Source organism: Micromonospora matsumotoense (assembly GCF_900091525.1).
Classification (GTDB): Bacteria; Actinomycetota; Actinomycetes; order Mycobacteriales; family Micromonosporaceae; genus Micromonospora; species Micromonospora matsumotoensis.
This window is the reverse complement of the sequence record NZ_FMCU01000009.1, coordinates 1-228,279: the sequence shown is the minus strand read 5'-3', so window position 1 is coordinate 228,279 and position 228,279 is coordinate 1. Positions and strand designations below refer to the sequence as shown.

The 228,279-nt window shown below is 72.9% G+C and carries 199 protein-coding genes, 2 tRNA genes, 6 pseudogenes and 1 riboswitch (1 of these 208 only partly in view); of the genes and pseudogenes, 123 read left to right on the top strand and 84 right to left on the bottom strand.

Going from position 1 to position 228,279, the window contains the following annotated elements:
- Positions 1–284 carry the 3' portion of an SRPBCC family protein gene (locus tag GA0070216_RS19435; RefSeq protein ID WP_091247785.1) on the top strand. Its footprint begins 238 nt before the window's first position, so only the last 284 of its 522 coding nucleotides appear in the window; its start codon lies off the left edge, out of view; its stop codon occupies positions 282–284.
- A gap of 4 nt (positions 285–288) precedes the next feature.
- Here the strand turns inward: GA0070216_RS19435 and GA0070216_RS36180 are convergent, their stop codons facing one another.
- Positions 289–966: a M23 family metallopeptidase gene (locus tag GA0070216_RS36180; RefSeq protein ID WP_091247783.1), complete on the bottom strand. Its 678-nt coding sequence runs from the start codon at positions 964–966 to the stop codon at positions 289–291.
- Between the two features lie 631 nt (positions 967–1,597).
- Complete coding sequence (locus GA0070216_RS19425; protein WP_091247781.1) at positions 1,598–1,816, bottom strand: flavin reductase; 219 nt, start codon at positions 1,814–1,816, stop codon at positions 1,598–1,600.
- A 369-nt stretch (positions 1,817–2,185) separates the two neighbouring features.
- Between GA0070216_RS19425 and GA0070216_RS19415 the strand changes: the two genes are divergently transcribed.
- From GA0070216_RS19415 to GA0070216_RS36635, 3 genes are all read left to right on the top strand, one after another.
- Entirely contained in the window at positions 2,186–2,587 is a 402-nt protein-coding gene (locus tag GA0070216_RS19415; protein WP_091247778.1) for a GntR family transcriptional regulator, read from the top strand.
- Positions 2,588–3,045: 458 nt separating this feature from the next.
- Positions 3,046–4,356, top strand: coding sequence for an AAA family ATPase (locus GA0070216_RS19410; protein WP_091247776.1), 1,311 nt, complete (start codon positions 3,046–3,048; stop codon positions 4,354–4,356).
- The gene (locus tag GA0070216_RS36635; protein ID WP_091247774.1) at positions 4,343–4,963 is read left to right on the top strand and encodes an RloB family protein; all 621 of its coding nucleotides are present in this window, start codon (positions 4,343–4,345) and stop codon (positions 4,961–4,963) included. Before GA0070216_RS19410 ends, GA0070216_RS36635 begins: the two co-directional genes overlap by 14 nt.
- Positions 4,964–5,539: 576 nt before the next feature.
- On the opposite strand, the gene GA0070216_RS35595 is transcribed toward GA0070216_RS36635, so the two are convergent.
- Complete coding sequence (locus tag GA0070216_RS35595) at positions 5,540–5,707, bottom strand: hypothetical protein (RefSeq protein WP_176739046.1); 168 nt, start codon at positions 5,705–5,707, stop codon at positions 5,540–5,542.
- 231 nt (positions 5,708–5,938) lie between these two features.
- Between GA0070216_RS35595 and GA0070216_RS19400 the strand changes: the two genes are divergently transcribed.
- The 5 genes from GA0070216_RS19400 (at position 5,939) to GA0070216_RS19385 (ending at position 11,989) form a co-directional block, all read left to right on the top strand.
- Complete coding sequence (locus GA0070216_RS19400; RefSeq protein ID WP_141723137.1) at positions 5,939–6,550, top strand: hypothetical protein; 612 nt, start codon at positions 5,939–5,941, stop codon at positions 6,548–6,550.
- Positions 6,547–7,953 (top strand): hypothetical protein, encoded by a 1,407-nt coding sequence (locus GA0070216_RS33880; RefSeq protein WP_141723136.1) that lies wholly within the window; start codon positions 6,547–6,549, stop codon positions 7,951–7,953. Before GA0070216_RS19400 ends, GA0070216_RS33880 begins: the two co-directional genes overlap by 4 nt.
- A 1,065-nt stretch (positions 7,954–9,018) precedes the next feature.
- Positions 9,019–10,578 (top strand): replication initiator, encoded by a 1,560-nt coding sequence (locus tag GA0070216_RS19395; protein ID WP_091247770.1) that lies wholly within the window; start codon positions 9,019–9,021, stop codon positions 10,576–10,578.
- Positions 10,575–10,772, top strand: coding sequence for an excisionase family DNA-binding protein (locus tag GA0070216_RS19390; RefSeq protein ID WP_091247981.1), 198 nt, complete (start codon positions 10,575–10,577; stop codon positions 10,770–10,772). Before GA0070216_RS19395 ends, GA0070216_RS19390 begins: the two co-directional genes overlap by 4 nt.
- Complete coding sequence (locus GA0070216_RS19385) at positions 10,772–11,989, top strand: tyrosine-type recombinase/integrase (protein WP_091247767.1); 1,218 nt, start codon at positions 10,772–10,774, stop codon at positions 11,987–11,989. The genes GA0070216_RS19390 and GA0070216_RS19385 overlap by 1 nt, the downstream gene beginning before the upstream one ends.
- A 75-nt stretch (positions 11,990–12,064) precedes the next feature.
- Here the strand turns inward: GA0070216_RS19385 and GA0070216_RS19380 are convergent.
- Positions 12,065–12,138: transfer RNA gene (locus GA0070216_RS19380), tRNA-Pro, on the bottom strand.
- A 179-nt stretch (positions 12,139–12,317) separates the two neighbouring features.
- Positions 12,318–13,211: a metallophosphoesterase gene (locus GA0070216_RS19375; RefSeq protein WP_091247765.1), complete on the bottom strand. Its 894-nt coding sequence runs from the start codon at positions 13,209–13,211 to the stop codon at positions 12,318–12,320.
- A 25-nt stretch (positions 13,212–13,236) separates the two neighbouring features.
- On the opposite strand from GA0070216_RS19375, the gene GA0070216_RS19370 reads away from it, so the two are divergent.
- Positions 13,237–13,692, top strand: a complete 456-nt coding sequence (locus tag GA0070216_RS19370; protein WP_091247763.1) for a GatB/YqeY domain-containing protein — start codon at positions 13,237–13,239, stop codon at positions 13,690–13,692.
- 153 nt (positions 13,693–13,845) lie between these two features.
- On the opposite strand, the gene GA0070216_RS19365 is transcribed toward GA0070216_RS19370, so the two are convergent.
- Positions 13,846–16,275 (bottom strand): penicillin-binding protein, encoded by a 2,430-nt coding sequence (locus GA0070216_RS19365; protein ID WP_091247977.1) that lies wholly within the window; start codon positions 16,273–16,275, stop codon positions 13,846–13,848.
- A 403-nt stretch (positions 16,276–16,678) separates the two neighbouring features.
- On the opposite strand from GA0070216_RS19365, the gene GA0070216_RS19360 reads away from it, so the two are divergent.
- Positions 16,679–17,002, top strand: coding sequence for a WhiB family transcriptional regulator (locus GA0070216_RS19360; protein ID WP_091247760.1), 324 nt, complete (start codon positions 16,679–16,681; stop codon positions 17,000–17,002).
- Between the two features lie 47 nt (positions 17,003–17,049).
- Here GA0070216_RS19360 and bagB read toward each other — a convergent pair whose 3' ends face one another.
- The 3 genes from bagB to GA0070216_RS19345 are packed head-to-tail and all read right to left on the bottom strand — an operon-like array spanning position 17,050 to position 19,868.
- A complete protein-coding gene (bagB, locus tag GA0070216_RS19355) occupies positions 17,050–18,198 on the bottom strand; it encodes an ArsA family ATPase (RefSeq protein WP_176739045.1) in 1,149 nt (382 codons plus the stop codon).
- Between the two features lie 54 nt (positions 18,199–18,252).
- The gene (gene bagA, locus GA0070216_RS19350) at positions 18,253–19,230 is read right to left on the bottom strand and encodes an ATPase BagA (RefSeq protein WP_091247758.1); all 978 of its coding nucleotides are present in this window, start codon (positions 19,228–19,230) and stop codon (positions 18,253–18,255) included.
- A 26-nt stretch (positions 19,231–19,256) separates the two neighbouring features.
- Positions 19,257–19,868 carry an Rv0361 family membrane protein gene (locus GA0070216_RS19345; RefSeq protein WP_091247755.1) on the bottom strand — a complete coding sequence of 204 codons (612 nt, stop codon included), beginning with the start codon at positions 19,866–19,868 and terminating at the stop codon, positions 19,257–19,259.
- A gap of 327 nt (positions 19,869–20,195) precedes the next feature.
- On the opposite strand from GA0070216_RS19345, the gene GA0070216_RS19340 reads away from it, so the two are divergent.
- From GA0070216_RS19340 to GA0070216_RS19310, 7 genes are all read left to right on the top strand, one after another.
- Positions 20,196–20,678 (top strand): hypothetical protein, encoded by a 483-nt coding sequence (locus tag GA0070216_RS19340; protein WP_091247753.1) that lies wholly within the window; start codon positions 20,196–20,198, stop codon positions 20,676–20,678.
- Positions 20,679–20,723: 45 nt separating this feature from the next.
- A complete protein-coding gene (sp36, locus tag GA0070216_RS34610; RefSeq protein ID WP_088959894.1) occupies positions 20,724–20,879 on the top strand; it encodes a Sp36 family protein in 156 nt (51 codons plus the stop codon).
- A gap of 11 nt (positions 20,880–20,890) precedes the next feature.
- Entirely contained in the window at positions 20,891–21,352 is a 462-nt protein-coding gene (locus GA0070216_RS19330; protein ID WP_091247751.1) for a RidA family protein, read from the top strand.
- Positions 21,353–21,476: 124 nt separating this feature from the next.
- Entirely contained in the window at positions 21,477–22,277 is an 801-nt protein-coding gene (locus GA0070216_RS19325) for an MBL fold metallo-hydrolase (protein WP_091247971.1), read from the top strand.
- A complete protein-coding gene (locus GA0070216_RS19320; protein ID WP_091247748.1) occupies positions 22,274–25,846 on the top strand; it encodes an adenylate/guanylate cyclase domain-containing protein in 3,573 nt (1,190 codons plus the stop codon). Before GA0070216_RS19325 ends, GA0070216_RS19320 begins: the two co-directional genes overlap by 4 nt.
- A 151-nt stretch (positions 25,847–25,997) precedes the next feature.
- Entirely contained in the window at positions 25,998–26,507 is a 510-nt protein-coding gene (locus GA0070216_RS19315) for a hypothetical protein (RefSeq protein ID WP_091247746.1), read from the top strand.
- Positions 26,508–26,537: 30 nt separating this feature from the next.
- Entirely contained in the window at positions 26,538–28,097 is a 1,560-nt protein-coding gene (locus GA0070216_RS19310; RefSeq protein ID WP_091247743.1) for a serine/threonine-protein kinase, read from the top strand.
- Here GA0070216_RS19310 and GA0070216_RS19305 read toward each other — a convergent pair.
- Positions 28,084–28,410 carry a hypothetical protein gene (locus GA0070216_RS19305; RefSeq protein WP_091247740.1) on the bottom strand — a complete coding sequence of 109 codons (327 nt, stop codon included), beginning with the start codon at positions 28,408–28,410 and terminating at the stop codon, positions 28,084–28,086. The two genes, GA0070216_RS19310 and GA0070216_RS19305, sit on opposite strands and share 14 nt — an antisense overlap.
- Before the next feature lie 314 nt (positions 28,411–28,724).
- Between GA0070216_RS19305 and GA0070216_RS19295 the strand changes: the two genes are divergently transcribed.
- A complete protein-coding gene (locus tag GA0070216_RS19295; protein WP_091247735.1) occupies positions 28,725–29,666 on the top strand; it encodes a transporter substrate-binding domain-containing protein in 942 nt (313 codons plus the stop codon).
- Complete coding sequence (locus GA0070216_RS19290; RefSeq protein ID WP_091247732.1) at positions 29,663–30,703, top strand: hypothetical protein; 1,041 nt, start codon at positions 29,663–29,665, stop codon at positions 30,701–30,703. Before GA0070216_RS19295 ends, GA0070216_RS19290 begins: the two co-directional genes overlap by 4 nt.
- A 7-nt stretch (positions 30,704–30,710) precedes the next feature.
- On the opposite strand, the gene GA0070216_RS19285 is transcribed toward GA0070216_RS19290, so the two are convergent.
- The 9 genes and pseudogenes from GA0070216_RS19285 to GA0070216_RS19245 form a co-directional block, all read right to left on the bottom strand.
- On the bottom strand, positions 30,711–31,874 hold the full coding sequence (locus tag GA0070216_RS19285) for an acyl-CoA dehydrogenase family protein (RefSeq protein WP_091247730.1): 1,164 nt from the start codon (positions 31,872–31,874) through the stop codon (positions 30,711–30,713).
- On the bottom strand, positions 31,871–33,862 hold the full coding sequence (locus GA0070216_RS19280) for an acetyl/propionyl/methylcrotonyl-CoA carboxylase subunit alpha (RefSeq protein ID WP_091247728.1): 1,992 nt from the start codon (positions 33,860–33,862) through the stop codon (positions 31,871–31,873). Before GA0070216_RS19280 ends, GA0070216_RS19285 begins: the two co-directional genes overlap by 4 nt.
- Positions 33,863–33,930: 68 nt before the next feature.
- On the bottom strand, positions 33,931–35,532 hold the full coding sequence (locus GA0070216_RS19275; protein ID WP_091247726.1) for an acyl-CoA carboxylase subunit beta: 1,602 nt from the start codon (positions 35,530–35,532) through the stop codon (positions 33,931–33,933).
- A 118-nt stretch (positions 35,533–35,650) separates the two neighbouring features.
- Positions 35,651–36,847 carry an acyl-CoA dehydrogenase family protein gene (locus GA0070216_RS19270; protein WP_091247724.1) on the bottom strand — a complete coding sequence of 399 codons (1,197 nt, stop codon included), beginning with the start codon at positions 36,845–36,847 and terminating at the stop codon, positions 35,651–35,653.
- Between the two features lie 128 nt (positions 36,848–36,975).
- A pseudogene (locus tag GA0070216_RS19265) lies at positions 36,976–38,682 on the bottom strand (acyclic terpene utilization AtuA family protein); the annotation flags it as partial.
- Positions 38,683–38,804: 122 nt separating this feature from the next.
- Positions 38,805–39,575: pseudogene (locus GA0070216_RS19260) on the bottom strand (TIGR03084 family metal-binding protein); the annotation flags it as partial.
- A 35-nt stretch (positions 39,576–39,610) separates the two neighbouring features.
- Positions 39,611–40,297 carry a TetR/AcrR family transcriptional regulator gene (locus GA0070216_RS19255; protein WP_091247718.1) on the bottom strand — a complete coding sequence of 229 codons (687 nt, stop codon included), beginning with the start codon at positions 40,295–40,297 and terminating at the stop codon, positions 39,611–39,613.
- Positions 40,298–40,404: 107 nt separating this feature from the next.
- Positions 40,405–41,166: a metallophosphoesterase family protein gene (locus tag GA0070216_RS19250; RefSeq protein WP_245722590.1), complete on the bottom strand. Its 762-nt coding sequence runs from the start codon at positions 41,164–41,166 to the stop codon at positions 40,405–40,407.
- 168 nt (positions 41,167–41,334) lie between these two features.
- The gene (locus tag GA0070216_RS19245) at positions 41,335–42,012 is read right to left on the bottom strand and encodes a Crp/Fnr family transcriptional regulator (protein ID WP_067306583.1); all 678 of its coding nucleotides are present in this window, start codon (positions 42,010–42,012) and stop codon (positions 41,335–41,337) included.
- A gap of 220 nt (positions 42,013–42,232) precedes the next feature.
- Here GA0070216_RS19245 and GA0070216_RS19240 point away from each other — a divergent pair, with 220 nt between their 5' ends.
- The 6 genes from GA0070216_RS19240 (at position 42,233) to GA0070216_RS19215 (ending at position 47,881) form a co-directional block, all read left to right on the top strand.
- Positions 42,233–43,051 (top strand): adenosylcobinamide amidohydrolase, encoded by an 819-nt coding sequence (locus GA0070216_RS19240; RefSeq protein WP_091247714.1) that lies wholly within the window; start codon positions 42,233–42,235, stop codon positions 43,049–43,051.
- A gap of 56 nt (positions 43,052–43,107) precedes the next feature.
- On the top strand, positions 43,108–44,262 hold the full coding sequence (locus GA0070216_RS19235; RefSeq protein WP_091247712.1) for a CapA family protein: 1,155 nt from the start codon (positions 43,108–43,110) through the stop codon (positions 44,260–44,262).
- A 51-nt stretch (positions 44,263–44,313) separates the two neighbouring features.
- Positions 44,314–45,102, top strand: coding sequence for an endonuclease III (nth, locus tag GA0070216_RS19230; RefSeq protein WP_091247709.1), 789 nt, complete (start codon positions 44,314–44,316; stop codon positions 45,100–45,102).
- Positions 45,099–45,812, top strand: coding sequence for a TlpA family protein disulfide reductase (locus GA0070216_RS19225; protein ID WP_091247707.1), 714 nt, complete (start codon positions 45,099–45,101; stop codon positions 45,810–45,812). The genes nth and GA0070216_RS19225 overlap by 4 nt, the downstream gene beginning before the upstream one ends.
- Positions 45,813–45,945: 133 nt before the next feature.
- Positions 45,946–46,644 carry an NUDIX hydrolase gene (locus GA0070216_RS19220; protein ID WP_091247704.1) on the top strand — a complete coding sequence of 233 codons (699 nt, stop codon included), beginning with the start codon at positions 45,946–45,948 and terminating at the stop codon, positions 46,642–46,644.
- Between the two features lie 58 nt (positions 46,645–46,702).
- On the top strand, positions 46,703–47,881 hold the full coding sequence (locus GA0070216_RS19215) for a MarP family serine protease (RefSeq protein WP_091247702.1): 1,179 nt from the start codon (positions 46,703–46,705) through the stop codon (positions 47,879–47,881).
- Positions 47,882–47,989: 108 nt separating this feature from the next.
- Here GA0070216_RS19215 and GA0070216_RS19210 read toward each other — a convergent pair whose 3' ends face one another.
- The 3 genes from GA0070216_RS19210 to eccCa all read right to left on the bottom strand — a co-directional run bounded on the left by GA0070216_RS19210 (position 47,990) and on the right by eccCa (position 54,286).
- Positions 47,990–48,787, bottom strand: a complete 798-nt coding sequence (locus tag GA0070216_RS19210) for a phosphatase PAP2 family protein (RefSeq protein ID WP_091247699.1) — start codon at positions 48,785–48,787, stop codon at positions 47,990–47,992.
- A gap of 41 nt (positions 48,788–48,828) precedes the next feature.
- The gene (mycP, locus tag GA0070216_RS19205) at positions 48,829–50,226 is read right to left on the bottom strand and encodes a type VII secretion-associated serine protease mycosin (protein WP_091247697.1); all 1,398 of its coding nucleotides are present in this window, start codon (positions 50,224–50,226) and stop codon (positions 48,829–48,831) included.
- Between the two features lie 73 nt (positions 50,227–50,299).
- Positions 50,300–54,286 carry a type VII secretion protein EccCa gene (gene eccCa, locus GA0070216_RS19200; RefSeq protein WP_091247695.1) on the bottom strand — a complete coding sequence of 1,329 codons (3,987 nt, stop codon included), beginning with the start codon at positions 54,284–54,286 and terminating at the stop codon, positions 50,300–50,302.
- 103 nt (positions 54,287–54,389) lie between these two features.
- Here eccCa and eccD point away from each other — a divergent pair, with 103 nt between their 5' ends.
- Positions 54,390–55,790 carry a type VII secretion integral membrane protein EccD gene (gene eccD, locus GA0070216_RS19195; RefSeq protein ID WP_091247692.1) on the top strand — a complete coding sequence of 467 codons (1,401 nt, stop codon included), beginning with the start codon at positions 54,390–54,392 and terminating at the stop codon, positions 55,788–55,790.
- A 134-nt stretch (positions 55,791–55,924) separates the two neighbouring features.
- Here the strand turns inward: eccD and GA0070216_RS19190 are convergent, their stop codons facing one another.
- A complete protein-coding gene (locus tag GA0070216_RS19190; RefSeq protein WP_091247691.1) occupies positions 55,925–56,431 on the bottom strand; it encodes an inorganic diphosphatase in 507 nt (168 codons plus the stop codon).
- A 651-nt stretch (positions 56,432–57,082) separates the two neighbouring features.
- On the opposite strand from GA0070216_RS19190, the gene dacB reads away from it, so the two are divergent.
- From dacB to GA0070216_RS19165, 4 genes are all read left to right on the top strand, one after another.
- Entirely contained in the window at positions 57,083–58,570 is a 1,488-nt protein-coding gene (gene dacB / locus GA0070216_RS19185; protein ID WP_425413171.1) for a D-alanyl-D-alanine carboxypeptidase/D-alanyl-D-alanine endopeptidase, read from the top strand.
- A gap of 112 nt (positions 58,571–58,682) precedes the next feature.
- Positions 58,683–59,750: a zinc-dependent metalloprotease gene (locus GA0070216_RS19180; RefSeq protein WP_091247688.1), complete on the top strand. Its 1,068-nt coding sequence runs from the start codon at positions 58,683–58,685 to the stop codon at positions 59,748–59,750.
- 73 nt (positions 59,751–59,823) lie between these two features.
- Positions 59,824–60,948 carry a tRNA lysidine(34) synthetase TilS gene (gene tilS, locus GA0070216_RS19170; protein WP_245722588.1) on the top strand — a complete coding sequence of 375 codons (1,125 nt, stop codon included), beginning with the start codon at positions 59,824–59,826 and terminating at the stop codon, positions 60,946–60,948.
- Positions 60,949–61,178: 230 nt separating this feature from the next.
- Positions 61,179–62,807 carry a gamma-glutamyltransferase family protein gene (locus GA0070216_RS19165; RefSeq protein ID WP_091247685.1) on the top strand — a complete coding sequence of 543 codons (1,629 nt, stop codon included), beginning with the start codon at positions 61,179–61,181 and terminating at the stop codon, positions 62,805–62,807.
- 33 nt (positions 62,808–62,840) lie between these two features.
- On the opposite strand, the gene GA0070216_RS19160 is transcribed toward GA0070216_RS19165, so the two are convergent.
- Entirely contained in the window at positions 62,841–63,803 is a 963-nt protein-coding gene (locus GA0070216_RS19160) for a GlxA family transcriptional regulator (protein ID WP_091247683.1), read from the bottom strand.
- A 139-nt stretch (positions 63,804–63,942) separates the two neighbouring features.
- Here GA0070216_RS19160 and GA0070216_RS34605 point away from each other — a divergent pair, with 139 nt between their 5' ends.
- The 4 genes from GA0070216_RS34605 (at position 63,943) to folE (ending at position 67,896) form a co-directional block, all read left to right on the top strand.
- On the top strand, positions 63,943–64,092 hold the full coding sequence (locus GA0070216_RS34605; protein WP_176739032.1) for a hypothetical protein: 150 nt from the start codon (positions 63,943–63,945) through the stop codon (positions 64,090–64,092).
- Positions 64,093–64,192: 100 nt separating this feature from the next.
- On the top strand, positions 64,193–64,768 hold the full coding sequence (gene hpt / locus GA0070216_RS19155) for a hypoxanthine phosphoribosyltransferase (RefSeq protein WP_091247681.1): 576 nt from the start codon (positions 64,193–64,195) through the stop codon (positions 64,766–64,768).
- A 423-nt stretch (positions 64,769–65,191) separates the two neighbouring features.
- Positions 65,192–67,198 (top strand): ATP-dependent zinc metalloprotease FtsH, encoded by a 2,007-nt coding sequence (gene ftsH, locus GA0070216_RS19150; protein ID WP_091247679.1) that lies wholly within the window; start codon positions 65,192–65,194, stop codon positions 67,196–67,198.
- A 35-nt stretch (positions 67,199–67,233) separates the two neighbouring features.
- A complete protein-coding gene (gene folE, locus GA0070216_RS19145) occupies positions 67,234–67,896 on the top strand; it encodes a GTP cyclohydrolase I FolE (protein ID WP_091247964.1) in 663 nt (220 codons plus the stop codon).
- A 28-nt stretch (positions 67,897–67,924) separates the two neighbouring features.
- Here the strand turns inward: folE and GA0070216_RS19140 are convergent, their stop codons facing one another.
- Together GA0070216_RS19140 and GA0070216_RS19135 are read right to left on the bottom strand one after the other, a co-directional pair.
- On the bottom strand, positions 67,925–68,629 hold the full coding sequence (locus GA0070216_RS19140; RefSeq protein WP_091247677.1) for a hypothetical protein: 705 nt from the start codon (positions 68,627–68,629) through the stop codon (positions 67,925–67,927).
- A 163-nt stretch (positions 68,630–68,792) separates the two neighbouring features.
- The gene (locus tag GA0070216_RS19135; RefSeq protein WP_091247675.1) at positions 68,793–71,429 is read right to left on the bottom strand and encodes an FtsK/SpoIIIE domain-containing protein; all 2,637 of its coding nucleotides are present in this window, start codon (positions 71,427–71,429) and stop codon (positions 68,793–68,795) included.
- Between the two features lie 224 nt (positions 71,430–71,653).
- Between GA0070216_RS19135 and GA0070216_RS19130 the strand changes: the two genes are divergently transcribed.
- Complete coding sequence (locus tag GA0070216_RS19130; RefSeq protein WP_091247673.1) at positions 71,654–72,214, top strand: hypothetical protein; 561 nt, start codon at positions 71,654–71,656, stop codon at positions 72,212–72,214.
- Positions 72,215–72,219: 5 nt separating this feature from the next.
- Here GA0070216_RS19130 and GA0070216_RS19125 read toward each other — a convergent pair whose 3' ends face one another.
- From GA0070216_RS19125 to GA0070216_RS19095, 7 genes and pseudogenes are all read right to left on the bottom strand, one after another.
- On the bottom strand, positions 72,220–72,822 hold the full coding sequence (locus GA0070216_RS19125) for a hypothetical protein (protein ID WP_091247671.1): 603 nt from the start codon (positions 72,820–72,822) through the stop codon (positions 72,220–72,222).
- Between the two features lie 13 nt (positions 72,823–72,835).
- Entirely contained in the window at positions 72,836–74,002 is a 1,167-nt protein-coding gene (locus GA0070216_RS19120) for a M23 family metallopeptidase (RefSeq protein ID WP_091247669.1), read from the bottom strand.
- A gap of 8 nt (positions 74,003–74,010) precedes the next feature.
- The gene (locus GA0070216_RS19115; protein WP_091247667.1) at positions 74,011–74,568 is read right to left on the bottom strand and encodes a hypothetical protein; all 558 of its coding nucleotides are present in this window, start codon (positions 74,566–74,568) and stop codon (positions 74,011–74,013) included.
- A complete protein-coding gene (locus tag GA0070216_RS19110) occupies positions 74,565–76,517 on the bottom strand; it encodes a hypothetical protein (protein ID WP_091247665.1) in 1,953 nt (650 codons plus the stop codon). Before GA0070216_RS19110 ends, GA0070216_RS19115 begins: the two co-directional genes overlap by 4 nt.
- Before the next feature lie 2 nt (positions 76,518–76,519).
- A pseudogene (locus GA0070216_RS19105) lies at positions 76,520–79,276 on the bottom strand (ATP-binding protein); the annotation flags it as partial.
- A 1,090-nt stretch (positions 79,277–80,366) separates the two neighbouring features.
- Entirely contained in the window at positions 80,367–80,729 is a 363-nt protein-coding gene (locus tag GA0070216_RS19100; RefSeq protein WP_067302246.1) for a hypothetical protein, read from the bottom strand.
- A 13-nt stretch (positions 80,730–80,742) separates the two neighbouring features.
- Entirely contained in the window at positions 80,743–81,057 is a 315-nt protein-coding gene (locus GA0070216_RS19095; RefSeq protein WP_091247662.1) for a hypothetical protein, read from the bottom strand.
- 356 nt (positions 81,058–81,413) lie between these two features.
- Here GA0070216_RS19095 and folP point away from each other — a divergent pair, with 356 nt between their 5' ends.
- From folP to GA0070216_RS19060, 7 genes are all read left to right on the top strand, one after another.
- A complete protein-coding gene (folP, locus tag GA0070216_RS19090) occupies positions 81,414–82,358 on the top strand; it encodes a dihydropteroate synthase (protein ID WP_091247660.1) in 945 nt (314 codons plus the stop codon).
- Entirely contained in the window at positions 82,355–82,714 is a 360-nt protein-coding gene (gene folB, locus GA0070216_RS19085; RefSeq protein WP_091247658.1) for a dihydroneopterin aldolase, read from the top strand. The genes folP and folB overlap by 4 nt, the downstream gene beginning before the upstream one ends.
- Complete coding sequence (gene folK / locus GA0070216_RS19080; RefSeq protein ID WP_091247656.1) at positions 82,711–83,238, top strand: 2-amino-4-hydroxy-6-hydroxymethyldihydropteridine diphosphokinase; 528 nt, start codon at positions 82,711–82,713, stop codon at positions 83,236–83,238. Before folB ends, folK begins: the two co-directional genes overlap by 4 nt.
- Before the next feature lie 67 nt (positions 83,239–83,305).
- The gene (locus tag GA0070216_RS19075) at positions 83,306–83,779 is read left to right on the top strand and encodes a DUF3180 domain-containing protein (protein ID WP_425413170.1); all 474 of its coding nucleotides are present in this window, start codon (positions 83,306–83,308) and stop codon (positions 83,777–83,779) included.
- A gap of 101 nt (positions 83,780–83,880) precedes the next feature.
- The gene (locus GA0070216_RS19070; protein WP_091247653.1) at positions 83,881–85,095 is read left to right on the top strand and encodes an ABC transporter permease; all 1,215 of its coding nucleotides are present in this window, start codon (positions 83,881–83,883) and stop codon (positions 85,093–85,095) included.
- A 119-nt stretch (positions 85,096–85,214) separates the two neighbouring features.
- The gene (locus GA0070216_RS19065; RefSeq protein WP_091247651.1) at positions 85,215–85,520 is read left to right on the top strand and encodes a hypothetical protein; all 306 of its coding nucleotides are present in this window, start codon (positions 85,215–85,217) and stop codon (positions 85,518–85,520) included.
- A 65-nt stretch (positions 85,521–85,585) separates the two neighbouring features.
- The gene (locus tag GA0070216_RS19060) at positions 85,586–86,086 is read left to right on the top strand and encodes a hypothetical protein (RefSeq protein ID WP_091247648.1); all 501 of its coding nucleotides are present in this window, start codon (positions 85,586–85,588) and stop codon (positions 86,084–86,086) included.
- A 95-nt stretch (positions 86,087–86,181) separates the two neighbouring features.
- Here the strand turns inward: GA0070216_RS19060 and GA0070216_RS19055 are convergent, their stop codons facing one another.
- Positions 86,182–87,177 (bottom strand): ABC transporter ATP-binding protein, encoded by a 996-nt coding sequence (locus GA0070216_RS19055; protein ID WP_091247646.1) that lies wholly within the window; start codon positions 87,175–87,177, stop codon positions 86,182–86,184.
- A 2-nt stretch (positions 87,178–87,179) separates the two neighbouring features.
- On the opposite strand from GA0070216_RS19055, the gene GA0070216_RS19050 reads away from it, so the two are divergent.
- The 4 genes from GA0070216_RS19050 to GA0070216_RS19035 all read left to right on the top strand — a co-directional run bounded on the left by GA0070216_RS19050 (position 87,180) and on the right by GA0070216_RS19035 (position 91,950).
- The gene (locus tag GA0070216_RS19050; protein WP_091247644.1) at positions 87,180–87,866 is read left to right on the top strand and encodes an ABC transporter permease; all 687 of its coding nucleotides are present in this window, start codon (positions 87,180–87,182) and stop codon (positions 87,864–87,866) included.
- Positions 87,867–87,912: 46 nt separating this feature from the next.
- Entirely contained in the window at positions 87,913–88,635 is a 723-nt protein-coding gene (locus GA0070216_RS19045; protein WP_091247642.1) for an ABC transporter permease, read from the top strand.
- A 152-nt stretch (positions 88,636–88,787) separates the two neighbouring features.
- On the top strand, positions 88,788–89,792 hold the full coding sequence (locus tag GA0070216_RS19040; RefSeq protein ID WP_091247955.1) for a glycine betaine ABC transporter substrate-binding protein: 1,005 nt from the start codon (positions 88,788–88,790) through the stop codon (positions 89,790–89,792).
- A gap of 220 nt (positions 89,793–90,012) precedes the next feature.
- Complete coding sequence (locus tag GA0070216_RS19035) at positions 90,013–91,950, top strand: hypothetical protein (RefSeq protein ID WP_176739044.1); 1,938 nt, start codon at positions 90,013–90,015, stop codon at positions 91,948–91,950.
- A gap of 48 nt (positions 91,951–91,998) precedes the next feature.
- Here the strand turns inward: GA0070216_RS19035 and GA0070216_RS19030 are convergent, their stop codons facing one another.
- Both GA0070216_RS19030 and GA0070216_RS19025 read right to left on the bottom strand, forming a co-directional pair.
- Complete coding sequence (locus GA0070216_RS19030; RefSeq protein WP_176739043.1) at positions 91,999–93,168, bottom strand: NADH-quinone oxidoreductase subunit D; 1,170 nt, start codon at positions 93,166–93,168, stop codon at positions 91,999–92,001.
- Entirely contained in the window at positions 93,165–94,397 is a 1,233-nt protein-coding gene (locus GA0070216_RS19025) for an SAM-dependent methyltransferase (RefSeq protein ID WP_091247639.1), read from the bottom strand. Before GA0070216_RS19025 ends, GA0070216_RS19030 begins: the two co-directional genes overlap by 4 nt.
- A 299-nt stretch (positions 94,398–94,696) precedes the next feature.
- Between GA0070216_RS19025 and GA0070216_RS19020 the strand changes: the two genes are divergently transcribed.
- From GA0070216_RS19020 to GA0070216_RS18990, 7 genes are all read left to right on the top strand, one after another.
- A complete protein-coding gene (locus GA0070216_RS19020) occupies positions 94,697–95,674 on the top strand; it encodes a Rossmann-like and DUF2520 domain-containing protein (protein WP_091247636.1) in 978 nt (325 codons plus the stop codon).
- 103 nt (positions 95,675–95,777) lie between these two features.
- Positions 95,778–96,623 (top strand): pantoate--beta-alanine ligase, encoded by an 846-nt coding sequence (panC, locus tag GA0070216_RS19015; RefSeq protein ID WP_091247634.1) that lies wholly within the window; start codon positions 95,778–95,780, stop codon positions 96,621–96,623.
- Between the two features lie 28 nt (positions 96,624–96,651).
- The gene (panD, locus tag GA0070216_RS19010) at positions 96,652–97,077 is read left to right on the top strand and encodes an aspartate 1-decarboxylase (protein ID WP_091247633.1); all 426 of its coding nucleotides are present in this window, start codon (positions 96,652–96,654) and stop codon (positions 97,075–97,077) included.
- Positions 97,078–97,177: 100 nt separating this feature from the next.
- Positions 97,178–98,062, top strand: coding sequence for a septum formation family protein (locus GA0070216_RS19005; protein ID WP_091247631.1), 885 nt, complete (start codon positions 97,178–97,180; stop codon positions 98,060–98,062).
- 73 nt (positions 98,063–98,135) lie between these two features.
- Positions 98,136–99,833: an L-aspartate oxidase gene (locus tag GA0070216_RS19000; protein WP_091247629.1), complete on the top strand. Its 1,698-nt coding sequence runs from the start codon at positions 98,136–98,138 to the stop codon at positions 99,831–99,833.
- A gap of 118 nt (positions 99,834–99,951) precedes the next feature.
- Positions 99,952–100,848: a carboxylating nicotinate-nucleotide diphosphorylase gene (gene nadC, locus GA0070216_RS18995; RefSeq protein WP_091247628.1), complete on the top strand. Its 897-nt coding sequence runs from the start codon at positions 99,952–99,954 to the stop codon at positions 100,846–100,848.
- Between the two features lie 103 nt (positions 100,849–100,951).
- Positions 100,952–101,710 (top strand): type III pantothenate kinase, encoded by a 759-nt coding sequence (locus GA0070216_RS18990; protein WP_091247626.1) that lies wholly within the window; start codon positions 100,952–100,954, stop codon positions 101,708–101,710.
- Positions 101,711–101,745: 35 nt separating this feature from the next.
- On the opposite strand, the gene GA0070216_RS18985 is transcribed toward GA0070216_RS18990, so the two are convergent.
- The gene (locus GA0070216_RS18985) at positions 101,746–102,486 is read right to left on the bottom strand and encodes a class I SAM-dependent methyltransferase (protein ID WP_091247623.1); all 741 of its coding nucleotides are present in this window, start codon (positions 102,484–102,486) and stop codon (positions 101,746–101,748) included.
- A gap of 92 nt (positions 102,487–102,578) precedes the next feature.
- Between GA0070216_RS18985 and lysS the strand changes: the two genes are divergently transcribed.
- From lysS to GA0070216_RS18970, 3 genes are all read left to right on the top strand, one after another.
- Positions 102,579–104,087: a lysine--tRNA ligase gene (gene lysS / locus GA0070216_RS18980; RefSeq protein ID WP_091247621.1), complete on the top strand. Its 1,509-nt coding sequence runs from the start codon at positions 102,579–102,581 to the stop codon at positions 104,085–104,087.
- Positions 104,088–104,199: 112 nt separating this feature from the next.
- Positions 104,200–104,544 carry a histone-like nucleoid-structuring protein Lsr2 gene (locus GA0070216_RS18975; RefSeq protein WP_168222573.1) on the top strand — a complete coding sequence of 115 codons (345 nt, stop codon included), beginning with the start codon at positions 104,200–104,202 and terminating at the stop codon, positions 104,542–104,544.
- Positions 104,545–105,020: 476 nt separating this feature from the next.
- Positions 105,021–107,546, top strand: coding sequence for an ATP-dependent Clp protease ATP-binding subunit (locus tag GA0070216_RS18970; RefSeq protein ID WP_091247618.1), 2,526 nt, complete (start codon positions 105,021–105,023; stop codon positions 107,544–107,546).
- Between the two features lie 247 nt (positions 107,547–107,793).
- Here GA0070216_RS18970 and GA0070216_RS18965 read toward each other — a convergent pair whose 3' ends face one another.
- Positions 107,794–108,699, bottom strand: a complete 906-nt coding sequence (locus GA0070216_RS18965) for an HhH-GPD family protein (protein ID WP_091247615.1) — start codon at positions 108,697–108,699, stop codon at positions 107,794–107,796.
- 96 nt (positions 108,700–108,795) lie between these two features.
- Here GA0070216_RS18965 and GA0070216_RS18960 point away from each other — a divergent pair, with 96 nt between their 5' ends.
- The 3 genes from GA0070216_RS18960 (at position 108,796) to GA0070216_RS18950 (ending at position 110,773) form a co-directional block, all read left to right on the top strand.
- Positions 108,796–109,308, top strand: coding sequence for a glycine cleavage system transcriptional repressor (locus tag GA0070216_RS18960; protein WP_091247613.1), 513 nt, complete (start codon positions 108,796–108,798; stop codon positions 109,306–109,308).
- A 55-nt stretch (positions 109,309–109,363) separates the two neighbouring features.
- Positions 109,364–109,927, top strand: a complete 564-nt coding sequence (locus tag GA0070216_RS18955) for a peptide deformylase (RefSeq protein ID WP_091247610.1) — start codon at positions 109,364–109,366, stop codon at positions 109,925–109,927.
- A 120-nt stretch (positions 109,928–110,047) separates the two neighbouring features.
- Positions 110,048–110,773 (top strand): hypothetical protein, encoded by a 726-nt coding sequence (locus GA0070216_RS18950; protein WP_091247607.1) that lies wholly within the window; start codon positions 110,048–110,050, stop codon positions 110,771–110,773.
- A gap of 65 nt (positions 110,774–110,838) precedes the next feature.
- Here GA0070216_RS18950 and disA read toward each other — a convergent pair whose 3' ends face one another.
- The 4 genes from disA to GA0070216_RS18930 form a co-directional block, all read right to left on the bottom strand.
- The gene (gene disA / locus GA0070216_RS18945) at positions 110,839–112,020 is read right to left on the bottom strand and encodes a DNA integrity scanning diadenylate cyclase DisA (RefSeq protein ID WP_091247948.1); all 1,182 of its coding nucleotides are present in this window, start codon (positions 112,018–112,020) and stop codon (positions 110,839–110,841) included.
- 144 nt (positions 112,021–112,164) lie between these two features.
- Positions 112,165–113,616 carry a DNA repair protein RadA gene (gene radA, locus GA0070216_RS18940; RefSeq protein ID WP_091247605.1) on the bottom strand — a complete coding sequence of 484 codons (1,452 nt, stop codon included), beginning with the start codon at positions 113,614–113,616 and terminating at the stop codon, positions 112,165–112,167.
- 87 nt (positions 113,617–113,703) lie between these two features.
- On the bottom strand, positions 113,704–114,516 hold the full coding sequence (locus tag GA0070216_RS18935; RefSeq protein WP_091247945.1) for a copper chaperone PCu(A)C domain-containing protein: 813 nt from the start codon (positions 114,514–114,516) through the stop codon (positions 113,704–113,706).
- 141 nt (positions 114,517–114,657) lie between these two features.
- Entirely contained in the window at positions 114,658–115,545 is an 888-nt protein-coding gene (locus GA0070216_RS18930; RefSeq protein WP_425413169.1) for a UbiA family prenyltransferase, read from the bottom strand.
- Between GA0070216_RS18930 and GA0070216_RS18925 the strand changes: the two genes are divergently transcribed.
- From GA0070216_RS18925 to GA0070216_RS18910, 4 genes are all read left to right on the top strand, one after another.
- Positions 115,544–116,302, top strand: a complete 759-nt coding sequence (locus tag GA0070216_RS18925) for a methyltransferase domain-containing protein (protein WP_091247601.1) — start codon at positions 115,544–115,546, stop codon at positions 116,300–116,302. The genes GA0070216_RS18930 and GA0070216_RS18925 overlap by 2 nt on opposite strands.
- A gap of 44 nt (positions 116,303–116,346) precedes the next feature.
- On the top strand, positions 116,347–117,513 hold the full coding sequence (locus tag GA0070216_RS18920) for an acyl-CoA dehydrogenase family protein (protein WP_091247599.1): 1,167 nt from the start codon (positions 116,347–116,349) through the stop codon (positions 117,511–117,513).
- 58 nt (positions 117,514–117,571) lie between these two features.
- Entirely contained in the window at positions 117,572–118,633 is a 1,062-nt protein-coding gene (locus tag GA0070216_RS18915; protein ID WP_091247596.1) for a type III polyketide synthase, read from the top strand.
- Between the two features lie 159 nt (positions 118,634–118,792).
- Positions 118,793–119,356 carry a hypothetical protein gene (locus GA0070216_RS18910; RefSeq protein ID WP_091247594.1) on the top strand — a complete coding sequence of 188 codons (564 nt, stop codon included), beginning with the start codon at positions 118,793–118,795 and terminating at the stop codon, positions 119,354–119,356.
- Between the two features lie 20 nt (positions 119,357–119,376).
- On the opposite strand, the gene GA0070216_RS18905 is transcribed toward GA0070216_RS18910, so the two are convergent.
- Positions 119,377–120,108: a hypothetical protein gene (locus tag GA0070216_RS18905; protein ID WP_091247592.1), complete on the bottom strand. Its 732-nt coding sequence runs from the start codon at positions 120,106–120,108 to the stop codon at positions 119,377–119,379.
- Between the two features lie 328 nt (positions 120,109–120,436).
- On the opposite strand from GA0070216_RS18905, the gene GA0070216_RS18900 reads away from it, so the two are divergent.
- The 5 genes and pseudogenes from GA0070216_RS18900 to GA0070216_RS36625 all read left to right on the top strand — a co-directional run.
- The gene (locus tag GA0070216_RS18900) at positions 120,437–120,922 is read left to right on the top strand and encodes a CarD family transcriptional regulator (protein ID WP_013288937.1); all 486 of its coding nucleotides are present in this window, start codon (positions 120,437–120,439) and stop codon (positions 120,920–120,922) included.
- Between the two features lie 54 nt (positions 120,923–120,976).
- Positions 120,977–121,672 carry a 2-C-methyl-D-erythritol 4-phosphate cytidylyltransferase gene (ispD, locus tag GA0070216_RS18895; RefSeq protein WP_091247591.1) on the top strand — a complete coding sequence of 232 codons (696 nt, stop codon included), beginning with the start codon at positions 120,977–120,979 and terminating at the stop codon, positions 121,670–121,672.
- A gap of 16 nt (positions 121,673–121,688) precedes the next feature.
- Positions 121,689–122,171 carry a 2-C-methyl-D-erythritol 2,4-cyclodiphosphate synthase gene (ispF, locus tag GA0070216_RS18890; RefSeq protein ID WP_091247589.1) on the top strand — a complete coding sequence of 161 codons (483 nt, stop codon included), beginning with the start codon at positions 121,689–121,691 and terminating at the stop codon, positions 122,169–122,171.
- Positions 122,152–122,379 (top strand): annotated as a pseudogene (locus tag GA0070216_RS36630) (tetratricopeptide repeat protein); the annotation flags it as partial. The gene ispF and the pseudogene GA0070216_RS36630, both read left to right, overlap by 20 nt.
- A gap of 351 nt (positions 122,380–122,730) precedes the next feature.
- Positions 122,731–123,573: pseudogene (locus GA0070216_RS36625) on the top strand (tetratricopeptide repeat protein); the annotation flags it as partial.
- 66 nt (positions 123,574–123,639) lie between these two features.
- Here the strand turns inward: GA0070216_RS36625 and GA0070216_RS18880 are convergent.
- Positions 123,640–124,821, bottom strand: coding sequence for a homogentisate 1,2-dioxygenase (locus GA0070216_RS18880; protein ID WP_091247587.1), 1,182 nt, complete (start codon positions 124,819–124,821; stop codon positions 123,640–123,642).
- 95 nt (positions 124,822–124,916) lie between these two features.
- On the opposite strand from GA0070216_RS18880, the gene GA0070216_RS18875 reads away from it, so the two are divergent.
- The 5 genes from GA0070216_RS18875 (at position 124,917) to GA0070216_RS18855 (ending at position 129,503) form a co-directional block, all read left to right on the top strand.
- Positions 124,917–125,810: a hypothetical protein gene (locus GA0070216_RS18875; RefSeq protein ID WP_091247584.1), complete on the top strand. Its 894-nt coding sequence runs from the start codon at positions 124,917–124,919 to the stop codon at positions 125,808–125,810.
- Positions 125,807–127,003 carry a fumarylacetoacetase gene (fahA, locus tag GA0070216_RS18870; RefSeq protein WP_091247581.1) on the top strand — a complete coding sequence of 399 codons (1,197 nt, stop codon included), beginning with the start codon at positions 125,807–125,809 and terminating at the stop codon, positions 127,001–127,003. The genes GA0070216_RS18875 and fahA overlap by 4 nt, the downstream gene beginning before the upstream one ends.
- Positions 127,004–127,314: 311 nt before the next feature.
- Positions 127,315–127,524, top strand: a complete 210-nt coding sequence (locus GA0070216_RS18865; RefSeq protein ID WP_091247579.1) for a DUF397 domain-containing protein — start codon at positions 127,315–127,317, stop codon at positions 127,522–127,524.
- Between the two features lie 108 nt (positions 127,525–127,632).
- Positions 127,633–128,115: an SRPBCC family protein gene (locus tag GA0070216_RS18860; RefSeq protein WP_091247577.1), complete on the top strand. Its 483-nt coding sequence runs from the start codon at positions 127,633–127,635 to the stop codon at positions 128,113–128,115.
- Positions 128,116–128,255: 140 nt separating this feature from the next.
- Entirely contained in the window at positions 128,256–129,503 is a 1,248-nt protein-coding gene (locus GA0070216_RS18855; protein WP_091247575.1) for an outer membrane protein assembly factor BamB family protein, read from the top strand.
- 99 nt (positions 129,504–129,602) lie between these two features.
- Here GA0070216_RS18855 and hisC read toward each other — a convergent pair whose 3' ends face one another.
- Genes hisC through hppD form a run of 4 tightly spaced genes read right to left on the bottom strand, consistent with a single transcriptional unit; the run spans position 129,603 to position 133,771 of the window.
- The gene (gene hisC / locus GA0070216_RS18850) at positions 129,603–130,706 is read right to left on the bottom strand and encodes a histidinol-phosphate transaminase (protein ID WP_091247573.1); all 1,104 of its coding nucleotides are present in this window, start codon (positions 130,704–130,706) and stop codon (positions 129,603–129,605) included.
- Positions 130,703–131,758, bottom strand: a complete 1,056-nt coding sequence (locus GA0070216_RS18845) for an RDD family protein (protein ID WP_091247570.1) — start codon at positions 131,756–131,758, stop codon at positions 130,703–130,705. The genes hisC and GA0070216_RS18845 overlap by 4 nt, the downstream gene beginning before the upstream one ends.
- 40 nt (positions 131,759–131,798) lie before the next feature.
- Positions 131,799–132,554, bottom strand: a complete 756-nt coding sequence (locus GA0070216_RS18840) for an RDD family protein (RefSeq protein WP_091247568.1) — start codon at positions 132,552–132,554, stop codon at positions 131,799–131,801.
- A gap of 11 nt (positions 132,555–132,565) precedes the next feature.
- Positions 132,566–133,771 (bottom strand): 4-hydroxyphenylpyruvate dioxygenase, encoded by a 1,206-nt coding sequence (gene hppD, locus GA0070216_RS18835; protein WP_091247566.1) that lies wholly within the window; start codon positions 133,769–133,771, stop codon positions 132,566–132,568.
- 140 nt (positions 133,772–133,911) lie between these two features.
- Between hppD and GA0070216_RS18830 the strand changes: the two genes are divergently transcribed.
- The 5 genes from GA0070216_RS18830 to GA0070216_RS18810 all read left to right on the top strand — a co-directional run bounded on the left by GA0070216_RS18830 (position 133,912) and on the right by GA0070216_RS18810 (position 140,152).
- Positions 133,912–134,400 (top strand): Lrp/AsnC family transcriptional regulator, encoded by a 489-nt coding sequence (locus GA0070216_RS18830; RefSeq protein ID WP_091247565.1) that lies wholly within the window; start codon positions 133,912–133,914, stop codon positions 134,398–134,400.
- A gap of 163 nt (positions 134,401–134,563) precedes the next feature.
- Entirely contained in the window at positions 134,564–136,015 is a 1,452-nt protein-coding gene (locus tag GA0070216_RS18825) for an outer membrane protein assembly factor BamB family protein (protein ID WP_425413168.1), read from the top strand.
- A gap of 67 nt (positions 136,016–136,082) precedes the next feature.
- A complete protein-coding gene (locus GA0070216_RS18820) occupies positions 136,083–137,750 on the top strand; it encodes a fumarate hydratase (protein WP_091247563.1) in 1,668 nt (555 codons plus the stop codon).
- A gap of 627 nt (positions 137,751–138,377) precedes the next feature.
- A complete protein-coding gene (locus tag GA0070216_RS18815; protein ID WP_091247561.1) occupies positions 138,378–138,620 on the top strand; it encodes a hypothetical protein in 243 nt (80 codons plus the stop codon).
- Positions 138,621–138,751: 131 nt separating this feature from the next.
- Complete coding sequence (locus tag GA0070216_RS18810; RefSeq protein WP_091247938.1) at positions 138,752–140,152, top strand: class II fumarate hydratase; 1,401 nt, start codon at positions 138,752–138,754, stop codon at positions 140,150–140,152.
- A 115-nt stretch (positions 140,153–140,267) separates the two neighbouring features.
- Here GA0070216_RS18810 and GA0070216_RS18805 read toward each other — a convergent pair whose 3' ends face one another.
- Positions 140,268–140,510: a hypothetical protein gene (locus GA0070216_RS18805; RefSeq protein WP_091247935.1), complete on the bottom strand. Its 243-nt coding sequence runs from the start codon at positions 140,508–140,510 to the stop codon at positions 140,268–140,270.
- Positions 140,511–141,134: 624 nt separating this feature from the next.
- Here GA0070216_RS18805 and GA0070216_RS18800 point away from each other — a divergent pair.
- The 3 genes from GA0070216_RS18800 to GA0070216_RS18790 all read left to right on the top strand — a co-directional run bounded on the left by GA0070216_RS18800 (position 141,135) and on the right by GA0070216_RS18790 (position 142,780).
- A complete protein-coding gene (locus GA0070216_RS18800; RefSeq protein ID WP_091247559.1) occupies positions 141,135–141,947 on the top strand; it encodes a helix-turn-helix domain-containing protein in 813 nt (270 codons plus the stop codon).
- Complete coding sequence (locus GA0070216_RS18795) at positions 141,938–142,120, top strand: DUF397 domain-containing protein (protein ID WP_091247557.1); 183 nt, start codon at positions 141,938–141,940, stop codon at positions 142,118–142,120. Before GA0070216_RS18800 ends, GA0070216_RS18795 begins: the two co-directional genes overlap by 10 nt.
- A gap of 78 nt (positions 142,121–142,198) precedes the next feature.
- Positions 142,199–142,780, top strand: coding sequence for a GNAT family N-acetyltransferase (locus GA0070216_RS18790; RefSeq protein ID WP_245722586.1), 582 nt, complete (start codon positions 142,199–142,201; stop codon positions 142,778–142,780).
- Here the strand turns inward: GA0070216_RS18790 and GA0070216_RS18785 are convergent.
- On the bottom strand, positions 142,737–143,285 hold the full coding sequence (locus GA0070216_RS18785) for a CGNR zinc finger domain-containing protein (RefSeq protein ID WP_091247555.1): 549 nt from the start codon (positions 143,283–143,285) through the stop codon (positions 142,737–142,739). The genes GA0070216_RS18790 and GA0070216_RS18785 overlap by 44 nt on opposite strands.
- Before the next feature lie 77 nt (positions 143,286–143,362).
- Here GA0070216_RS18785 and GA0070216_RS18780 point away from each other — a divergent pair, with 77 nt between their 5' ends.
- The 3 genes from GA0070216_RS18780 to GA0070216_RS18770 all read left to right on the top strand — a co-directional run bounded on the left by GA0070216_RS18780 (position 143,363) and on the right by GA0070216_RS18770 (position 146,919).
- Positions 143,363–144,325: an EamA family transporter gene (locus tag GA0070216_RS18780; RefSeq protein ID WP_091247553.1), complete on the top strand. Its 963-nt coding sequence runs from the start codon at positions 143,363–143,365 to the stop codon at positions 144,323–144,325.
- Between the two features lie 123 nt (positions 144,326–144,448).
- Positions 144,449–145,138, top strand: coding sequence for an HAD family hydrolase (locus GA0070216_RS18775; RefSeq protein ID WP_091247931.1), 690 nt, complete (start codon positions 144,449–144,451; stop codon positions 145,136–145,138).
- Positions 145,139–145,227: 89 nt separating this feature from the next.
- Positions 145,228–146,919, top strand: a complete 1,692-nt coding sequence (locus GA0070216_RS18770; protein ID WP_176739041.1) for a S8 family serine peptidase — start codon at positions 145,228–145,230, stop codon at positions 146,917–146,919.
- Between the two features lie 202 nt (positions 146,920–147,121).
- Here the strand turns inward: GA0070216_RS18770 and GA0070216_RS18765 are convergent, their stop codons facing one another.
- Complete coding sequence (locus tag GA0070216_RS18765; protein WP_091247550.1) at positions 147,122–148,465, bottom strand: hypothetical protein; 1,344 nt, start codon at positions 148,463–148,465, stop codon at positions 147,122–147,124.
- Positions 148,466–149,039: 574 nt separating this feature from the next.
- Positions 149,040–149,717 carry an IclR family transcriptional regulator gene (locus tag GA0070216_RS18760; RefSeq protein ID WP_091247549.1) on the bottom strand — a complete coding sequence of 226 codons (678 nt, stop codon included), beginning with the start codon at positions 149,715–149,717 and terminating at the stop codon, positions 149,040–149,042.
- 62 nt (positions 149,718–149,779) lie between these two features.
- Here GA0070216_RS18760 and cysS point away from each other — a divergent pair, with 62 nt between their 5' ends.
- Both cysS and rlmB read left to right on the top strand, forming a co-directional pair.
- Positions 149,780–151,195 carry a cysteine--tRNA ligase gene (cysS, locus tag GA0070216_RS18755; RefSeq protein WP_091247547.1) on the top strand — a complete coding sequence of 472 codons (1,416 nt, stop codon included), beginning with the start codon at positions 149,780–149,782 and terminating at the stop codon, positions 151,193–151,195.
- Entirely contained in the window at positions 151,195–152,340 is a 1,146-nt protein-coding gene (gene rlmB, locus GA0070216_RS18750; RefSeq protein ID WP_091247545.1) for a 23S rRNA (guanosine(2251)-2'-O)-methyltransferase RlmB, read from the top strand. Before cysS ends, rlmB begins: the two co-directional genes overlap by 1 nt.
- A 224-nt stretch (positions 152,341–152,564) precedes the next feature.
- On the opposite strand, the gene GA0070216_RS18745 is transcribed toward rlmB, so the two are convergent.
- The gene (locus GA0070216_RS18745; protein WP_091247543.1) at positions 152,565–153,656 is read right to left on the bottom strand and encodes an ABC transporter ATP-binding protein; all 1,092 of its coding nucleotides are present in this window, start codon (positions 153,654–153,656) and stop codon (positions 152,565–152,567) included.
- A 365-nt stretch (positions 153,657–154,021) separates the two neighbouring features.
- Here GA0070216_RS18745 and GA0070216_RS18740 point away from each other — a divergent pair.
- The 6 genes from GA0070216_RS18740 (at position 154,022) to GA0070216_RS18715 (ending at position 157,523) form a co-directional block, all read left to right on the top strand.
- Positions 154,022–154,098, top strand: a tRNA-Thr gene (locus tag GA0070216_RS18740).
- A 172-nt stretch (positions 154,099–154,270) separates the two neighbouring features.
- A complete protein-coding gene (locus GA0070216_RS18735; RefSeq protein WP_091247541.1) occupies positions 154,271–155,335 on the top strand; it encodes a hypothetical protein in 1,065 nt (354 codons plus the stop codon).
- Between the two features lie 110 nt (positions 155,336–155,445).
- On the top strand, positions 155,446–155,850 hold the full coding sequence (locus GA0070216_RS18730; protein WP_091247539.1) for a helix-turn-helix domain-containing protein: 405 nt from the start codon (positions 155,446–155,448) through the stop codon (positions 155,848–155,850).
- Between the two features lie 35 nt (positions 155,851–155,885).
- Complete coding sequence (locus tag GA0070216_RS18725) at positions 155,886–156,305, top strand: VOC family protein (protein ID WP_091247537.1); 420 nt, start codon at positions 155,886–155,888, stop codon at positions 156,303–156,305.
- Positions 156,306–156,365: 60 nt separating this feature from the next.
- Entirely contained in the window at positions 156,366–156,983 is a 618-nt protein-coding gene (locus GA0070216_RS18720) for a histidine phosphatase family protein (RefSeq protein WP_091247535.1), read from the top strand.
- 117 nt (positions 156,984–157,100) lie between these two features.
- The gene (locus GA0070216_RS18715; RefSeq protein ID WP_091247928.1) at positions 157,101–157,523 is read left to right on the top strand and encodes an ASCH domain-containing protein; all 423 of its coding nucleotides are present in this window, start codon (positions 157,101–157,103) and stop codon (positions 157,521–157,523) included.
- Between the two features lie 10 nt (positions 157,524–157,533).
- Here GA0070216_RS18715 and GA0070216_RS18710 read toward each other — a convergent pair whose 3' ends face one another.
- A complete protein-coding gene (locus GA0070216_RS18710; RefSeq protein WP_091247534.1) occupies positions 157,534–158,268 on the bottom strand; it encodes a hypothetical protein in 735 nt (244 codons plus the stop codon).
- Between the two features lie 187 nt (positions 158,269–158,455).
- Positions 158,456–159,028, bottom strand: a complete 573-nt coding sequence (locus tag GA0070216_RS18705; protein WP_091247532.1) for a hypothetical protein — start codon at positions 159,026–159,028, stop codon at positions 158,456–158,458.
- Between the two features lie 168 nt (positions 159,029–159,196).
- Between GA0070216_RS18705 and GA0070216_RS18700 the strand changes: the two genes are divergently transcribed.
- From GA0070216_RS18700 to GA0070216_RS35590, 3 genes are all read left to right on the top strand, one after another.
- Positions 159,197–161,584 (top strand): M4 family metallopeptidase, encoded by a 2,388-nt coding sequence (locus GA0070216_RS18700; protein ID WP_091247529.1) that lies wholly within the window; start codon positions 159,197–159,199, stop codon positions 161,582–161,584.
- 115 nt (positions 161,585–161,699) lie between these two features.
- Positions 161,700–162,470 (top strand): enoyl-CoA hydratase/isomerase family protein, encoded by a 771-nt coding sequence (locus tag GA0070216_RS18695; RefSeq protein WP_091247926.1) that lies wholly within the window; start codon positions 161,700–161,702, stop codon positions 162,468–162,470.
- 109 nt (positions 162,471–162,579) lie between these two features.
- Positions 162,580–162,906 carry a TetR/AcrR family transcriptional regulator C-terminal domain-containing protein gene (locus GA0070216_RS35590; protein ID WP_245722585.1) on the top strand — a complete coding sequence of 109 codons (327 nt, stop codon included), beginning with the start codon at positions 162,580–162,582 and terminating at the stop codon, positions 162,904–162,906.
- Between the two features lie 98 nt (positions 162,907–163,004).
- Here GA0070216_RS35590 and GA0070216_RS18685 read toward each other — a convergent pair whose 3' ends face one another.
- On the bottom strand, positions 163,005–163,448 hold the full coding sequence (locus GA0070216_RS18685) for an HNH endonuclease (protein ID WP_091247525.1): 444 nt from the start codon (positions 163,446–163,448) through the stop codon (positions 163,005–163,007).
- Between the two features lie 461 nt (positions 163,449–163,909).
- Positions 163,910–164,878 (bottom strand): hypothetical protein, encoded by a 969-nt coding sequence (locus GA0070216_RS34600; RefSeq protein ID WP_091247523.1) that lies wholly within the window; start codon positions 164,876–164,878, stop codon positions 163,910–163,912.
- Positions 164,879–165,098: 220 nt separating this feature from the next.
- On the opposite strand from GA0070216_RS34600, the gene GA0070216_RS18675 reads away from it, so the two are divergent.
- Positions 165,099–165,362, top strand: a complete 264-nt coding sequence (locus tag GA0070216_RS18675; protein ID WP_091247521.1) for a hypothetical protein — start codon at positions 165,099–165,101, stop codon at positions 165,360–165,362.
- Positions 165,363–165,395: 33 nt separating this feature from the next.
- On the opposite strand, the gene GA0070216_RS18670 is transcribed toward GA0070216_RS18675, so the two are convergent.
- Positions 165,396–166,922, bottom strand: coding sequence for an FAD-dependent oxidoreductase (locus tag GA0070216_RS18670; protein WP_091247519.1), 1,527 nt, complete (start codon positions 166,920–166,922; stop codon positions 165,396–165,398).
- 120 nt (positions 166,923–167,042) lie between these two features.
- Positions 167,043–167,570, bottom strand: coding sequence for an MSMEG_6728 family protein (locus GA0070216_RS18665; protein WP_091247517.1), 528 nt, complete (start codon positions 167,568–167,570; stop codon positions 167,043–167,045).
- 121 nt (positions 167,571–167,691) lie between these two features.
- Here GA0070216_RS18665 and GA0070216_RS18660 point away from each other — a divergent pair, with 121 nt between their 5' ends.
- On the top strand, positions 167,692–169,488 hold the full coding sequence (locus tag GA0070216_RS18660) for a potassium channel protein (protein WP_245722584.1): 1,797 nt from the start codon (positions 167,692–167,694) through the stop codon (positions 169,486–169,488).
- Here GA0070216_RS18660 and GA0070216_RS18655 read toward each other — a convergent pair whose 3' ends face one another.
- From GA0070216_RS18655 to GA0070216_RS18645, 3 genes are all read right to left on the bottom strand, one after another.
- Positions 169,489–170,724 carry an APC family permease gene (locus tag GA0070216_RS18655; RefSeq protein ID WP_091247919.1) on the bottom strand — a complete coding sequence of 412 codons (1,236 nt, stop codon included), beginning with the start codon at positions 170,722–170,724 and terminating at the stop codon, positions 169,489–169,491. It abuts the gene before it with no gap.
- Positions 170,725–170,889: 165 nt separating this feature from the next.
- A complete protein-coding gene (locus GA0070216_RS18650) occupies positions 170,890–171,405 on the bottom strand; it encodes a peptidoglycan-binding domain-containing protein (RefSeq protein WP_176739039.1) in 516 nt (171 codons plus the stop codon).
- Positions 171,406–171,621: 216 nt separating this feature from the next.
- Positions 171,622–172,392: a phosphatase PAP2 family protein gene (locus GA0070216_RS18645; protein WP_091247513.1), complete on the bottom strand. Its 771-nt coding sequence runs from the start codon at positions 172,390–172,392 to the stop codon at positions 171,622–171,624.
- A 147-nt stretch (positions 172,393–172,539) separates the two neighbouring features.
- Here GA0070216_RS18645 and GA0070216_RS18640 point away from each other — a divergent pair, with 147 nt between their 5' ends.
- A complete protein-coding gene (locus GA0070216_RS18640; RefSeq protein WP_091247510.1) occupies positions 172,540–173,748 on the top strand; it encodes a DUF4032 domain-containing protein in 1,209 nt (402 codons plus the stop codon).
- A 68-nt stretch (positions 173,749–173,816) separates the two neighbouring features.
- Here the strand turns inward: GA0070216_RS18640 and nagA are convergent, their stop codons facing one another.
- Genes nagA through GA0070216_RS18625 form a run of 3 tightly spaced genes read right to left on the bottom strand, consistent with a single transcriptional unit; the run spans position 173,817 to position 176,862 of the window.
- A complete protein-coding gene (gene nagA / locus GA0070216_RS18635) occupies positions 173,817–174,926 on the bottom strand; it encodes an N-acetylglucosamine-6-phosphate deacetylase (RefSeq protein ID WP_091247508.1) in 1,110 nt (369 codons plus the stop codon).
- Positions 174,923–175,936 (bottom strand): ROK family protein, encoded by a 1,014-nt coding sequence (locus GA0070216_RS18630; protein ID WP_091247506.1) that lies wholly within the window; start codon positions 175,934–175,936, stop codon positions 174,923–174,925. Before GA0070216_RS18630 ends, nagA begins: the two co-directional genes overlap by 4 nt.
- Positions 175,933–176,862, bottom strand: coding sequence for an SIS domain-containing protein (locus tag GA0070216_RS18625; RefSeq protein ID WP_091247505.1), 930 nt, complete (start codon positions 176,860–176,862; stop codon positions 175,933–175,935). The genes GA0070216_RS18630 and GA0070216_RS18625 overlap by 4 nt, the downstream gene beginning before the upstream one ends.
- A gap of 196 nt (positions 176,863–177,058) precedes the next feature.
- Here GA0070216_RS18625 and GA0070216_RS18620 point away from each other — a divergent pair, with 196 nt between their 5' ends.
- From GA0070216_RS18620 to GA0070216_RS18600, 5 genes are all read left to right on the top strand, one after another.
- On the top strand, positions 177,059–177,844 hold the full coding sequence (locus GA0070216_RS18620; RefSeq protein WP_091247503.1) for a DeoR/GlpR family DNA-binding transcription regulator: 786 nt from the start codon (positions 177,059–177,061) through the stop codon (positions 177,842–177,844).
- A 119-nt stretch (positions 177,845–177,963) separates the two neighbouring features.
- Positions 177,964–178,974, top strand: coding sequence for an ABC transporter ATP-binding protein (locus GA0070216_RS18615; protein WP_091247501.1), 1,011 nt, complete (start codon positions 177,964–177,966; stop codon positions 178,972–178,974).
- Positions 178,971–179,984: an ABC transporter permease subunit gene (locus GA0070216_RS18610; protein WP_091247499.1), complete on the top strand. Its 1,014-nt coding sequence runs from the start codon at positions 178,971–178,973 to the stop codon at positions 179,982–179,984. The genes GA0070216_RS18615 and GA0070216_RS18610 overlap by 4 nt, the downstream gene beginning before the upstream one ends.
- A 176-nt stretch (positions 179,985–180,160) precedes the next feature.
- Positions 180,161–180,559 carry a DUF3263 domain-containing protein gene (locus tag GA0070216_RS18605; protein WP_091247497.1) on the top strand — a complete coding sequence of 133 codons (399 nt, stop codon included), beginning with the start codon at positions 180,161–180,163 and terminating at the stop codon, positions 180,557–180,559.
- A 166-nt stretch (positions 180,560–180,725) separates the two neighbouring features.
- Entirely contained in the window at positions 180,726–181,238 is a 513-nt protein-coding gene (locus tag GA0070216_RS18600; protein ID WP_091247494.1) for a GNAT family N-acetyltransferase, read from the top strand.
- Between the two features lie 378 nt (positions 181,239–181,616).
- On the opposite strand, the gene GA0070216_RS18595 is transcribed toward GA0070216_RS18600, so the two are convergent.
- Genes GA0070216_RS18595 through GA0070216_RS18565 form a run of 7 tightly spaced genes read right to left on the bottom strand, consistent with a single transcriptional unit; the run spans position 181,617 to position 190,322 of the window.
- The gene (locus tag GA0070216_RS18595) at positions 181,617–183,929 is read right to left on the bottom strand and encodes an AAA family ATPase (protein WP_091247492.1); all 2,313 of its coding nucleotides are present in this window, start codon (positions 183,927–183,929) and stop codon (positions 181,617–181,619) included.
- A 40-nt stretch (positions 183,930–183,969) separates the two neighbouring features.
- A complete protein-coding gene (locus GA0070216_RS34595; protein ID WP_091247490.1) occupies positions 183,970–184,581 on the bottom strand; it encodes a hypothetical protein in 612 nt (203 codons plus the stop codon).
- Positions 184,582–184,625: 44 nt separating this feature from the next.
- A complete protein-coding gene (locus GA0070216_RS18585) occupies positions 184,626–185,390 on the bottom strand; it encodes a GTP-binding protein (protein ID WP_176739037.1) in 765 nt (254 codons plus the stop codon).
- Positions 185,368–185,847 carry a DUF742 domain-containing protein gene (locus GA0070216_RS18580; protein ID WP_091247488.1) on the bottom strand — a complete coding sequence of 160 codons (480 nt, stop codon included), beginning with the start codon at positions 185,845–185,847 and terminating at the stop codon, positions 185,368–185,370. Before GA0070216_RS18580 ends, GA0070216_RS18585 begins: the two co-directional genes overlap by 23 nt.
- Complete coding sequence (locus tag GA0070216_RS18575) at positions 185,844–186,314, bottom strand: roadblock/LC7 domain-containing protein (protein ID WP_091247485.1); 471 nt, start codon at positions 186,312–186,314, stop codon at positions 185,844–185,846. The genes GA0070216_RS18580 and GA0070216_RS18575 overlap by 4 nt, the downstream gene beginning before the upstream one ends.
- Positions 186,311–189,148, bottom strand: coding sequence for a sensor histidine kinase (locus GA0070216_RS18570; protein ID WP_091247484.1), 2,838 nt, complete (start codon positions 189,146–189,148; stop codon positions 186,311–186,313). The genes GA0070216_RS18575 and GA0070216_RS18570 overlap by 4 nt, the downstream gene beginning before the upstream one ends.
- On the bottom strand, positions 189,135–190,322 hold the full coding sequence (locus GA0070216_RS18565) for a hypothetical protein (protein WP_091247481.1): 1,188 nt from the start codon (positions 190,320–190,322) through the stop codon (positions 189,135–189,137). Before GA0070216_RS18565 ends, GA0070216_RS18570 begins: the two co-directional genes overlap by 14 nt.
- Positions 190,323–190,690: 368 nt before the next feature.
- Here GA0070216_RS18565 and GA0070216_RS18560 point away from each other — a divergent pair, with 368 nt between their 5' ends.
- Positions 190,691–193,561, top strand: coding sequence for an alpha/beta fold hydrolase (locus tag GA0070216_RS18560; protein WP_091247479.1), 2,871 nt, complete (start codon positions 190,691–190,693; stop codon positions 193,559–193,561).
- Positions 193,558–194,532 (top strand): ABC transporter permease, encoded by a 975-nt coding sequence (locus tag GA0070216_RS18555; RefSeq protein WP_425413167.1) that lies wholly within the window; start codon positions 193,558–193,560, stop codon positions 194,530–194,532. The genes GA0070216_RS18560 and GA0070216_RS18555 overlap by 4 nt, the downstream gene beginning before the upstream one ends.
- A 154-nt stretch (positions 194,533–194,686) precedes the next feature.
- On the opposite strand, the gene GA0070216_RS18550 is transcribed toward GA0070216_RS18555, so the two are convergent.
- Genes GA0070216_RS18550 through GA0070216_RS18540 form a run of 3 tightly spaced genes read right to left on the bottom strand, consistent with a single transcriptional unit; the run spans position 194,687 to position 195,852 of the window.
- Positions 194,687–194,962 (bottom strand): hypothetical protein, encoded by a 276-nt coding sequence (locus GA0070216_RS18550; RefSeq protein WP_176739036.1) that lies wholly within the window; start codon positions 194,960–194,962, stop codon positions 194,687–194,689.
- Positions 194,950–195,213 (bottom strand): DivIVA domain-containing protein, encoded by a 264-nt coding sequence (locus GA0070216_RS18545; RefSeq protein ID WP_091247475.1) that lies wholly within the window; start codon positions 195,211–195,213, stop codon positions 194,950–194,952. The genes GA0070216_RS18550 and GA0070216_RS18545 overlap by 13 nt, the downstream gene beginning before the upstream one ends.
- Positions 195,214–195,255: 42 nt before the next feature.
- Positions 195,256–195,852 (bottom strand): hypothetical protein, encoded by a 597-nt coding sequence (locus GA0070216_RS18540; protein WP_091247473.1) that lies wholly within the window; start codon positions 195,850–195,852, stop codon positions 195,256–195,258.
- Between the two features lie 243 nt (positions 195,853–196,095).
- Here GA0070216_RS18540 and GA0070216_RS18535 point away from each other — a divergent pair, with 243 nt between their 5' ends.
- Positions 196,096–196,326 carry a winged helix-turn-helix domain-containing protein gene (locus GA0070216_RS18535; protein WP_091247470.1) on the top strand — a complete coding sequence of 77 codons (231 nt, stop codon included), beginning with the start codon at positions 196,096–196,098 and terminating at the stop codon, positions 196,324–196,326.
- A gap of 224 nt (positions 196,327–196,550) precedes the next feature.
- On the opposite strand, the gene GA0070216_RS18530 is transcribed toward GA0070216_RS18535, so the two are convergent.
- Both GA0070216_RS18530 and GA0070216_RS18525 read right to left on the bottom strand, forming a co-directional pair.
- A complete protein-coding gene (locus tag GA0070216_RS18530) occupies positions 196,551–197,723 on the bottom strand; it encodes a sensor histidine kinase (RefSeq protein ID WP_091247467.1) in 1,173 nt (390 codons plus the stop codon).
- The gene (locus tag GA0070216_RS18525) at positions 197,720–198,376 is read right to left on the bottom strand and encodes a response regulator transcription factor (RefSeq protein ID WP_091247464.1); all 657 of its coding nucleotides are present in this window, start codon (positions 198,374–198,376) and stop codon (positions 197,720–197,722) included. Before GA0070216_RS18525 ends, GA0070216_RS18530 begins: the two co-directional genes overlap by 4 nt.
- A gap of 124 nt (positions 198,377–198,500) precedes the next feature.
- Between GA0070216_RS18525 and GA0070216_RS18520 the strand changes: the two genes are divergently transcribed.
- From GA0070216_RS18520 to GA0070216_RS18505, 4 genes are all read left to right on the top strand, one after another.
- Entirely contained in the window at positions 198,501–199,043 is a 543-nt protein-coding gene (locus GA0070216_RS18520) for a hypothetical protein (protein WP_091247462.1), read from the top strand.
- On the top strand, positions 199,040–200,266 hold the full coding sequence (locus GA0070216_RS18515) for an efflux RND transporter periplasmic adaptor subunit (RefSeq protein WP_091247460.1): 1,227 nt from the start codon (positions 199,040–199,042) through the stop codon (positions 200,264–200,266). The genes GA0070216_RS18520 and GA0070216_RS18515 overlap by 4 nt, the downstream gene beginning before the upstream one ends.
- A gap of 28 nt (positions 200,267–200,294) precedes the next feature.
- On the top strand, positions 200,295–200,981 hold the full coding sequence (locus tag GA0070216_RS18510; protein ID WP_218108244.1) for an ABC transporter ATP-binding protein: 687 nt from the start codon (positions 200,295–200,297) through the stop codon (positions 200,979–200,981).
- 77 nt (positions 200,982–201,058) lie between these two features.
- A complete protein-coding gene (locus tag GA0070216_RS18505; protein ID WP_218108243.1) occupies positions 201,059–202,234 on the top strand; it encodes an ABC transporter permease in 1,176 nt (391 codons plus the stop codon).
- A gap of 232 nt (positions 202,235–202,466) precedes the next feature.
- Here the strand turns inward: GA0070216_RS18505 and GA0070216_RS18500 are convergent, their stop codons facing one another.
- Positions 202,467–204,221: a hypothetical protein gene (locus GA0070216_RS18500; protein ID WP_141723134.1), complete on the bottom strand. Its 1,755-nt coding sequence runs from the start codon at positions 204,219–204,221 to the stop codon at positions 202,467–202,469.
- A 1,022-nt stretch (positions 204,222–205,243) separates the two neighbouring features.
- Here GA0070216_RS18500 and GA0070216_RS18495 point away from each other — a divergent pair.
- Entirely contained in the window at positions 205,244–205,693 is a 450-nt protein-coding gene (locus GA0070216_RS18495) for a DoxX family protein (RefSeq protein ID WP_091247453.1), read from the top strand.
- Between the two features lie 53 nt (positions 205,694–205,746).
- Here the strand turns inward: GA0070216_RS18495 and GA0070216_RS18490 are convergent, their stop codons facing one another.
- The gene (locus GA0070216_RS18490; RefSeq protein ID WP_091247451.1) at positions 205,747–206,469 is read right to left on the bottom strand and encodes a hypothetical protein; all 723 of its coding nucleotides are present in this window, start codon (positions 206,467–206,469) and stop codon (positions 205,747–205,749) included.
- A 301-nt stretch (positions 206,470–206,770) separates the two neighbouring features.
- Positions 206,771–206,906, top strand: a riboswitch (SAM riboswitch).
- Positions 206,907–206,915: 9 nt separating this feature from the next.
- Between GA0070216_RS18490 and thrC the strand changes: the two genes are divergently transcribed.
- The 3 genes from thrC to paaN all read left to right on the top strand — a co-directional run bounded on the left by thrC (position 206,916) and on the right by paaN (position 211,787).
- The gene (gene thrC, locus GA0070216_RS18485) at positions 206,916–208,202 is read left to right on the top strand and encodes a threonine synthase (RefSeq protein ID WP_091247448.1); all 1,287 of its coding nucleotides are present in this window, start codon (positions 206,916–206,918) and stop codon (positions 208,200–208,202) included.
- Positions 208,203–208,897: 695 nt separating this feature from the next.
- The gene (locus tag GA0070216_RS35585) at positions 208,898–210,061 is read left to right on the top strand and encodes a GNAT family N-acetyltransferase (protein ID WP_483819054.1); all 1,164 of its coding nucleotides are present in this window, start codon (positions 208,898–208,900) and stop codon (positions 210,059–210,061) included.
- A 52-nt stretch (positions 210,062–210,113) separates the two neighbouring features.
- Positions 210,114–211,787: a phenylacetic acid degradation protein PaaN gene (gene paaN, locus GA0070216_RS18470; RefSeq protein ID WP_176739035.1), complete on the top strand. Its 1,674-nt coding sequence runs from the start codon at positions 210,114–210,116 to the stop codon at positions 211,785–211,787.
- Between the two features lie 213 nt (positions 211,788–212,000).
- On the opposite strand, the gene GA0070216_RS18465 is transcribed toward paaN, so the two are convergent.
- Positions 212,001–212,531, bottom strand: a complete 531-nt coding sequence (locus GA0070216_RS18465) for a GNAT family N-acetyltransferase (protein WP_091247440.1) — start codon at positions 212,529–212,531, stop codon at positions 212,001–212,003.
- Positions 212,532–212,754: 223 nt separating this feature from the next.
- On the opposite strand from GA0070216_RS18465, the gene GA0070216_RS18460 reads away from it, so the two are divergent.
- From GA0070216_RS18460 to groL, 3 genes are all read left to right on the top strand, one after another.
- Positions 212,755–212,958, top strand: coding sequence for a cold-shock protein (locus GA0070216_RS18460; RefSeq protein WP_067305333.1), 204 nt, complete (start codon positions 212,755–212,757; stop codon positions 212,956–212,958).
- A 297-nt stretch (positions 212,959–213,255) separates the two neighbouring features.
- Entirely contained in the window at positions 213,256–214,206 is a 951-nt protein-coding gene (locus tag GA0070216_RS36175; RefSeq protein WP_176739034.1) for a hypothetical protein, read from the top strand.
- Between the two features lie 278 nt (positions 214,207–214,484).
- Positions 214,485–216,107 (top strand): chaperonin GroEL, encoded by a 1,623-nt coding sequence (groL, locus tag GA0070216_RS18450; protein WP_091247437.1) that lies wholly within the window; start codon positions 214,485–214,487, stop codon positions 216,105–216,107.
- 61 nt (positions 216,108–216,168) lie between these two features.
- Here groL and GA0070216_RS18445 read toward each other — a convergent pair whose 3' ends face one another.
- Positions 216,169–218,613 (bottom strand): S8 family serine peptidase, encoded by a 2,445-nt coding sequence (locus tag GA0070216_RS18445; protein ID WP_091247436.1) that lies wholly within the window; start codon positions 218,611–218,613, stop codon positions 216,169–216,171.
- A 545-nt stretch (positions 218,614–219,158) separates the two neighbouring features.
- Between GA0070216_RS18445 and GA0070216_RS18440 the strand changes: the two genes are divergently transcribed.
- Both GA0070216_RS18440 and GA0070216_RS18435 read left to right on the top strand, forming a co-directional pair.
- Positions 219,159–221,000 (top strand): glycerol-3-phosphate dehydrogenase/oxidase, encoded by a 1,842-nt coding sequence (locus GA0070216_RS18440; protein WP_425413166.1) that lies wholly within the window; start codon positions 219,159–219,161, stop codon positions 220,998–221,000.
- 115 nt (positions 221,001–221,115) lie between these two features.
- Positions 221,116–221,622 carry a hypothetical protein gene (locus GA0070216_RS18435; RefSeq protein ID WP_091247431.1) on the top strand — a complete coding sequence of 169 codons (507 nt, stop codon included), beginning with the start codon at positions 221,116–221,118 and terminating at the stop codon, positions 221,620–221,622.
- A gap of 64 nt (positions 221,623–221,686) precedes the next feature.
- Here GA0070216_RS18435 and GA0070216_RS18430 read toward each other — a convergent pair whose 3' ends face one another.
- Positions 221,687–223,087: an FAD-binding oxidoreductase gene (locus GA0070216_RS18430; protein ID WP_091247428.1), complete on the bottom strand. Its 1,401-nt coding sequence runs from the start codon at positions 223,085–223,087 to the stop codon at positions 221,687–221,689.
- A 35-nt stretch (positions 223,088–223,122) separates the two neighbouring features.
- Between GA0070216_RS18430 and GA0070216_RS18425 the strand changes: the two genes are divergently transcribed.
- On the top strand, positions 223,123–223,389 hold the full coding sequence (locus GA0070216_RS18425) for a DUF4031 domain-containing protein (protein WP_091247425.1): 267 nt from the start codon (positions 223,123–223,125) through the stop codon (positions 223,387–223,389).
- A gap of 17 nt (positions 223,390–223,406) precedes the next feature.
- Here the strand turns inward: GA0070216_RS18425 and GA0070216_RS18420 are convergent, their stop codons facing one another.
- Complete coding sequence (locus GA0070216_RS18420) at positions 223,407–224,042, bottom strand: HD domain-containing protein (RefSeq protein ID WP_176739033.1); 636 nt, start codon at positions 224,040–224,042, stop codon at positions 223,407–223,409.
- Between the two features lie 67 nt (positions 224,043–224,109).
- Between GA0070216_RS18420 and GA0070216_RS18415 the strand changes: the two genes are divergently transcribed.
- Together GA0070216_RS18415 and GA0070216_RS18410 are read left to right on the top strand one after the other, a co-directional pair.
- Positions 224,110–225,369 (top strand): FUSC family protein, encoded by a 1,260-nt coding sequence (locus GA0070216_RS18415; RefSeq protein ID WP_245722599.1) that lies wholly within the window; start codon positions 224,110–224,112, stop codon positions 225,367–225,369.
- Between the two features lie 71 nt (positions 225,370–225,440).
- Positions 225,441–226,923 (top strand): annotated as a pseudogene (locus GA0070216_RS18410) (PrsW family intramembrane metalloprotease); the annotation flags it as partial.
- Between the two features lie 1,014 nt (positions 226,924–227,937).
- Here GA0070216_RS18410 and GA0070216_RS36170 read toward each other — a convergent pair.
- Positions 227,938–228,279, bottom strand: a 342-nt coding sequence (locus GA0070216_RS36170) for a hypothetical protein (protein ID WP_218108242.1), incomplete at its 5' end; no start/stop codon positions are given.

Here is a 228,279-nt window from a genome sequence, read left to right as displayed (position 1 = left end):
TCACGAACGCCGGGGCGGTCTACTTCCAGCGGATCGACGCCGACCGCACCCGGGTGCTGCTGTGCCTGGAGTACGAGCCGGACGGGCTGGCCGAGAAGGCAGCGGACCGGCTGCACGTGGTGGCCCGGCAGGCCGAGGCGGACCTGGAACGGTTCAAGTCCTACCTGGAGGCACGGGGCACGGAGACCGGCGCGTGGCGCGGTTCGATCGGCGCGGGGCGCGGCGTGGGCACCCCGGGTGTGGCCCTGGCCGGTGCCGATGGTGACGCCGATGCCGTCGGGTGAGGTGTCACTGCGGTTCGACCACCTCCGCCTCGCCCGGGAGTCCCCCGGCGACGTCGACCGGCGGGCCGCCGGACCGCTGCCACACCCGGTAATGCCGGAAGGACATCGGCACGCCCCGCGCGGCGTACGGGTCGGCGGCGTCCATCACCTGTAGGTGCAGGTGCGGCTGGGTGGAGTTGCCCGAGTTGCCGCAGTCGCCCAGGTCCTGCCCGACACCGACCGCCTCGCCCACGGCCACCCGGATCGACCCGGCGCGCAGGTGAGCCAGGAGGACGTACCCTCGGCGGTCCGCCAGCTCGATGATCACGTGGTTGCCGGCGACGGCGCCCGCGCCCCGGCGGACCCGGGCCGCCTGGGTCAGGGCGTAGGACAGCAGCGTGAACGGCGACCGACGGGCCTCGTGGTCCACCTCGCCGTCGTGCACCGACACCACCCGGCCGGCGGCGGGGGCGAGGACGGGCCGCCCGAAGGCGAGGAACCGCTGCGGCGGCTCGGTCGCCAGCACCGTGCGCCAGTCACGCACGGTCGCCGTCCGCCGCCCCCGCACCGCCACGAAATCCATCGCGTACGTGGTGGCGAAGAGGTCGGTGCCGTGGCTGGGCACCCGCCGGGCGGGGCTGTTCTGGACCAGCCAGGTGCCGTGGAACGGCAGGGTGAGCACGACGGGGTCGACAGTGGGCATGGCGCTCCTCCCGGTGCCGACCCTCACTGTACGGTTCCTCGCCGTCGTTGCGGCCGGGCGTTGTTCCTCGGCCGGTGGTGGCTCCGCACGGTGAGTCACCTGGGCCGGGACACCTTCGCTGAGAACACGTATGCCCATCCGTCATGTTTATGCCCGGCAGGCATACCGCCCGGGCAGGTGGCAGGTGTCTCGCAGCACCCGGGGGCCCGGGTCGACGGTCAGCGGCCCGATCGAGGCCGTCGCGCCTACGAACGGCTGGTGAAGTTCGGGAACTACGCCAGCTTCGGCCTGCTGTGCTGTGCGGGGTTCTCCTGCCTTGTCCGCATCGTCGTCGCGGGTTGTCTGCCTCTTGGTGCAAGCCCATGGCTGACCCGACCGACCGTGGTCCGGAAACACCAGAGGGCACATCCGGTGATCGGACGTGCCCTCTTGCCTCTGTCGGGGTGGCCGGATTCGAACCGACGACCTCTTCGTCCCGAACTGGCGGCGAGCCGGTCGGATCGGGCTCGATGCGAGGTCAAGTGGCCTGCTGGGGCACCTCCAGGTCGGGTGAGGCTGGCACGGTTGCTGTACTTCGCTGCTGTACTGCTGGTGCCAGACGAGGAGCTGTCTCCACCGAGTCGGAGGATGCTCATCGCATCCAGCCAAGGAATCGGTAGTGCAGGTTGCCTGCGGGGACATGGGTCAGGTCCTGGGCGGCGTCGACGAACTGGGCGGCCAGGTAGAGGGCCAGCGACACCGGGGCGCGGTCGTACTCCGCTCGTAACTCCTGACGACGGGTGTGACAGGGCCATTCGGTATTGCAGCCGCCACAGGTCCAGTCCGGGGTGAGCGGTAGGTGTGTGGTCATCGCGGTGTCTCCCGGGTGGCCGGTTGATCGGATGGTGGGGCCTCGGCCTGGCTGTGTTCAGAGGGCCAGTGGTCTCGGCTGATCGGAATCCGGTGTGTGGCGTGGCAGGGCAGCTCGCTACCGCATCGGCAGACCGTCCGCCATCGCTTCCAGGACCAGACCGGTCGGTGTCGTCTCGACAGGGTGAGCGCGACGGCTGTCAGGTACTCCTCGTACGAGACGTGAGGCACTGGTTCTCCCTTCGGTTGTCCTGGTGGTCGGGGTGCCGGGCCGGCCTCTGGGGTCAACGCCACGGCTCATATCACCGTAACGACGTAGGACTGTAGATACAATAAGATGTAGAACTGTTGGACACGTAGCGTCACTTTCGTGATCGACCCGAGTGCGGATCGCGCCGTGTTCCGGCAGCTCGCAGACCTCCTGCGAGACCGGATCACCTCTGGTGCCCTCGCGCCCGGGGCCTCACTGCCCAGCGAGCTGCGGTTGGCTCAGGAGTACGGGCTGAGTCGCACGAGCGTCCGACAAGCGGTAGCGCTGCTCCGGTCGGAAGGGCTCGTCATCGTGGAACCGCCACGCGGCACGTTCGTCCGCGCTATCGAGCCGACCGAAACGGTGACTCTCCTCAAGGGCGACACCGCTACCGCCCGGATGCCTACCCCTGCCGAGCGACGGGAACTGGAGATGGGCGAGGGCATCCCGGTCATCGTGATCTTCCGCGCCGACGGCTCCCGCGAGCTGTACGCCGCCGACCGCATCCGTGTGGGTCGCTGACCCTCCGGAACTCTGGGGAACACCGCCGGGGGGATGCGGACCGATTGTCGGCGGCTGCGGAGTGGTAGCGGCACGTGTCGGGGAGCAGGGGTGCGGGTTGCCGTCGGTCGACGTTCGGCACCGACCCCGATCAGAGCTTCTGCTGCTTTCTCGCTGACCGACGCCTCGTTTACAAGCTCTATGCAACAGGTCCGCCCATGCCTGACAACGGCCGACAGCTCGGAGTTGCGTCCGTCTCCAAGCTGTCTGATATGCCTGTGTCTGGCGGCGTTGCTGTCGACCGCCTTCCCGGCGACGCCGTCGCCAGAGGGGCGGTTGAACGATGACCTGGCTCGCTTGAGTGCTCAACGGGCAGAGTAAGATAAAGATCTTGCTAGTAACGTGTCCAAGCCCTCTTCTGCGTGGTTAACTCGCACAGAAGGGCACTAGGCCCCTACAGGAAGGGGGGGACAGGTCACATGCTGCTAAGTTTCCGCTTCGCCAACCACCGGTCCTTCGCCGATGAACAGCAACTCAACTTCACGCCAGTCTATGCACCCGCCGGCGAATCGCCCGATTCAAGGCTATCCGTCCGGGTTGTGGGTATCTTCGGTGGAAATGCTTCTGGCAAGTCGAACCTGCTACACGCCTTGTCCTACATGCGAAGAATGGCCATTTATTCCGACCGAGCAGTGGAGCCTGGCCTCGGCATCTCCCCAAACCGAGAGCCCTTTCGGCTGGATCCAGCGGTAGCCGAGACGCCATCTCGCTACACTGTGGACCTTCATCTCAATGGAGTCCGGCACACATACGGGTTCACGGTTGACGACGACCGCGTAGTCGAAGAGTGGCTATTCCACTATCCACTCAAGAAGAAGAGGCGGGTCTTCGAACGCGAAGGCGACAACTTCACCTGGGGAGAGGAAAGCAAGAGAAACGACCTTGAGCGAGTTGCCGCCATTACAGCCCCAACCGCCCTCTTTCTTTCGACGATAGCCAGGTTCAATCGTCGCGCAGAGGGCGCAGATCGAGACGAGCCTCAACCGCTGCACGATGTCTACAGATGGTTCTTTCGGACCCGGATAAGGTCACGACCCGGATTGCGGCCAAGAAACCTCGGTGCAGTCTGGTCTGACTTGGGCGATGACCGTGCCGCCATCGTTGACCTTCTACGCGCAGCGGACGTCGGCATTGTTGACGTCACGGTGCATAGCGATCCACCCCAGGAACTGTTTGAACTCGATGACGTAGATGCAGACAGTCCCGTAACGACACCCGCACGCCCTCGCAAGCGCCTGCTCTTCACGCACAGGGGTCCCACTGGCCTCGCCATTCTTGGCTACCAGGACGAGTCGACGGGCACTCAACAGCTTCTCGACTTGGCGATCGACGCCTCATGGGTTCTGAATAGGGGCGGCGTGCTGGCGGTGGACGAAATAGATGCCAGCCTTCACCCTATGCTTACAGCAAAGCTAATTGGGCTTTTCCAAAGCCCGGTCACTAATCCGGCTCATAGTCAGCTGATTTTCACGAGCCATGATGCTACCCTGCTGGGCACGTTCGACACCGAGGAGGTGCTAAGCCGAGACGAGATTTGGTTCACCGAGAAGGCGAAGGACGGCACTTCCTCTGTCTATCCTCTGACCGACTTCAAGCCACGTCGTGAGGGCGAGAATCGGCAAAGGCGATACCTGAACGGCAACTACGGCGGCGTACCAGACATCTCTACGTACCTTTTTGAGCGGGCGTTGGCGACACGAGAGGCTACTGAGGGCGATGGGGAGGAGTAACAGAGAGACAAGACGCGGAGTGCAGGTAGGGTCCGGTCGAGAAACTGACCTCCGCAGGCAACCAGCGCGGAGAGAGCAGCGCATCGCGGTCCTGGTAGACACCAATGGCAAATCAACGGAGCGAAAATACTTTGGTGCGCTCAAGGACCTACCATGGGTTCATGTGGGGCGCGTAGTTGTCGTTTTTACTAACGGGTCGCCTGTAGATGTCATCCGTGATGCTGCCAGACGAAGGAGCGAGAACGATTTCGATCACGCGTGGGCGGTTTGCGACATCGACTCATACAACGTGGGCGAAGCTGAGATAGAGGCTCAGCGGAAGGGAGTCGGGATCGCTTGGAGTAATCCCTGCTTCGAAGTATGGCTCATCCTCCACAAGGCAAGCCATAACGCGTTCCTTGAGAACGCTGACAAGGCATGCGAACGCCTTAGCAAGATCCTAGGCCGAGAATGGGATAAGTCTGTGCTTGATTTTTCGGAGTTCGAACCGGGTATTGCAGATGCTGTAGCCCGAGCCAAGCTTCTGGACGCGCCACCCGCGAATCCTTCTACTGGAATCTGGCTCGTGTTGGAGTCGCTAGGTTTCGGCCGTAAGCAGGCTCGCTAAGGAAGGGTCCAGTAGCAGAGCAGGCCGGTTGTCACTGTTGCGCTTATCCAAGCCGCCTTCCGCCATCAGTCCACCAGCTACAGGTAAGGCGACCCCGGTTGGCCTGGTCGTCGCCGCAGCCGCAGCATTTCACCTGCCACCAGCTGGTTGCCGCTGCCTGTCGCGCTCGATCGACCTCCGACAGCCTGTGGGTCTGCCTGGGCATAGTCATCCATCGTGCGGGGTTCTGGTTCAATGTAGGCTATGGAGCGGTCCAGACACGACCTCACGGTTGGGTCGTCGGGCCGGCTTGACGGCGTCTGCCACGCCCGCTGGGAGTGGAGCCGGTTTGAAATCGACGTTCCCGGAGGCCGGTGGGTCGATGTCCACGCACTGCCGTAGGCGACCGCTGGCGCAACAGTTAGACCTCGAAGCGGAGCTTAGAGCTGCTAGCCCGCCACCAGCAGGACCGGTGTTTGGCCCCTGCTGGCACGGCTCCTTAGGCTGCCATCGTTGGTCGTTGCTTGACGACGTTTGACGGTGCCTTGTGCCCCCTGTGTACCCCGGACACCTTCACTGTGGCGAGGATCGATGGGCTCAGACCAGTGCTGATGCCGCCAGGTTGGTAGCAAGACCACCGAGGACACACGTAGCAGAGCCAACGATCAACTTCACTGGGATCACCTTGCCTTCCCCGTCCGTTTCCGCCAAAACTGCGGTCGAGATCAGAGTGAGGATGAAGGCAGCCATCATGAAGAGCAGCACTGGAACCAGGACCAACCCTGGTCTCAGCCCATTGACCTGCCAGCCATTATAGCCGCCTGTTCGCAAGGACTCGGCGCGGCGCTTCCGCCATGGGCCTGCGAGGCGCAGCATCCCTGCTTGCAGGCTTGAAGCGGGCTAGCGAGCGGCAAGCAAGCGTTGCCGTCAGCCTCCGGAGTCCAGTTGGATCTTCAGCCCTGTTGCTGTGTGTGTGGGCTGGCATATGATCCTGTGATGGTGGCGGGCGAGCTGCGACAGCAAACCGGCAGCATTGGCGTCGATAGAGCTAAGCGGTGGCTGAACTACTCGACCCGTGTTGCATCAATCTACACAAACACCGACAAGGTGTTTAAGGACCTGCTGCATTTCGAGTGGCCCTACGGTGGCCAACCGTTCAGCTTTGATTTGGGAGGTCAGTTCCGGGGCGGCGATTTGCATGAGAAGTCATTCATGGCGGAAGTCAAGGCGTATAGCTACGAGATGGACTCGGCTGCCGAGTACCGGAAGTTCATCGCCGAATGTTACGTGGCTTTTCAGGAGAAGCCAGATCGATGCGACAACCTTTTATGGTTATCTTGGGCGCCCTTCCAAGCGCAAAACTGGCATAAACATCGAAGTGCAGAATCGATCAAAAAGCACCTTCTTCACGCTGACAACATTTACCGGGTATTCGGAACGAATTCGGCCGAGGAGGCGCAACTAAAGATAGAGGCCCAAGTCGTGTATGAGTTGACTAATCGCCTATGGCTGTTGATTCTCTGTGAAGAACAAGAAGGTTTAGTAATCACGAGCGATCACTACCAGCGGGTGATGGCGTTCATGGGCATCGGGGAGGAGTCCCAATGAGCGGCGAGTTCAGCGCAGCACTTCGTCATGCGTTAGAGTTCGACACGCCGGATCGACGAATCGACTCCTTAAAAACTAGTGTTAGTAATTTTCTGCGGGCCGGCGATCCGTCTGCCCGCATCAGAAAGACTGAGTACTTCAACCACACCTTCGCGCCAGACCTCGTGTTGAACTGGCCAGACGAGAAGCGCGAGCGGCTAGTCTTTCTGCGCACCAATCCAAACCCAGAATGGCTGGCAGCCGACCTTAAGGTCATCGCATCAAGCCACCCGATTATGCTCACGCTGGATGACTCCGGGTCCGAACAGGACTCGTCCGCTCATGAGCGCTTGGTGATGGCCGCGAAGGAGGCGCGGGCACTGATCACGGATCCCGATGCGATCGAGGAATTCGCGTCCCCCCGCGTCCCGATTACTTCGGTCCTCACGAACGCTGTCATCCGTGGCGGCCTGGGCCTAGTTGATGAGCAGGCTGCAAGAGGCGCGACCGAATCAGCCATCGCAGGTTTCTCCGCTGCTGGGAATTTGGAGGCCGAGCCGATCAGGTCGGCGCTCGCAGCGGCAGAAGGCATGTTGGATGACGAGCAGGCGAACCGATTTAGCCGTCTTTACCGGGCGGTCTGGGAGGGGCAAGGCGGGGCGGCGGAGAACTTCCCATCCCATCGAAACCTAACAGGCTCGCTAACGGGCAGGGATCTCTCCCTTCTTCTTGCAACCTTGGTAACTGATGATGTGCAATTCTGGCGCAGAATCGGCCGTAATGTTCGACTTGAAGAAGTAGTCGCTTTGGGGCAAGAGTCGGGACCGAATTTGGGTCACCTGGTCGAAGCGAACCTGGATCGATTGCTAGCTCGTGGAGCGCGTGTTTTCGGCCAAAGCGGCGCGCCCGGCTCCGAGCGGCAACGGGCGAATTGGGGCGTAGATCGGGACTGTCTAGCACTGCGCGGTGACGGCTGGATCGCCTACTTCGCCGCTAGGTCAAATGATTTACCTCCGCACGAGAAACGTCGCGGCGTGTCGGTTACTACCCTGATTGATGGGGTTCGTCAGTTGGGAGTCCGCATGACGGACGTTAAGGTGCAGCAGGACAACTTCGCCATATCGATCCAAGCTGTTGGCACTGCTGACGTCGTCGACAGTCCCGACTTCGGTCAGCTAGTAGATCGTGGCGACTCTGTGGCGCAGGCAGCCGCAATAGCGATGTCCGGTGGGCGGAATCTAATAGCAGATTTCGTTACCGGAACAGCCATGGGCCACACTAACGCCTCTTTTCCGCTTGACGAACTTGCGCAAGCCGCAGTCCGGCTTCTGCTTGAACTGAGCCATAGAAATGTTCCGGATTCAGACGTAAGGCTAGTTCCTGGCCATGATCCAGTAGTAGTTCAAGATCCACTTTGGGAATGACGCGCTCCTCGACCACCCTGCCATCCCGTCTGCCGTCGACCCGCCCTTCTGGGGAGCGGGCTGCCGCCCGGCCCGCCACGTCAAGACGGCCTTGACGCCCGTACGGACGCTGGCGGGTCGGGCGGTGGTCTGCTCGGCTCGCCCGGGTCGACGGTGGGCGGGATGGCTCCCACCGCCACCACCCACGGACCGCAAGCCGCCGACGGACCCCCGGCCATCCTGGAGCCGGAGCGCCCCCGCCGGAGGCGCAGTAACCGCAACCCCACCCCCGGCCCGGCAGCCGCCGACGGACCCGGCGTGCGCTCCCCTACGCCGCGCGGACTGCTGGCCGCGCGGCCCGGCCGGCTGCCGGCCCCCACCACCCCACCGGGCAACGGCCTGTCGTCATCCGGCGGCCCACCGGGCTACCCGCCCTCCGCGCCAGCCCGCCGGGCGTGTTGCGTGGCCGGAGTCGGAGCGCCAGCGGAGCGACGGACGCGCGCCCAGGCGGCGGCGCGTGCGGCCCGTTCAGGGCCGCCTTGATAGACGTACAGAAAGTCCTCCCACACCAGCCGGCAGCCGGCCGCCCTGCTGCTTCACGGCGGGTTGACGTGTCGGTACCCGGTGCTACTCTGGCCCTCGTCGAGCACGCCAGCGCGGCCTTCCCGCCGGATCGCTGAACTCGACTTCGGAGTAACCGAGCGGCCTTCCTGCCGTTGACGCGGGTCACGTCCCGCCGGCTCTCGATCGCACCGGCCACTGCGCCGACCCGGAATCCGCTGCGCGGCCCAGCACGGCCTTCCCTGCCGTCCACGATGGCCGTCGGATTCGCGCACCTCGACGGGTGGGGATTGCCTGCGGCAACCACCGGAAGCCGACGACCAGGCACCCCACCCGTTCCGGCCTCACCCAAGATCCAGAAACCCAGCTTAACGGCGGTCCAAGGCCGATGGCCTGCACCCGCCCTCCGGCGTGAGCCGCCCTCTCCGGCGGTGCCAGGAGACACCACGAACACCACCGACGGACACCGCTCCGGCGTCCGGTGGTAGTTCGTCGCCCGTCCCCTGCCACCCCTTGAGGAGAACCGTGTCCACCCTCACCACCGGCCGTGACGCCCAGGCCCTGCGCCGCGCCGCCACCCCGGACTTCTTCGGCTGGCTGGAGCACACCCGCGCCGCCGGAGGCTGCACCCGCCCGATCCGCCTGTCCGGCACCCTCACCGCCGTCGAACCCGGCACCGGCCGGGTCCTGGCCGAGCAGCACACCGACGAGCTGCCCGACCGGACGCTGTACAAGGCGTGCGGCAACCGTCGTGCCGCCCAGTGCCCCGACTGCGCCTGGGTCTACGCCGGTGACGCCTTCCAGGTCGTCCGCTGCGGCCTGACCGGCGGCAAGACCATCCCCACCACCGTCACCGCGCACCCGGTTGTCTTCGCCACCTTCACCGCCCCATCCTTCGGCCCGGTCCACCACCGGCACATCCCCCGGCACACCTGCGCCAACCGGCGGCGCTGCGACTGCCGACCGGCACCCTGCCGTGCCCGGAGCACCGCCGGCACCTGCCCACACGGGCAGCCCGCTGCCTGCTTCACCCGCCATGATGCCGACGATCCGCAACTCGGTCGACCGCTCTGCCTGGACTGCTACGACCACGACCACCAGGTCATCTGGAACTACTCCTCCGGCGAACTGTGGCGACGCACGAAGCAGGCCATCGAACGCCACCTCACCGCCGTGTGCCGCCGACGCGGCATCCCCCACGTCCAGGTCGTCACCGACTCCGGCCGAATCCGCCGGGTGCCGCCGGTGCGGGTGTCCCACGGCAAGGTCGCTGAGATGCAGCGCCGGGGCGCGGTGCACTTCCACGTCCTGCTGCGCCTCGACGGCGTCGACCCGCACGACCGGCACGCCCTGGTCCCGCCGCCGGCCGGCGTCACCGTCGACGACCTCGACGCCGCCGTCCATGCCGCCACCCGACAGATCACCGTCACCACCCCGCCACACCCCGACCGCCCGCAGGGCTGGCCGATCGCCTGGGGCGAGCAGGTCGACGTACGCCGCATCGGCCCCAGCGACGGCGACGTGACCGACGCCAAGGTGGCCGCCTACCTCGCCAAGTACGCCACCAAGTCCACCGAGGTCACCGGCCACTGCTCCACCCGACTCACCCCGGACACCGTCGACGCCTACGCCGACCCGGAAGGCGACCACCTCGCCCGCCTCATCGACGCCTGCTGGCGACTCGGCCGCCCCACCCGGCACCACACCACCCGGACAGCCGGGAAGACAGAAGACCGCCAAGGCGACCTTGACCCCACACCGAACGAGTACGCAGGGCTGCGCCGCTGGGCGCACATGCTCGGCTACGGCGGTCACTTCCTCACCAAGGCCCGCCGCTACTCGGTCACCTTCGGCCTGCTCCGCGACACCCGCGCCGCCTACCGCCGCACCGAGCACACCGACACGGCCGACAGCGACGACACCTCCGGCATGGTCACCGTGAGCACGCTGGCCTTCGTCGGCTCCGGCTGGCTGACCGACGGGGACGCCCTGCTCGCCAACACCGCCGCCGCCCAACGCCGGGAACGCCAACGCGTCGGCCGGGAAGAACTCGCCCACGAAGCGTGGTCGGGGGTGGCGGCATGACCCGACCCCTCACCCCACGCTGGTACTCGCCCGCCGAGGTCGCCGTCCTACTCGGCTTCGGCCTGTCCAAGGTCAAGATGAAGATCGCCACCGGCGAGCTGCGCTCCATCAAGGACGGCAAGTACCGCCGCGTCCTGCCCGAGTGGGTCGACGAGTACGTCCGCGAGCAGGTCGAGCGGCAGGAGGCCGCCTGATGCCCGCCCGCACCCGCGCCAACGGCGAAGGCTCGATCTTCCCGTACCGCAACGGCTTCGCCGCGTACGTCTGGGTCACCAAGCCCGACGGCAAGCGGACCCGCAAGTATGTCTACGGCCCGACCCGGGAGGTCGTCCACGACAAGTGGATCAAGCTGCACCAGCAGGCCAAGGACGGCCCGGTCGCCACCCGGATTCCCACCCTCGGCGACTACCTGTCCTACTGGCATCGGGAGGTCGTGCGCCCCAACCTCGCGCCGCTGACCTGCGCCACCTACGAGACGATCCTCCGGCTGTACGTGATTCCCGGCCTCGGCGGGAAGCGGCTCGACCGGCTCCAGGTGCGCGACGTGCAGACCTGGATCAACGAGGTGGCCCGCGCCTGCCAGTGCTGCGCCCAGGGCAAGGACGCCCGCCGCCCGGAACTCAAAAGGCGCTGCTGTGCGCTCGGCCGGTGCTGCGGCGACGTGCCGTCCGCCCGCACCGTCAAGGACGTCCGGGGCGTGCTGCGCTCCGCGCTCAACCACGCCGCCACCGAGGAACTGGTCACCCGCAACGCCGCCGCCCTGGTCAAGCTCCCACCGGTCCGTCGCCGCAGGGGCAGGGCGTGGACCAGCGACGAGGCGCGTCGCTTCCTGGAGTCCGCGCGGGCCGACCGCGATCCGTTGTACGCCGCGTACGTGCTGATCCTGGTGCTCGGCCTGCGCAAGGGTGAGGTGCTCGGCCTCACCGGGGACGCCGTGGACCTGGCGGCGGGGGAGTTGTCGATCGGCTGGCAGTTGCAGCGGGTGGGCGGCCAACTGCTGCACCGGGAGACCAAGACGCAGACCTCGGACGCCACCCTCCCGCTGCCGGACATCTGCGCGGCGGCGCTCGACCTCCGCCAGCAGGCGAGGAAGAACGACTGTGATGAGGCGGGCATCGCCTGGCAGGGCTCGCGGCTGCTGTTCACCACCCGCTACGGAACCCCCGTCGAGCCGCGCAACTTCAACCGTTCCTGGGACGCCCGCTGCGCCCGTGCCGGAGTTCGGAAGATCACCGTGCACGATGCCCGGCGTACCTGTGCGACCCTGCTCGTCGACCTGGACGTGCATCCGCGCGTCATCATGCAGGTGCTCCGGCACGCCGAGGTGTCGGTGACGATGGAGATCTATTCGCAGGCGTCCTCGGACGCCACCCGCGACGCCCTCAAGCGGCTGGGCGAGAGCCTGCGGTGACTGCTGCTGTACTTCACTGCTGTACAGAAGCACTAGAGGGCACATCCATGGATCGGATGTGCCCTCTGACCTCTGTCGGGGTGGCCGGATTCGAACCGACGACCTCTTCGTCCCGAACGAAGCGCGCTACCAAGCTGCGCCACACCCCGAGGCGTGCGGTGAAATAGTAGCCCACCCGCTCCGCCGAGCAAACTCGGTACCCCCGGCCCCGGCGAGGGGGACCCCGGTGGTCCTCCGTCGCCCGGTTCCGTCCCGGCGGGCGAGGCCAGCGAGGCGCGGCAGCGGGGCTGGGGCGGGGTGAAAGGCGAAGCGGGTGGGTGAAGGAGGGTCAGCGGGGGGTGAGGGTGAGGATGCTGGCCTCGGGTGGGCAGGCGAAGCGGACCGGGGCGGTGGGGTGGGTGCCGAGGCCCGCCGAGACGTGCAGCCAGGAGTCGGAGCCGGGCCAGCGGTGCAGGCCCTTCGCCATGGCGCGGGGTAGCCCGCAGTTGGTGACCAGCGCGCCGTAGCCGGGTACGCAGACCTGCCCGCCGTGGGTGTGCCCGGCCAGCAGCAGGCCGAAGCCGTCGGCGGCCATCTGGTCGAGCAGGGCCGGTTCCGGGGCGTGGGCGAGCGCGATGGACAGGTCCGCGGTGGGGGTGACCGGGCCGGCGACGGCCGGGTAGTCGTCCTGCCCGATGTGCGGGTCGTCCACGCCGACCAGCTCGACCAGCCTGCCACCGGCCTTGACCGAGGTACGGGCGTTGTTGAGGTCCGCCCAGCCGGCACCGGTGAGCACGTCGCGCAGTTCCTCGTACGGCAGGGCGGCGCCCTCGGCGTACTCCCGGTGGGGCAGGAAGTAGGTGAACGGGTTCTTCCAGACCGGCCCGGTGTAGTCGTTGGAGCCGAAGACGAACGCCCCCGGGTAGTCGAGCAGTGGTTGCAGGGCGCGCAGCACTCCGGGCACCGCGTCGGGGTGGGCCATGTTGTCCCCGGTGACCACCACCAGGTCCGGGTCGAGGGCGGCCAGCGACGCCACCCACTGCTGCTTGCGCCGCTGGTCGGGCATCATGTGCAGGTCCGACAGGTGCAGCACGCGCAGTGGCTCGGCGTCGGCCGGCAGCACCGGCACGTCGTACCGGCGCAGGGTGAACATGTTGCGTTCGACGAGGGACGCGTACGCCAGGGTGGCCGCTCCGGCGGCGACGGTCCCGGCGGCGAGGCCGAATAGTGTGCGCTTTCGCATGCCGACCAGGGTAGTTTGAGCGTCCATGAGCACGCTGAAGGACCGCCTGACCGCAGACATGCGCGCCGCACTCAAGGCGCGCGACGAGCTGACCACCTCCACGTTGCGGATGGCCCTGGCCGCCGTCGGGAATGCCGAGGTCGCCGGCAAGGCCAAGCGTGAGCTCTCCGACGACGAGGTGCTCGCGGTGCTGACCAAGGAGGCGAAGAAGCGCCGGGAGGCGGCTGCCGCGTTCGCCGACGCCGGGCGCGCCGAGCAGGCCGACAAGGAGACCGCCGAGGGCGTGGTGCTGGACCGCTACCTGCCGAAGCAGCTCTCCGATCAGGAGTTGACGGAGCTGGTCTCGGGGGCGCTCGCCGCCGGCGGCTTCACCGACAAGTCCCAGATGGGCCCGGCGATGAAGGCGGCTCAGGCTGCGGTGGCCGGCCGGGCCGAGGGTGGTCGCGTCGCCGCCGAGGTACGCCGACAGCTCGGTCTCTGACCCACCGTCGCCGGTAGGGGCCGGCGGCGGGTCAGGTCGAAGCGCCCGGACCGCTGCGGCGGCGGGTCAGGTCCAGGCGCCCGGATCGATGCGGCGGATACGCGACGGGCGGGCACCCCGTTTGGGGTGCCCGCCCGTCGTCGTCGGTACGGGTCAGTTGTTGCCTGGTGGGCGACCCGGTGGGTTACCGGGGTTGCCCGGCGTGTTGCCCTGGTTTGGGGTGCTGCCGCCGCCGCTGCTCACCTCGATGGTGACCACGCCGCCCTTGATGGTGCGGCCGTCGGGGCTGGTGCCGGCGACGGAGCCGGCCGGGCAGTCCGAGGCGATCTTGTTGTCGGAGACGACGACGGAGAAGCCGGCGTCCTTGAGCCTGCTCCGGGCACTGTCCACCGACTGGCACTTCACGTTCGGGATGGACCGCTGGTCGCCATTGATGATCTTGCCGTTGGGTGGGGTGAACTCGATGCCGGGCTTGCCCTTCATGGCGTCCCGCAGCGTCTGGTAGACCGCCGGGTTGATGCCGGTGGGCGTGTCGTGGCCCATCTGCTGGTTGGTCTGCGCCCAGTCCGGGTCGGCCATGATGCCGGCCACCGCGAACTGCTTGGTCATCGCCACCAGGGATGAGGTCTTCTCACCGTCGGTGGTGCCGGACTTGCCGGCCACCGGCTTGCCGACGATGCCCCGGACGTTGCGGGCGGTCGCCCCGGAGCACTTGGAGACCGACGACCGGTCACCGACCGGGCAGCGGGCCGCGTCCACGGCGGCCCGGGCCACCTCGGTGCTGATCCGCTGCTCGCAGCGCGGGTTGGCGACGTCGAGCTTGTTGCCCTCCGGGTCCCTGATCTGCTGCACCGGGATCGGCTCGCAGAACTTCCCGTCGGCCGCCAGGGTGGCGTAGGCGTTCGCCAGCTCCAGCGGGGTGGTCAAGGAGACACCCAGGGTGAAGGCGCCCCACTGATTGGCGCCGCCCTCCTTGGTGGCCCGGCGGGCGTCGTCGCTGCTGCGGAAGGTGATGCCGAGCTTCTGCGCCGCCTTGATCACGTTCTCCGCGCCGACCTGCTGCTCCAACGGGACGAAGTAGGTGTTGACCGAGTTGCCGAACGCGGTCCACATGTTGTGCAGGCCGGCCATGCTCGGCGAGGCGTTCTTGGGGCAGTAGAAGTGCGTCCCCGCGCAGGCGGCCGGGGAGCCCTGCTCGACGATGTACTCCGACTTGAACTCCGCCGGCGAGTTGATCGGGTAGGCGAGCGGCACGCCCTTCTCCAGCGCGGCCACCATGGTGAACATCTTGAACGTCGAGCCGGCCTGGTAGCCGGTGATGCCCTGACCGCCGCTGAGCAGCGGGTTCACCGTGTTGGGGTAGTTGCCCCGGATCTTCTTCTTGGCCTTCTTGGGGTCGCTGGAGTACTTGTTCTGCGGCTTCTTCGGGTCATCGATCTTGAAGTTCCGGTTGACCGACAGCGCCCGTACCCGGCCGGTGCCCGGCTCGATCGCGGCGACCATCCGGGCGGCCTTGCTGTTCACCCCGAGGTTCTTGCGGACGGCCCGGTCGGCGCCGTTCTGCGCCTGCACGTCCAGCGTGGTGGTGATGGTGTAGCCGCCGCTCTTGAGCCGCCGCTCCCGGTCGTACGTGGTGGAGCCGAAGGTCTCCTGCGTGAGCCACCAGCGGTAGAAGAAGTCGCAGAAGAAGCCCCAGTCCTTCTGGTTGGTGGCGACGCAGCCGTTCGGGGTGCGCTTGTCCTTCACCACCAGCTTGACCGCCTTGGCGGCGTCCGCCTCCTGCGGGGTGATGGCCTTCGTCTTGACCATGTTGTCGATGACGTAGTTGCGTCGGTCGAGCGCGAGCGGGTAGCCGCTGCGGGTGGTCGGATCGTTGGTGGTGGGCGCCTTGACCATGCCGGCCAGCAGCGCCGCCTCCTCGATCTTGAGGTTCTTGGGGGACTTGCCGAAGTACACCTGGCTGGCGGCGAAGACGCCGTACGCGCCGTTGCCGAAGGAGGCGAGGTTCAGGTAGCGGGTGAGGATCTCGTCCTTCGAGAATTCCTTGTCGACCTGGAGGGCCAGGTTCATCTCGCGGATCTTGCGGGCGCTGGTGTCCTCGGTCGCGGCGACCACGTCCGCCGGGTGGGTGGCCGAGTAGGCGATGGCCAGCCGGACGTACTGCATGGTCAGGGTGGACGCGCCCTGCTGGGAGTTGGCGCCCGACTGGTTGTTGACGAAGGCCCGGGCGATGCCGTTCAGGTCGACGCCGTTGTGCTTGTAGAAGTCGTGGTCCTCGGCGGCGATGATCGCCTTGAGCATGTTCGGGGAGATGTCGGCGAACTTGACGTCGCGCCGGTTCTCGTCGTACAGGGTGGCCAGCGGGGTCTTGTTGTCGCTGGCGAGCAGGTAGCTGATCTGTGGCGCGCGGGCCACGGTCAGCTCCTTGGGCAGCGCCCCGAAGGTCTCGGCGCCGGCCTTCGCGGCCAGGCCGGACATCGCCACCGCGGGGAAGGCCGCTGCCGCCACCACCACACCGGCCAGCAGGCCGCAGATCAGTAGCGATGCGGCGTTGGTGAAGACATTGTGGTCACGTTTCCGCATCCAGGTCACCTCGACAGGGTACGCGAGTAGGGAACGAGGGGCGCTGGGGCGTTCTTTCCCCATTTCCTGCGCGCGCCGACCTCGTTGTGCTAAACGCACGACCCCCGGTGTGAGGTTGCGTGTGACCCGCGCCGAGTCTCCACCGATCGGTGGAGCCCGCGCAGCGTTTTCACGTACTCCGGCCGGGTAAGCGGCGATCGAAGGCCCGGGAAGCCGGGACTGTCCGGAATGTTGGATTTCGCCGACAACGTTGCGTAATCATGCGACTACAGAGCATGATGGTGGCGCGACACGAGCCACACGTCGTCCGTGCCTCCTTGGGGAAGGAACGGGCCGGACGACCGGGGGGAACAACGGCTGGTCGCACGAGGTCGGTAGGTACTGCAAGGGGGGACGTGTACAGATGGGGATGATCACTGACTGGCCGTCGCTGGCGGCGTGTCAGAACGGGGACCCGGACGCGTTGTTCGTACAGGGTGCCGAGCAGAACGTGGCCAAGCGGATCTGCCGCAGCTGCCCGGTGCGGTACGAGTGCCTGGCAGACGCGCTCGACAACCGCATCGAGTTCGGCGTCTGGGGTGGCATGACCGAACGGGAACGTCGGGCGCTGTTGCGCCGGCACCCGCAGGTGGCGAGCTGGCGCAAGATGTTCGAGGCGGCGATGAAGAAGAACGCCAAGGACCGGACCGGCAAGGACAAGATCCTGGTCACCGCCGCCGCAGGCTGACCCGGCCCGGCTGCCCGCCGGTCGCCCGGGGGGCCTGCGCCCGCCGGTCAGGACCGGCTGATCGCCGCGCCGATCGTCCGTAGCCCGTCGACGTCGTGCACGTCGGCGGGCTGCGCCGTGACCGACACCGTCGGCACCGCCGGGAACGCCTCGGTGAACCGCTGGGCGACCTGCTCCTCGCGGACCGCCTGCTGCGCCAGCGCCGCGTGCGCGCGCAGCACGTCGACCGTGGCGTCGTGCCCACCCAGGCCCGCCAACCGGTCGGCCGCCGCCCGGCTCTCCACCGCGCCCAGGGTGACCGCCGGCCGGTGCACCCGGTTGAGCACCAGCCCGGCCAGTGGCATCCGCTCCTCGCCCAACCGCCCGGCGAAGTAGGCGGCCTCCCGGACCGCGTCCGGCTCCGGCGTCGCCACCAGCAGGAACGCCGTCTCCCCCGCCTGGAGGATCTGGTACGTCTGCTCGGCCCGCTGCCGGAACCCGCCGAACATCGAGTCGAGGGCGGCGACGAAGCCGGAGAGATCGGTCAGCAACTGCGCCCCGAGCACCTTCTGCACCACCCGGGAGAACATCCCGAAGCTGGCGGTGACGAAGCTGAACATGCTCCGCCCTCCACTGCGCGCCGGGGCGAGCAGCAGCCGCAGCATCCGGCCGTCCAGGAAGCGGGAGAGTCGGGCCGGGGCGTCCAGGAAGTCCAGCGCCGAGCGGGACGGCGGGGTGTCCACCACGATCAGGTCCCACTCGCCCCGGGCGTGCAGCTGACCCAGCTTCTCCATCGCCATGTACTCCTGGGTGCCGGCGAAGGTGGAACTCATGGCCTGGTAGAACGGGTTGGCGAAGATCTCCGCAGCCTTCGCCGGGTCGGTGTGCTGGAGCACCACGTCGTCGAAGGTGCGTTTCATGTCCAGCATCATGGCGTGCAGCTCACCGCCGCCGGCCTCGACGTCGATCCCCTTGACCCGGCGGGGGGTGTTGTCCAGCTCGGTCAGGCCGAGCGACTGGGCCAACCGGCGGGCCGGGTCGATGGTGAGCACCACCGTGCGCCGGCCGTGCCGCTCGGCCGCCCGCAGCGCCAACGCCGCCGCAGTGGTCGTCTTGCCGACCCCACCGGCGCCACAGCAGACCACGATGCGCACGCCGGGGTCGGCGAGGATCTGGTCGACGTCCAGCACGGGCGCCGCGTCTTCGGAAGGCACCAATCGAGCGTATCGGGCCGGGGGGGTCCGTGCGTCCGGGCCGACGTGAGCTGTGCGTCAATCCGCCCGGCGGAGGATCCCGGCGAACGCCGTCAGCCCGGCACGGTCCACCCCGTCGGGCAGCAGCGGCAGCTCGGTCACCGGCCGTCCCAGCTCCGCCAGGTCGGTCCGGAGCGAATCCTCCAGCTCCCGTCGTACCCGCTGGTCCCGCGCCTCGCCGGCCAGCCCGGCCACGGTCGCCGGATCGGTCGGCAGGCCGGCGGCGGCCAGCCCCCGCTTCAGCTCCGCCCGGGTCACCGCCCGACCGGTGGTCAGCGGCGGGCGGGCGGCGTTGACGATCACCCGGCCCACCGGGAAACCGAGCTGGGTCAGCTCGGCGATCGCGTCCACCGTCTCCTGGACCGGCATCTCCTCCAGCAGCGTCACCACGTGCACCGCCGTCATCGGGGAGCGCAGCAGCGCCGAGACCCCCTCGCTCTGGGTCTTGATCGGGCCGACCTTCGCCAGTCGGGCGGTCTCGGCGGTGACGTTGAGGAAGCGCCCGATCCGGCCCGTCGGCGGGGCGTCCAGCACCACCGCGTCGTACACCCGGCGTTGGCCGGTGCTCCGGGTGGTGGCCTCCTTGACCTTGCCGGTGAGCAGCACGTCCCGCAGGCCGGGGGCGATGGTGGTGGCGAAGTCGATCGCGCCGAGCTTGCGCAGGGCCCGGCCGGCCGCGCCGAGCTTGTAGAACATGTCGAGGTACTCCAGCAACGCCTCCTCGGCGTCCACCGCCAGGGCACGCACCTCGCCGCCGCCCGGGGCGTCGGCGAGGTGAAACTCGGCGTACGGGAGCGGCTCGACGCCGAAGAGCTGGGCGATGCCCTGCCGGCCCTCCACCTCGACCAGCAGGGTGCGATGTCCCCCGGTGGCCAGGGCGAGCGCCAACGCCGCCGCCACGCTCGTCTTGCCCGTGCCGCCCTTGCCGGTCACCACGTGCAGGCGGGACGGCCATCCGGTGCCGGCCGGGTCGGGGGGCCGCTCAGCTGCTCGCACCGGTCGAGCCTATCCACCCCACGTGGTCAGCCGACCTCGCAGACCCACCAACCCGTCTTCCGTACCACGGTGAACCGCAACGACTGCTCGGCGATCTTCTCGTCGGCGGTGGTCAGGGTCAGCTTGGTGGAGACGGTGGCCCGGTCGCCGTTCTGGTTGTCGACGGTCGGGCTGGACCAGCGGAACCGTGGGTTGGTGTAGAGCGTGGTGTACTTCTGCACCTCGGCCACCTTGGCGCTGATCTTCTGCTGGTCGCGGGACTCCGCGCAGACGAAGTTGGCCGCCCTGCCGGCGTCCCGGTCCTGGTAGACGGCGGTGAGGAAGCCGTCCACCGCCACCGTCGGCTCCTTGGCGCCCTCGCCACCCTCGGTGTTGCGCAGGGTCAGGAAGGCGAGCGTTCCACCGCCACCGCAGAGCACGACGGCCGCGACCAGCGCGAGCGAGGCGACCAGCGCGCCGCGTCGCCGCGCGGGGGTCGGTGTCCGGTACGCCGGGTAGCCCGACGGCGACGGCGACGGCGCGGCGGTGCCGGACGGGGAGGTGCCGGGGGCGGTCGTACCGCCCCGGTCGGGTTGGTCCTGCCGTGGCGTCGGCACGCCCGGCGATCCGCTCGCGCCACCGAACGGTGGTTGGGTCATGTGGTCCCCCGGGGGATGGGGCGCCGTCGCCGCCCCTGGCGACGACGCGGGTACGGGCGCGGCGGGCGACCCCTGATCGCCCGTCCGAGGCGCAAGGGTAACGGTCGATAGGCGGGGCGTGGCGGACCGCTCACGACCTGCGGTGGGTCGCGATCACCTTTCGGACCAAGCGTCTGTCGCATATGTGACTTTGGGTGATCGATCGCGCGCGTCCCGTTGTCCGTCGCCCCGGCCGGGTCCTACGTTCGTCCGGGTGTGGGGGAGCGGATCGGGTCGGCGCCCGGTCCAGACGGCGGTCATTCACGGTACGAGGCCGGAGGCAGGTACATGCGCGACGCGGAGAACATCGCCCGAGCCCACTTCTCACCAGGAGACCGGGGGAGGCGGGGCGGTTCGGCCGGTGACGTGGACGGGCCGGGTGGTGGACTGCCGATGAACGAGCGGTCCTACCGGCGCTGCGCCGAACCGGCCGAGGTGCTGCGGATCCTCGGCCGCCCCGCTGACCGGAGCCGGGACGACGAGGAGCCCGGCTACGTCATCCACCTGCCGATCCGGGTGGCCGACCTGGCGGCGGCGACCGCCCTGGCCGGCACCGTGGCCACCTCGCTCGGCTTCCTCGTCGAACTGGACGCCGGCGAGACCACCGTCTCCACCGCCGACGACCAGAACAACCGGCACCGGGTCTTCTGCGACCTGCTGCTGCCCGACCGGTCCCGCTGCCCCCAGCCGTACGACCACACCGGCCAGTGCGGCGAGCTGCCCACCGCCCCGGAGCAGCGTCCCGCGCCCCGACCGTCGCCCGGACCGTAGGCTGTCGGCGGAACAGTCCACGTCAGGCAAGGGAGCCTTCCACCGATGCAGAAGTGGGAATACGCCACGGTCCCGCTGCTGGTCCACGCGACCAAGCAGATCCTCGACAACTGGGGCGAGGACGGCTGGGAACTCGTCGCCGTGGTCCCCGGCCCGAACCCGGACCAGTTGGTCGCGTACCTGAAGCGCCCCAAGGGCTGAGGGGTCCGACGATGAGCAACGGACCCCACGCCAAGCTCGCCGAGCTGGGCCTGGCCCTGCCCGACGTGGTGCCGCCGGTGGCCAGCTACGTGCCGGCGGTGCAGTCCGGCCAGCACGTCTACGTCTCCGGTCAGCTACCGGTGGCCGAGGGCAAGCTGCTCGCCACCGGCCAGGTCGGCGCGGGTGTCTCGCCCGAGCAGGCCAAGGATCTCGCCGAGCGGTGCGCGCTGAACGCCCTCGCCGCCGTCGACTCGCTGGTCGGCCTGGAGAACATCGTCAAGATCGTGAAGCTGACCGGCTTCGTGGCCTCGGCACCGGGCTTCCACGGCCAGCCGGCCGTGATCAACGGGGCTTCCGACCTGCTCGGGTCGGTCTTCGGTGAGGCCGGCCGGCACGCCCGCTCCGCCGTCGGGGTGGCCGAGCTGCCGCTGGACGCCCCGGTGGAGATCGAACTGATCGTCGAGGTCGCCTGACCGCACCGTCACTCCCCACGAGATGGCCGGCCGGTCCGGTCGAAAGCCGTGAACGGCCACAAATCCTGTGGACCGGTTCCGCAAGATCGCGGGGAGTGGCGGGCGGGGTCGTACGATCGCAGCCATGACCGGGCATGTGACGGCACCGCCGGCCGCGCTGGCCGACCGGCTGCCGGACTGGGTGACGTTGCTGCGTGCCCCCAATCCTGGGCCGATGACCCTGGAGGGCACCAACACCTGGGTGCTGCGCGCCCCCGGAGCGCAGTACGCGGTCGTCGTCGACCCGGGTCCGCCGGACGAGGGGCACCTGGCCGCCATCGCGGCGCACGCGCCGATCGGGTTCGTGCTGATCACCCACGGGCACCCCGACCACACCGAGGGCGCTCCCCGCCTGAGCGAGCTGCTCGGTGGCGTGCACGTGCTCGCCGTCGATCCGGCGCACACCATCGGCGGTCAGCCGTTGACCGAGCCGGGCGAGCAGTTCGGCGGCTTCGGGCTGAGCATCGACCTGGTCGACACCCCGGGGCACACCGCCGACTCCGTCTGCTTCCTGGTGGAACACGGCGGCGAGCGGGTCGTGCTGACCGGCGACACCATCCTCGGCCGGGGCACCACCGTCGTCGCCCACCCCGACGGCCACCTCGGCGACTACCTGACCAGCCTGGGGCGGCTCGGCACGTACCAGGGGGTTCCGGCGCTGCCCGGGCACGGCCCGGCGCTGGCCGACTGCGGCGCGGCGGCCGACTTCTACCTGGCCCACCGTCGGGCCCGGCTCGACCAGGTCCGGGCCGCCGTCGCCGAGGGTGCCGGCACCGCGCCCGAGGTGGTGGCGAAGGTCTACGCCGACGTGGACCGGTCGTTGTGGTGGGCCGCCGAGTGGTCGGTCCGCGCCCAGCTGGAGTATCTCGGGGTGGAGCAGCCGTGACCTGCCCGGTGTGCGGCACGCTCGCCGTCCCGGGCGGGCGGTTCTGCCACAACTGCGGGGCGGCGCTGCCCGCTGCCGCCACCCTGCCGACGGCTGAGCGCCGGGTGGTCACCGTGCTCTTCGGCGACCTGTCCGACTTCACCTCGTGGTCGGAGGATCTCGACCCGGAGCGGGTGGGTGCGGTCACCGACCGGGTGCTCGCCGCGCTCGCCGGTGCGGTGAAGACCTTCGGCGGGCACGTCGACAAGCTCACCGGCGACGGGATCATGGCGGTCTTCGGTGCCCCGGTGGCCCACGAGGACGACGCCGAGCGGGCTGTCCGGGCCGCCCTGTCGATGCAGCGGGCGGTGCGCCGGGTGCTCGACGACGAGCGGGGCGGCGGTGCGCCGCTCGGCCTGCGGGTCGGGCTGAACACCGGCGACGTGATCGCCGGCATCCAGGCCGCCATCGAGTACACGGTCATCGGGGACACGGTGAACACCGCCGCCCGGCTGGCCGACGCCGCCGCCGTCGGCGCGATCTACGCCGGTGCCCGGACCTCGTCGGCCACCCGGCACGTCGCCTCCTGGCGGGTGCTGCGCCCGCTGCGGCTCAAGGGCAAGCGCGAGCCGGTCGAGGCGTTCGAGTTGCTGGGCCTGCTGGACGCTCCGGGCACCCGGTCGGGCCTCGGCGACGAGGCGCCCTTCGTCGGGCGGGAGACCGAGATCGGCCGGGTCGCCGGCCGGCTCGCCGAGGTGATCGACCGGGGCGAACCCCGGGTGCTGCTGATGACCGCCGAGGCGGGGATCGGCAAGTCGCGGTTCGCCGCCGAGGTGGAGCGCCTCGCCGCCGGTTACGACGTCGGCGCCGGCCGGTACGCCGCCCACAGCGGCGCCCGGGTGCTCTCGGTCCGCTGCGCCGCCTTCGGTGAGCGACGTCGGCTGGCCCCCCTGGCCGACCTGGTCCGGGCCGCCGTCGGCCTGCCCAACGACACCTCCACCGCGCTGACCCGGCCGGCCGTGGAGGAGCGGCTGCGTCGGCTCGGCCAACGGCTCGCCCGGCTGCGTACCGATGTGCCGCCGATCGCCGGAGACCAACTGTTGGCCCTGCTCGGTTACGCCGAACTGCCCGGTAACGCGGGCGACCAGGACGGGTGGGGCGCCACCCCGCCGGCCGCCGACGCCGAGGCGGTGCCGGTCGCGGTGGCCGGGCTGCTCAGCGCCCTGGCCGCCGAGGCGCCGCTGGTGATCGTCGTCGACGACCTGCACGACGCCACCGGCGAGACGATCGCCGCGCTCGGAGCCACCCTGTCCCGGCTCACCGGCCCGGTGCTGGTGATGCTGCTGGGCCGCCCGGAGCTGGTCCGGACCGCCGGGGCGCTGACCTGGATCGCCGACGCCGAGGTGCACGCGTTGCCGCCGCTGCGCGGTGCCGACGCCTCCCGCCTGCTCACCAGCTATCTCAACGGCGGCAAGCTGCCGCCGGCCGACGCCGACCGGTTGCTCGCCACCGCCCAGGGCAACGCGTTCTATCTGGCCGAACTGGTCACCCTGCTGCGGGAGCGGGGCGCGCTGACCGCCGGCCCGGACGGCGGCTGGCGGCTGGTGCCCGGCTCGCTGGGCAGCCGGTTGCTCTCCCGGGACCTCGCCGCCGTGCTCGCCGCCCGGATCGACGCCCTCCCGCCGGAGGCCCGTTCAGCGCTGCGGGACGCCGCCGTGGTCGGTGACGTGGTGCCCGCCGGGGCGCTGGAGGCGCTGCGCGAGCAGCGGGCCGGACGGGACGGCCGACCCGCCGCGGTGGCCGCCGTCGAGCTGGAACGGGCCGTGGAGGAGCTGCTGCAACGTCGGATGCTGCACCGCACCCGGACCGGCTTCGCGTTCGCCACCCCGCTGATGCGCGAGGCCGCCTACGTCGGGGTGAGCAAGGCCGAGCTGGCCGAACGGCACGCCGCGCTGGCCCGCTGGGCCACCGGAGTCCCCGGGTCGTCGGTCGCCCCGCCGGGCGGGTTCAGCGACGCGGCCCGGGACGACTTCGTGGCCGAGCAGGTCGAGCGGGCCGCCACCCTCGCCGACGCGGTGAAGCTCCGCCCGGACTCGCCGGCCCGGACGGTCGCCGGGCTGGGGGTGGCCGCGCTGGGCCGGGCCGCCCGCCGGGCGTTGCAGGTCGGTGAGCCGGCGCTGGCCGTCGAGCACGCCGAACGCGCCGCCGAACTGGCCCGCGAGGGGGTGCCCCCGGCCGACCGGGTGGCACACGCCCGGGCGCTGTTGCAGGTCGGTCGGGTCGGTGACGCGCTCGCCTTCGCCGAGAAGATCGCCGCGAACGCCGGTGACGACGCCGCCACCCGGGCCAGTGCCCTGCTGCTCGCCGGGCAGGCCCACCAGACCTCGGGCGACCAGGTCCGGGCGGCGGCCTGCTGGCAGGAGGCGTTGCAGGTGGCCACGGTTGGGGAGGTGACCAACCTGCGGGCCTCGGCGATGCGCCGGCTCGGGATGGCCGACTTCGTCGCCGGTCGGCTCGGCCAGGCGAGCAGCCGGCTCGCCGCCTCCTACCAGATCAGCCTCGCCGCGAAGGACCTGCGGGGGCAGGCCTGGGCGTTGCAGAACCTGGCCTGGGTCACCACCACTCGGGGGGACTTCGCCGGCACCGACGCGGTGCTCGGTCGGGCCGCCCGGCTCTTCGCCGAGTTGAAGGACCCGTACGGGCGGGCCTGGCTGCGCGGCACCACCGCCTTCGCCCGGCTGCTGGCCGGCCGGCTGGGGGAGGCCTGCCGGCTGGCCGGGATCTTCCTGCCGTTCGGGGAACGGGTCGGCGAGGCGTGGGCGGTGGGCACGTTGCGCGCGGTCGAGGCGTTCGCCGGTGCGGAGCTGGGCGAGGTGGCCGAGGCGGACCGGCAGGCCCGGCGGGCGTACCGGGACTTCGCCGCGGTCTCCGACGACTGGGGGCGCGGGTTCGCGCTGGTCGTCCGGGGTGTGGTGGCACGGGGGCTGGGTGAGCCGGAGCACGCCGCCGACCTGTTCACCGACGCCCTGGCGTACGCCGGGCGGACCTCGCACCCGTTGCTCACCGGGATGGCCGGCACGTTGCGGGGTTTCGTCGCGCTGGACATGGGCGACTGCGAGACCGCCGAGCGGGACGCCCGGGCGGTGCTGACCGCCGTCGAACCGCACAATCCGCAGGCCCCGGCGCAGGCCGCGCCCCGGGTGCTGCTCGCCACCGCCCGGCTCGCCGCCGGGGACCCGGCCACCGCGGTCGGGTTGCTCGCCCCGGTGGCGACGACGGCGGCGAAGACGCCGACGCTGCTCTTCTCCCGCCGGCAGACCCTGGCCCGGTACGCGTCGGCGCTGCTCGCCCACGGTCAGCAGGAGCAGGCGTTGGACTGGGCCCGCCGGGCGGTCGCCGCCCCGGCGGAGGACGTCCGCAGCCAGGTGATCGGCGCGGGGGTGCTGGCCGAGGCGTTGGCGGCCTGCGGCCACCCGGCGGAGGCGCTGGCCAGTGCGCAGGAGGCGGTACGGCTGGCGTACGCGACCGAGCAACGCAGCGAGCGGGCCGGCGCCGACGCCCTGCGGGCCCGGCTGGCCGCCGACGCCTGACCGGCGCGGACGCCTCGCCGTCGGCGGCCGGTGGGGGCGGAACGGTAGGTCTGTCGGTTACGGGGATGTGCGCGTATCGGCGGGGACGGTTAGCGTGTCACTTCACGCGACCGCCCCTCGGTGCCGGTTGCGCCGTCGGGTGGGGGAGCAGATGAGGTTGCCGCGTTCGGGCGCCGGTTGGACGATCGCGGTCTTCGGGGTGCTGGCGGTGCTGCTCGGTGCGCTCGGGCTGGTGTGGCCGCAGGCGCAGCTGAGAATGCTCGGCTTCGAGGTGCCGCAGACCCGGAGCCCCGGCGACTACACCGGCACGTTCCTCACCGCGTCCGCGATGGCCTCGTTCAACATGGGCGTCTACTACCTGCTCGCGGTGGCGACCGAGTGGCGGGCGTTCTACCGGTTCACGGTGGTCTTCCGGCTGGTCACCTTCACCGTCTTCACGCTGACCGTGCTGGCCGACGTGGCTCCGGACCGGTTCATCGGGGTGGCTCTCTGGGAGGGGGCGGGCGCGGTGGCGACGGCGATCGGCCTGCGGTGGGACGCCCGTCGATCGGCCGGCAACGCTCCCACTCCGGCGGAATCCCAGGTCAGCGGCGTCACCGAGGGTGCGTCGAGCGGGTCGGCCCTGGCCGGTCCGGCCGCTCCCGCCGGTACGGACCGCTGAGCGCCCCGGCGGAACGGGTATTTTCGAGCCGTGACCGAGACCCCGCCCGGCGCCCTCCGGCTGCCCATTGTGCCCGGTCTAACCGATTTGAAAGTCTTTGCCCGGGGCGGCTACGCCACCGTCTACCGGGCCACCCAGATCTCCGTCGGCCGGGAGGTCGCCGTCAAGGTGGAGAACCGCACCCTGGACAGCGAACGGGACCAGGCCCGGTTCCTGCGGGAGGCGCGGGCGGCCGGGCGGATGTCCTCGCACCCGCACGTGGTGGACCTCTTCGACGTCGGAGTGACCGTCGACCAGCACCCGTACCTGATCATGGAGCTGTGCGACGGCTCGTACGCCGAACGGATGCGGACCTCGCCCCTCGACGCGTCCGAGACCCGTGACCTCGGCATCAAGATCGCGGACGCGCTGGCCCACTCGCACGCGGCCGGGGTGCTGCACCGCGACGTCAAGCCGGCCAACATCCTGCACTCGCACTTCAACTCGGCGGTGCTGGCCGACTTCGGGCTGGCGGTACTGGCCGAGGCGCGGGACGCCTCGGTCACCCTGGAGGTGCTCACCCCGGCCTACGCGCCGCCGGAGATGTTCAACCACAGCCCGCCGTCGCCGGCCGTCGACGTGTACGCCCTCTGCGCCACCCTCTATGCGGTGATGACCGGCCGGCCCCCGCGCTGGCAGTCCGAGCGCAACCCGAGCCTGGTCACCGTGCTGGAGTTGTTCCACCACCCGATCCCCGACCTGCCCGGGGTGCCGACCGAACTGGTCGACGTGCTCCGCGCCGGGATGTCCAACGACCCCGACGCCCGCCCCTCCGCGCTCGAACTGCGTGACCTGCTCACCGCGTTGCCCGTCGACCCGGCTCCCGCCCCGGTCAGCGGCGCGCCGGTCTCCGGCGGGCCGTCGACCGGCGGGTCGGGCGGCGGTGGGCCGTACACCCTCGGGTGGACCACCGGTCAACCCGGGCGGATCACCGGCCAGCCGAGCCCGCGTCCACCCGTCCAGGACGACCAGCCGACCGTGCCGCACGGCGAGCGGCGGCGGCGGCGCTGGTTCTTCGGCGGGGCCGGGGTGCTCGCCCTGGCCGCCTCGGCGAGCGCCGGGGCGTGGGTGGCCGGCGGTGCCCCACCGTTGGCCGGGCCGACCGCCGCCCCGTCGACCGTCGGCTCGTCCAGCCCGGCCGCCCGCTGGGGCACCCTGCCCGGCTGCGCGGCCGACGGTACGGCCGCGACCCTGCCGCCCGGTGCCCGGTGCGCCCCCGTGCTGGAGTGCTTCGGCCCGGTACGGCTACGCGGCGACCGGGCGGAGGCCCCCCAGGTCTCCTGCGAGGGGCGGCACACCTGGGAGACCTACGTGGAGGGTCAGTTGCCGGCCGCGCTGGCCGGGGCCGGGCATGCCGCGATCAGCGTCGACCCGACGGTCCGTTCGGTGTGCAACGCCCGGACGTTCCGGCTGACCAGCGGGATCGACTACGCCAACGGCTGGCGGCTGGAAGTGCTGCCGCCCGGCGAGACGGAGCTCGACCGGACCTACCGCTGCCTCGCCGGGCGGGGGGTGGACGCCCTGGTCGCGCCCACCCTCACTGGTCGCTGACCTCGCGCATCCGGTGCAGCCGGCTCAGCACCGCCGCGCTGTCCAACGCGTCCAGAGTGTCCGCGTCGAGGAACGATCCCGGCTGCAACTGCCCAGGCTGGGGCGCTGCGGCCGGCGCCTCCCCGGAGTCGCGTTCGCGCAGCGCGGCGAGCGCGGTGCCGGTCACCGTCGCGAAGAGGACACCGAGCAGCGCCAGCCCCACGGTCAGGATGCCGGCGGGATGCCGGAAGACCAGGACCACCAGCACCGCACCGGTCGCCAGCGCCGCGACCACCGCCACGGTCCGCGCGTCCGGCTTCAGGATTCGGCTCACCTGACAAGCATGGCCTGAACGGGCGCGCTGTCAAACCATCCGGCTCGGCGTGGTTGACCGTTCTGCCTAGAGTGACGAAACGTCGGGATGCCGTCGCGCTGTCGCTGGGCCACGGCAAGCCGACCGAGGTCGCCCTGCTCCGGGTGGAAGCCCGCGGCCAGCAGGCCCGGATCGGCGGCCTTCTCCCGACCCGGGTGGCCCGGCACCGACATCGCGCCGGCCGCACCGTTCCTCCCGGCCGGGTGGCACGACGGAGATGGACCGGAGCGGCTACCCTCGGTGTCCCCCAGGCTGTCCGTCAGCGAGGTGCGCCGATGAACGACACGTCCGCCCGCCATCGGGTCCGATCGGTCGCCGCCACCCTGGCGGTGGCACTGACCCTCACCCTGGCCGCCGCCGCCGGTTGCGACAACCGCCGCGAGCCGTCGCTGCCCTCGGTGCGCGACAAGCTGCGGGAGTCGCACATCGACGGTCAGCCGAAGATCAAGATCGGGGTGGCCACCACCGAGCCGTTGATGGGCGAGCTGCGCAACGGCGCGCACGCCGGCTTCGACGTGGAGATCGCCCGCTATGTCGCCTCCTACCTCGGCTACGAGGGCGACCAGCGCATCGAGTGGGTCTCGGTGACCACCGAGGACCGCATCCCCGCCCTCCAGGGTGGCCTGGTCGACCTGGTGGTCTCCAGCTTCTCGATCACCGAGGAGCGGGAGAAGCTGGTCAGCTTCGCCGGGCCGTACTTCGTCACCACCCAGGAGGTGATGGTGCCGACCCGGCTCAAGGACAAGATCCGCACCATTGAGGACCTCCGCGAACCGGCCTACAAGGTCTGCACCAGCGGCGGCTCCACCACCGAGGCGGAGCTGGCCAAGCACGACGTGAAGGCGCTGGTGGTCAAGGAGGTCGGCGACTGCGTCAAGGGCATCCGGGAGGGCCGCTACGACGCGGTCAGCTCCGACGAGACGATCCTCGCCGGCTTCCTCTCGCTCTATCCGACTGAGTTCGAGATCGTCGACATGCCCTTCGGCACCAGCGAACTGCTCGGCATCGGTGTGCCGATCGGCGATCCCGCGCTGCGTGACCTGGTGGCCTTCGCCCTGCAGAAGAGCTACCTGGCGGGGCGCAACGGGATCAGCAGCCCGTGGCTCACCGCGTACAACCGGACCCTCGGGCCGTGGTTGAAGGCGGAGAAGGCACAGCCGCAGCCGCTGAACGTGCCGGACCTGGTCGACTTCGACGACAAGGCGCCGACCCGGTGACCGCCCCGGCCGTACCGCAGGATCTGGGCGCCACCACCGTCCCGGTGCGTGACGGCTGGGACCCGGCGGTGGAACGGCGGGCGCGGGCCAGCCAGTCGTTCTGGACGGCGGTGGTGGGCGTGCCCGCCATCTTCTCCGTGCTGCGCCTCGGCGTCGAGGCGGGCGGCGAACTCCAGACCACGCTGCTGCTGGTGGCGAACGTCGGGCCGGTGAACCTGCTGGCCGGCTTCCTGACCACCGCCGCCCGGCTGCTCTCCACCGGCCTGGTCGCGGTCTTCGCGTTGGGCGCGGTGCTGCGGGTGAGCGTCGAACGGATGCCGCCCACCGTCCGTCGCCCGCTCTTCGTCCGCTGGGCGGACCTCACCCCGGCCTGGTTCGTGCTGGCCAGCTTCCTGATGGCCATGGTCACCTGGCAGCTGCTCTATCTGCCGCTGCTGCTGCCGGCGTTCGTCGCCGCCTTCCAGCTCACCCCGGCGCGACTGCACGAGCACCTCGTGCTCCGGGCGCTGATCGTGGTGATGCTCCTCGCCGGTTACGGCTGGCTGCTCGCCCCCACCCTGGTCGACGCGTGGCAGCAGCGGGAGCTGCTCGCCCTGGTGCTGTTCGTCACCCCGCCGCTGCTCGCGCTCGCGGTGACCGGTCCGCTGCCCGGGGCGGTGATCCGGCCGCTCGCCTCGATCACTGAGGCCGCGGTGCTGGCCATGCTGGTCTGGGCGGCGCTGCCGGTGATCACCACGCCGGTGCTGCCGCTGACCGTGACCACCGTGGAGTCGAGCCCCGGCGTCACCGAGGACGTCCGGGGGCACGTGGTCACCGTGGACGACGTCAACATGGTGCTGCTCCAGGAGCGCGGCGGCGTCCGGTACGTGCCGGTGGACGACGTCCGCGCCCAGGTGCTCTGCCCCAGCGAGGAGGAGCTGCCCCGGCACCGGCTGCGGGTCCGGGACTACCACGTCGAGGACTCACTGCTGGAGGGGCTGGGCCGGCGGGTCCGCCCGGTGCACCGCACCGACGCGGCGTGCCGCACCCTGCACTGAGCCGGGGTCAGTAGGACTTCTCCTGGCCGAGCACGTGCTGGGCGACGAAGTTGAGGATCATCTCCCGGCTGACCGGGGCGATCCGGCCGGCCCGGACCGCGCCGAGCAGCGTCGCCACGCCGTACTCGGTGGTCATGCCGGCCCCGCCGAGGGCCTGCACGGCGGTGTCCACGGCCAGCGCGGCGGCCTCCCCGGCGGTGTACTTGGCCATGTTGCCGGCCACCCCGGCCTCCAGGTCGCGGCCCGCGTCGTACAGGGTGGCCGCCTTGTGGATCATGAGGCGGGCCAGCTCCACCTGCACCGCCGCGTGCGCCAACGGGTGCGCGACCCCCTGGTGCGCGCCGATGCTCCGCCCACCCCAGACCTTGCGGGTGGCGGTGTACTCGCTGGCCCGCTCGATGGCGTACCGGCCGGTGCCGACGCCCATCGCGGCGACCGTGATCCGCTCCGGGTTCAGCCCGCTGAACAGCGCCGGCAGGCCGGCGTCCAGCGACTCACCGACCAGCGCGTCGGCGGGCAGCCGGACATCGTCCAGATAGAGCAGGAACTGGTTCTCCGGGGAGACGATCTCCATGTCGAGGGCGGACCGGGTCAACCCGGCGGCGTCGGTCGGCACCACGAACAACGCGGGCTTGAGCTTCCCGGTCGCCGCATCCTCGGTACGGGCCACCACCAGCACGTACTGCGCCTCGTCCACGCCGGAGATGTAGCACTTGCGGCCGGACAGCAGCCAGTCGTCGCCGTCGCGGCGGGCCACCGTGCCGAGCCGGTGGAAGTTCGACCCGGCGTCCGGCTCGGTGATCGCGAAGACCACCTTCAGCGAGCCGTCGGCGAAGCCGGGCAGGAAGCGCTTGCGCTGCTCCTCGGTGCCGTGCCGGTGGATCACCGTGGCGGCGATGGCCGGCGACACCACCAGCAGCAGCAGCGGACAACCGGCGGCGGCCAACTCCTCGCCGACGATGGCCAGCTCGGTGAGGCCGCCACCGCCGCCGCCGTACTCGGTGGGGACGTTGACGCCCAGGTAGCCGAGCCGACCGGCCTCCTCCCACAGCTCGGTGGTGTGCCCGCCGGATTTCGCCTTCTCGACGAAGTAGGAGTGGCCGTACCGGCGGCCCAGCGCCCGGACGGCGTCGCGGAGCTGGTCCTGCTCCGGGGTGAGGTCGAAATTCATCGGGGTGCCTCCTCGGGGTCGACCACGGCCAGCACCGCACCCGTCTCGACCTGCCCACCGGTGGGCACCGGCAGGTCGGCGACCACGCCGTCGGTCGGGGCGAGCACGGGATGTTCCAACTTCATCGCCTCCAGGGTCAGCAGCAGGTCACCGGCGGCGACCCGCTGACCGACCCCGACGTGCACCCGGGTCACCGTGCCGGGCAGCGGCGCGAGCAGCGACCCGACCGCCAACGCCACCCGGGGCAGCGGGAAGCGGGGCAGCTCGGTCAGCTCCGCCGCCCCGTCCGGGCCGTCCACGAACACCACCGACCCCGCCCGGTGTACGCGGAACACCCGCCGCACCCCCGCCACGTCGAGCAGCACCCGGTCCGCCGCCGCCGTCACCAGCGTCACGGGCGACGCCGGTGGGTCGGTGGGCGGCATCGGTGGATCGGTGGACCAGTCGGCGAGACCACCGGACCGGTCCAGCCGGTAGCGCACCTCGATCTCGTCGCCGGTGCGGTCGGCGTACCGGACGACCTGGGGGAAGGCCGGCACGTTGCGCCAGCCCGACGGAAGGCCGGCGAGCACCGGGGCGTCGTCCCGTCGCGCCGCGGCGCAGGCGAGCGCGGCGGCCAGCGCCGCGACCGGGAGCTGGTCGGTCGGCAGCAACGGCGCGAAGACCTCGGCGTGCGCGTCCAGGAACCCGGTGTCCACCTGCGCCGACCCGAAATCCGCGCTGCGCAGCACCCGGACCAGCAGGTCCCGGTTGGTGGCCACCCCGTGCAGCTCGGCGCGGGCCAGCGCCCCGGCGAGCGCCCGGGCCGCCTCGGCCCGGGTCGGTGCCCAGGCGACCAGCTTCGCGAGCATCGAGTCGTAGTGCACGCCCACCGTCGATCCGGTGCACACCCCCGAGTCGAGCCGCAGGCCCCGGGTCGGGGCGAACCCGCCGACCACCCCGGGCACCGCGAACCGGTGCAGCATGCCGGTGGCCGGGCGGAACCCCTGCGCCGGGTCCTCCGCGCAGAGCCGTACCTCGATGGCATGGCCGTCGGTCGGCGGAGTCGTCGCCACCGGCAGCGCCCCGCCCTCGGCGACCAGCAGTTGCAGCCGGACCAGGTCCAGCCCGGTGACCGCCTCGGTGACCGGATGCTCCACCTGGAGCCGGGTGTTCATCTCCAGGAAGAAGAACTCGCCGCTCGGCGCGAGCAGGAACTCCACCGTCCCCGCCCCGACGTAGTCGACCGCCCGGCCGGCGGCGACCGCCGCCGCGTGCAGCCGCTCCCGCACCCCGTCGGGCAGCACCGCCGGAGCCTCCTCGACGATCTTCTGGTGCCGACGCTGGATCGAGCAGTCCCGCTCACCAAGGGCCACGACCGTGCCGGCGGTGTCACCGAAGATCTGCACCTCCACGTGCCGGCCGCGCTCGACGTACCGCTCGATGAAGACCGTGTCGTCACCGAACGCGGCGGCGGCCTCGCGGCGCGCGGAGTCGACGGCCGCCGCCAGGTCGGCGGGGTCGCGGACGATGCGCATCCCCCGACCGCCGCCCCCGGCGGACGCCTTGACCAGCACCGGGAAGTCGGTGATCTCGTCGCCGTCGGTCCAGGTGGGCAGCATCGGCACCCCCACTCCGGCGAGCAGTTCCTTCGCCGCCAGCTTGTCGCCCATCGCCGCGATCGCCCCGGCCGGCGGACCGACCCAGGTCAGGCCGGCGTCGGTCACCGCCGCCGCGAACCCGGCGTGCTCGGCGAGGAAGCCGTAACCCGGGTGGACGGCGTCCGCACCCGTGCGGCGGGCCGCGTCCAGGATCGACCCGATCCGCAGGTACGTCTCGACGGGCGTGTTCCCCGGCAGCCGGACCGCCTCGTCGGCCTCGGCCACGTACGGCGCGTCGGCGTCGGCGTCGGAGTGCACGGCGACCGTCGCCACGCCGAGCGCCCGGCAGGTGGCGAAGACCCGCCGGGCGATCTCCCCCCGGTTGGCCACCAGCAGTTTCCGAATCACCCGAACCCCCTGGCTCTCGTTCGCGACTGCGGGACTCCGCTGCGCTGCGTTCCTCGCGCTCACGGGCACTACATCCGGAAGACGCCGAAGCCGTCGGCGCCCTTCACCGGTGCGTTGTGGATCGCCGACAGGCAGAGCCCGAGGACGGTACGGGTGTCCCGGGGATCGATCACCCCGTCGTCGTAGAGCCGGCCGGAGAGGAACAACGCCCCGGACTGCGACTCGATCTGCTGCTCGACCATCATCCGCATCGCCGCGTCGGAGTCCTCGTCGTAGTCCCGGCCCCGGGCGGCGGCGGCCTGCCGGGCGACGATCGACAGCACCCCGGCGAGCTGCGCCGGCCCCATCACCGCCGACTTGGCGTTCGGCCAGGTGAACAGGAACCTCGGCTCGTACGCCCGGCCGCACATGCCGTAGTTGCCGGCGCCGTAGGAGGCGCCCAGGTTGACCGTCAGGTGCGGCACCGTCGAGTTCGACACCGCGTTGACCATCAGGGCGCCGTGCTTGATGATGCCGCGTTGCTCGTACTCGGTGCCGACCATGTAGCCGGTGGTGTTCTGGAGGAAGACCAGCGGGGTGTCGGCGGCGTTGGCGAGCTGGATGAACTGGGCCGCCTTCTGCGCCTCCGCGCTGAACAGCACCCCCCGGGCGTTCGCCAGCACGCCCACCGGATAGCCGTGCAGCTCGCCCCAACCGGTGACCAGGGCGGTGCCGTACGCCGGCTTGAACTCGTCGAACTCACTGCCGTCGAGCAGCCGGGCCAGCACCTCTCGCGGGTCGAACGGCACCTTCAGGTCGGCGCTGACGATGCCGAGCAACTCCTCCGGGTCGTACCTCGGTGGTCGGGGTGCCGGATCGCGCGGCGGTGGACCCTGCTTGCGCCAGTTGCACCGGCGGATGCACTGCCGGGCCAGCCGGATGCCGTCCCGCTCGTCCTCGGCGAGATGATCGGCGAGACCGGACGTGCCGGCGTGCATCGCCGCGCCGCCCAGCGACTCGTCGTCGGTGACCTCGCCGGTGGCCATCCGCACCAGCGGCGGGCCGGCCAGGTAGACCTGGGACCGGTCCCGGATCATGATCACGTGGTCGGACATCCCCGGCACGTACGCGCCACCGGCGGTGGCGTTGCCGAAGACCACGCTGACCGTGGGGATCTTCGCGGCGGAGAGCCGGGTCAGGTCGCGGAACACCCGGCCGCCCGGAATGAAGATCTCCGCCTGGGTGGGCAGGTCCGCCCCGGCGCTCTCCACGAGGTTGACCATCGGCAGCCGGTTCGCCAGGGCGATCTCGCCGGCCCGTCGGGTCTTTGCCAGCGACCACGGGTTGACCGCGCCGCCGCGTACCGTCGGGTCGTTGGCGACGATCAGGCACTCGACACCCTCGACCACGCCGATGCCGGTGACCACGCTCGCCCCGACCGGGAAGTCGGTGCCGTACCCGGCGACCGGTGACAACTCCAGGAACGGGCTGTCCCGGTCCAGCAGCAGCTCGATCCGCTCCCGGGGCAGCAGCTTGCCGCGCCCGTGGTGCCGGGCCACGTACTTCTCGCCGCCGCCGGCCCGCGCCTGGTCGAGCGCGGCGTCCAGCTCGGCCAACCGGTCCCGCAGCGCGTCCCGGTTGGCCACGAAGGCCGGCGCGGACGGGTCGATCGCACTGTCCAGCGTGGTCACGGGTTCCCCTCGTTCGTTCGCGACTGCGGGGCTCGCAAAACCGGCTCACTCCTCGCGCTCACAGGTTCGTCTGTCGTTCGCGACTGCGGGGCTCGCAAAACCGGCTCACTCCTCGCGCTCACAGGCCCAGGCCTTTTGCGATGATCTCGTTCATGATCTCGGTGGTGCCGCCGCCGATGCCGAGGACCCGCGCGTCCCGGTAGTGCCGCTCGACCTCGGCGTCGCGCAGGTAGCCGAACCCGCCGTGCAGTTGCAGCGCGGCATCCACCACCTGGTCGCAGGCGGCGACCGCGACGTTCTTCGCCATCGCCACCTCGGTCACCACCGGCTCGCCCGCCGCCACCCGGGCGGCCACCTGGTGCACGTACGCGCGGGCCGCCTCGGCGCGGGTGTGCATCTCCGCCAGCCGGTGCCGGACCAGTTGCCGGCTGGCCAGCGGACGGCCGAAGGTGGACCGGTCCCGGCACCAGCGGGTCGCCAGCTCCACGCAGCGCTGCGCCGTCGCGTACGCCTGGGTGGCCAGGGAGAGTCGCTCGGTGGCGAAGTTCTGCATGATCGCCAGGAAGCCGGTGTCCTCCTCGCCGATCCGGTTGGCCACCGGCACCCGGACGTCGACGAAGGACAACTCGGCGGTGTCCGAGCAGTGCCAGCCGAGCTTGTCCAGCTTGCGGCCGACGGTGAACCCGGGCGTGCCCCGGTCGATCACCAGCAGGTGCAGCGATCCGCTGCCGGGGAAGTCGCCGCAGACCGCGGTGGTGACGAAGTCGGCGCGTACCCCGCTGGTCACGTACGTCTTCGACCCGTTGACCAGGTAGTGGTCGCCGTCGCGGCGGGCGGTGGTCCGGATCGAGGCGACGTCGGAGCCGCCGTCCGGTTCGGTGACCGCCAGCGCGCCGATCAGCTCACCCGCCAGCGTCGGCCGGACGTACCGGTTGACCAGGGGATCGTCGGCGGCGGACCGGCGGGCGGGGAGCCGGCCGCCGAGCGTGCCGCCGGTGCGCGCCCCGGCCGCCGCGACGATGTGCGGCAGCGCGATGCCGTGGGTGAACAGGGCGGCGATCAGCCCCGAGGAGCCACCGGAGCGGATGATCTCCTCGGTGACCACGATCGAGTCGAGCAGGTCACCGCCGCTGCCGCCGACCGACTCGGGGAAGCCGATGCCGAGCAGGCCGATCTTCGCGGCGGTGGCGTGCAGCGTGCGGGGGACCTCACCGGCCCGCTCCCAGTCGGCCAGGTGCGGTAACACCTCCCGGGTCACGAAGGCCCGGGTCACCTCCCGCAACTGCCGCCGTTCCGGCGTGTCCACGATGGTCATCCGTCCCCCTCCCCGACCGATCCCTCCGGCCCGGGTGCCGTGCCCGGCCCGGGTGCCGTGCCCGGCGCGGCTGCCGTGTCCGGTCTGCCTGCCGCGTCCGGCCCGGCTGCGGGTGGTCCGGCGGGGATGGCGGGCAGGTCGACGAGGCGGGCGCGGAGCAGCTCACCGAGCGCCTTGGCCTGCGGATCGAACCGGGTGGAGGCGGCCACCCCGGCCCCGAGCAGCCCTCGGATCACGAAGTTGACCGCCCGCAGGTTCGGCAGTTCGTGCCGCTCGACCGTCAACGCCGTGGTCTCCGGCAGCAGGTCGGCCAGCCGCGCCACGGTCAGCCACTCCCGCAGCCACCCCCAGGTGGCGTCGGTGCGCGCCCAGACGCCGAGGTTCGCGTCGCCGCCCTTGTCCCCCGACCGTGCGCCGACCAGCTCGCCCAGCGGCCCCCGCCGGGTCGGCCCGGCCGCCGGTGCCGAACCGGTCGGCACCACGGGTGTCGTCGGGTCGGCCACGGTCCGCACTGCGCGGTGCGCCACGGTCTGCGCTACGGCCGGGGCCACGGTCTGTGGTGGCGGGGGGATCGACACCCGGGTGCCGTCCGGCAGGACGGCCAGGTGGGGCACGTCGGCCTGCGGCACGGCATCGGCGGTGAAGACGCCGTACGGGGTGGCGTCCCCGGGCAGGGTGGTCAGCGTGCAACCGGGATAGGAGGCCAGGGCCAGCTCCACCGCCGCCGCCGAGAACGCCCGCCCGGCCCGCGCCCGGTCACCGTCGCGCAGGTGTACGTGCAGCAGCGCGCTCGCCGTCTCGGTGTCGACCGCGTCGACGTGGTCGGTACGGGCCAGGGTGAACTCCAGCCCGTCCGTGCCGACCGCCGCCTCGACCTGCCCCCGGACCAGGGTCGCCTTGGCCGGGATGTCCAGCCCGCAGAGCACGAAGGTCATCGAGTTGCGGAAGCCGCCCAGGTTGTTGACGCCCACCTTGAGGGTGGCCGGCGGTGGGGTGCCCCGGACCCCGTCCACCCGGACCCGGTCCGGCCCGTCCGGGCGCAGCCGTACCGTGTCCAGCCGGGTCACCACGTCGGGGCCCAGATAGTCGGGGCCGCCCACCTCGTACAACAGTTGGGCGGTGACCGTCTCGACGGTGACCGCGCCGCCGGTGCCGGGGTGCTTGGTGAGCACCGACGAGCCGTCCGGGTGGATCTCGGCGATCGGGAAGCCGGGCCGGTGCCCACCGTCGGGCAGCTCGGTGAAGAAGCTGAAGTTGCCGCCGGTGACCTGGGCCCCGCACTCGATCAGGTGTCCGGCGACAGTGGCCCCGGCCAGCGCGTCCAGGTCGTCACGCCCCCAGCCGAACCGGGCGATGGCCGGCCCGACCGCCAGCGACGCGTCGGTGACCCGCCCGGTGACCACCACGTCCGCCCCGGCGTCCAGGCAGGCGGCGATGCCGAACGCGCCGAGGTAGGCGTTGGCGGTGAGCGCGTCCGGTCGGGGCAGGGCGTCGCCCTCGACGTGACCGACCCGGACGGCGAGCCCGAGCCGGTCGGCGAGCGCGCCGATCGCGGCGGCCAGCCCGGCCGGGTGCAGCCCGCCCGCGTTGGTGACGATCCGTACCCCCCGGTCCAGGGCGGTGCCGAGGCAATCTTCGAGCTGGCGGAGGAACGTCCTGGCATAGCCGAGGTCGGGGTCGCGCAGCCGGTCCCGGCCGAGGATCAGCATGGTCAGCTCGGCCAGGTAGTCGCCGGTCAGCACGTCCAGCTCACCGCCGTCGAGCATCTCCCGCCAGGCGGTGAACCGGTCGCCGTAGAAGCCGGAGGCGTTGCCGACCCGGAGCACGCCGCTCATGCGGTCGCCCGGATGCGCTCGTCCAGACCGTCGCGGGGTGCCGCGTCGCCGGTCCCGGACGCCTCGTCGCGTACCGTCCGCCGGTCGTCCTCCGGCGCGACCCGTTCCCGGCCGGTGCCGTGTGGTGCGCGGCCGGCTCCCGGTGGGCCGGCGAAGGCCTGGGCCACGTCGAGCCACGCGTCGACGGTCGGGCCGGTGGCGACCAGGGCGAGGTCGGCGCGGTGCCGGCGCTGGGTGACCAGCAGGCAGAAGTCGAGCGCCGGGCCGACGACCCGGTCCGCCGCGTCGGCCGGCCCGAAGGCCCAGCGCGACCCGTCCGGTGCGGCGAGTGCGACCCGCACCGGCGTCGTCGGCACCGGCCGGCCGTGGGCGGCGAACCCGTGCCCGAGGGTACGGAACCCGAGGTGCGCGACGTGCCGCAACCGCGCCGTCGGGGTACGGGTGACACCGAGCGCCTCGGCAACGTCCTCGCCGTGCGCCCAGGTCTCCATGATCCGGGCGGTGACCATCGAGGGGGCCGACATCCGGGTGCCGTACCAGGGCAGTTTCTCGCCGGCCGGCACCGCGGTGAGGGCGGCGGTGAGCGCGGCCCGGCCACTGCGCCAGCGGTCGAGCAGGGCGGCCGGCGGGGCCAGGAACTCGACCACCCCGTCCTCGACCAGCCGGCCCGGATCGGCGGCCGAGGTGACCGAGGCGTAGAACGCCGCCGGGTCGGTGGCGGCCAACCGCGCCACGTGGTCGGTCCAGGCGAGGTGGGCGATCTGGTGGGCGACCGTCCAGCCGGGGGCGGGTGTCGGCCGCGTCCACGCCTCGGTGGGCAGCGCGTCGACGAGCGCGTCGAGCTGGTCGGACTCGTCGGTCAGGTCGGCGAGCAGTGCGGTCGGGTCGACCATGGTGCCTCCCGGGCGGGTGGGCCGATGAGCGCGGGTCAGGGCCGGGCGGTGCGGTGGGCGTCGGGTCGGGTGGTGCCGGTGGGCGTCGGGCCGGGTTGGTCGTGGGGCGGGTGTGGTCCCGGGGTGAGCAGGGCGGCGAGCTGGCGTTTCCAGGTGTGCAGCAGCGCGGTACGGCGGGCCGAGTCGTCGTGGAGCAGGTTGGCCACGCCGAGCCCGCGGAGCAGGTCGAGGGTGGCCTGCACCGCCTCGCGGACCCCGGGTCGACGCTCGTCCACGTCGAGCAGCGCGACGGTGAGCCGGTGCATCTCCCGACCCACCCGGGCCTCCAGCGGCACCAACGCGCCGCGCAGCTCCGGGTCGGTGCGGGCGGCCACCCACAGCTCCAGCGCGGCGACGAAGAGCGGCCCGGTGAAGGCGGCGCCGAGCAGGTCGATCACCCGGTCGAGCCGTTGCGGCCCGACCGGCAGCGCCTCGGCCTCGACGCGCAACTCCTCGGCGCGCCGCTCGGCCAGGTGGGCGACGGCGGCGGTGACCAGGGCCGCCTTGGTGGGGTAGTGGTGCAGTTGGGCGCCGCGTGAGACACCGGCGTGGGCGGCGACCACGGTGGTGGTGGTGCCCGACCAGCCGTACCGCACCAGGCAGTCGACCGTCGCTTCGAGCAGCCGGGCCTGGGTGGCGCGGCTGCGCTCCTGCTGGGGGACGCGGGTCGGGGCGGCAGACACGGGAACAGCGTGCCGCCGTCGAAACAAACAGTCAAGCCTGACTTTTTTGCCCGGGGTGCTCCGGCCCGGTCCGCTGGTGCTCCCGGTGCTGTCGAGACGATGGCTGGTCAGCGGCCGTCGCGCGGGGCGAAGGCGGTGAGCGCGTCGAGGTCGCTGTGCCGGGAGCGCAGATACTCGTCGGCCCAGGCGGCGGCGTCCGGGTAGCCCGACTCGGTGGCGACCCGGGCACAGGCCGCGTCGACGTCGAACGCCGTACGGCGCAGCTGCACCCCGGGGCCGAGCAGCGCCCAGTACGCCCCCGGCCCGCCGTACGGCATGCCCACACTGCCCGGATTGACCACCAGGCGGCGGTCGACCAGCCGGGTGAACGGCATGTGGGTGTGCCCGCAGACCACGGTGCGCACCTGCGCGGGCAGCCCGGCGAACACCTCCGCCCAGCGGGCCGGCCGGGAGTCGACCAGCACCACCTCCTCGTCGTCGCGGGGGGTGGCGTGGCAGAAGAGCACCGGGCCGAGGCCGGCGACCGGGAGGGTGAGCGTCAGCGGCAGCGCGGCCAGCAGGTCCACCTGGTCGGCCCGGAGTTGGTCGGCCGCCCAGTTCGAGACGTCGTGCTCCGACGGCCGGCCGGCGCGGGCCTGCACCAGTTCCCGGTCGGCGTTGCCGCGTACCCAGCGGACCCGGGGACCCAGCCCGGCCAGCAGGTCCAGCACCTCGACCGGCTGCGGGCCGGCCGCCACGTCACCGGTCACCACGACCAGGTCGGCGGCGGTCACCTCCGGCTCGGCCAGCACCGCCTCCAGCGCGGGTAGCGCGCCGTGGACGTCGGAGAGCACCGCGACCCGTTCCCGCATCGGTCCACGGTCGCGCACCGCGAGCAGGATTGTCGAGAAATTCTGCGCCGGGCAGATCGGGTACCGGTGACCGGATCACCGAGGCCGGCACGGGGCGGGCGGAACAGTCGCCGGCCGGACCGGCACGCGAACGAGCCAGGGCCGCCGGTCGGGGCGGCCCTGGCTCGGGTGCGTACGCGGTGTCGGTCAGACCCGGGCGCGGCGGGCGAGACGCTCCGGGTCGAGGATGATGATGCTCTTGCCGTCCAGCCGCAGCCAGCCCCGCGAGGCGAAGTCGGCGAGCGCCTTGTTGACCGTCTCGCGGGAGGCGCCGACGAGCTGGGCGATCTCCTCCTGGGTCAGGTCGTGGGTCACCCGCAGCACGCCGCCGTCGCGGGTGCCGAACCGGCCGGCCATCTGGAGCAGGTTCTTGGCGACCCGGCCCGGCACGTCGGTGAAGATCAGGTCGGCCAGCGAGTCGTTCGTCCGGCGCAGCCTACGGGCCAGCACCCGCAACAACTGCTCGGCGATCTCGGGCCGGTTGTTGAGCCAGGGCCGCAGCGCCTGCTTGCGCAGCCGGACCAGCCGGGTGTCGGTGACCGCGGTCGCGGTGGCCGTGCGCGGGCCGGGGTCGAAGAGCGACAGCTCGCCGACCATGTCCGACGGGCCCATCACCGCGATCAGGTTCTGCCGGCCGTCGGCTGCCCGACGCCCGACCTTGATCTTGCCTGACAGGAGGATGTAGAGACTGTCGCCGGGCTCGCCCTCGTTGAACACGATCTCGCCCTTGCGGACGTCGATCGTCTCCATCTCCTTGGCGAGCGCCTCGGCAGCCTCCGGGTCGACACCCTGGAAGATCCCGCTGCGAGCCAGTACCTCATCCATCGCGCACCTCCGGTTGCGCGCTGCCGTCCCTCGGCCGGGTCCGCCGTCCGCTGATCCCTCGCGCGCCGCCAAGTCTAGGCGCATGTGAGGACGAATCAGAGCTGCACCCCGGGAATCTTGATCGTTGGGCGTAACCCCGCCGACCCGATCGGACACTACGATCATCCGCCCCAACCACCTGCTCACCGGCAGTTGTCGCCGCTGGTCGTAGGGTGGCCGGGTGCTGAGCGACCCCGTGCTGACCCACCGCCCCGAGGACGGATGGGACATTCCACTCCTGGTGTGGCGGGCCCGCTCGCCACTGCGGGCGGTCAGCTCCGGTCCGCTCGGTGGCGGGGTCGGCGTACGTCAGTGGGTGGTCAATGCGACCGTGCCGATGTCGTACCACCGGGACGACCCGGCGGCCCACCTGGCCGCGCTCGCCGACCGGCTCGGCCTCGACGGGCCCGGGATCGGCCTGCTGACCGGCGTGGACGTCGCCGAGGTGGTGACCCGGACCGACACCGGGGTACGGGCCTGGGTCACCGTCGGCCTCGGCACCCCCCTCTGGGCCGCCGCCCCCGCCCAGCTCCAGGCCCCCGCCCAGCTCCAGGCCCCCGCCCAGCTCCAGGCCCCCGCCCAGCTTCAGGCCCCGGCGCAGCCCGGCACCCCCGCCCAGCTCCAGGCCCCGGCGCAGCCCGGAACCCCGGCGCAGCTCCAGGCCCCGGCCCCGGACCAGCCCGCCGCCCCGGCTCCGGCGCGGGTGGGGACGGTCAACATCGTCGTCTACGTGCCGGCCGCGCTCGGCGACGCCGCGCTGGTGAACGCGGTCGCCACCGCCACCGAGGCGAAGTGCCAGGCGATCGGGGAACTCGGTCTGCCGGGCACCGGCACCCCCACCGACGCGGTCACCGTGCTCTGCCCGCCGCCCGGCGGGGCGGAGCCGTACGGCGGCCCCCGGTCGACCTGGGGCGCGCCGCTGGCCCGGGTCGTCCACGCGGCGGTCCGCGACGGCGGGTCGGTGCCCTGTGTCCCGTGGTCGCAGCAGCGGTCGTGCTGAACTTCCGTCCGATCGGCCGTCGTCGGTCGATTACCCACCCGGTAGCGTCGCGGGCGATGTACTCTGCCGCCTTCCCCCAGCCCCGTCCCCGCCGCCGCGCCGCGTTCGCCGCCGGCGCGTTGCTCGCCGTGCTCCTCGCCGGCTGCGCCCAGCGCGACACCCCGGACCCGGTCTGGCGACCGGGCGGTGGCGGTGGGGCCAGCGGCTCCCCGGTGCCGACCACCGGGGCGACCGGCAAGGACGAGGCGGTCACCCTGTCGGCCACCGGGGACATCGTGATGGGGATGGCCCCGTCCCGGCTGCCCGCCAACGGCGGCAAGGGCTTCTTCGACGAGGTCAAGGGCGCGCTCAAGGCCGACCTGGTGATGGGCAACCTGGAAGAGCCGCTCACCACCGACACCGGCACCGGCAAGTGCGGCGCGAACGCCAGCAACTGCTACCAGTTCCGGGTGCCGCCGGAGTACGCCGGGCACCTCAAGGACGCCGGTTTCCAGCTGCTCAACCAGGCCAACAACCATGGCTACGACTTCGGCCCGCAGGGCTACGAGAACACCCAGCAGGCGCTGGAGAAGCACGGCCTGAAGCACACCGGTGCGCCGGACCAGATCACCGTGGTCGAGGTCGGCGGGGTGAAGGTCGCGGTGGCCGGCTTCTCGTCGTACCCCTGGTCCAACAGCCTGGTCGACATCGACGCCGCCAAGGGGGTCGTCGAGAAGGCCGCCACCATGGCCGACCTGGTCGTGGTGCAGGTGCACATGGGTGGCGAGGGGTCGGACAAGACCCGGGTCCGGCCGGGCACCGAGATGTTCCTCGGCGAGAACCGGGGCGATCCGGTGAAGTTCTCCCACGCCATGATCGACGCCGGGGCCGACCTGATCGTCGGGCACGGCCCGCACGTGCTGCGCGGGATGGAGTTCTACCAGGGCCGGCTGATCGCCTACAGCCTGGGCAACTTCGCCGGGGGCGCCCGGTCGCTCAACCCGACCGGCCGGCTCGGCTGGGGCGGGGTGCTGAAGGTCTCCCTCAAGCCGGACGGCAGCTTCGCCGGCGGCTCGTTCACCTCCACCCGGATGAGTTCGGTGGGCAAGCCGGGGATGGACTCCGCCGACCAGGGGCTCGGGCTGGTCAAGCAGCTCAGCGGCAACGACTTCCCGCGTACCGGGGCACGGTTCGACGGCAAGGGGAAGATCAGCCCGCCCGACGCCGGCTGACCGGCGGCGTGGCCCGGCGGTGCGTCGGGGCGGCGACGTAGGCTGGCCGGCGTGACCATCAGCTCTCCCGGCCGGGTCGAAACGGATCTCGGCCGCACCCGGCGTGCCCGGCGGATCGGCCGGGCGCTGACCGAAGCGCACCCCGACGCCCACTGCGAACTGGACCACTCCAGCGCGTTGGAGCTGGCCGTCGCCACGATCCTCTCCGCGCAGTGCACCGACAAGAAGGTCAACGAGGTCACCCCGAAGCTCTTCACCCGTTACCCGACGGCGGCCGACTACGCCGGGGCGGACCGGGCCGAGCTGGAGGAGCTGATCCGGCCGACCGGTTTCTACCGCAACAAGACCGACTCGTTGATCAAGCTCGGGCAGGCCCTGATCGAGCGGCACGACGGCCGGGTCCCCGGTCGGCTGGCCGACCTGGTGACGCTGCCCGGGATCGGCCGCAAGACGGCCAACGTCATCCTGGGCAACGCCTTCGACGTCCCGGGGATCACCGTCGACACCCACTTCCAGCGGCTGGTGCAGCGCTGGGGGCTGACCATCCAGACCGATCCCGTCAAGATCGAACACGAGATCGGGGCGATCTTTCCGAAGCGGGAGTGGACCATGCTCTCCCACCGGATCATCTTCCACGGCCGGCGGGTCTGCCACGCCCGCAAGCCCGCCTGCGGGGCGTGCACCCTGGCCCGGCTCTGCCCGTCGTACGGGCTCGGGCCGACCGAGCCGGCCGCCGCCGCAAAGCTGCTCAAGGGGCCCCGCGCCCGGGAGCTCGCGGTCGCCGCCGGGGTCGACCCGGAGCTGGTGCCGGCCCAGGCCGTCGTCGCGGAGGCACCGTGAAACGTCGGTTCGCCGCGCTGCTCGTCCCGGCGCTGCTGGTCCTCGCCGGCTGCACCGCCACCGCCGCGCCGGAGGGCGCCGCCACCGGCCCCGACCGGGCCCCGCGCCCGTCGCCGTTCGCCGGCTGCGCCACCCTGGCCGACCCGCCGGGCACCGCGCCCACCGGCACCACCCCCGCACCCACCGGGTCCGTCGCCCCGTCCGGCCCGGCCGCACCCACCGGGTCCGCCGGTGCCGCCGACAGCGGGGGTACGGGCAGCAGCCCGGCTCCGGCCGGCGGCGGTGGCAGCCTCCTGCCCGAACTGGTGCTCTCCTGCTTCACCGGTGGTGCCCCGGTGGCGTTGCGCGACGTCCGGGGTCCGGCCGTGATCAACGTGTGGGCCTCCTGGTGCCCGCCCTGCCGCCAGGAGCTGCCCGCCTTCCAACGGCTCAGCGTTCGCGCCACCGGCCAGCTCCAGGTGATCGGGGTGAACAGCCGGGACAGCCGGGACGGTGCGCAGGCCATCGGCGAGGACTTCGGCATCCGGTTCCCGGTGCTCTTCGACCAGGGCGAGGCCCTGCAACGGGAGCTGCGCCGCACGGCGGTCCCGCTGACCCTGCTGGTCGACGCGCAGGGGCGGGTCCGGCACACCGACACCTCCGGCGCGCTCGACGACGCCCGCCTCGCCGAGCTGGTCCGCCGGCACCTCGGCCTGGCGGTGCCCGCGTGACCTCCCGCCCCCGGGTGGCCTCCGGCCCCCGCGCGACCTCCCGCCCCCGGGTGGCCTTCTTTCGCCTCCCGGTTGCCCCCGGCCGTCGCTGCGCGGCATCCGGTCAGGTCCCGGTCGGTCCGGAGCGGGGTCGATGAACTCCCGTCCGCCGTCCTGGTTCGACCCGCTGCTGGACCGGCTCGGCACCGCCCGCGCCGAGGACTTCACCCGACTGACCACCCCCGAGGAGGGCGGCCGGGAGAGCGCGGTGCTGGTGCTGCTCGGTGAGCAGCCCGGCGTCGGCCCCGACGTGCTGGTGCTCCAGCGGGCCGCCACGCTGCGCAACCACGCCGGCCAGCCGGCCTTTCCCGGTGGTGCGGCCGACCCGGAGGACGCCGACGTGCGGGCCACCGCGCTGCGCGAGGCGAACGAGGAGGTCGATCTCGATCCGGCCAGCGTGACCGTCCTCGCCGAGCTGCCGAAGCTCTGGATTCCGGTCAGTGACTTCGTGGTCACCCCGGTGCTGGCCTGGTGGCACAGCCCGCATCCGGTGCACCCCCGGGAACCGGCCGAGGTGGCGCACGTCGCCCGGCTGCCCGTCGCCGAGCTGGTCGACCCGGCCAACCGGATGCGGGTCCGCCACTCCAGCGGCTGGATCGGCCCGGCGTTCTCCGTCCGGGGGATGCTGGTCTGGGGCTTCACCGCCGGAGTGCTGGCCGCCCTCCTGGAGATGGGCGGTTGGGCCCGGCCGTGGCCCTCGTCGCGGGTGGTCGAGCTGCCGCCGACCGGGGTCACCCCGGCCCCCTCGGCCGGCACCGAGGAAGCCGACGAACTGGCCGGTCCGCTGACCTGATCATTACGTTCCGCAGCCGCAGCGCCGCACCGATGTCCGGTGCACGTACCCTTGACCGGTGTCGGCCGTGGATCTCGTTCTGCTCCTGCTCATACTCGTGTTCGCGATCAGCGGATACCGTCAGGGCTTCGTCATCGGGGCGCTGTCGTTCTCGGGGTTCTTCCTGGGCGCGCTCATCGGTCTCCAGCTCGGGCCGTTGCTGGCCCGCCAGTTCATCGACAGCGGGACAAGGGTGCTGGTCTCCCTGGTCGCGGTCTTCGGGCTCGCCGTGCTCGGTCAGGCGTTGGCCGGTTGGCTGGGCTCCCACCTGCGGCGCACGATCACCAACGACACCGCCAAGCGGGCCGACGACGTCGGCGGCGCATTCGTCTCGATCCTCGCGGTGATGCTGGTGGCCTGGCTGGTCGCGGTCCCGCTGGGCTCCTCGTCGCTGCCCTGGCTGGCCGCCTCGGTCAAGAACAGCGCGCTGTTGACCGTGGTGGACCGGGTCCTGCCCGACCAGGCCCAGGAGCTGTCCACCGCGCTGCGGGACACCGTCGACACCAACGGGTTTCCCGACGTCTTCAACGGTCTGGGCCGTACCTCGGCGCGGCAGGTCGCCCCGCCGGACCCGGCGCTGGCCGGCTCCCAGGTGGTGGCGAACAGCCAGCGGGCGGTGGTCAAGGTGCTGGGTTCCGCACCGAGCTGCTCGCGCCGGATCGAGGGTTCCGGCTTCGTCTACGCCGACGACCGGGTGATGACCAACGCGCACGTGGTGGCCGGCACCCGCTCCGTCGCGGTCGAGCTGCGCGGCGAACGGTACGACGGTGAGGTCGTCGTCTACGACCCCGACCGCGACCTGGCCGTGCTGTACGTGCCGGGGCTGCCCGGCCCGTCCCTGCGCTTCGCCGCCGGGCAGGCCGGCAGCGGCGCGGACGCGATCGTGCTGGGTTTCCCGCTCGACGGCCCGTACGACGCCCGGCCGGCCCGGGTCCGGGACGTGGACCGGATCGAGGGCCCGGACATCTACAACGCCAGCAAGGTCAACCGGGAGATCTACACGATCCGGGCGCTGGTCCGCAGCGGGAACTCCGGTGGCCCGCTGGTCTCCTCCAACGGCCTGGTGCTCGGGGTGATCTTCGCGGCGGCGGCGGACGACCCGAACACCGGTTTCGCGGTGACCGCCGAGGAGGCCCGACCGGTGGCGCTGGCCGGCGCGGAGCGTACCCGTGGGGTGGGCACCGGCGACTGCACCTGACCCGACCGTCGACGCCCCGGCCGGCCTGGGCCACCGGGCGGAGCACCCGCTTGGCGACCCGGGCGGCGATGGCGGACATGGCCGCGCAGTACCCCGGCCGGTGGGCCGCTATCCGTGCGGGCCCGGCGGGCCGGCCAGTTCCGGTGCCACCCCGTCGACCGTGGCCCGGGAGGCCGGCAGTCCGGCCTGCTCCCGCCAGGTGCGGAACGCCGCCGAGGTGGCCGCCACCACCGCCATCCCCAGCAGGCAGCCGCCGAGCACGTCGCTGACCCAGTGCACGCCCAACGCCACCCGGCTCAGCCCGGTCACCCCGACCAGCAGCACGGCGGCCGTCCAGAGCAGCACCCGGGCCACCGGGCGGTCCCGGGTGAACGGCAGGAACACCAGCAGCAGCACCCCCGCCGCGAGGGTCGCGTTCAGCGCGTGCCCGGACGGGAAGGAGAACCCGGCGGCCCGGGCCACCGGATCGAGCAGCTCCGGCCGGTCCCGGCCGACGAGCAGCTTCAGCAGCGCGCCGAGCGCCCCGCCGACGACCATCGTGGTGACCACCCAGAGCGCCAGCCGGCGGGCCCGGCGGCACCACAACCACACCACCACGACCAGCGCGGCCACCCGCAGCGGACCCGGTGAGGCCAGGTGCGTCCACGCCTTCATCGCCCGTACCCACACCGGATGGTCGGCGGCGAACCGGTGCAGGGCGTCGGTCACCGCCGCGTCCAGGCCGTGCAGCGGCGGCCAGGCACCCACCACCAGCACCGCCAGCAACGCGAACGGCACCAGCAGCAGGAACGCCGCCACCGACGCCAGGGTCAACCGCAGCCCGAACGAGTGGTCCCGGTCCAGGCGGCGGTCCCGCCAGGACCGGCCCGACGGGGGTACGGAGGTGCGCGGACCGGAGGAACTCATGCGACCTGCTCTACCCACCCGTACGCGGAATCAGGCCCGGCTCAACGACCCCACAGCCGGAACCGGCGGACCATCAACGCCACCCCGGTGACCAGGGCGACCATCACGGCGACCCCGGTCCAGAGCCGGCGGGGGGCGGCATCGTCCGCACCGCCGGCCGGCTGGGCCGTCCACCGGGTGTGCTGTCGTGGCGCGGTGAAGCCGAGCGGGTCGCTGCCGGTGCCGCCGGCCCGGGCATCCTCGGCGGAGCCGGGGGCCGGGCCGAACCCGACCACCCCGGGGGAGTCGTTGTCGTCCAACGGGTTCCGGTAGACCAGCGGCACGTCGGCGGTGAGCGCGGCGACCGGGTCGACCAGGCCGTACCCGAAGCGGTCGTCCCGGCCGGTGGGGCCGATGTCCTTCGCGGTGCTCAGCAACCGGTTCACCACGTCCCCGGCGGACATCTCGGGGTAGCGGGCGCGGACCAGGGCGGCGGTCGCCGTCACCAGCGGCGCGGCGAAGCTGGTGCCCTGCACCCCCCAGTAGTTGCTCGGTGGGCGGGCCCCGACCAGGCCGGTCGCCGGGGCGGTCAGCATGGTGGCGTGACCGGTGATCGAACCGGACCAGAGGTTCTCGCTGTCGCGTTCCAGGCCGGCCACCGCGATCACCCCCGGCTCCCGCGCCGGGTACCAGACCTTCGACGTGGTGGACGTGGCGACGTTGCCGGTGCAGGCCACCACCACCACGTCCCGGGCGAACGCGTAGTCCAGCGCGGCGGCCAGGGCCGGGCTGTCGCCGCTGCCGCCCAGGGACAGGTTGATCACGCGGGCGCCGTTGTCGACCGCCCAGCGCACCCCCTTGGCGACGATCATCGCGTCGTCGTAGCGGTTCTCGTCGTCGAGCACCCGGACCGGCAGGATCCGGGCGTCCGGCGCGAGCCCGACCACCCCCCGCCGGTCGTCGCCGCGCCCGGCGATCAGGCTGGCCACCGTGGTGCCGTGCCCCACCGGGTCCGGCTCGTCGCCGCCGGCCGGGGAGACCAGATCCATGCCGGGCAGCACCTGGCCGACCAGGTCGGGGTGGGCACCGTCCACCCCGGAGTCGATCACCGCCACCGTCACGCCGCGTCCGGTCGAGGTACGCCAGGCGGTGGCCGCGTCCAACTCGTCGAGCTGGAACTGGTCGTCGCGGACCCGGTCGGCGCGGGCCCGCACCGGGGCGAAGTCGGGCTCGGTCAGTGGGGTGCCGGCGCGCGGCCCGGCCAGCGCGCCCGGTCGGCCGGCCACCGTGGAGACCGCCGACGGGGCCAGACCGGCGACCGGGGTCGTGGCGGCGGCGGGTGGTGGGGCCGTGCCCAACACGGTGACGGTGGTCGCCGCGACGCCGAGCAGCGCCCGCCCGGCGAACCGGTGCAGCGCCGTCGGGGAGCCCTGCCCAACCCTGGTCACATCGTCAGCCATTCATCACGGGACACCTGCTGCACGGAGATTACCGGTTCCCCCCGCCGACACGGCACGTTCCGGCACACCGGGATCACGGTGGCGGCAGATGGGCCAACTGCACGAGGCGTACGCCCTCGCGTCGGGTGACCAGCCGGCCACGCCCCGCCGGCAACGGACCCGGCCGGACCGCACCCACCAACTGCCCCTCGTCCGGGCTGCCACTCATCACCAGCCCGGCGGTGGACAACTCGCGCAGGCGCTGCACGATCGGCTCGTACTGGGAGCGGCCGGCGCCACCGCAGCGGCGGGCCAGCACCAGGTGCAGACCGACGTCGCGGGCCTGGGGCAGGTGCTCCTCCAGCCCGCGCAGCGGGTTCGCCGGACCGCTGGCCACCAGGTCGTAGTCGTCGACCAGGATGAACAACTCCGGACCGGACCACCAGGAGCGGTCCCGCAACTGTGCCGGGGTGACCTCCGGGCCGGGCAGCCGACCCTGCATGTAGCCGGCGACCGACTCGATCAGCTCGGTGGTGTGCGCCGCCGCCGTGCCGTACCCGATCAGGTGGTCGGTCTCGACGGTGCCGAGCAGGCTGCGCCGGTAGTCGACCAGGATCACCCGGGCCTGCTCCGGGGTGAACCGGTCGATGATCGAGGTGGCCAGCGCCCGCAGGAACGACGACTTGCCGCACTCGGCGTCGCCGAAGACCACGAAGTGCGGCTCGGTGGCGAAGTCGAGCAGCACCGGGCGCAGGTCCGCCTCGGCGATCCCGACCGGGAACGCCAGGCCGGAGCCGGCGGCGGTGTCCAGCTCGGCGTACGGCAGCACCGGCGGAAGCAACCGGACCCGGGGCGCGGCCGGCCCCGACCAGGCGTCCACCACCGCCTTGACCAGATCGGCGGTGTCCCCGCCGGCGAGCTGCGGCAGGGCGGTGAGCAGGTGCAGGCTCTGCGCGGTGATCCCCCGCCCCGCCTGCTCCGGCACCCCGGCCGCCGCCGTCCGCTTCACCACCGAGTCGGACGGGTCACCCAGGCGCAGCTCCAACCGGGACCCGAACAGGTCCCGGATGCCGGGCCGGAAGTCCAGCCAGCGCACCGCGCTCGCCACCACGTGCACCCCGTACGACAGGCCCCGGGTGGCCAGGTCGGTGATCAGGGGTTCCAGGTCGTCGTACTCGCCACGCAGGGTGGCCCAGCCGTCCACCACGAGGAACACGTCACCGAACGGGTCGACGGTGGGCTGACCGGCGTCGGCGAGCGTCCGACGCCGCTTGCGCCACGCCGCCATCGACTCCACCCCCAGCTCGGTGAAGCGGCGTTCCCGCTCGGCCAGCAGGGTGGCGATCTCCCCGACGGTACGCCGGACCACCGTCGGGTCCGCCCGGCCGGCGACCCCGCCCACGTGCGGCAGTTCCCGCAGGGCGGCCAACCCGCCGCCACCGAAGTCCAGGCAGTAGACCTGCACCTCGGTCGGCGTGTGGGTGAGCGCCAGCGCGCAGATCAGCGTCCGCAACGCGTGCGACTTACCGCTCTGCGGCGCGCCGACCACGGCCACGTGCCCGGCCGGCCCGCCCAGCGCCAACCACAGCAGGTCGCGTCGCTGCTCGTACGGCTTGTCGACGATCGCCACCGGCACCTGGAGGCCGCCGTGCAGCTCCGGGTTGGCGAAGCCCAGGCCACGCTGCGGGTCGACGCCGGGCGGACCGAGCAACTCGTCCAGGGTGGGCGCGTGCTCCAGCGGCGGCAGCCACACCTGGTGGGCCGGTGGCCCCTGCCCGGCCAGCCGGCCGACCAGCGTGTCGAGCAGGCTCTCGGTGTCCTCCTCGACGGCCGGCAGGGCCACCGGGGCGACCGGTTCCGGCACCGGCACGACGTGGGTGGAGAAGGCGAGCAGCCGGACCGCGCCGCCCGCCCCGCCGCCGGTCACCCCGCCCCGCCGCCGGACCGGGCCGGAGACGTAGGCGGCCCGGAACCGGACCAGCGGGTCGGTGCCGGCGCGCAGGTAGCCGTGCCCGGGGGAGCGGGGCAGCTCGTGGGCGTCCGGCACCCCGAGCACCGTCCGGGACTCCAGCGCCGAGAAGGTGCGCAACCCGATCCGGTACGACAGGTGGGTGTCCAACCCGCGCAGCCGCCCCTCCTCCAACCGCTGGCTGGCCAACAGCAGGTGCACGCCGAGCGACCGGCCCAGCCGGCCGATCTGTACGAACAGGTCGATGAAGTCGGGCTTGGCCGACAGCAGCTCGGAGAACTCGTCGCAGACCAGCAGCAGCGACGGCAGCGGGGCGAGCGGCGCGCCGGCCGCCCGGGCCCGTTCGTAGTCGCGCAGGCTGGCGAAGTTGCCGGCCCGGCGCAGCAGCTCCTGGCGGCGCATCAGCTCGCCGTTGATGGCGTCCACCATCCGGTCGACCAGCGGCAACGCGTCGACCAGGTTGGTGATCACGGCGGCGGTGTGCGGCAGCCGGTCGAAGGAGGCGAAGGTGGCCCCGCCCTTGAAGTCGACCAGGACGAAGTTGAGCTGCTCCGAGCTGTGCGTGGCGGCCAACGCCAGCACCAGGGTACGTAGCAGCTCCGACTTGCCGGAGCCGGTCGCGCCGATCAGCAACCCGTGCGGGCCCATCCCGTCCTGTGCCGACTCCTTGAGGTCCAGCTCGACCGCGCCACCGTCCACGCCGACGCCGATCGGCACCCGCAGCCGGTCCCGGGACGAGCGGGGCAGCCAGCCCTGGTCGGCGGTGAACCCCTCCGGGTCGCCGAGCCCGAGCAGTTCGGGGAGGCCGGGTTCGGCCCCGGGGGCGGCCTCGGTGCCCCGGCCGGCGGCGGCGAGCCGCAGCGGGGCGAGCCGTCGGGCGACCGCCTCCGCGTCGGCGACGTCCAGCCGGTCGGCGCTGCCCACCTCGGCGTGTCCCTCGGCCGACCAGGAGTGCAGGCGTCCGGCGCGCACCTCCAGCAGCAGGGCGAACCGGTCCAGCAGGCGCGGCGGCGGGGTGTCCAGGTCGAGCACGGTGACCGCGTCGATGCCGCCGTCGCCGGTCAGTTCGGTGGCGTCGGTCAGGTCGCCGCCGTCGAGGAGCACCACCACGTGCGGGCCGTCCGTGGCAGGCCCGGCAGGGCTGAACCGGGACCGGCTGGCCAGCACCTCGCCGAGCAGCCGTTCCAGCTCGACGGCGGAGCTGGTGACCAGCCGGACCGGGCCGAGCGCGTCGACCCGGGTCGGGTGGTGGGCGTGCGGCAGCCACTTCACCCACTCCCAGTGTCGACGCCGTTCCGGGCCGGCGCAGACGGCGACGAGCAACTCGTCGGGGGCGTGGAAGACGGTGAGCTGGGTGATCATCGCGCGGGCCAGCGCCTGCGCGTCGGGCGACCCGGTGCCGGGGCCGGCGTCCGCCGCCGGGCCGCCCGGCCGTCCGGTCCCACCCGGCTGCCCACCCCGGACGAAGACCCGGGCGAAGCTGCGCAGCGACAGTGCCACCGGCAGGTCCGGCACCACCGAGTACGCGTCGAGGAAGCGCCGCAGCGCCCCGGCGGTCATCGGCTCCAGTTCCTCCAGAGGGCGGGTGACCGGTGGGACCAGCGGGGTAGCCAGCGTCTGCGGCCCGACCGCGACCCGGACCACGCCGAAGTCCGGGTCGCCGGGTCGCCGCTCCCAGACCCGGTGGCTGTCCACCGTCGACCAGAGCCGGTCCGGGTCGGGATGCCGGTAGTACAGCCCGGCCCGCTGCTGCCGGGCGGTCTGCCGGACCCGTCGCCGCAGCGCGGTCAGGTGCCGCAGGTACTCCCGGCGGGCGGCCATCATCTCCGACTTCCTCGGCGTGCCGGAGGCGCTGCCCCAGGAGGTCATCAGCATCGCCACCGAGGAGAGCCCGAACATGCCGCCCACCACGTACGAGTAGGCGCCGCCGCCACGGCCGAACATCATCGCCATCGCCACCGTGCCACCCAGCATCGGCAGCACCATCAGCGCCTGCTGCCAGCGTCCGCCGGTGACCACGGGGATCTCCGGCGGGCCCTCCACGGGCAGCTCGCCGATCGGGATCTCCGGCGCGGGCCGGCGCGGTGGCCGCTTGATGACGACAGTGGACAAAAGGCACCTCCCTGTGGCGCTCGGTAACCCGAACCTGGCTCATCGTAGGTAAAGTGCGCGTCGTCCGTCAGCCACCGCTCCCGATCGATATGGAGTCCAGTCGATGACCACCGGGCTGGCCAGGGTCACCATCAGCGCCCCCGGGCGACGCGTCGACGTGGCCCTGCCGGAGCAGGTGCCGCTGGCCGAGCTGCTTCCCGAGGTGCTGCGGCACGCCGGTGCGGGGCTGGCCGACGACGGCGAGCGGCACGGCGGCTGGGTGCTGCGGCGCACCGACGGCGCGGTGCTGGTGACCGCGCAGGCGCTGCTGCCGCAGGGGGTGCGCGACGGTGAGGTGCTGCACCTGGTGCCCGCCCACGACCAGTGGCCCGAGTTGGAGTACGACGACGTGGTCGAGGCCATCGCCGACGGCGCCCGCCGCCGGGGCGTCGCCTGGTCGGCGTCGACCACCCGGGCCGCCGCGCTGGCCGGGGCGGGTGTCCCGCTCGCCGTGGGGCTGCTCGCCGTCCTGGCCGCCGGGCCGGGGCAGCCCGCCGGCTGGCCCGCGGCGGGCACGGTGGCGCTGCTGCTCACCCTCGCCGGCACGGTCGCCTCCCGGGCGTACGGCGACGGCCCGACCGGGGCCACCCTCGGTGGCTACGCCCTGCCGTACGCCGCGGCGGCGGGCGCCCTCGCGGTCAGTTCCGGGGACCCGGTCGGGGTGTTGCGGCCGCTGCCCTGGCTCGGTGCGCCCGAACTGCTCGCCGGTGCGGTGGCGCTGCTCCTGGTCGCCGTGCTGGGCCTGCTCGGCGTCGCCACCCGGTTGCGGGTCTTCGTGGCCGGTGCGACGGTCGGCGCGGTGGGTGCGCCCGCCGGCCTGGGCGGGCTGCTGCTCGCCCCGGCCGACACCGCCGCCGTGCTGCTCTGCGTGCTGGTCTTCGCCCTCGGGGCACTGCCGCTGCTGGCGATCCGGCTGGGCAAGGTGCCGCTGCCGCCGATCACCCTGCCGGACGGCCCGACGGGCGGCCCGGACGGGGTGCGGGACCTGCCGGACCGGGGCCGGGTGTACGCGGCGGTGGCCCGCAGCGAGGAGATACTGACCGGGATGCTGCTCGGGCACGCCACCCTGGTCGTCGCCGCCGTGCTGGTGCTCGCCGTCAGCGGCGGGGTCGCCGGGCGGGTGCTGGTGGCGGTCGGTGCGGCGGTGCTGCTGCTGCGTTCCCGGCTGTTCGTGGCGGTCCGGCACCGGGTGCCCCCGGTCGCCGCCGGGCTGGCCGGGTTCGCGGTGCTCGGCACGGTGCTCGCCGGCCGGTCGGGGACCCTCGGGCTGCTGGCGTTGAACGGGGGCGGGCTGCTCGTCGCACTGCTCGCCATCGCCGCCGGTACGACGTACGCCCGGCGGCCGGTCTCGCCGTACCTCGGTCGGGTGGCCGATCTGACCGACACCGTGCTGGTGGTGTCGGTGGTGCCGGTGGCCTGCGCGGTGCTGGACCTCTACGACGCCGCCCGGGGCCTGCTGGGCTGACCGCGCCCCCGGCCCGGCGGCGCGTGCGGACCGGGCGGCGGGTGACCGGGCGACGTGGCCGGCGGATGATCGGCCGGGCGGGCCACGACGAAGGCCCGGACCGCCGGGTCCGGGCCTTCGGTGGAGCTGGTGGGTCAGTGGGCGGCGCCGCCCTGCGCCTCGGCGTCCCGGGCCCGCTGGTAGGACGCGAGCACCTCGGCCTCGGCCTCGACCCGGCCGACCCAGGTCGCGCCCTCGACCGACTTGCCCGGTTCGAGATCCTTGTAGACCTCGAAGAAATGCTGGATCTCCAGCCGGTCGAACTCGCCCAGGTGGTGGATGTCGCGCAGGTGCTCCTGGCGGGGGTCCTCGTAGGGCACGCAGAGGACCTTGTCGTCGCCGCCCTTCTCGTCGGTCATCCGGAACATGCCGATGGTGCGGCAGCGGATCAGGCAGCCCGGGAAGGTCGGCTCGGGGACCAGCACCAGCGCGTCCAGCGGATCGCCGTCCTCGCCGAGGGTGCCCTCGATGAACCCGTAGTCGGCCGGGTACTGGGTCGACGTGAACAGGGTGCGGTCCAGCCGGATCCGGCCGGTCGCGTGGTCCACCTCGTACTTGTTTCGGTGACCCTTCGGGATCTCAACCGTGACGTCGAAATCCATCTCCCACGCTCCCTCGTCTGCCCACGCTGGCTGAACGGAACCACTGACGCCCCCGGTGCGGATGGAATGGCCACCCGTCGGCTCCGGACGCCGCATAGTCTTCGGACCGAAGTAGTGTCACCCAGGCGAGTTCGGCGGCGGGAGGAGGGGGTCGTGGGGAGGGAAGATTCACACTACCGCCCGGAGGGGGTTGACGGCCGGGGATCGGGCCGACCCGTGACCGGTGGGGCCACCGGCCGGGTCTCGGTGCCCGACGCGAACGTGCCCCGCCGCCCCGAGTCGGCTCCCGAGCCGTCGCCCGCTCCCGAAGCGCCGCGGGCCGCTGGTCGGGCCGCCGAGCATCCGCCGCCGCCGGCTTGGCGTCCGCCGTCGTCGGCCACCGCCGGTCGCGCGGTCGTCGGGTCCGCCCCGGTGTCGTCGCCCCCGTCCCCGCCGTCCGGCTCCGCCCCGGCCTCCGGTTCCGCGTCTGTTCCGTCCTCCGGCTCCGGGTCGGTCCCGCCGCACCGCGGCGCGGCGTCGGTCTCGTCGGTCTCCGCCCGTGGCGCTGCGGCGTCGCCTTCCACCCACCCGGTGTCGCCCGCCCACCCCGGGTCGCCCGCCCACCCCGGGCCGGTGTCACGTCCTGCGCACCCCGGGGCCGCAGCGGTCGCTGTGCCGCCGGGAGGTGGCGGCCCGCCGGTGCCCGGCGCGTCGCCGCGGCGTCGTCGACGGTGGCTGCCGGTGCTGCTGGTGGCCGTGCTGCTGGTCGGCCTCGCCGGGGCGGCGGTGGTGCTCCGTCCGGGCCCGGTCGCCGGTTGGCTGGGCGCGGACCCCACCCCGTCGGCCGCCGCGCCGCCCCCCGAGCCTGACCCGTCCCCGGTGCTCGCCGGCCCCGACGCCGCCGCCCCCGAGCCGACCCCCGCCGGGGTACGCGCCGCAGTCGAGCCGCTGACCGGTGCCGCCGCCCTGGGCAGCCGGGTCAACGTGTCGGTGGCCGACGTGGTCAGCGGCGAATCGTTGTACGCCAAGGGCGGCGACGACGGCACCGTCCCCGCCTCGGTCACCAAGCTCGCGACCGGGGTGACCGTGTTGAAGGCGCGTGGCCCCGGCTACCGGATCGCGACCCGCGCGCTCGCCGGGGCGAACCCGGGCGAGGTGGTGCTGGTCGGCGGTGGCGACCCGACGCTGGCAGTGGACAAGTCCGGCTTCTACCCCGGCGCGGCCCGGCTAGACACTCTCGCCACGCAGGTCAAGCAGGCTCTCGGTGGCACCGCCCCCACCCGGGTGGTGGTCGACTCCAGCCTCTTCCCCGGCCCGGTCCACGAGCCCGGCTGGGACGCGGACATCCCGACCGGCGGCTTCGGCGCGTCGATCACCGCGCTGATGACCGACGGCGCGCGTCGGGACCCGGTGCGGGCGCGGAAGACGTTCGCCGACAGCCACGGCGCGGCCGAGCGGTACGCCGAGCCGGACCTGGCCGCCGGCCGCTCCTTCGCCCGGCTGCTCGGCCTGCCGGAGGGCGGGGTGGTCCGGGGCACCGCCCCGGCGGCCGCCGGGGCGACGGCGAGCGGCGCCCCCACGCCCGGCACCGAGTTGGGCAAGGTCGAGTCGCTGCCGATGATCCGGCTGGTCGACATCATGATCACCGACAGTGACAACGTGATCGCCGAGGCGCTGGCCCGACAGGTCGCCCTGGCCCGCAACCAGCAGGCGTCGTTCACCGGCGGGGCGGCGGCGATGGACGAGGTGATCGGCGAGCTGGGCCTGCCGGCCGACGAGATCAGCCTTGCCGACGGCAGCGGGCTGTCCCGCAGTAACCGGATCAGCCCGTCGCTGCTCACCGACCTGATCGCGGTGGCCGGCAACGGCACGCACCCGGAGTTGACCGCGATCTTCGGCGGCCTCCCGGTGGCCGCCTGGTCGGGCACCCTCGGCACCCGGTACGAGTCGACGGACACCGCCGCCGGGGCCGGCGTGGTCCGGGCCAAGACCGGCACGCTGACCGGGGTGCACGCCATCGCCGGCCTGGTGACCACCCGCGACGGCCGGCTGCTCACCTTCGCCGTGCTCACCGACCGGGCGCCGGCCGGCGACCCGGAGGTCACCCGCGCGGCACTGGACCAGATCGCCGGCGCGCTGGCCAGCTGCGGCTGCCGCTGACCGCCCGCATGCCCTGACCTGCCCCGGCGGGCGGGGCGTGCCCTGACCTGCCACCGGGCGGCCCGTCGCGCGGAACCGGCCGGGGTGTCGCGGCGCGGGTACGGTGGGTGCCATGGCGCAGTTCGTGGACTGGGATCTGGCCGCCGCCACCGCGGGGGCGCTGAGCAAGTCGGGCCCCCGCGTGTCGTACGCGGAGGCCACCGAGGTGGTCGGCGACCTGCGCCGGCTCACCGACGAGGCGGCCGGGCACGTCGCCGACTACACGGGGCTGCGCCCGCAGGTGGGTCATCCACCGGTGCGGGTGGTGGACCGGCGCGACTGGGCGGCCACCAACATCGCCGGCCTGCGCGAGGTGATCACCCCACTGGTCAGCCGGCTCTCCGGCGACAAGCCGCCCGGCGTACTCACCGAGGCGGTCGGCTCCCGGCTCACCGGGGTGCAGGCCGGCACCGTGCTGGCGTACCTCTCCGGCCGGGTGCTCGGCCAGTACGAGGTCTTCTCCGCCGACCCGGGGCAGCTGCTGCTGGTCGCGCCGAACATCGTCGAGGTGGAGCGGAAGCTCGGGGCCGACCCGCGTGACTTCCGGCTCTGGGTCTGCCTGCACGAGGTCACCCACCGCACCCAGTTCACCGCCGTGCCGTGGATGCGGGCGTACTTCCTCGGTGAGGTGCAGGCGTTCGTGGATGCCTCACAGGGGACCGAGCATCTGGTCGAGCGGCTGCGCCGGGGGGTGTCCACGCTCTCCGACGCGGTACGGGACCCGGACGGCCGCACCAGCGTGCTGGACATCGTGCAGACCCCGGCGCAGCGGGCCGTGCTGGACCGGCTCACCGCGCTGATGACCCTGCTGGAGGGGCACGCCGAGTTCGTGATGGACGGCGTCGGTCCGCAGGTCATCCCCAGCGTGGAGCGGATCCGGGCGGGATTCAACCGCCGTCGTGAGGCGGGCAACCCGTTGGAGAAGGCGATCCGCCGGCTGCTCGGGGTGGACGTCAAGATGCGCCAGTACGCCGAGGGCCGCAAGTTCGTGCACGGCGTGGTGGAGCAGGTCGGGATGGCCGGTTTCAACAAGATCTTCGGTTCGCCGCTGACCCTGCCCCGGCTGGACGAGCTGGGTGACCCGGCCGCCTGGGTGGCCCGGGTGCACGGGCCGGCCGGCGCCACCCCGACCGCTGGCTGACCCGGTGGCCGGTCGGCCCCGATCCGTCGACCCGACCGGGGTCGGGCGGCGCGTCTCCGGTGCTCGTCCGGGGATGGCCCTCGCCCCGTCGGTGGCCGCCATCCGGGTCGCGGTACGCCGTGCGCTGGCCGGTCTGCCCGCCGAGGGGCCGGTGCTGGTGGCCTGCTCGGGTGGGGCGGACTCGCTGGCCCTCGCCGTCGCCACCGCCTTCGTGGCGTCGCGGCTCGGCCGACAGGCCGGTCTGGTGACCGTCGACCACGGGTTGCAGGCCGGCTCTGCCGAGCGCGCCGCCGCCGTCGCCGAGTGGGCCGGGCGGGCCGGGTTGGCTCCGGTCGAGGCGGTGGCGGTGACGGTGGCCGGGCGTCCCGGTGGCCCCGAGGCGGCGGCCCGGCAGGCCCGCTACCAGGCGCTGGCGGACGCCGCCCGACGGCACCGGGCCGCCGCCGTCCTGCTCGGACACACCCGCGACGACCAGGCCGAGACGGTGCTGTTGGCGCTGGCCCGGGGGGCCGGCCCGCGAGGGCTCTCCGCGATGCCCGCCCGGCGGGACCTGGCCGGGGTGCCGCTGCTGCGTCCCCTGCTCGACGTCACCCGGGCGCAGACCCGCGACGCGTGCGCGGCGCTGGGCCTGGCCCCGTGGCAGGACCCGCACAACACCGATCCGTCGTACGCGCGGGCCCGGGTCCGCGCCGACGTGCTGCCGGCACTGGTCGCCGCGCTCGGCGAAGGGGTCCTGGACAACCTGGCCCGTACGGCCCGACTGCTGGCCGCCGACACCGCCGCCCTGGATGACCTGGCCGCCGCCGCCCTCGCCGCCCCGCGTGGACCCCACAGTTCCCGGTGCGACGCGCCCCGGTCCGGGGGGCCCCTCCCTGACGGGTCGCGTACCGGCAGCCGCCCGTCCGACGAGTTGTCACCCGTCGGATGCTGGTCCGGCGGACCGCTGTTCGACGGGCTCCGGGTGCGGGACGGTGGGGGGTTGTCCGTCGTGGCGCTGGCCGGGTTGCCGGGTGCGGTACGCAGCCGGGTGCTGCATGCCTGGGCCCGGGAGTTGGGGGCCCCGCCCGGTGCGCTCTCCCACCGCCACGTCGACGCGTTGGACGCGCTGGTCACCGCGTGGCGTGGGCAGGGCGCGACGGCACTGCCGGGCGGGGTGCGCGTCTGTCGTCGGGGTGGTCGGCTGCTGCCCGTCGACTGAGTACGTCTCGGCCGGGGCGGTCGGGGTGGGGCAGGGACGGGAAGCGATGATCAGATTGCGTTTTCGCGTATCCGGGTCGGCGTGTCGTGGCTGTTCCCGCAATCTGATCATGAGGTATCGGGCTGCCCTCGCTCGCAGAACGACAGCTCGGTAGGGGTGGACCGGGCACCACCGGGGCGTGCCGGAGCGACGGGGTGGGCGGGTTCGTGGTGGTGCGGTAGACAGGGTGGATGGCGTACCCCCGGCGTGCCCTGTTCGCCCCGCACGGTGCCGTCTCGACCAGCCACCCGCTCGCGGCGGCTGCGGGCCTGGCCGTGCTGCGGCGCGGCGGCAACGCCGTCGACGCGGCGCTGGCCACCGCGATCACGTTGACCGTGGTGCAGCCGCCGTCCAACGACATCGGTGGTGACCTGTTCGCCATCGTCTGGGACGGCGACCGGCTGCACGGCCTCAACGCCGCCGGGCGGTCACCGGCCGCGTTGACCCGGGAGATGGTGCTGACCGCCACCGGCGGGGTGTCGGCGACGCCGGTGGACGCGCTGGGCGGCGCGCAGGCGCGCGGGCCGGCGATGCCCGCCCGGGGCTGGTTGCCGGTGACCGTGCCCGGTGCCCCGGCCGGCTGGCGGGACCTGCACGACCGGTTCGGCGTGCTGCCCTTCGCCGACCTGTTCACCGACGCGGTCGGGTACGCCGAGGACGGCCACCCGGTCTCCACCGGCACCGCCGCCACCTGGGCGCGGGCCCTGGCGCAGCCCGCGCCGACGGGTGCCGGGCACACCGAGTTCGACCGGATCTTCACGGTGGCCGGTCGGGCCCCACGGCCCGGCGAACGCTGGCGCAACCCGGCGGCGGCCCGCACGCTGCGGCTGATCGCCCACAGCGGCGCGGACGACTTCTACCGGGGCACCATCGCCGAGGCGCTGGACCGGCACGCCGCCCGTACCGGCGGATTCCTCACCGCCGCCGACCTGGCTGCCCACACCTCGACCTGGGTCGACCCGGTCAGCGTCCGCTACCGGGGGCACGAGGTGTGGGAGTTGCCGCCACCGGGGCAGGGGCTGGCCGCGCTGCAGGCGCTGGGCGTCCTGGACGGCCTCGACCCGGCCGCCGACCCGGTGCAGCGGGTGCACCGGCAGGTGGAGGCGGTCAAGCTCGGCTTCGCCGACGCGCACGCGCACGTGGCCGACCCGGAGCGCGCCACCGTGCCGACGGCCGGCCTGCTCGATCCGGGCTACCTGGCGGCGCGGCGGGCGTTGCTCACCGACCGGGCCGGTGACCCGGTGGCCGGTGATCCGGAGCGGGGCGGCACCGTCTATCTCTGCACGGCCGACTCCGACGGCCTGATGGTCAGCCTGATCCAGTCCACCTACCTGGGGTTCGGCTCGCGGGTGGTGCTGCCCGGGTACGGCTTCGCCCTGCAGAACCGGGGCACCGGATTCCGGCTCGATCCGGGGCACCCCAACGTGGTCGGGCCGGCCAAGCGGCCCTTCCACACGATCATCCCGGGCTTCCTGACCCGCGACGGCGCACCGGTCGGGCCGTTCGGGGTGATGGGTGGGCACATGCAGCCGCAGGGGCATGTCCAGCTCGTTGCCGCGACCGTCGACGACGGCCGCGATCCGCAGGCTGCTCTCGACGCCCCCCGCTGGTACTGGCACGCCGGCCGGACCCTGCTGGTGGAGCCGACCCTGGCGGCCGAGCCCGGCCTGGTCGCGGGGCTGCGCGCCCGGGGCCACGAGGTCACCGTCGCCGACGAGCCCTCGGTCTTCGGGTACGGGCAGGCGCTGTGGCGTGCCCCGGCCGGCGGCTGGGTGGTCGGCGCGGAGCCCCGGGTCGACGGTGCGGCGCTGGGCTACTGACCCCGGCCCGGGGTGACCTCGACCGGACGTGGGTCAGCCGGTGGGGATGCGGTCGCGGAAGGTGGTGCGGTAGCCCTGCGGGGTGGTGCCGACCCGGCGGGCGAAGTGGTGGCGCAGGGCGGCGGCGTCGGGGAACCCCGAGCGGCCGGCGACGCTCTCCACGCTGAGCCGGGTCTCCTCCAGTAGCCGGCGGGCCAGCAGCACCCGCTGGTTGGTCAGCCAGTCGTGCGGGGTGGTGCCGGTCTCGGCCCGGAACCGGCGGGCGAAGGTACGCGCGGACATCCCGGCGCGGGCGGCCAGCTCGTCCACCGTGGTCGGCTGGTCCAGGTGGCCGATCAGCCAGCTCAGCACCGGTTCGAGGGTGGGCGCGTCGGGGGTGGCCGGGATCGGTGCCTCGATGTACTGGGACTGGCCGCCGTCGCGGTGCGGGGGGACCACCATGCGCCGGGCCAGCCGGGTGGCGGTGACCGAGCCGTGTTCCTGGCGGACCAGGTGCAGGCAGGCGTCGATGCCGGCGGCGGTGCCGGCGCTGGTCAGCACCGGCCCGTCGGCCACATAAAGGCTGTTGCACCGGACCCGGGCCGACGGGTGCCGGCGTTGCAGCTCGTCGGCGTACTTCCAGTGGGTGGTGCACTCCCGGTCGTCGAGCAGACCGGCCGCGCCGAGCACGAACGCCGCGGAGCAGACGCTGAACACGTAGGCCCCCCGGTCGGCGGCGCGGCGCAGCGCGGCCAGCACCGCCTCCGGCACCTCACCACCCTGGGTGTACGCGGGGACCGCGACCAGGTCGGCGTCGTCGACCGGGGCGAGGTCGGCGTGCGGGGTGAGGTCGAAGCCGGAGGCGGTGCGGACCGGGCCGCCGTCGGCGGTGCAGACGGTGAACCGGTAGCCGGGGAACCCGTCTTCGGTGCGGTCGGTCCCGAACACCTCGGTGAGCACGCCGAGTTCGAAGACGGCGACCTGGTCCAGGGCGATGACGGCCACCGATCGAATCATGTGACGAGGGTAACCGGACAGGTGGCAGAAAATCGAGGGGGTATGGCGTTACTGCCACTGTCCCGGCCCGTTGTCACGGGCGGAGACTGGCATCAGTCCGGTGCGCACCGGCGGCGAAAACCACTCAGATCCCAGGAAAGTGAGCGCCGCCATGGAGTTCCTGCTGCTTCTGTTCTTCCTCGTCGCGCTGGCCGTCGCCTCGGCGTTCGGCCTGACCGCCGACACCCGTGACTCCGCCGACTGGAAGCCCACCGAGGAGGGTCGCCGCTGGCGGTCCCGCGCCTGCTGAGGTGTTTGCTCCCGTTGTGCCAGAAAAACCCGCGGTGGGACCGCGCCGAAAGGTGCGGCCCCGCCGACGCGGGCCGTCCGGCGTACGGCAGGCTAGGAGCATGGCTGACGGCTCCTGGTACGACGCCGACATCGATCACGTGATCATCTCCGAGGCGCAGATCCGCGAGAAGACGGCGGAGCTGGCCAAGCAGGTCTCGGCGGACTACGCCGGGGTCACCGACGGACTGCTGCTCGTCTGCGTACTCAAGGGTGCGGTCATGTTCATGGCCGACTTCGCCCGGGCGCTGGGTCGGCAGGGCCCACCGGTGGAGCTGGACTTCATGGCCATCTCCTCGTACGGCCAGGGCACCACCTCCTCCGGCGTGGTGCGCATCCTCAAGGACCTGGACCGGGACATCGCCGGCCGGCACGTGGTGGTGGTCGAGGACATCGTCGACTCCGGCCTGACCCTGTCCTGGCTGCTGCGGTACCTGGAGTCCCGGTCGGCGGCCAGCGTCGAGGTGGTGGCCCTGTTCCGCAAGCCGGAGGCGGTGAAGGTCCCGGTCCCCGTGAAGTACGTCGGCTTCGACATCCCCACCGAGTTCGTGGTCGGCTACGGCCTCGACTTCGGTGAGCGCTACCGCGAGCTGCCGTACGTCGGCGTGCTCAAGCCCGAGGTCTACGCCCGGGCCTGACTTCCGCTCGTATCGGTCGTCATCGAGCGGACGTTCAGCGGGCTCCCAGCCAGTCCGACTACGGTAGGGGTGGGTGGCGTGGGGGCAGCTCCGCGCCCGGCACCCCGACCGCGTGACCGGGCGGTCGACGGAGCCGGTGCGCAGTTCCCCGCCACGTCGGCTGAGACCCCGGTTCGCCGTCCGCGTGAGTGCCGGGCTCGCAGGCTCGCATCTCGGGGTCACGAATGTCCCCGACTGCGGGGCTCGCAAGCTCGCTCCTGGCGCGCACGGTGTACCGTCGAATGACCGCGGTGCGGCAGTTCGCGCGCCCCGGGGTCGAGGCCGGCCCGCACGGCGGCTCGACGCCGCCATCGGCGGCGACACCATTCAGACGGTCAGGACGTCGATCAGGAGGATGCGGGCGCCTCGGCGCTCGACAACAGCATGGAACGTACGCGTTTCTTCCGCCGACCGGTGGTCTGGATCATCCTGGTCATCCTCGGCGCCGTTGTGCTCAGTCAGCTGTTCACCGCTGGTCCCAGCTACCACCGGGTGGACACTTCCGTTGCGCTCGACCAACTGCACACCGCCAAGATCAACAAGGTCGTCTTCCAGGACAAGGAGCAGACGCTCCAGCTCAACCTGGCCGAGAAGACCAAGTTCGGCGACACCACGACCGACCGGATCGAGGCCCAGTTCCCGTACCAGGCCGGCGAGCAGGTCTGGAACGAGGTCCTCGAGGCCAAGGCGGCCAACCGGGTCACCGGCCCGGCCGACGCCAAGGTGTCGTCCGACAGCATCTGGGTGAGCCTGCTGGTCAACCTGCTGCCCATCGTGCTGCTCGTGCTCCTGCTGCTGTTCTTCATGTCGCAGATGCAGGGCGGCGGCTCCCGGGTGCTCAACTTCGGCAAGTCCAAGGCGAAGATGATCACCAAGGACACCCCGAAGACGACCTTCGCGGACGTGGCCGGGGCCGAGGAGGCGGTGGAGGAGCTCCACGAGATCAAGGACTTCCTCCAGAACCCGGCGAAGTACCAGGCCCTGGGTGCCAAGATCCCGAAGGGCGTGCTGCTCTTCGGCCCGCCCGGTACCGGTAAGACGCTGCTGGCCCGCGCCGTGGCCGGCGAGGCCGGGGTGCCGTTCTACTCGATCTCCGGCTCCGACTTCGTGGAGATGTTCGTCGGTGTCGGCGCCAGTCGGGTCCGTGACCTCTTCGAGCAGGCCAAGGCGAACGCCCCGGCGATCGTCTTCGTCGACGAGATCGACGCCGTCGGCCGGCACCGTGGCGCCGGCATGGGCGGTGGCCACGACGAGCGTGAGCAGACCCTCAACCAGCTGCTCGTCGAGATGGACGGCTTCGACACCAAGGGCGGGGTCATCCTGATCGCCGCCACCAACCGGCCGGACATCCTCGACCCGGCGCTGCTGCGTCCGGGCCGCTTCGACCGGCAGATTCCGGTCGACGCCCCCGACATGGAGGGCCGCAAGGCGATCCTGCGGGTGCACGCCAAGGGCAAGCCGTTCACGCCCGACGTCGACCTCGACGCGGTCGCCCGGCGTACCCCCGGCTTCTCCGGGGCCGACCTGGCCAACGTGATCAACGAGTCCGCGCTGCTCACCGCCCGCAAGGAACAGCGGGCGATCAGCAACGACTCGCTGGAGGAGTCGATCGACCGGGTGGTCGCCGGACCGCAGCGCCGGACCCGGGTGATGAGCAACCAGGAAAAGAAGATCACCGCGTACCACGAGGGTGGACACGCGCTGGTCGCCTGGGCGCTGCCGCACGCCGCGCCGGTGCACAAGGTGACGATCCTGTCCCGGGGGCGTTCACTCGGGCACACCCTGGTCCTGCCGACCGAGGACAAGTACACCCAGACCCGGGCCGAGATGATCGACACCCTGGCGTACGCCCTGGGTGGGCGGGCCGCCGAGGAACTCGTCTTCCACGAGCCCACCACCGGCGCCGGCAACGACATCGAGAAGGCCACCCAGTTGGCCCGCGCGATGATCACGCAGTACGGCATGAGCCTGAAGCTCGGCGCGATCAAGTACGGCACCAGCGGGGACGAGCCGTTCCTCGGCCGCAACATGGGTCACGAGCGGGACTACTCCGACTCGGTCGCCGCGGAGATCGACGGCGAGATGCGGGCCCTGATCGAGTTGGCCCACGACGAGGCATGGGAGATCCTGGTGGAATACCGGGACGTCCTGGACAACATGGTCCTGGAGCTGATGGAGAAGGAAACCCTCTCCACCGCCGACATGGCCCGGATCTGCTCGCGGGTGGTGAAGCGCCCGCCGATGGCCCCGTACAACGGCTTCGGCAAGCGTCTGCCCTCCACCGAGCCACCGGTACTCACCCCGGCCGAGAAGGAGAAGCTCGCGGCGCAGGCCACCGCGGACGGCATCTCCGTCGGCGGCTCCTCGAACAACTCGGACGGTCTGCACTGAACCCCGACGCCGCGGCCAGCCCCGACAACCCGGGGCTGGCCGCCTCGTCCACCGAGCCCGGTGACGAGACGCTCGACCACGTCGCCGCCCGGCTGATCAGCGGTAAGCTGAACGGCCGCCCGATCGAGGACGCCATGGACCTCGGCCGGATCGAGAAGGCGGTCCGCGAGATCCTCATCGCGGTCGGGGAGGATCCCGACCGCGACGGTCTCCAGCAGACCCCGGCCCGGGTCGCCCGGGCGTACGCCGAGCTCTTTGCCGGCCTGCGGGTCGACCCGGCCCAGGTGCTCAGCACCACCTTCGAGGCCAACCACGAGGAGCTGGTGCTCGTCCGGGACATCGACGTGATGAGCCTCTGCGAACACCACCTGCTCCCGTTCCGGGGCAGCGCGCACATCGGCTACATCCCCGGCCCCGACGGCCGGATCACCGGCCTGTCCAAGCTGGCCCGGCTGGTCGAGGTCTTCGCCCGCCGCCCGCAGGTGCAGGAGCGACTCACCTCGCAGATCGCCGACCTGCTGATGAGCAAGCTGCAACCGCGCGGCGTGATCGTGATACTCGAATGCGAACACATGTGCATGGCGATGCGCGGCATCCAGAAGAGCGGCGCCAAGACCATCACCTCGGCCGTCCGCGGCGTGCTCCAACACGACGCGAAGTCCCGCGCCGAGGCGATGTCGTTGATCATCCCCCGCTGAGCCGCCGGCCCGGCCGACGCCGCCCGGATCAGCCGGCCAGTAGCGCCAGCATGATCCCGGCGGCGACCACCACCGCCGGCACCAGGCAGGTCAGCAGCCCCAGCCGGGGAGTGTGGTCCCACCGACCGTCCGGCCCCGGGGGGAACAACCGGCTCACCCCCACCCGACCGGCCGCGAACGCCACCGCCGGCATCGGCAGGCCCACCAGCAGCGCCACCACACTCACCGGGCCGGCACCCGCCGTCAGGAACAGCACCAACTGCACCACCGGCACGACCAGTGCCAGCGGACCGTACACCAGCAGGTTGCGCCACCGGGGCGGCCAGGCCGCCGGACGCGGCGCACCGCGCGCGGCCAACGCCGCGTCCGCGCCCTCCGCCCAGCTCTGCGCCCTGCGCAGGCCGGCCAGCACCGCCGCCGGACCACCCACCATTGCCCGGGCGGCCTCGGTCAGCTCCGGTGGCGTCGGGGCCAACGAGATCGCCGGTACGCCCAACTCGCGCAGTCTCGCCTGCTGCGGCGCCAACCGGGCACGTACCCCGGTCAGCTCCGCACGGGCCGCCTCCACGGCGCGGGACTGCGCGGCGGCGGCCGTCGCGGCACCCCGGCGTACCCCGTCGAGCTGGCGGGCGGCGGCCAGGTAGTCGGTCCAGGCGGCGGCCACCGACGGGGCCGGTTCCCCGGCCGGCCGCTGGCGGACCGGTGCCACCGTCACGGCGTCATCGATGCTCACGCCCGACGCCCCTCACGATCAGCCACGCCCGGTCCCCTTCGCGGTCGGTCACCTGCGGTCCTCCTGGCGGGCGCTCCCGTGCGGTTCCCCGCACGGGCAGGCCCGGCCTGATCCCCGCACGGGCCCACGCCACGGCGGGCCGCCCCATCGTCCGCAGGGCCGGTCACGGCTGGTCCTCCTCGTCGGCGAACGGCACCAGCACCGTGCCCCGGTCGTCGGCAGTCTCCCAGAGGACCACCCGTCCGGGCCGGGGACGCCACTGCACCGGATGCCCGAAGAGCGGGGCAAGTTGCGCGCCCGGCACGTCGACCGCAGCGACCGTGGCCAGCTTTCCCACCTCGCCGTCCGGCTCCACCAACCCGGCGAACGGCGGAACCGTCCGCCACCAGCCGAGCAGGTGCCGACCTGCCGGTGGACCCTCCCGCAGCAGAGCGCGCAGCCGGTCCGGCGGCAGCTCCTCCGCCGCAGGCGCGTCCACCCCGAACACCACCAGGTAGGTCGGGTCGGGACCGGCGGCCGCGGTCAGCAGCCCGGGCCCGTCCACCGTCGACACCCGATGACGCTCGCCCAGCTCGGCGGCGAGCGCGGCGGCCAGGGGGGCGAACCCCTCGGCCAACGGGGCGATCACGAACTCCGCACTGCCCGGCGGATGGTGCGCGGCGGTGCTCCGGGCGGCCGCCGCCAGCAGCGTCGCCGCCGCCGAACCCGGCCCGAGGACCGCCAGGTTGCGCCCCGCCACCGGACCCAGCGGCACCGCCACGGTCGTCCGCGCGACGTCCACCGCCCGACCCAGCAAAGCCGCCGGAGCACCGGACCGCCCGGCGACGGCAGCCCGCATCCGCGGGTCGTTGCGCAGCAACGGCCGGGCCCACCCGGCGAAGACCACCGGCGGTACGGCACCTTCCGGCCGCGCCGCGAACAGGCGATGCCGCAGCCGCTCGACAACCTCGGGGGCGTCGTGCGGATCGGGGAACCGGACCAACCGCTCGTGCCCCCGGGTCGCGCCGCGCGGACCGCCCAACCCGCCGGCGGTGTTCACCACCGCGCTGCCCACCGCCAGACCGGCGGCGGCGTCGTTGGTCGGCATCAGCACCGCACTGCCACCGGCGAGCGCCACCCGCACCGGGAACTGCCCCAGCACCGAGTCCCGGGGCGCAGAACCCGCACCGACACCCAGGTCACCGGCGCCGGCCAGGACCAGATGGACGCCGTACCCGCGCCCCGACCGGGCCAGCCCGTCCAACCGGGCCAGCACCTCGGCGGCCACCGGGTCCCGATCCGACAGCAGCAGCGGAAAATTGTCGATGACACAGACGACGCGGGGCAGCACCTGATGGTCACGCAGCTGCGCGAACCGCTGACCACCGGCCCGCGCCGCTGCCTCCTCCCGCCGATGGATCTCCGCCGCCAACTGGTCGAACAGGTCCCGGACGTACTCCGGGTCGGCGGCCATCCCCGCCGCGCGGACCTGCGGCAACCACGATCGGTCCCGCTCGGTCTGGAGGAACTCCACGAACGACTCGCCGTCGCCCAGGTCCACCAGGTACAGCGCCAGCTCGTCCGGGCCGTACCGGGCGGTCAGGCCGAGCAGGGCGGTGGTCAGGAACGCCGACCGGCCCGCATCCGACCGGCCGCTGACCAGCCAGTGCGGGGTCAACTCGGTGAAGCCCACGGTGACCGGCCGGCCGCCGGCGTCCCCGACCGCGGTGGACAGGCCGTCGACCGACGTTGTCGTCCACAGCTCCGCGTCCTCGGGCGGCAGCAACTCGGCGAGGCTCAACCGGGAGCCTGCCTCCACCTGGTCGGCCAGCCGACGACAGACCGCCCCGATCAGCTCGGGGCCGGGATCCTCGTCGACGAGGACGGGGCAGTTCAGCCCACCCGGCGACTCGGTGCCCGGTCCGCTGAACGGGCTGCCCGGCGGATCACCCACCAGCGTGTACGAGGTGCGCAGCCGCACCGGCGTGGCCTGCGGCAACGGCGGCCGGCCGACCACCGGCCAACCAGCCACCACCAGATGCAGGCCGGCAACCCGACCCCGCTCGGCCAGCGCCACGATCCGGTCCAGATCGCTCGACCCGGTCGACTCGGGCAGCCCGGCGATCACCAGCAACAGGGTCCGATCATGTCGACGGGGTCGACCGTCCCCCGGGGAAACCCACTGCTCGGCCTCGGTGAGCACCGCCCGTAGCCCGGCCACGTCCGCCGCCGGTGGTGGCAGCAGACCCGCGTCGGCCAGCGCCGCGAACGGGGCGAAGACGCCGTCGCCCCCGGCACCTCCCGGTCTCGCGCCGTCGCCCCGGGCGCCGCCCGGGCCGGTGCCGGCGCTTGCGCCGACGTCGGGTCTGATGGCGGTGCCGTCGACGCCGCGCACCAGCAGACAGCCTGCGGGGGCGGCCGCCAGCATCCGCAGCAGTACGGCACGCAGCAGGCCGCGAACCCGGGGGTCCCGGACGTCCGCGTCGAGCGTCAGGTGCCCCGAACCGAGCAACGGCACCAGCGCCGGGAAACGTGCATCCTCCAGCGGCGCCGCCACCCCGATCCGCACGAAGGGCGGATTGTCCTCACCACACGGGGCGTCCGCCGACACGGTCTCCAGGGCGGCGCCGGCCCAGCCCGGTGCGAGCAGGGCGGCGGCGCTACGCAGCCGGTCCGCCAGTTCGTACTGGCGACGCTGGTCGGCGGGGGCCGGGCGGATCTCGTCGAGGACGGTGGTAGCCGCGGCAACGGTGGCGGCGGCGCGGCGGTGCAGGGCTGCGGCGCGGTTCGTACGAGCCTTCGGACCGGCCACCGCGTCCACCCCTCTTTCCGAGGCGCGTCCACCCCTCTGCCGAGGTGGGAAACTCCCCGACTGCAGACCGTATCCCAGCCTCGGCCGCTCCTCCGGGAAGCACGACGGTGATGCGCCGGGCTTGTCGCAAATGGCGGTGAACTCTCACCTCCCGAGGTTGTCCTGTCACGATCCGCAGCTTCCGGGGCATTGGGTACGAGGCGCCCAGCCGATAGCCTCAGGGGGTGGAATCAGTGCAGCCCCCCGCCGGTTCCCAGGTGTCCCGCGTACCGGCGCAGCGGACCCCGCCGGACCAGTTGGCACCCCCTGCGCCGCTGCCGGTGCCGCAACGGCGGCCCCGCCGGCTCCGGACCGTCCTCACCGTGGTGGCCGGGGTGTTGGCGTTGCTCTGCGTGGGAGGCGGGGTGACCGGCTACGTGCTGTACGAGCGAGCCGCCACCCCCGACCGGAGCGCCCCGGACGTCGTGGTGGACAACTACCTTCGCGAGTTCCTGGTCAACGACAACGACACCCGCGCGGAACTCCTCGTGTGCGACGATCCAGATCTCAAGGCGGTCGCAGCCCTGCGCGAAGAGTTGCGGCAGCGAGAGCAGAACTACAACGTCGTGGTGAGAGTTGGTTGGGGGCCGTTGACCAGGCTCAAGACATCCGCAGGCGAGTCCGTAACGACGACCTTGACAATTGCGGGCTCATCCGACGGTCAGCAGCGGAGCAGCCGCCGGGAGGACTGGACCTTCGAGGTAATCGATATCCGCGACGGTTGGCGAGTCTGCGGGGCCCGCAAAGGAGCCTGAGGTTCTTATTCGATCCATAGTAGGTGGACTGGGACTTCCAGGGTGGTGGGCGGCTGCCCACGCCAGGCCCAGCGGTACCACTCCAACTCCGGAGTCACCCGGACGCAGATGTCGCCGTCGGCACCGGAGTAGGACTCGGTCACTGCGCGAAGATCGCGGTGTTCCACAGAGTCCTCGACGCGCACCACTCGTCGGCCGCTGACCGCATCGGTCTCGAAGACCGGGGTGGGGGCCGGGTGCGTCGGTCCGTCCAGGGAGACCAGCCGGATCCCCTTGTCGTGGGTTGGGTCGACGGCCGAAGGTCGGGCTCCGACAGTCTCCACCCAGACCCTCTCCACGGGGACGAGCGGGGCGAAGACCTCCACCTGATCGGCCTCCGCCCGGTACCACTCGTGTTCCGGGATGACCGGCACATAGGTACGGCTTCCCTGCACCACTCGTTCGTCCGCGCGGAGGTCCCCCCGCCAGCCGAGGCCCGGCAGCCCCATGAGGACACGACGGCCACGTAGCTCGACTCGGCCGGTGGCGGGAACGATCTGGATCGGCCGTGGTGGTTGCGGTGCCCAGTCGGGCTGACCGGCGAAGGGATCCGGTAGCGGTCCGCTCATCGTTGCGGCAGCCTCATGCCCGGCCGTTCAGCGGTGCACCGCGCTGCCGCATGAACGGCACCGGGTTGATCCCGCCGGAGAAACTGCGGTCGCTGTCGACGTGCACCTCGAAGTGCAGGTGCGGACCGGAGGAGTTGCCGCTGCTGCCGACCAGCCCGATCACCTCACCGGCCTTGACGAGTTGCCCAGGAACCACCCGGGGTTTCTCGATCATGTGGCAGTAGCGGCTGACGTATCCGCCGGCGTGCAGAATGTCGACGAACCATCCGCATCCGCCCTTGCCGGGAAAGCCGTCGACGTCGCAGTTACGAACGCCGTTGTGGTCCGGGTCGCAGCGGGCAACCAGCACCCGACCGGTGGCCGCAGCGTGGATCTCGGTCCGCTTGCGGGCACCGATGTCCACACCGTTGTGACGAGGCCGGCTGGCGGTACGAAACCCGGAGCCGACTCCGCCGTCGATCGGCGCGGTCCACCCGGAAGCGGCGATGGCCTGTGCGGAGGCCCGGTCGCAGACCGCGCGCTCGGCGATCTGGACCGTCCGGGCGGCACCACCGGCCAGTGCGTTGACGATCTGGCTCGCGATGTCCTCGTGCTTGGCGTAAGCATCGGGGTAGGCGCTGATCTGCACTTTCTGCGCTGCCCGGGTCAGGGACATCCGGTCCCAGCCATCGACCTTCAGCAGCTTCTCGTAGAATTTGCGGGCCGCGTAGTCGGGACTCATCCGTTGCGTGACGCTACCCCAGCCGGCTCGCTGCTGGAACAGGCCGACGGAGTCGTGGTCGGAGCCGACACCCTCGTTGGGGATCCCACGGGAACCGGCGACGGTGCTGTTCGAGAGGTTTCGCAGGGCCGACTCCTGCATTGCCGTGGCCACCGCGATCACCCATCCCCGGGGTGGCACCTTCATGTCCTGGCCGACCTTGATGATGATCGCCGCGTTACGCATCTGACTGGCCCCGTAGACGGACATCCGCGGCATCTTGCCGGTGACGTTCACCTGGTGCTCGTCGTCGCACTGCTGCTCGTTCGACACCAGGCTTTCCTGGTCACCGCCAAGATTGGTCAGGAAGAACGCCGCGCTTCCACCACCGCAGCAGAGTAGGGCGAGGGTGCCGGTGAGCGCGGCGGCGACGGCACCAATCCGAATTCGGCGACGAGGCGGTTCTCCCGTTCCCGACATTCCAGCAGTCATTCCCGCTCCCAGTCCACGGCATCCACCAACCAGCGACCGTCGGGCGCAACCAGTTCCAGCCGCAGCTGTCCGCTCTCCAACGGAACCAACACCTCTGCGAATACCGCCGTCCGAGGACGGAGGGTCGGGGTGCCGGTGACCTTCTCGGCCGGCACCCCGGCCGGTTCGGCACCGGAGAGCTTCTCGGTGAGTTCGGGCGTCGACAGCGGTCGAAGGCTCGCCTGCCACTGCTCGGCGGTGGCGGTGCCTCCACCCAGCCAGGCAGTGGTGAACCGGGTGGCTGTCTGTTCGGGGGTCAGTTCGCCGGGTCGGGTACGTGGCGACTCCGGGGCTGGGGTGGCGATGACGCCGTCGTCGCCCGCCTCCGGATCGACTGTGGTGATCGGTTCACGCGGGCGGCTACTCAGCCCCGCCGTCAGGTCGCTGGGACCGCCCACCAGACGGGCCGTGCTGATCACACCGAGGACCAGCACGGCGATCCCGAGCGCGATCCCGAGGCGCGACCGGATGAGCCGGGTGAAGAGGAACTCAACTGCTCGCCGCATCACCGTCACCTGGCCTCGGAGCGAATCCTGGGACTGGGCTTGACCGGTGCTGGCGCAGCAGAGTCGGGTCGGTAGACCACGAACGACGGGGCCTCCTCCGGCACGTCCGGGTCGGTCCAGGTCGCGGGTGGACTCCGACGGGGGCGGGGCGCGACCTTGGGCGGGCCACTGTCACGTGAGGGCGACTTCGGCCCGGTCTCTTCGGCCCGTTCCCGGCCATCTGGCCGATCTCCCTGAACAGGTGCGCTGACGGTGGAGTGACTGGGGTCCTCCCGTCTGGCCTCGGGTCGTAGACCCGCCGGTTCCAGCGCGGCACCACGCCGCCGGGTGATTTTCGGCTCGGCCGTGCCACCAGGTTCGGCCACGTCGAGCCGGGCGGCGACGCGCATATCCCGGAAGAACCGACGGTGCCACGACCCGGCAGAGCCCACCGCCTCACTGCTGTCCTTGCCGCCCAGTTGGGTGATCCGTCGGTAGGGACGCAGCAGTAGCCAGCCGACCACACCACAGAGCCAGACCAGCACCACCTGGAGCCAGCCGGGCAGGGTGGGAGTGCTCATGATCAGGTCGACGGCGAACAGGTAGATCGCCGCACCGGTGCCGAAGATGGCGATGTTGAACACGGCGGCGACGACGGCATTCGCCAGTCGCCGCAGCCCGGCGCTGGCCGGGCGGAGTAGGCCGACCGTGCCCAGGATCGGAGCGGCGATCACCGCCCAGCGGAAGATCATGAAGCCGAGTAGGACCAACAGTGAGGCGGTGAGGTCGAACATGGCGAAGAGCAGCGAGGCGAGCACTGCGATGAACCCGGAGCCGATCCGGTCCATGTCCCGGCTGCCCTGCAGATATTCGTAGGCTTCCGGATTCTCGGCCTTGATCTGTTCGGCAACGGTCATCCATTGTTGCTGCTTGGCCTTGATGGTCGCCTCACGGGTGGCGGGGTTCTGCCGAAGCTTCTCCGCCTCTTCCCAGGAGAGCGATTTGGCATCGTAGAGGGCCGCTCCGTACTTCTGCGCAGTCTCGCTGTCCGCAGAGCCCAGGACGCCACGCAACCAGTTTCGGTACAACATCGACTCGGTGGCAGTATCGCTGGCACGAACGGCAGGAGGGCGATTGTCCTTGCACGCATCGGGATTGGGATCATCGCATTGGTCTGCCGGGGTATCGCGTGCAGCCGGACCGATCGCGTCGTGTACGACGCCCAGGGAGGTGATGAGTGTGCCGTCGGCTATGTTTGCGGACTTCACCGGCCAGGCTGCCAGCGCGGTCACTGCGACCATTACCAGCAGTGCCCAGCCTGCGGTGGTCATCGCATTGCTCATGTCCGACTGGCGGGAGCGCCAGAGCAGATACAGGCCCACCACGCAGAGCGTCACGATGCCGAAGACGCTGAATACCTTCTGGTAGACGGCCTTGGTCGCCTTCTCCACCAGTGGATCGGCCCAATCCCACATCGATCGCGGGTCCCAGGCGCGCTCCCGCAAGGCGTTCGAGGCACCCACCACTGCGGTGGCCATCATCAGTTCGCCGTTGGCGACGGTCGTGGTGAACTTGTAGTCCGGGTGGAGGACGGTCGAGGCGCATCCCCCCTCCACGTCGTACGTGTTGAAGCTGTAACCGCCGTAGCCGTAGTCGCTGTAGAGCCCCTTCGGCCCCGGGAGTTTCGACGCGTCGGGCCGGGAGGCGAACCACCCGGCCAGGCCGGAGTCCGGGGCTGAGGGAACCGGTGGCTTGCGGCAGTCCACCTCCGTCTCACTGACCTGCTTCAGTTTGGCGACGCAGGCGCGGAAGTCGGCCTGCCACTCCTTGGTGGTGCAGAGGTTCGCGGCGGCCTGTGCCGTCACGGGCGGTACGGCGTACGCCGGTGTGGCCCCGACCACCGGCCAGGCGATCGTGGCACCGGCGAGTACGCCGAGTGCGAGGAGGAGCGCCGTGATCCGTGCCCGGGCCCTCGCCATTGTCACGCCTCCAGATCAGCCAGGACGGTCGGCAATATCCCGGCGGCCTGAGCGACCGCTGCGGGGGTGGTGTCGAGGTGGTTCAGCAGCCCCTCGACGTACGACACGTCCACCCGGACCTTCTGCACCCGGCCGTCGACGTCGCGCATGACGAACTCGCGGAAGCCGAGCCGGGTCGCGGAGGTGGTGTCGACGGCGGAGAGGGAGGCCAGGGTGGCTTCATAACCGTCGTCGACCGGGACCCGGAGCAGCCGGAGCGCCTCGGAGGCGATCTCGGTGTCCTCGGCGATCCGGCCGACGAAGACGGTGGAGACGAGGTTCTGGACGTCGAGGCCGAGGATGTCCTTGGGGTTCTGTGAGGCGACCAGGGCGGCGAGGTTCCACTTGCGGGAGTCGCGGGCGAGCCGGACGAGGAAGGAGCGGCCGGAGCGCCACCCCTCCATGAAGTGTGCCTCGTCCAGTCCGACGAGTTTGCGGGAGGACATCGACCCGCCGTAGCAGCGGCGCACGGCGAGGCGGTGCGCGGTGTGCAGCATCGGCAGGGCCAACGCCTCCTCGGCCGACCAGTACTCGCGTTCGATCTTGAGGTCGGGCAGTCGGAGGCCGGCCATGGTGATCACGGTGAGCGCCGCGTCCGCGCCGAGCAGTCCTTCCGGCGGGCGGCCGAAGAAGAGCATGGCCAGCGGCATCTCGGCGGTGTCGAGCAGCAGGTGGGCCAGTTCCCGTCCGGCGTCGTCGTCGAGCCCCTGCAGGCAGGTGACCACGTCGTCCAGGGTGGATGTCTCCTCGGCTGGCACCTGGCGTACCGCGTGTCGGAACAGGGTGGCGGTCGATGCCTCCCGGGCCACCTGCGGCGGCACCAGCATCATGCAGATGTCCTGGACCAGCATGCGTCGCTCGGCCCGGGCGTTGGAGATCGCGATCTCGAACTCCCGGTCGCCCGCCGCGCCGGTGCTGAACTCGCTGCGTAGCGGGGTGGGGATGAGTGAGTACGGCGCCAGCGTCCCCGGCTCCGAGCCGGTCAGGTTGAGCACCCGGGCGTACGGCTTGAGCTCGGGCATGGCACAGAGCCGGGCCAGCGGCCCGGACGGGTCGAGCAGGGTGACCTGCACACCCCGTCGGGCGGCCAGGTAGCCGAGCGCGCCGAGCAGGGTCGACTTGCCACCGCCGGGTTCGGCGACGAAGACGGCGAGCCCGGAGCGCTCGCGTACCTCCATCGGGAAGTGCAGGTCGAGGAAGACGGGCCGACGGCAGGTCCCGGCGGTACGACCGATCAGGTCGCCCCGGCGGTCGCCGACGGTGGACGCCGCCTGGGGGAGCGCGGCGGCCAGCAACGGGACCGGCATCCGGCGGACGTAGCCGGTGTTGGCGATCGGCTCGCCGGGGATGAACTCCCGGGCCAGCCAGTCCTGGTTCTTCGGGTGTTGCAGGGAGATGCGCAGCTCGCGCGAGTAGAGCTGGATGAGCCGGCGGGCCCGTTCCATGCACTCCTCGCGGGTCCGGCCGCCGACGGCGATCCGGTGCCAGCCGTGCGCCCGTGCGGAGTCCACCGGCAGGCCGGTGGTCATCTCGTCGCCGATCACCAGCGCCCGCTTGGCGAGCCGTTCCAGCTCGGGTGGGGCGTCGATGCCGTGTTCGGCATAGTCGAGTTGCTGCGAGCGGATCATCCGTAGCCGGTGTTCGAGGTTACGGAAGGAGTCACCGGAGCCGAGGATGTCGACCCGGGTGGAGATCTCCATCGGCCAGGGCAGCCGCTCGTGGAAGTGCAGCCAGGGCTCGTGTCGTTCGGGGATCTCCAGCGGCTCCATCCGGCCGACCGCGAGCACGGCGACGTGCCGTTCCTCGCCGGTCATCCGGTTGACCAGCTTGACCGTCGTGCCGTACGGGGTGCGGTAACGCTCGACCTGTTCGGTGAGGGCGAGCAGGTCGCCGCGTTCCCACCGGCCGTTGGTCACCGGGGAGAGGGTGCCGGGCGGGGCCATGCAGAGGGCGACCGAGCGGTAGAGCAACCATTCCAGCTCCTGCGCGGTGACCCGCCGGCCACGCATGCCGAAGCTGCCCAGCACCTCGTCGAACTGTTCGACGGTGCGGCCCAGCTTGCGGCGTTCCCCATCGGCGGTGCCCTTGCCGAAGGCCCGCAGCAGCCGTTCGGTGAGGGAGTCGCCGAGCGAGCGCCGGGCGAAGGTGACCCCCAGGTAGGTCTGCCCCTCGGCGTGGTTGACCGACATCAGGTGCTGCTGGGCGGCGACCAGGTGGTCGGCCCAGCCGTGTGTGCCGGGGACGTCGGGCAGCGGCGACGCGGTGTGCGCGTCGATGGTGCGGGCCCACTCGTCGGCGGGGAACGGCCGGGTGGTGCGGCGCAGGTGCAGCCGGAAGCCGGCCAGGCCCGCGTACTGCTCGGAGATCGCGGAGAGCAGCGCCTCACGCTCGGCGTCCGGTCGGAACGCCCACCGGACCTCGGGGAGCCAGTACCAGGCGGTGACGGTGTTGGGGGTGAAGGTCAGGTGCCCGGCGATCTCGGTGATCGCCAGGTCGATCGAGGGGTCCCGGTCACCGAACTTGATCTTTGGTGGGCGTACCCGGACGGGCTTGGTCGCCTCGGTGCGGCGGCTCGCCGCACGTTGCCTCGGTGCGGCCAGTTCGCGGGAGCCGGGTTCGGCGGGTTCGGACCGGTCGGGCTCGGCGAGTGCGCGCCGGGCCGGTTCGGTGGTCAACGCGCCGACCGGGGTGGTCACGGCCTCCACCCGGACCGGCCCGGCCGGCTCCGGCCAGGCCGCTTCGGTGGCCTCCGGCCAGGCCGGCTCGACGTGCTCGGGCCAGGCCGCCGTGGTGGACTCCACCGGGGTCGGCCGGGGCCGAGCCGTCAGCGCCGCGTCCCGCCGGGCCTGCTCGGCGCTCTCTCGCCGCGACAGCTCGGCGGCCTCAAGCCGGGCGGCTTCTGCCGCCGCACGGCGGGCGTGTTCGGTGGCCTCGCGCTGCGCCGCGTCGGCGGCCTCACGCCGGGCCGTCTCGGTGGCCTCGCGCTGGGTCTGCGCGATCGTCTCCCGCCGGGCTGCTTCGACGCCTTCGCGCCGGGCCTGCTCGGCAGCTTCCCGGCGGGCTGTTTCGGCGGCCTCGCGCCGGCTGCGGTCGGCTGCCTCCCGGGCCCGTTCGGTGGCCTCCCGGCGGGCCCGTTCGGCCGCCTCCCGCGCGGTGAGCGGCTCGCCGGTCTCCCGGGGGAACAGTTCGGCCGGGACCCGGCGTGGCGCCCGCTGCGGAGGTTCGGTCGGCCGGGCGCCGGTCGGCCCCGGCGCCGGTCGGTCGCCCTGCTGGTGCGGAACCCGGGTACGGGCGGGCCGCTCGGTCGGTGGGGCCGCCTCGATGGCCGCCGGAGGTGCCTGCGCCTCGATGGCCGCCGGTGGGGTCGGCGCGGCGGCCGGTCGGTGCGGGGCGGGCTGGTGCTGCCGGCCGGGGCCGCGTCGCGCGGGGCCACCGGGGGACGGGGCACCGGGAGACGGGGGGGTGCCGGGGCGTGGACCGCCGCCGAAGAGATCGAGGAAGGGGGAGTCGATGTCGGTGCCGTCACCCACCAGCATCGGTGCGGCGGAGACCGGCTCGACCGGGGAGGTGTCCCCACCGGGGGTGGCCCGGGGTGCCTGGAAGACCCCGACGCCACCCTGGCCCGGGCCGGTGAGCAGGGCCGGGTCGTACGGTTCGTCGTCCCGCAGCTCCTCCTGGGGGTAGTCGAACGACCGCGCACGGTTACCGTGCGGGGCGCTGTGTCGTCCGGCCGGGAAACCCGGCGTGGAAGAGCGACTCATTCGACCGCCTCACCCATGTGGTCCGACTGCCCGATGCGGGTACACCCGGTCATGCCAGTTCCTCCCGGATCCTGATCCGGCTGCCGACCAGGCGGGGGTCCCGCAGTTCGGCGGCCGGCTCCCGGGTGCGTCGCCAGTCGGTGAGCGCGGTGCGGATGACCATCCGCGCCGGTCGGTCCGGGTCGACGTACCGGAAGATGAACGAGGTGCTCACGATGGCGAGCGCGATCTCCCAGGCGGGGAAGAGCTCGACCTGCAGCGTGAACAGCCAGTGGATGAACATGTAGAGGGGTACGAGCAGCATGAACAGGCCGTACTGGGCGTAGGGCAGGTGGACCGGAAGGGTGTAGCCGGGCGGCCCGAGGTAGACCAGGCGGGCCCGGTAGATGTCGTCGTCGGTGCGCAGCCGCATGTCTCGCCCGCGCCTATTCGAAGATCAGATCGATCAGGTAGTCACCGATGAAGAACAGTGTGGCCGCGCCGGCGATGAAGGCCAGCCCGACGATCGCGATGGCCGAGCTGGTGAGCACCTTGGAGATCTCGCCCCGGCTGGCCCGCCCGATGAAGATGACCCCGAGCACGGCGAGCAGGATGGGTGCGATCTTGCTGGCGAAGAAGGTGACGACACCGTTGGTGTCGATGCCCTTGGGGGCTGGTTCGGCGAGTGGCGCCGTCGCCAGGGTGTGCAGCACCTGCGCGACGCCGGACGACGTCGTCTCCATCAGCTCGAAGGCGATCACTGGAACCTCCCCATAACGCGGCCGGCGACGCCGCGGTGGTGCAGTAGGCAAGCCTGGCGGGAATGTGCTCACTGTGCACCGCGTCGCTGACGCGGTGCGGGTTTCCCACCACGGAGAGTGGCGAGATTTGGGGGGATTTTCCCGCTTTGGCCCTCCCTCCAGGCTTCGCCATCTCTTGATGCTGGGCAATTTCACAGCGTACGGGCCGCCCCCCTTTGCGACAAGCCGCGAAGAGTCGACCCGATTCGACCCGGAAGACCGATAGCACACCTGTGCTAACGGGCACGTCAGCTCGGTCGCGGAGAGGGCTGGTGGGGGTCCCCGGCAGGCCCCGGCGCGACCGGTACCGTCTAGTCGTGACCGATCTGGTACGGGCGCAGGCCCCGGTGGTGATGGGCGTCCTCAACGTCACGCCCGACTCCTTCTCCGACGGCGGCCGATACGCGGATCTCGACGCCGCCGTCGCACACGGGGTGCGACTGCGCGCCGAGGGTGCGCACCTGGTGGACGTCGGGGGCGAGTCCACCCGGCCGGGCGCCGACCGGGTCGACCCGGGGACCGAGGCGGCCCGGGTGCTGCCGGTGATCCGGGAACTCGTCGCCGCCGGCGTGCCGGTCAGCATCGACACCACCCGGGCCCTGGTGGCCGAGGCGGCCGTCGTCGCCGGTGCCGCCGTGGTCAACGACGTCTCCGGTGGGTTGGCCGACCCCGACATGGCCCGGGTGGTCCGCGACGCCGGCTGCCCCTGGGTGCTGATGCACTGGCGGGGACATTCGCGGGGGATGCGCGAACTGGCCGCCTACACCGACGTGGTCGCCGACGTCCGGGCCGAGTTGGCCCAGCGGGTCGACGACGCGCTGGCCGCCGGGGTGGCCACCGACCGGCTCGTGATCGATCCCGGGCTCGGCTTCGCCAAGACCGCCGCGCACAACTGGGAACTCAGCGCCCGCCTGCCGGAGCTGCTCGACCTCGGTCTCCCCCTGCTGTTCGGGGCCAGCCGCAAGTCCTATCTGGGCCGGCTGCTCGCGGCCGCCGACGGCACCCCACGGGACACCGACGGCCGGGCCGCCGCCACCGTCGCCACCAGCGTGCTCGCGGTGGCCGCCGGGGCCTGGGGGGTACGCGTGCACGACGTCCGGGGCACCGTCGACGCGCTCGCCGTCTGGTCGGCCACCGGCCGCCCCCGGCTCACCACCGTCCCGGGCGCCACCGTCCCGGGCGCCATCGCCCCGGGCGTCACCGTCCCGGGCGCCACCGGGAAGAGCCCGGTCCACACCAGTCGAGGGAGTGCGGGACGATGACCGACCGGATCGCCCTGACCGGCCTGCGGGCCCGGGGCCGACACGGCGTCTACGACTTCGAGCGCGCCGAGGGGCAGGACTTCGTGGTCGACGCCGTCCTCGAACTCGACCTCGCCCCGGCCGCCCGCTCCGACGAGGTGACCGACACCGTCCACTACGGCGAGTTGGCGCAGCAGCTGGTCGCGGTGGTCACCGGGGAGCCGGTCAACCTGATCGAGACGCTCGCCGACCGGCTGCTCGCGGTCTGCCTGGCCGAGCCGATGGTCGCCGCCGCCACGATCACCGTCCACAAGCCCGAGGCCCCGATCCCGCACACCTTCGCCGACGTGGCCGTCACGATGCGGCGTACCCGGTGACCCGGGCGGTGCTGTCGATCGGCAGCAACCTGGGTGACCGGCTCGGCCACCTGCGGGCCGCGGTGACCGGCCTCGGCGACGCGGTGCTGGTGGTCTCCGGCGTCTACGAGACACCCCCCTTGGGGGACGCCGAGCAGCCGGCGTACCTCAACGCGGCGGTGATGGTCGCCGACCCGGCGGCGGCCCCGGGTGACTGGCTGGCCCGCGCCCACGCCGCCGAGCGGTCTGCCGGCCGGGTGCGTGACCCGGCCCGTCGGTTCGGGCCGCGCACCCTCGACGTGGACGTCGTCGCCGTCTGGGACGACACCGGTCGACCGGTGCTCAGTGACGATCCCGAACTGACCCTGCCGCACCCGCGCGCCCACCAGCGTGCCTTCGTGCTCCGGCCGTGGATCGACATCGACCCGCACGGGCGGCTGGCCGGTCACGGCTGGCTCACCGACCTGCTCAACGCCGAACCGGTCGCCGGTGACGCCCTGGAACTGAACCCGCGCCCCGATCTGGCGTTAGAGTCGGACTCATGAACCAGTGGAGCCGGCCGGCATGACGCAGTCCCGACCCCCCCGTGACCAGGAGCCCGACGGGTCGAGGATGGGCCCCACCCGGTTCTCGACCCTGGTGGTCGCCGTGCTCGCCGCCGCCGCCCTGGCCTGGCTGCTGATCAGCAGCTTCTACTACAGCGGCATGCCCCGGTTGCCCTGGCTGCCGGTGGTCACCCTGGGCGGGCTGGCCGTGCTGGAGGCGTACGCAGCGGTCAACACCCGGGGCCGGATCGAGCGCAAGCCCGGCCGGGAGCCGGTCAATCCGCTGCTGGTCGCCCGGTTCGTGGTGCTGGCCAAGGCATCCGCGTTGGCCGGGGCGATCTTCCTGGGCTGTTACGCCGGGTTGACCGGCTGGCTCTTCGTCGAGCCGACCAACGCGGCGATCCAGGACCGGCCGGCCGCCGGTGCCGGCGCACTCGCCTCGCTCGCCCTGGTCGCCGCCGCACTCTGGCTCGAACGCTCGTGCCGGGTCCCCGAGTCCGACGACGACGCCGACGACCGGCAGGGCCGATCCGGCCGCTGACCGAGGGGTTACGTCCGGCCCTGCGCGCGGGTACGGTGCCTGGCGACCGGAGAACAGTCAGCCGTCACCGGGGACGGCCGGTCACGTGGGAGGCGCACCGCATGGTGTACGACGAACCGGGCCGGGCGGCGTCGGCAGAGGCGCCCGCGACCGCGCTGGACAACGTCTTCGACGACCCGACGCACGGCGAGCCCGGCCGGGACCGGCTCGGCGTGCACGTGGCCTGGGAACTGGTGCTGCTGATCGCCCTCGCGGTACTGGCCTACCTGCTCTGGCGGGAGAACCCCGACGCGGTGCGCGGGTCGGGTCTTCGTCGGCTGCTCGTCGACGCGGTCGCGCTGGGCCTGCTCGTCGTCGCCGCCGGGCTGAGCCTGCGTACCGCCGCGGTGAACCTGGCGATCGGCCCGGTCGCGCTGGCCGCCGCGCTGCACTTCGCCGAGCAGGGCGACCGGGGGGTGTCCACGGCGGTCGTTCCGGCCCTGGTCGCCGCCGCGCTGGGCGGGTTGGCCCTGGCCTGGGCGGTGGTGGTGCTGCACGTTCCCGGCTGGGCGGCCAGCCTCGCCGCCGCCGCCGGGATGATCGTCTGGATCGAGCGGCGGACCCTGCCGGTGGCGGTGCAGGCCGACTACGACCCCCGGCGCAACGCCTACTACCTGTTCGCCGGCTTCGCCGCGGTGACCGTCCTCCTCGGGGCGTTCGGCGCGATCCGGGCGGTGCGTCGGCTGGTCGGCCGGTTCCGCCCGGTGGCCGATCCGGCCCGCCGTCGCGGGATGGCCGCCGCTCTGGTGACCGCCGCCGCGCTGATCGCCTCCACCGTGCTCGCCACGCTCGCCGGGGTGCTCATCGCCGCCAACGGGACCGGCCCGGTCACGCCGACGTCGGGGCTGGACTGGACGGTGCTCGCGGTGGGCGTGTCCATGCTCGGCGGTGCCAGCGCGTACGGCCGACGTGGCGGAATCTCCGGCGCCCTCCTCGCGGTCGGTCTGGTGGTCACCTACCTGGCCTGGGCGGCCGAAACCGGCGCCCCCACCGACCGCTGGGCGGTCGGTGGGGTGGCGCTGGCCGGCGGCCTGCTGGTCACCCGGCTGGTCGAGACGTACGGCCGGCCCCGGACGCCCCGGGGCGAGCCGGTGGAGCTACCGCCGGTGCGGGACGGGGCGATCAGCTCCGGCTGGTCGATGCCACCCGCCGGCGAGGCGCGCAACTGGACCCCGGCGCTGCCGGAGCGGACGACCGACGTCGACACCCCGCCCGATCCCTGGGAGGCCCCCCGCTGGCAGAGCGGTCCACCCCGCTGGGACGCCGGCGAGCGGTGACCCACGGGCCGGCGGCCACCCGGTCGGGCCGCGCACGGTGACCGGATCGGTGGTGGCGGTGCGGGCGGGCGGGCGTGGACGACGGGCCGGGAAGGATCTCGCCGGTTAGGCTCGCGGGCATGACCGAGACTCCTTCCGCCGGCACCGGCCACACCTTCGACCAGCTCGACGCCCTCTCCACCGAGGAGCTGCGGGAGCGGGCCTTCGCGCGGGCCCGGGAGCGGCGGGACGTCCGGTTCTTCTGGTCGGTGTTGCGGCACCTGCCGAACGCCGACGAGGCCGCCGCCCTCGACGGGGCACCCAACTCGGTCGGGCCCACCATCGACGAGGCGTCGGCGCTGTGGCGGGAGCTGACCGGGCACGGCTACGAGGAGTCCGCGCCGCTGCTGCGGGCCGCGTTCATCGACTACCTGATGCAGCACTGAGCGGTCGCGCCGCCGGGTGGCGGGAGAGGTTTGCCGGCCGTGGCGGGTCGGAAACTTCCCGCCGCATGGCCCTCACCCACCGCCCCCGCACCGTGCGGGGGTACGGCACCGCCGCCGGCACCGGCACCCTCGCCGCGCTGATCCTCGTCGGCGTCTGCGGCAGCCCGTGGTACGCGAGCTGGGCCGAGGCGCACACCGACCCGAACTCCGCCGGTGGCTGGTATCTGCGGCTGCTCGCCTGGCCGGCCTGGCGGGTCGAGTCGGCGGACCCGGCGCACGGGGTGCTCGCCACCGACCTGCGGGCCATTCTGCTGCTGGTGTTCGCCGCCGCGCTGCTCTACCTGCTGCCGGCCGGACAGGTGGCCCGGGTGCCGGGCTCGGCCAGCCAGTTCTTCTCCGGCTGGGCCGCGTACACCCTGGCCGGGGCGGCGGCCACCCTGCTGGCGGCGCTGTTCACCTCGGGCGGCTCGCTGTTGGCCGCCTTCGAGACCACCGGCACCGGAGCCGGTTACGGCTTCTTCGCCGGCTGGATCATCGGGCTGGCCAGCCTGGGCGGCCGGGCCTGACCCGCTGCCGGGCCGCGACCCCGCCCCGGGCCGCCGCCCGGCCTGACCCGGTCCGGCCGGAACTCCGGGCCCGGACCGGTGGCAACGCTGGCCGGCTAGCTGCCGGGCTGTCCGAGGTCCAGGACCCGGGCGCGGCTGAGCGTGCCGGCCGGCCGGCCGTCGGCGGTGACCAGGACCGCGTCCGTGCCGGCGGTCAGCATCGCGGCCAGCGCGTCGTACGCCGAACGGCCCAGCGGCAGTTCCGGCAGGGTGGCGTCGGTGGCCGCCCCGTCGAGCACCTCCCGGGTGACCGGGGTGACCGCGAGCCGACGGATGCCCCGGTCCGCGCCGACGAACTCCCGGACGAACGGTGAGGCGGGGGCGCCGAGCAGGGCCGCCGGGGTGTCGTACTGCTCCAGCCGGCCCCCCTCGGAGAGCACCGCGATCCGGTCGCCCAGCCGGACCGCCTCGTCCAGGTCGTGGGTGACCAGCACGATGGTCTTGCGGACCTCGGCCTGGAGCCGGAGGAACTCCTCCTGCAACCGGGTCCGCACGATCGGGTCGACGGCGGAGAACGGCTCGTCCATCAGCAGCACCACCGGGTCGGCGGCCAACGCCCGGGCCACCCCGACCCGCTGCCGCTGACCGCCGGAGAGTTCGTGCGGGTAGCGGCGTCCGAACTGGGCCGGGTCCAACCCGACCAGCTCCAGCAACTCGCCGCTGCGCTGCCGGATCCGCTCCTTCGACCAGCCGAGCAGCCGGGGTACGGTGCCGACGTTGGTGGTCACCGTCTGGTGCGGGAACAGCCCCACGTTCTGGATCACGTAGCCGATCCGTCGGCGCAGTTTCACCGGGTCGACGCGGGTGATGTCCTCGTCGCCGAGCAGGATCCGGCCGCCGGTCGGCTCGATCAGCCGGTTCACCATCCGCAGCACGGTGGACTTTCCGCAGCCGGACGGGCCGATCAGCACCACGAGTTCGCCGGCCGGCACCTCCAGGCTCAGCTCGCGGACGGCGTCGGTGCCGTCCGGGTACCGCTTGCGGATGCCGTCGAGCGTGATCGAGGCGGCGCTGTGTCCTGCGTCGCCGGTGCCCCCGGGGGTAACGTCCACGTGTGTCCTTCCACCTGAGTTACCGGGCCGAGCCGGGTAATCCGTGGTTCTCCTGGCAGTACGTGCGGGACAACTCTGACACCATTCTCGCCGCGCTGCGCGAGCACGCCTCGCTGACCGGTCGGGCGGTGCTGCTCGCCGCGCTGGTCGCCCTGCCGCTGGCGGTGGTGGCCTACTGGTACCGACGTCTCACCGGCCCGATTCTCGCACTGACCGGGGTGCTGTACACGATCCCCTCCCTGGCCCTGTTCGCGTTCATCGCCCCGTACCTGGGTATCGGCGCGGTGACCGTGCTGACGGTGGTGGTGCTGTACGCGCTGCTGGTGATCGTCCGCAACGCGGTGGCCGGGCTGAACCAGGTGCCCCCGGAGGTCCGCGACGCCGCCGAGGGCATGGGGTACGGCAGGTGGGCCCGGCTGTTCCGGATCGACCTGCCGTTGGCCCTGCCCGGCATCCTCACCGGCGTACGCCTCGCCACCGTCTCCACGGTCGCGCTGGTCACCGTGGGCGTGGTGATCGGTCGCGGCGGGCTGGGTCAGCTGATCTTCGCCGGGTTCCAGAACAACTTCTACAAGGCCCAGATCATGACCGGTACGCTGCTCTGCGTCCTGCTGGCCCTGGTGCTGGACCTGATCCTGGCCGGCGTGGGTCGCCTGCTCACCCCCTGGCTGCGGAGCCGCCCCCGATGAGTGCGGCGCAGCGGAGCCCCGTAGTCGCGAACGAAGGGTTGATTCGGTGAATCCGGTGCAGCAGGCGGTGGTCTGGCTCAACGATCCGCTCAACTGGACCAACCCGGGTGGGGTGCTGGACCGGATCGGGGAGCACCTGAGCATGTCCGCCGCGGCGGTGCTGCTGGGCTGCCTGGTGGCCTGGCCGATCGGTCTCTGGCTGGGGCACTCGGGGCGCGGTGGCGGGGCGGTCGTGCTGATCTCCAACCTGACCCTGTCCATCCCGACCCTGGCGCTGTTGACCATCCTGCCGTTGACCTTCCTCGGCTTCGGCCGTCCGGCGGTGGTGGTCGCGCTGGCGGTCTTCGCGGTGCCGCCGCTGCTGGCCAACGCGTACACCGGGGTGCGGCAGGCCGACCCGGAGGCCCGGGACGCGGCGCGTGGGATGGGGCTGTCCGGGTGGCAGGTGCTGCGGCGGGTGGAGTTGCCGCTGGCGGTGCCGTACCTGGCCGCCGGGTTCCGGACGGCCGCCGTCCAGGTGGTGGCGACGGCGGCGCTCGCCTCGTTCGTCAACGGCGGGGGACTGGGCCAGATCATCCGGGCTGGCTTCGGGCTGGACATCGCGGCCGGCGGCGGGCAGATCATCGCCGGTGGGGTGCTGGTGGCCGGGCTGGCACTGGCGGCGGAGGGGGTGTTGGCGTTGGTCGAGCGGGTGGCGACCCCGCGTCCGCTGCGGCGTACCCGGCGGGCGGCCAACCGGCGGGCAGCGGACGCCACGGCGGGAAATTGATCTGCCGCATGACGATCAGGTGACGAAAATCCCTCAGAGTTTGTCGGTCGGTCCTGGAGGATATTGGCTGGAACTTGCGGGCGGCGATCGTCGCCCGTCGGACACGCGGCCGGCCCTGCACGGGCCGCGCCGGGACACGGGAGGCGGGCACGATGCGCGTACGGACACGGCTGGCGGTGGGCGCGGTGGGTGCCCTGACCATGGCGGGTCTGTTGACCGGGTGCGGAGACGCCGGCTCGTCCGGCACCGATGCTCCGGAGCAGGGCGCGAGCGGTGCGGGCTGCGCCCCGGTCGCCGGTGACCAGCTCGTCGTCCTCGACGACGACAAGTTGCTCCAGAACACCGACAACATCATTCCGGCGGTCAACGCCAAGGTGGCGAACCCGCAGCTCCTCGCCGCGCTGGACAAGGTCTCCGCCGCGCTGGACACGCCGAAGCTGATCGCCCTCAACAAGGCCGTCGACGTGGACCGCAAGACGCCGAAGGCGGCGGCCGAGGAGTTCGCCTCGGCCAACGGGCTGACCACCGGCATCGCCAAGGGTCCGGGTGGCCAGATCGTCGTCGGGGCGGGCAACTTCTCCGAGAGCCAGACCCTGGCCGAGCTGTACAACATCGCCCTGACCGCCGCGGGCTACCAGGTCAAGGTGCAGCAGATCGGCAACCGCGAGCTGTACGAGCCGAGCCTGGAGAAGGGCGAGATCCAGGTCGTCCCCGAGTACGCGGCGACCATGGCGGAGTTCCTCAACACCAAGGCCAACGGCAAGGACGCCACCCCCGTCTCCTCGCCGGAGTTGGACAAGACGGTCAGCGCGTTGAAGTCCGAGGGCGACAAGGCGGGCATCACCTTCGGCACGCCGTCCTCGGCACAGGACCAGAACGCCTTCGCGGTGACCAAGGCGTTCGCCGACAAGTACGCCTTGAAGACCCTCTCCGACCTGGCGGCGAAGTGCTCCGGCAAGGACACCGTGCTGGCCGGCCCGCCGGAGTGCCCGCAGCGGCCGAAGTGCCAGGCCGGTCTGGTCGAGGTCTACGACTTCAAGGCCGGTTCGTTCAGCTCGCTGGACGCCGGTGGCCCGCAGACCAAGAACGCGCTGAAGACCGGCACCGCCAGCGTCGGTCTGGTCTTCTCGTCCGACGGCGCGCTCGCCACCAGTTGAGCGTGAGCCCGGTCGCGGTCGGCTCCCCCCGACCGCGACCGGGCCCGTGCGCAGTTCCACCCACCGTTCTCCGCCGACGGAGCGCAATGATCGGCTCCCGGCCACGGGGCAGGGCAGTCCGCCCCGCGAGCTGGCCCGCTGCGCCGTACCGGCCGAGATCGGGGCATTCCTGCCCTGGGACCGTTCCCAGTCAGCACACATCTCGGTAGGCTGCACAGCCATGCCCTCCCCGGTCGTCTCCGAGAAGCGCAGCCCCCAGCTACTGACCGTCCTGTTCTGGATCGGGGTGGCGCTTGCGCCGATCGCCGCGCTGATTCTGCTGTTCGCCGACGGCAACGGTCCGCTGCGGTTCGCCGCGGTGCTGGCGATCACCGCCGTGGTGCTGATCGGCCTCTCCATCGCGCTGCGGGCCGACGGCGGCAGCGGGTCGTCCGACGCGGAGGTGCTCGACGAGTTGGAGCAGCTCCGGCGCGAGTTGCGCAGCGAGATCGTCGCCGCCGCCCAGCGGGGCAACCAGGCGCTGGACCAGTCCCAGCGGACCGAGGAACAGGTCACCGCGTTGCGTCGTCGGCTGGACGCGACGGCAGCCGAGCTGGCTGCGGCCGCCGTCGGCGCGCCCGTCGCCGAAGATCGGGCCGCTGGTGCGGGCCGGGCCCGGGTCCCGGCCGTCGAGCCGGCACCGGAGGCCCCGGTCGGCCGTCGGCGGGCCGCCGCCGAGGAGTCCACGCCGGACTGGGGGCCGGCGGACGACGCCGAGCCCAGCGGGGCGGGCCGGGGCCGGGCCGCCACCGACCGGGAGGCCGCCGCACCGCCCAGCCGCCGGTACGCCCCGGAGCGCCCGACCACCGGCCAGGCCGGCGTGTACGGCGCGTCCGGCCGGGAAGCACGCGACGGAATGCCCGCTGCCGAGTCGGCCGCCCGCCCGCTCGGGGTGGTGCGGCACACCGAGACCGTGCACGTGACCACCCGGCACACCGTCGTCGACGGCCCCGATCCGACCAACGGCTACGGCGGCGGGTACGCCGGTCGTTGGACGCCCGGCCCGGAGCAGTCGTCCTGGGCCGGTGGGGAGCCGGAGCGCCCCTGGTCGGGTCAGGCCGAGCCGCCCGGCCGGGACTGGTCCGCCCCGTCGGACGACCGGTCCCGGGGTGCCCGTCCGCCGTCGCGCGACGAGCGGTCCTGGCCGGCGGCGTCCGGCCCGTCCTGGGGTGCGCCGGCCGACGACCGTGAGTCGGCCCGCCCTGACCCGGCCCGCCCTGACTCCGACCGCCCCGAGTGGTCCCCGGCCGGCGGGGAGGCCGGCGTCTGGTCGTCCGGCGGCCGGGCCGGCTGGGCCGGTGCCCGCGCCGAGCCGCCCGCGCCCGAGGTGCACGCCGGTGACCGGTGGGCCGAGGCTCGTGCCGATCCGCCCGCCCGCGAGGTACGCGCGGGCGACCGGTGGGCCGAGGTGCGCGACGACGGGCGTGCCCGGGAGGTGCGGGTCGGGGAGCGTCGGGCGGCGGTGCACGCCGACGGTGCCGGTTACCACTACTCCGACCGGTGGGCCTCGGTCCGGCAGGAGGACGCGTACCGGGACGAGCCGGGGCGGACCGGTGAGCGGTGGGCCGAGGACCGATCGGCGCAGGACGATCGCCCGGCGTTGCCGGCGGGCGGTGTCCCGGTGCCGCAGCAGTGGCGGGAGCCGGCGCGCAGCCACCGACCGGCCGAGGAGCGGCCGGCCCGAGCCAGCCAGTCGGTGCAGTCCACGCCGGAATGGTCGGCCCGGACCGCACCGCCCGTGCAGCCCGCACCGGACTGGTCGGCGCCGGCTGCCCCGCCGGCCCGGGACCGGCCGGGACGGGCCGCCCAGCCGGGCGGGGAGTGGCCCGCCCGCACCGCCCCCCAGCCGGCACCGGACTGGTCCGCGCGCGCCGGGCAGTCGGCACCGGACCGGCCCGCATCGACCGGGCAGCCGGCACCGGACCGGCCCGCGCGCGGCGACGACCAGCGGTGGGGCGGGCAGCCGGCCGAGCAGTGGCGGGACCGGGAGCCGGTGGTGTCGTGGCGTACCCCCGAGCCCGAGCCCGAGCCGCGCGGCCACCAGCAGTGGGGTGGCGAGGAACGGTACGGCTACCCGCCGCAGGACGACGCCCCGCGCGCGGGCGGCCACTGGCGCTGACCGGCCGGCTGCCGGGTCAGGCCCGTGCAGTGCCGGGTCAGGCCCGGGTCACTTGTCGATGTCGCCGACCACGAAGAACATCGAGCCGAGGATGGCGATCAGGTCGGGCACCAGGCAGCCGGGCAGCAGCGTGGCCAGCGCCTGCACGTTGGCGTACGAGGCGGTGCGCAGCTTGAGCCGCCACGGCGTCTTCTCGCCCCGGGAGACCAGGTAGTACCCGTTGATCCCGAGTGGGTTCTCGGTCCAGGCGTAGGTGTGCCCCTCGGGGGCCTTGACCACCTTGGGCAGCCGGGTGTTCACCGGCCCGGTGAGCCGGTCGACCCGGTCCAGGCACTGTTCGGCGAGGTCGAGCGAGGCGTACACCTGGTCGAGCAGCACCTCGAAGCGGGCGTGGCAGTCCCCGGCGGTGCGGGTGACCACCGGCACGTCGAGCTGGTCGTACGCCAGGTAGGGGTCGTCGCGGCGGAGGTCCAGGTCGAGGCCGGAGGCGCGGGCGACCGGCCCGGACGCCCCGAACGCGGCGGCGTCGGCGGCCGAGAGCACCCCCACCCCGACGGTACGGGCCAGGAAGATCTCGTTGCGCCGGATCAGCCTGTCCAGGTCGGGCATCCGGTGGCGGACCTCGCCGATGGCGGCGCGGGCCCGTCCGGTCCAACCGGCGGGGACCTCCTCCTTGAGCCCGCCGACCCGGTTGAACATGTAGTGGATCCGGCCGCCGGAGACCTCCTCCATGACCGCCTGGATGGTCTCCCGTTCCCGGAACGCGTAGAAGACCGGCGTGATCGCACCGATCTCCAGCGGGTACGAGCCGAGGAACATCAGGTGGTTGAGCACCCGGTTCAGCTCGGCCAGCGCCATCCGCAGCCAGGTGGCCCGCTCGGGCACCTCCAGGCCCATCAGTCGCTCCACGGCGAGCGCCACGCCCAGCTCGTTGGAGAACGCCGACAGCCAGTCGTGCCGGTTGGCCAGCACGATGATCTGCCGGTAGTCGCGGACCTCGAACAGCTTCTCCGCGCCCCGGTGCATGTACCCGACGATCGGTTCGGCGGCGACCACCCGTTCCCCGTCGAGCACCAGCTTGAGCCGCAGCACGCCGTGCGTCGACGGGTGCTGCGGGCCGATGTTGAGCACCATGTCGGTGCCGAGCTGCTCCCCGCCGGCCCCGGTGCCGACGGTCAGCTCGCGCAGTTCACCGGTGTCCGTGGTCATGCCGGTCATCGTGCCATGAGCGCATCGACGGCGACGCCGACCGGCTGGAGCAGCCAGTAATGCCCGCCGAGCCCGGCCGGGTCGGTCAGCTCCGCCGCCGCCGACGCCGTGGCGAGGGCCCGCACGTACCCGGCGGGGTCGGTGCCGGCCAGGCTCAGCGGCGGTCGCCCACCGTCGACCCCGAGCGCCCGCAGCGCCTCCCGCTGCGACACCAGCGTGTACGCAGACTCGGCGACCTGCGCACCGGCGGCGGCGACGGAGTCCATGGCGACGTGTGCGGTGATGTCGCACGACCCGTCCGGCACCGGCGGCACCTGGCGTCCACCCCGGTACCCGGTCAACGTCCCGCCCACCGGTCGCCCCTCCCGCACGTGCCCGTAGTCCACCGCGACTGCCACCCCCCGCCCCACCCGCCCCACGGCCCGCCCCCACGCCTCATCCCGGCTCCGCCCGATCTCCACCCGGTCGATCAAGAGGTTTGCGTCAGGTTCCGGGCCTGTTTCTGACGCAAACCTCTTGATCACCGGACTCGACCCGGGGGGTGGGGGGTGGGGGGTGGGTGGGGTGGGGGGTGGGGTGGGGTGCCAGTGGGTCAGCCAGGTGGTGTCGGGGGTGGTGAGTGGGGGGCCGGGGGACTCGGTGCCGGTGCGGGGGTCGACCAGGCGGTAGTGGTGGCCGGTTTCGGTGCGGCCGGCGATGTCCAGGGGGATGTTGTCGAGCCATTCGGTGGCGATCAGGAGGCCGGTCAGGGCCGGTCGTATCTCGGCGGTCCAGTCGATGTCGGAGGGGAGATCCGGTGGGCGGGGGGCCAGTTCCACGGCGGTGAGGCGCAGGCGGTGGGCCAGCGGTGACGGCTCCGGGCGGGTGCCCGTCGGGGAGGTCGTGTGGGGGACGGCTGTGCGGGGGAAGGTCGTGTGGGGGGAGGTGGTGCGGGGGGTCGCTGTGTGGGGGGTGGCCGTGGCCGGGGTGGTGGCCGGCGGTGCGGCGTGGCGGGCCAGGGTGGCCAGGGTGCGGAGCAGTTCGCCCCGGCCGGCACCGACGTCCACCACGTCGAACGGGGTGGGGAAGCCGAGGGCGGCGTCCAGGCGCGACACGAGCCGGAACACCGCCGCCGCGAACGCGGGGGAGGCGTGCACGCTGGTCCGGAAGTGGTCGGCCGGCCCGGTGCCGGAAACGAAGAAGCCGTGCGGCCCGTAGAGGGCGGCGTCCATGGCGTCCCGCCACCGTGTCGGGTGCATCCCGGGTTCAACGTCCGTCACCGTGCCGACCCTACGGTCTGCGGGCAGGAGTCGGGCGAAGCCGTACACGGTCACCTGCCACACCGGGCCGCAGTGCCCGCCGGGCCGTGGTGCTCACCGGGCCGTGGTGCGTCTGCGCCACCGGCTGCCGTGCGTGGTGCGCCACCGGCTGCCGTGCGTCACCGGGCAGCCTGCGCCTGCGGTCGGTGAAGGTTTTCACACATCCTTGTTCGGGTTCCCTGCCCCCGGCGCATACTTGCGATCGACCGGTACCCCCTTTCGAGGACTGGATCGTTGCCATGAGCGCACCGCTGCGCCCGCGTCCGACCGCCCTGCCCAGGGCCGCCGGAGCGCAGGGTCCCGCCGTATCCGGCGTCCCGTTCGTCCTGCCCGCCAGCCTCACCGTCGGTGTCGTCGGCGCCGGCCGGGTGGGTGCCGTGCTCGGGGCGGCGCTGGTCGCCGCCGGGCACCGGGTGGTGGCCGCCTCCGGCGTCTCCGGGGCGACCCGGGCCCGGATCGCGCTGCTGTTGCCGGAGGCCGTGAACCGGTCCGCCACCTCGGTCGCCCGGGACGCCGCCGACCTGCTGCTGATCTCCGTGCCGGACGACACGCTGGCGGGAGTGGTCGCCGGGCTGGCCGACACCGGGGCGTTGCACCCCGGCCAGGTGGTCGCGCACACCTCCGGCGCGCACGGCCTGGCCGTGCTGGCCCCGGCCGCCGCCGTGGGTGCCCGGCCGCTGGCCCTGCACCCCGCGATGACCTTCACCGGTACGCCGGACGACCTGTCCCGGCTGGCCGGCATCTCCTACGGGGTGACCGCCCCGGTGGAGTTGCGGGCGGCGGCGGCCCGGCTCGTCGCCGACCTGGGCGGGGTGCCGGAGTGGGTGGGGGAGACCGACCGTGTCCTCTATCACGCGGCGCTGGCACACGGCGCGAACCACCTGGTGACCCTGGTCAACGAGGCGGCCGACCGGCTGCGCGACGCCGGGGTGGCGCAACCGGAGAAGGTGCTGGCCCCGCTGCTGCGGGCGGCGTTGGAGAACGCTTTGCGGCTCGGCGACGACGCGCTCACCGGTCCGGTGTCGCGCGGCGACGCGGGCACCGTACGACGGCATCTGGCCCGGCTGGCGGAGACCGCGCCGGAATCAGTGCCCCCCTACCTGGCGTTGGCCCGACGGAGCGCGGATCGGGCGATCGCGGCGGGCCGGCTGCGCCCGGTGGACGCCGAGTCGCTGCTCGACGTGCTGGCGGGCATCCACCGCGAGGTAGCGGCGTGAGCCGGGTTTGCGCGCCCCGCGGTCACGAGCGAAAGGCGGGTCGGCGAGTGCGAGGAGTGAGCCGGGTTTGCGAGTCCCGCAGTCACGAGCGAAAGGCGATCCAGTGACGGACCTGGTGCACACCCGGGCGGAGCTGGCGAAGGCCCGGGCGGGTCTGGCCGGCACGGTCGGTGTGGTGATGACGATGGGCGCGCTGCACGCGGGGCACGAGACGCTGATCCGGGCGGCCCGGGAGCGGGTCGACCACGTGCTGGTGACGATCTTCGTGAACCCGTTGCAGTTCGGTCCGCACGAGGACTTCGACAGGTATCCGCGCACTCTCGACACCGACCTGGAGGTGTGCCGGCGGGCCGGCGCGGACCTGGTGTTCGCCCCGGCCGTGGCGGACATGTACCCGGACGGGCAGCCCACGGTCCGGGTCAACCCGGGGGACCTCGGCGAGGAGTTGGAGGGGCAGAGCCGGCCCGGTTTCTTCCACGGCGTGCTGACCGTGGTGTTGAAGCTGCTCCAGCTCACCCGGCCCGATGTCACCTTCTTCGGGGAGAAGGACTACCAGCAGCTCACCCTGGTCCGCCGGATGGCCCGGGACCTGGACGTGCCGGTCGAGGTGGTCGGGGTGCCGACCGTACGGGAGCCGGACGGCCTGGCCCGGTCCAGCCGCAACCGTTACCTGTCGGCGGACGAGCGACAGGTCGCGTTGAGCCTGTCCGCCGCACTGCGGGCCGGTGCCGACGCCGCCGGGCGGGGAGCCGATGCCGGTGACGTGCTGGCCGCCGCGCACCGGGTGCTCGGCGAGGTGCCGGGGGTGCGACTGGACTACCTGGTGCTCACCGATCCGGAGCTGGAGCCGGGGCCGGTCGTCGGGCCGGCCCGGCTGTTGATCGCGGCCTGGGTGGGCGACACCCGGCTGATCGACAACCTGGCCATCCAACTCGCTCCCCGCACCTGACCCCGTACCTCACTGGAAAGGCACCACGATGCTCCGCACCATGCTCAAGTCGAAGATCCACCGGGCCACGGTGACCCAGGCCGACCTGCACTACGTCGGCTCGGTGACGGTGGACCAGGATCTGCTCGACGCCGCCGATCTGCTCCCGGGCGAGCAGGTGGCGATCGTGGACGTGACCAACGGGGCCCGGCTGGAGACGTACGTGATCCCGGGGGAGCGGGGCAGCGGGGTGATCGGCATCAACGGCGCGGCGGCGCACCTGGTGCACCCGAACGATCTGGTGATCCTGATCTCGTACGGTCAGATGGACGACGCGCAGGCCCGGACGTACCGCCCCCGGGTGGTCCACGTCGACGCCGACAACAGGGTGATTGAGCTGGGCGGCGATCCGGCTGCGGCGGCACCCGGGACGGCCGGTGACCCGGTGCCGAGCCCGCTCGCCGTCGTCGGCTGACCGGAATTCCGGTCTGTTACCGGAAGGTCATTTTTGGTTACCCTGGTCTGACCGTCGGATTGACGGTCGTCGGCTGGGGGAGGCCGCGTTGCGTCGTCCGATGAGGGTCATGATCGCCGCGTTGGCGGTGGGGGCGGTCCTGGCGGGTTGCGGCGCGCCGGGCGGCCTCGACGGGGATCTCACCGACGACTGGGTGGCCCTGCCGGCGGCCGGCCCGTTCACCCCCGAGGCGGGGGTGTGCCAGGTCGCCGACTTCACCGACACGGTCGCCCTGGCGGCGTACGCGCCGGTGGACTGTGCGCTGCCGCACCGGGTGGAGACGGTGCACGTGGGCACGATGCCGGGTGAGCGGGCCACCGCCCCGCCTACCGGTTCCCCGGAGCTGCGGGGTGCGTTCGCCGAGTGCGACACCCGGGCCGCCGGTTACCTGGGCGACGACTGGCGGGCGGGCCGGCTGCGGTTGGCGGTGGCGCTGCCGACCGGGCCCGGCTGGGCGGCCGGGGCCCGCTGGTTCCGGTGCGATCTCAGCGAGCTGACCACGGTCGAGGCGGCGGCCACCGTGGTCACCCGTACGGGCAGCCTCCGGGACGCGTTGAAGGGCCCGTCCCCGCTGCGGTTGGGCTGCCAGCGGGCGAAGAGCGGTCGGGGCGCCGGGGTGCAGGTGCTGGTGCCGGTGGAGTGCTCGGCCGTGCACGAGGCGGAGTTCGTGGGCGCCTGGAAGGCCCCCGACCGGCCCTATCCGGCCAAGGACGTCGACTGGCTGCCGCTGTACGCCGGCTGCCGCACCCTGCTGGGCCGCTACGTGGGCGTGCCGGACGATGCCGACCTGCGGTTCCGCAGCGGCGTGGTGGTGCGTCCCCCGGGTCCGGGCCGGTGGCGGGTCGGGGACCGGGGGGTCCGCTGCTACCTGTGGTTGAGCGACCGGACGGTGACCGCCTCGCTGAAGGGGGGCGGCCCGGCCGCCCTGCCGGTCCGGACGAAGTAGCGGACGGGGTAGCCGAAACCACTCGTCCCGCCCCCGCCGCCCCTCGCGAGGATCGTTCAGGTTGACTGTGGGTATGGAACTTCCGCCGACCGTCGAACTGCCGGCTCTGCCCAGACTGTTGGCTGCTCCCGCGCCCGGTTGGGTGGAGACCACCGACGTGATCGTGGTCGGCTCCGGGGTGGCCGGGTTGACCGCCGCGCTGCACCTGCGCGAGGCGGGCCTGCACGTCACCGTGGTCACCAAGGTCAACATCGATGACGGTTCGACCCGCTGGGCGCAGGGCGGCATCGCCGCCGTACTCGATCCGGCCGACTCGCCCGCCGCGCACGCCCGGGACACCGAGATCGCCGGGGTCGGACTCTGCGACCCGGCGGCCGTCCGGCTGCTGGTGGAGGAGGGCCCGCTGCGGCTGCGGGAGCTGATGCGCATCGGCGCGGAGTTCGACCGCAACCCCGACGGCTCGTTGATGCTCACCCGGGAGGGCGGGCACCGGGCCGACCGGATCGTGCACGCCGGTGGCGACGCCACCGGGGCGGAGGTGCAGCGGGCCCTGCACGCGGCGGTCCGCCGGGACCCGTGGATCCGGCTGGTCGAGCACGCCCTGGTCCTGGACCTGCTGCGCGCCCCCGGAGACGGCCCGGATTCCCCCGGCCCGGCCTGCGGCATCACCCTGCACGTGCTGGGCGAGGGCAGCGAGGACGGTGTCGGCGCGCTGCTGGCCCGCGCGGTGGTGCTCGCCACCGGCGGGATGGGCCAGGTCTTCTCGGCTACCACCAACCCGGCGGTCTCCACCGGTGACGGCGTGGCGTTGGCGATGCGGGCCGGCGCGGCGGTCACCGACATCGAGTTCGTGCAGTTCCACCCGACCGCGCTGATCGTGCCGGAGCAGGCCCGGGTGCCCGGTGCCGGCCTGGCCCAGCAGCCGCTGGTCTCGGAGGCGCTGCGCGGCGAGGGCGCGCACCTGGTCGACGCCGACGGCAAGCGGTTCATGCTCGGCCAGCACGAGTTGGCCGAGCTGGCCCCCCGGGACGTGGTGGCCAAGGGCATCCACCGGGTGCTGCTGGCCTCCGGGGCCGACCACGTCTACCTCGACGCCCGGCACCTCGGCGGTAACTTCCTCGCCGGGCGGTTCCCGACCATCGTCGCGTCCTGCCTGGCTATCGGGGTGGACCCGGCGACCGACCTGATCCCGGTCGCCCCGGCCGCCCACTACGCGTCCGGCGGCGTCCGCACCGACCTGCGCGGCCGGACCTCCATCCCCGGCCTGTACGCCTGCGGCGAGGTCGCCTGCACGGGCGTGCACGGCGCGAACCGGCTGGCCAGCAACTCGCTGCTGGAGGGGCTGGTCTTCTCCCGTCGGATCGCCGAGGACGTCGCCGCCGGGTTGCCCGCGCAGGCGCAACCGGCGCAGACCGGCGCCTGGGTGGGTGGCGGGGGTGGGGTGCTGCCCGCCGAGGGGGTGCCCACGTTGCAACGGGCGATGACCCGGGGCGCGGGGGTGCTGCGGTCGGCGGCGACCCTGGCCGCGACCGCCGCCACCCTGACCGAGCTGGGGCAGGGCCAGGGTCGGCCGGGCACCGCCGGCTGGGAGGCGACGAACCTGGTCACCGTGGCGTCCACCCTGGTCGCCGCCGCGTACGCCCGCCAGGAGACCCGGGGCTGTCACTGGCGGGAGGACTTCCCGGTGGCCGACGAGCGGTGGCGCGGCCACCTCGTCGCGGCCGTCGGTGCCCGGGGCGAGCTGACCGAACGCTGGGAGGGTCTGTCCTGACCACCCGGAGCGGCGGGCGCGGGGCGCGAGCCCCGCAGTGGCGCGAACGACGGGGCACCGGGAGTCCGAGGAGCGGGCCGGGGTTGCGAGCCCCGCAGTGGCGATCGAAGGAGGAGCAGTGCGGGAATCCACGCGACAGGCGCTGACGGCCGGTGGGCTGGACCCGGAGCGGGCCCGGCGGGTGATCGTCGACGCGCTCACCGAGGACCTGGGGGCGGACTTCCTCGACGTCACCAGCGTCGCCACCATCGCGGCCGGGCAGACCGACACCGCCGACCTGGTGGCCCGGGCCGACGGGGTGGTGGCCGGGTTGGCCGTGGCCGCGGCAGTATTCGAGCTGGTCGGTGAGGTGACGGCTGCGGAGCGTACCGTCGAAGTGGTGGTGGTGGCCCACGACGGCGCGCGGGTGGCCCCCGGTGAGGTGCTGGCCACGGTGACCGGCCCGACCCGGTTGCTGCTCACCGCCGAGCGCACCGCGCTGAACCTGCTCTCCCGGATGTCCGGGGTGGCCACCCACACCCGGGCCTGGGCGGACGCCCTGGCCGGCACCAAGGCGACGGTGCTGGACACCCGCAAGACCACCCCGGGCCTGCGGATGCTGGAGAAGTACGCGGTCCGGGCCGGCGGCGGCACCAACAAGCGGATGGGCCTGTACGACGTCGCCATGATCAAGGACAACCACAAGCTGGCCGCCGGGGGCATCGGGGCGGCCTTCCGGCGGGTCCGGCAGACCTTCCCGGAGGTGCCGGTGCAGGTCGAGGTGGACACCCCGGCCGAGGCGGTGGAGGCGGTGGAGGCCGGTGCGGACTTCCTGCTGCTGGACAACATGTCCCCGGCGACCCTGCGCGAGGTGGTCGCGGCGGTCGGCGACCGGGCCGAGCTGGAGGCGACCGGTGGGCTGACCCTGGAGGTGGCCGCCGAGTACGGGGCGACCGGGGTGGACTACCTCTCGGTGGGCGCGCTGACGCACTCCTCGCCGATCCTGGACATCGCCCTGGACCTGCGCGAGCGGTGACCCCGACGGCCGCCTGGCCGGTCGGCCGCCCCCGGTCGGCGTCGGTGCCGGGCCCGGCCCACTCCTCGCGCCCGGCGGCCCGGCCGGCGTCTAGGCTGCGTGCGTGCTGCTCTGCATCGACATCGGAAACACCAACACCGTGCTGGCGACCTTCGACGGCGACAAGCTGGTGCACTCGTGGCGGATCAAGACCGACGCCCGCTCGACGGCGGACGAGCTGGGTCTGATGTTCCGGGGGCTGCTGGCCGGTGACGCGGTGGAGATCACCGGGGTGGCCGCCTGTTCGACGGTGCCGGCGGCGCTGCGCTCGCTGCGGACCATGCTGGCCCGCTACTACGCCGACCTGCCGAGCGTGGTCGTCGAGCCGGGGGTCCGCACCGGTGTGCAGTTGGCTATCGACAACCCGAAGGAGGTCGGCGCGGACCGGGTGGTCAACACGCTGGCCGCGTACACCCTCTATGGCGGTCCGTCGATCGTGGTGGACTTCGGCACGACCACCAACTTCGACGTGATCAGCGGCCGGGGGGAGTTCCTCGGCGGGGCGTTCGCCCCAGGCATCGAGATCTCCTTCGACGCGCTGGCGGCCCGCGCCGCCCAACTGCGCAAGGTGGAGGCCAACAAGCCCCGCTCGGTGATCGGCAAGAACACCGTGGAGTGCCTCCAGTCCGGCCTCTACTTCGGCTTCGCCGGGCAGGTCGACCGGATCGTCGAGCGGATGACCGAGGAACTGGGCCAGGTCAGGGCGGTGATCGCCACGGGCGGGCTGGCCTCGGTGGTGATCGGCGAGTGCCGGACCATCACCCACCACGAGCCGATGATCACCCTGATCGGCCTGCGCATGGTCTACGAACGCAACAACTGATCAGGGCGGCCGCCCGCCGGTGCCGGCCCGGCGGTTCAGCGCCGTCGGGCCCGGAAGACCAGGGTCTGGTACGGCAGCTCGACGGTCTCCCGGCCGGCCAGGTCGGGGTGGGTGGCGAACAGCTCGCGCAGTTCCGCGTCCACCCGCTGCCGCTGCGCGGGAGCGGCGATCAACCAGTGCGAGCGGGTACGCATCAACCCGACCACCTCGTCCCCGGTGACGGTCGTCCGGTGGGTGAACCGGCCCAGTTCGACCGGGCCGAAGGCCGCACCGAAGGTGGTCACCTTCTCGGTCAGGTCGCTGGCGCTTTCTCCCATCTGGGCGATGCGCCCCAGCTCGGCCACCCAGCCGACCGTTTCGTCCCGGATGCTCCAGATCGGGGCGAAGATGCCGTCCGGCCGGAGCACCCGGGCGATCTCGACGTGCGCGCGTTCCCGGTCGAACCAGTGGTACGCCTGCCCGACCAGCACCGCGTCGGTGGCCGCGTCGGGCAGCGGAACCGCTTCGGCGGAGCCGGCCAGCGCGGTGATCCCGGGCACGGTCCCGTCGAGTTGGGCCCGCATCGCCGGGTCGGGTTCCACCGGGGTCACCCGGTGGCCGAGGGCCCGCAGGTCACGGGTGAGGATGCCGGTGCCGGCACCCAGGTCGACCACGTGCGCGTCGTCGCCCGCGTCGGCCAGTGCCCAGCGCAGCGCCTCGGCCGGATAGCCGGGTCGAAACCGGTCGTATTCGGCGGCGACCGTACCGAAGGAGCGTGCTCGGGTGTCCTCGACCATGGCGGGCAGGTTATCCCGTAACGGCCGGCTGGGGGCTTGAGTACGCTCATGGGCTGACCCCGTCGAAACTCCCTTAGCCGAGGAAGCGTGCCGTGACCGAGCAGAACGCCGTGCCAGTGGACCCCGCCGACGACCTTCCCGAGCAGATGAAGGTCCGCCGGGAGAAGCGGGACCGGATGCTCGCCGAAGGCGTCGAGCCGTACCCCGTCGGTTTTCCCCGGACCAGCACCCTGGCTGAGGTGCGCGAGCGGTACGCCGAGCTGCCCACCGACACCGCGACCGGCGACCGGATCTCGGTCACCGGTCGGGTGATCTTCGTCAGGAACACCGGCAAGCTCTGCTTCGCCACCCTGCGCGACGGCGACGGCACCGAGTTGCAGGCGATGCTCTCCCTGGACCGGGTCGGCGCGGAGCGGCTGGACGCCTGGAAGCGCCTGGTCGACCTGGGTGACCACGTGGGTGTCGCCGGCGAGGTGATCACCAGCCGGCGGGGTGAGCTGTCGGTGCTGGCCGACGAGTGGGCGGTGACCGCCAAGGCGCTGCGTCCGTTGCCGGTGGCGCACAAGCCGCTGAGCGAGGAGGCCCGGGTCCGGCAGCGGTACGTGGACCTGGTCGTCCGCCCGCAGGCCCGGCAGATGGTCCGGACCCGGGCCACGGCGGTGCGCAGCCTGCGTGACTCGTTGCACGGTCAGGGATTCATCGAGGTCGAGACGCCGATGCTCCAGTTGCTGCACGGTGGCGCGGCGGCCCGCCCATTCGTGACCCACAGCAATGCGCTCGGTACTGATCTGTATCTGCGAATCGCGCCGGAGCTATTTCTCAAGCGCGCGGTGGTCGGCGGGGTCGACCGGGTGTTCGAGATCAACCGCAACTTCCGCAATGAGGGAGTCGACTCGTCGCACTCGCCGGAGTTCGCGATGCTGGAGACCTACCAGGCGTACGGCGACTACGACACGATGGCCGACCTGACCCGTAATCTTGTGCAGCAGGCGGCGGTGGCGGTCAGCGGCTCGACGACGGTGACCCACGCCGACGGTCAGGAGTTCGACCTGGGCGGCGAGTGGCGCTCGGTGACCCTCTTCGGGGCGATTTCCGAGGCGCTAGGCGAGGAGGTCACGGTCCGCACCGACCGGACCCGCCTGGTGGAGTACGCCGACAAGGTGGGGCTCGCCGTCGACCCGAAGTGGGGTCCGGGCAAGTTGGCCGAGGAGCTGTTCGAGGAACTGGTGGTGCCGAGCCTCCGGTCGCCGACCTTCGTGCGGGACTACCCGGAGGAGACCAGCCCGCTGACCCGGGCGCACCGCAGCGAGCCGGGTCTGGCCGAGAAGTGGGACCTCTACGTGCTCGGTTTCGAGCTGGGCACCGCGTACACCGAGCTGGTGGACCCGGTGGTGCAGCGGGAGCGGCTGGTCGCGCAGGCGCAGCTGGCCGCCCGGGGCGACGACGAGGCGATGCGGCTGGACGAGGACTTTCTCCGGGCGATGGAGTATGGAATGCCGCCGGCCGGGGGTATGGGAATGGGAATCGACCGGCTGCTGATGGCGCTGACCGGGCTGGGAATTCGGGAAACCATCCTCTTCCCGTTGGTCCGGGCCGAGTAGCCGCCGACGTGACCTTTGCCGGGTCGTTACGGCATCCTATTGACGCGGCAAGCATCGGGCGGGTTATCGTGCTCCTATTGCAGGAGCACCCTGCTCGAAAGGAATGTGGGACGTGGCCAAGCAGATCATTCACAAGCTGGTCGATGACCTGGACGGCGGGGACGCGGACGAGACCGTCAAGTTCGCCCTCGACGGCGTTCAGTACGAGATCGACCTGTCGAACTCCAACGCCGACAAATTGCGGGACGTTTTCGCGCCGTACGTGGCCGCCGGCACCCGGGTCGGCCGGGGCGGCGTGGTCGTGGGCGGCCGGGCCGCCCGGGGCCGGGGCGGCGCGACCGCCGACCGCGAGCAGAACAAGGCGATCCGGTCCTGGGCCAAGAAGAACGGCAAGGACATCTCCGACCGGGGTCGCATCCCGCAGGAGATCGTTGACGAGTACCACGCGACCCGCTGAGTCGTCAGTGGCGAACCGACGCCGGGCCGGAGCACCCCTCCGGGCCGGCGTCGCCGTTCCGGGTGTCCGGCGGGAAGCCCGTTCCCGGTGGGTCGGTCGGCGTCGCCCGCTGCGGGCCGCCGGCCGGCGTCGCAGGGGTGCGGGGGAGGGAGGTTCTCCGGGTTCGGAAGCGTTGTCCACAGGCGGTGGAGACTTCGTCCACAGCCTGTGGATGACCCACGAGGCCCCCGGAGGGCGTTGTGTACCCCGGGTGAATTTCGCTCTGCGCGTACAGGCTGGGGTGCCGGAACACCTCCTGAGCGCGGATGGTTGGTCAAAACGACGTCGGAACGGCTCGGTACGAGGAGACACGACCTCAGCGGAGTCGGTCAGCGGCGATAGAGTAAGGAGGTGCGGACGCCCGTCCCGGACGTCCGCGCACCGGCCCCGCCAAGATCTCGCAGTCGAGGCGCACGGCACGTGAGGAGCACGAGGGCATGTTCGAGCGGTTCACCGACCGAGCGCGACGGGTTGTCGTCCTGGCCCAAGAAGAGGCCCGGATGCTCAACCACAACTACATCGGTACGGAGCACATCCTGCTGGGCCTGATCCACGAGGGTGAGGGCGTCGCCGCCAAGGCCCTGGAGAGCCTCGGCATCTCCCTGGAGGGCGTCCGTCAGCAGGTCGAGGAGATCATCGGCCAGGGCCAGCAGGCGCCGAGCGGGCACATCCCGTTCACGCCCCGGGCCAAGAAGGTGCTGGAGCTGTCCCTGCGCGAGGCGCTGCAGCTCGGCCACAACTACATCGGCACGGAGCACATCCTGCTCGGGCTGATCCGTGAGGGCGAGGGCGTCGCCGCCCAGGTGCTGGTGAAGCTCGGCGCCGACCTCAACCGGGTCCGCCAGCAGGTGATCCAGCTCCTCTCCGGCTACCAGGGCAAGGAGCCGGCCGCCGCCGGCACCGCGCCGGGTGAGGCCGCCCCGTCGACCAGCCTGGTGCTGGACCAGTTCGGTCGTAACCTGACTCAGGCTGCCCGCGAGGGCAAGCTCGACCCGGTGATCGGGCGCGAGAAGGAGATCGAGCGGGTCATGCAGGTGCTGTCCCGCCGCACCAAGAACAACCCGGTCCTGATCGGTGAGCCCGGCGTCGGTAAGACCGCCGTGGTGGAGGGCCTGTCCCAGAAGATCATCAAGGGCGAGGTGCCCGAGACGCTCAAGGACAAGCAGCTCTACACCCTCGACCTCGGTGCGCTGGTCGCCGGCTCCCGCTACCGCGGTGACTTCGAGGAGCGCCTGAAGAAGGTGCTCAAGGAGATCCGCACCCGGGGCGACATCATCCTGTTCATCGACGAGATCCACACCCTGGTCGGTGCGGGTGCCGCCGAGGGCGCGATCGACGCGGCGAGCATCCTCAAGCCGATGCTGGCCCGCGGCGAGTTGCAGACCATCGGCGCGACCACCCTCGACGAGTACCGCAAGCACCTGGAGAAGGACGCCGCGCTGGAGCGTCGTTTCCAGCCGATCCAGGTGGGTGAGCCGTCGCTGGCCCACACCATCGAGATCCTCAAGGGCCTGCGGGACCGCTACGAGGCGCACCACCGGGTGAGCATCACCGACGCAGCCCTCGTGGCAGCCGCAACTCTGGCCGATAGATACATCTCCGACCGGTTCCTGCCGGACAAGGCGATCGACCTGATCGACGAGGCCGGGGCCCGGATGCGGATCCGTCGGATGACCGCGCCGCCAGACCTGCGTGACTTCGACGAGCGGATCGCCCAGGTGCGCCGCGACAAGGAGTCCGCGATCGACGCGCAGGACTTCGAGCGGGCCGCCCAGCTGCGCGACAAGGAGAAGCAGCTCCTCGGTCAGAAGGCGCAGCGGGAGAAGGAGTGGAAGGCCGGTGACCTGGACGTCGTCAGCGAGGTCGACGACGAGCAGATCGCCGAGGTCCTGGGCAACTGGACCGGCATTCCGGTCTACAAGCTGACCGAGGAGGAGACCTCCCGGCTGCTGCGGATGGAAGACGAGCTGCACAAGCGCGTCATCGGCCAGGAGGACGCGGTCAAGGCGGTGTCGAAGGCGATCCGGCGTACCCGGGCCGGCCTGAAGGACCCGAAGCGACCGTCCGGCTCGTTCATCTTCGCCGGCCCGTCCGGTGTCGGTAAGACCGAGCTGTCCAAGGCGCTGGCCGAGTTCTTGTTCGGCAGCGAGGACGCCCTGATCCAGCTGGACATGTCCGAGTTCCACGACCGCTACACGGTGTCCCGCCTGGTCGGTGCCCCTCCCGGCTACGTCGGTTACGACGAGGGTGGGCAGCTGACCGAGAAGGTCCGTCGTCGTCCGTTCTCGGTGGTGCTCTTCGACGAGATCGAGAAGGCCCACCCGGACGTGTTCAACACCCTCCTCCAGATCCTGGAGGACGGCCGGTTGACCGACGGCCAGGGCCGGATCGTGGACTTCAAGAACACGGTCATCATCCTGACCACCAACCTGGGCACCCGGGACGTCGCCAAGGCGGTGTCGTTGGGCTTCCAGCAGTCGGAGGACTCCGAGTCCACCTACGACCGGATGAAGCAGAAGGTCAACGACGAGCTCAAGCAGCACTTCCGGCCCGAGTTCCTCAACCGGATCGACGACACCATCGTCTTCCACCAGCTGCGCCAGAACGAGATCCTCTCGATCGTGGACATCATGATCCAGCGGATCGAGGGCCAGCTCCGCAACAAGGACATGGGTCTGGAGCTGACCGACAACGCCAAGAAGTACCTGTCCAAGAAGGGCTTCGACCCGGTGCTGGGCGCTCGTCCGCTGCGTCGGACGATCCAGCGCGACATCGAGGACAACCTCTCCGAGCGGATTCTGTTCAACGAGCTGATCCCTGGTCAGATCGTGGTGGTGGACTGCGAGGGAGACCCGGACGACATCGAGAAGTCGAAGCTGGTCTTCCACGGCTCGGACCGCCCGGCCGAGGTGCCGGACGCCGTCCCGGCCGACCTGGGTGGCGCTGCCACCACCGGCGAGTAGCACCCGACCGACCGGTAGGACAGAGCACGAGGGCGACGGCCCGGTGGCGCGAGCCACCGGGCCGTCGCCTGTTTGTCCACCGGCCCTGGTGAAGATCCAGCCATCGTGCTGACACGGCGTCCGACTGCGGACGGAAGATCCTGCCCAGCGTGCCGACACCGCGTCCGGCGGCCGGCCCGGGCCCGCACCACTGCCATATCAGCGACGCCACCCCGCAGTGGCACCCGTCGTGCCGTGCCCCCCCGAATCAGCCGGGGAGGGGCTGGGCGACGGGGCCGTCGCCGATGAGCCGGAAGCTCTCCTCGCCGACCGGCTCGACCAGGCCGTCCTTCACCAGCCCGGCCAGTGCGCGGGCCCGCTGGACGTCGTCGTGCCACACCTGGTCGAGCCGCTGGTGCGGCACCGGGCCGGTGGTGTCCCGGAGCACCCCGAGCAGCAGCCCCCGCACCTGACGGTCGGTGCCGGCATAGCGTTGGGGCCGGCGGGTCGGGCCGGTGGGCGCCGCCTGGCCGGAGGCCCGCCAGGCGCAGACCGACTCGACCGGGCAGGCCGGACAGCGCGGCGAGCGGGCGGTGCAGACGATCGCGCCGAGTTCCATGAAGGCGGCGCTGGCCAGTGCCGCGGCGGCCGGCTCGATCGGCAGCAGCTCCGCGCAGGCGACCAGGTCGGCCGGGGTGGTGGCCGGGCCGGCATCCGGGTCCCCGGCGACGGCCCGGGAGACGACCCGCCGCACGTTCGTGTCGACCACCGGATGCCGCTGACCGTACGCGAACGCGGCGACCGCCCGAGCCGTGTAGGTCCCGATGCCGGGCAGTGCCAGCAATTGGTCCAGTTGGTCGGGCACCCGACCGCCGTGCCGTTCCACGATCGCCACCGCGCACTCGCGCAGCCGTACCGCCCGACGGGGGTAGCCGAGCCGGCCCCACATCCGGATCGCCTCGGCCGGGGTGTCGGCGGCGAGGGCGGCGGGATCGGGCCACCGGGCGAGCCAGGCGTGCCAGGCGGGCAGGACGCGCACCACCGGGGTCTGCTGGAGCATGACCTCGCTGACCAGGATCGGCCAGGCCCCGATGCCGGGCACCCGCCAGGGCAGGTCGCGGGCGTTCTGCTCGTACCACCGGCTGACCAGGGTGGTGAAGGTCGGTTCAGTCATCGCGCCGACGATGATGTCACGCGGTACCTTCCCGATGGTTGGGCGGGCCGGGCGGGGCGTCACCGGGTCGCCGGGCGGATCGGGCAGAATGCCCGGATGAGCGAGCTCGCGATCACCGTCATCGGTCGGGACCGGCCCGGCATCGTGGCCGACGTCGCCGAGGTGCTCGCCCGGCTCGGCGCGAACCTCACCGACTCCACCATGACCCGGCTACGCGGTCACTTCGCCATGACGTTGATCTGTGTCGGCCCGACCGCCGTCGAGGTCGAGGCCGCCCTGACGCCGCTGGCCGCCGACGGTCAACTGCTGGCCACCGTACGCGCGGTCACCCCGGACGGTACGACGGCGCCGGCGGGTGAGCCGTACGTGCTGGCGGTGCACGGCGCGGACCGGATGGGCATCGTGGCGGCGATGACCCGGGTGGTCGCCGAGAGCGGCGGCAACGTGACGGATCTGAGCACCCGGTTGGCCGGTTCGCTCTACGTGGTGGTGGCCGAGGTGGACCTGCCGCTGGGCAGCGCCGACGACCTGACCGGTCGGCTCTCCGGGGTCGCCGCCGGCCTGGGTGTCGGGTTCTCCCTGCGCCCCGCCGACCCGGATCTGCTGTGAGCGCGAGGAGTGAGCCGGGTTTGCGAGCCCCGCAGTCGCGAACCGAGGTAAACCCGTGAGCGAGGAACCGTACGCCGGACTCGGCGGCTGGACCCCGGCGGCGCTGGGCGTGCCGGGGGAGGTGCGCCGGGTGGTCTGCGCCCCCGAGCCGGTGCTGAGCCGGCCGGGGCCGGAGGTCGACCCGACCGCCGAGGAGACCGTCCGGCTCGCGGCCGACCTGGTGGCCACCATGCGGGTCTCGCCCGGCTGTGTCGGTCTGGCGGCGCCACAGGTCGGAGTGGGTGCGCAGGTGTTCGCGGTGGACGTGACCGGTCATCCCAAGGCGGTGACGGTGCATGGCACGTTCGTGCTCTGCAACGCCCGGGTGGTGGAGGCGAGCCGCTGGAAGCCGGGCCGGGAGGGCTGCATGTCGGTGCCGGATCTGACCGGCGACGTGAAGCGAGCCAGTCGGCTGGTGGTCGAGGGGGTGCTGCCCGGCAGCGGTGCGCCGGTCCGGCTGGTCACCGACGGCTTCGAGGCCCGCGCCCTGCAACACGAGATCGACCACTGCGCCGGGCTGCTCTTCCTCGACCGGGTGGCCGGCGCGCACGCGGTGTACCAACGCAAGGTCTACCTGTGACGTGGGTCGGCGTGGATTCCGGGCGACCGTCGCGAGTGGAGGGTCGTTTCCCGTCCGCCGGCCGACGCCCGGCGAGTCGTGGTCGGTCCTGATGCGTCGCGCCGCTACGGTGGGGGCATCATGCGTCTGACGGTCGGTCCCCTGCCCTCCGCCGTGTACTGGCGGCGTCGCGCCGTCGTACTCGGAGCAGGGCTCCTCTTCCTGATTGTCCTGCTCTACTCGTGCACCCGATCGGGGGACACCGGCACCACATCGGGTACCGGGTCCTCGCCGTCGGTTCCTGCGGCGGGTGGGGCCTCCCCGACGGCCGCCTCGCCGACGACCCCCGGGTCCGCGTCGCCGTCCGGTGCGGCCGATGCGCCGGACTCGTCGGCCGCGCTGACCACCGAGCCGGGCACGAGCAGCACTCCGCCGGCCGATCCGCCCGTCAACCCGGCCCGGGTGGACGACGGCACCTGCACCGACAGTGAGGTCCAGGTGACGCCGGTGGCGCTCCCGGCCGAGGTGCGTCGGGGTGCTCCGGTGGACCTGAGCCTCAAGATCAAGAACAGGTCCCAGCGGACCTGTAACCGGGACGTCGGTGCGGACGTCCAGGAGTTGTTCATCAAGTCCGGGGCGGAGAAGGTCTGGTCGTCGGACACCTGCGGCACGGGCAAGGGCTCCGACGTGCAGTCCTTCACCCCCGGGTTCGAGCGTTCCTACCAGCTCACCTGGAACGGCATGGACGCCAGCCGGTGCAGCCAGGGTGTGGCCTCGGGCCCCAACCCGCCGGCCGGCAACTACCAGGTCTTCGCCCGGGTGGGCACCAAGCTGAGCGAACCCGTCAAGCTGGTCGTCACCGGCTGACCCGGCGTGTTGCCGGTGCCGACCGGCTCACCCGAGCCGGTCGGCCTGGTCCATGACCGCGCCGGTCAGACGTAGCGTTCCAGGATGGATGCCTCGGCCAACCGGGACAGCCCCTCCCGTACGCCCCGGGCCCGCGCGTCGCCGACCCCCTCGACGGCCTGCAGGTCCTCCACGGTGGCGCCGAGCAGCCGCTGGAGGCTGCCGAAGTGCAGCACCAGCCGGTCGACGATGGCCACCGGCAGCCGGGGCACCTTGGCCAGCAGCCGGAACCCGCGCGGGCTGACCGCCGCGTCGAGCGCGTCGGAGGCGGCCGGGTAACCGATCGCCTTGGCCACCGCGACCAGGTCGATCAGTTCGGTCGCGCCGAGCAGGTCGAGCTCGACCAGGGCCTCGTCGAGGGTGCGCGACTTGCGGCCGGTGGGCAGGTAGTCCCGAATGACCAGGGTACGGTCGGCGTCGACGCCCGCCATCAGCTCGTCGAGTTGCAGGGCGAGCAGCCGGCCGTCGGTGCCCAACTCGACCACGTACCCGGCGATCTCGTCGGCGATCCGGCGGACCATCTCCAGCCGCTGCACCACGGCGACCGCGTCCCGGACGGTGACCAGGTCCTCGATCTCCAGCGCGGAGAGGGTGCCGGAGACCTCGTCGAGGCGGAGCTTGTAGCGCTCCAGGGTGGCCAGGGCCTGGTTGGCCCGGGAGAGGATCGCCGCCGAGTCGTCCAGGACGTGCCGTTGGCCGTTGACGTAGAGGCTGATGATCCGCATCGACTGGCTGACCGAGATGACCGGGTAGCCGGTCTGTCGGGCCACCCGCTCCGCGGTGCGGTGCCGGGTGCCGGACTCCTCGGTGGGGATGGACGGGTCGGGCATCAGGTGCACACCGGCCTGGACGATCCGGGTGCCGTCGCTGGAGAGCACCACCGCGCCGTCCATCTTGCACAGTTCACGGACCCGGGTCGCCGAGAACTCGACGTCCATCGGGAAGCCGCCGGTGCAGATCCCGTCGACGACCTTGTCGTAGCCGAGGACGATCAGGGCGCCCGTCCGGCCACGCAGGATGCGTTCGAGCCCGTCGCGCAGGGCGGTCCCGGGTGCCATCAGGGCGAGGTTGGCCCGCAGCGGATCACCGGCGCTGCCGGTGGCCCCGGTGACGCTCACGCTGATCGGACGGGTGGGCGAGCCCACGGCGGCGGCGCGGGTGTGGGGCGTCGCGCCGGCAGGCTTGGCGGCGTCGCGGTCGGTCGGCACGCGCACAGTCTACGGACTGCCCTGCGGTGGGTGCTCTCGTGGTTACTGTGATGTGTCACGGCGTTGGATTTCCTCCACCCGCCTGACCTGGCGGTCGTTGTCCGGTATGGCCCGACCGGTCCCCGGCCGTTCGCCACCGACCCGTCACTCCACGGATGCGCGGGCGACCGCCTGGAGCGCCGACCGCACATCCGTGACCTCGATCACCCGCATGTTGTCGGGGCCGGCACCGGTGCTCTCGGGGCCGCATCCGGTCGGCACGAGGGCCGTCCGGAAGCCGAGCCGGGCCGCCTCGGCGAGCCGGCGGGGGACCGCGCCGACCCGGCGTACCTCGCCGGTCAGCCCGACCTCGCCGATCGCCACCAGGTGCGGCGCGATGGCCAGGTTGAGCCCGCCGGAGGCGACCGCCAACGCGACCGCGAGATCGGCGGCCGGCTCGACCACCCGGATGCCGCCGACGGTGGCCGCGAAGACCTCCCGGTCGTGCAGGGTCAGTCGCTCGGTGCGGCGTTGGAGCACCGCCAGCACCATCGCCAACCGGGCCCCGTCGAGCCCCGAGACGGTACGCCGGGGCGAGCCGGCCACCGTCGCCCCGATCAGCGCCTGCACCTCGGTCAGTAGCGCCCGTCGCCCCTCCATCGCCACCGTCACGCAGGTGCCCGGGACGGGCTCGGAGTAGCGGGTGAGGAAGAGCCCGGAGGGGTCGGCCAGGCTGCTGATGCCCCCCTCGTGCATTTCGAAGCAGCCGACCTCGTCGGCCGCGCCGAACCGGTTCTTGACGCCCCGGACCATCCGCAGCGAGGAGTGCTTGTCGCCCTCGAAGTGCAACACCACGTCGACCAGGTGCTCCAGCACCCGGGGCCCGGCGACCTGGCCGTCCTTGGTGACGTGGCCGACCAGCACGGTGGCGATGCCGCGTTCCTTGGCGACCGCGACCAGGGCGGCGGTGACGGCCCGCACCTGGGTCACCCCGCCCTGCACCCCTTCACTGCCGGTGGTGGAGATGGTCTGCACCGAGTCGAGGACCAGCAGGCCCGGCTTGACCGCGTCGAGGTGGCCCAGCACGGCGCTCAGGTCGCTCTCGGCGGCCAGCCAGAGCTGCTCGTGCAGGGCGCCCATCCGCTCGGCGCGCAGCCGGACCTGGCTGACCGACTCCTCGCCGCTGACCACCAGCGACGGGCTGCCGGCGGTGGCCGCCCACTGCTGCGCCACGTCGAGCAGCAGGGTGGACTTGCCCACCCCCGGCTCACCGGCGAGCAGGACCACCGCGCCGGGTACCAGACCGCCGCCGAGGACCCGGTCGAGTTCGCTGACCCCGGTGGGTCGGGCCCGCGCCGGCGCCGCGCTGATCGTGGCGATCGGCCGGGCCGGCTCGGCGGGCATCCGGGAGCTGACCACCCGGCCGGAGACGACCGGGCCGGTGACCGTGCACTCGACCACCGAACCCCACTCGCCGCACTCCGGGCAGCGTCCCACCCACTTGGGCGGCTGGTGACCACAGGCGTCGCACTCGTAGGCGGGGCGGGGCTCACGGGCGGCCCGGCCCCGGGACGCGCCGGACGCACCACGGGCGGGAGTCGATCGGGGGGTGGTCACCCCAGGACGCTAACCCCCACCGGTGACGAAAACACCGCCGGCGTGGTCGTCGCCACGCCGGCGGTGTCGGTGGTGCGGGTCTCCGGGTCAGCCGCCGTGGCCGGAGCTGCCCTCCTGGCCGCTCTCCTCGCCACCCTCACGGTGCACGATCGGGGAGGCCGGGGGAGCCGGGCTCAGCGGCACACCGACCGGCACGGGGGTGCTGACGGTACGGCCGCCGCCGAAGTCGAAGGTCAGGTTGACCTGCTGGCCGGTGCGCAGCGCCTCGTTCAGCCCGACGAGCTGGAGGTGCCGGCCGTTCTGCACGTTGAGCTGCACGTAACTGAGAGCCGGGATCTCGATCCGGGCCGGCTGACCGGCCGGCGCGGACGGACTGGCCGACGGCGAGGCACCCTCGGACGGCGATGCATCCCCCGACGGGGAGGCGTCGCTGGAGGGGGAGGCACCCTCGGACGGCGAGGCGTCGCCGGACGGGGAAGCGTCGCCGGACGGCGAGACGCCCTCCGCGGGGGAGGCGCTGCCCGACGGCGAGGCGCTGCCCGACGGGTAGGCCGAGCCGGACGGGCTGGCCGAGCCGGCGGCACCGGTGAGCACGATCTGCCGGGCGCTGTCGGTGGTGACGGTGACGGTGACCGGTTCCCGCGTGTCGTTGTAGATCACCGTGTTGAGCGCGGCGTTCGCGCCGGAGGCGAGGCCGCTCTCACCCGGGTACTCGACGTAGAGGCCGCGCACCTTGTACGCGTTGTCCGACGTCTGGACGTTCACACCCTGGACCGACGGCTGCTTGTTGGCGGTCTCGGACACCTGGCCCGCCCCGCAGCCCGTGGCCAGCAGGGCGGTCGCCCCCACCAGGCCGGACAGCAGGGTGGCCCGCCGGGAACCCCTGATCGAGCGCGTCACGTCGGTCCTCCTCGTCACGATCCCCACCCGGTGCGGACCCGGGGCCGGGGTGGTCATACCCGCGCAGACCGCGCTCCAGGGTAGTTGGGGCTCATCGAGGGCCGCACACGGACCCGGCGCCGCCACCCGGGCGGGTGCCGGTCAGACCACCCGACCGCTCGCCACCAGCAGCACTACATCGATCAGGGCCACCACCAGCACCGCCCGGAAGGCGGCCACCGAGCGACCGTCGCGGCGGGTGGCGGCGCGGCCCGCGTACCAGCCGATGGCCGGCACCGCGACGGCCGCCGCGACGGCCGACCAGCCGACCCACGACGGCGGCCCGGGTGGCCCGAGAACCAGGGCGACGGTGGCGGCGAACAGCAGCCCGGCGGCGGCCAGCCGGCTCCCGGTCGCGCCGAGCAGGTGCGGCAGCCCGCGCACCCCGGTCCGGGCGTCGTCGGCCAGGTCGGGCAGCACGTTGGCGAAGTGCGCGCCGGCACCCAGGCAGGCCCCCGCGACGACCAGCCAGACCGGTGGAGTGGGTGCCCCCGGCAGGGCGAGGACCACGAAGGCGGGCAGCGTGCCGAAGGAGACGGCGTAGGGCAGCACCGAGACCGGGGTGGACTTCAGCGGCCAGTCGTAGAGCAGCGCCGACACCAGGCCGAGGGTGTACCAGAACGCGGCGACGGGGTTGGTGGTCAGCGCCAGCAGTGGGGTAACGAGCGCGGCCAGCAGGGCGGCCACCGCCACCGTCCGGCGGCCCACCGCCCCGGCGGCGACCGGCTTGTCGGGACGCCCCACCGTGGCGTCCCGGCCGGCGTCCACCGCGTCGTTGGTCCAGCCGACGGCGAGCTGACTGGCCAGCACGGTGAGCACCACGGCGACCGTCCCGGCCGGACGGTGGCCGACCCCGACGGCGAGCAGCCCGGCCACCGTGGTCACTGCCAGACCGGGTTCCGGATGACTCGCTCTGACCAGCCCTAACACCGTCCTCGACATAAGGGAAGTCTGGTCGTTACCGGCCGGTCGTGCCACGCTCGATGCCATGCGTGACGGTCCGGTGTCCAATGGTGCCCGGGTGCTGCCCCCCAACGATCCCCGCCAGTACGACGACCTGGCCGGCGAGTGGTGGCGACCCGACGGCGCCTTCGCGATGCTGCACTGGCTGGCCCGGGCCCGCGCGGCCCTGGTTCCGCCGACGACCCGACCCGGCGCACTCCTGGTCGACCTGGGCTGCGGCGCCGGACTGATGGCCCCGCACCTGGTCGGCAAGGGCTACCGGCACGTCGGGGTGGACCTCACCCGGTCGGCCCTGGAGCAGGCGGCGGCGCACGGGGTGACCGCGCTCGCCGGTGACGTCACGGCGGTGCCGCTCGCCGATGGTTGCGCCGACGTGGTGGCGGCCGGTGAGGTGCTGGAGCACGTGCCCGACTGGCGGGCCGCGGTCGGCGAGGCGTGCCGCCTGCTGCGCCCCGGTGGGCTGCTGGTGCTGGACACCCTCAACGACACCGTGCTGGCCCGGCTGATCGCGGTCGAGGTGGGTGAACGGCTGCCCGCCGTGCCCCGGGGCATCCACGACCCACGGTTGTTCGTGGACGACCGTGAGTTGGTCGCCGAGTGCGCCCGGCACGGTGTCGCCCTGCGGGTCAGAGGCGTGCGACCGGACCTGTGGGGGACGCTGGGCTGGTTGGCGCGGCGTACCGGTGGCGGTGCCGGTCGCGGCGCACGCCCCGGCGGGCCCATGATCCGACCGACCTGGTCCACGGCGGTGCTCTACCAGGGCCGGGGGGTCCGACACGGGTAGTCGCCCCGGCTCGGGGTACCAGGAACACCCAGGAAGGGGACCGAATGACTGTGGACGCTCTGGCGGCGGCCCGCCGGTTGGCGCCGAGGTTCGCCGCGCGGGCGGCCGGACACGACCGGGACGGCACGTTCCCGGCCGACGACTTCGCCGACCTGCGGGAGTCGGGGCTGTTCGGGCTGATGGTCCCGGCCGGGCTGGGCGGCGCGGACGCCTCCTTCGCCGGGTACGCGGCGGTCGCCACCGAGCTGGCCCGGGGCAACGGCGCGACCGCGCTGGTGTTCAACATGCACGCCTCGGTCACCGGCGCGCTCGGCGCGGTCACCGAGGAGTTGGCCGAGGCGCTGGGCGTACCGGACGAGGCGTTGGTGGCCCGGGACCGGCTGCTCCGGGCGGCGGCCGAGGGCGCCTGGTACGCGGTGGCGATGAGCGAACGCGGCGCGGGGGCCCGGTTGTCCCGGCTCAGCACGGTCTACGAGCCGGTCGACGGCGGTTGGCGGATCAAGGGGAGCAAGACGTTCTGCTCCGGGGCCGGTCACGCCGACGGCTACCTGGTGGCCGCCCGCAGCGCCGCCGACCCGGCGGTGGTCTCCCAGTTCCTGGTGCGCGCCGGGGAGGGGGTGACCGTGGAGCCGACCTGGGACGCCCTGGGCATGCGGGCCACCTCGTCGCACGACCTGCACCTGGACGTGACGGTGCCGGCGGACCGGCTGCTCGGTGGCGTGGAGGGGCTGGCCCTGGTGGTCGCCCAGCTCATGCCGCACTGGCTGGTGGCCAGCTACGCCGCCGTCTACGTGGGGGTGGCCCGGGCCGCGGTGGACGCCGCGGCCGAGCACCTCAACGCGCGGGACCTCGGCGGCCTGCCGGCGGTCCGGGCCCGGCTCGGTCGGGCGGACGCGGCGGTGGCGGCGGCGCAGCTGGTGGTGGCCGAGGCGGCCCGCCGGGTCGACGACGCCCCCGGCGACGCGGAGACCAACCGGTGGGTGTGGCGGGCCAAACTGCTCGCCGGCAGCACGGCGGCGGAGGTGGCGGCCTCCATGCTGGAGGCGGCCGGCACCTCGGCGACCCGCCGGGGGCATCCGCTGGAACGGCTCTACCGGGACGCCCGCTGCGGCTCGCTGCACCCGGCGACCTCGGACGTGTGCGCCGACTGGCTCGGGGTGGCGGTGCTCGGGGGTGACCCGGACCGCGACGGAACGGCCCCTCGTTGGTGAGGGTGACGGAGGTCGGGGTGGCCGCCGGACGGGCAGTGTGGACGAGAGGTGGGGACAGATGGCCGTGCCGTTGATCGCGGGGCTGGGTACGGCGCAGCCGCCCGGGGCCCGTCAGGACGAACTCTGGGCGGGTTACTTCGCGAAGCACTTCTCGGGTCCCACCCGGGCACTGGCCGAGCGGATCTTCGCCAACTCGGGGGTGTCCCACCGGCAGGCGGCGGTCAACCCGTTGCTGGAGGACGTCTCCGACTGGCCGACCGGCCGGCGGATGCGGCGTTACCAGGTGGAGGCCCTGTCGCTGGGCAAGGAGGCGGTCGGGCGGGCGTTGACCGCCGCCGGGCTCGCGGCGGGTGACCTCGGTCTGTTCGTGGTCTGCTCCTGCACCGGGTACGCCACCCCGGGGCTGGACATCCTGCTCGCCCGTGACCTGGGCATGGCGCCGGACACCCAGCGGATGTTCGTCGGGCACATGGGCTGTTACGCGGCGCTGCCGGGGTTGGGCGCGGCGGGCGACTTCGTGACCGCGCGGGGCCGGCCGGCGCTGCTGCTCTGCGCCGAGCTGACCAGCCTGCACATCCAGCCGGCGTCGGCCCGGATGGACACCCAGCAGATCGTCTCGCACGCCCTGTTCTCCGACGCGGCGGTGGCCACCGTGCTGGTCCCGGGGACGGAGACCACCCCCCAGGGGTACGCGTTGCGCGAGGTCGCCTCGGTCACCGACACCTCGACCGCCGACCACATGACCTGGGACGTCACCGACACCGGTTTCCGGATGGGTCTGTCGCCGAAGGTGCCGCAGGTGCTCTCGGCGCATGTCCGGGGGCTGGTGGACGGCCTGCTGGCCCGGCACGGCACGACGATCGCCGAGGTCGACGGCTGGGCGGTGCACCCGGGGGGACCGCGCATCCTGAACGTGGTGGAGCGGGAGCTGACCCTGCCCGCCGACGCCCTGGCGGCCTCCCGGGCGGTCCTCGACGAGCACGGCAACTGTTCGTCACCCACCGTGCTGCTGATCCTGGACCGGTTGTTCCGGGCGGCGGTGCCACCCCGGTGGATCGTGCTGCTCGCCTTCGGCCCGGGACTGACCCTCTACGCCGCTCTCCTCGAACGCCGGTCCTGATCCGCGTGGGGCCCGTCGACCCGGCTGCCGACCGGCCGCCGTCCCGGGTCCGGCCCCGGGTCACCCGCACGGTCCCGACTGAGGCATATTACCTGGTCAGGGCCAGTTGGGTCGGCGCTGCGCCGAGCGCCGCCGCCGGCTCCTGGTTACCCTCGCCGGGTGGGGGTCGAGGTGGGCGGCAATGACCGGCTGCGCGGTGCGGTGCTGGCCGGCGCGGCCCTGCTCGCCCTGGTCGCAGGCGGCTGGTGGTGGTCGGCCACCGCCCCGGTGACCGGTCCGGCCGGGGTGGTGGCGGCGGTGTCGCCGAGGCCGTCGACCGGTGCGGAGGCGACCCGACGCGTGGTGGTGCTCGACATCCGGACCGGGCGGGTGCTGGAGGCGTCCGAGTTGCCCGGTGCCTCGGGCGACCCGGACGTGGGGCTGCCGACGTTCACCGACACCTGGTGGCGGGAGCGGATGACCCTGGTGGCGGGCCGGCCCCCGGTGCGTCGGGAGTCACCGCCCGACGGCGTACGCCACCTGTTGCAGTACCGCTGCTCCGGGGACGGGACGCTGTCGGTCTCGATCCTGCACGACGATCCACCGCAGCAACGGCGTACGGCCTGCGACGGCGAGTTGGTGGCGTGGGAGCTGACCGGGCCGGACGGGCGTACCCGGTTGGAGTTCTCGGCGGTGGGACCGGGCTCGGTGGAGTTGGAGGCACAGGTCGTCGCGGTGCCCTGAGCGACATCTGCCGAGCAGGATCAGCCGGCGAGCCGGACCAGGTCGCCCCGGTAGTCGGCGGCGGCACCCAGCTCGGGCAGGACCCGGACCACCGTGCCGGCCCGGTCCACCAGCAGCGCCGGGGCGGTGTCGGGCCGGGCGGGCAGGTGCAATGCGGCGCGTAGTTCACCGGCGGGGTCGGCGAGGGCGCGTACCGGGCCGTCGACCGGCGGGCCGGGGGTCACCTCGCGTCCACCGGCGACGCTGACGACCTGGACGCCGTCGGGTGCCGCGCTGGCGGCGGCGGCCACCTGCGCGGCGCACGCGCAGCCGTCCACCAGAATGATCATCGCGGGGAGCAGGCCGCGCAGCGGCACCGGCGTCTGGTCGACGTCGACCAGGTCCAGCGCGGGCAGCGACCGCCCGACCAGGGGGGCCGACGTGGCCGACTGCGGCAGGACGGTGGGCCGGTCGGTGCCGCGGGACGACCGCGGCCAGGTGACGGTGACCAGGCCGACGGTGGTGGCGAGCACCGCCACCAGCAGCATCAGCAGGGGCAGCCCGAGCGGTGGTCGGCCGTCCGGGCGGGCGGTCAGCCCCAGCCGGCGTCGCCACCGGGTGGTCGAGGCGCGTCGGCGCAGCTCGCGACGGAGCTGGACGGCCTCGTCGGCCAGCGCGGACGCGTCATCGGGCACGACCACCCGGCCCCACTCCGGTGGCAGATCGGGCAGCCCGTCGGACGGGCCGTGTCCCTCTGCGTCAGGCTTGCCCATCGAGCCCCCCGGTAAGCGGTGCGGCGAGCGGTGTGCGGTACCCCTCCAGGGTCCCGCACGGACCCTCCTGCCGCTAGACCTGGGCGGTCGGGACGCCGTCGGGCTACCATGGGAAGAGCGCATAGCCCGAGAAATCCACGCTCCGATCACCCGTGCCGGGTTGTCATCCGCTGCTCACGGAGCGTGTCTGAACCACCGGTTTGGCCGCCTGTCAAGCCGAAGCAAGACCTCTCACAGGGCCCCTGAGCTGCGCCAACGGTCAGGACGGCAGCGGGACATTGGTGCCTGAGCGTGTTACCCTAGACACAGCGAAAGGGGTTTCGAACCTATGGTTTTCAGCGTCGGCGAGACCGTTGTCTACCCCCACCACGGGGCCGCACTCATCGAGGCAATCGAGACTCGGGTCATCAAGGGTGAGCCCAGGGAATACCTGGTCCTCAGGGTCGCACAGGGTGACCTGACGGTCCGGGTGCCCGCCGAGAACGCCGAGATCGTGGGTGTGCGCGAGGTGGTCGGCGAAGAGGGCCTGGGAAAGGTCTTCGACGTGCTCCGTGCACCGCACACCGAAGAGCCGACCAACTGGTCGCGGCGTTACAAGGCGAATCTGGAGAAGCTGGCCTCCGGCAACCCGCTGAAGGTCGCCGAGGTCGTCCGCGACCTGTGGCGTCGGGAGCGGGAGCGGGGCCTTTCCGCGGGTGAGAAGCGCATGCTCGCCAAGGCCCGTGACATTCTCGTCGGCGAGGTCGCGCTGGCCGAGAAGAGCACCAAGGACGAGGCGGAGACGCTGCTCGACAAGGTCCTCACCGAGGCCTGATCCGACCGCATCGTCGTACCCACCCCGCAGCGAAGAATTCCCGAGGACCGCGACGTGACCGCGCAGCTCAATCCGCGCGGTGACGTCGCGGTCCTCGTTCCTGCTGCCGGCGCCGGGGTACGCCTCGGTCCGGGTGGTCCCAAGGCGCTCCGCCTGCTCGGCGGTGAGTCGCTGCTGGTGCACGCGGTACGCCGGATCGCCGCCGCGCCGTCCGTGCACACCGTCGTGGTCGCCGCGCCGGCCGCCGAGGTCGACGCGGTCCGGCGGCTGCTGGCCCCGGTCGCCCCGGTCCTGGTGGTGGCCGGTGGCGCCGAACGACAGGAGTCGGTGGCGAACGCCCTGGCTGCCGTACCCCCCGGCCCGGGCATCGTGCTGGTGCACGACGCCGCCCGGGCGCTCACCCCGTCCGCGCTGGTCGAGACGGTGGCGGCGGCGGTCCGGGCCGGCCACCCGGCGGTGATCCCGGTGCTCCCCGTGATCGACACGATCAAGGAGGTGGACGGCGACAGTGTCGTCCTCGGCACCGTCGACCGGTCCGCCCTGCGGGCCGTGCAGACCCCGCAGGGTTTCCGTCGGGAGGTGCTGGCCGCCGCGCACGCCGCCGCCGGTGATCCGCTCACCGACGACGCCGGCCTGGTCGAGCAGCAGGGTGTCCCGGTGTTCTGCGTCCCTGGCTCGGAGTACGCGCTGAAGGTCACCCGCCCGTTCGATCTGACCCTGGCCGAGCACCTGCTGGCCGCCGGGCACTGACGCGTACCCTCGATTCATGATCGTTCCCCGGGTCGCCGTCGGCACCGACATCCACGCCTTCGCCGCCGGCCGGCCGTGCTGGCTGGCCGGCCTGCACTGGCCCGGCGAGGACGGTCTGGCCGGGCACTCCGACGCCGACGTGGTCGCGCACGCGGCCTGCAACGCGTTACTCTCCGCCGCCGGGCTCGGTGACCTCGGGGCGAACTTCGGGGTGGACGAGCCGGAGTGGGCCGCCGCCTCCGGGGTGGCCCTGCTCACCGAGTCCGCCCGCCGGGTCCGTGCGGCCGGGTTCGCGATCGGCAACGTCTCGGTGCAGGTCGTCGGCAACCGCCCCCGGATCGGGCCGCGTCGCGACGAGGCGCAGCAGGTGCTCTCCGCAGCGGTCGGCGCACCCGTCACCGTCACCGCCGCCACCAGTGACGGCCTGGGCTTCACCGGGCGCGGCGAGGGCCTCGCCGGCATCGCGGTGGCCCTGGTCTATGACGCGGCGGCCGGGTAGGCCCGCGATGACCGACGACGAATCGACCCTGGACGGCTACCGGCAGCGGGCCCAACTGCTGGCCGAGCTGGGCCGCTACGACGAGGCCGCCGAGGAGTTGGGCTTCGCGCTCGCCCTGGCCCCCGCCGACCCGTCCGCGTTGACGCTGCTGGCGCGGCTGCACCTCGCCGCCGGTCGCCCCGGTGCGGCGGTCGTCGCCGCCGACGCGGCCATCACCCCGACCCGACCCGACCCACCGCGGCATCCCGGGCCGCCGTATCCGTCCGGGCCGGCGCCGTCGTCCGGGCCGGATGCTCCGCCGGGGTGGCCGACGTCGACGACCCCGCCGGACGCCCTGACGCCGGCGGCACCGCCGGGCCCGCCTGCACCGCCGGGCCCGCCTGCACCGTCGGACCCCCCTGCACTGCTGGACCCGGCTGCTCCGCTGGGCCCACCGGACCCGGCTACCCCGCCGTGGTCGTCGGCGGCACCGCAACCGCCTGCGCTGCCCGCACCGTCGGACCCGGCGGCACCGTCCGGCCCGCCCGGGCCCTCGGTTGGTGCCGGTCCGGCTGCCGGGGCGGGTCACCCCGGTCCGGGTGACGACGGATCCGGGGAGGTCGGCGCGGTGGTGCCGACCGCCGCGCTTGTCGTCCGGGCGATCGCCCTCGCCGACCTGGGGGAGTACGCCGAGTCGGCGCGTACCGCCGATCGGATCCTGGCGGCCGGGCCGACCGACGCGTACGCCCAGCGGAGCGCGGCGGCGATCCTGGCCGAGGCGCGCAACGGCCAGCCGGCGCTGAATGCGGCCTGGCGTGGGGTGGAGCTGGCCCCCGACGAGCCGCAGGCGCACCTGGTGCTGGCCCTGGTCGCCGGTCGGCTGGAGTTGTTCGACCTGGCCGAACGGGCCTACCGGGAGGCGTTGCGGCTCGACCCGGAGCTGGCCGGGGCGCGGCACGACCCGGGGGTGCTGCGGCTGGAGCGGCGGCGCTGGGTGCTGGCGCTGGAACAGGTGGCCGCGTTGGCGCCGGTGCAGCCGGCCCGTGCGGAGAAGCTGCCGGTGTGGACCGGGCTGCGCCGGCTCGTCCTGGTGGGCAGCGGCTGGTCGCTGCTCGCCAGCCTGCTGCTCGCGTTCCTGTCCGCCGGCGGGGCGGGGGCGAGTCGGCTGGTGGCGGTGCTGGCGGCGGCCGGTGGCGGCCTGCTGGCCTGGCGGCTCGCCCGGCGGGTCCCCGAGCTGAGCCGGGTCGTCCTGCCGGTGCTGCGCCGGGAGGACCGGCCATTGGCGTTCGCCGTGTACGCGGTCCCGGCCGGCCCGGCCCTGCTCCTGCTCTTCGCCCTGGTGGGCAGCCCGTGGCCGCTGGTGGCCGCCATCGCCGTGGCGGTCCCGGCCACCCTGATCGCCGCCACCCGCGCGGGCGTCTAGGGCGGTCCCGGCCACCCTGGATCGCCGCCACCCGCGCGGGCGTCCAGGGCGGTCCCGGCGGGACGGTCAGGGGTGGCGGGTCCAGGTCCAGGCGTAGCCGGGGTCCTCGCACTCCACGGCGGCGTCGCAGAGGTCGAGCGGGCGGAAGGTGTCGACCATGACGGCCAGCTCGTCGAAGAAGTCGACGCCGATCGACCGCTCCGCCGCGCCGGGCTGCGGGCCGTGGGTGAAGCCCGACGGGTGCAGCGAGATCGAACCCTGCCCGATGCCGGAACCGCGCCGGGCCTCGTAGTTGCCGCCGGTGTAGAAGAGCATCTCGTCGGAGTCGACGTTGTGGTGGTGGTACGGCACCGGGATGGCGTCCGGGTGGTAGTCGACCTTGCGGGGCACGAACGAGCAGATCACGAAGTTCGGGCCCTCGAAGGTCTGATGCACCGGCGGCGGCTGGTGGAGGCGGCCGGTGATCGGCTCGAAGTCGTGGATGGAGAACGCCCACGGGTACTGGTGGCCGTCCCAGCCGACCACGTCGAACGGGTGGTGCGCGTAGACGTGCCGGGTCCAGGCGGTGCCGGTGGCCCGGGAGCGGTGCCGGACCAGCACCTCGACGTCGGCGCCGTCGACCAGCAGCGGCGCGTCCGGCCCCCGGACGTCCCGCTCGCAGTACGGCGAGTGTTCCAGGAACTGGCCGCGCACCGACAGGTAGCGCCGGGGTGGGCCGATGTGCCCGGTGGCCTCGATGGTCAGCAGCCGGACCGGGGTGTCGCCGGTGGGGACCAGCCGGTGCACGGTCGAGGTGGGGATGACGACGTAGTCGCCGGCGACCAGGTCGAGCACGCCGAAGCTGGACTCCAGCCGCAGCGTGCCCGCCTCGACATAGAGGCACTCGTCGCCGGTGGCGTTGCGGTAGAGCGGGGACGGCCGGTCGGCCAGCGCGTACCCGATCCGGACGTCGTCGTTGGCGAGCAGGTGCCGCCGGCCGAGCACCGGGTCGGCCCCCGCGCCGTCGAGCTGGTGGGTACGCAGGTGGCGCGGCTTGAGCGGATGGTTCGGCAGTCGGGTGTGCCCGGGCGGGGTGAACTCCTCGGCGGCGACGATCGCGGTCGGCGGATACCGGTGGTAGAGCAGGGACGAGTCGGAGGAGAAGCCCTCCTGGCCCATCAGCTCCTCGGTGTAGAGGCTGCCGTCGGGTTGGCGGAACTGGGTGTGCCGCTTGCGGGGCACCTCGCCGACGCTGCGGTAGTACGGCATGTCGCCTCCCGTAATGTCCCGATATCCGGCCGGTGACGTCCGATAATCGGACGTCACTGTCCGTTCCTTGACAGCGTCCCGTAGATTCTTGTCTCGTGTCAACGCAGGTCCCCCGCCTCCTCGCCGGACTCGTCGACGACGCCGCCGTCTTTCCGCCCGGCAGCGCGTCGCTGCCCGACGCCGTCACCGCACACCGCGAACACCGCGCCGCCTGGTACGCCGACCTGGTCGGCCCGCTGCTGGTGCCCGCCTCCGCCGTCGCCGACGACGCGCTGACCGACCTGACCGAGGGCTTCCCGGTCGGGCTGATCGGCGACACCGGCATCGCCCGGCTGCCCGCCGCGCTGGCCCGCCTCGCCGCCGCCGGCATCGTGGTCCGGCAGGTCGAGGCGGCCGTCGCCCGACGCGGCGAGGACCCGCAGCCCGGCCTGGCCGAGCTGCTCCGGCTCGCCGGGGCGGGGGCGGACCCCGGCCGGGAGCCGACCCGGCCCGGCGAACCGGCCGGCTACTGGTACGCCGAGCTGCCGCTGACCTTCGGCCTGACCGCCGCGCTGGACACCCTCGCCGGGGCCCGTGCGGCCGGCGTGCCGATCGCCGCGAAGTTCCGCACCGGCGGACTGGCCGCCGAACTCTTCCCCACCCCGGTCGAGCTGGCCGCGGTGATCTGCGCCTGCCGGGACCGGGACCTGCCATTCAAGCTGACCGCCGGCCTGCACCACGCGGTACGCCACCTCGACCCGGAGACCGGCTTCACCCACCACGGCTTCGGCAACGTGCTGGCTGCCACCCTGGCCGCCGCCGCCGGTGCCGAGGTGGACGCCGTCGCCGTGCTGCTCGCCGACACCGACGCGGTGCGGCTGGTCGAGCCGGCCCGGGCGGCCCGCGACACCGACCGCCCGCTGTGGATCGGGTTCGGCTCGTGCAGCGTCCGGGAACCACTGACCGATCTGATCCGGCTGGGGCTGGTGAACGGGGGATTCGACCGATGAGCTGGGTGACGGGCGCGGACGGCTCGCCGTACGGCGTGACCAACCTGCCGTACGGGGTGTTCCGGCACGGCGGGCAGCCGCCCAGGATCGGCGTACGCGTCGCCGATCTGGTGTTCGACCTGGCCGGCGCGGAGTCGGCCGGGCTGGTGCTGGCCGCCGGGGCGTTCGGCCGGCCCACCCTCAACGACTTCATGGCGCTGGGTCGCCCGCAGTGGACGGCGGCCCGGCAGCGCCTCGTCGAGCTGCTCACCGACCCGGCGCACCGACCCGCCGTCGAGCCGCTGCTGGTGCCGCTGGCCGAGGTCGAGCTGCTGCTGCCGTTCGAGGTGGCCGACTACGTCGACTTCTATTCCTCGGAGCACCACGCCGGCAACGTCGGGCAGATCTTCCGCCCCGGCCAGCCCCCGCTGCTGCCGAACTGGAAGCACCTGCCGATCGGCTACCACGGCCGGGCCGGCACGGTGGTGGTCTCCGGCACCCCCGTCGTCCGGCCGACCGGGCAGCGGGCCACCGACCAGGGCCCGACCGTCGGCCCGTCGGTACGCCTCGACATCGAGGCCGAGGTGGGCTTCGTGGTCGGGGTGCCGAGCGCGCTGGGCGACCGGGTGCCCACCGCCGACTTCGCCGACCACGTCTTCGGGGTGGTGCTGGTCAACGACTGGTCGGCCCGGGACATCCAGGCCTGGGAGTACCAGCCGCTCGGGCCGTTCCTCGGCAAGTCCTTCGCCACCTCCGTCTCCGCCTGGGTGACGCCGCTGGACGCCCTGGCCGACGCGTTCGTCCCGGCCCCGCAGCAGGACCCGCCGGTGCAGGACTACCTGCGGCAGACCCCGCACCTGGGGCTCGACCTGCGGCTGTCGGTCGAGTGGAACGGCGAGCAGGTCACCGCGCCACCGTTCGCCGGCATGTACTGGACGCCCGCCCAGCAGTTGGCCCACCTCACCGTCAACGGCGCGTCCCTGCGGACCGGCGACCTGTACGCCTCGGGCACCGTCTCCGGCCCCGAGCGCGGCCAGGTCGGCTCGTTCCTGGAGCTGACCTGGGGTGGTGCCGAACCGGTCACCATCGGCGGGGACACCCGCACCTTCCTGGCCGACGGGGACACCGTCACCCTGCGGGCCACCGCCCCCGGCCCGGACGGCACCACCGTCGCCCTCGGCGAGGTCACCGGGCAGATCCTGTCCGCCCGCTGACCCACCGGCCCGGCTTCGACCGGCCCGGCTCCATCGCGCCCGCCTACGCCTGGGCCAGCTCCTACCGGCCGGGTGTCGGTCCGGTGGCAACCTGTCCGGCGTCGGTCCGGCTTCGACCGGCGGGGCACCGCTCCGCTGCCGGCCCGACCGTCCGGCACCGGGTCGTGCCGGTCGCACCGGCTGTCCGATCGTCCGCGCCTCCTGCCGCGTTTGTCCCTCGGATTCCGTCGACACACCCCGCGTCGCCCGCCTCCCGTCGGCGGCGTGGGGTGCGTCGGCGTGACACGTCCCAGCGGACAGGAGGTAGGAGCATGAACGATCTCGTCGGCGCGGTGTGGCGCACCAGTAGCCGGTCGAACGACCAGGGGCTCTGTGTGGAGGTGGCGGACAATCTCGTCCGTACCCGAGCAGTGGTCGGGGTACGCGACTCCAAGGACCCGTCGGGTCCGGCCCTGGTCATCGGCCCACCGGGTTGGACGGCGTTCGTCGACGCCGTCCGGGAAGGGCTGTTGCGGCCCTGATCAACCCCGTCACCGGTGCCTCGGTAGGGGCACCGGTGACGGGAATTTCATCGTCCGGCCCCCCGCTGGCCGCTCACCCGCCGTACCGTGGACGGCACGGGAGGTGTCATGTCGACGGTTGCGGTCACCGATTTCATCGAGGCGCCGGCCGTCGACGTGTGGGCGCTCCTGACCGATCTGCCGGTCCGCGTCGACTGGCTCTGCACGGTCAGCGCCGTCGAGCTGCTCACCCCCGGGCCGCTCGGCCCAGGCACCGCCTGGCGGGAGACCCGCACCCGGCCGGACGGTGGCGACCAGGCGGAGGAGTTCCTCGTGCTGGCCGCCGAGCCACCGCACCGGCTGGTGCTCAGCTCCCCCGGCATCGGGGTGGACTACCGGATCACCTGGACCCTGCGCACCGTCCAGCGCCGTCGCCGGGGTTGCACCGCCCTCACCGTCGAGCACCGGGCGCTGCCGACCGCCCCGTACGGTCGGATGTTGGCGCTGCTCTTCGGCGGTCTGGCCGCCCGGACGGTGGAGGGCGCGATCCGGCGGGACCTGACCGCGCTGGCCGCCACCGTGCGCAGCGCCGGCCGGGCCACCGCAGCCTGACCTCGCGCCCCGCCTCCCCCGCCCGCACTCCCCCGTCCGGTGTCCCGCCGGAGCCGGTTCGGGAATCCTTCGCGCGACGCGGCGTGACCTGACCGGTCCCGAGGGGGGACGCCTGGGTAGGGTGCCGGGCGGAGGTGGGCATGGGAATCCCGAAGGGACGGCGGCGACTCGTGGTCGCGGCCACCGCGCTGCTCACCCTCGTGGCGGTCGCCGGTATCGGCTACCGGGTGCTCGCCCCCGCCGAGGTCGTCACGCCCGCCCAGGGTGCACCGCCGCCCGCCGGCACCCCCGCGATCGGGGTGGTGGGCCGGCTGCCGGTCGCACCCCTGGTGGTGGCGGGACGGCTCCGGGTCTATGCCGCCGAGCGTCAGCTCTATGCCGACCAGCCCGCCGACGGCCGTAACCGGGTCACCCCGTTCTGGTCGTACCGGCGCTGGCCCGCCTCGCTCGACGGGGTGCTGGCGGCCGGCACGACGGTGCTCAGCCACTGGTCGGACGGGAAGCTGGTGGCGCTGGACGCGCTCACCGGCCGGGTCGCCTGGCGGGCCGACGGGCCGACACCGGACGACACCCCGCCCGCCCGGCGCACCGGGGCGGCCACCGTCTGGGACCCGCGTGGGATCTCCGTCGCCCCCGCCCCGGCGGGCCGGACGGTGCTGGTGGTCTCCGGGGCGGGCAGCCTGCGCGGCTACGACATCGCCGACGGACGGGCGCTCTGGCGGGTCGACGGCGACCGGGACTGCCGCACCGACCTGGGCACCACCGCCGCCGGGCAGGTCTTCTCCGTCGACTCCTGCGGTGGGCCGACGGCGGTCGAGTTCCGGGACGTGTCCACCGGCACGGTCGCCACCCGCTGGCGACCGCCGGACGCCCCCGACCGGTTCACCGTCACCCCGGTCGGCTGCCTCACCCCCCGGTCGCAGTGCCGAGGGTTGCGCACTGACGACGGCTCCGGCGGTCGGGGCTGGCAGGTCGGCCCGGGTGCGCCGATGGCCGCCCCCGCCCTGGCCGCCGCCGACAGCACCCTGGTCGGTGAGCTGGCCGTCGGCGACGACGGCGGGGTGCTCAAGGGGCGGGAGGCACGCAGCGGCAAGGAACGCTGGCAGCGTGGCGACCTGGGCCCGGTGACCGTCCTCGCCACCGAGGCCGGCCGGCTCTACGTGCTGACCGAACGCCGGGAACTGATCACCCTCGACCCCGTCACCGGTGCCCAGCGGTCCCGGTTCCCGATGACCCCCGGCCGGGACGGCATCGGCTGGAAACCCGGCCGGGCGTATGCGGCCGGCGGCTACGTCGCGGTGGAGCGGCTGCGGGAGCGCGCCGACCCGGCCGACGACGACCAGGCGTACTTCCTGATGGCCGAGCCGGTGGTGCTCGCCGCGACCTGACCCGCCCCGGCGGGCACCGACCTGCCCCGCGCCCCGGCGGACCCTGCCTGATCTCGGACCCGCCGGGCCCCGACCTGCGCCGGGCCCCCGACCGACGGCTCAGGACAGGGCGGCCTCCGCGGCGGCCAGGAAGACATCGTTCTCGGCCGGGGTGCCGATGGTGACCCGGACCCCGTCCCCGGCGAACGGCCGGACGATCACGCCGCGCGTCTCGCACGCCCTGCCGAACGCCGCGGCCCGCTCACCCAGCGGCAACCAGACGAAGTTGGCCTGGCTGGACGGCACGTCGGGGACGAACTTGCGCAAGGCCTCGGTGACCCGGTCCCGCTCGGCGACGACCAGCGCGCAGCGGCGTTCGACCTCGTCGGCCTGGGCCAGCGCGGCCAGCGCACCCGCCTGGGCGGCGGTGTTGGTGGAGAACGGGGTGACCACCTTGCGGATGGCGGCGGCCACCTCGGGGGCGCCGACCAGCCAACCGATCCGCAGCCCGGCCAGCCCCCACGCCTTGGACAGGGTACGCAGCACCACCACGTTGGGCCGGTCCAGGTAGGTCAGGCCGTCCGGCACCGCCGGATCGGTGACGAACTCCCGGTACGCCTCGTCGATGACGACCAGCACGTCGTCGCCGACGGCGTCGAGGAACCGGTCCAGCTCCGGCTTGCCCACCACCGTGCCGGTGGGGTTGTTGGGGTTGCAGACCACCACCATCCGGGTCCGGTCGGTCACTGCCGCGGCCATCGCCGCCAGGTCGTGTCCGTGGCCGGCGTCGTTGGGCACCCGCACGCTGCTCGCGCCGCTGGTCGCCGCGATGATCGGGTACGCCTCGAACGAGCGCCACGAGTAGAGCAGCTCGTCGCCGGGCAGGCAGGTGGCCCGGACCAGGTGTTCGGCCATGGCCACCGACCCGCAGCCGGTGGCGATCCGGTCGGGGTCCACGCCGTACCGCTCGGCGAGCGCGGCGCGCAGCGCCACCACGCCCATGTCCGGGTAGCGGTGTGAGCCGGCGACCGCCTCGGTGACCGCCTCGACCACCCCGGGCAGCGGCCCGTACGGCACCTCGTTGCTGGCCAGCTTGATCGCCTCGGCCAGGCCCAGCTCGCGGGCCAGGTCGGCCGGGCTGCGCCCGGGTACGTAGGCGGGCAGGGCGTCCAGGTCGGCGCGGGTCAGCCGCAGCGGGGGCTGGTGACGTCCGGAGTCGGTCATGGGGTGTCTCCCTGGGGCTCGGGGTCGGCGCGGTCGGTGGGGGTGTCGGGGTCGTCGGCGCGCGGCACCTGCACCACGACCGTCTGGGCCCGCTTGTCGTGCAACGCCTGGCGCAGCGGGTGGTCGAAGAGCGCGGACACCGCGTCGACGAACTGGAGCAGCAGGCCGAGCCCGCAGCAGAACCACAGCAGGGTGGGCATGCCCATGGTGCTCCACCGCCGGGTGGCCCGGCCGAAGCCCAGCGGCTGGTCGGCGTCGAGCGGCACCGCCCGGATGCGCAGCAGCCGCTTGCCCAGGGTCTGCCCGCCGGAGGCCATTGTCGGCACCTCGTAAGCGAACCAGAGTGCGGTCGCGATGACCAGGATGGCGATCTGCAGGCCACCGGCCTGCTCACCGATGGCCGGCAGGCCCTCCCGTGAGGAGTCACCGGCCATCGCCCGGCGGACCGCCTCCCGCAGGTAGGGCGCGGTCTCCTCGAAGTACCGCCAGACGAACCAGCCGTTGACCACCGCGTTGAGCAGGAGAACGACCCCGAAGTCGATCAACCGGGCGAGCAGTCGGGCACCGTAACCGGCCAGCGGCACGCCGTGCGGGCGGGGCTCGGGCGGACGCCCCGGCCAGGTCGGGTACGGCCAACCGGGCGGCGGCCCGCCGGGCTGTCCGACCCCGTGGCCCTCCGGCTGCCCGGCCCCCGGGTGTACGGGCTGCCCCAGCCCCGGTTGCCCGGCTCCGGGTTGCCCTGCTCCCGGTTGCCCGGTCCACGGCATGCCCGGCGTGCCGGGTGCTTTGGGCCCGTCGGGCGGTGCGCCTGATGCACCGGGCTGACCGGGGGCGTTCGGGGTCCACGGGGGTGCCGAGGGCTGACCGGCTGCGGTCGGGCTGCCGGCGGCCGGGGCGGGCGGCTCTCCGACAGGCTCCGGTTCGGGCGGCGGCGGACCGTCCGGTGGGGTGGTGTGGACCGGGATCGGGGCACCGATCCAGCCCTCACCGTCCCACCACCGTCGGGTGGTCGGCTCGGCCGGGTCGACGTGCCAGCCTGGTTCCACGCTCACGGTCTGGCCTTGCGCTGTCCGGTGCGGTCGCTCTGGTCGCTCACCCGGCAACCTTAACGACGACGGTGCCGGCGAACTTGTCGTGGAGGCACTGCTGCCACGGCTTGTCCCAGAGCTGCCACAGCCCGTCCAGGTAGCTGAAGCCGGGAATGACCGTCCCGACGACCTGGTGGACGACCCACCGTTTGGCCGCCGCCTTGCGGGTCAGCGTGCCGGCCGGGTCGAGCGGCACCACCTGGAGCTTCATCGCCCGTTTGCCGATGGTCTGCCCGGTCTTGAACATCATCTCGACCAGGTAGAGGTAGCTCAGGACGAACATCACCAGGAAGATCACGGCCTCCAGCGCCAGCAGCGGCAGCAGGAAGCCGGCGAACGGGTCGGCGATGGGCTGGCCGTCGGGCCCGGTGCTCAGGTCCGGCAGGACCAGCATGAAGAAGACGATGAAGGCCGGCACGACGAAGACCAGGCTGGCCGCCCCGAGCACCAGCCCGTCGATGAGCAGGGCGAGCAGCCGGTCACCGAAGCCGGCCAGCGGCAGCCCGCGCGGTGACAGCGTCGGGGAGCCGGGCGGCGGCATACCGGGCACCGGTGGGTACCCGGGCAGCCCGGCGTACGGGCCGGGCGGCGTCGGGTAGGCACCGGGCCGCGGATACCCGGCGGGCGGGCCGCTGTACGGGCCGGGTTGCGGCGGCACGGCGTACCCCTGGGGGTGGGGGCCGCCGGGCGGGGCGAAGCCGCCGGCGGCGGGCGGAGACCCACCGGCCGGCGGCGTCGGGTACGTCGGAGGCTGCGTCACGCGAGACAGTGTTACAGGTTGCCGCGCGCTTCCTGCTCCCGCTCGATGGCCTCGAAGAGCGCTCTGAAGTTGCCCTTGCCGAAACCGAGCGAGCCGTGCCGCTCGATCAGCTCGAAGAAGACCGTCGGGCGGTCCTGCACCGGCTTGGTGAAGATCTGGAGCAGGTAGCCGTCCTCGTCCCGGTCGACCAGGATCTTGCGGGACTTCAACTCCTCGATCGGCACCCGCACGTTGCCGATCCGGGCCCGCAGTTCCGGGTCGTCGTAGTACGAGTCGGGGGTGTCGAGGAATTCGACGCCGGCCGCCCGCATCGCGTCGACGCTGGCCAGGATGTCGTTGGTGGCGACCGCGATGTGCTGCGCGCCGGGCCCCTGGTAGAACTCCAGGTACTCGTCGATCTGCGACTTCTTGCGGGCCATCGCCGGCTCGTTGAGCGGGAACTTGACCTTCCGGGTGCCGCTGGCGACGACCTTGCTCATCAGCGCCGAGTAGTCGGTGGCGATGTCGTCGCCGATGAACTCCGCCATGTTGGAGAAGCCCATCACCCGCTTGTAGAACTCCACCCACTCGTCCATCCGGCCGAGTTCGACGTTGCCGACGACGTGGTCGACCGCCTGGAAGAAGCGCTTCGGCTGGAGGCCGGCGGCGATCATCGGCTGCCGGTCGACGATCGGGCCCCGGGCCACGAAGCCGGGCAGGAACGGGCCGGTGTAGCGGGACCGGTCGACCAGGGTGTGCCGGGTGTCGCCGTACGCGGCGATGGTGGCGAGCCGGACGGTGCCGTGCGTGTCGGTCACGTCGTGCGGCTCGATGAGGCCGGTCGCGCCCTGGGCCACGGCGTGCGCGTAGGCGGCATCGACGTCCGGTACCTCCAGCGCGATGTCGCTGACCCCGTCGGAGTGCTTCGCGACGTGGTCGGTGCCGGCGGCGTCGGGGCGGACCGCGCCGGTCAGCACGAACCGGGCCGAACCGCTGGTCAGCACGTACTCGGCGTGGTCGCGGTAGCCCTGTTCCGGGCCCCGGTAGGCCACGCAGGTCATGCCGAACGCGGTGGAGTAGTAGTGCGCGGCCTGCTTGGCGTTGCCGACCAGGAAGTGCACGTGGTCGAGACCCTTGACCGGGAACGGGTCACGGGTGATGTCGTGGTCGACTGCGCCGACGAGCGTGTCGACGTCGATGTCCTCGGTCGACTGGGGTCGGTCGATCGCCTGGGTCACGGTGGCCTCCCTCGGTTGCGGCCGGCTTCGTGGGCCGGTGGTCCGACAGCTCTTCCAGGCAGCATCGCGGTGGCCCCATCCGCTGGGCAACCGTCACCTTTTTCCCTGGTCAGGTTGCGCAATCGGTAGGGTGTGCAGCCATGAACGCTGGACAGGGTGTACGGCTCGACGCGCTGGACGGCAGGCTGGTCCAACTCCTCGCCGACGAACCCCGGATCGGGGTGCTGGAATGCTCCCGCCGGCTCGGGGTGGCCCGGGGCACCGTCCAGGCCCGGCTGGACAAGCTGGTCGACCGGGGGGTGATCGGCGGCTTCGGGCCGGAGATCTCCCCGGCGGCGATCGGGTTCGCGGTGACCAGCTTCGTCACCCTGGAGATCAGCCAGCGGCACGGCCACGACACGGTCACCGCCCACCTGGCGGCGATCCCCGAGGTGCTGGAGGCGCACACCATCACCGGGGCGAGCGACCTGCTCTGCCGGATCGTGGCCCGCTCCAACACCGACCTGCAACGGGTGATCGACCAGATCGTCTCGTCCGAGGCGATCCGCCGGGCCTCCACGATCATCGCGCTCGCCGAGCAGATCCCCTACCGCACGCTGCCCCTGCTCCGCTCCGCCGCCGGGTCGTGATCAAGCCAATTGGGCTGATATAGCAGCATCCGAAGGCTGTGTTGGCGCTATATCGGCGATGTTGTGATGCGTCCGATCTGCCTGACGGGTGCGTCGTCCGCCAGGGAGAAAGCGGGGCGACACTCCGGCGCGGGGGCGGGGCGGGGAGGTGAACGTCGCTACGGTGTGCGGTGTGAAGGGCCTTGGCGGGGTGCGGGGAGGGCTGCTGCTCGGGCTCGTCATCGTGATCGCGCTCGCCGTCACCGGGGTGTGGAACCCCTTCCCCGGGGTGTGGGACTGGGTCGACCGCAGCGAGCCGATCTCCGAACCGGACGTGCTCTGGCAGCAGCGGGTCGGCGGCACCCCGAAGAGCGTCACGATCGTCGGCGACGCCGTCGTGGTCGAGCAGCGGACCCGCATCGAGGTGCGCAGCCTCGCCACCGGCGCCCCGCTCTGGGAGCGCAAGGCGGACTGGTCGGCGGTGGCCGGCGGCGACCGCGACGCCGTCGTCGCCGTGGGCAAGCTCCTGGTCAAGGGGTACGAGCTGATCGACCCCACCACCGGGGCGGTACGTCGGCGCGACAGCGACGCGGTGGCCGTCTGGACGTACCGGAACATGCTGCTGGACGCCCGGTGTGTGGCCGCCACCGACTGCACGTTGAGCGCCTGGGACCCGCGTGGCACCAGCCCCCTGTGGACGGCCTTCCTGCCCGGCGTCAGCAGTGGGCTCTTCGCCGACAACCCGGGCCTGCTCGGCACCCGGCGACTCACCGCGCAGCGGATCGACGAGGCGGTGGCCGGGCCGGAGGCGGTACCGCCGCTGCTCGGCTTCCCGGTGGACGGCCGGGTGCACGTGGTGGACACCGCCACCGGCCGGGTGGTGCAGAACGTCGAACCGGGCCGCGACGAGCGGTTGTCCGTGGTCGGCGGCCGGATGCTCAAGATCAGCGCGGTCTCCGTCGACGGTAGCTGCCAGTACGCCGTCTCGGCCCGGGACCCGGCCACCGGGCAGGAGGTGTGGCGGCGTACCGGGCTCAACCTGCGCACCGCCGACAGCGCCGGGTGCGTGCAGCGGGAGGACCCGCAGGGGGCCCGCAACGTGCTGATCGGGGTGGCCCCCGACGGGCGGGAAACGGTCCTCGACGGGTACGACGGCCGGCTGTTGCAGGTGAACGCCGAGGGGGAGAAGCTGCTCGCCGTCGACGACCGCTACGCCCTGGTGCGCAGCGCCGACAAGGATTCGGTCATCGCCCGGGAGTTGGGCACCGGCAAGGCCCGCTGGACCCGGCCGGCCGGCGCGAAGGCGGGCGCGGCGCTGACCCCGTACGCGGCGGTGCTGACCGGGGACAAGCCGAGCCGACTGGTGGCCGTGGACCCGCGTACCGGCCGGGAGTTGGTGGTGTTGCGGACCAGTGCCAACGCGCTCGCGGTCGGGCGCAACGGCATGGTCGTCGGCGAGGGCCGGGAGATCGGCTACGTCCGGTTCGGGGCGGGCGCCGGCGCACCGCCACCTGCCGCGCCGCCGGCCGGGTCGGACGGTGGCGGCGGTCCCGGCCCGGGGCGTACCGGTGGCGCACCCGACGTCGGGGACACCTGCGGACCGAAGCGGGAACTCTGCGCCAACGGCAACGGGTGAGAGCGGCGTCCCACGACCCACCCGGCGGGTGTCACCGATCGACCGGTCTGCCCTAGGCTTTTCCGACATGAGCAGTGCCGCCGCGTTCTCGTACGCTCCCTTGCTGCCGACCGGGCCCGACCAGACGGAATACCGCCTGGTCACCGACGAGGGCGTCGACGTCGTCCACGGGCCGGGGGGCCGCCGTTTCCTGACCGTGGAGCCGGCGGCGCTGACCGCGCTGACCGCCGAGGCGATGCACGACATCGCCCACTACCTGCGGCCGGCCCACCTGGCCCAGCTCCGCGCGATCATCGACGATCCGGCGGCCTCGCCGAACGACCGGTTCGTCGCGCTGGACCTGCTGCGCAACGCCAACATCGCCGCCGGTGGGGTGCTGCCGATGTGCCAGGACACCGGCACCGCGATCGTGATGGGCAAGCGGGGCCGGCACGTGCTCACCGACGGCGGTGACGCCGAGGCGATCTCGCGCGGGGTCTACCAGGCGTACACGAGGCTGAACCTGCGGTATTCGCAGCTCGCGCCGCTGACCATGTGGGACGAGCGGAACACCGGCAGCAACCTGCCCGCCCAGGTCGACCTCTACGCCGAGGACCCGGACGGTCACCCGGACGCGTACAAGTTCCTGTTCATGGCCAAGGGCGGCGGCTCGGCCAACAAGTCCTACCTCTACCAGGAGACGAAGGCGCTGCTCAATCCGACCCGGATGATGCAGTTCCTGGAGGAGAAGCTGCGGCTGATCGGCACCTCGGCCTGCCCGCCGTACCACCTGGCGGTCGTCATCGGCGGCACCTCCGCCGAGTACGCCCTCAAGACCGCCAAGTACGCCTCGGCGAAGTACCTCGACGCGCTGCCCACCCAGGGCTCGATGAGCGCGCACGGCTTCCGCGACCTGGAGTTGGAGGCCGAGGTGCTGGAGCTGACCCGCAACTTCGGCATCGGCGCGCAGTTCGGTGGGCGCTACTTCTGCCACGACGTGCGGGTGGTCCGGCTGCCCCGGCACGGGGCGTCCTGCCCGGTGGCGATCGCGGTCTCCTGCTCGGCCGACCGGCAGGCGGTTGCCAAGATCACCCCGTCGGGGGTGTGGCTGGAGCGCCTGGAGACCGACCCGGCGCGCTACCTGCCGGACGTCACCGACGAGACCCTCGACGCCTCCGACGTGGTGCGCGTCGACCTCAACCGCCCGATGGACGAGATCCGGGCCGAGCTGTCGAAGTACCCGGTGAAGACCCGGCTGTCGCTGACCGGCCCGCTGGTCGTGGCCCGGGACATCGCCCACGCCAAGATCGCCGAGCGGCTCGACGCGGGCGAGCCGATGCCGCAGTACCTGCGCGACCACGCCGTCTACTACGCCGGCCCGGCCAAGACCCCCGAGGGGTACGCCTCCGGCTCGTTCGGCCCGACCACCGCCGGCCGGATGGACGCGTACGTGGCGAAGTTCCAGGCGGCCGGCGGCTCCCAGGTGATGCTGGCCAAGGGCAACCGGTCCGGCCAGGTGACCCGCTCCTGCCAGCAGCACGGCGGCTTCTACCTCGGCTCGATCGGCGGCCCGGCGGCCCGGCTGGCCCAGGACTGCATCCGGCACGTCGAGGTGCTGGAGTACGCCGAGCTGGGCATGGAGGCGGTCTGGAAGATCGAGGTGGAGGACTTCCCGGCCTTCATCGTGGTCGACGACAAGGGCAACGACTTCTTCGCCGAGGTGACCAAGCCGGTGCTGACCGTGGGCCGCCGCTAGGCGGGCGCGTTCGCGGGTGGCTCTCGGCTGGCGGGAGGCAAGGCGATGCCCCGGGCCGCTTGCTGGCAGAGGCGGGCACCGGGGCTTACCCGTCACGGTTATCTGGTTCGGGGCTTGCCGTGGTGGAGCGGCATACATGTGCAGTGTTGAAGACTGATCGCTGAACGCGCGAAACCCGGCCCACCCACCGTCCGGAAGGCTGCCGGGTTGTACTTCCTACAGCCAGTGCCGCAGGCTCATCTGTACCAGCCGACTTGCGGCCGTCCGGTGGTGGAAGCGTCGGGGCGTTCGGGTCAATCCTGGCAGTGATACGTCCGGACGGCATAGAGCGCGGTTGCGCCCTCCCCTCGGTCTTGCTCGGCAAGCCGGAGATCTTTTACGGCGACCACGACGCGCTGCCCAGTTGCGCCACTGCCGGCGTCTACCCAAACCTGGACGGTTCCGTGTTCGGGTAGCTCCCGTGGTCCCACCGCCAGAACCTCTGATCTCGGCATGGAATCTCCTCCCGTAGTGCGCGACGGAATGCCAAGTACTTAATACTTAAGTTGGCCAAACGTCAAGCTATCGTTTGTGCCTAGTGTCGGGATGTATGGGTTGGCCTAATGCCCGGCCGGGGACGATGGCCGAGTGGCTAACCTGGAGTCAGCGGTACGGAAGCTGCGCGCGGCGCAGGCTGGTGTGCCCCGCGCCGAGGAGCGGGCCGCCAGACTCATCGCTGAGGCACGCGCCCAGGTGAAGGCGGCTCGTGCCGAGCTGGCCGAGGCGATCCGCGCCGCTGACCGGGACGGCACTCGTCAGGTCGACATCGTGGCGGCCACCGGCTACAGCCGGGAGCGAGTCCGGCAGATCATCCGCAACGGCGAAGACTGACCGCGTGGTGCCCGGCGTGGGCTGGCACGTCCCGGCCGGTGACGCCGGGGAGTCCTGACGCCTGAGCGATCTGCCCCACCTGAGCCGACGATCATCTGCGGGCCGGCGGTGAGCGGGGCAGGATGGGACGGGTGACGACTCCAGAAGCACCGGGCTACCGGATCGAACGCGACTCGATGGGCGAGGTGGAGGTGCCCGCCGAGGCGCTGTGGCGGGCGCAGACCCAGCGCGCGGTGCAGAACTTCCCGATCTCGGGCCGGGGCATCGAGCCGGCCCAGATCAAGGCGCTGGCCCAGATCAAGGGGGCCGCCGCGCTGGTCAACGGTGAGCTGGGGGTGATCGGCGCGGACGTCGCCGAGGCGATCGCCGCCGCCGCCGCGCACGTGGCCGACGGCGGGTACGACGACCAGTTCCCGATCGACGTGTTCCAGACCGGTTCGGGCACCTCGTCGAACATGAACACCAACGAGGTGATCGCCACCCTGGCCACCCGGGAGCTGGGCCGGGACGTGCACCCGAACGACGACGTGAACGCCTCGCAGTCCAGCAACGACGTCTTCCCGTCCTCGATCCACCTGGCCGCCACCCAGTTCGTGGTGGAGGACCTGCTGCCGTCGCTGAAGCACCTGGCGGGGGCGCTGGAGGCGAAGGCGGCCGAGTTCGAGACGGTGGTCAAGGCGGGGCGTACCCACCTGATGGACGCCACCCCGGTCACCCTGGGGCAGGAGTTCGGCGGCTATGCCGCGCAGGTCCGTTACGGCGTCGAGCGGCTGGAATCGGCGCTGCCCCGGCTGGCCGAGCTGCCGCTGGGCGGCACCGCCGTGGGCACCGGCATCAACACCCCGCTGGGCTTCGCCGGCAAGGTGATCGGGAAGCTGCGCACCTCGACGGGGCTGCCGTTGACCGAGGCCCGTAACCACTTCGAGGCGCAGGGGGCGCGGGACGCGTTGGTCGAGACGTCCGGCCAGCTGCGTACCGTCGCGGTCGGGCTCTACAAGATCGCCAACGACGTACGCTGGATGGGTTCCGGCCCCCGGGCGGGCCTGCGGGAGCTGCGCATCCCCGACCTCCAGCCCGGCTCGTCGATCATGCCGGGCAAGGTGAATCCGGTGGTCGCCGAGGCGGTGCGGCAGGTCTGTGCGCAGGTGATCGGCAACGACGCGGCGGTCGCCTTCGCCGGTTCGCAGGGCGACTTCGAGCTGAACGTGATGCTCCCGGTGATGGGCCGCAACCTGCTCGAATCGATCAAGTTGCTCTCCGCGTCCAGTCGGATCTTCGCCGACCGCCTGGTGGTCGGCCTGGTCGCGGACGCCGAGGTCTGCCTGGCGTACGCGGAAGGGTCGCCGTCGATCGTCACCCCGCTCAACCGCCACCTCGGGTACGACGAGGCCGCCTCGATCGCCAAGGAGGCGCTGGCGAAGCAGGTCTCCATCCGCGAGGTGGTGATCTCCCGGGGACACGTCGACTCCGGCAAACTCACCGAGACCCAGCTCGACGAGGCCCTCGACCTGCTCCGCATGACCCACCCCTGATCCGCCTCCGTCCCCGGCCGGCCGCCCGGGGACGGCGCGGCTTGATCGACTCCTGTGGGCCGATGTAGCGGTGCCAGCTGGATTCGATAGCGCTACATCGGCCCCCGTGAGTGGATCATGGCTCGGCAGGTGGGCGGGTGCGGGGGACCCAGGCGAGAAAGCGGGCGAAGAGGGCCGCCGGGTCGGGGCCGGTGTCGGGATAGAGGCGGTACAGGTCGGCGGCGGCGTCGTGCAGCACCGTGCAGAGATAGATGTTGAGCGCGACCCGGTCGTGGGCGTACTCGGAGACGAGGGTGAGTCGGGCGGCCCCGCAGGGCCACGGCGCGGCACACACCCGGCACAGCCAGAGCGGGCGCAGCGGTAGGTGCGGGCGCGGATGCGTCGGGCCCGGCCCGCCACGGCCGGCGGGTTCGGGTGGTCCACCGGTGCGGCGCGGCCCGTCCGGGCCGGCCGCCGGGCTCACCGGCGTCCCCGGTTGGCGCGCCACTCCTGGGCCAACGTGAGCCAGCCGACCCGCCCCACCCGGGGAAACGACACCGTGGTGTCCTCCCACCCGGGCGGGGCCGATCCGGTGCCCGGCGCGGCGGTCGGGGACGCGGCCGTTCCGCCGGGCGGGCGGGCGGCCGGTCCGGCGGTCGGGGGAGCGGGCTGCCCGGGTGGGGCCGCTTCGGGGCGCCGGGCGGGTCGGAATCTGCGGGCAAGCCGGTGTCGCCAGGTGAGCCGGGGCATCGCGTCGCCTCCATGGTGGGTCGGCTGGTCGTCTCCCCCGGCGGTGGGACCGCCGGCCGGGGAGCGGGCTGTCCCACCGCGACACCGTCGCGCCCGGAGGGTGGGGCGGTCGATGTCGCACTTCACAGTCTGCTGATGAAACCACTACCGTGTGAAGGATTGTTATCGGCTTCCGGACTTGTCCTGTGTTTGCGGCGTCCCTGGTCGGCGTGGTGTCGGAGTCGATCGTCGGGGCGCTGGAGGGCGGCTGGAGATGACGGACGGGCGGATGACGGCGGCGGCCTTCCTCGTCGCCGAGCTACGGCGGGCCCGGACCCGTCGGGGCTGGAGCCAGGACGACCTCGCCAAGGCGGTCAACTACTCGGCGTCGATGGTCAGCGCGATCGAGCTGGGCCAGCAGCCGCCCACCGCGAAGTACCTCGAACTGGTCGACAAGGCCCTCGACACCGGCGGCACCTTCAGCCGGATGCTCATCCAATTGGTCGCGCTCGACCGGGCGCAGGTGTGGCTTCGTGGTTGGCGCGCGATTCTCGCGGACGCGTGGGCACTGCGGTGGTTCGACCCGCTCCATGTTCCAGGGCTGCTCCAGACCGAGGCATACGCGCGAGCGGTCTTCGAGTCCGATCCGATGCTCGATCCGGAAGAGGTCGAACGCCGGCTGGCCGACAGGATGGACAGCCAACAGACGCTCTACACCGAACGACCCCCACGTCTCGTGGCGGTCCTGGACGAGGCCGTCCTGCGCCGGCGGGTCGGTGGCCGCAAGGTCATGTGCGACCAGGCTCTACACCTTGCGCGCATCGCCACGGAGCATCCGCAAATCCGACTACACGTGGTCCCTTCGTCGGCCGACGAGTATCCGGGCCTGAACGGGCCGTTCATCCTGGCGAGTCTGCCGGGCGACGTTGAGTTGGCGTTTCTCGGCGGTCAGATCGGCGGGCAGGAACTGGACGACCCGGCTGACCTCCGGCGTCTTCAGCGCACCTGGGAAGCTACCCTCGGCGTGGCCTTGCCACCGCAGGAGTCGATCGAGCGGCTAAGGGAATTGTCTGAGTCATGGAGTTGACCGGGGCTGGTTGGCGAAAGAGCCGCCGGAGTGGTTCTAACGATCAATGTGTCGAGGTGGCGACGAATCTGGTAGGGGTGGTCGGGGTGCGGGACAGCAAGGACCCGGCCGGCCCGGTGCTCACCTTTCCGGCGTACTCCTGGCGGGCCTTTGTGGCCGCCCCCCCGCGCTGACCTGCCCGGCCGCCGCTTGCCCGGCGCCGCCGGGATAACCGGTCGACCGGACGATCGGTGGCCGGCATGATCCGGGGCGTGACCGGTGTGGACGGGGTGCTGCTGACGACGGAACGGCTGCGGCTGCGCCGCTTCACCGGCGACGACGTGCCGCATCTGGTCGAGCTGGACAGCGACCCGGAGGTGATGCGGTTCCTCACCGGCGGGCGACCCACCCCGCTCGCCACCGTGCGCGACGAGCAGCTGCCCCGGCTTCTCGGCCAGTACGACCGGCATCCGGGGCTCGGCCGCTGGGCCGCCGAGGATACTGCCGACGGCGCCTTCCTGGGGTGGTTCGCGCTCGACCCGTCCGACGACGGTGCCGGGCCGGAGCTGGGTTACCGGTTGCACCGCGCGGCCTGGGGGCGCGGCCTGGCCACCGAGGGCGCCCGCGCGCTGGTCGGCCACGCCTTCGACATCCCGGGGGTACGCCGGGTCTGGGCGCAGACGATGGCGGTCAACGTGCGCTCCCGGGCGGTGCTGGCGAAGGCCGGCCTACGGTACGTCCGCACGTTCCACCTCGACTGGGTCGAGCCGATCGCCGGCACGGAGCAGGGCGAGGTGGAGTACGAGCTGCTCAGGGCCGACCACCGGCCGCCTTCCGGGCCCGGTAGGCGCTGACCGCGACCCGGTTGCCGCAGCCCGCCTCGCAGAACCGTCGGGACCGGTTCCTGGACAGGTCCACCAGCACGTTGCCGCATTCGGGGTGGGCGCAGTGCCGCAGTCGGCCCAGCTCGTCGCCGCGTACCAGGTCGGCGACGGCCATCGCCGCCTCGACGGCCATCCGGGTGGCCAACGGGGCGTCCCGGGGCACGGCGTGCACGTGGTAGGGCTCGTCGTCGTGCCGGACGAGCTGCGGCAGCGCCCGGGACTCGCGGAGCAGGTCGTTGACCACGGCGACGACGGCGTCCGGTTCGTCGTCCCAGAGCCGGCGCAACCGGGGGCGCAGCGCCCGGACGGCACGCAGCTCGGCCTCGGTGCGTTCGTGTCGACCGGTCCACCTGTTCGCGGCGACGAAGCGGTCCAGTGCGGCGATGTCGGGCAGCCCCTCACCGTCCCGGTTGTCGGTGTTGACCAGGGCGGCAGCGGCAGTCAGCCCGCACTCCGTGTCATGAGCGAAAAGCAACTTGACCCCTGTCGTCACCGGCCGCTAGCGTCACGAGCGTAATCCTACTTTGCTGATGTCATGCCGGAGGAGCCCCGATGCCGCCCCGATCCACCGCCGGCACCGGGCTGGCACTCGCCCTGCTCTCCGCCGTCACGTTCGCCACCTCCGGCACCTTCGCCCGCTCGTTGATCGAGGCCGGCTGGTCGGCCGAGGCCGTCGTGGTGGCCCGGGTCGGCCTGGCCGCCCTGGTGCTGGCCGTCCCCGCCGTGCTCGCGCTGCGCGGCCGGGCCGGGGTGCTGCGCCGCAACCTCGGCCCGGTCGCCGTCTTCGGCCTGCTCGGCGTCGCCACCGCCCAGGCGTGCTTCTTCAACGCCGTCCGCTACCTGCCGGTCGGGGTGGCCCTGATGCTGGAATATCTCGGCATCATCCTCGTGGTGGGGTGGCTGTGGCTGGTGCACGGGCAGCGCCCCCGCCGGCTCACCGTGGTCGGTTCGCTGGCCGCCCTGGTCGGGCTCGGCCTGGTGCTCGACCTGACCGGCGCGGGCCGCCTCGACCCGGTCGGCGTGCTCTGGGGGATCGGCGCGGCCGTCGGGTTGGCCGGCTACTTCGTCCTCGCCGCCCGGGTCGACGCCGACCTGCCCTCGGTCACCATGGCCAGCGGCGGGATGGCCGTCGGGGCGGCCGTGCTGGCCCTGCTCGGCCTGATCGGGGTGCTGCCGCTGCGGGCCACCTTCGGTGCGGTCGACTTCGCCGGGCAGCGCACCAGCTGGCTCGTCCCGATCGCCGGGCTGTCGCTCATCGCCGCGGTGGTGGCCTACCTGACCGGGATCGCCGCGACCCGCATCCTCGGGGCCCGGCTGTCGTCGTTCGTCGGGCTGACCGAGGTGATGTTCGCGGTGCTCATCGCCTGGCTGTTGCTGGGTGAGCTGCCGGTGCCGGTGCAGCTCGCCGGGGGTGCGCTGATCGTCGCCGGGGTGGCGCTGGTCCGCCTCGACGAGCTGCGCGAGGGCCGCACCGAACGGGCGGCGGAGCGGACGGACGAGCCGGCCCTGACCTGAGTCGGCCCTGACCTGAGTCGGGGCGGTCACGCGGCGCTGACCTGAGTCGGGATCGGCGCTGCCGTGACCGGGTGGCGGCCTGCTCGGCGTGGCCGGGTACGACGACGTGAGAGGGTGTCGGACATGCTCAGCGTGGTGGTGTTCGACGCCGACGAGACCCTGATCGACCTGCGCCCGGCGGTAACCGGTGCCCTGGCGGCCGTACTGGAGGAGATGCGACGCCGGACACCGGTGGCGGCCGGGGTGACCCTCGCCGAGGTGGAGTCCGACTGGCAGGCGGTCTTCGGGGCGATGACCGCCGCACCGGTGATGGAGATCCGCCGGGCCGCGCTGGCCCGGTCGCTCGACCGGGCCGGGCTGGTCGGCCAGCTCGACGAGTTCGCCGAACTCTTCTTCGCCCGACGGTACGCGCTCAGCCACCCGTACCCCGACACCCTGCCGGCGCTGGCCGCCCTGCGCGCCGACTTCACCCTCGGGTACGCCACCAACGGCAACAGCCGGGCCGAACGCTGCGGCCTGCCCGGCGTATTCGCCTTCGAGTTGTACGCCCACGAGGGCGGCCTGCCCAAGAAGCCCGACCCGGCGTTCTACGCCGCGATCGTCGATGCCGCCGGGGTGCCGGCGGAACGGATCGCGTACGTCGGTGACTCGCTCGCCCACGACGTGCTCGGCCCCCAGCAGTCCGGCATGCGCGGCATCTGGCTCAACCGGCTCGGTCTCCCGCTCCCCGCCGGGGTACGCCCCGACGCCGAGGTGGGCACGCTCACCGAGCTAGCGGCGGCACTGCGCAGCCTGCAACCGACGAATGCCTGATGCGGGACCAATTCGGATTTGTATCTGGCGGAATTGCCGCCGGTGCTATGGGATGGCTGCCACGTCCCTCAACGAGAGGATCTGATGTGGTGAGCAAGCGCTTCACCGCCGGAGCCGTCGCGACCGCGGCGGCCCTGGCACTTACGGTGACCGGCCTGACCGTCCCGGCCAATGCCGGGCCGACCACCAGCCGAACGTTCACCGTGGTGGCCGAGGACGGCGTCTCGGCGGATGCGGCCATCGCCGCGATCCGTGCCGCCGGCGGCACCGTCGTGTCCCGTACGGACGACGTCGGTCTGTACCAGGTCACCAGCGACCGGGCCGACTTCGCCGGCCGGGTCACCGCCGCTTCCGCGCTGGTCGGCGCGGCCGAGCAGCGGGCCATCGGCCGCAAGCCCAAGCTGGACCGGGTCGCGCAGGAGAACCTGCTGACCCAGACCAAGCAGGCGGTCAAGGCCAAGGGCAACGCCAACGGCAAGAAGCTCGACCCGCTCGACGACAAGCTCTGGGGCCTCGGCATGATCGGGGCCGACAAGGCCCGCAAGGTCATGCCGGGCGACAAGCGGGTCACCGTCGGCGTCCTGGACACCGGCGTCGACGCCAGCCAGCCCGACCTCGCGCCCAACTTCAACTGGGCGCTGTCGCGCAACTTCGCCCCGGACATCGCCGACATCGACGGCCCGTGCGAGGTGGCGAGCTGCCTCGACCCGGTCGGCACCGACGACGGCGGGCACGGCACCCACGTCGCCGGCACCATCGGTGCGGCGGCCAACGGCTTCGGCCTGTCCGGCGTCGCCCCGAACGTCTCCATCGTGGAACTCAAGGGCGGCCAGGACTCCGGGTACTTCTTCCTCAACTCGGTCGTCAACGCCCTGGTGCACGCCGGCAAGTCCGGGCTCGACGTGGTGAACATGTCGTTCTACGTCGACCCGTGGCTCTACAACTGCACCGCCAACCCGGCCGACTCGCCCGAGTCGCAGGCCGAGCAGCGGGCTGTCATCAAGGCGATGAAGCGGGCCCTGAACTTCGCCCACAACAAGGGCGTCACCCTGGTCGGCTCGCTCGGCAACAACCACGAGGACCTCGGCGCGCCCCGCACCGACGTGTCCAGCCCGGACTACGGCGCCGACCCGTACCCGCGCCCGATCGACAACAACAGCTGCTGGGACTTCCCGGTGGAGGGCCCGCACGTGATCGGCGTGTCCGCCGTCGGCCCGTCCGGCAAGAAGTCCGACTACTCCAACTACGGCACCGAGCAGATCTCGGTCGCCGCACCGGGTGGCTGGTTCCGGGACGGCTTCGGCACCGACACCCACCGCACCGACGGCAACATGATCCTCTCCACGTACCCGAAGAAGGTGCTCCAGGAGGAGGGTTCGGTCGACGAGAACGGCAACGTCGTGCCGGGCTTCGAAAACTCGGTGTTCAAGCAGTGCACCACCGCCGGTGAGTGTGGCTACTACACCTACCTCCAGGGCACCTCGATGGCGTCGCCGCACGTCAGCGGGGTCGCCGCGCTGATCGTCAGCAAGTGGGGCAAGAAGGAGGGGAAGGACGGCTACGGCCTGGCGCCGGCCAAGGTGGAGCAGCACCTCTACCGGACCGCCACCGAGCACGCCTGCCCGGAGCCGCGCCTGCAGAGCTACGCCAACGAGGGCCGCTCGGCCGAGTTCGACGCGTACTGCGCCGGCTCGCTGAACTTCAACGGCTTCTACGGGTACGGCATCGTGGACGCGAACGCCGCGGTGCGCAGCCCGCTCAAGCCGAACGTCGCCCCCTGACGCGGCTCTACACCCCAGGCTGAGGCCCGACACCCGGGCTGACGCTCGACATTCAGGAGAGGCCCGGACGACCTCGGTCGTCCGGGCCTCTCCGTGTCCGCCCCGCCCCGCCCCGCGTCCGCCCTGCGGTGATCGACTCCAGGGGGCCGATGTTGCGGTATCGGGGTAAGGGGATGGTGCAACATCGGGCCAAGAGAGTGGATCATCGGCGCCAGCCGCGTTCGGTGAGGACTGCGCGTACCTCGCGGACCACGGTGGGGAAGTCATCCCTCAGGCGGCGGCTTGTCACGTGCAGGACGATCCAGCCGGCGGTGACCAGTTGGTTGAGTCGACGGCGATCGCGGTGCAGTTGATCCGGACCGGTGTGCCAGTGTCCGTCGTACTCCACCGCCACCCGGAACTCCGGCCAGGCGAGATCGGGGTGCAGGACCAGACCCGACGGCAGCCGTACGGGAGGCTGCGCGACGGGCCGGGGCAGGCCGGCCAGCACGAGCCGTACCCGCAGGTGTGACTCGGGTGGCGATTGCGCGGCCGGATCGGCCAGGTCGAAGACCCGGCGGGCCCGGCGGCCACCCCGCCGGTCGGCGAAGTGCTGCGCGATCTCGGCGAGGGCAGCCGGGCTGGTCAGGCCCCTGCCGAGCAGCGAGTCGACGATGCCGACCGCGCGGACCGGTTCCAGCCATGCCGCCGTTTCCCAGGCGGCGAGCGTGGGGGACGACCGAGGTAGGGCGGGCGGTGTCGGGTGCGGGCCGGTTGGCGGTGGGCGGACGCCCGTCAGCGTTGCGGCGGTGACCGGGTTGGCCTCAGCCGACCCGGGGAGTGGTCTGTTCCGGCTGATCGGCACACCACTGCCGGCCCCTTCCGGAAGCGCGGCTGGGATGGTGGGCAGGGCCGGCTCGGGGTGCAGAGCAGGTGGGGTGGGGATAGCGGGCCAGGGCCGGGTTGGCGTGGTGAGACCGGCCGATGTGGCACGGTTCGCTGTCGCTGTCGCTGTCGCTGTCGCTGTCGCTGGTGTGGGTGTGGGTGTGGCGTCCTCGGGGAGTTGGCGGGAGGCATGCGGTTGCGCGAGAACCGCCGACCCGCCGGTGGCGGCAACGGTGTGCACCCGGATGCCGCCGGGGGAACCAGCCCATCCACCACCCGCGCCACGCCGAGCCCCACCTGCGCCGGGCCGGATCCCACCAGTAGAGGTGGGACGGGCCGTACCGGGATAGGCGGACGTGACCGCTCCCTGGGAGCCGACCCGGGCTGCCCGGGGCACCAGCACGTGCACCTCGTCACCGAAGCCGGCGGCATGCTCGATCCCGTGCAGGTAAGCCGCCGACGGGCCGGCGATCACCGTGCCGGCGGGCATCCGGAGGAGGGCGGCGCGGCAGGTCAGGGCGTGGTCCCGGTCGAGGCGGGCATCGGCGTAGACGTCGTGGCCGAGGCGAAGCCAGGACGCCCCGCGCAGGTGGTGGCGGGTGAGCAGGCCCTGCCGGATCGCGTCCGAGCCGCGGAACACCTGCCAGGCGAGGGCGACCGGGCGATGGGGTCGAGGTGGCATGACCCCAGCCTCGGGTCTCCCGGTCGCCCGGCGACACCCCTGTGGACAGCCACGCCTGCCCGCGAACCGGCCTCCTGTGGACAACCCCCACCACACGCCGAATCGTGGTACCGCGCCATCGCTCCCGGTCCCGGTTCCCCGCTCCCGGTCCCGGTTCCTCGCTCCCGGTCCCGGTTCCTGCTCCACCTCGGCTTTCGACTCCCGGTCGCGCCCCGGTTCCCGCCCGCTCCCGCTCGGGCCCGCCTGTTCCCGCTCGGGCCCGCCTGTTCCCGCACGCTCCCCCCGCTCCCGCTCGGGCCCGCCTGTTCCCGCACGCTCCCGCCCGGCCCGCTCCACTGGCCCGCGCCCGGGCCCGCTCCAAAGCCGAGCGGGCGATACGCCTTGATCCACTCATCGGGGCCGAAGTTGCGGGGTGGAGGTGGGCGGGATGTCGCTACATCGGCCCCGATGAGTCGATCATCCGGCGACGAGACAGGGCAGCGCAGGGCAGGCGGGGGCCAGGCCAGCCTCACAGTCAGGGCAGGGCAGGCGGGGGGCAGGACGGGTCAGGTCAGGGCTGGTAGGGCCGCTGCGGTCAGGACAGGGCGGCGGCGATCGTCCGGGCGGCGGTGGTGACCTGTGGGCCGACCGTGTCGACCGGCAGCGGGGCCAGCGAGATCACCCCGACACTCGCCTCCAGACCGGGCACCCCGAGCACCGGCGCCGCCACCCCGTACGCCCCGGTCTGGAGTTCCCCTGCGGTGCTCACCGGGGCCGCGTGGCCGGCCCGCCCGGCGAGGACGGCCCGCCCGGCGGCCCCGCGTTCCAGCGGGTGCCGGGTTCCCGGCCGGTACGCCACGTGGAACGACGTCCAGCTCGGCTCGACCACGGCGAGTGCCACCCCCTCGCCGCCCTCCACCACGGTCAGGTGCGCGGTCGCCCCGGTCTGTTCGGCGAGCCGACGTAGCGCGGGCAGCGCCCCCTCGGCCAGCAACGGTTGGGCCCGGCGGGCAAGGTGCAGCACGCCGACACCGAGACGCAACCGACCGTCACCGCCCCGGCGCAGCATGCCGTGTCCGGTCAACGCGCCGACCAGTCGGTAGACGGCGGCCCGGCCGATGCCGAGCCGGTGGGCGGCCTCGGTGACGGTCAGCCCGGCCGACGCGTCGGCGACCAGGTGCAGCAGGCGCAGGCCCCGGTCCAGGGTCTGCGCCGTCTCGCCACCCGCAGGCGCCTGGTTGCCCGGCTCACCGGGGGCTGCCGTCTTCTCCACAGCAGGAGCGTACGACCCGGCTCGGGCCGACCCCGGAAAGCACGGACAGCTACCCTGGTACGGTGACGCTACGCCTGTATGACACCGCTGCCCGATCGGTGCGGGACTTCGTCCCGCGGGAAACCGGCAAGGTGGGGGTCTACCTGTGTGGTCTCACCCTCCAGGCGCCGCCGCACATCGGTCACCTTCGCTCCGGCGTCAACTACGACGTGTTGCGGCGCTGGCTGTCGGCTGCCGGTTTCGAGGTCACCTTCATCCGCAACGTGACCGACATCGACGACAAGGTCCTCGTCAAGGCGCAGGAGCAGGGCCGTCCGTTCTGGTCCATCGCGTACGCCAACGAGCTGATCCTGGCCCGGTCCTACCGGGCGCTGAACGTGCTGCCGCCGACGTACGAGCCGAGGGCCACCGGGCACATCCCGGAGATGCACGAAGTGATCGCCCGGCTGATCGAGACCGGACACGCCTACCCGGCCACCGACGGCTCCGGTGACGTCTACTTCGACGTGTCCTCGTGGCCGGCGTACGGGTCGCTGTCCGGTCAGTCGCCGGACGACATGCAGTCCGCCGGGGACGCCCCCGAGCGGGGCAAGCGGGACCCCCGGGACTTCGCGCTCTGGAAGGGCGTCAAGCCGGACGAGCCGGCCGACGCCTACTGGCCGTCCCCGTGGGGCCGGGGCCGCCCCGGCTGGCACATCGAGTGCTCGGCGATGTGCCTGCGTTACCTCGGGGCCGAGTTCGACATCCACGGCGGTGGGCTCGACCTGATCTTCCCGCACCACGAGAACGAGATCGCCCAGTCGCAGGCCGCCGGGTTGCCCTTCGCCCGTTGGTGGGTGCACCACGGGCTGCTCAGCATCGGCGGCGCCAAGATGGGCAAGTCGCTCGGCAACGCCCTCGACCTGAGCTACGTCGACTCGCTCGGGGTGCGACCGGTGGAGCTGCGCTACTACTACGCGGCGGCGCACTACCGGTCCCGGATCGACTACTCGGAGGACGCGCTGCGCGAGGCGGCGGTGGCGTACCGGCGGATCGAGGGGTTCGTCCAGCGGGCCGTCGAGCGGGTCGGCCCGGGGCAGTTCGGGGAGCTGCCGGCGGAGTACGTCGCCGCGATGGACGACGACCTCAACACCTCCGCCGCGCTCGCCGTCCTCCAGTCGACGCTGCGTGACGGCAACACCGCGCTGGCCGAGGGGGACGATGTGACCGTCCGCACCACCCTCGCCGCCACCCGGGCGATGCTGGATATCCTCGGGGCGGACCCCCTCGACCCGGCCTGGGCCGGCGGCGGCCGCGCCGACGATCTGCGCGGCGTGGTGGACTCCCTGATCGCGCTGGCCCTGGAGCAGCGCGCACAGGCCCGCAGCCGCAAGGACTGGACCGCCGCCGACGCCGTCCGCGACCAGCTCAAGCTGGCTGGCGTGGTCGTCGAGGACACCCCCCAGGGCCCCCGTTGGACTATTGGAGAGCAGGACTGATGGCCGGCAACTCGCAGCGCCGTGGCCGGCGACTGACGCCGAAGGCGGGTGCCCCCAAGGGCTCCGGTGGCAAGAACAAGGACTCCCTCGCGGGTCGGGGCAAGACCCTGCCCGCCGACGAGCGGCCCTGGCACAAGGCGTACTCGGGCACCGAGAAGCTGCCCCAGCGCACCGCCTGGAAGCAGGACAAGGAGCGTCGGGCGGCGGTCGACGAGGGCCGTGCGCCCAAGATCGGCCAGCCTGGCACCAAGGACACCACCTGGGGCAAGGGCACCCGGGGGATGGCCCCGGTCCGGGCCGGCGCGGGTGGTCGCGGTGGCGCGGGTGGTCGGGCCGGCGCAGGTACGGGCCGTGGCGGTCCCCGGGTCGCGCCGGGGCGCAAGTCCAACCCGTCCCGGGACAGCCCGGAGCTGCTGGTCGGTCGGAACCCGGTGCTGGAGGCGCTGCGCGCCCAGGTGCCGGCGACCGCGCTCTACTCCGCGCAGGGCATCGACGCCGACGACCGGATCAACGAGATCACCCGGACGGCCGCCGACCGGGGCATCGCCATCCTGGAGATCAGTCGGGCCGAGCTGGACCGGATGACCGGCGGCGTGCTGCACCAGGGCGTCGGCCTCCAGGTGCCGCCGTTCGCCTACCAGCCCTTCGAGGACCTGATGGCGGCCGCGCTGGAGCAGGCCGCCCCGCTGCTGGTCGCGCTGGACGGGGTCACCGACCCGCGCAACCTGGGTGCGGTGATCCGGTCGGCCGCCGCGTTCGGCGCGCAGGGTGTCTTCGTACCGGAGCGTAGGGCGGCCGGGATCACCGCGACCGCCTGGCGGACCAGTGCCGGCGCGGCGGCGCGGGTGCCGGTGGCCCAGGTCACCAACCTGACCCGGTCGCTCAAGGCGTGTCAGGACGCCGGCTTCATGGTGGTCGGCCTGGACGCCGACGGCGACACCGACCTGTACGACCTGGAAGCCGCCGTCGGCCCGCTGGTCGTGGTGGTCGGCTCCGAGGGGCGTGGCCTGTCCCGACTGGTGGGGGAGACCTGCGACCTGACGGTCAGCATCCCGATGATCTCCGAGGTGGAGTCGCTGAACGCCAGCGTCGCCGCCGCCGTCACCCTCGCCGAGGTGGCCCGCCGCCGCGCTGCGGAAGGCTGACCGGCCGCCGGCACCGGTGCGACCCGGCCGGGTAGACCGGCGGCCGGCACCGGTGCGAACCGCCGGCCCGGGACGGCCACGCGCCGACAACTGCGGGCTGATGTCGGGGAAGTGGTCGCCGTCGCGTCCGGCGGCGACCAGGCCGAACAGGGCACGGCCGGGGGACGACATACGAAGAAGGGGGCGGTCCGCCGAAGCGGACCGCCCCCTTTCGCGCGGTGGAATCAGATGCGCTGGCCGGTGGCCGCGTGGAAGACGTGGTTGCGGCCGGCGCGCGGCTTGACGAACACGGTGTCACCCATGTTCGGCATGGTCCGCCGGTCGGTGCGGACCACGAAACGCTCCTCGTGGCCCTCCAGCGCGGCGTGCCCGTAGACGTTGGCGTCCGAGCCGAGGTCCTCGACCAGCTCGACCACGACCGGCATGCCGCCCTCGGTCGGGCTGACCAGGTCGCAGTCCTCCGGGCGGAAGCCGACGGTGACCTTGTCGTTGCCACCCTCGCCACGGGCCGCCTCGACCTGCTCGCGGGTCAGCGGGATGTGCAGCTCGGCGAAGGCCGCGCCCCGCTCGTTCAGCGCAACGGTCTTGATGTTCATGGCGGGGGAACCCATGAAGCCGGCGACGAAGACGTTGGCCGGGGTGTCGTAGAGCGCGCGCGGGGTGTCCACCTGCTGGAGGACGCCGTCGAGCATGACCGCCACCCGGTGACCCATGGTCATGGCCTCGACCTGGTCGTGGGTGACGTAGACCGTGGTGATGCCGAGCTTCGCCTGGAGCGAGGCGATCTGGGTACGGGTCTGCACGCGGAGCTTGGCGTCGAGGTTCGACAGCGGCTCGTCCATGAGGAAGACCTGCGGCTCGCGGACGATCGCCCGGCCCATCGCGACGCGCTGGCGCTGGCCACCGGAGAGCGCCTTCGGCTTACGGCTGAGGTACTCCTCCAGTTGGAGCAGACCGGCCGCCTCCTTGACCCGACGGTCGATCTCGGCCTTGGGGGTCTTGCGCAGCTTGAGGGCGAACGCCATGTTCTCGTACACCGACATGTGCGGGTAGAGGGCGTAGTTCTGGAAGACCATCGCGATGTCGCGGGCCTTCGGCGGGAGGTGGGTGACGTCCCGCTCGTCGATGTAGATCGCGCCGTCGTCGACGTCCTCCAGGCCGGCGAGCATCCGCAGGCTGGTGGACTTGCCGCAACCCGACGGGCCGACCAGGACGAGGAACTCCCCGTCGCCGATCTGGAGGTCGAGCTGGTTGACCGCGGGGCGTTCGGTGCCCGGGTAGATCCGGGATGCCTTCGCGTACGTGACCGTAGCCATGGTGGTGCGCTTCCTTTCACCGGCAGGAACGTGCCGGACGATCCGAGTGAAGGAGCTGTCGGCACCCACGGTGCCGACCTACGGACCCCATCCGGAGGCAGCCGTAGCCGACCCCGGGTGTCATCCGTGTCACTGCACGGTAAACGGGATTTCCAGCTGTGCCAAGACGGGATACACCGAGTGGGACGGACGGCATACGCATTTCGGTCAGGCAGGCACGGCCGGGCATCAATCCCCTCGCCTGACGGGGGTGCGGTGCGCCGATTCGTCGGTGGGACGGGCGCAGAATTGACGTTTTCCATGCTCGGGGACCCTGCCGGCCGGGATTTCCCGACGTCAGTCGCTATGCTGACGTCGCACCACGCGCCCCTGTAGCTCAGCTGGCCAGAGCACTCGCCTTGTAAGCGAGATGTCGCCGGTTCGATCCCGGCCGGGGGCTCCAATTCCACAGCACGGCCGCCACTGGCGTTGCCGCCTGTCGATCCGTCGATATCGACCGGGCGCACGCTCCTGTCATCACCTCTGCCCTGCGTGACCGAATGGTCACTTCCGGTGGATGAATCGAGCTGGTTGAGTGGAAGGACCCCACCCCACCGGCTGAGACGGGCTGCCTCATGATCCTCATCGCCCCGCGTCGACTGTGCACCATCCTCACCGTCGGCCTGCTGGCGGCGACACTTGTCGCACCCGGACCCGCGATGGCCGCGCCGAGGACGGACAGCGTCCCGGCCTGCATGATGCATCCGCTGCCCCTGCCGGCCGGCGCGAGCCTGGCCTGGGACGCGATGCTCGTCGACCCGGCCGGCCGGTTCATCGTCGGCACCGGCAGGCGGGCCACCGATCAGGGGCAGGAGTCGCTGCTGCTGCGGTGGGACGGCCCGCGCGTCACCGTGTTGACGAGATCACCCGGTCTGCTGGTGGCCGTCAACCGGCACGGCGTCCTGGTCGGCGACAGCTCCACCAGCACCGGCAACCGACCGTGGCGCTACCGGGACGGCCGGGTGGAGTGGCTGCCCCTGCCGCCGAACGGGATCGGCGGCTATGTCACGGCTGTCAACAGCCGAGGGGACATCGTCGGCTACGGCGGTTACCTGGAGGAACCGGTGACCCTGCTCTGGCCGGTCGACCGACCGGACACCGTCGAGGTTCTTGAACCCGGCGGCATACCGGTGGCGGTCCTCGACGACGGCACCATCGTCGGTGAGGTCCCCGCCGAGGAGGACCGCTCGTCGCGCGATGCCGGGGCGCGTGCTGCCGCCGGGCGCGGGGTCGCCCCGCCGCCCGTTGCCTGGGTGCGTCGTCCCGACGGGCGGATCGACCGGCTCACCGCGCCCGGGGCCGTGAAGTCGACGGTGCGGGCGGCCCGGGGAAACTGGGCGGTCGGCCTTGTCGCCGACACGGCGGACGGTCAGTACTGGCGGATGGTGCGCTGGGACCTGCGCACCGGGGTGGCGACCCCGGTCAGACCGGGATTGATCGCCATGACGGGCGTCAACGCCGCCGGTAGCCTGCTCTCCGACTCGATGGTCGATCACCTTGATCGCCGGGTGCCACTGCGCAGCGTCGTCTCGGACCCGGTGACCCGCGTCATCGCCGAGGCCATCGCCGACAACGGTCTGGTCGTCGGCAGGGCCGCCGGCCTGCAGGTCTCCTTCCCGGTCCGGTGGAGCGGCTGCTGAGCGTTCCGGATCTCCGCAGGGCCCACCGTCGCCGGTCGCGGCGGGACCACGCCGGTCGGTCCGGCTGGGTAGCCTGGTCGGCGCGGAGCTAGGACGACGGGCGGGGGCCGATGAGTCGTGCGGTGGAGCAGTCGAACCGGGCCATGTTGCGGGCCCGGGACGCGATGGACCGGGCGTACGCGGACCCGTTGGACATCCCGGCGTTGGCCCGGATCGCGCTGGTCTCCGAGGCGCACTTCATCCGCACCTTCCGGGCCACCTTCGGTGAGACCCCGCACCGCTACCTGCAACGACGTCGGGTGGAGCGGGCGATGGCGATGCTGGTGGAGACCGACCGGGACGTCACCGAGATCTGTTACGCCGTCGGGTTCAGCAGTCTCGGCTCGTTCAGCCGTACCTTCCGGCAGATCGTCGGTGAGTCGCCCAGCGGATACCGCAGCAGCCGGTCGGCGGGCGACGGGCCGGTGCCGAGCTGCTTCGCCAAGGCTTGGACCAGGCCCAGCAGTTTTGGATAAGCAGCAGGTCAGGGGCCTGGCATAGCGTTCCCGGCATGACGATGAACGCGATCACCCGTTCCCAGCTCTACGTCCTCGACCAGGACGAGGCGCTCGACTTCTATGTCGGCAAGCTGGGCTTCGAGGTCAATACCGACCAGGATCTGGGCTTCATGCGGTGGCTGACGGTCAACGTGCCCGGCGACCCGCAGCGGGAGGTGCTGCTGGAGAAGCCCGGCCCGCCCGCGTTGGACCCGGCGACCGCCGAGCAGGTCCGGGAGCTGCTGACCAAGGGTGCGATCGGTGGGTGGCTGAGCATCACCACCGACGACGCCCACAAGACGTACGAGGATCTGGTGGGCAAGGGCGTCGACATCACCGACGAGCCGACCGAGCGCCCGTACGGCATCGACTTCGGCATCCGGGACCCGTTCGGCAACCGGATCCGCATCGGCCAGATGTTCCCCCGGGCCTGAGGGCGGCGTGGTCGGGAAGCGCGGGTTACGCTCGCGCCTCCCGACCCTGACGAGGTGGCGATGGGTGTGCGGCTGCTCTACCTGGCCCGGCACGGCGAGCAGGATGGCGGATCGGCCGACGGCGCGCTCTCCGCCCGGGGCCGCCGGCAGGCGACGTTGCTGGGGGAGCGGTTGCGGGGCGTACCGCTGCGCGCGGTGCACCACGGGCCGTTGCGCCGGGCCGGGGAGACCGCCGCCCTGGTCGCGGGGTCGCTGCCCGGCGTTCCGGTGTACGCGACCGAGCTGGCCGGCGACCACCTCCCGCACGACACCGATCCGACCGGCCTGCCCGGGGCGTACGCGGAGCTGCTGGCCGGTTTCGCCGCGCGGGAACGGATCGACGGGCCGCGCCGCACGGCGGAGGCGGTGGCCCGCTTCGCCGTCGCATCAGCCGAGGCCCCGGCCGACGTGGTGGTGCGTGAGCTGGTGATCACCCACAACTTCCTGATCGCCTGGCTGATCCGGCACGCGCTGGAGGCCCCGGTGCACCGCTGGCTGGGGCTCAACCTGCAGCACTGTGCACTGACGGTGATCAGGTACGCCGCCGCCGGGCCGCCGAACCTGATCACCGTCAACGATGTGGCGCATCTGCCGGCGGACCTGCGGGGCACCGGTCTGCCACCGGAATACCGGGTGTGAGCGGCGCGGCCGGCGGCACATCAGGTGTGGGCGGCGCGGCTGCCGGCATGCCGGGTGTGGGGCGCGGCCGCCGGAATATCGGGTGTGGGTGGCGTGGTCGGCGGCTACCGTCGCCCGATGACCGCGCCGAGCTTTCCCGATCTGCCGAAGTGCGAGTTCGCCTTTCCCGGTCCGCTGCGCGACCAGCTCGTGGCCGCCGTGCTCAGCGGGGAGAAGACCTCCACCACCGGTCTGCTCCAGGACTACGAGCGTGACGGTGAGCCGCTGCCCGTCGTGGGTGACCGGGCGGTGGTGGTCGACTCCGCCGAGCGTCCGGTCGCGGTGATCGAGGTGACCGAGGTACGGCTGGTCCGGCTCGGCGACGTCGACCTCGATCACGCCCGGGACGAGGGGGAGGGGTACGACTCGGTGGCGGCCTGGCGGGCCGGCCACGAGGGGTTCTGGCACGGGTCGGACTACCTGGGCTGGCTCGGTGACCCCGGGTTCCGGGTGGACGACGACACCGTCGCCGTGGCCGAACGGTTCCGGGTGGTCGGGTGAGGCTGGCCGGTCAGCCGGTGGGCTGTTCCAGCTCGTCGCGTACCGTCAGGAAGTCCTCCTTGCGGTCGGGCTGCTTGGTGGCGGTCAGGAAGACCACCACTCCGGCGATCTCCGGGTCGGCCCAGGCGCAGGCGGTGAGATGACCCTCGTCGGCGGTCCGGCCCCGCCCGCAGCGGGCCTCGCCGCCGAACCGGCCGAACTCCACCGTCCTGAGCTTCGGAATCCGGTACGGCTTCAGCAGCCGGGCCAGGGTGGCCTGCGGGTCGGTGATCCGGCCCGAGACGGCGCTCACGATGATCGTCTCGGGGCCGTTCCGACCCCGGCCGTACGTTCTCTCGACGGTGCTGGTGGCCGGGGTGGCCTCCCGGGCCAACTCGTTCAGCCGGAACCGGGGCAGTCCGGCCGGCAGCGGGGCACCCGAGCGGGGCAGACCGAGCAGGGTGTCCGGGGTCCGCAGCGTCCGCGCCGCGGCTGTCGGGGCGGGGCCCGCCGACTGCCCGGCGTCGGCCACCGCGCAACCGGAGACCAGGACGGCGGCGACCACCGCGGGCAGCACCCCGGCCAGGCGGCCGAGCGGTCGACGCGGGCCGGCCTGGTGACGCCTGTCGAGCGGGCGGCGCGGGCCGGCCTGGTGGCGCACGTCGGCCGGGCCGAGCGGTCGACGCGCACCGGCCGGGCCGGCCGGGTGGCGCGGATCGGTCAGGTCGAGCGGGCGGCGCGGACCGGCGGGTCGTCTCTTCGGCACAACGCTCCTCGCGGCAATCGGAGCGGGTAGGTTATCCGACCGGTGTCGCCCTGGTTTGTCGTCGGCCCCCCGATTTCACGGTGGGCAGTTCTCCGGTCCGGGGCGGCGGAATCGGGTGTGGGCGGGCACCGCACCCCGGCCGGGGTGCGGTGCCCGCTCGGAGGGTCGACGGTCACCGCGTCGGTGGTCAGCCGGTCGTGGTGGTCTTCAGCAGCAGGGCGGCCAGTTGGGGCGCGGCGGCCGGCGGTTGCGGACCGCTCGGGCAGTCGGACCACTCGACGCTGCGGGTCCCGACGGTGAGCTGATAGGCGTAGGTGTCCGCGCAGCGGCCGTCGGGCGGGCCGCCGCGGCTGCGGGTGGCCGGGCCGGTGAGCGTCCGGAGCTGGTCGAGCTGTGCCGGGGTGAGCCGGCCGGTACGGGTCGTGCCGGCCCGGTCGGTCGTGGTCCATCGACCGTCGGGCTCGACGGTCACCGTGTCGCGGTTCCCCGCGAAACCACCGGAGCGGGTCAGGGTGACCCGGTCGACGGTGGCGGCGGACTCCGTGACGCCGGGACCCCGCGTGGTGCCGGCGTCGGCCGTACCGCCCGGGGTGCCGTCACCGGCAGCGGCGGTCGGGGTGGCGGTGGTGGCCGGGGTGGCGGCGGTGGCCGTTGTGGTGGCGGGCGGTGCCGCAGGTGAGCCCGGGTCGCTCGCTGAGCAGCCGGTCAGCAGGCCGAGGGAAACCGTGATCGTGGTCAGGACCAGGGCGGGTGATCTCATGCCGTTCCGACGCGCATCGACGTCAATCGGTTCCCCGGGCAGGACCCCTCCTCCGTTCGGCCAGTGTCGTGTCATGGAACCGCTCCATCCCTTCTCTTTTCTTCGATGTATCGCTATATCTACATGCGTGACCACCCCCGTCACATCTTTCCCTTGCCAGGAGGGCACGTGAAAAGACCCGTCGCCGCCGTCAGCGCAGCTCTGCTCACCAGCGGATTGCTGACCTGCGTCGTCACCGCAGCGCAGGCGGCTCCGGCCGCCCCTGCCCCCGACACCGCCCCTGCCGCCCGCGCCGAGAGCCTGCTGCGCAGCAACCCCGGTGCCGTGCAGGGCGTCAGCGGAGAGGCCTACCAGGCCGTCCGCACCAAGGTCGATGCCAACGGTGCGGCACACGTCCGCTACACCCGTACCTACCAGGGTCTGCGGGTGTACGGCGGTGACTTCGTCATCCACACCGCGCCCAACGGCACCCTCGCCGGCACCTCGGTCGGCCTGGCCGCTCCGCTCACCCTCGGCACCGCCGCCAAGATCTCTCCGGCGGCGGCCAAGGCGACGGCGCGCAAGGCGTTCTCCGGCAAGATCACCGAGGTCGGCGCACCGGAGCTGTTCGTCGACGCCAGCTCCGGCAAGGGCCGGCTCGCCTGGGAGACCGTGCTGTCCGGCTGGAAGGCCGACCAGCAGACCCCGTCGAAGCTGCACGTCATCACCGACGCCAGCACCGGCCGGGTCATCGGCGCGCACGACGAGATCGAGTCGGTGGTCGGCAGCGGCCAGGGCATCTACACCGGCTCGGTCAGCATCGACACCACGCTCTCCGGCAGCACCTACCAGATGATCGACCCGTCGCACGGCAACGGCCGCACCTGCGACATGAACAACGGCACCAGCACCTGCACCACGTTCACCGACGCCGACAACGCCTGGGGCGACGGCACCAACACCAACCGGCAGTCCGCCGGCGTCGACGCCCACTTCGGTGCCGCCAAGACGTTCGACTACTTCAAGAACGTGCACGGCCGCAACGGCATCTTCGGCAACGGCACGGGTGTGCCGAGCCGGGTGCACTACGGCCGCAACTACATCAACGCCTTCTGGGACGGCGCCCAGATGACCTACGGCGACGGCGCCAGCAACGCCCGCCCGCTGGTCTCCCTCGACGTCGCCGGCCACGAGATGAGCCACGGTGTCACCGAGGCCGTCGCCGGCCTGGTCTACTCCGGCGAGTCGGGCGGACTCAACGAGGCCACCAGCGACATCTTCGGCAACATGGTGGAGTTCTACGCCGCCGCGCCGAGCGACCCGGGCGACTACCAGGTCGGTGAGAAGATCAACATCAACGGCAACGGCACCCCGCTGCGCTACATGTACAACCCGTCGCTGGACGGCTCGTCCGACTCGTGCTGGACCACCAGCACCAAGAACAAGGACGTGCACTACTCCTCCGGCGTCGCCAACCACTTCTTCTTCAACCTCGCCGAGGGCACCGGCGCCACGTCGTACGGCACCTCGCCGGTCTGCGGCTCCGCCCCGGCGGTCACCGGCATCGGCCGGGCCAAGGCCGAGAAGATCTGGTACCGCGCCCTGGACGTGTATTTCACCTCCAACACGTCGTACGTCAACACCAGCACCCCGGCGAACACCGCCCGCGCGTACAGCCTGAAGGCGGCCACCGACCTGTACGGTAGCTGCTCCACCGAGTACAAGGCCGTCCAGGCGGCGTGGACCGCGGTGGCCGTGGCCGGCAGCGACGCCCCCTGCTCCTCGACCGGTAACGACTTCTCCGTCGCGCTCTCCCCGACCTCCGGGTCGGTGACCGCGGGCGGCTCCGTCGCCACCACCGTCGCCACCGCGACCACCAGCGGCACCGCGCAGACCGTGACGTTCTCCGCGTCCGGCCTGCCGACCGGCGCGACCGCGTCGTTCAGCCCGGCCTCGGTGACCTCGGGTGCCTCGTCGACCCTGACCATCGCCACCTCGGCCAGCACCCCGGCCGGCAGCTACACGGTGACGGTCACCGGCACCGGCGCGGTGGCCCACTCGGCCAGCTACGCGCTGACCGTGAGCAGTGTCGGTGGCAGTTGCACCGCCGGCCAGAAGCTGGGCAACCCCGGCTTCGAGTCCGGCAACACGGTCTGGGCGGCCAGCACGGGCGTCATCGGGCAGAACGGCGCCAGCCAGCCCACTCACGGTGGCACCTGGAACGCCTGGCTGGGCGGCACCGGTGGCACCCTGACCGAGACGCTCTCCCAGTCGGTGAGCCTGCCGGCCGGCTGCGCGACGTACAACTTCAGCTTCTGGCTGCACATCGACACGCGGGAGGCCAGCACCACCACCGCGTACGACAAGTTGACGGTGCAGGTGCTCAACTCCTCCGGCACCGTGCTGGCGACCCTGGCGACCTACTCGAACCTGAACAAGGCCACCGGGTACACCCAGCGCTCGTTCTCGCTGGCTGCGTACGCCGGCCAGAGCGTGACCCTGAAGTTCACCGGCACCGAGGACGCCTCGCTGCGGACGTCCTTCGTGGTCGACGACACCGCGCTCGACGTCTCCTGACCTGACCGCTGTGTCGGCGGGCCCGACGACCACCCCTCCTGGGTGGTCGTCGGGCCCGCGCCGTTATGGTCGCCGCACCGACGCGGCACGTGCCGGTGGCGCGACGAGAGGGGTGGTGGCGGTGTCGGACGCGGAGTTGACCGTCGGGGTGACCGGCGCGGTGGCGACGGTGACGATCCGGAACCCGGGCCGGCGCAACGCGATGACCCCGGCCATGTGGCGTCGGCTGCCGGTGCTGCTGGACGGCCTGGAGGCCGACCCGGCCGTCCGGGCCCTGGTGCTCACCGGCGCCGACGGGGCGTTCTGCGCCGGCGCCGACCTCGGTGACCTCGACGAGCTGCTGGACGCGAACGGGGACGCGGGCATCGCGGTCGCCGCCGAGGAGCGGTTGGCCGCGTTCGCCAAGCCCACCGTCGCGGCGGTGCAGGGCCCCTGTGTGGGCGGTGGTTGTCTGCTCGCGGTCGCCTGCGACCTGCGGATCGTCGCCCCGGACGCCCGGTTCGGGGTGCCACCGGCCCGGCTCGGGCTGGTCTACCCGGCACCCACCACCCGGCGGTTGACCCGGCTCGTCGGCCCGTCCACGGCCAAGTTCCTGCTCTTCACCGCCGAGTTGATCGACGCCGAGCGGGCGCTGCGGGTCGGCCTGGCCGACGAGGTGGCCGACGACCTGACCGGCCGGGTCGCCGCGATCACCGCCACCATCGCCGCGCGCTCCCAGCTCAGTGTCGCCGCCGCCAAGGAGATCGTCGACGACCGGGCCGGCCCGGCCCGGATCGCCTGGTGGCACCGGAAGGTACAGGACAGCGGTGAGGCCCGCGAGGGCGTCGCCGCCCACCAAGAGCGCCGCACGCCCGACTTTCCCTGGTCCCCGTCCGCCGGTCACTGACCGTCGTCAGGACGCCGGGCGCGGCCGGGACTGGGCCGACGGCGGCGCAGACCCGAACCCCGGACGACCCGCGCGCGATGGCACTGCGCGACGCGGCAGGCATCCCGCCGTGACCCCACTGCTACCCATCCACCGGCACCGCTCATCGACCGTGCTCCGTTGGACCGAGGCGCTACTCGGCGTCCTCACCGACGGTGGCCTCGACGGCACCCGCCGGGTGATAGCTCTGCGTGCCCTCCTCGCGTACGCCGTCGGCGCGATCCAGTTGGAACATCTGGGCCCGCTCTCCGGAGCCGGGACCACCGCGGTGGCGGCGTTGTCCCCGGTGACCTTCCCGCATCTGACGGCCACCGCTGCCGAAGCCCGCAGACTGGAGCCGGATGCGGAGTTCGGCGGCGGTCTCGACCTCCTCCTCCGGGGCATCGACGACCGCTGACGAGCGGCGAGGAGTCTGAAGGTGGCACGACGAGGGCCGGCGGGCGTCGCGCCGGGGCGTACCCCGATGCGACCCCCTGTGCCCGCCGGCCGGTCCCGTCACCGCCCGGCGAGGCTCGCCCAGCTCGGCGTCAGTGGCTCCTGCCGCAACGGCATGCCGGCCTCGGCCGGCGTCCGGTCCCCCTTGCGCTGGTTGCACCCGTAGCAGGCGGCGGTGGTGTTCCGCCAGGTGTTCCGGCCGCCGCGCGAGCGGGGCAGCACGTGGTCGACGGTGCCGGCCGACCCGCCGCAGTACGCGCACCGGCCGCCGTCGCGGCGCAGCACACCGGCCCGGGACCAGGCCGGACCGGCGCTGAACCGCCAGCGGGTGACGACGTACCGGACGAGGCGGACCACCCGGGGGACCGGGAAGACGCCGATCACCCGGTCCGGCTCGGCCTCGTGGATCTCGGCGACCCGGCGGCACAGCATCCGGATCGCGTGTTGGACGGTGACCCGGTGCAGCGGGCCGAGGTCGGCGTTGATGACGAGGACGGCGTCCACCGGGCTCTCCCTTCACGGTCGGCGGTTGATCGGGCCGGCCGGTGGGGCCGCCCGTCCGGAGCGGAACCGGCCGGCCGGACCCGCCGCCGGGCCCGCGTGTGGGCCTGGGCGACGAAGGCCGCCCGGTCCACGTGGGACGGGGCGGCCGGCGCGTGCGGGCACGCGTCAGTCGGGATTCCCGTCCCGGGGGTGTTCGGCTCGGTAACCGTCGATGGGTAGCGTCGACCACGCGCTGGTGAGGTGCGGCGACGTCATGGCGTGCTCCCGAATCGACTGGTTGACCTTGCGCGGACCACGGTAGGCGCGGCAGTACGGGCGGGCAACGCATTTCGATGCCCGCACGCCACTCCGCTCACCGGGCGATCTTGGCGGTAAGTGGCCCCTCTGGGGGCCGGAATCTTCCAAGATCTACGGGAACTGCCGCGTTCGGTGCTCGTCGGCCCGGCCGACCGGGTGCCGTCCTACGAGCGGATCGACCAGACGGTGACGTCGACCGAGGCCGGCGTCGACCCGTAGCGGTTGTGGTCGATCCGGACGTAGTTGACCACCGTCGGCTCGCCCGGGTCCGGCTGGCAGTAGGTGACCGGGGTGCGGTCGACCAGTTCGAGATCGATGCTCGAATACCGCTGGGCCTTCGGGTTCCGGCAGCCCTCGTAGCTGAGGTCGTCCGGGTCGTCGGTCCAGTTGTAGAGGGCGAGCTGGTGGTCCTTCGCCTGGAAGATCAGGGTGCCCGCGCCGGTGCCCCTCGCCAGCCGGGGTTTCGGCAGGAAGTAGACCGAGTCGTCGGCGAGCAGCTTCCAGTGCGGCGCGTCCGCCGGCGGCACCCAGTCCGGCCCGACCGGCCCCGTGGTGAGCGTCGGCCTGCCCGTGGGGGTCGGCCCGGGGCCGGACGTCGGCCCGTCCGGACCCGGCTCCGGGGTCGCCGGGGTGGTGGCGGGCGTCGCCCCGGACGGATCGGTCGTGGGTGTCGACCCGACCGGGGTCGGCGGGGCGGTGGGGTCGGCCGACGAGGCGTCGGCGGAGGTCGTGGGGGAGGCACTTCGCGCGTCCGGCGTGCGGTCCATCGGCCAGGAGAGCACGGCCACCGCACCGACGATCACCAGCAGCAGTACGGCGATTCCGGCCGGCAGCCGCCAGCGCTGCCAGCGGCGGCGCGGCCCCGGGTCCGACGGTGTGGCGGCGGACCCGGCCGGGGCGTCGAGCGCGGGCGGGGTCGCCCCCGCCGGCACGGCGGCGGCGTCCGCCGCCGCCCGGGACAGCCGTGGGTCGATCGCGCTGAACAGGGACAGCAGGCCGAGCGCGCTCGCGGCGAAGACGCCGGCCAGGCCCACCAGTGCGTTGGCCTTGTCGACCCCCATCCGCCAGGCCAGCACCGCCACCCCGAGGGCGGCCACGGCGAGCAACGTGTAGGCCTTTCGCGGTCCCGTCATGCGAATCATGGTGGCCGGGACCGGCGGGACCCGGTGTCGGGTAGGCGACGCTGCGTGTTCGCCGCGTGACATCGGGACCTTCGGCCGACCGGAGACACCCGGGACGGGCGTGCCGACGGGACCTTCGGCCACCGTCGGACGGTCCTTGCGCCCCACCGCCGAGATGGCCGTCGATGGATGCTGAGGGTGTCCGAAAGGCGCCAACCGCCGAGGCGAAAGCATGTCGACCGCACTCGCCACCACGATCGACGCCCTGGTCGCCGACGGCCTCAAGGCCCTGGCCGACTACTACCGCTACGACCCGGAGCAGATCGACCACATCGTCCGGAAGGCGTCGGTGGCCGCGCTGGCGTACGAGGCGGCGCCGCCCCAGCAGGCACTCAACGCCTACGAGGACCAGTGCGCGCCGGCCAACCCCCGGATGCCGATGCTCGACGACATGCAGCAGCTCATGCGGGACGCCTACCAGGGCACGTCGGGCTGACCGGTCAGCCCGCCCGGTCCGCCCCCGGGCGGCTCACTTCCCGGCGAGCAGGCCCCGGGGGCGGACCGAGTGGACCGGTTCGGCGGCGGCCCCCTCGGCGCGCAGGATGTGGTTGGCGGCGATGATCCCGGTCGCCGCCGACCGCTCCATCAACGCGCTCGGGAAGTCGGTGCCGATGCCGTCCCCGGCCAGATAGAGGCCGTCGGCGTCGGTACGTACCCCGGGCCGGCCGGCGTGGCTGCCCGGGGTGAACGCCGGGGCCTGCGCCTCGACCCGGGCGCGCAGCTCACGGACGCCCAACCCGGCTACCTCCGGCCAGAGCCCGACCAACTCGGCGCGCATCCGTTCGGCCAACTCCCCGGCCGGCACCCCCTCGTCGCAGGCGTACGCGTGCAACTCCACCACCGCGCCACCGGTGCGTTGCGCCCAGCGGCGGGACTCGTTCTCCAGCCGGTGGTAGAGGGTCACCGAGTCCAGGGTGGGCTGTCGGGACACCCCGCTGAACACCGCCCGGTCGGCCCGGACGTCCCCGTCGAGCCAGTACCGCGCCACCGCGTACGGCGGGCCGGGCCGACCGAACGCGGGCATCCGCACCACCAGCTCGGGTGCCGCCGCGACCAGGCCGGGGGAGGCGGCGACCAGCGCGGCCAGCGCGGGCGGGTCGACGGCCAGCACCACGTGCCCGGCGGGGTGGACGGTGCCGTCGGCGGTGGTGACCCGCCAGCCGTCCGGCTCCCGGTCCAGCCGGGTGGCGGCGACCCCGGTGCGCACCCGGCCGCCGTGCTGCGCCACGTGCCGGGTCAGCGGCTGCCAGATCGCCGTGGCGTAGTCCTCGTCGGGGCAGTCGAACGCCAGCCCCTCCGGGTTGCCCAGCAGATAGAAGTGGAACTGGGCGATCATCTCGGCGGCCGACATCTCCGCCTCGTGGTTGAAGAACGAGTGTGAGAAGACCTCGAACAGCATCGCCCGCGCCCGGTCCGGCAGCTTCAGCGAGGCGAGCAGCGTATCGGCGGTGGTGTCGTCGAACTCGGCATAGGTGCGCACCGGGTCGTAGCTGAGCAGCGGCAGCGCGGCGTCCCGGTCCATCCCGCGCAGGTCGGTCAGGCGCAGGCTGGGGCTGCGCAGCAGGAGCGCCAGCAGGTTCACCGGCGGGGCCGGGGGCAGCCTGCCGAACTCCTCGGTGGGCCACTGCGCGGACAGGATCGGGTAACCGGGGATCGGCTTGAGGAAGCCGAGCGTCGGGTCGACCCGGCGCAGGATCGACCGCCAGTTGTAGTACTGCCGGAAGAACGCGTGGAAGCCGTGCTCGTTGACCTGGCTGCCGTCGGCGAGCGCCTCCGGCCATGCACCGAGCCGGCCGCCGAGCGTCGGCGCGGCCTCCAGCACGGTGACGTCCACCCCGCGTTCGGCGAGCACCACCGCCGCCGACATGCCGGCGATCCCACCGCCCACCACCACGGCCGTGGTCTGCCGGGCCACCCGGGGGGCGCCCCCACCGCCCGGGTCCACCACCTGCTCGCGTACGCCGATGAGCCGGCCCAGCTTCTGCGACAGCGCCATGTGCACCTTCCGACCCGAGGGGCCCCAGTCTGCCTGACCTCGCCGGATCCGGCCCGGTCAGGCAGGCCCGCCACCACCGGCGGAGGCGTCGGTGGGGTCCCCGACGGTGGCGTCGGCGGATCACTCGGCGGGAGTGTTGCTGGGGTCCCCGGCGGGAGCGTCGGCGGGTTGCCCGGCGGCGAGCGGGGCCCGGTCGGACGGGGGCCAGACGTACTCCAGGTCGGACGGAACGTCGCCGAACCGGGGGCGGTAGTGGTCGGGGTCCTTGCGCAGCAGCGCCGCGCGGTGGCTCAGGTGCAGGTCGTCGCGGCCCCACCAGGGCGGCAGCTCACCGGCGGCGGCCAGCTCGGCCTGGGTGCGTACCCGGCCCGCGCCCCGGGCGGCGGTCAGGTCGGTGACCAGCGTGGCTGCGCAGGTGTCGGCCCGACCCGCCGCGCACCAGACCGCGCACACGTCCAGCCCGTACCGGGTCAACGCCTCCTCGTAGCCGGCCCACATCTTGACCGCCGGGTGGTGCCGCCAGCCGTAGCCCGGCCGGGTCAGGCCGCGCAGCACCTGGAGCGCCTCCACCCGCTGTTTGCCCAGCCGCCGCTGGTCGAGGACCCGCGCGCTGGCCAGGAAGCCCGGGTACGGCAGGAAGGTCTGCACGGCGCTGCTCTACCCACCGTCACGCCCACCATGTCTGCGGGACCACCCGCGTCGTCCCCGCACCGGCCGGTGCGGATCACCAGGGCTGCGCCCGCCGCGACCGGCTGGCTACCATCCGGGCATGGCCGAACCCCTGCGTGATCGTGCCCGGCGCGCGACCGGCTGGCGGCTGCGGATGAACGGCGACTCCCACCCGCACTACGTGATATGCGGCAACGACCCGCTGGCGTACTGGGTGGTCCGGGCGCTGTTCGGCACCGAGCTGGCCCAGGGCCGGGTCCGGATCACCCTGGTCGTGCCGGAGCGCCGCCGCTCGGAGGGCCCCGACGGGCGGGACATCGACGGGGTCCAGGTGATCCGGGCCGACCGGCTCGACGAGGCCACCTTCCGCCGGGCCGGCCTGGCCGGCGCGGACGGGTTGGCCCTGCTGCACCAGGACGACGTGGGCAACATGCACGCCGCGCTCTGCGCGCAGGAGGTCGAACCCCGGCTGCGCCTGGTGGTCCGGATGTTCAACACCAGCCTCGCCAACGGCCTGCGGCAGCTCTTCCCCGACTCGGCGGTCCTGTCCGACGCCTCGATGGCCGCCCCGGCGTTCGTCGCCGCCGCCCTCGGTGAGGTCGCCCCGACCCACTTCCGGCACGGCGGCCGTACCCTCTACGTGGCCCGCCGGGACGACGTCCGTCCCGCCGACGTGGTGTGCGGGCTGGCGGTCACCACCGACCCGGACCTGGTCCGGGTGCTGCCCGCCGACGAGAAGGCCGCCGACGTGGTGCTCGCCGAGGCGACCGGCCAGCCGGCCGGCACCGAGCTGGCGGCCCGCCGGCTGGTCCGGGCCCGGCGTCGCCGGCAGCCCCTCGCGGTGCTGCTCCGGGCGGTCCGCAGCTTCGCCACCCGCAAGATCGGCATCGCGGTGCTCACCCTGCTCGGGGTGATCGCGCTGCTCGGTTGGCTGAACGCCCGCGCGGTCGAGGTGAGCTGGACGGAGGCGCTCTATCTGACCCTGGTCACCACGCTCAGCGGCCAGGACCCGGACGTCGCCAAACCGGCCGCCGCCCAGATCATGCAGGTGGTGCTCAACCTGGCCGGGCTGGCGCTGATCCCGCTGAGCACCGCCGTGGTGGTCGACGGCATCGTCAACGCCCGGCTGGCCCTGCACGCCGGTCGCATCCAACCGGAACGTACCGGGCACGTGGTGGTCGTCGGGCTGGGCAACATCGGTACCCGGGTGATGGCGCAACTGCACGACTTCGGCGTCGAGGTGGTGGCGATCGACCGGAGTGCCGAGGCGCGGGGTGCGGCGCTGGCCCGGCGGCTGGGCGTACCGCTGATCGTCGGGGACGCGGCCCGGGAGGAGACGTTGCGCTCGGCCTCGGTGGAGCACTGCCAGGCGCTGGTGGTGGTCTCCACCGACGACGGGGTCAACCTGCGGGCCGCGTTGAACGGTCGGGCGCTCAACCCGGAGCTGCGGGTGGTGCTGCGGCTCTTCGACGGTGACTTCGCCGAGCGGATCCAGCGGGCCTTCGGCATCGGCATCTCGCGCAGCGTGTCCTACCTGGCCGCGCCGTCGTTCGCCGCCGCACTGCTGGACCGGGCGGTCATCGCCACCATCCCGGTCGACCGGCACGCCCTGCTGGTGGTGGAGGTGCCGGTGGTGGCCGGTGCCGCGCTGGACGGCCGCCCGCTCAGCGCGGTGGCCCGACCCGGCGAGGTGCGCCTGCTGGCCCACTCCCGGGTCGGCCAGAAGACCGACTGGCGGGCGGACCCCCGGATGGTGATCTCGGCGGGGGACCGGCTGACCGTGGTGGCCCGCCGGGCCGGGCTGGGTGCCCTGATCCGCGAGACCACCCCGCCCCCGCCGCCGGCCCCGCAGCAGCCGCCCGCCGGGGTGCCGACCCCGCGTGATCCGCAGGAGTGACTAGCGGCCGGGGCGGAGGGCGTACCAGAGCGCGCCGAGGGCGAGCACGCCGAAACCGGCGAGGACGCTGGCGGTCGGCAGGTTGACCGCGAGCAGCAGGCAGCCGACCAGCCCCAGCGCGGCGAGCGCCCGGACGGGCAGCCGTCGGGCCGGGTCCCGGCCCAGGGTCAACGCGGCGGCGTTGGTGATCGCGTAGTAGACCAGCACCGTGCAGCTGGAGAAGCCGATCGCCCCGCGTACGTCACCGAGCGCCACCACCGCCACCACCACGGCGGCCACCGCCAGCTCGGCCCGGTGCGGGACCTGGCGGACCGGGTGCACGGCGGCCAGTGCGCCCGGCACGTCCCGGCGGCGGGCCATCGCCAGCACCGTCCGGCCCACCCCGGCGAGCAGGGAGAGCAGCACCCCGGTCACCGCCACCGTGGCCCCGGCCCGGACCACCCAGGCCAGACCGGGCAGCCCGGCGACGGTCACCACGTCGGCCAGCGGCGTGGCGGAGGCTGCCAGCCGCTCCGGGCCGAGGACGCCGACCGCGACCACCGCGAGCACCAGGTAGACCGCCAGCACCGCCCCGAGGGCCAGCGGCACCGCCCGGGGGATGGTCCGGGCCGGGTCGCGGACCTCCTCACCGAGGGTGGCGATCCGGGCGTACCCGGCGAAGGCGAAGAAGAGCAGCCCGGCGGCGGTCAGCACGCCCCGGGCCGTACCGCCGCCCTCGGCGAGCCGGTCGAGCCGGACGTTCCCGGCGGCCAGGCCGGTCACCGCGACCAGGGCCAGCACCGCCAGCACCACGACCACCAGCACCGTCGTGGCGGCGACGGTCCGGGTGACGCCGCGCAGGTTCACCGCGGTCACCGCGAGCACCGCGCCGACCGCGACCAGTCGGGCCTGCCCCGGCCACAGGTACGCCCCGATGGTCAGCGCCATCGCCGCGCAGCTCGCCGTCTTGCCGACCACGAAACCCCAGCCGGCGAGGAACCCGGCGAACGGGCCGAGGCGTTCCCGGCCGTAGACGTAGCTGCCGCCGGACTCCGGGTAGTGGGCCGCCAGCCGGGCCGAGCTGGTCGCGTTGCCGTAGGCGATGAACCCGGCCAGCGCCAGCGCCACCAGCAGCCCGCCGCCACCGGCCGCGGCGGCGGCCGGGGCGAAGACCACGAAGACGCCCGCACCGAGCATCGCCCCGAGCCCGACGACCACCGCATCGGGTACGCCCAACCGCCGGCTCAGTCGATCCACCACGGCAGGCTAGGGGTCGGAGGTGAACGGGCGGTCCCCGCCGCGCAACCGGCCCGGCAACTTCACCGCCTGGTCTCCGCGCCGGTCATGGTGTTCGGTGCGCGTTGTCCACGGTCGTGAGGCGTAACCGGCAACGCACTCACCCGGCAGTCATCCGACGTACGGTCAGGAGCAGATGCTGAAGTTCGCGTAGGCGTACGAGAGGAGTTGCCACTCCAGGTCGGGGCCGAGGCTCATGTCCCACCTACCGTCGGCGCGGCGACCGAAATAGATGAAGTTGGTGCCGGCACCGTCGTAGTAGAACCACGACTCGTACACGCTGAGGCGGGTTGCCGCCTTGGTCAGGGTCCCGGAGCCGACGACGCCGTCGCTGCGTAGGCCGCGGTCGCTCTGCCACTTCGTCGTGGCGGCGGTCGTGACCGGCCCGAACCGACAGTCGATCCCGGAGCGGTCGAGATAGCCGTCGGCCCACAGGATCATCTGCCACATGGCGACGACGTTGTGGTGCGGGCGCGTCGAGGCGGAGATGGGGCCCTCATCCGCCCAGTCGTCCGTCCACGTCCCCGCACCCGCGACGTACCCCTGGCTGACGGAAGCCGACGCCGGCGCTGCGGAAGTGGCGAGAGCGCCGAGCATGGCGACGGCCACCGCCGTCGCGACGACCCTGATTCGCAGAAACATGGGCATCCTCCTCTGCCTGCCTGCCTGCCTGCCTGCCGGACGGGCTCCGCCGGATACAGGCTTGACGATTTCTCGTCCGTTGTCAGGCAGCCTTCCGTCGTCCGGCGGGCGGGAAGCGGACAGTTGGCCCAGGGCGGGGCGGCGATCTTCGTATCCCTCGCTCCGCTTCGCCGGGGCAAGGCGTCACGTTCGCCACCGGACGATATCGCGGCCCAGCTAGGCGTCGGAGGTGAACGGGCGGTCCCGGTGGCGCAACCGGCCCGGTAACGGCAGGTCGTCCCAGGGGAACCGGCGCAGCAACCGATCGAGCAGCAGCCCGAGCAGCAGCCCGGCCACCGAGTCGGTCAACCAGTGCCAGCCCAGGTAGGTGGTGGTGCACAGGAGCACCAGCGTCGGCACCAGCCAGACGGCGGTGACCAGCGGTCGGGGCATCCGCCGACCGACGGTCCGCAGCAGCGGGGCGAGCAGCAGGGCGAGTACCCCGTACCAGACCATCGCGCCGGCCACGTGCCCCGAAGGGTACGACTGGGCGTAGCCGACCGGCAGGTCGTGCTGGAACAGCGGCAGGGTCCGTTCCGGCGGCAGGAAGGGTTCCTTGATGCTGGCGGTGGGGGCCGGGCGGGCCGTCCACACCTTGAGCGGGCCGATGGTCAGCAGGGTGAGCACGAAGGCGACCACCGGGGGCAGCACCGGGCGGACCGAGCGGAGCCGGACGGCCAGCAGCACCCCCAGGGCGGCGGCCAACAGCGCCAACGGGGTGCCCTGGCCGATCAGGTTGAGCACTCGGGCGACCCAGTAGGCGGCGGCCGGCCGGTGTGCGTCCGCCCAGTCGGCGACCGCCCGGTCGATGCCGAAGAGGTGGTCGGTGGCGAGCGCCACGGTCAGGCCGACCAGGGCGGTGAGCAGCAGCAGGTCGCACCACCAGCCGGCCGGGCGGACCGGCCGGAGCCGTGCTCCGCCGCGTACCGTCGTGGTGGTCTCCCGCATGCGATCACGCTACCGGCCCACCCCGGCGGCCGTGGTGGCGCGGCCCGTGGCCTGGCGTGGCGTGGCGGGGGATCTCGCGGCCCGGGGTCGATGTGTGTCGAACCACGAAGGGAGGCGTACGCCGGGGGTTGCCGGCACACTTGTCCCGTGCGGATCACCTCGGCCCTCGTCGACCCGGCGCTGCTCGATCTCCCCTGGTCGACCCCGCTGGAGGAGTGGCCTGCCCGGCACCTGGTGGCGCTGCCGCAGGGCATCTCCCGGCACATCGTCCGGTTCGTCCGTCTCGGCGACTACGTGTATGCCGTCAAGGAGACCGGGGAGCGGGTCGCCGAACGCGAGTACGACCTGCTGCGGGCGCTGGAACGGATCGGCTTCCCGTCGGTGGAGGCGATCGCGATCGTGGCCGACCGGCAGGCCGACGACGGCACCCCGCTGGACCCGGTGCTGATCACCCGGCACCTCCAGTTCTCGCTGCCCTACCGGGCGCTGTTCTCCCGCACGCTGCGTCCGGAGACGATGGGCCGGCTGCTCGACGCCCTCGCCGTGCTGCTGGTCCGGATGCACCTGACGGGCTTCTTCTGGGGCGACTGCTCGCTGTCCAACACCCTGTTCCGCCGGGACGCCGGGGCGTTCGCCGCCTACCTGGTCGACGCCGAGACCGGTGCGCTGCACCGCTCGTTGTCCAACGGGCAGCGCGGTGAGGACCTGGAGATCGCCCGGGTCAACATCTTCGGCGAGGCGCTGGACCTCCAGGCGGCCGGGCTGCTGCACGAGTCGATCGACCCGGAGGTGGTCTGCGAGGAGGTCGTGCAGCGCTACGAGCGGCTCTGGCACGAGATCACCTACGAGCAGCAGGTCGAGCGGGAGGCCCGGCACGACATCGAGGGCCGGATCCGCCGCCTCAACGACCTGGGCTTCGACGTGGCCGAGGTGGCCCTGTCGACGGTCGACCACGGGCGTTACCTGGTCCGTCCGAAGGTCGTCGACGCCGGTTACCACACCCGACGGCTGATCCGGCTCACCGGCCTCGACGCCGAGGAGAACCAGGCCCGTCGGCTCCTCAACGACCTGGACGCCTACCGGGTGGAGAGCGACCTGACCGACGAGCAGCAGGCGGCCCACCGCTGGCTGACCGAGGTCTTCGAGCCGGTCGTCCGGGCGGTCCCCGCGCACCTGCGCCACAAGCTGGAACCGCAGGAGATCTTCGCGCAGATCATCGAGCACAAGTGGCTGCTCTCCGAGCGGGCCCGCCGGGACGTGGGGATGGGGCCGGCGGTGCAGTCCTACCTGTCCGACGTGCTGGTGCACCGGCCCGACGAGCAGGCCGTCCTGGGCGTCGAGGTCCCCGCGCCCTGATCCGCGCTCCTTCCGGCCGGCTCGACCCTGCCGGAAGGAGCGGACCTGCCGTCGGCCCGGGACAGGTGTCAGTCGAGCCAGGTGCCGGCGCGCATCACCCGCACCACGTTCAGCTCGTCGTCGAGCACCACCAGGTCGGCGCGGAGACCCGCCTGGAGGGCGCCGACCCGGTCACCCAGACCGATGGCCCGGGCCGGGGTGGTGGCGACCATCCGTGCCGCGTCGGCGATCGGGATGCCGGCGGTGACGGCGTGCCGCAGCGCCGCGTCCATGGTGAGGGTGCTGCCGGCGATCGCCCCGTCGTGGGCCAGCCGGGCCACCCCGGCGGCCACGGCGACGGGCTGGCCGCCCAGCTCGTACTCGCCGTCGGGCATGCCGGCGGCGGCCATCGCGTCGGTGATCAGCGCGACCCGTTCCGGGCCGGCCACGGCGGTGGCGAAGGTGAGCATGCCGTCGTGCAGGTGCACCCCGTCGGCGACCAGCTCACAGACCACGTTCGGGGCCTCCATCAGGGCCACCACCGGGCCGGGCTCGCGGTGGTGCAGCGGGCGCATCCCGTTGAACAGGTGGGTGCCGACGCTCGCCCCGGCCGAGACGGCGGCCCGGGTCTGCTCCCAGGTCGCGTCGGTGTGGCCGACGGCGGCGACCACCCGGTGCGAGGTGAGCAGCTTGATCGCGTCCAGCGCGCCGGGGCGCTCCGGGGCCAGGGTGACCATCCGTACCGTCCCCGCCCCCTCCGCGATGAGCTGCTCCAACTCCTCGGTGGACGGGTCGCGGAGGAACTCCGGGTTCTGCGCGCCGCAGCGGGCCGCCGACAGGTACGGCCCCTCGAAGTGGACGCCCGCCAGCACGCCCTCGCGGACCAGCGGCGCGAATGCGGCGGTCGCCGCGCGCATCAGGTCGAACGGGGAGCTGACCAGGCTGGCCAGCAGGGTGGTGGTGCCGTGTCGCAGGTGGAACGCGGCGGCCTCCCGGGCGGCGTCGGCGTCACCGGTGGTGAAGGTGTGCCCGCCCCCGCCGTGGGTGTGCATGTCCACGAAACCCGGCACGATCCAGTGCCCGTCGCGCTTGGCCGGATACTCGGCGACCGCGGTGATCCGCTCGCCGTCCAGCTCCACGCACCCCTGCCGGACCACGCCGGTCGGGGTCACCACCTTGCCGGTCACCCGCTGGGTCATCGTCTCTCCAGACTGTCGAGGGCGAGCAGGGCGGCACCGAGGCAGCCGGCCTCGTCGCCGAGGGCCGCCGCGACCAGGCGCGGCTCCCGATGGAAGGTCATCCGTTCGTGCAGGGTGGCGCGGAGCGGGCCGAGCAGTTGCTCGCCGGCCCGGGCCAGACCGCCGCCGATGACCATGGTGTCCACGTCGTAGAGGGCCTGCCCGGTGGCGAGCCCGTCGGCGAGCGCCTCGACGGCCTCCCGCCACACCTGCCCGGCCAGTTCCTCACCGGCCGCCGCCCGCCCGGCCACCTCGGCCGCGCTCACCGCCGTACCGGCCGGGCGCGTTGCCGCGCCGGCCGGAGGTGCTGCGGTGCCGACTCCGGGCGGGCCGGCCTGCGTCGTTGCGTCGGCCAGTTCGGCGTAGCGGCGGGCGATGGCCGAGGCGGACGAGACGGCTTCCAGGCAGCCGGGCCGGCCGCAGCCGCAGCGCGGGCCGTCGGGGCGTACCAGGATGTGGCCGATCTCGCCGGCCGCACCGTGCGCGCCGACGGCGGCCGACCCGGCGACCACGTGCGCGGCGGCGATGCCGGTGCCGATCGCGACGAAGAGCACGTGCCGGGCGTCCCGGCCGGCGCCGAGCCGGGCCTCGGCGATCCCGCCCACCCGCACGTCGTGGCCGAGCACCGCCGGCAGCCCGAGCCGTGCACCTACCAGCTTCCGCAGTGGTACGTCCCGGAAGCCGACGTTCGCCGACCAGACCGCCACCCCGGCGGCCTCGTCGACCACCCCGGGCACGGCGACGCCGCAGGCCACCGGGGTCGACCCGGCGGCGCGGGCCCGGTCGGCCAGCCCCTCGGCGACCGCCAGGACGGTCTCCACCACGGCGTCCGGGCCGCGCCCGGCGTCGGTCGGGTGCCGTTCGGCGTGCGCCACGCTGCCGTCCGGGCGGACCAGGGCGCACTTCATGCCGGTGCCGCCGACGTCCAACGCGACGACGAGTTGTTCGCCGTCGCCCGGCCCGTCGGTCATGCCAGCACCACTGAGCGGGTCAGGTGCCGGGGCGCGTCCGGGTCCAGACCCCGGCTGGTCGCCAGGGCCACCGCGAAACGCTGGGCCAGGATCAGGTCGGCCATCGGGTCGACCGGGGTCCGGCCGGCCGCCCAACTGCCCAGCACGGTGTGGCAGCCGTGGTGCCGGCTGTGGACGAACGCCGCCCCGGTCGCCGCCACGTCCTCCGGCAGCCCGTCGGGCAGCTCCCCGAAGGCCCAGACCAGCCGGCCGGGCGCGGCGATCGAGATGGGGCCGTGCCGGTAGTCCATCGCCGGGTACGCCTCGGCCCAGAAGGTGGCCGCCTCGCGGCACTTCAAGGCGGCCTCCTGGGCCAGCCCGACCGTCCAGCCGCGACCGAGGAAGGTGGCCTGGTCGATGCGGGCCGGGTCGAGCGGCAGCGGGGCCCGGACGGCGACCTCCGCGTCGGCGGCCAGCGCCTCGACGTTGTCGCCGAGGTGGGCGCGGAGCAGCGCCAGTGCGGTGGTGGCGAACCGGGTCTGCACCACCGAGCGCTCGTCGGCGAAGGGCATCGGCACGGCCGTGTCGGCGAACGTGACGGCGGGCGAGCCGGGGTCACCGACCAGGACGGTGGTGGGTGTCCGGCCGCGCAGCGCGGCGAGCAGGTCGAGTACCTCCGTGGTGGTGCCGGAGCGGGTGATCGCGATCAGCCGGTCGTAGCGGCGCCCGGCGGGGAACTCGCTGGCCTGGAAGGCGTCGGTCTCGCCGTGGCCGGCCCGCTCGCGCAGCCCGGCGTACGCCATGGCCATGAACCACGACGTGCCGCAGCCGACGACGGCGACCCGCTCGCCGGGCTGGGGGAGGCCGGCGGCGACGGTGCCGACCAGCCGGGCCGCCTCCCGCCAGCAGTCGGGCTGGCTGGCGATCTCCGCGTCGACATACGCCATGGGAACTCCTCGCACAGGGGAGGGAGGTGCGCAATACGGCTCATTACCACCGTCTTTCGCGCGTTATTCTGCGCGAACGGGGGTGCGCGTGGCAACCTGGCCCGGGACCGCGCAGTCGCGGGTTTTGCGCACCGGGAGTTTCGCGCACTACTGTGCACGCAATCGATCACCCTTGGTGCAGAGTCGGAGGCCCCCCGTGGACCGCTACGCCAGGTGGAACGCTCTGCTCGAGATGCTCACCGGCAGCGGGCGGGTCAGCGTGGAGGAAGCCGCCGATCGGCTGGACGTCTCCCAGGCCACCATCCGGCGTGACTTCGACCAGCTCGCCCAGCAGCAGATGATCACCCGGACCCGGGGTGGCGCGGTCGCCAACGGCGTCTCGTACGACCTGCCGCTGCGCTACAAGACGGCCAAGCACTCGGCCGAGAAGCAGCGGATCGGTGCCGCCGCCGCGGCGCTCGTCTCCCCCGGCACCGTGGTCGGCCTCAACGGCGGCACCACCAGCACCGAGGTGGCGCGCGCCCTGGCCGTCCGCCCCGACCTGAACACCAACGCCGAGGGTGCCCAGCTCACCGTGGTCACCAACGCCCTGAACATCGCCAACGAGCTGCTGGTCCGGTCCCGGATGAAGGTGGTGGTCGCCGGGGGTGTGGTGCGGCCGAAGTCGTTCGAGCTGGTCGGGCCGCTCGGTGGGGCGTTGCTGCGCGAGGTCACCCTGGACGTCGCCCTGTTGGGCGTGGACGCGCTCGATCCGCAGTTGGGTGCGGCCGCCCACCACGAGGGGGAGGCGGCGATGAACAACCTGATGGTGGCGCGGGCCAAGCGGGTCGTGATCATCGCGGACTCGTCCAAGCTGGGCGGTCACGCGTTCGCCCGGATCTGCCCGGTGGAGCGGGTGGAGACCCTGGTGACCGACTCCGGGGCGGCCCCCGAGCTGGTCGATGCGTTCCGCGCCGCCGGCGTGACCGTAGTCTGCGCCTGAGTCACTCGTTGGTACACCGTCGGTAGCGATCCACGCACCGATGCATACCGGGTATTGCCCTGGCGGGTATACCGAGTATGGTGACCGCTGTCATCAGCCACCATCGGGGGAGGCGCAGCTTGTCGGCTGTCCTGGAGATCGAAGGTCTACGTAAGACGTACAAGAGTCGTCGGCGCGGTGTCCGCAACGCGCTGGACGGCTTCGACATGCGGGTGGAGGCCGGTCAGGTGCACGGCTTCCTCGGCCCCAACGGGTCGGGGAAGACCACCACCCTGCGTACTCTGCTCGGGTTGATCCAGCCCGACGGCGGGCGGATGGCCATCCTCGGCCAGGAGGTGCCCGCCGCGCTCCCCACCGTCGCCGGTCAGGTCGGCGCGATCGTGGAGAGCCCGCAGTTCTTCCCGCACTTCTCCGCCCGGGACACCCTGTCCCTGCTGGCCGGGGCCGGCGACGTCCCCGCCGTACGGGTCGACGAGGTGCTGGAACTGGTCGGGTTGCGGGACCGGGCCGATGAGCGGGTCAAGACCTACTCACTCGGCATGAAGCAGCGGCTCGCCGTCGCGTCCGCCCTGCTCAAGAACCCCAAGCTGCTGATCCTCGACGAGCCGGCCAACGGCCTCGACCCGGGCGGCATCCGGGAGATGCGCACCCTGATGCGCACCCTCGCCGAATCCGGGATGACCGTGGTGCTCTCCAGCCACATCCTCGGCGAGATCCAGCTCATCTGCGACGAGGTCACCATCATCTCGCTGGGCCGCCGGGTCGCCGCCGGCCCGGTGGAGCAGGTGCTGGCCCAGCACTCGCACGGTGGCGTACGGGTGCGGCTGGATGCCGCCGAGGACCTCGCCGCCGCCGCCGAACTGCTCGGCCGGGCCGGTGTCGCGGTCACCCGCCACCCCGACCACCTGATGCTGGCCGGCGTCGACAAGCCGGCCACGGTCAGCCGGCTGCTCGCCGAACAGCACCTGTACGTCAGCGAACTGGCCCCGGTCGCGGTGGACCTGGAGAGCGTCTTCCTGGAGATCACCGCCACCGCGCCGGTCCCCGGTCAGCACCGCCAGGTCGATCAGTCCGCCAAGATCGGCGAGCCGGGCCACGCCGGCGGCACCACGGGAGGGTGGGGCGCATGAGCCTGTACGTCACCGAGCTGCGTCGGCTGGCCAAGCGCCGGCTCACCCGGGTCATGCTGGTCCTGCTCGTGCTCGGCCTGACCGGCATCGTCACCGCCTTCACCTTCTCCAGCCACAAGCTCTCACCGGCGGTGATCGCCCAGGCGCAGGCCGAGTCGGACGCGAACTTCCGCGACGCCGTCAAGAGCTGGGAACGCTCGATCGTCGAGTGCGACGCGGCCAAGGCCCGTGGCGAGCAGACCGAGGACCGGTACGGCCCGAACTGCGGCCGGGACTGGCAGCCCACCGCGGACATGTTCGACCCGAAGTGGAACCTGCCCTACCAGTTCGACTTCCGGGGCGAGTTCGGGATCTTCATCGCCGTCTTCGCCGGAGCGGTGGCGCTGTTCGCCTTCCTGATCGGCGCCTCGTTCGTGGGGGCCGAGTGGAGCAGCGGCGGGATGATGAACCTGCTGCTGTGGCGGCCGAAACGGCTCACCGTGCTCGGCACCAAGCTGGCCGCCGTGCTCACCATCCTGACCGGGGTGACCGTGGTGCTCGGCGCGCTGTGGACACTGGCCTTCTGGCTGATCGGCACCTACCGGGGGACCACCGCGAAGGTCACCTCCGGGGTCTGGCAGTCCGCCGGGATCAGCGGCCTGCGGGCGCTGGGGCTGATCCTCGCCGTCGGCGCGGTGGCCTTCGCGCTGGCCTCGCTGGGCCGGCACACCGCGATGGCGCTCGGCGTGGCCGTCGGCGTCGGGGTGGTCAGCGAGATCGGCATCCGGGTCGCCACCACGATCGCCGGGGTCCGGTTCGGGGACCGCTGGGTGCTCTCCACCTATGCGCTGGCCTGGTTCCAGAAGCAGTGGAAGCTGGTCGACTACCGATCCTGCGACTTCTCCCAGGGCGAGTGCACGCCGAAGGAGATGCTGGTGACCTGGCAGGACTCGGCGCTGGTGTTCGGCATCGGCACCGCCGTGGTGGTGGTGGCCGCGTTCTGGATGATGCGTCGGCGCGACGTCACCTGAGCCGGGTGCCGCCCCCGGTGCGGGCGGTACCCGGATGCGGCGGGCCCGTGTCGACCGACGGTCGGCGCGGGCCCGCCCGTCGTCTGCGGTGTGCCTCACCCGTCCGGGGCGGAGCGTCGCCCACCCTGGTTAAGCTGGGTTTCCCCGCCCGGCCGTCCACCCTGCCGAGGAGCGCCATGCCGCCCGCCGACGCCGTTCCCCGGTCCGAGCCGTCGCCGGAGCCGGTCGACACGCCGTCGCAGGTGCCCTCGCCACGGTCTGCCCCGGATGCCGAGCGGGCGTCCGTCGGTGGCGACGAGCTGACCGGGGCCGAGCGGGCCGGTGAGCGGGCGGCGACGGGCGGCGACGAGTTGACCGAGCGGGAGCTGCGCATCCTCGCCTTCGAACAGCAGTGGTGGCGGCACGCCGGGGCCAAGGAACAGGCCATCCGGGACACCTTCGGGCTCTCCGCCACCCGCTACTACCAGTTGCTCAACGGCCTGCTGGACCGTCCCGCCGCGCTGGTCGCCGAACCGCTGCTGATCGGCCGGCTGCGTCGGCTACGCGCCTCCCGGGCCCGCAACCGACGTCGCTGAACGCCCCGGAGCCGGTGCCGAGGGCCCACCAGGGCGGCGCAGCCGTGACAACGGAGCGTGAGGTGGCCTGCGCCGGTGGGACGACCGGACGAGACCTCCGACCAGACCGCCAGTCACCCGCGGAAAGGGGTGGACGGCAGCCGGTGCGGACGGCAGACTGCGGCACGTGACAGGTGCGGTACGGCTGGAACCGGTGGACGAGGCGAACCTGGAGTCGTTGCTCTCCGTAGCGGCGGCGGAGGCTGAGCCGAGTGATGTCATGCCCCCTGTGGACGCCCCCGCCGGCTGGTCGCACGCCCGTCGGGAGGCGTTCCGGGAGTTCCACCGGGCCAGTTTCGGTGGGCTGGACGGACCGACCCGCACCCTGATGTTCGCGGTGCTCGTCGGCGGCGAGGTGGTCGGCATGGTGCGGATGGCCCGCTGTGCGGCCCCCGGAGTGGCGGAGACCGGGATGTGGCTCGGCCGGTCGGCCCGGGGGCGAGGGCTCGGTGCCGCCGCCCTGCGGGAGTTGCTGAACACCGCGGCGGCGGCCGGCATGCACTCCGTCGTCGCGGACACCACCCCGGACAACGTGGGAGCCATCACGGTGCTGCGCAAGTGCGGCGCGAAACTACGTGAAGAAGGCGAGAAGGTGTACGCGGAGCTCTCGCTCGACGCGACTCCGCCCGCCGCCGGCTGACCCCTCGTCGCCGGGGTGAACCATCGGCACAGCAGCGGATCGCTGGTCCCGGGGCGAACGGCGGCACGGGTCGGTGTGTCGGGCACCTGGCGTCGCCGGGTGCGGCGACGCGGGTCGGGCACTGGCGTCGCCGGGTGCGGCGACGGCATGCGTCGAGGGCGGCGTGCCGTCGGCACCCGTGCTTCCACAGGGAGCGGTATGCCGGGCTGTCATATTCATGCCGCTCAGGCATACCGCTCCCTGCAACATCTACTTGTTCGCGGCGACACGCCCGAACTGGCCGGCCCACACACCCCATGGTCGGCCAGGCATCTCACGGCCAGGCTGACCAGCTCGCCGGTCCCGCTCCTGGCCCGCCTGCCCGGGACCACGCGCTGGTCAGCCCGCGTGCTTGTCCGCATAGGCGGCGAGCCAGGCCACCTGCGCGGGGTCCAGGGAGGGACGGACCCGGTCGCGGGCGGTGGCGACGTGGGCGGCGGTGACCGTGGCGGCGGACAGCGATTCCCGCATCGCGGCCAGCGCCGCCTCCCGCACCAGCGCCGCGCAGTCCGCCGCGGAGAAGCCGGCCAACTCCTCGCCGAGCGCGGCCAGGTCGACGTCCTCGGCGAGCGGCACGGCGCGGGACGCGGCCCGGAGGATCTCCGCCCGGGCGGGGCCGTCCGGCGGCGGCACGTACACCAGGCGTTCCAGCCGGCCGGGGCGCAGCAGGGCCGGGTCGACCAGATCCGGCCGGTTGGTCGCCCCGACCACCACCACGTTGCGCAGCGCCTCCACCCCGTCCAACTCGGTCAGCAACGCGGCTACCACCCGGTCGGTCGTACCGCCGTCGGTGGCCTGGCCGCGCACCGGGGCCAGCGCGTCCATCTCGTCGAGGAACACCAGCGTCGGCGCGGCCTCGCGGGCCCGGCGGAACAGTTCGCGGACCGCCCGCTCGCTCTCGCCGACCCACTTGGAGAGCAACTCGGCGCCCTTCACCGACAGCACGTTCGCCCGCCCGGTCCCGGCCAGGGCGGTCACCAGGTAGGTCTTGCCGCAGCCGGGCGGCCCGTAGAGCAGCACCCCCCGGGGTGGCTGCACCCCCAACCGGGCGAAGGTGTCCGGGTAGGTCAGCGGCCAGAGCACCGATTCGGTGAGGGTCTGCTTCACCTCCCCCAGCCCGCCGACGTCGTCGAGGGTGACAGTGGCCAGCTCCAGGGTGGACGACGCCATGGTGGTCGGCCGGACCACCTCCAACGCCGCCGAGAAGTCGGCCATCGCCACCGTCGGCGTCTCGGCCGTCTTCTGCCGCAGCGCCGCCCGCACCCCGGCCTCCCGCACCAGCGCGGCCAGATCGGCGGCGACGAACCCGGGGGTACGCCCGGCCACCTCGTCCAACCGGACGTCCTCGGCCAGCGGCACCTGCCGGGTCAGCACGGTCAACTGCTCCCGGCGCAGCGCCGGATCGGGCAGCGGCACCGTGATCCGCAGCGACAACAGGTCGGGTGCGCGCAGTCCCGGGTCGACCGACTCCGGGCGCGAGGTGGTGCACACCACCGCCGTACCCGATCGGACAGCCCGGGCGAGCACCTGCCGGAACACGGTGGCCAGCGGGCCGGCGTCCTCGGCCGGGGCCAGCGCCTCCACGTCGGTGACCAGCAACACCGACGGCCCGCCGTCGGCCAGGTCGGCGGCGGCCTCGCGCAGCCGGCGGGCCGCCGCGTCGTTGGTCAGCGCGGCGAGTTCCGGCGCCCACAGCGGGCGTACCCGGGCACCGACCGCCTTGGCCACCGCCCGCACCAGCGCCGACTTGCCCGAGCCGGCCGGCCCGCTGAGCAGCACGCCGAGCGAGACCGTGGTGCCCAGCCGGCCCAACACCTCCCCGTGGTGGAAACCCAGGTCCAGCAGTTCGGTCAGCTCCTCGGCCTGGGCGCGCAGCCCGGGTAGCTCGTCCACGTGCGGCACGTCGTCGTCGTACGCCGACTCGCCGTCCGCTGCCCCGGCGGCGGTCGCGACCGGACCCATCGAGGTGCCTGCCGCCGGGCCGGCGGGGGTGCCGGTGGACCGGCCGGGCGAGGGGCCGTCGGCGCGGGTGGTCCGACCCCGGTCCGGGCGGGCCGGGCCGGAGGAACCGTGGGTGACCTGGCCGTGTTCCCAGCCGACCACGGTGTCCATGGTCACCAGGGCGCCGGTCTCCGGTTCGGCGGCGACCACGGTCAGCAGGGTGCTCGTCCAGGCGTACCCGACGGTGTTGGCGAGGCTGCGTCGGGCGGCCTCGACCAGGCCGCGCACCGAGGCGTCGGGGAGGACGTCCTGGGGCAGCAGGGAGACGTTGTCACCCTCGGTGACCATCTTGCCGAGCAGGGCGAGCCGGAGCATCTCCGGGGAGACTGCGGCGACCACCGCCACCGGGCCGGCCAGGGTCACCCGCCGGGCCGGGGTGACCGGGGCCGGGGCCACCGTCACCTGACCGCCGTCGCGCAGACCGAGGTTGCCCAGCGTGAGGTCGTCGGCGTAGAGCAGGGCGGCGCTGGCGGTCGGCTCGGCGGGCGCGACGATCCCGGCGGTCACCCGCCTGCCGGCCAGCCGTACCGGGTCACCCGGGCGCAGCGCCAAGGCGGTCAGCACCTCCGGGTGCAGCCGGACGATGCCGCGTCGGGCGTCCAGCGCGGCCGGGCGCAGGCTGGCGGTCAGGGTCAGGTCCGGTTCGGGCATCGCCCGACAGTAGCCGCCCGTCGCTGCGGACACCCGGCGGTCAGTCGTCGTTGTCCAGCAGGGTGGGGTCGCGACGGATCAGTTCGGCCAGCCGGGCCGCCGGGTCGACGCCGGGCATCTCCCGGGCCGGCGTCCAGGCCGGTGGGTTCCGGTCCGCCAGCGGCCAGGCCGGCGGTGGGGTGGCCGACGGGTCGACCGGGGCCCGCGCCCCGGCGTCCGTCCGCCCGTTGCGGTCCCCGGTGTCCGTCCGCTCGACCCGCAGCGGGTACGTCCGCCCGGCGTACTCGACCCGCAGCGCCACGGTCAGGCCGGGATGGGCGGCGACCACCCGGCGGACCGCCTCGGCCACCTCCTCCACCGGGTCGGACCCGGCGGCGGGCCCTCCCGCCCCGGTCCGCCCGGGCCTGGTCCGAACCAGTTCCGCCTGCCCCGGCCCGGTCGGCCCCGGCCCGGTCGGCCCCGTGCCGGGCTGCCCCGGCCCGGTCGGTGCCGCTATGGGGTAGGCCGGGCCCGTGGTCGCCCGGCCGGTGGCCTCGAAGGCCAGGGTCGACACGCCGTCGTCGGCCTCCGCGCCCTGGTCGGCCGACCGGCGACGGCGGGCCTCCTCACGGCGTGCCAGCCGGGCCAGTGTCTCGTCCAGACCACCTCTCATCACGTCCCCCTCTCCGATGGAAACGGCCCCGGGCGCCGATTCGTTCAGACGCCCTTCTCCCGTACCGCCCGGTCCAGCGCCCGGTCCAGGACGACCAGCAGGGCGTCCCGCACCGACAGCCGGTCCCGGGCGTCGAACTGCACCAGCGGTACGTGGTCGCCGATCGCCAGCGCCCACCGGATCGCGCCCAGCTCGTGCGTCAGCCGGCCGTCGAAGGTGTTCACCCCGACCACGAAGGGCAGGCGGGCCCGCTCGAAGAAGTCGATTGCCGGGTAGCAGTCGTCCAGCCGGGAGCTGTCCACCACCACCAGCGCGCCGAGCGCCCCCCGGGCCAGGTCGTCCCACATGAAACCGAACCGGTGCTGACCGGGCGTGCCGAACAGGTAGAGCTTCAGGCTGCGGTCGATGGTCACGCAGCCGAAGTCCATCGCCACCGTGGTGGTGGTCTTCGCGCTGTGGGTGCCGGGATCGTCCACGCCGATGCCGGCGCTGGTCATCTCGGCCTCGGTGGTCAGCGGGGCGATCTCGGAGATCGCGCCGACCGTGGTCGTCTTGCCCACCCCGAAGCCGCCGGCGATCAGGAGTTTGACCGGGATCGGTGGGGCGACGGCCGGGCCGGTCCGGGTGTCCGGGGCGGGTGGGGCCGTCGCCGTCGGCGGCCGGTACGGCGGTGGTGGCGGCGCTGACGGCGGGTGTGGCGGTGCCGTCGGGGGGCCGCCCACCGGCTGGCCGTAGCGGGCGGAGGCACTGTTCGCGGCGAGCCCGCCGAGCGGGGCGACCGGCCATTCAGGAGATCGCACGGAGTCCATCAATCACTCGCAGGATGAGGTCGGGGTCAAATGCGTCGTCGACGGCGCCGACGTGCACGTCGAGGTGGCCGGCGGCCCGCAGGTCGCCGACCAGCACCCGGGTCACGCCGAGCTGCAGCCGCATCCGGGCGGAGATCTCGGCGACCGAGATCGGTTCACCGCACAGGGCGACGATCGCCTGCAGCTCGGGCGCGAGCAGGGCCGACAGCAGGGCTGCCCGGCCCGGCTCGGACCGGGCGGTGACCTGGGTCTCCAGGCCGATCGCCGGGTCCGCGCCGGACACCCGCCCGGCGGTCAGGACGAACGGGCGGGGGCTGGCCGGCCGCTCGGGCGCGGGCTCGGGCTCGGGGACGGGGACGGGCATCGTCGTCCCGTCCCCCGTGGGGGCCCGCAGGTAGGGGCGGACCCGGACCAACGGTTCGGGTTCCGATTCCTCACCGGCGGCGTCCCGGGTCATTGCTGAACGGCGTTCTTCAGCTCGGCGATGAGTCTCGGTGTCAGCGCCCCGCCGGCCCGGCCGGCGAAGAGCGTCATCTCGTACGCGACGGTGCCCAGGTTGGCCGACCGGTCGGCGATCACGCCGAGCACCGAACCGCTGCTGATCGCGGTGATCAGCAGGTAGCCGTCGGCCATGTCCACGATCACCCGGTTGAGCCCGCCGAGGGCGTACCAGCTGGCGGCGCCGCCGGCCAGGCTGGTCATGCCGGAGACGACGGCGGCCAGGCGTTCGGCGTTGGACCGGTCCTTGATCGACGACATGGCCATCAGTAGCCCGTCGGAGGAGACCGCGATGGCCTCCAGGACCCCGGCGGTGCTGGTGGTGAACGAGTCCAACAGCCAGTTGAACGTGCGCGCCTCCGGGCTGAGATCCCCGGCGGGGTGATTCTGGTAGTCGACGTTCTCGTGTACGTGCGGGCTGGTCACCGTGTCGTTCCTTCTTCAGTGCGGTGGTCGGGGCGGACTTCGCGCAGAGCCCGGGCGACGCCCGTCTCGAACGCGTTGATGAGATCGCGGACCTCGCCGGGATCTCCCGGATGCTGGCTGGGCGGTTGCCGAGGGGGTGAGACGGTCAGATTGGCGCCCGGTATCCGTCGGGTCAGGCGGGGTGTCGCCGGGTCGACGGGGGGTGCGGTGGCGGGCCTTGCCTGTTCGGCCCGCTGCACCCCGGACTGGAACTGCTCGACGAGGGCGCGGGCGGCGGCCGGGTCGGCCCGGGTGCCGTCCACCGGGCCGACGGCCGGGGCGGTGCGGGGCAGGCTGGCCCCGGGCACCCGCTGCCGGATTCCGGGCAGCGCGGCGGGCCGGTCCGCAGGGATCGGGCTGGGCTGCGGATTCGCCGGGATCGGGCTGGCCTGGGGGATCGCCGGGCTCGGGTTGGCCTGTGGGACCGTGGGGAGCAGGGTGGCCTGCGGGACCGTCGTGTGGGGCTGGTCGGCGTCGACCGGGGTCACCGTGGCGGTGCCCCGGGCCGGCAGGACCGTCCCGGCGACGACGGCGTCGGCGGGCTGGACCGGTTCCGGGTCGGCCGGCACGGTGCCGAACGCGTCCCAGGGGCCGGCGGTCTCCATGCTCCGGGTCGCCTTGCTGAGCAGCGTCGGATCGAACCCGGGCAACGCCGTGGAGTCGACCGCAGGCCAGGTCGAACCGGCATCGGCCACGGGCCGGGCCAGGCCCGCATCGACCAGCGGCCGGGCCAGGCCCGCATCGACCAGCGGGCGGGCCGGATCCGCGTCGAGCACGGCCGGCGTCCGGCCGGTCCGCAGCGGTCCGTCGGTGCCGGGCGCCCCGGGTGTGCCGGTCGTCGCGGGCCGCTCCCGCGAGGGGAGCGCCCCTTGGTTGGCGGGTCCGGGCCGGTCCCGCGACGGCAGCGCGGCGCGGGCGACGGGTGCACCGTGGCGTCCGGTGGTGGCGCGGGCCAGGGCGGAGCCGGGGAGCACCAGACTGGCGGTCACCCCACCACCGGCGGTCGCGGCCAACTCCACCGTCCAGCCGTGCCGGCGGGCCAGCCGACCCACCACGAAGAGCCCGAGCACCTCGGACGGGGCCAGGTCCAGCCGTTCCCGGCGGGTGAACCGGGCGTTCTCCTCGGCCAGCCGTTGCTCGCTCATGCCGATGCCCTGGTCGATCACGGCCAGCCGGGCACCGTCGTCGGTCGGTTCGGCGGTGACGACGACCCGGGTGTGCGGCGGGGAGAACACGGTGGCGTTCTCCATCAGCTCGGCCAGGGCCAGCACCAGGTCACCGATGATCGCCGGCACGGCGACCACCTCCGGGGGGACCCGTACGTCCACCCGGGTGTAGTCCTCGATCTCACCGAGCGCCAACCGGACCACGTCGGCCACCGGAATCGGTGCGACGTGCGCGTCGTCGCCCGTCGCACCGGAGAGCACCACCAGGCTGCCCGCGTTACGGCGCAGCCGGCTGGAGATGTGGTCGAGCCGGTACAGGTGCTCCAGCCGGCCCGGCTCGGTCTCCTGCTGCTCCAGCCGGTCGATCAGGGCGATCTGCCGGCCGACCAGGTTCTGGGTACGTCGACCGACGTGACCGAACATCTGGGCCACGTTTCGCCGGCTCGCCACCTGCCGTTCCACCAGCCGGGCGGCGGTGCTCTGCACCCGTTCGAAGGCGCGGGCCAGGTCACCGATCTCGTCCCGGGCGCCCACGTCGACCGGGTCGAGGCGTACCGGTGGGGTGGTTTCCGACTCGTCGTCGGCGACCCGGACCAGCTCGGACTCGGCGACCCGGGCGACCCGGTCGGCGGAGCGGGTGAGCCGGGTGAGCGGTCGGGCCACCGCCCGGCCGACCGCCACGGTGAGCAGGATGACCGCGATCAGGATTCCGACGATCAGGAGGGTCACCCAGTACGCCCCGGCGAGCGCCACCTGCCGGTCGGCGCGCACCTCGGCGGTGACGTCGGCGGCCAGCTTCTTCTCCACGAACTGGCCCAGGGTGATCATCGAGGCGACGGTGGGGAAGAGGGTCGCCACGTCCAGCGAGCCGATCGCCGTGGCCGGGTCCAGCGCGCTCTGGTTGAGAAAGTCCGGGCCGGTGCGGTTGGCGACCGCGACTTCCTCCAGGGTGAGCAGGTCGAGCTGCTCGGGGGTGACCAGGGCCTGGAGCCGGGCGCTCTCGTCCTGAAGGACGGCGAAGTTCGCCACGTAGGCGGTGACGGTCTGGGCGTTGGGTCGGGCGGCGACCAGCACGATCAGGGTGGCGCCGGCGCTGAGGCTCTCACCGGTGCGCAGCAGGCCGTCCAGGGCCAGCACCTGCCGCCCGGTCGGGGTCCGGGTGTCCGCGTGGAGGCGGAGCTGGAGCGAGTTGATCAGGGCGGTGTTCACCGGCCCGTACCCGGCCATGATCTGGTCGGGGCCGGTCTGCCCGGCCACGGCCGCCGTGCGGAGGGCGGCCAGTTGCCGTACCCCGTCGAGGGCGGTGTCGACCTCGGCCGGCAGGGTGTCGCCGAAGTCGGTACGCAGGTCGGCGATCCGGTCGTCCACCTCGGCGACCTTCTGCACCAGGTCGGTGCGCTCGACCTGCTTGAGCAGCAGGCCGATGGCGAGCAGACGTTCCTGCTGGAGATGTTGGAGGATCGTGCCGACCCGGCTGGCGATCCGGACCCGGTCGGCGAGGTCGCCGGCCTGTTGCGCCACGGTGGCCCGTTCCCAGACCACCGGCACGGTGAGTCCGACCATGCAGAGCAGGGGGACCATCAGCAGCAGGGCCAGCTTGCCCCGGATCCGGAGCCTACCGAGCAGCATCGAAGGGCCTCCACCGGTCGGGTTCGGGGCTCTGCCCCGCAGGCTGGAGCACCGGCATCGGTCCGGCCGGTAGCCGACCGGACTGCGTCGGCGGCTCCCACCGGGGGTTGCCGGTGGCTTCGGTCGGCTCGCCCGGTGCGGTGCCCCGGCCGCCCGGGGTGCCGGCGCGGCGGGCCAGCCAACCGCTCGCGCCGAGCGCCGCCAGGAGCAGTCCGGCCACCCCGCCGGCGGCGAGGATCAGCAGGTCGTCGCGGTCGAGCTGGTCGATCCGCTGGCGGAGCAGCCGGTCGAGTTCGTCGAGGATGACCGGTTGGAGTTCCCGGGTGGCGTTCTGCGCCTGGGTGCGGGCAGCGGCGAGTTTCGTCAGGTCCACCGCCGGCGTCCGGCTGTTGGGTCGGGACAGCGCCGCCAACGCCTCGACCGCCCGCTGGTAGCTGTCGAGCGGGGTGAGCGCGCCCGCGCCGATGTCGGCGCTCTCCGAGGTGTCGACCACCGTCTGGAGGTCGCCGACCAGGTCGCCCGCCGGTTGCAGGGCGGCGAACCGGAGGGTGGCCAGTTCGCCCAGGGAGCGGGCCTGCTCGGCGGCGGGCCGCTGCGGCATCAGCACGGCCAGGTCGACGAGCCGCCCGGTGGCGACCATGGCCTTCGGCATCTCCTCGCCGACGCCGTCCTGGAGGAAGTACGAGTCGGAGCCGGGGTCGCGGATCAGCCCGGAGGTCTCGCGGATCTTGCCGTGCAGGGCGAGCAGCAGGTCGGTGACCTCGCCGTACGCGGTGAAGGCGGCTTCCGGGTCGGTGAGCGACCGGCTGGGCAGGCCCTCCAGTTTCGCCCGCAGCCCGGCCCACCGCTCGGTGCTGCGCAGCTCGTCGCCCACCCGGGTGTCGACCGCCGCAGCCGCCTCCACCGCCCGGTCCAGGGCGTCCCGGGGGACCGGTCGGCCGGCGACGGCGGCGGTCTGCGCGTCCACCAGCGCCTCGGTGACCGGGCCGAGGGCACGCAGGTACTCGACGCCGAGGCGTTCCCGTTCGGCCAGCTCGCGGTCGGCGTCCACCATCCGGTGGCCCTGTACGACGAGGAACGCCACCGGCAACAGCAGCGCGGTGGCGAGTAGCAGCGGCAACAGGCGGCCCGGTGTCCTGGGCCGTCGACGGACCCGCGAGGCGGGAACGGTCATGGTTGTCTCCTCCGGCGGCGGCGCAGGGGTTCGGGGATGGCGTGACACTTCGGTCCCGTGCGTCGGACCGGAACCTAATCGAAGGTCGATCCCTGGCCAGAGGTCTGCACCGGTCAGTTTTGCGTCACTTCGAGTGATGTGACGTGACATCGACCTTCCCGACACGCTCCGTACTGTTGTCGGAGTGACATGCTCGTTTCCATTGTGATATGGCGTATTAAGCGTCAATTCACGGAGTCCGAACTCGTTCTGGGTGAACGCCGGGTGACCTTGTGCGTTTGACCTGTCCGGTCGACGATCGGCCGGTCAGGACGGACGTACGGCGGATCTCAGTCAACGCTCAGCTTCCGGGCCGTACCGTGAGCCGAATGAAATCGCCGCTGTCGGCCGCCCGGCTCCGCCGTGCCCTGCCCACCGGTCGTCGCGCGGTCGCCGCGTCGGTGGTCGTCGTCCTGCTGGCGGCGGTCGTCGGGTGGGCGGTCTGGCCGGACCGGCCGGGGTTCCGCACCGAGTCGGCCATGCTCGGCGTGCGCTCCGGGCCGGGCGGCGACGAGCCCGTCGACCTGGACACCACGTTCTATCTGCCGCGTGCCGCGTCGGCCGACCGGAAGGTGCCGGCCGTGCTGCTGGCCCACGGCTTCGGCGGTACTAAGGACTCCGTCCGCGCCGACGCCGAGGACCTGGTGGGCCAGGGTTACGCGGTGCTGACCTGGACGGCCCGGGGCTTCGGCCGCAGCGGTGGTCAGATCCACCTGGACAGCCCCGACTACGAGGTGCGCGACGCCCAACGGCTGCTGGACTGGTTGGCCGCCCGCCCCGACGTGCGTACCGACGCCGCCGGTGACCCTCGGGTCGGGGTGGTCGGCGGCTCGTACGGCGGCGGCCTGGCCCTGCTGCTGGCCGCCCAGGACCCCCGGGTCGACGCGATCGTCCCCATCATCACCTGGAATGACCTGTCCCGCGCCTTCCTGCCGGAGAACACCGGGAAGCCGGCCACCGAGGGCGTGTTCAAGAAGGGCTGGGCCGGCATCTTCTTCGGGGGCGGCGGCAGCGCCGGCTCCGGGCCGGCCGGGCTCTCCGGCAACTCCGCCGCCGCCGGGCCGGAGGGCGCTCCCGCGTCGGCCGGTGCGCCCAGCCCTCGGCCGGGCGGTGGACCGGGCAGCGGATCGTCGCGCGCCCCGGGGGCCGCCGCCGACCCGTCCTGCGGCCGGTTCGCCGCCGACGTCTGCGCGGCGTACCTGCGCATCGCCACCACCGGTCGGGCCGACCAGGCGGCGGTGGACCTGCTCCGGCGTTCCTCCCCGGCCGACGTGCTGGGCCGGATCAAGGCCCCCGCCCTGCTGGTGCAGGGCGAGGCGGACACCCTCTTCCCGCTGGCCGAGGCGGACGCCAACGCGCGCGGCATCGCCGCCGCCGGCACCCCGGTCCGGGTGGCCTGGTTCACCGGCGGCCACGACGGCGGCTCCGGGCCGACCAGCGACTCCGACCGGGTGAAGTTCCTGACCGTGCAGTGGCTGGACCACTACGTCAAGGGCACCGGCGCGGCCCCCGGCGACGACTTCACCTTCTCCCGGATCGCCGGCTTCGACGCCCTGGACCGGGGCCTGGTCGCCACCGGTTACCGCACCGCCGACTACCCGGGGGTGACCGGGGACGCCCGGCGGGAGGTGCCGGTCGACGGGCCGGCCCAACCGGTCGCCAACCCGCCCAACGGCAACCCGGCGGCGATCTCGGCGATCCCGTTCGCCGGATCGCTCGGCTCCCTGCTCGACGGGGTGGCCGGCGACGTACCCGGTCAGCACGCCCGGTTCGAGTCCGCGCCGCTGACCGGGGCGGTGGACGTGGTAGGCGCACCCACCGTCACCGTCCGGGCCGCGTCGGCGACCGGCGAGGCGGTGCTGTTCGCCAAGCTCTACGACGTCGACCCGGCCGGTGCGGCGACGCTGCCGGACGGGCTGGTCGCCCCGATCCGGTTGACCGGGCTGCCGGCCACGATCGACGCGGCGCAGCCGGTCCAGGTCACCCTGCCGGCGATCGTCCGGCGGGTCGAGGCCGGGCACCGGCTGCGGGTGGTGCTGGCCACCGCCGACCAGGCGTACACCACGCCGGTCGCGCCGGCCGTCTACACGGTGGCGGTCGACGGCGCGGTGAGCCTGCCGACGGTCGCCGCCACGCCGATCCCGACCACCGCCACGGTGTGGCGCTGGGTGCTGGTCGGCCTGCTGGCCGCGATCGTGATCGGGCTCGTCGTGGTCGTCGCCGTGGTCCGCCGCCGGCACCGCCGCCAGGACGACTCCGTCCATCCCGAGTACGCGGGCATCCCGCTCGCCGTCCGCAACCTGCGCAAGGAGTACGCGGACGGCTTCGTCGCGGTCTCCCGGGTGGACTTCGAGGTGCACCCCGGTCAGGTGATGGGGCTGCTCGGCCCGAACGGCGCCGGCAAGACCACCACCCTGCGGGTGCTGATGGGCCTGACCCAGCCGACCGCCGGGGAGATCTACGTCTTCGGGCACCGGCTGGTGCCCGGCTCGCCGGTCCTGTCGCGGATCGGCGCGCTGGTGGAGGGGCCGGGATTCCTGCCGCACCTGTCCGGCCTGGACAACCTGCGGGCGTACTGGCGGGCCACCGGCCGACCGTGGGCCGACGCGCACTTCGACGAGGCGTTGGAGATCGCCGGCCTGGGTGACTCGGTGCACCGGCGGACCAAGAACTACAGCCACGGCATGCGGCAGCGGCTGGCCATCGCGCAGGCCATGCTGGGCCTGCCGGAGCTGCTGGTGCTCGACGAGCCGACCGACGGGCTGGACCCGCCGCAGATCGCCGAGATGCGTCGGGTGCTCCAGCGGTACGCCACCGACGGCCGGGCGGTGCTGGTCTCCAGTCACCTGCTGGCCGAGGTGGAGCAGACCTGCACGCACGCGGTGGTGGTCAACAAGGGCCGGATCGTCGCCTCCGGCCCGGTGGAGGAGATCGTCGGCGAGTCGCCGAGCACCCTGTTCGAGGTGACCGACCAGGCCGCCGCGCGGGCGGTGCTGAGCCGATTCGACGCGGTGCAGGTGCTGACCGCCGACGACGCCGGTGGGCTGGTGGTGGACACGAACGGGACCGCCCGCAGCGAGGTGGTGGCCGAGCTGGTCCGGGCCGGGATCGGGGTGGACCGGGTGGTGCCACGGCGTCGCCTGGAGGATGCGTTCCTCGCCCTGGTGGGCGAGAACTCTCGGGGAAGCGGTGACCGGTGATGGCAGGTTCTTCGGTGGGCTCGCCGTCGGGCGCTGACCCGAACAGCGGTGTGGCTTCGGGCGGCGCGGTCCGGGGCGGGGTGGCTTCGGGCGGTGCGGCGACGGCTTCGTTCGGGCCGGGTGGGGCGGCGGTCGGGTACCGGCCGGGGGCGACCCTGCCGTTCGGGGCGGAGTTCCGTCGGCAGGCGTCGCGGCGACGTACCCAGTTGGCGCTCGGGTTCATGGTGCTGCTGCCGCTGATCATCCTGGTGGCGTTCCAGTTCGAGTCCGGGGACGACGACGGCAGCGGGCGCGGCGAGTTCGCCAGCCTCGCCGACCTGGCCACCTCGGGCGGGCTCAACTTCACCCTCTTCTCGATCCTGGTGTCGGCGTCGTTCCTGCTGGTCGTGGTGGTGGCGCTGTTCTGCGGTGACACGGTGGCCAGTGAGGCGAGCTGGGGGAGCCTGCGCTACCTGTTGGCGGTGCCGGTGCCCCGGGCCCGGTTGTTGACGGTGAAGTTGCTGGTGGCGCTGGCGTACTCCGGGCTGGCCCTGCTGTTGTTGGCCGGCACGGCCCTGCTCGCCGGCACCCTGCGCTACGGATGGACGCCGCTGACCAGCCAGGTCGCCACCGAGCTGACCCCGACCGAGGGGCTGGTGCGGCTGCTGGCGGTGCTCGGCTATCTGGCGATCGTCCTGCTGGTGGTGGCCGGGCTGGCGTTCCTGCTGTCGGTGATCACGGATGCCGCGCTGGGCGCGGTCGGCGGCGCGGTGCTGCTGTGGATCCTGTCCAGCATCCTGGACCAGATCACCGCGCTGGGGGCGCTGCGGGACTTCCTGCCGACCCACTACAGCAGTGCCTGGCTGGGCCTGCTCTCCACCCCGATGCAGACCGACGACGTGGTCCGGGGCGCGATCTCGGCGATCAGCTACGCCACCCTGTTCTGGGGCCTGGCTTTCTGGCGCTTCACCCGCAAGGACATCACCAGCTGACCCGCTGGCCGCTCGGCGGTCGCCGAGGGCCTGCGGCATCGCGAGGGCTTCGCCATGGTGCCGATGTTGCGGTATCCCTGGCAGGCGGATACCGCAACATCGGCACCACTGAGTTGACCATGAGGCTGCGTGAGCCGCCCCGGGCGCGGGTCGCTCATTCGGGCGTCGGCGCGCACCCACCGTCGTGGCCGGCGGGGCGACCACAGCGGGCGGCCGGGCGCAGTTCGGGGCCGTCGAGCGGAGCGTCGCACCAGATCCGGGTACGCGCGAACTGCCGGTCCTCCTCGGACAGCGTCGTCTCGCCGAAGTCGATGGCGAGCACGTGCCCGAGCGAGCGACGCAACGCCATCGCCAGGGCAGCGACCTCGTCGACGCTGGTCAGCCTGGTCGGCAGGTGGATGATCCAGCACGGGTCGGTCACCGGGGCCACCACCTGTTCCGGGCCGCTCTCGTCCGGCGGCAGTCGACGTGCCCCGACCCCCACCGTCGCAGCGCCACCCGGATGCGCTCACCCTCGGTGCTGGCGGTCGCCAGGTCACGGGTGACCCGTTCCAGCTCGTCGGCGACCTGGTCGAGGAAGGCGTACACCTGCTCGGGGTCGAGACCGCGCCACCGGCGGGTGCCGAAGGTGACGGTGCGGACGTGCTGCGGCAGCAGCCGCCGCCCCGCTCGATAGATCATCCTGTCTGGCCTTTCCGTCCGGGTGCCGCGCAGGTCGGCGCTTCAGCGGACCGCATGTCCGGCCCCCGACAATCCGCCGGTGTACGACCCCAGCGCGGCGACGGCCGAGGTCAGGCACTCGGCCATCAGGTCGAGCTGTTCGGCGGCGTGCTGCCACTGCCGGGCGGTGGTGTGGGTGTCGTGCTGCCGCTGCCGGGCAGCCGCCGGGGTCGGGTCGGTCGCCCGGGTCACGTCGGCAGGTGGGGCGTCGGCGTTGGCCGTGTCGTGGAGCTGCTGCCCGGCGGCGGTGACCCGGGCCGGGAGCTGCCGAATCCGATCGGCCGCCGCACTCCACTGGCTGCCGACGGTGTCCAGCACCTCGACCAGCCCACCGATAGTGCCCCGCTCGACGTGCCCGGCGGCGACCCGGAGCCGGCGTACCCCGTCGGTGACCTGCTGGTCCACCTCGCCGGCCAGGTCGAGGGCGTCCCCGCCGCTGCGCCGGGCCAGCCGGAGCGCCGGATGCGGGCACCCCGCGCCGACGCGTTCCAGCAGCACCATGGCGGCGGCCACCCCGAGGTACGTCTCCCGCAGCTCGGCGGCCACCTGCTCGACCGCCCAGATCGCACTGGCGACCGGCACCTCCGTACTCGTCTCCACCGTGCCTCCTCTGCCTGGGTGGGTGCCGGGGCAGCACGCCGACCAGCCCGGAAGGGGGTTCCGGCTGCCGCGTGCGCACTGCCCCGGCGCTGTCCGGGTCTTGTCCCGGAGGGCGAACCGGCCCTGGTGCCAACCCGGGCGGCTCACCTTCATGCTATTGCGCCTAGTGACATAGGTCAACCAAGCGCTTGAGGCGAGTTGCACAACGTGATCAGATGGGATTGCCAACCCGGGAGGATCACCATGCCCGCGATTCCGCTGAGCTATACCGACATCGCCGCCGACATCACCAGCCGGATCAAGGGTGGTGAGTATGGGCCGGGGGCCAAGCTGCCGTCCTACTCCCAGCTCGCGGACCTCTATTCCGTCTCGTTCTCCACTGCTGCACGAGCCGTGGCGCTGCTGCGTGACCGGGGAGTGGTGATCGGCGCCCCGGGGCGCGGAGTGTTCGTCCGCGAGGCGGGCCACCCGTGACGTTCGCCTCCGACGGGAGGTGGCGAGGGCGGTTCGAGGGATTGGTCGAGGGTGCCGTCGACCGCGCTGAGGTGGACCTCATGATCATTGGCGGTTTAGAGAGACGACACGCCGTGTCGAGTACTCGTAAATGTTCAATGATCATGGCTCGCCTGCTCCGCCCGTGTTCCGCCCAGCCCCGCTCAGAAGGGCGCGCTTCCCTTGTGAGCGGGCTCGGGGCGGGGTCAGGGGGCGGTGGGGAGGGCGACGGTGACCACCAGGCCGCCCTCGGGGCGGGGGACCGCCCGCACCGTGCCGCCGTGTGCCCGCGCCACCGCCCGGACGATGGAAAGTCCCAGGCCGAATCCCCGCTGACCGGCGGCCCGTTCCCGGTTGAGCCGGCGGAACGGCAGGAACATCGTCTCGATCTCGTAGCCGGGCACCACCGGCCCGCTGTTGCTGACGGTCAGGGTGGCCCGGCCGTCGACCACGGCGGTGGTGATCGAGAGCCAGCCGCCCTCGTCGACGTTGTGCCGGACGGCGTTCTCCACCAGGTTCTGGGTGAGCCGTTCCAGCAGCACCGGGTCGCCGACGGTACGGGCCGGGGTCAGCGAGCAGGTGACGCCGAGCGTGGTGGACCGGGCGGTCTGCTCCGCGACGTGTCCGGCGACCTCGGCGAGGTCCACGTCGATGTGTTCGGCGAGTTCGTTCTCCGAGTCGGCCAGGGTGAGCAGACCGTCGATCAGCCGTTCGTGGCGCTCGTTGACCGCCAGCAGGGTCTCGCCGAGCTGCCGCAGCTCGGCGGGGGCGTCCGGGCGGGTGATCGCCAGTTCGACCAGGGACCGGTTGATCGCCAGCGGGGTACGCAGCTCGTGTGAGGCGTTGGCGACGAAGCGCCGTTGCCCGTCGAAGGAGCGGTCGAGTCGTTCGAGCATCAGGTCGAACGTGTCGGCCAACTCCTTCACCTCGTCGGTCGGCCCGGCCAGGGCGATCCGCTCGTGCAGCCCCCGGCCGGCACCGTCCGCCCCGGCGATCCGGCGGGCCGTGCCGGTGATCTGCTGCAACGGCTGCAACGCCCGACCGGCGACCAGCCAGCCGAACGCGACCGCGGCGATGGTCACCACGGCCAGGGCCACCCCGCCCTGGGTGAGCAGCGAGTCCAGGGCGTCCCGGCGGGCGTCGTCCTGCACCTGCCGGACGAGGTTGCGCAGGTGCTCGGCCTGCTCGGCGTTGATCTGCGTGCCCTGGGGCAGCGAGATCGACTCCTTGCCGCCGCTCCCGCGCAGGTTGAACCCGAGACCGTGGGCGAGCCGCTGGTCCACCAGCACGTACGTCACGGCGAGCAGCACCGTGCCGGCGAGCAGGAACAGGCCACCGTAGATGAGGGTGAGCCTGGCCCGGATGGTCGGTTTCCTCATCGGATCTGGTATCCCACTCCCGGGACCGTCTCGATGACCGGTGGGTCGCCGAGCTTGCGTCGCAGCTTCATCACGGTCACCCGCAGCACGTTGGTCATCGGGTCGATGTGCTCGTCCCAGGCCCGTTCGAGGAGTTCCTCGGCGGAGACCACCGCGCCGTCGGCCCGCAGCAGCTCGGCCAGCACGCCGAACTCCTTGCGGGACAGCGGCACGAAGTTCCCGTCCCGGGTGACCTGCAACCGGGACGGGTCCAGGACGATCCCGGCCCGGGTCAGCTGCGGCGGAGCGGCCGGCCGGGTCCGCCGGGTCAACGCGTGCACCCGGGCGCTCAACTCGACGAACGCGAACGGCTTGGTGAGGTAGTCGTCCGCGCCGATGGCCAGACCGGCGACCCGTTCCCGGACGGCGGCGGCAGCGGTCAGCATCAGGATCCGGGTGTCCCGCTCGGCATTGACCAGGGCACGGCACACGTCGTCGCCGTGCACCACCGGCAGGTCCCGGTCGAGCACGACCACGTCGTACCCGTTGACGCCGATGCGTTCCAGGGCGGCGTCGCCGTCGTAGGCGACGTCGACCGCGAACGACTCCCGGCGGAGCCACTCGGCGATCGCGTCCGCGAGCAGTTTCTCGTCCTCGCACACCAGTACGCGCACCGTTCCATCCTCGCCTATGCCGGGATAACCACCGCGTTAACGTTGCCGTTTACGCCCTGGATACCGCCTGAGGAGTTGAGTTATCCCTAATGCCGGCTCTCTGCCGGTCGAAGGGAGACCGACGATGCGACGAAATCCACTGAGCCTGCTCCTGGTCGTGCCCGTGGCGGCGGCCCTGGCCCTGAGCGGCTGCCAGTCCGGCAGCGACGACGACTCCGGGGTGGCCACCGCCGGTGGCGGCGGGGCGGAGCCCTCGCTCTCCGCCGCCGGGATGAGCGACGAGCAACGCCAGCTCAAGTTCACCGCGTGCCTGCGGGAGCAGGGTCTCGACGTGCCGGACCCGCAGCCGGGGCAGAAGGGGCCCCGGTTCGACGGCGGGTCGGACGTCGACCCGGCCAAGGTGCAGGCGGCGCTCCAGCAGTGCCGCGAGTACGCCCCCAACGGCGGGCAGCCCCGGCAGCTCGACGCGGGCCAGGTCGAGCAGGTCCGCAAGCTGGCCCGGTGCATGCGGGAGAACGGGGTGCCGAACTTCCCCGACCCGGCCGCCGACGGCCGCATCCAGCCCGGTCGGGCCGGCATCGACCTGAAGGACCCGGCGGTGAAGACCGCGTTCGACAAGTGCCGGGAGACCGTGCCCAACCTCGGTGAACGCCGGGGGACGTCATGACCGGCGCACCCCGATCCGCTGACCCGTCCGTCACCGTCCCGTCTGCCGTCGAGCCGCCCGCCGCGGGCCCGGTTGCCGCTGACCCGTCCCTCGCCGGCCCGTCCCGCACCGGCCCGCCCCCCGGCCCGGGTGCGCCACCGGTCCGGCGGCGACGCCCGCGACCGGGGCTCCTGCTGGGGGCGGCGGGGCTGCTCGTGGTGGCGGTGGCGGCAACGGCGGTCACCTTCGCCAGCGGCGGCCACGCCGACCGTGCGACGTCGCCCGACCGCAGGCCGCCGTCGACCACCAAGGTCACCCGGCAGACCCTGGTCGACCGGGAGACCAAGAACGGCGAGCTGGGGTACGGCACCCCGCGCGCCCGGGACAGCCGGCTGAGCGGGACGGTCACCTGGCTCGCCCCGGGTGGCGCGACGGTCAAGCGGGGTAAGACGCTCTACCGGATCGACGACGAGCCGGTGGTGCTGCTCTACGGCGGCCTGCCCGCGTACCGGGTGCTGCGTTCCGGGGTCAGCGGCACCGACGTCAAGCAGTTCGAGCAGAACCTCGCCGCGCTCGGGCACACCGGCTTCACCGTCGACGAGGATTTCACCTCGGCGACCGCCGACGCGGTCCGGGACTGGCAGGAGGATCTCGGCCTGCCGGAGACCGGCCAGATCGAGCCGGCCCGGATCGTCTACGCCCCCGCCGAGGTCCGGGTGGAGAGCCACGGCGTGGAGGTGGGCGACACCGTCGGCGCGGGCAAGGCGGTCCTCTCGACCACCGGCACGACCCGCCTGGTCACCTGCACCCTGGACGTCGAGGACCAGCGGCTGGCCCGCAAGGGCGCGGAGGTGACCATCACCCTGCCGGACGGCACCCGCAGCACCGGCCGGGTCGACACGGTCGAGACGGTGGTGCAGACCTCGGCGGCGACGACCGGCAAGGACGCGGAGACCGACACCAGGATCGAGGTGACCATCACCGGCGACGACGCCAAGGCGCTGGCCGGCTACGACAAGGCGGCGGTGGACGTCGGCCTGGTCGCCTCGGAACGCGCCGACGTGCTCACGGTGCCGGTCGCGGCGCTGCTCACCCTGGCCGAGGGCGGCTACGGGCTGGAGGCGGTGCAGGAGGGCGGCACCCGGATCGTCGCGGTGCGTACCGGCCTCTTCGCGGACGGCCGGGTGGAGGTCTCCGGCGACGCGGTCACCGAGGGGCTGACCGTGGGGATGCCCGGTGACTGAGCCGCCCCGGGCCGACCTTCCCGATCACGTGGTCGTGCTACGCGACGTGACGAAACGCTACGGCGACACGGTCGCCGCCCTCGGCGGGGTGTCGATGACCGTCGACCGGGGTGCCCTGGTGGCCATCGTCGGCCCGTCCGGGTCGGGGAAGTCCACCATGCTCAACGTGATCGGCACCCTGGACCGGCCCAGCTCGGGCGCGGTCCACATCGACGGGTACGACGCCGCGCGGCTGTCCGACCGGGAACTGTCCGCCCTGCGGGCCAGCCGGATCGGCTTCGTGTTCCAGCAGTTCCACCTGGCTGCCGGCGTACCACTGGTGGAGAACGTGGCGGACGGCCTGCTCTATGCCGGGGTGGCCCGGCGGGAGCGGCGGCGGCGGGCGGAGGTCGCGCTGCGGCGGGTCGGCCTGGGGCACCGGCTGGACCACCGGCCGCACCAGCTCTCCGGCGGGGAGCGGCAGCGGGCGGCGATCGCCCGGGCGGTGGTCGGCGAACCGCCGCTGCTGCTGGCCGACGAGCCGACCGGCAATCTCGACTCCAGCTCCGGCGCGGGGGTGATGGAGCTGCTGCACGAGCTGCACGCTGCCGGCACCACCGTCGTGGTCATCACCCACGACCGGGAGATCGCGGCGAGCCTGCCCCGGCAGGTGCAGATGCGCGACGGGCTGATCGTGGCGGACTCCGCCGCCCCGACCGAGGGGATACTCCGATGACCACCACACCGTTGCGGTCGACCGGCGCGGCCCGGCGAACCGGCGTGGGGCGACCGGATCGGCTGCGGCCGGCCCGGATGAGCCCACAGGACGTGCTGCGGGTCGGCGGCGTGGGGCTGCGTACCCGGCCGCTGCGGGCGTTCCTGTCCGCCCTGGGCATCGCCATCGGCATCGCGGCGATGATCAGCGTGGTCGGCATCTCCTCGTCGTCGCGGGCCGACCTGGACCGGACCCTGGCCGCCCTCGGCACCAACCTGCTCACCGTCGCGCCGGGGAGCACCCTGTTCGGGGCCGACGCCCAGTTGCCGGTCGAGGCCGCCGGCATGATCAGCCGGATCGGCCCGGTACGCCAGGTGTCGGCCACCGCCCAACTGGCCGACACCCCGGTCTACCGGTCGGACCGGATTCCGGCGGCGCAGACCGGCGGGTTGGGCACCCAGGCGGTGGAGTTGGACCTGCTCGACACCGTCGGTGGCGTGCTGGCCAGCGGGACCTGGCTCAACGGGGCCACCGCGAGGTATCCGGCCACGGTGCTCGGGTCCGTCGCCGCCGAGCGGCTCGGGCTCGGTGCGGCCGGACCGGACGTCCAGGTCTATCTGGACGGGCGGTGGTTCACCGTGATCGGCATCCTGCAGCCGGTCCCGCTCGCGCCGGAACTCGACTCGTCGGCCCTGGTCGGTTGGTCGGCCGCGACCACCTACCTCGGCCTGGACGGGCATCCGACCCGGATCTACACCCGCTCGGCCGAGCAGCACGTCGAGTCGGTCCGGGCGGTGCTGGCGGCGACGGCCAACCCGGAGCAGTCCAACGAGATCCAGGTCTCCCGGCCGTCCGATGCGCTCGCCGCCCGGCAGGCCACCGATGAGGCGTTCACCGGTCTGCTGCTCGGGCTGGGCGCGGTGGCGTTGCTGGTGGGCGGGGTGGGGGTGGCCAACACCATGGTCATCTCGGTGATCGAGCGGCGGGCCGAGATCGGCCTGCGGCGGTCGCTGGGCGCCACCCGGGGACAGGTCCGGACCCAGTTCCTCGCGGAGTCGCTGCTGTTGTCCGCCCTGGGCGGGCTGGGCGGGGTGCTGCTCGGCAGCCTGGTCACCGCCGGTTATGCCAGCTCACAGGGGTGGCCGACGGTGGTGCCGCTCTGGGCGGTGGCCGGCGGCATCGGGGCGACCATCGGCATCGGCGCGGTGGCCGGGCTCTACCCGGCGATCCGGGCCAGCCGGCTCTCACCCACCGAGGCCCTTGCCGCCCCGTGACCGGCACGCCCCCGACCGCCGGACGGGCCGGGGCCGGGTCGGTGACGCCGGCTGGGTGAAGCCGGGGTGACCGACCCGGGGGCGGGTGGGTGCCGGCCCTGGCCCGGACGGGTGGGGCGTGACCCTGGCCCGGGTGGTCGGGTGGGGCGTGGCCCGGGTGGTCGGGTGGTCGGGTGGCTCGGCGGCCGGTGGGGACCTCACCGGCCGCCGAGCCAGGGTCAGCCGGCCGGGGTCAGCGCCGGCTGACCCGGATCAGCTCCCAGCCCCCCTTCGGGACACCGGGCGTCGGGTCGGTGCGCAGGTTCATCGGGTTGGCCATTCCGAGATAGAGCGTGGAGCCGTCCACGACCATGGTGCGGACACCCTGGTTGAGCGGGTTGCCGAAACCTCCGGTGTCCACCGCGCGGGCAGGCCGGCCGGGCGCGTCGAACGACCAGAGATCGGCGCCGAAGGTCGGCGGGCTGGTCGCCGCGCCGGCCGGGGACGTCGGCATCTCGCCCTCCAGCGAGATGTAGGCGAAGTCCATGGTGCCGACGTAGAGCCGCCCGCCGGCCACCGCCATCTTCCAGGCGTACAGGTTGAACGGGTCGCCGAAGCCGGAAGCGCCGTAGAGCGGGGTGGTGCCGGTGGGCGCCGGGGCCCAGGCGCCGACACCGTTGTTGGCGGCCGGGTCGTACGCCGGCAGCGCCGACTCGCCGTAGAGCGTCTCGATCCGTTCGTGCGCGCCGCCGAGGTCCTGGCCCCGGAAGACGGCGAACGCCCGCTGGGTGTTCTGCACGGTGGCCTGGAGCTGCGCCTGGCTGCGCGGCGGATACACCGACACGTGCAGCGCGGTCGCCTGCAACGGCACGTGCATGGTCCCCCAGTGCAGCCGGCCGCCGTAGGAGGCGAGACCACCGAGGGCGTACGCCCGGCGGACCACCGGGTCGGGCTCGTAGTCGGCGGCCGACCACACCTGCGTCCAGTTGCCGGCGTCCGTCGGGTTCAGGCCGGGCGCGCCCGCAGCCAGCGGCGGGCTCATCCAGATGCTGGCCAGGTCGGTGGTGTCGGCGCTGTCGGTGCTGTGCGCGGCCGGTGGGGCCGCCGCCGGGTCGACGTGGTCGGGAATCCGGGCCACCGCGCCGTCGACGATCGCCTTGGGCCAGGTCGAGACGTAGAGCCGACCCTGGTGCTCGGTGAGGTCGGCGACCTGGGTGGGCAGGTCGGCGACCTCGGTGAAGGCGAACGGGTCGGTGCGGTCGCCGGTCCAGCGCAGCACCCGGCCGGCCTCGCCGCCGTTGGCACCCAGCCCGACCCCGGCGTAGAGCACGCCCCCGGCGACCACCCAGTGCCGGATGTTCTCGTACGCCGAGAGGTTGGTGGAGCCGAGGTACCGGCCGGTGAGGGTGTCGAAGGCGAACACGTTCACCCCGCCGACCACGCTCGGGCCGCCGAGGAGCACGACCCCCTGGTGGGCGGCGGCGCTGCGCAGCCCTGCGGTCGTGTGCAGCAGGTTCGCGTCCGCCGGGGAGGCGGACGTGATGTCGGCGGTGCGCTCGGTGAGCCGCTCGGTGGCCAGGTCGTAGGTGTAGACCTCGGGGGTGCGGTGGTCGCCGAGGGTGGCCGGCAGGGCGGGGTTGCCCCGGGCCGGCTGGCTCTGGCCGAACTCGCAGACGTAGTCGTCGTTGAGGATCGGCTCGCGGACCTGGTAGCCCTCGGGCTTCAGGCAGAGCACGTTCGCCCCGGTGCCGAACCAGAGCCGGCGGCCGGCCTGGGCGAGACCCCAGACGTACGACTGGTTGACCTTGGGCTGCCCCACGGCGCAGGGCGGTCCGGGTGGATAGTCGACACCGACGCCGGCAAAACACTCGTCGGCGGCGGCCTTGGCGAGCAACCGTACCGTTTCGGGTCGGGTTTCAGCGCTGGCCGGGGTGGCGAGGACGGGCAGCAGAGTAAGGGTCGCGAATGCGGCCAGCAGTCGTCCGGGCAGGCGTGTTCGACGTCGCACGATGGTCCTTTCCGTGAACAATCAGTCGAGCTTGCGGTAGCCGGGATGGGGTGGTCCGGACCGCTCTCGACCAGGGGGATGGTTCATCAACATGGCGCACGGAATCGCAGGTAAAGCCCAAGAATGCATCGACCAATAGGAATGAAGATTGCCGGATCGAGATGACTGTCCGGCCTGGTGGAGCGGGGCCTGGTGGGTGAATTCGAGGGTGGGCGCCGCAATTCCGGGAGCAACGTGGTGATGAGGCTAACGGATTACGGCTGCTGTTATCGCGGTAGAACTTGTTAAGGATTTTTGAACCGGCAGGTCTGCTGTCCGACGCGGTGGATGATTGTCGGATTGCGTGTCGAGGCGCACCGAACGGGCACCAGCGGAAATTGCTGATGGGTGGGGCGTTCGGGGTGTCGCGGGTATATCGCGCCAATCGGCCGCCGTCGTCCGGGTCGGCGCGCGGGCCGGGATGGGCGGCATCGGTCCCCGGCGGTGCTCGGGGTGCCGCCGGTGGAGGTGGGCCCGGAGGCGTGTTGGCCGCCCTGAACAGCGGAAACTTGCATCATGGTCGAGCGGCGCGGTGGTGGTGTGCCCGGGGCCGGGCCCCGAGGTGGGACCGGGTGGGTTCCGCAGCCGGTGGTGTGGGTGTGGTCCGGTCGACCCGTCGGGCGATCCGGACCGCCCGGAGGGATCTCCGTATGAGCCCACGCGAATTGTGCGCATATTCATTCTGTATAAACTTGGCATATGAATTTGATGACAGTTAATTCATAGTTAACAATCATTACGTTCGCGCGCCTGGCGGGCTGGCGGCGGCGGCCGTTGGCGACGGGTGAACGACGGCACGGTCACCGGCCCGTACGCCCGGTGTGGCCCTGGGTTCCGGTGTCAGTGCGACGGCGGGGCGACCCCGGAGGTGGGGGTGAGGTACTGTTTCGCAGCGGGATCTTCCCGGCAGCAAAGTTTTTATCGATTTAAGCGCTTCGATGCCTCATCATGGGTGGGAGTTAATCCCTTCCATGGAGGTTCCCATGAACGTCTCTCGGCTCGGCGGGCCGACTCTGTCGCTGTACCGCATCGTCATCGGCCTGCTGTTCATGCTGCACGGCCTGTCCTCGGTCTTCGGGTTGTTCGGCGGCAGCCCCATGACCGGCAAGGCTGTCCCGGTCGGGGCCTGGCCCGGCTGGTGGGCCGCATTGATCCAGCTGGTCTGCGGCGCGCTGGTGCTGGCCGGGCTCTTCACCCGACCCGCCGCGCTGCTCGCGTCCGGCTCGATGGCGTACGCCTACTTCGTGGTGCACCAGCCGCAGGACCTGCTGCCGCTGCGCAACGGGGGCGAGCTGTCGGCGCTCTTCTGCTGGTCGTTCCTGCTGATCACGGTGCTCGGCCCGGGCTCCTGGGCGCTCGACACGCTGCTCGCCCGCCGGAGCGCCGAGGCCCCGTCGGCACCGGCGGCCGTACCCAGCTCGGTGCCGGCCTGACGCACTGACGCGTCGCCGGAGCCTCGACGAGGAGGCTCCGGCGACGCTTCCGGTCAGGGGTTGTAAGGGGCGTCGGTGTGGCTCACCTCGGTGAGAGTGGAGCCGGAGAGCTTGAAGACCGACGTCCGCTTGATGTCCAGCTCGGCCATGCCCCGGCTGGGGCTGCGGGTGAGCCAGACCACTGTGGCTTTGCGTCCGGCCACGCTGATCGAGACGACCGGGGTCCGGTCCCCGAGGTCGGTCAGTGCCCGGAACACCGGCAGGCCACCGCTGTTGCGCCACGCCGCGAGCGTGTAGAAGGTGCCGCTGCCCCCGGAGTTGACCGCCACCGCGCCCACCGCGTCCTCCGCGCCGTCGCCGTCCATGTCGCCGATGCCACAGGGCTTCTGGAGCGTCACGGTGGCCCCGTCCTCGCCGGACCACTGCCCCCCGGCCAGCGGCAGGTAGTCCGGGTAGCCGTTGTAGGGCGTCTTGCTGCTGCCGATGCGGGCCTCCGCCAGATGGGCGCAGGTCAACGGGGCCTTGACCGGGGCGGCGGCGGTGGTCGGGGCGACAGCCGGCGCGGTGGTGGGGGCGGCCTTCGCCTCCGGCGACGACTCCGCCTCGGTGGGAGTCTCCTCGGGGGAGGCGGCACTGAGCACCGAGGCGGTGGACGGCCCGGTGGACGGGCCGGCCGTGGGCGCTGCCCCGTCCGTTCCGCCCTGCTCACCCCCGCAGGCGGCGGTCAGCAGGCAGACCAGGGTGAGGGTCGCAAGGCTCGACGGGATCCGTCGCATGGGCGGGGGGTCCTCTCTCGACGTCAGATCTCCCGCACCGTACTGATCGATGGCAATGTCGGTCATCGGCTCGACGGCCGTCCCGTACCGGCCTGTCGGAGCGCGGTCAGGGGCCGACCGGGGGGCCGGCGTGCGGGCGGCTCCGCGGCGCGCGGGCGGGCGTACTGAGCTGGAAACTTGCCCGAAACATCAATGGCTGTCGGCGCTGCCGGCGAACCGCCGCCGAGCGGGTGGTTCACACCGTGGGAAGCGGGCTGGGCGATGGCCGCGAAGCTGCCTAGACTCGGTGGCACAACTACATACCTCATCCAGAGGGGCTGAGGGATACGGCCCGACGACGCCCCGGCAACCACCCCGCGCGCTCATCGCTGAGCGTCCCGCGGGGCAGGTGCCAATTCCGTCCCCGCCGCAGGGTGCGATGCGGGGAAAGATGAGAGGAATCCGACATGACGTCGACGCTCGCCGCCCCTGGTATCGACACCACCGCCAGCCCCGCCCGCGCCCTGGTCTGCCGCGCCTGCTCCGCCCGCTACCCGCTCGCCGCGCAGCACGCCTGTTACGAGTGTTTCGGCCCGCTGGAGGTCGACTACGACACCGCCGCGCTGGCCACCGTCACCCGGGAGCAGATCGAGGCCGGCCCACAGAACATCTGGCGGTACGCCGCGCTCCTGCCCGCCGGCCAGGACCCGGCCACCCGGGTCACCCTCGACCCGGGGCTCACCCCGTTGGTGGCGGCCCCGAACCTCGCCGCCGAACTGGGCATCAGCGCGCCGCTGTGGATCAAGGACGACAGCGCCAACCCGACCCACTCGTTCAAGGACCGGGTCGTCTCGGTGGCGCTGACCGCCGCGCGGGCGCTCGGCTTCCAGCGGTTCGCCTGTGCCTCGACCGGCAACCTGGCCAACTCGGTGGCCGCCCACGCCGCCCGCGCCGGAGTGCCGTCGGTGGTCTTCATCCCCGGCGACCTGGAGCAGGGCAAGGTGATCACGACCGCCGTCTACGGCGGCGACCTGGTCGCCATCGACGGCTCGTACGACGACGTGAACCGGCTCTGCGGCGAACTGGTGGAGACCGACGAGTTCGAGGACACCGCCTTCGTCAACGTCAACGTCCGGCCGTACTACGCCGAGGGTTCCAAGACCCTCGGGTACGAGGTGGCCGAGCAACTCGGCTGGCGGATTCCCGCCCAGGTGGTCATCCCGATGGCCTCCGGTGAACTGCTCACCAAGATCGACAAGGCGTTCACCGAACTGGTGGAGATCGGTCTGGTCGAGGCGCCCGCCGAGGGCTGGAAGGTGTTCGGCGCCCAGTCGGCCGGCTGCAACCCGATCGCCGCCGCCCTGCACGCCGACACCGACACCATCACCCCGGTCCGGCCGACCGGCATCGCCAAGTCGCTCAACATCGGCGACCCGGCCGCCGGCCTGTACGCCCTGGAGGCGGTGCGCCGGACCGGTGGCTGGATGGAGTACGTCGACGACGACGAGATCCGCGCCGGCATCCGGCTGCTGGCCCGGACCACCGGCGTCTTCGCCGAGACGGCCGGCGGGGTGACCGTGGCGGTGCTGCGCAAGCTCGTCGAGTCCGGCAAGCTCGACCCGACCGCCGAGACGGTCGTCTTCAACACCGGCGAGGGCCTGAAGACCATCGACGCGGTCGCTGGTGAGGTCGGCCCCACCCACCGGATCAAGCCGTCCCTGCGCGCCGCCCGCGACGCCGGCCTCCTCTCCTGACCCGTCCATGACGTGACGCCCGCCCGTGCGGGCATCTGCGGTGCGGCCGTCCGCAGTGCGCGCCCGCGGTGCGCCCGTCCGCAGTGCGCCCCCGCGGTGCGGCCGTCCCGCAGTGCGCGCCCGCGGTGCGGCCGTCCCGCAGTGCGCGCCCGCGGTGCGGCCGTCCGCGATGCGCGCCCGCGGCGGGCCGTCTGCGGTGCGTGTCCGCGGTGCCCGTCCGCGGTGCGTGCCCGCGGTGCCCGTCCGCGGTGGGGGCGTCCGGGTGCGGCTCGCGCTACGGGTCGGGCGGGCGTGATCGACTCGCTTGGGCGCAAAATGCGGTGTCAGCCGGCCGGGACACCGCCTTTTCGGCCCAGTTGTGTTGATCATCGCGACCGGGGCGCCGTCTGGGCGGAGTGGATCTCTGGGTGACCGGAATTTCGCGGTGAGTGGCGAAAACCCGCAGGGAAGGACTTGACGGCAGGAACCGGACAGCGCAAGATGCTCCGTGCGGGAGGGCTTTCGCCGGAGACTTTTCAAGTTCTTGCGACCCAACGCCGGAGGCGTTGTGCGAACGTCCCTCCCGACCAACGTGCAAGGGGGCCAGCGGAAATCCGCTGGCCCCCTTCGTCGTACGCCGGAAGACTCGCGGCGTGGACCTGTACATCGCGGCACTCGATCCGACCGACCAGCCGACCCTCGACGCGGCCTACCGGATCGCGGCCACGGCCGAGGCGATGGACGCGCCCGACCTGCCGCCGCTGTGTCGGCGTCGGTTCGAGGCGCCGTTGCGGCATCCGATGCCCGGCATCGACACCCGCTGGTCGGTGGCGCACCTCGACGGGGTGCCCGTCGGCTGGGTCCGGATCAACCTGCATCTGTGGGAGAACACCGAGAACGCCAGTATCGAGCTGGTGGTGGACCCGGCGTACCGGCGTAGAGGGGTAGGCCGGGCGCTGTTCGCGCACGCCCGGGAGCTGCTCCGGGAGGCCGGCCGCAAGCGGGTGGTCGGCTCCGCCGTGGCCGCCCTGCCGGGTGCGGAAGGGCCCGGCGAACCGCGCCGGGAAACACGCGGCGACCTGGGCGGGGAAACACGCGGCGAACCGCGCCGGGAAACACGCGGCGACCTGGGCGGGGAAGCCCCGGGTGAGTCGGGCCGGGAAGCGCCGGACAACCTGGGCGGGGAAGCTTCGGGTGAGTCGGGCCGGGAAGCACCGGGCGAGTCGGGCAGGGACATGCCGGGCGGGCCGGGCGGGGAGCTGGCCGGGGCGGCCTTCGCGGCGGCGCTCGGCGCGAAGGCGGCGCTGGTCGACGTCCGCCGTCGGCTCGACGTCGCCGCGCTCGACCGGCGACGGCTGGCGGCCCTGCTGGCCGACGCGCGCTCGGCCGCCGCCGGCTACCGCACGGTCCGTTGGCGGGACCTTCCCCCGGAGGAGTACCTCGCCGACGTCGCGTACCTGGAGGGCCGGCTGCTGGCCGACGCGCCGATGGGGGATCTGGAGTGGGAGCCGGAGCAGGTGGACGCCGAGCGGATCCGGGGCATCGAGCGGGCCCTGGACGCGCGGGGGGTCCGCCGGTACAGCGTCGCCGCCGTGCACGAGGCGTCCGGCCGGCTGGTCGGGTGGAGCCTGCTCAGCCTGGCCGCGAACACCACCCGGCACGCCTGGCAGCAGATCACCATCGTCGACCCGGCGCACCGGGGGCACCGGCTCGGCCTGCTGTGCAAGGCCGAGAACCTCGCACACACCCTGGCGTACGAGCCGGAGCTGCAGGTGATCGACACCTACAACGCGGCGGCGAACAGCCACATGATCGCGATCAACGAGCAGCTCGGCTTCCGGCCGGCGGCCGGGTCCACGGAGTGGCAGCTGACCATCTGAACTGTGACACGCCCCTACTGATCTGGCCGTCATCTGTTGCATGATGGCGGGCATGACGGAGACCCCGCACCCGCTGTACGACAGGCACGCCGACACCCTGCACCGCGCGCTGACCGCGATCACGGAACGCGGGTACTGGTCCGCCTACCCCGAATCGCCCAGCCCCCGGGTGTACGGCGAGACCGCCGCCGCCGACGGGAAGGCCGCCTTCGAGGCGTACCTCGGTGGTGATTTTCCGCTCGACCAGCCGGGCACGGGCGACCGGGTCGCCACCGAGACGAGCCCGTTCGGGGTGGCCCTGGACGTGCGCTACCCGCACCCGGGCGCGGACGAGGCGGTCGCCGCCGCCTCCGCCGCCCTGCCGGCCTGGCGCGACGCCGGCCCGCAGGCCCGGGTAGGGGTCTGCCTGGAGATCCTCGCCCGGCTGCACCGGCACATCTTCGAGCTGGCCAACGCGGTGCAGTTCACCAGCGGGCAGGCGTTCGTGATGGCCTTCCAGGCCGGCGGCGCGCACGCGCTGGACCGGGCCCTGGAGGCGCTCGCCTACGCGTACGCGGAGATGACCCGGCACCCCGGGACGGCCGGCTGGGAGAAGGCCGCCGGCAAGGGCGACCCGCTGCGGATGACCAAGACGTTCCACGTGGTGCCGCGCGGGGTGGCCCTGGTGATCGGCTGCAACACCTTCCCGACCTGGAACTCGTACCCCGGGCTGTTCGCCTCGCTGGTCACCGGCAACCCGGTGGTCGTCAAGCCGCACCCGCGCGCGGTGCTGCCCCTGGCGATCACTGTGCGGTACGCCCGGGAGGTGCTCGCGGAGGCCGGCTTCGACCCCAACCTGGTGCTGCTCGCCCCCGAGGCCCCCGGCGAGAAGCTGGCCTCGACGCTGGCCCTGCACCCGGCCGTGAAGATCGTCGACTTCACCGGCTCCACCGGGTACGGCGACTGGCTGGAGGCCAACGCCCGGCAGGCGGCGGTCTACACCGAGAAGGCCGGCCTGAACACCGTCGTGATCGACTCTACCGACGACTTCGCCGGGATGTGCCGCAACCTGGGCTTCACGCTGACCCTCTACAGCGGGCAGATGTGCACCACCTCGCAGAACATCCTGATCCCCACCGCCGGCATCGCCACCGACCAGGGGCACAGGAGCTTCGACGAGGTGGCCGCCGGCATCGCCGCCACCATCGGCAAGCTCACCGCCGACCCCGCCCGGGGGGTCGAGCTGACCGGCGCGATCGTCAACGACGGGGTGCTGGAGCGCCTCGACGAGGTCACCAAGGTCGGCCAGCCGGTGCTGGAGTCGCGTACCGTCGCGCACCCGGCGCTGCCCGACGCGGTGGTCCGGACGCCGACGGTGGTCAAGCTCGCCGCCACCGACACCGAGGTGTACGGCCAGGAGTGGTTCGGGCCGATCTCCTTCGTGATCGCCACCGACTCGACCGCGCACAGCATCGAGATCATGCGGGCGACCGTGGGGGAGTCCGGCGCGCTGACCGCCGCCGTCTACTCGACCGACGAGGCGGTGCTGGACGCCGTCGAGGCCGCCGCGATCGACGTCGGGGTGCACCTGTCGGCCAACCTCACCGGCGGGGTCTTCGTCAACCAGTCCGCCGCCTTCTCGGACTTCCACGGCAGCGGCGCGAACCCGGCCGCCAACGCCGCCCTCACCGATGGCGCCTACGTGGCCAACCGCTTCCGCATCGTCCAGTCCCGCCGCCCCGCCTAACCCCCGCTCCCACCCACCCCACCCCCACCCCCGCTCCCACCTCACCCCCGTCCGCGCCCCGGCTGCGGCGGGGGTGGTCGGTGATCAAGAGGTTTACGTCAGTTCAACCGCTCGGACTGACCTAAACCTCTTGATCACCGGGGCGGGTGAGGGTGAGGGCGGGGTGGAGGGGGTGGGGGAGGGGTGGGGTGGGGGTTTGGTGGGTGGGTGGGGTTAGGCGGGGCGGCGCATTTGGAGTTCGCGTAGGGCGGGGATCTTGGGGTGGGGGAGGCGGACGCCGGTGTCGGTGAAACCCAGGCGGCGGTAGGCCCGGTAGGCGCGGTCGTTGCCGACCACCACCTCCAGCATGAGCTGCGGTCGGCCGCAGGCGCGGGACCAGGCGGCCACCTCGTCGATCAGCGCGCCGAGCAGGCCGGTGCCACGCCAGCCGGGGGTCACGTAGACCGCGTAGATCACGGTCAGGTCCGGCTCGTCGGGGGCGACGGTGCCGCCGGCGTGCCCGATCAACCGGCCGCCCGGGTCCGCGACGAACTGGGCGGTGTGACACCCCTGGGACACGTACGCGATCCGGGCCGCGTACTCGGCATGCGGGCGGGCGGCGGCCTCGGCGACGGTTTCCAGGAAGGCCAGTGGCGCGTCCGCGAGCATCTCCAGCCGCAGCGCCCGCATCCGGGCGGCGTCCTGCGGACGCACCCGGTGCACGGGGGCCGTCCGGGCCGCCGGCGGGGCCGGGGCAGATGTCATGTGCGCATGCATACCGCAACGATGACCGCCGATGAGTAACCGGGTCGATACCCGTCCGATTTAGCCCGATTTGAGGTCGTGCGCGGTCGTCACTCCTCGTGTAGCGTGCGATTTCGGTCACCGATTCAGCGGCCTTCACCGATCGCCGAAACGGTGGTTCTCCGCTGTCGGCCCGCCGGCATCCCGGGGTTGTGGAACGCCGCGCAGAGTGAGGAAGTGCACCGTGGCACAGGGCACCGTCAAGTGGTTCAACTCCGAAAAGGGCTACGGCTTCATCGCCGTCGACGGCGGGCAGGACGTCTTCGTCCACTTCTCCGCCATCGAGATGGACGGCTACAAGGCGCTCGACGACGGTCAGCGGGTGGAGTTCGAGATCGCCCAGGGGCAGAAGGGTCCGCAGGCCGAACGGGTCCGCGTCATCGCCTGACCCTGCGGTGTCGAGGGTCTCACCCGTCGGGCCACCCGCGTGACGGGTGGCGGCGGGGGTCGGTGCCGGGGAAGATCGTGAACCGTCCAGGCGTCCCGCTGAGGAGGGTTCATGTCCGACCAGTCACCTTCGGGTTCACCCGACCCCGCTGCCGGGTCACCGGGCGGACCGTGGGGGCCACCGTCCGGGCAGTCGCCCTGGGGTCCGACGTCGGGACAGCCCTCTTGGGGGCCCTCGTCGGGGCAGCCCTCGTCGGGGCCGCCGCCGTCCGGGCAGCCGCCGTGGGGTCCGTCCGAAGTGGGGCCGGTCGGCTGGAGTTATCCGGCTCCCGGCGGCCCGTACCCGGGTTACCCGCCAGGTGGTGGTGGCGGTTTCCCGCCGGGCGGGGGCTACCCGCCGTACACCGCCGGTGCCTGGGGTCCGGAGGACCCGCTGGTCAATCCGCCGTACGCCGGGCTGGAGGGCTGGTTCGCCCGGTGCACCGGCGCGTTGCGCCGGAGTTGGCGGACTCTGCTGCCGTTGATGCTGCTCACCCAGGTCGTGCCCGGGGTGGCCGTGTCCCTGCTCTCGCTCGGTATGGGGCCTGACGCCACCACGCTGCCCGCCGACGGCTCGCTCCCCGCCGGCTACCTCAGTGACCTGGTGATCTACGGGGTCTCGGTGTTCCTGGTCGCGCTGGCCTTCGGGGTGGTGCAGGGCGTCGGCTGGGCGGGCGGCACCTGGGTGGTGGCCCGGCAGGCCGCCGGCCAGCCGGCCGACCTGCCCGGCGCGCTGCGCTACGGCGCACGCCGCTGCCTCGGACTGTGGGGCTGGATGCTGGTGCTGGGCCTGCTCGTCGGGGTGGGCCTCTGCCTCTGCCTGCTGCCCGGCATCTACCTGGCCTTCGCCCTCGCCCTGGCCGGCCCGGTCTACCTGTTCGAGGGGCAGAACCCGATCGGGCGCTCGTTCCGCATGTTCCACGACCGGTTGGGCATGGTGCTCGGCCGGGTGGCGCTGGTCGCACTGGCGGTGTTCCTCGGCAGTGTGCTCGGTGGGGTGGTGGAGTCGGTCGGCATCCTGCCGTTTGGCACCGACCCGTTCACCGCGCCCGGTACCGCCGTGGGTGCGGTGGCGGTGATCCTGGTGAGCGCGGTGCTGGTGGTCCCGGTGTACCTGGTGCAACTGGTCGGCCTGGTCGTGACGTACGCCGAGCAGCGGGCGCAGGAGGGGCCGGTGAACGTCGTGCGACTGGTGGCGGAACTCGGCTGACCGGCCCCATCGTGCTTGCACTCGGCAGGGGAGAGTGCTAAACAAGTCATTGGCACTCGCATACGCTGAGTGCCAATGGTCGGGGCGGTAGGGCCACGGTCACACCGGCGTCTCGATGGCGTCGGGTGGCACATGGCCGGTCGTCGCGGGCTGTCCGGCCCGACCGAGGAGGACGTCGTCGTCGCCAGGTGGCGACGTCTCCAAGGTGCGTACACCAGGCGGCCCGTCCGGGACACAACACCCGGGTGGCCCGTGAGTGTCCAGGAGGACAACGCCGTATGGCCAAGATGATCGCGTTCGACGAAGAGGCTCGCCGCGGCCTCGAGCGGGGCATGAACCAGCTCGCCGACGCCGTAAAGGTGACCCTCGGCCCGAAGGGCCGCAACGTGGTGCTCGAGAAGAAGTGGGGTGCCCCCACCATCACCAACGATGGTGTGAGCATCGCCAAGGAGATCGAGCTCGAGGACCCGTACGAGAAGATCGGCGCCGAGCTGGTCAAGGAGGTCGCCAAGAAGACCGACGACGTCGCCGGTGACGGCACGACGACGGCGACCGTCCTGGCCCAGGCCCTGGTGCGCGAGGGTCTGCGCAACGTGGCCGCCGGCGCCAACCCGATGGCCCTGAAGCGGGGCATCGAGGCCGCCGTGGCCAGCGTCTCGGAGGAGCTCTCCAAGCTCGCCAAGGACGTCGAGACCAAGGAGCAGATCGCCTCCACCGCCTCCATCTCCGCCGGTGACAGCACCGTCGGCGAGATCATCGCCGAGGCGATGGACAAGGTCGGCAAGGAAGGCGTCATCACCGTCGAGGAGAGCAACACCTTCGGCCTGGAGCTTGAGCTCACCGAGGGCATGCGCTTCGACAAGGGCTACATCTCCGCGTACTTCATGACCGACCCGGAGCGTATGGAGGCCGTCTTCGACGACCCGTACCTCCTGATCGTCAACAGCAAGATCTCCTCGGTGAAGGACCTGCTCCCGATCCTGGAGAAGGTCATGCAGTCGGGCAAGCCGCTGCTGATCATCTCCGAGGACATCGAGGGCGAGGCCCTGGCGACCCTGGTCGTCAACAAGGTCCGGGGCACCTTCAAGTCGGTCGCCGTCAAGGCGCCGGGCTTCGGTGACCGCCGCAAGGCCATGCTCGCCGACATCGCCATCCTCACCGGTGGTCAGGTCATCAGCGAAGAGGTCGGCCTCAAGCTGGACGCCGTCGGCCTCGACATGCTGGGCCGCGCCCGCAAGGTCGTGGTGACCAAGGACGAGACCACCATCGTCGACGGTGCCGGTGACGCCGACCAGATCCAGGGTCGGGTCAACCAGATCCGGGCCGAGATCGACAAGAGCGACTCCGACTACGACCGTGAGAAGCTGCAGGAGCGGCTGGCCAAGCTGGCCGGCGGCGTCGCGGTGATCAAGGTCGGCGCGGCCACCGAGGTCGAGCTGAAGGAGCGCAAGCACCGCATCGAGGACGCCGTCCGCAACGCGAAGGCCGCCGTCGAGGAGGGCATCGTCCCGGGTGGTGGCGTCGCGCTGGTGCAGGCCGGCAAGACCGCCTTCGACAAGCTGGACCTGGCCGGTGACGAGGCGACCGGCGCGAACATCGTCAAGGTCGCGCTGGACGCCCCGCTGCGGCAGATCGCCGTCAACGCCGGCCTGGAGGGTGGCGTGGTCGTCGAGCGCGTCCGCAACCTGGACGCCGGTCACGGCCTCAACGCCGCCAGCGGTGAGTACGTCGACCTGCTGGCCGCCGGCATCATCGACCCGGCCAAGGTGACCCGGTCGGCGCTGCAGAACGCCGCGTCGATCGCGGCGCTCTTCCTCACCACCGAGGCCGTCGTCGCGGACAAGCCGGAGAAGACCCCGGCCGCCCCGGCTGGCCCGGGTGGCGGGGACATGGACTTCTGAGTCCAGCTCCAACGCCGAAAGGGGCGGGCCGCGCAAGCGGTCCGCCCCTTTCCGTGTCCCGTCAGCGGCGGGCTGCCCGCACCGCCGCGTACGCGTCGACCAGCCCGGCCCCGGTCGACGCCGCCACCGGGCCGCAGCTGAGGTCGGCCGGCCCGGCCGGTTGCGCGGTGTCCCGCAGGATGCTCCGGGTCCGGTCCAGGTCACCGACCAGCGCCGGATTCGCCGACCACATCAACGCCACCACGCCCGCCACCTGCGGGGTGGCCATCGAGGTGCCGTCCTCGGCGGCGTAGCCACCGCCGGGCATCGCGGAGAGGATCTCCGCCCCGGGGGCGACCAGGTCCGGCTTGGCGGCCCCGCCGGGGGCGGGACCACGGCTGGAGAACTCGGTGACCGCGCGGTCCCGGCCCACCGCGCCCACCGTCAGCACGTCCGGGTACGGCGCCGGCGGGTCGACGACCGACCCGCAGTCCGGGCCGGTGTTCCCGGCGGCGGCCACCACCAGAATGCCTGCGGCCGTCAGCGCGGCGGTCGCCGGGCGCAGCGCACCCGGGTCGCAGCCCTCGACCGGCGGACATCCCCACGAGTTCGTGAGCACGTCCGGGGCCCGCTCCGGCCGGCCGTCGGTGAACGGGTCACCGCCGGCCGGGAACGGGGCCAACATGAACTGGAGGCAGTCCAGGTAGTGCGCCGGACTGCCCAGGTTGCGGTCGAGGTTGACGCAGCCCACCCACTGCGCGCCGGGGGCCACCCCGATGCCGTCGCGCCCCACCGCGCTGGCCGTGGTGTGGGTGCCGTGGCCGCCGGAGTCGGTCGGGGAGCGGGTGTGGTCCCACGGGTCGTACCAGGAGTCGTCGCCGCCCCGGAAGCCGGCGGCCAGCGTCGGATGGGTGCCGTCGACCCCGGAGTCCGAACTGCCGATCACCACCCCGGACCCGGTGACGCCCAGCTCCGCCCAGACCCGGTCGGCGCCCAGCATCCGGATGTTCCACTCCGGGCCGGTCGGTGCAGGCCGGTCACCCCCGCTGACCGGTGCCGGTGCGGGCAACGGCCGGAGCCGCTGGCTGACCAGCACCCGGGCCACCTCCGGCCGAGCGGAGAGCCAGGCCCGCACCGCCGGCCCGCCGTCGGTCTCGATCGCGTTGACCAGGTAGTACGGCGTCGGATCGAGACGTAGTCGGGTCAGGTCCCGGCGCAACGCGCCCTGGGTGCGTTCGGCGGTGGCCACCAGCCGGCGGTAGACCTCGGCGGTCCGGGCGTCCCGGCCGGCCCGACCGGGCGTACCGGCGGGGATGCCGGAGAGGTCGGCCTGCTCGCGGAGCACCACCAGCAGCCGCTCGCCGTACAGGCCGGGTTGGCCGGCGGCCACGTCCACCACGCCGACGGTGAGCAGCAGGACGGCCGCGCTCGACGCGGCGACCAGCCGGCTCGGGGTGCGCCCGCGTGGTCGGCCGAGCAGCACCCCGTACCCGATGGCCAGGACGACAGCGACGGCGAGCCCGACGCCGGACGCGACCGCGACCCAGTACGGGACGTCGCGGGTGGTGGCCAGCAGGATCGAGATCTCCTCCGGGTCGGTGAGGGCCAACGGGCCGAACACCGCCAGGCCGACCAGCCAGCGGACCGGCGCGGAGCCGGCCGGTGCGCCGGCCCGGCGGGCCGCCACCTGGCACGCGCCCAGCACGAAACCGACCGGCGGGACGAACAGCAACGCGGGGAGCTGGGCACCGGAGTGGCCGGCGCCCGCGACGACCAGCAGCAGGACCACCCCGGCGACCAGGCCGCCGACCAGCACGGTACGGGCGGCCCGGGGTGGCCCGTCGCCGGTGAAGGGAGACCAGAACCGGTCGCCCAACAGCGCCCCGGCCAGCAGGCCGACCGCCGTCGCGGCGAGCGCGGCGAGCACCGTCTCCAGCAGGCCGCCCAGCGCGCCGAACCGGACCCACGGCAGCAGCAGGGCCAGTCCGGCCGCGATCGCCAGCAGGGTGACCGCCCGGGGCCGACGGGCACGGTCCGCCGCTGCGGGCGGGGTTGTGGTGGTGGCGGGCGGGGATGCGGTGGCGGTGGCGGGCGGGCCGGACAGCCGGGTGGTCAGCAACGCGAGCAGGGTCGCCGTCCCGGCCAGCGCGGCGAGGTACAGCTCGTGGTGCACCTGGGGAAGCGCCCATAGGGAACCGAGGGCGATCAGGGCGAGCGCGGCACCGAGCCAACCCCGGCCGGTGGCCCGCACCCGGGGCGAGCGGGGAAGCAGGGCCAGCAACAGCGCGGGAAGACCGACCGCCACGGCAGTGGCCAGGCTGAGCGCCGGCCAGAGCCACGCCTGCCGGTCCCATCCCGCGGCCACCTGCAACTGCTCGACCGACCAGCCGACCGCCTGGAGCAGCACGGCCAGCACGACCGTCCAGCCGCCGGCCAGCGCGGCGGCCACCACCGGCCACGGGCTCGACGGGCGGCCGGCGCTCGGCGGGAAGCCGTAGCCCGGCGGAGGTGGTGTGTCGGCCAGCATCCGGAAACAGTACGACGCGGCCGGCCAGCTCGATGCAGGTGCCGGTCCGACGGCCCGCCGCGACCTGTCGTCCTCGTCCCGTCGTGTCCTGCCCTGCCCCGCCCCGCTCCCGAAAACGGTGACGTGCGCTGCCTTCCGCCCCGCGCCAGCTGGCTCATTCCGCCGCCACCGCTGCCCTGCTGCCCCTCATGAGCCCGCCTCGCCGTAGCGGAGAGTGATGGCGGCGGGGGTGTGGACTTACCCCTTCGGAGCCTTTGCTCTGCTGCCATGGGCGCGACGGTTACTGATCGTGCGTGGTGCGTGGAGAGCAGCAGAGCAAAGGCTCCGTGGGTGGGATATGGGAGGGCGGGCGGGGATACGGAATTCGGGCTGGTGGGAGGGGTGGAGGGTGGGATGGGAGGTCGCAGGCCCGGCCGGGGAGCTGGTGACGGAGAGTCATTGCCTCGCTGCGGGTGCCCGTTGCGGAGCGTTGCCGGATGGGCGGTGCGGATCTCGGCAGGCTCCGGGCCTGCTGCCGGTGGGACCGGACGGGTTACGGTGGACGGGTGCGTGACCCCAATGTGACCCGATCCGCCGCTGGTCAACTCTCGCCGGAGCGCCGCGCTGCGGACCTGCGCCGGCTCCGGGCCGAGCGGTTCGACGTGTTGGTCATCGGCGGTGGGGCTACCGGTGCCGGTGCCGCGCTGGACGCCGCCTCCCGAGGGCTCAAGGTTGCCCTGGTCGAGGCCCGCGACTTCGCCGCCGGCACCTCCAGCCGATCCAGCAAGCTGATCCACGGCGGCCTGCGCTACCTGGAGCAGTTGGAGTTCCACCTGGTCCACGAGGCGCTGACCGAGCGGGGGTTGCTCGCCACCCGGCTCGCCCCGCACCTGGTGCGGCCGGTCCCGTTCCTGATTCCGCTCCCCGCCGGCCGGGGACTGCGCGACCTGCCGGCCCGGCTGTTCCGCCGCTCCTACTACGGGGCCGGGGTGGCCGCCTACGACGCTTTCGCCGGGCTCTTCGGCACCGGCCGGGGGATGCCGCTGCACCGGCACCTGACCCGTGAGGGCGCCCGCCGGATCTTCCCCAGCCTGCGGGCCGACGCGCTGGCCGGGGCGATCCGCTACTACGACGGCCAGGTCGACGACGCCCGACTGGTGGTGACCCTGGCCCGCACCGCCGCCAGCCTCGGCGCCACCGTGGTGACCAGCGCCCGCGCCGTCGGGCTGGTGCGGCAGGCCCGGGAGGTCACCGGGGTCCGGGTCCGCGACCTGGAGGCGCCCCCCGGCTCCCCGGACGCCGAGTTCGAGGTACGCGCCCGCACCGTCATCGCCGCCACCGGCGTGTGGAGCGACGACATGTCCCGGATGCTCAACGACGTCGGGCTGCGCCCCGGCATCCGGGTCCGGGCGTCCAAGGGGGTGCACCTGGTGGTCCCCCGCTCGGCGATCACCGGCGAGACCGGGCTGATCGTGCGTACCGCGACCAGTGTGCTCTTCGTCATCCCTTGGGGCGGGCACTGGATCATCGGGACCACCGACACCGACTGGCGGCTGGACCGCTCCCACCCGGCCGCCTCCGCCCGCGACATCCAGTACCTGCTCGACCAGGTCAACCTGGTGCTGGACCGGCCGCTGTCCGGTGCGGACATCGAGGGCGTCTATGCCGGGCTGCGCCCGCTGCTGGCCGGCGAGGCCGACTCCACCTCCAAGCTCTCCCGGGAACACGCGGTCTTCGAACCGATGCTCGGACTGCTGCTGGTGGCGGGCGGCAAGTACACGACCTACCGGGTGATGGCCACCGACGTGGTCGACCGGGCCGCCCACCGGCTCGGGGGCGTACGCCCCTCGCGCACCGCCGACCTGCCACTGCTCGGCGCCGACGGGTACGCCTCGATGTGGCGGGACCGGGCCGACCTGGCCCGCCGGCACGGGGTGCCGGTCGGCGTGGTCGAGCACCTGCTGGAGCGGTACGGCACGCTCACCCTGGAGTTGCTGGCGCTGATCGCCGCCGACCCGCTGCTCGCCTCACCACTGGCCGGCGCACCCGAGTACCTGGCCGCCGAGGTGACCTACGCCACCCGGGCCGAGGGGGCGCTACACCTGGAGGACGTACTGACCCGGCGTACCCGGATCTCCTTCGAGACGACCCACCGGGGCCTCGACTCGGCCGGGCACACGGCGGAGTTGATGGGCGCGGTGCTCGGCTGGGACGCGGCCACCCGGGACCGGGAGATCGCGCACTACCGGGCCCGGGTCGAGGCGGAGCGGGAGTCTCAGCTCATGCCGGACGACGCGACCGCCGACGCGGCCCGGTTGGGTGCGCCCGACGTCCGGGGTTTCGCCGCCGACCGGGGCGTCGACGGCGTCGAGGGTGGCCACGTCGAACTCCCGACGTCCACCCGCTGACCGATCCCGGGCGGCGACACCCGTCGATCGCGGCCGGCGGTGGGCGGTCCCACCCGCTGGCGGCGGGCCGGTCGGCCGGTTCCGGACGGCACCCGGGTGGGATAGGTTCCGGCGCGTGGTTCCCCCTCAGTGGTCACGTGCGCTCACCGTCCCCGCCGTTGCCGCCCTGACGGTTGCCCTGGCCGGCTGCGCGATGGTCGACCGGGACGGCGGGTCCACAGCGGACGGCAGGGGCGGGACGACATCCCCGGGGGTGACCGCCAACCGGGTCAGCCTGGTGCAGAAGCTCGGCGACGACGGTCCACTGCGGTCCCTCACCGTCGAGCCGGACGGCCGGTGGGAGTGCGACGACTGCGCCGGTGACGGGGTCACCTCGACCGGTTCCCTGGACGCCGAGCAGGTGCAGCGGTTGCAGAAGTTGCTCGCCGACCCCCGGCTGGCCCAGGAGACCGACCAGGTCCGCAAATACCGGGCGACCTGCATCGACGCGCTGACGTCCAGCCTGCTCACCACGACCGGCCTGATCACCTCGCAGGACTGCCCCGGTGAGGAGCGACCGGCGGTGGCCGGGGAGATCCTGCTCCTGCTCACCCAGGCCACCCCGGCCGAACCCACCCGCTGACCCGACCCCGCCCCCGACCCCGCCGCGCCGCCCGGTCCGCCGCCGGCCGGCCCGGCGAGTCGGTTCAGAGCACCTTGCCCGGGTTGAGCAGCCCGGTCGGGTCGAGCGCCGCCTTGATCGCCTGGTGCACCCGGACGCCGACCGGGCCGATCTCCCGGGCCAGCCAGTCCCGCTTGAGCAGGCCGACCCCGTGCTCACCGGTGCAGGTGCCGCCCAGGTCCAGGCCGAGCCGGATGATCTCGTCGAAGGCCCGTCGGCCCCGCTCCAGGCTCGCCGGGTCGGCCCGGTCCACCACGATGTTCGGGTGCAGGTTGCCGTCCCCGGCGTGGCCGACCACCCCGATCGGCACCTCGCACTCGGCGGCGATCCGGGCCACCCCGTCCAGCAGGGTGGCGAGTGCCCCCCGGGGCACCGCCACGTCGTCGATGATCAGGCCGCCGTTGCCGTCCGGGTAGGTGTCGGCGGCGAACTTCTCCATCGCCGGGTGGGCCAGCCGACGGGCCTGGAGCAGCGCCGCCGCCTCCACCGCGTCGGTGGCCGCGTAGACCTCCTCGGCGCCGGCCGCCGTGCAGACCTCGGCGATCCGCTCCAGGTCCGCCGCCGCCCGGGGGCCGGTGTCGGCGGCGGCGAGCAGCAGCGCCTGGGCGTCGGTGCGCAACCCCATCGGCCGGTACGCCTCGATCGCCCGCAGGTGTGTCCGGTCGAGCAACTCCAGCAGGCTCGGGGTGAGCCCCCGTGCGGCGATCCCGGCCACCGCCGTACCCGCCTCGGCGGTCGAGCCGAAGACCGCCACCATGGTCAGCGACTCCTCGGGCACCGGGCGCAGCGACACGGTGACCTCGGTGATCACGCCGAGGGTGCCCTCCGCGCCGACGAAGAGCCGGGTCAGGTCATACCCGGCCACCCCCTTGGCGGTACGCCGGCCGGTGCGCAGCACCTCGCCGGAGGCGAGCACCACCTCCAGCCCGAGGACGTACTCGGTGGTCACCCCGTACTTGACGCAGCACATGCCCCCGGCGTTGGTGGAGACGTTGCCGCCGATCGTGGAGGACTCCCAGGAACCCGGGTCCGGTGGGTAGTACAGACCCTGTGCCCGGACCGCCCCGGCCAACGTGGCGTTCACCACACCCGGCTGCACCACGGCGATCCTGGCCACCGGGTCGATCTCCCGGATCGCGGTCATCGCCACGGTGCTCAGCACCACCGCGCCGTCCACCGCGTTCGCCGCGCCGGCCAGCCCGGTCCGCGCCCCCTGCGGCACCACCGGTACGCCGTGCCGGGCCGCCGCCCGGACCACCGCCACCACCTGCGCCGTGTCCCGGGGGCGGACGACCACCAGTGGCGTACCGGCGGCGCAGAGGTCCGCCTCGTCGCGCCGGTGCAACCGGAGCAGATCCGGATCGGTGAGGACGGCCTCGTCGCCGAGGGCCGCCCGCAGGTCGTCGAGGAGGGGGGAGCCAGCCATGCGGCCGAGGCTAACCCCCGGCTAGATTGGCCGCCATGCTCTACCTGGACCGGCCCGCCTGGCCGTGGCGCGGTCGGCTCTGGTCACACCTGATCAGCGACGTCTCCCCGGCCGAACTGCACGCCTTCGCGGAGACGCTCGGGGTGCCCCGGCGGGGTTTCGACCGGGACCACTACGACATCCCCGCCGACCGGTTCCCCGCAGCCGTGTGGCTCGGTGCCCGGGTGGTGTCCAGCCGGGAGATCGTCCGCCTGCTGCACGCCTCCGGCCTGCGCCGCCCCAAACACCTCGCCCGCCCCTGATCCGGGACGGGCGGCAGTCAGCGCAGGGACGCCAACTCCCGGGTGAGGTTGGCGCGGGCGGGCGACTCCCAGCGGGCGGCCAGCGGGGGCAGCCGGAACAGGGCGGGCAGGGCGAGCAGCCCGTCGAGGACCCTCGCCCGGCCGGTGCGGAAGTCCGGCTCGGGCACGTGCGCGTACTCGGCGCGGATCGCGGCGGCGTACCCGTCGTACACCTCGGGGGGTGTGGCCAGGATCGCCAGGTCGGCGTCGCAGAGCAGCGCGCCGTCGCGGTCGCCGGGGACGACCCGGTGCCCGGCGGTGAGCAGCACCAGCCGACGGACCTCGGCCACCGTGGCGGCCGGCACCCCGAGCCCGGTGAGCAGGGTGCCGGCCAGCGTGGCGCTGGCCTGTTCGTTGGCGTCCCCGGCGGCGCGCGGGTCATAGACGGCGTCGTGCGTCCAAGCGGCGAGCGCGACCCGCTCCGGCCGGTCGGCGAGGTCAGCGTGCCGTTCCACCAGGTCCAGCACCGTCCGCAGGTGGCGTTCCGTGTGGTAGCGCCGGTGCGGTTCCCGCCAGCGGGCCAGCAGGTCGCCTCCGGCGGCGGTCAGCGCCGGGCCGTCGGTGGCCCCGGCGACCCGCGCCGCCGTCCGCCAGTGGTCGATCAGCTCGGTCACCCGGACGATTCTGCCGCACCTGGGCAGGGGATGAACCGGCGCGGCGTGGGTAGTCCCCGCCATGGCCGTGGCCCGGGACCGACGACCGTCGCTGCTGCGTCGCGCCGGGCTACGCGACGGCGGGACCGACGTCGACTCCATCCGGATCGCCGAGGCGATGGACTACCTGCGCCACCGGGGCCGGGCGACCCTGCACGACCGGCTGCACCAGGTGCACCTGGCGTTGGGCCTGGCCGTGCAGGCGGGTCTCGCCGCCGCCCTGGCCTGGATCGTGTCGCACCACCTGCTGGGCAACCCGCAACCGGTCTTCGCACCGATCTCGGCGGTCGGCACCCTGGCCGCCTCGGTCGGCCAGCGGCTGCGCCGGACCGTGGAGCTGATCGCCGGGGTGGCGGTCGGGGTGTTCCTCGGTGACGGGTTGATCTATTTCCTCGGCACCGGCGGTTGGCAGCTCGGGCTGGTGGTGACCTCGGCCATCCTGCTCACCACGTTCTTCGGGGCGAGCGTGGCGGTGGTGATCCAGGCCGCCGCGACCGCCGTGCTGATCGTCACCCTCAGCCCGTCCACCGAGGATCTGGAGCTGCCCCGGTTCGTCGACGCGTTCGTCGGCGGCGGCGTCGCGCTGCTGGTCACGGCGATCCTGTTGCCGCTCAACCCGCTCCGGGTGATCAACCGGGCGGCCCGGCCTGCGCTGGACCTGCTCTCCGGCCAGCTCGACGTCTGCGCCGAGGCGCTGCGGGACCGGGACCGGGCCGCCGCCCAGCGGGCGCTGGACCGGCTCCGGGAGAACAAGCAGGAGTTGGCCACCTTCACCGAGGCGATCGAGGGGGCGAAGGAGACCAGCACGCTCTCCCCGGCCCGATGGCACCGGCGCAGCGAACTGACCCACTACGCCGAGGCGGCCGACCCGATCGACCGGGCGATGCGCAACAGCGGCACCCTGATCCGGCGTTCGGTCACCATGATCGAGGACGACGAGCCGGTGCCGGAGCCGATGCCGGACGCGGTGGCCCACCTGGCCGAGGCGGTGCGGCTGCTGCGGCACGAGTTCGCCGTCGGCGCGGAGCCGGAACAGGCGCGTGAGCGATCGCTGCGCGCGGTCAGCGAGGCCGGCCGGGCGTACGCCCAGGGGGTCGGCTTCTCCGGCAGCGTGGTGATCGCGCAGGTGCGTACCACAGCGAGTGATCTGATGGTCGCCTCCGGCATCGAGCAGGAGGAGGCCAACCGGCTGGTCCGGCAGGCCTTCGGCGAGCAGGACAGATCCGACGGGAGCCCGGCCGAGCAGGATGTCGCCCCGAAACCCCCGACCGCCCCACCGCTCGGCTGACCCGACCGGGGGAGCGCGGCGGCCCGTCGGGGGGACGCGGATCAGCCGGCCCGTCCGCCCCCGGAGAGAGCCCGGCCGAACAGGCCGGGGATGACTACGCTGATCCACATGGCCGACACCCCGCCCGGCGGGCCCCCGCCGCCGCCCGCGCCCGCCGTACCGTCGTCGGACGCCGCCGCGCCCCGGATGCCGCTGCGCCGCCTCGGCTGGCGGCGGGTGCTGGCGCTGGCCGGGGTGGTGCTGCTGATCGCGGCGTGCGCGGTCTACATGCTCTACACGCTCGGCTCCAACCTGGGTCTGGACGCGCTGTTGGTCGGGGTGACCGCGGCGATCCTGCCGGTGCCGGTGCTGGTGGCCTGCTTCCTCTGGCTCGACCGGTACGAGCCCGAACCGCTGAAGTACCTGATCTTCTGCTTCGCCTGGGGCGCGTTCGTCTCGACCGCCGCGTCGCTGACCGTCAACAACAGCTTCGCCGCCCTGTTCAAGGACTGGGGGGTGTCGTCGTCGCTGACCGGGGTGCTGGTGGCCCCGTTCATCGAGGAGTTGACCAAGGCGCTCGGCCCGATCCTGCTGTTGATCTTCCGCCGCCGGGAGTGGTCCGGGATCACCGACGGCCTGGTCTACTGCGGGCTCTCCGCGGTCGGGTTCGCCATGGTGGAGAACATCCTCTATCTGGGCGGCCTCGGCTACGCCTCGGGTGTCGACCAGTGGGGGCCGGCCACCGGCGTCCGCAACGTCATCGTCATCTTCATCTCGCGGATCCTCTTCTTCGGCTTCGCCCACCCGTTGTTCACCTCGATGACCGGGGTGGGGCTGGGCATCGCCGCCCGGACCGCCGACCGGCGGATCCGGGTGCTCGCCCCGGTCGCCGGCTTGCTGCTGGCGATGATGCTGCACGGCACCTGGAACCTGATCCCGACGCTGGTGCAGGCCACCGGCCAGGCGGTGATCTTCTTCTACGGCATGGTCGCGGTGATGGTGCCGATCTTCTTCGGCATGGTCGGCTTCGCGGTCTGGTTGCGGGCCTGGGAGGGGCGGCTCACCGAGCGGACCCTGCCGGACTACGTCCGGGCCGGCTGGCTGAGCCCACCCGAGGTGGCCGCCCTGGGCAGCCTGGGCCGCCGGCACGCCGCCCGGACCTGGGCCCGGCGGGTCGGCGGGGACGCCGGGCTGCGCGCGATGCGTGGCTACCAGTTCGCCGCGACCCGGCTGGCGTTGCTGCGCGACGGGATGCGGCGTGGGCTGGACCGCAAGCCGGCGGAGCGGGAGCGCACCCTGCGGGAGGAGCGGCAGTTGCTGGACACGATCGCGGCGTACCGGTCCTTCTTCGTCGGCCGGGACCCGCAGACGCCGGTGGGCGTCTGGGACGGTGAGCGCTACCACCTGCGGTTCCCGGACGGCACCCAGCGGGTGGTCGACGCCCCGGACTCGCCGGTGGTGCCGATCCCGGTGGTGCTGGCCCCACCGCCGCCCCCGGCCTACCCGGCCGGCTACGGCCCGCCCGGTTGGTACGGCCCCCGGCCGGCCGCCCCGTGGCCGCCCGGCCGGCACTGACCGGCGAACTCCGGTCGCGTCCGACCGGCAGATCCCGCCGGCGCTGAGGTTCCGGATGGACGATTTCCCGGGCTGAGAAGAGCATCCGGTAGGCCGCCCTCGCGACCACGGTGACGGGGCGATGCGCCCTGACCGTGGAGAGAGACGGGCGTGCTCCGCGGTCGGCAGATGCACCGCCGCGCCGGTGCATCTGCCGACCCCGCCGCGACCGGGTGCGTGCGGGTGCGGCGGGGTCGCAGATGGTGAAGGGAATCTGCATTTCGCTGGACGACTTCGGCTGTTACGAAAACCCGCCACACCGGATGAATCGGTCGAATACGCTACAACTCGCCCGTAGGTGACCTTGTGTCACTGATAGGTGGCTCTAGGTATTCGGGCGGCTCTCTGGAGGGGTTCATGAGTAACAACCGACGGCTGCGGCGAGGACTGAAGCGTGGCCGCGCCGCTTCAGGGCTGAGTTCTGCCCTGATGGTGGTCGGGATGACGGGCGGACCCGCAGTCGCGGCGCCACCCACGGAGACCACATCGTCCGCGCAGGGTGTACTCATCGGCACGGCCGGTCCGCTAGGGCAGCACGGCGGGTGGCCGTCGTCCCGGTCGGCGGTCCGCCTGGACGGTGGCGGACCCGATGATTCGTGGGACAGCTACCCGAGCGGGCCACCGGACTGCGGTCCGCAGGGCTGGCAGGGTCCGTGGGGTGGGCACGACGGTGGCAAGGGTCACTACCCACCTGGCCCCAAGAAGGGCCCCCAGGGGCCACAGGGTGCCCAAGGCCCCCAGGGCGATGCGGGTGCCCCAGGCACGGGCACGCAGGGCGCGACCGGCGCGCAGGGCGCGACCGGCGCGCAGGGTGCCCAGGGGGCGACCGGTGCTCAGGGGACGACCGGTGCCCAGGGGGCTACCGGGGCGCAGGGTTTCCAGGGTGCTCCGGGCGTGCAAGGCGCTCAGGGTGACACCGGTGCTCAGGGTGCGACCGGTGCTCAGGGAGCTCAGGGTGAGACCGGTGCCCAGGGGTCACAGGGCACGCAGGGTCAGACGGGCGCTCAGGGACTCCAGGGCGCTCAGGGCGACGCAGGCGCTCAGGGTGCGACCGGTGCCCAGGGCGACGTAGGGGCGCAGGGCGTGCAAGGCGACACCGGTGCTCAGGGTGCGACCGGTGCGCAGGGCGTGCAGGGTTTCCAAGGTGCTCAGGGCGAGGCGGGTACGCAGGGTGCGCAGGGTGTTCCCGGCGAGACGGGTGCTCAGGGGCCGCAGGGTGTAGCGGGTGCGACCGGTGCCCAGGGTGCTCAGGGCTTCCAGGGTGCGCAGGGCGACGTGGGCGTGCAGGGTGCGCAGGGCGATGCGGGTGTGCAGGGG

Bases quoted from the DNA above. Each gene is read 5' to 3' on its own strand.
- GA0070216_RS18430 (WP_091247428.1), bottom strand. From the start codon at position 223,087: ATGGCTGGCTCCCCCCTCCTCGACGACCTGCGGGCGGCCCTCGGCGAC.
- GA0070216_RS18880 (WP_091247587.1), bottom strand. From the start codon at position 124,821: ATGCCGTACTACCGCAGCGTCGGCGAGGTGCCCCGCAAGCGGCACACC.
- GA0070216_RS18925 (WP_091247601.1), top strand. From the start codon at position 115,544: ATGCGTGACGGTCCGGTGTCCAATGGTGCCCGGGTGCTGCCCCCCAAC.
- GA0070216_RS18630 (WP_091247506.1), bottom strand. From the start codon at position 175,936: ATGACCGACGGGCCGGGCGACGGCGAACAACTCGTCGTCGCGTTGGAC.
- GA0070216_RS19040 (WP_091247955.1), top strand. From the start codon at position 88,788: ATGCGCGTACGGACACGGCTGGCGGTGGGCGCGGTGGGTGCCCTGACC.
- thrC (WP_091247448.1), top strand. From the start codon at position 206,916: ATGACGTCGACGCTCGCCGCCCCTGGTATCGACACCACCGCCAGCCCC.
- GA0070216_RS18515 (WP_091247460.1), top strand. From the start codon at position 199,040: ATGACCGGCGCACCCCGATCCGCTGACCCGTCCGTCACCGTCCCGTCT.
- GA0070216_RS19330 (WP_091247751.1), top strand. From the start codon at position 20,891: ATGAGCAACGGACCCCACGCCAAGCTCGCCGAGCTGGGCCTGGCCCTG.
- GA0070216_RS18820 (WP_091247563.1), top strand. From the start codon at position 136,083: ATGAGCAGTGCCGCCGCGTTCTCGTACGCTCCCTTGCTGCCGACCGGG.
- GA0070216_RS18855 (WP_091247575.1), top strand. From the start codon at position 128,256: ATGGGAATCCCGAAGGGACGGCGGCGACTCGTGGTCGCGGCCACCGCG.
- GA0070216_RS19060 (WP_091247648.1), top strand. From the start codon at position 85,586: ATGGCCCTCACCCACCGCCCCCGCACCGTGCGGGGGTACGGCACCGCC.
- GA0070216_RS18985 (WP_091247623.1), bottom strand. From the start codon at position 102,486: ATGGTCGAGGACACCCGAGCACGCTCCTTCGGTACGGTCGCCGCCGAA.
- GA0070216_RS18970 (WP_091247618.1), top strand. From the start codon at position 105,021: ATGTTCGAGCGGTTCACCGACCGAGCGCGACGGGTTGTCGTCCTGGCC.
- fahA (WP_091247581.1), top strand. From the start codon at position 125,807: ATGAGCTGGGTGACGGGCGCGGACGGCTCGCCGTACGGCGTGACCAAC.
- GA0070216_RS18595 (WP_091247492.1), bottom strand. From the start codon at position 183,929: ATGCCCGAACCGGACCTGACCCTGACCGCCAGCCTGCGCCCGGCCGCG.
- GA0070216_RS18775 (WP_091247931.1), top strand. From the start codon at position 144,449: ATGCTCAGCGTGGTGGTGTTCGACGCCGACGAGACCCTGATCGACCTG.
- GA0070216_RS18625 (WP_091247505.1), bottom strand. From the start codon at position 176,862: ATGGCGTATGTCGACGCGGAGATCGCCAGCCAGCCCGACTGCTGGCGG.
- hisC (WP_091247573.1), bottom strand. From the start codon at position 130,706: ATGACCGACTCCGGACGTCACCAGCCCCCGCTGCGGCTGACCCGCGCC.
- GA0070216_RS19030 (WP_176739043.1), bottom strand. From the start codon at position 93,168: ATGACCGGCATGACCACGGACACCGGTGAACTGCGCGAGCTGACCGTC.
- GA0070216_RS19270 (WP_091247724.1), bottom strand. From the start codon at position 36,847: ATGACCATCGTGGACACGCCGGAACGGCGGCAGTTGCGGGAGGTGACC.
- GA0070216_RS19035 (WP_176739044.1), top strand. From the start codon at position 90,013: ATGCCCTCCCCGGTCGTCTCCGAGAAGCGCAGCCCCCAGCTACTGACC.
- GA0070216_RS33880 (WP_141723136.1), top strand. From the start codon at position 6,547: ATGAGCGGCGAGTTCAGCGCAGCACTTCGTCATGCGTTAGAGTTCGAC.
- GA0070216_RS18960 (WP_091247613.1), top strand. From the start codon at position 108,796: ATGAGCGAGCTCGCGATCACCGTCATCGGTCGGGACCGGCCCGGCATC.
- GA0070216_RS19245 (WP_067306583.1), bottom strand. From the start codon at position 42,012: ATGGATGAGGTACTGGCTCGCAGCGGGATCTTCCAGGGTGTCGACCCG.
- GA0070216_RS19400 (WP_141723137.1), top strand. From the start codon at position 5,939: ATGGTGGCGGGCGAGCTGCGACAGCAAACCGGCAGCATTGGCGTCGAT.
- GA0070216_RS18505 (WP_218108243.1), top strand. From the start codon at position 201,059: ATGAGCCCACAGGACGTGCTGCGGGTCGGCGGCGTGGGGCTGCGTACC.
- GA0070216_RS18725 (WP_091247537.1), top strand. From the start codon at position 155,886: ATGACGATGAACGCGATCACCCGTTCCCAGCTCTACGTCCTCGACCAG.
- GA0070216_RS19165 (WP_091247685.1), top strand. From the start codon at position 61,179: ATGGCGTACCCCCGGCGTGCCCTGTTCGCCCCGCACGGTGCCGTCTCG.
- GA0070216_RS19315 (WP_091247746.1), top strand. From the start codon at position 25,998: ATGAGGTTGCCGCGTTCGGGCGCCGGTTGGACGATCGCGGTCTTCGGG.
- GA0070216_RS18565 (WP_091247481.1), bottom strand. From the start codon at position 190,322: ATGACCGTTCCCGCCTCGCGGGTCCGTCGACGGCCCAGGACACCGGGC.
- GA0070216_RS18650 (WP_176739039.1), bottom strand. From the start codon at position 171,405: ATGTTTCTGCGAATCAGGGTCGTCGCGACGGCGGTGGCCGTCGCCATG.
- GA0070216_RS18560 (WP_091247479.1), top strand. From the start codon at position 190,691: ATGAAATCGCCGCTGTCGGCCGCCCGGCTCCGCCGTGCCCTGCCCACC.
- GA0070216_RS19365 (WP_091247977.1), bottom strand. From the start codon at position 16,275: ATGCGGAAACGTGACCACAATGTCTTCACCAACGCCGCATCGCTACTG.
- GA0070216_RS19100 (WP_067302246.1), bottom strand. From the start codon at position 80,729: ATGCGGCTGCGCACCGACGACGACATCTACCGGGCCCGCCTGGTCTAC.
- GA0070216_RS19180 (WP_091247688.1), top strand. From the start codon at position 58,683: ATGGCGCAGTTCGTGGACTGGGATCTGGCCGCCGCCACCGCGGGGGCG.
- GA0070216_RS18535 (WP_091247470.1), top strand. From the start codon at position 196,096: ATGCCCGCGATTCCGCTGAGCTATACCGACATCGCCGCCGACATCACC.
- GA0070216_RS18905 (WP_091247592.1), bottom strand. From the start codon at position 120,108: ATGGGCAAGCCTGACGCAGAGGGACACGGCCCGTCCGACGGGCTGCCC.
- GA0070216_RS18545 (WP_091247475.1), bottom strand. From the start codon at position 195,213: ATGATCTATCGAGCGGGGCGGCGGCTGCTGCCGCAGCACGTCCGCACC.
- GA0070216_RS19385 (WP_091247767.1), top strand. From the start codon at position 10,772: ATGCCCGCCCGCACCCGCGCCAACGGCGAAGGCTCGATCTTCCCGTAC.
- GA0070216_RS18530 (WP_091247467.1), bottom strand. From the start codon at position 197,723: ATGAGGAAACCGACCATCCGGGCCAGGCTCACCCTCATCTACGGTGGC.
- GA0070216_RS18830 (WP_091247565.1), top strand. From the start codon at position 133,912: ATGAACGCTGGACAGGGTGTACGGCTCGACGCGCTGGACGGCAGGCTG.
- GA0070216_RS18705 (WP_091247532.1), bottom strand. From the start codon at position 159,028: ATGAGATCACCCGCCCTGGTCCTGACCACGATCACGGTTTCCCTCGGC.
- GA0070216_RS18660 (WP_245722584.1), top strand. From the start codon at position 167,692: ATGGCCGAACCCCTGCGTGATCGTGCCCGGCGCGCGACCGGCTGGCGG.
- GA0070216_RS19120 (WP_091247669.1), bottom strand. From the start codon at position 74,002: ATGTCGGGAACGGGAGAACCGCCTCGTCGCCGAATTCGGATTGGTGCC.
- folB (WP_091247658.1), top strand. From the start codon at position 82,355: ATGACCGACCGGATCGCCCTGACCGGCCTGCGGGCCCGGGGCCGACAC.
- GA0070216_RS18425 (WP_091247425.1), top strand. From the start codon at position 223,123: ATGCTCTACCTGGACCGGCCCGCCTGGCCGTGGCGCGGTCGGCTCTGG.
- GA0070216_RS19345 (WP_091247755.1), bottom strand. From the start codon at position 19,868: ATGACCCAACCACCGTTCGGTGGCGCGAGCGGATCGCCGGGCGTGCCG.
- GA0070216_RS19160 (WP_091247683.1), bottom strand. From the start codon at position 63,803: ATGATTCGATCGGTGGCCGTCATCGCCCTGGACCAGGTCGCCGTCTTC.
- GA0070216_RS19425 (WP_091247781.1), bottom strand. From the start codon at position 1,816: ATGACCACACACCTACCGCTCACCCCGGACTGGACCTGTGGCGGCTGC.
- GA0070216_RS18580 (WP_091247488.1), bottom strand. From the start codon at position 185,847: ATGACCCGGGACGCCGCCGGTGAGGAATCGGAACCCGAACCGTTGGTC.
- GA0070216_RS19065 (WP_091247651.1), top strand. From the start codon at position 85,215: ATGACCGAGACTCCTTCCGCCGGCACCGGCCACACCTTCGACCAGCTC.
- GA0070216_RS18745 (WP_091247543.1), bottom strand. From the start codon at position 153,656: ATGGCTACGGTCACGTACGCGAAGGCATCCCGGATCTACCCGGGCACC.
- rlmB (WP_091247545.1), top strand. From the start codon at position 151,195: ATGGCCGGCAACTCGCAGCGCCGTGGCCGGCGACTGACGCCGAAGGCG.
- GA0070216_RS36180 (WP_091247783.1), bottom strand. From the start codon at position 966: ATGCCCACTGTCGACCCCGTCGTGCTCACCCTGCCGTTCCACGGCACC.
- GA0070216_RS18570 (WP_091247484.1), bottom strand. From the start codon at position 189,148: ATGCTGCTCGGTAGGCTCCGGATCCGGGGCAAGCTGGCCCTGCTGCTG.
- GA0070216_RS18675 (WP_091247521.1), top strand. From the start codon at position 165,099: ATGTCGACCGCACTCGCCACCACGATCGACGCCCTGGTCGCCGACGGC.
- GA0070216_RS19190 (WP_091247691.1), bottom strand. From the start codon at position 56,431: ATGGATTTCGACGTCACGGTTGAGATCCCGAAGGGTCACCGAAACAAG.
- GA0070216_RS36635 (WP_091247774.1), top strand. From the start codon at position 4,343: ATGGGGAGGAGTAACAGAGAGACAAGACGCGGAGTGCAGGTAGGGTCC.
- tilS (WP_245722588.1), top strand. From the start codon at position 59,824: ATGGCCCTCGCCCCGTCGGTGGCCGCCATCCGGGTCGCGGTACGCCGT.
- nagA (WP_091247508.1), bottom strand. From the start codon at position 174,926: ATGACCCAGCGGGTGACCGGCAAGGTGGTGACCCCGACCGGCGTGGTC.
- GA0070216_RS19125 (WP_091247671.1), bottom strand. From the start codon at position 72,822: ATGAGCGGACCGCTACCGGATCCCTTCGCCGGTCAGCCCGACTGGGCA.
- GA0070216_RS18800 (WP_091247559.1), top strand. From the start codon at position 141,135: ATGACGGACGGGCGGATGACGGCGGCGGCCTTCCTCGTCGCCGAGCTA.
- GA0070216_RS18605 (WP_091247497.1), top strand. From the start codon at position 180,161: ATGCCGCCCGCCGACGCCGTTCCCCGGTCCGAGCCGTCGCCGGAGCCG.
- ftsH (WP_091247679.1), top strand. From the start codon at position 65,192: ATGGAACGTACGCGTTTCTTCCGCCGACCGGTGGTCTGGATCATCCTG.
- GA0070216_RS19410 (WP_091247776.1), top strand. From the start codon at position 3,046: ATGCTGCTAAGTTTCCGCTTCGCCAACCACCGGTCCTTCGCCGATGAA.
- hpt (WP_091247681.1), top strand. From the start codon at position 64,193: ATGGCTGACGGCTCCTGGTACGACGCCGACATCGATCACGTGATCATC.
- GA0070216_RS18765 (WP_091247550.1), bottom strand. From the start codon at position 148,465: ATGCCACCTCGACCCCATCGCCCGGTCGCCCTCGCCTGGCAGGTGTTC.
- GA0070216_RS19325 (WP_091247971.1), top strand. From the start codon at position 21,477: ATGACCGGGCATGTGACGGCACCGCCGGCCGCGCTGGCCGACCGGCTG.
- GA0070216_RS19390 (WP_091247981.1), top strand. From the start codon at position 10,575: ATGACCCGACCCCTCACCCCACGCTGGTACTCGCCCGCCGAGGTCGCC.
- mycP (WP_091247697.1), bottom strand. From the start codon at position 50,226: ATGGCTGACGATGTGACCAGGGTTGGGCAGGGCTCCCCGACGGCGCTG.
- GA0070216_RS34595 (WP_091247490.1), bottom strand. From the start codon at position 184,581: ATGAGAGGTGGTCTGGACGAGACACTGGCCCGGCTGGCACGCCGTGAG.
- GA0070216_RS19220 (WP_091247704.1), top strand. From the start codon at position 45,946: ATGAACTCCCGTCCGCCGTCCTGGTTCGACCCGCTGCTGGACCGGCTC.
- GA0070216_RS18495 (WP_091247453.1), top strand. From the start codon at position 205,244: ATGAACGTCTCTCGGCTCGGCGGGCCGACTCTGTCGCTGTACCGCATC.
- GA0070216_RS19110 (WP_091247665.1), bottom strand. From the start codon at position 76,517: ATGGCGAGGGCCCGGGCACGGATCACGGCGCTCCTCCTCGCACTCGGC.
- GA0070216_RS18735 (WP_091247541.1), top strand. From the start codon at position 154,271: ATGATCCTCATCGCCCCGCGTCGACTGTGCACCATCCTCACCGTCGGC.
- GA0070216_RS19370 (WP_091247763.1), top strand. From the start codon at position 13,237: ATGAGCACGCTGAAGGACCGCCTGACCGCAGACATGCGCGCCGCACTC.
- GA0070216_RS18915 (WP_091247596.1), top strand. From the start codon at position 117,572: ATGGCCGTGCCGTTGATCGCGGGGCTGGGTACGGCGCAGCCGCCCGGG.
- eccD (WP_091247692.1), top strand. From the start codon at position 54,390: ATGACCACCGGGCTGGCCAGGGTCACCATCAGCGCCCCCGGGCGACGC.
- GA0070216_RS19020 (WP_091247636.1), top strand. From the start codon at position 94,697: ATGAGCGCACCGCTGCGCCCGCGTCCGACCGCCCTGCCCAGGGCCGCC.
- GA0070216_RS18900 (WP_013288937.1), top strand. From the start codon at position 120,437: ATGGTTTTCAGCGTCGGCGAGACCGTTGTCTACCCCCACCACGGGGCC.
- GA0070216_RS18445 (WP_091247436.1), bottom strand. From the start codon at position 218,613: ATGCTGGCCGACACACCACCTCCGCCGGGCTACGGCTTCCCGCCGAGC.
- GA0070216_RS18865 (WP_091247579.1), top strand. From the start codon at position 127,315: ATGAACGATCTCGTCGGCGCGGTGTGGCGCACCAGTAGCCGGTCGAAC.
- GA0070216_RS18965 (WP_091247615.1), bottom strand. From the start codon at position 108,699: ATGACTGAACCGACCTTCACCACCCTGGTCAGCCGGTGGTACGAGCAG.
- GA0070216_RS19000 (WP_091247629.1), top strand. From the start codon at position 98,136: ATGGAACTTCCGCCGACCGTCGAACTGCCGGCTCTGCCCAGACTGTTG.
- GA0070216_RS18610 (WP_091247499.1), top strand. From the start codon at position 178,971: ATGAGCCTGTACGTCACCGAGCTGCGTCGGCTGGCCAAGCGCCGGCTC.
- GA0070216_RS18930 (WP_425413169.1), bottom strand. From the start codon at position 115,545: ATGGCATCGAGCGTGGCACGACCGGCCGGTAACGACCAGACTTCCCTT.
- GA0070216_RS18730 (WP_091247539.1), top strand. From the start codon at position 155,446: ATGAGTCGTGCGGTGGAGCAGTCGAACCGGGCCATGTTGCGGGCCCGG.
- GA0070216_RS19340 (WP_091247753.1), top strand. From the start codon at position 20,196: ATGCGCGACGCGGAGAACATCGCCCGAGCCCACTTCTCACCAGGAGAC.
- GA0070216_RS19210 (WP_091247699.1), bottom strand. From the start codon at position 48,787: ATGAGTTCCTCCGGTCCGCGCACCTCCGTACCCCCGTCGGGCCGGTCC.
- GA0070216_RS18465 (WP_091247440.1), bottom strand. From the start codon at position 212,531: ATGACATCTGCCCCGGCCCCGCCGGCGGCCCGGACGGCCCCCGTGCAC.
- GA0070216_RS19360 (WP_091247760.1), top strand. From the start codon at position 16,679: ATGGGGATGATCACTGACTGGCCGTCGCTGGCGGCGTGTCAGAACGGG.
- GA0070216_RS18795 (WP_091247557.1), top strand. From the start codon at position 141,938: ATGGAGTTGACCGGGGCTGGTTGGCGAAAGAGCCGCCGGAGTGGTTCT.
- GA0070216_RS18670 (WP_091247519.1), bottom strand. From the start codon at position 166,922: ATGGCGCTGTCGCAGAAGCTGGGCCGGCTCATCGGCGTACGCGAGCAG.
- GA0070216_RS19295 (WP_091247735.1), top strand. From the start codon at position 28,725: ATGAACGACACGTCCGCCCGCCATCGGGTCCGATCGGTCGCCGCCACC.
- GA0070216_RS18520 (WP_091247462.1), top strand. From the start codon at position 198,501: ATGCGACGAAATCCACTGAGCCTGCTCCTGGTCGTGCCCGTGGCGGCG.
- GA0070216_RS18920 (WP_091247599.1), top strand. From the start codon at position 116,347: ATGACTGTGGACGCTCTGGCGGCGGCCCGCCGGTTGGCGCCGAGGTTC.
- GA0070216_RS19235 (WP_091247712.1), top strand. From the start codon at position 43,108: ATGTACTCTGCCGCCTTCCCCCAGCCCCGTCCCCGCCGCCGCGCCGCG.
- GA0070216_RS18720 (WP_091247535.1), top strand. From the start codon at position 156,366: ATGGGTGTGCGGCTGCTCTACCTGGCCCGGCACGGCGAGCAGGATGGC.
- sp36 (WP_088959894.1), top strand. From the start codon at position 20,724: ATGCAGAAGTGGGAATACGCCACGGTCCCGCTGCTGGTCCACGCGACC.
- GA0070216_RS19375 (WP_091247765.1), bottom strand. From the start codon at position 13,211: ATGCGAAAGCGCACACTATTCGGCCTCGCCGCCGGGACCGTCGCCGCC.
- GA0070216_RS19025 (WP_091247639.1), bottom strand. From the start codon at position 94,397: ATGCACCCGACACGGTGGCGGGACGCCATGGACGCCGCCCTCTACGGG.
- GA0070216_RS18585 (WP_176739037.1), bottom strand. From the start codon at position 185,390: ATGGACTCCGTGCGATCTCCTGAATGGCCGGTCGCCCCGCTCGGCGGG.
- GA0070216_RS34600 (WP_091247523.1), bottom strand. From the start codon at position 164,878: ATGACGGGACCGCGAAAGGCCTACACGTTGCTCGCCGTGGCCGCCCTC.
- ispF (WP_091247589.1), top strand. From the start codon at position 121,689: ATGATCGTTCCCCGGGTCGCCGTCGGCACCGACATCCACGCCTTCGCC.
- GA0070216_RS19285 (WP_091247730.1), bottom strand. From the start codon at position 31,874: ATGAATTTCGACCTCACCCCGGAGCAGGACCAGCTCCGCGACGCCGTC.
- GA0070216_RS18780 (WP_091247553.1), top strand. From the start codon at position 143,363: ATGCCGCCCCGATCCACCGCCGGCACCGGGCTGGCACTCGCCCTGCTC.
- GA0070216_RS19075 (WP_425413170.1), top strand. From the start codon at position 83,306: ATGGGCCCCACCCGGTTCTCGACCCTGGTGGTCGCCGTGCTCGCCGCC.
- GA0070216_RS19070 (WP_091247653.1), top strand. From the start codon at position 83,881: ATGGTGTACGACGAACCGGGCCGGGCGGCGTCGGCAGAGGCGCCCGCG.
- groL (WP_091247437.1), top strand. From the start codon at position 214,485: ATGGCCAAGATGATCGCGTTCGACGAAGAGGCTCGCCGCGGCCTCGAG.
- GA0070216_RS18645 (WP_091247513.1), bottom strand. From the start codon at position 172,392: ATGCGGGAGACCACCACGACGGTACGCGGCGGAGCACGGCTCCGGCCG.
- GA0070216_RS19005 (WP_091247631.1), top strand. From the start codon at position 97,178: ATGAGGGTCATGATCGCCGCGTTGGCGGTGGGGGCGGTCCTGGCGGGT.
- GA0070216_RS18490 (WP_091247451.1), bottom strand. From the start codon at position 206,469: ATGCGACGGATCCCGTCGAGCCTTGCGACCCTCACCCTGGTCTGCCTG.
- GA0070216_RS18860 (WP_091247577.1), top strand. From the start codon at position 127,633: ATGTCGACGGTTGCGGTCACCGATTTCATCGAGGCGCCGGCCGTCGAC.
- panD (WP_091247633.1), top strand. From the start codon at position 96,652: ATGCTCCGCACCATGCTCAAGTCGAAGATCCACCGGGCCACGGTGACC.
- GA0070216_RS18715 (WP_091247928.1), top strand. From the start codon at position 157,101: ATGACCGCGCCGAGCTTTCCCGATCTGCCGAAGTGCGAGTTCGCCTTT.
- GA0070216_RS18950 (WP_091247607.1), top strand. From the start codon at position 110,048: ATGCGTCTGACGGTCGGTCCCCTGCCCTCCGCCGTGTACTGGCGGCGT.
- paaN (WP_176739035.1), top strand. From the start codon at position 210,114: ATGACGGAGACCCCGCACCCGCTGTACGACAGGCACGCCGACACCCTG.